The sequence below is a fragment of the Mesorhizobium kowhaii genome (genome assembly GCF_003253745.1).
Classification (GTDB): Bacteria; Pseudomonadota; Alphaproteobacteria; order Rhizobiales; family Rhizobiaceae; genus Mesorhizobium; species Mesorhizobium kowhaii.
Genome location: NZ_MZXV01000070.1, coordinates 57,087 through 287,772, shown reverse-complemented (window position 1 = coordinate 287,772; position 230,686 = coordinate 57,087). Strand labels below are relative to the sequence as shown.

The window sequence follows — 230,686 nt, the reverse complement described above, 5'->3', positions numbered from 1 at the left end:
CCCACCGGCCTGGCCGGCGAGCGCTGGGGACAATGAGCTTGGGGGCCGTCATCTTCCGGACGATCCGACCGCGCCGTCGGGACGTTCAACGGCAGGGGTCTCTACGCGAAGGAAGCTGGCGACCTCAAAATTCCCGCCATCGTCAAACGTCCCAATGGCAAGTGAGCCGGCGGTGGTTGGGACCTTGACGGTGAGAGCGACACCAAGGCTTCGCTTGACGGCTCTGGGAAGAACGACCTGACCGACGATCGCGCTCCTGGCCGTGTCCAGAATGAAGTAAGTTGCATTGTCGGTCGTGTCGCCGATCGGCAAAACGCCCCGAACGGTGACTTCCATGACCGCAAAACCTGCCGTGTAGCTCATCATGTTCTCCCTGGTCGCGGCCGCCGTGCCGCTGCTTGTTTCGTACCCTTAGTTTCAATCACTGGTTTCAATCGCCGCCGAGCGCACGCGCTCGCTGAGGCCAGTCGAGCTTCTATCGGCACTCGAGCCGGGCGCATCGGCGTATCGACAAAGTCTTGACCCAGGCTGCCAGCAGCTCCGTGAGCCAACCGGCGACGCGCAGGACGGCGAGACGGGCGGGCAAGGCTTGATGGCCTCTTCGTGCCGCTCGATCGAACGGCGCCCCGCTTGTCTTCACTGAGGTGAGTGTGGCGTCCACAGGTGCGCAGTGGTCTACAGGGCGCCGAGGAATACCCATCAATCGCCAGGCAATCTTCGCTGGCGGCCAGCTGCCGACAATTGAGGGGTTGATCGAAGCGGAAACCCGCGTCGCGGGCGCATCGTTTCGTACCTGGTATCACACCAACCACAGCCAACTCCCGTCACGCGTATCCCGATTTCTCGACGACGACTTGCGAGGGAACCGAACTACTTGCGGGGGAACATCAGGTTGGGAAAACGCTGGCCTTGAGTTCAAGGCGATACGGCCTTGAGTTCAAGGCAGTACGACGTCTTCTCTTGCACGTCACCAAACACTCTCTGCGCGCCCTCACGCACAAAGTGACTTGCTCCAGACACTCTCCTGGCTTCGCAGACTGCGCAGACCGACAGGCCATCTGCCCGGTCCACGGCTACCCTCCCATGCACAAGGCATTAGTAAAATCTAAAATTAGCAAGTTGTAAATAACCAAGTTAACAATTTATTAATTGTTGACCATAAGCAACTACTTTTGGTCGACATCGAAATGGCGCGCATGGGCCAAACGCATTGAAAAATCCTAGGCTTAAGGCGCCCCCTTGGTTCGCGCCGAACCCTCGATATCGCGGCGGAGTTTGTGCGTCAGCGATTGAGTCGACGGGAACGCTTGTTCGCAACCCCCTGATCCAGGGCGACCGCGAGACCCTTGCTGTGACGGAAAGCGCTGGCTAACAATGGATCGGGCTGAGCTAGCGCTTGACTGGAAGGGACGATCGATCTTTGCAACAGAGGTCATGCAAATGGCCAAGGCGGCGGGGCAATGTGCATGAGGTATAAAGGCCGGACAAAGACGTATGAGTTCCCCTTCAACAATTTCGGGCAGCGTGTAACGAACGCCGCTCCGCCGAGGGATTAACATGAGCACCATCGGCCTGTGCATGATCGTCAAGAACGAGGCAAAGGTCATCCTGCAATGCCTCACCAGCGCGCTTCCTATCGTTGACTATGTGCTCGTCATCGACACGGGTTCCGAGGACGGCACGCAGGATCTCATCCGTACCTTCCTGACCATGCACAATGTCAACGGCGCAGTCATCGACGAGCCCTGGCGGGACTTCGCGTACAACCGGACCTTTGCCCTTGAGCGGCTGCGTGAAGTCGAGACGGTCGACTACGCCATGATCATCGACGCGGACGACGTCGTGGTCCAAGACGCCGGCTTCGATCCGGTCGCGTTCAAGTCGCAGATGCAACACGATCTATACGACGTCGAGGTGTCCCATGGTGGCATTTCGTTTTATCGCCCGCAGATCTGCCGCAACCGGCTGCCGTTCTCCTTCAAGGGCGTGCTGCACGAATATCTCGAGGCCCCTCCTGGCCATCTCACACGCGAGACCGCCAAGGGTTTTCGCGTGGCGACGGGGCGGGGCGGTGCACGCAGTCAAAACCCGCGAAAGTACCAGGACGACGCGGCCGTTCTTGAAAATGTGCTTGCCACGGAGACCGACCCCTTCCTCGTTTCGCGATACACCTTCTATTTGGCGCAGAGCTACAGGGATTCCGGTGAACGTGAAAAATCGCTGGCGAACTATCTGAAGCGCGCCGAGCTGGGTTTTTGGGACGAGGAGGTCTATGTCAGCCTGCTTGAGGCGGGCAACCTCATGGCAGCGCTGGGACGGCCATTCGACGAGGTCGTTGCCGTCTTTGAGCGTGCGGCGCAGGTCGTTCCCGCCCGCGCGGAGGCTCTTCACGCCGCGAGCCTCTTTTGCCGCAACCAGGGCCGGAATGCGGAAGGAACGGAATTTGCGCGTCGAGGGCTCGACCTTGCCCAACCCGCCGGACTTTTCATACAGCCCTGGGTCTACGATTACGGATTGCTCGACGAGTTTGCTGTCAATGCCTACTGGACAGGCGCTTACCGGGAATCGCTCGACGCCTGTCTGAAATTGCTCACAAGCGAAAAATTGCCGGCGGAAATGGCGAAGCGTGTGGTGGCCAACGCGCGTTTCGCCACCGACAAGCTTCCGGTCCATGAACCGCCGAAACTTGGGGCGTTCGGGACCGAGAGCTTGATCGATCAGCACAAGCTCGTCCGGCGGCGTTCGCTGCGGTCGCGCATGAAGGGCGCGCCACGCATCCTCGTCGCAATCCTGGCAAAGCAGAAGGAGCCGGCACTGCCGCTTTACCTCGAGTGCATCGAGGCGCTCGACTACCCGAAGGCATCGATCGTCCTGTACATCAGGACAAACAACAACACCGACAGAACCGAGCACATATTGCGCGAATGGGTGGAGCGTGTGGGCCACCTCTATGCGGCGGTCGAAATCGACGCCTCGGACGTAGCCGATCGGGTCGAGCAGTTTGGCGAGCACGAATGGAACGAGACGCGCTTCAGGGTGCTCGGCCGAATCCGCAACATAAGTTTGCGGAAAACGCTTGAGCACGGCTGCGATTTCTATTTCGTTGTCGACGTCGACAATTTCGTGCGGCCGGCCACGCTGCGAGAACTTGTCGCGCTCGACTTGCCAATCGTCGCTCCCCTGCTTCGCTCCATCTCGCCCGGCCAATACTATTCGAACTATCACGCCGAGATCGATGCGAACGGCTATTATATGCCGTGCGATCAATATGGTTGGGTGCTCAACCGCCACGTGCGCGGCATTATCGAGATGCCGCTCGTGCACTGCACCTATCTTGTCCGCGCCGACGTGCTGATCGAACTGACATACGAGGACGCCACATCGCGGTTCGAGTACGTCATCTTTGCCGACAGCGCCAGGAAGGCCGGCGTCGTCCAGTATATGGATAACCGACAAGTCTATGGCTACATCACCTTCGGCGACGGCCAATACCATGTGAGTGACGGGATCGAGCGCGCTCGAGCGCTGTTGCACGGTGCGGGCGATACCCCCGCATTCGCCGGCGCCACGCCCTCTGGCTCCGGGCCGATGCCAGCTCGACCTGTCGGACCGCCGCAAATTCACCTCATAAACTTGGACAGCAGCGTTGAGCGCTGGCGCAAATATCAAGATAGGAATCCCCATCTAGCCACCAATACAATCCGCGTATCGGCCGTCGACGGAGCATCCCTCGATAGGTCGGCCTTACAAGCCTTGGTAGACGATGGGGTGATTGCCGAGGATTGCGGGTATCTGCCGGGCGCATTGGGATGCGCTCTATCCCACATCAACTTGTGGAAGTTGGCGGTAGCCGAGAAGCGGCCAATTACCATTTTCGAGGACGACGTCTACTCGTCGTTTAATTTTCTTGAGGAGTCGAACCGCATTCTGTCCATGGCTCCAGCGAACTGGGATATGGTAAAGTGGGGATTCAATTTTGATCCTCTATTCTTGTGGTTGGACTTCGATTTTTCCAAAGCCAAGCTGGAGTTCTACGAGCGAAAGCACAAACAGGTCCCGGCTCAATTTCAATCTGACAACTATTCGAGATCTCTTATCCGGCTGACCCATTCCTTTGGTGCGATGGCCTATTCAGTAACTCCAAGGGGCGCTCAAGTACTTCTTGAAAAATGCCTGCCCCTACGAAGGAGACTTATTCCGTTTCCTGAGACTGGAGTAGTCCTAGAGGATGAGAGCATCGATTGTGCGATGTCCGCGGCGTATGACTCAATGAAAGCGTTCGTTTGCATGCCGCCGCTCGTCATCCATGATGACGAGCAACCTTCACATCGGCTGGCTGCAGACGGCTTGCGACCCGAATAAGACTCTGCCCTGCATCCGCGGGGAGACCTTTGTGCCGTTCTCATCAAATGCGTTTGAACGCTACGGAGGGTATCAAATCGATCAGCTTCAACCCTAGCAGGGTCTGCGATATCAGCCAGGGCAGCGGGGTTTCGATCGGTACAGTTAGGACAGGCCATGCGAATAATCGCTTCAATGACCACCATTCCCTCGCGAATTGATCGAATTGGTCCTGCACTTGAGAGCGTGCTTGGCCAGACCATTCCGGTGGAGCATATAGAATTGAATGTTCCATACGTATGTGTGCGTACGAATGAACCATACACTCTGCCGACATGGCTCACGGAAATGGAACGGGTAAAGATTTTTCGAACGGACGACTACGGCCCGATCACAAAGATTGCCCCCACACTGCTACGACACCAGGACGACCAGGAAACGTACCTATGGTCGGTAGACGACGACTTTGCGTATCCTGCAAATCAGCTGGAAATGTTATGCCGTGGACATCGTTCTTCGGAACATCGCATACTTGCGAGGCACGGCGGCGACTTCAACACAGATGGCAGTATCACTTTCAAATTCGGGCAAACGCAAGTATCAATGTTCGAGGGATTTGGTACAGTTCTGTATCCTCCAGCGTGCATCGGAGACGACTTCTTAGAATACCTACAGGCGAGCTCGAAAGACGTGGACTGCCGGCAAAGCGACGATGTGGTTCTATCTTTCTATTTTTCGTCTCGCCAGCTTCCTATTTTCATATGGAATTCGCCTTCCGAAACTGAACCTTTTTACCCCACGGGCTCGCTTCCTCACTCCTCAGAGAGGGATGCGATCCATTTGCAAGGCGGGGGAAACCTGGAGCGGTATAAGCGCGTACTGAGCGTCTTGAAGTCACCCGGATTCACCAAGTCTCAGCCCAATACTACATTGGATATCATCACCAAGCAGCAGTTCGAAACACTGCCTTGGATATATACGGCTCACAACACGGCGCTGTACGTGGAAGTCAACACAGGTGAGCTGCGTCATGGCCCAATCGACAGTAGTTCTACAAATGTCAGATTTCTGTCCGATGGGAAGCAAGGGCAGATGATATTCGGTGGTGAAGATCACCGCCTTCCAATTGCTTTTCAGTCAGATTGCTCGCTGGTCGCCAAGGGCTCCAAGACGTCGGCGCCCACCAGTTTGGAAATCTTCCCGAAGCACTGGGTTTGGGTTGGTTTTCATGTTGGCAACACGTTCCTTTGCGCCGAGCTTGATGGGCGCATAACTCTCTCCAGACCCCATTGCCTCGGCCACGAAAGTTTTTCCCTCTCGGAGCCCCCTCGCTCACAAGAGATTTTTCAGGCCTTGGGCCTCCTCAAGCCATACGATGTAGAACCATTCCTCAAGACGAGGGTCGGATGCAAAAGTGATGGGGGATATGTAATTCTCGATGACCTGGATCCAATACAAATTGTCTACAGCTTCGGCATCGGAAACCAGGTTTCATTTGATCTTGAAATGGCGAGCATGGGAAAAGATATCTTCATGTTCGACCACACCGTTGACGGACCTCCTCTTGAGCACCCTAACTTCCATTTCTACAAGCAAGGGTTGGCAGCAGATAACAACGAAGCGGCATCCTTGTACACGTTAGCATATCAGCTCAACAGGCTCGGTCATGAGGGGCGGCCTGATCTACTTCTGAAGATCGATATCGAAGGTGCTGAGTTCGAGGTGTTTTCGGCAATGCCGAAAGCGATCCTTCGACAATTCCGGCAAATTACGATGGAACTCCACTGGTTGGACAGACTGAGTGATCCGACTTACCGAGCTGGTTTCGTGGCGGCACTATCGAAAATCAACAGTGAGTTCACATTATTTCATGTGCATTCAAACAATAATCAGCCTCTGGGAATTGTCGATGGGCACGTAGTCGCGCCCGTGATGGAGCTGTCGTATGTGAGATCTGACCTGATCGAGCGCGCGCCGTCGACGACCGTATATCCGACTGAATTCGACTTTCCGAACTGGACGCCCAGGCCTGACCACACGCTTTGGTTCTATCCATTCCTACCTATGCTTGAGGAGTCTGCTGAAGCCCTTGAGAGGTCGATAGCGACATCGAACCGCATGTTTCCGGCCGGTGGTCACACTTAGCAAGATAGTTGGCCGCCGCTGCCCTCGTGCTAGTTCCACCAGCAGCGCCATAGATGGAAACCGATCTGATATCGTCGGCGAAGCAATAGGAGAAGCAATAGGAACAGACGGTCATGCGACGAGATTTTGTAACATGGCTTGCGGGTTCATCCGCCTGTTATTTGACGCCGGCGGATTGGCCTGGTCAGGCGGTTGGAAAACGAGTTCCACGCCGATGACGCTGGCCCGCATCAATACGCGCCGACGTTGAATTCGTTGTAATTTGTCGCATAGTGCCCTATTGCCTTTTCAGTAAGCGTGCTTGACGATTTTTCCGTTTTCCAACCAATGCGGCTGGAATTGAGCACGTCGCCGGCGTCGATGAGGTGCATTCGATGACGCAAAGCACACCCGATGATTCCCGCGAAGCCTTCGCGCGCATTTACCAAAGCAACGAGTGGGGCTCTGCGGAATCGCGCTCCGGACTCGGTTCAGCGTACGCGACGACACATCGCGTGCGAACCGTATTGCCGATGCTTTTGCGCGCACTGGATGTGAAGTCCATGCTCGATGCGCCCTGCGGCGACTTCAACTGGATGCGCTTCGTCGACTTGGGCAAAACGCACTACATCGGTTGCGATATCGTTCCGGAAGTCATCGAAACGAATCGCATGCGATACGCGGATCGCGAATTCCACGTGCTCGATCTGGCTGCCGAACCACTGCCGAACGTCGACCTCATTTTTTCACGCGACTGTCTGCAACATCTGACCGAGCCCGATATCTGGCGCGCCCTGCGCAACTTCAAGAGATGCGGCGCACGCTGGCTGTTCACCTCAAGCCATTCGACCTCGGCACAGGACATTGCGCCGGAACCGGGCGGATTCGGATTTCTCAACTTACAGCAACCGCCATTCTCGTTGCCGCTGCCACTCCTGGTCATGCCGGAGGAACACTACGCATCGAAGGCGATGTGTCTGTGGGACATGACGCAAATCGGTGCATAAGAAACCGACCAAGGAGCATCAGCTGACGAACAGGCGACAGTTTGGCATACTAGCTGCCGTCTCATTGGCTGCTAGCTTGGCTACGCTGTTGAGTCACTCGCGGAAAGGCTACGCGGCCATGTCTCCCAAAGCTCCCTCGGCCCGCCCATCGCCAACCCTGCTCACCGCGCCCATCGAGCTTGCCGGCGACTGGGGCCGCATGCTTGAGGGCGCCGCTGATCAGGTCGTCGAGCTCATGCGGCATTCATGCCTTGACGGCGTCCGCCTGCTGTCCGACCGCCAGCCGACGCGGCTGCGTGTCGACGAGCACACGTCCGGCACGCCGGCCGTCTGGCTGCATCCGGACGGCAGCAGCATGGCCTGGATCATCGTCGACATCGGCGAGCGTGACTGGTCGAAGCTCGCCTACCAGTTCGGCCACGAGCTCGGCCATGTGCTCTGCAACAGCTGGCAGCCGGACGCCAAGCCGGCGCCCCCTTGCCAATGGATCGAGGAAGCCATGGTGGAGGCCCACTCGCTGCGCGGGCTCGGGCGTCTGGCGAAAAGCTGGAAGGAGGCCCCGCCCTTCGCCGGCGACAACGCCTTCGGCGATGCCATCGCCCGGTACCGCCAGGACATCATCGATCGCTATGCGGCGCTCGCTGAAAGCCAGGGGCTCACGCGCGACGCCGCGGCGTGGTTCGCCGACCACCGCGGCGAGATCGAAATGCCCGCCCTCAATCCATTCGCCCAGGCAATGTCGCTGACCATCCTCGCCGAATACGACCGCGCGCCGGACTGCGTCGAGGCGCTGGGCGCACTCAACCGCTGGCCCGGCCGCACCGGTATCCCGATCGCCGAGTATCTCGTGCGATGGGAGGCCAGCTGTGCCGAATTGCACGCTTCGCCCAGATTGCCGATCCTCCTGCGTGATCTGTTACACGTTCCGCAATGGGCCAAGTGAAGAGCACCCGGAGGTCGGCTGACCTAAAGCGCGTCGCGTCTGAATGGATTCAGACGACGCGCCTAAAGTCTTTGTTTTTATGCATGTCGTTCTCCCAAAACCCGGCCACTTTTGGGCGACATGCATTAGCGAAATGAACCTGCGTCGATTCCACCATCGCAGGCTTGGACGTGTGATCCGGGTCGAGAGGCTGACGACTGGCAGACTCCCCCACGATCCGGTCATCTTTTTCAACAAAAGATCAGCCAAAGGCCTGGCTGGCCAATGCGTAGGTGACCGGCAGCTTAACGGCATCCTGTTCGCCTGCGACAGCCCACGGCCGACCAAGCCACATGCTGGTCACCGTGTCGTAGACCGGCAGACCTGACCGCGCCACGAATTCCGGGAACAGGCCCATCTCCTGCCGCGTGTCGAGGCGCAGAAACCGCCCGGCGTGCTCCGTGACATGCGGCGCGGTAACGGCAATCGCATCATCGTCGGTTTCGGCCACCACCGGCCCGACAACGTGGCCGCGTCCGAAAGGACGGCAGAGGGCGAAAGCCTGGATGCGGCCTTCGCGCAGGAGCGCCACGCCCTTCGAAACATCCAACAGCCGTACCATCAGCGCGGAACGGTCAGCGCCGCAGGCGCTGCGATCGAGATCCACGAGCCGGGCCAGATCGGAATGCTCGACGTTGCGCAACGTCGCTCCGGCAGGCAGCAATGCGGATGCGGGCATCACCGCTTCGCCCTGGCACTGAAATACGAGCCGCGCGGGAGCAAAGCCGAGGGACAGATAGAGCCGGCGCGCCGCTCGGGTGGCGTTCAAGCCCAGGCTGCGCGAACCGATCCGCGCCAGTACATTGTTCATGATCCAACGGCCGGCGCCATGCGCCTGCAAGCGGGGTGAGGTGATCATCATGCCGACGGTGGCGAAGCCTGTGCCGAAGGGAAACCACATGGCTGTGCCGACGACGCGCCCGATTTCGTCCTGGGCAGCGATCCCCTCGCCCGCTTCCAACAACATCTGCCAGTCCTCGGCCCGATGCGGCCAGCCGACGCTGATCGAAAGCGCATGCAGCTTTTCGAGTTCAACGCCGGCGATGTCGCCGACCTTCAACTCGAAAGAACTGAGCCGGATGGATTCCGCTGCCTTCAATGACGCCTCTCGGGGGCAAATTTGATGGACCTGACTTCCTCTCGTCAAGCATAGCCATCTAAATCACAGAATCCGCTTCAGATGAGGCTGTATTCGAAACTTTTCACTGTAGATCAACGGCTTTCCGCATCCAGGGTCTGGAGCGCGTCTCTATGGTGAGCGGAAGGCTGCCGGAAAGCGCCGGCACCCCGCCAGTTTGCCACACGAGGACCCGCAATGTCTCCCTTCGTCCGACACCGCGAGAAAGCGACATGACGGCTGAGGAAATCCTTGCCCGGCTTGTTGCCTTTGCCTCGGTCGTCGGCCAACCCAACGAAGCGATCGTCGAGTGGATCGCCAACTATGCCGAAGGCTGCGGCGCGAGAGTCACGATCCTCCCCGGACCGGAGGGCGATCGGGCGAACCTCTTCGCCACCATCGGTCCGGCTGAAATGCCGGGGCTCATCTTATCCGGCCACATGGACGTGGTGCCGGCAGGCGAGCCGGGCTGGACAACCGATCCGTTCGCGTTGCGCGCGGACGGCGAGCGGCTCCACGGACGCGGCACCAGCGACATGAAAGGCTTCCTGGCCTGCGTGCTGGCCGCCCTGCCCGCGCTGGCCGCCCGTCCTCTTGCCCGACCCATCCACCTGGCTTTTTCCTATGACGAGGAGGCCGGCTGTCGCGGCGTGCGCCATCTGATCGAGGCCCTGCCTCAGCTCTGCGCAAAGCCGCAAGGCTGCATCGTTGGTGAGCCAAGCGGCATGCGAGCAATCCGTGCCCACAAGGGCAAGGCTGCTGCGAGGATCGAAATTCGCGGCCGTTCGGGCCACTCCTCGAGGCCCGATCAGGGGCTGAACGCGATCCACGCCATGGCCGCAGTCCTGACCGAAGCCGTGCAGAGCGCCGAGGCGCTCAAGGCCGGACCTTTGGACGCGAACTTCGCGCCGCCCTATTCCTCGCTCCAGATCGGCGTGATTGGCGGCGGACAGGCGCTGAACATCATTCCGGACTTCTGCGCCGCCGAAATCGAAGCGCGTGCCATTGCCGGTGTGTCGCCCGCCGCATTGCTGGCTCCCATTCAAACAGCCATGGCAGCGCTCACCGCCCAGGGGTTTGAGGTCAGCTGGGAACTTCTGAGCGAATATCCGGCGCTCTCGCTCGCCACCGAAGCGCCGCTTGCCAGCCTGCTGCGGGACCTGACCGGGCAGGAGCCGCTTGCCGCGGTCAGCTACGGCACCGAGGCAGGGCTTTATCAGGCTGCGGGAATCGAGGCGATCATCTGCGGGCCGGGCGACATCGCACGCGCGCACCGCCCGGACGAATATATCGAGATCGGCGAGATGGCTGCCTGCCAGCGGATGATCGAGGATCTGGGGAAACGGCTCCACAGCTGAAACCTGTTGCTCGGCTGCGGCGAATTTCGGCGTGATATGCCGCCAGGCTTGGCCGCTTCGACGCATCCTGCGGCGCGCCGCAGGCCAAGCTCGATCAACGCCATGCCAAGGAGACCTGAATGGCCTTCCTGATCAATTCCGATCCCGAGCGGGTCCGTATCTTCGCCGACGAATTCGCCAGGGAATTGCCGGAGTTGCGTTTTGCCGCCGACCCTGCCGCAATCGATAGGGCTGAGGTGCGCTATCTCCTGACATGGTCGGCGCCCGAGAATCTCGGCAGTTTTCCCAATCTGGAAGTGCTGTTCTCGATGGGTGCCGGCGTGGACCAGTTCCGCGCCGACCTCCTGCCCGCGAAAGTCAGGCTGGTGCGGATGGTCGAAGAAGGCATCATCCGCATGATGCAGGAATACGCCACCCTCGCCGTGCTGGCGCTCCATCGCGACTTGCCGATCTATCTTGCCCAGCAGGCACGCAGCGACTGGCAGCCTCGCCCGGCCGTGCAGGCGACGGAGCGGCGTGTGGGTGTCCTCGGCCTTGGCATGCTGGGGTCAGCGGTGCTCGATCGGCTGCGGCCCTTCGGCTTTGCCTTGGCGGGCTGGAGCCGGTCGGCGCGCGACATCCCAGGCGTCCGCTGCCACAGTGGCGAAGCGGGGCTGAAGACGTTCCTCTCGCAGACCGACATTCTGATCTGCCTGCTGCCGCTGACCACGGAGACGCGCGGCTTCCTCGATGCCGGTTTGTTCGCCAGCCTGCCTGCCGGGGCAAGCCTCGTGCATGTCGGGCGCGGGCCGCAGCTCGATCACGCAGCGCTGCTGGCCGCGCTCGACAGCGATCATCTTGCAGGCGCCGTGATCGACGTGACCGATCCCGAGCCCCTGCCCGCCAGCCATCCGTTCTGGCGCCATCCCAAGATCCTGCTCACCCCGCATGTGGCCAGTGTCACGCAGCCGGAGACGGCGGCGAAAGCGGTGGTCGCCAACATTCGCCGGCATGAGGCAGGACTTGACCCCGTCGGTCTCGTCGACCGCAACCGGGGCTACTGACCCTCGCGCCAGAAAGGCAATCCATGTCCCTGCTCAAGACGATCGATCCGAAGCCGCAAGACGCGCCCCAGGAATCGAAAGCGCTACCCGATCGCCTTATCTCCGGCGATCCCTCCTTCAAGACCTGGGCACAGGACACCGCACGCGACGGCACGATCCACACCGGCATCTGGGAGGCGACACCGGGCGAGACGCGGTCCATCAAGGGAACGAGCTTCGAATTTTGCCACATCCTCGAAGGAGTGATCGAGCTGACCGATGACGGCGGCAAGACCGTCACCTACCGTGCCGGCGACAGTTTCGTCATGAAGCCGGGGTTTACCGGCATATGGCGAACGATCGAGACCGTGCGCAAGATCTACGTCACCGTGACGGACTGATCTCTCGGATCGCCCCGCGAACCTGCCTGGAGAGTGGTCCGAACCTCCGAAGATTGCGCTGAAAATCGGCGTCAAACGGGATATTCCATTGCCGGCCTCGGCGCAGTCGATGCAAACTGCGGGTCGATGCCGGCTAGAGTTGCGCCTGTCCTCACGACAAGGCGCCACCATGTCCCTCAGCTTCGATCCCGACGCGCTTGCGCTCCCGCAGGGCCACTTCATCGGCGGACGGTTCATCCCCGCCGCCGGCGTGCTGCCGATGCACCGCCCGTCAGACGGCGCGGCCTATGTGGACTGTCCGGTGGCCGATGCCGATGTGGTCGACCAGGCCGTCAGCGCAGCCAAGCACGCGCTCAAGGACAGCGGCTGGGCAGGCCTGCGCCCGCGCGAACGCACCCGCGCCCTGCATCGCTGGGCCGACCTGATCGAGGCCGAGGCCGAGACGCTGGCCCGGCTGGAGGCCGTCGCCTCCACCCGGCCCGTCGGCCAGCTGATCGACGGCGATATCGCGATCACGGCCGAGCAGATCCGCTTTTTCGCCGAGTTCGCCGACAAGGAAGGCGGCGACCTGGTGCCGACCGCCGACGCCAGCCTGGGAATGATCCTCACCGAGCCCTATGGCGTCGTCGGCGCGATCACGCCGTGGAACTTCCCGTTTTCGATGGCCGGCTGGAAGCTCGGACCGGCACTGGCCGCCGGCAATGCCGTGGTGCTGAAGCCTTCGGAGATGACCCCTTTCTCGGCGCTCTACATGGCCGAACTCTCGGTTCGGGCTGGCCTGCCCGCCGGGCTCATTAACATCGTTCTGGGCGACGGCCCGACCACTGGCAACGCGATCACCGGCCACCCCGACATTGGCAAGATCAGCTTCACCGGATCGACGGCCGCCGGCGCCGCGATCATGCAGAACATCGCCCGCACAGGCATCAAGCCGATGACCCTGGAACTGGGCGGCAAGAGCCCGCAGCTGGTCTTTGCCGATGCCGATCTTCATCTCGCGGCGGCAGCCGTCGCGCAAGGCATTCTGTCGAATGCCGGCCAGGCCTGTGTCGCCGGCTCGCGGCTGATCGTGGCCGAAGCGATAGCAGAGCCGCTGGCAAAGGCCATCGCCGCGCACATGGCGTCAATCCATCCCGGCCCAACCTGGGACGAGGCAACGCGCTATTCGCCGATCATCTCGGAGCGCCAGCTCGGCCGGATCGACGCCATCGTCCAGGCCGCCGTCAGGGCCGGCGCCGAATGTTTCGTCGGCGGCAAGCGGCTCGACCGCGAGGGCTATTTCTACGCGCCAACGCTGATCAACGGTGTCAGCCAGTCCTCACCGGCGGTGATCGAAGAGATATTCGGGCCGGTGTTGACCCTGCAAACCTTCGTCGAGGAAGAGGAGGCGCTGGCGCTCGCCGACCACGAGACCTATGGGCTCGCAGCCGGTGTCTTCACCCGCGATCTATCCCGCGCCATCCGGGTGACGAAGCGTCTCCAGGCCGGCACCATCTGGGTCAACCGCTACAACCGCTCCCGCGACCACATCCTGCCGACCGGCGGCCATAAGCGCTCCGGCATCGGCAAGGATCTTGGGCGCGAGGCCTATCTGGCGAACCGCAAAAGCAAAAGCGTGCTGATCGACCTTTGATACCGAGGGACCGGACATGAAGAGCTATTCGATTGCGTTGATACCCGGCGACGGTGTCGGCGTGGGCGTCACCGAAGCGGCCTGGCAAGTGCTGCAAACCGTCGCCGAAGGCTCCGGCTTCGCGCTGCAGGGCCAGCGCTTCCCCTGGTCCTGCGCCTACTACAAGGAAACTGGCAGGATGATGCCCGAAGACGCGATCGAGACCTTGCGCGGCTTCGACGCGATCCTGCTCGGCGCGGTCGGCTGGCCCGCGGAAGTGCCGGACTCGGTGTCCCTGCACGGACTGCTTCTGCCGTTCCGCAAGGCGTTCGTGCAATACGCCAACATCCGGCCGCACCGGTTGCTGCCCGGGGTCGAGGGGCCGCTGAAGGCCGCCGGCTTCGACATACTCTGCATCCGCGAGAACACCGAGGGCGAATATTCCGGCGCCGGCGGCCGCGTGCACCAAGGCACCAGCGACGAGGTCGCGGTCGAGACCTCGATCTTCACACGCAAGGGCGTCGAGCGGATCCTGCGCTTCGGCTTCGAGCAGGCGCGGTTGAGGAAACGAAAACTCGCTTCGGTCACCAAGTCGAACGCACAGAGATACTCGATGGTGTTCTGGGACGAGGTGACGGCGCGCCTTGCCCCTGAATATCCGGATGTCCAGGTCACCAGCTACCATATCGATGCCATGGCCGCGCGAATGGTGATGGCGCCCGACAGCCTCGATGTGGTTGTCGCTTCCAACCTGTTCGGCGACATCCTCACCGATCTGGGTGCGGCGATCCAGGGTGGCCTCGGCTTCGCCGCCTCCGCCAACATCAACCCGGATCGCAGCGCGCCTTCGATGTTCGAACCGGTTCACGGCTCGGCCCCCGACATCGCCCATCTCGGCATCGCCAACCCGATCGCCGCGATCTGGTCCGGGGCGATGATGCTCGGCCATCTGGGTGAGCATGGCGCGGCGGCAAAGGTCATGGCGGCGATCGAGGCCGCGACCGCGCGCGGCATCGGCACGCGGCCGGGCCAGGACCGGACGGAGACGATCACCACGGCCGTGCTGGCCGCGCTTGCCTGAGGGAACGACATGAAGGAATTGAAGGACAAGGGCCTGTTCCGGCAGCAATGCTTGATCGCCGGTGTGTGGCAGGACGCGGCTTCGGGCGCCAGCGTCGACGTGATCGATCCCGCCACCCAGGCAGTGATCGGCTCGGTCCCCGATGTCAGTGGGGCTGAAACCCGTTCGGCGATCGAAGCCGCGCAAGCGGCCTTCGGTCCGTGGCGTGCGAAGACCCATGCCGAACGCGCCGCGCTGTTGGAAGTATGGCACGGTCTTATGATCGAGCATGTGCAGGATCTCGCCCGCATCCTGACGCTGGAGCAAGGCAAGCCGCTGGCCGAGGCAACAGGCGAAATCCGTTATGGCGCCTCCTTCGTCAAATGGTTCGCGGAGGAAGCTCGACGGATCGGCGGCACTACCATTCCCTCGCCGACGCCGGATCGGCGGATCGTGGTGCTGAAGGAGCCTGTCGGCGTCTGCGCCATCATCACGCCATGGAACTTCCCCAACGCCATGATCACCCGCAAGGTTGCCCCTGCACTGGCCGCAGGCTGCACCGTGGTGGTCAAGCCTTCGGAGTTCACCCCATTCTCGGCGCTGGCGCTGGGCGTGCTGGCCGAGCGCGCCGGCATTCCCGCCGGCGTCATCAACATCGTCACCGGCATGCCGGCGGACATCGGCACCGAACTGACGTCCAACGAGACGGTGCGCAAGATTTCCTTCACCGGATCGACCCGCGTCGGATCGTTGCTGATGCGCGGCGCAGCCGACAGCATCAAGCGCCTCAGCCTCGAACTGGGCGGCAACGCGCCTTTCATCGTCTTCGACGACGCCGATCTCGACCTCGCCATCGAGGGCGCCATCGTGTCGAAGTTCCGCAATGGCGGGCAGACCTGCGTCTGCTCCAACCGCATCATCGTGCAGGCGGGCGTCTACGACGCCTTCGCCGGCAAGCTCGCCGCGCGGGTTTCCGCAATGAAGGTGGGGCGCGGCACCGAGCCCGGCGTGGAGATCGGACCGATGATCAACGCCGCGGCAATCGACAAGATCGACCGGCATGTCAGCGACGCGCTGGCCAAAGGCGCCCGCGTGCTGTCGACGAGCCCCGCGATGCCTGGGGGTAAGCAATATGCGACGCCGATGGTGCTGGGCGATGCGACGCCGGACATGCTCCTGGCCGGCGAGGAAACCTTCGGTCCGGTCGCGCCGTTGTTCCGCTTCGAAACCGAGGCGGAGGCGATCACGCTTGCCAATGGCACACCTTACGGTCTCGCCGCCTATTTCTACACCGAGAGCCTGAAGCGGTCGTGGCGCGTGGCGGAAGCGCTGGAATTCGGAATGGTGGGACTGAACACCGGCGCGATTTCCACAGAGGTCGCACCCTTTGGTGGCGTCAAGCAGTCGGGCCTCGGGCGCGAGGGCGCGCAATGTGGCATCGAGGAATATCTGGAAATGAAGACCTTCCATATCGGCGGGCTGGCCTAGCCAGTCCGCCCTCGACCGCTACTGGAAACGGTCGAGCGTCTTGTAGTAGAGCCCGACGAGCGGCAGGAACCAGGGCTTGCCGAAGTGACCGGGGACCGCAGGCCAGGCAAGGCCTGCAACCGGGTTGCGGTCGGCCTTGCCCAGCATGGCGTCGGCCATGATCATCCCCATATGGGTGGACATCTGCGCGCCATGGCCGGAATAGCCCATGGCGAACCAGAGGCCGTCGGCGAAACCGGCGCGCGGGAACCGGTCCTTTGTGATGTCGACCAGCCCGCCCCAGCAATAGTCGATCTCGACCTTGGCCAGATGCGGGAAGATCTGCGCCAGGCTGGCGCGCAGGATCGCGCCGCTCTTTTCGTCCGACCGCTGGTCGGATGTGGCCGAAAATCGCGCCCGCCCGCCGAAGATCAGCCGGTTGTCCGGCGACAGGCGAAAGTAGTTGCCGACATTCATCGAGGTGACGCAGGTCCGGTTGCCCGGCATCGTTGCCGCGATCTCGGCCGGGGAAAGAGGCCTTGTGGCGACGATGAAACTGCCGACCGGCACGATGCGACGGCGGAAATAACCAAAGGCGCCGGTGGTATAGGCGCCCGTCGCCAACAGCACATTGTCTGCGCTGATGATGCCGGCCGGCGTCGTCAGTTCATGCCGGCCCGCCGCCGATCGGTGCCCGGTGACCAGCGTGTTCTCGAAGATCGTTGCACCGTGTCGCACCGCAGCCGCGGCGATGCCCGAGACGAACCGCCCCATATGCATCATCGCGCTTTTCTTCGACAGCATCGCGCCGTGAAATGCCGGGGAGCCGATCTCGCTCTTGAGGTCGGCCGCCGTCAGCAGTTCGGTGTCGGGATCGACCTCGCGGTTGACGGCCTCGAAATTGCGGGCGATCGCCTCGAAATGCGCCGGCTTGGAGGCAAGCTTCAGCTTGCCCGCGCGGCGGAAGTCGCAATCGATCCCCTCCTCCGCGACGATGCGCTCGATCGTATCGACGGAATCGTCGAAGGCGCGATAGAGCGCCACGGCGCGCTCGGTTCCCAGTTCGGACTTGGCGGCGAGAAAACTATGGGCAAGGCCGTTGTTGAGATGGCCGCCGTTGCGGCCCGAGGCGCCGCAGCCGACGCGGCCCGCTTCCAGCACCACCACCTTGGCGCCTGACTTGGCCAGATGCCGCGCCGCTGCCAGCCCGGTAAAGCCGCCGCCGATGACGGCCACGTCATAGCGACCTTCAGCCGGCCCTTCGGCCGCTCCGCCGAAGACCGGAGCGGTGTCGTGCCAGTAGGATTCGAACTTCATCGCCAGGACCCCGTCAGAGCCCGACAACACCGGGCAGACCCGAGATATCCTTGATCTCCGTGTACTCATAGTAAGGGTTGGCGGGCTCATGGCCGCGATTGACCCAGACCTTGTGCTTGATACCCAGATCATAGGCCGACATCAGGTCGTAGCGGAACGACGAGGAGCAGTGCAGCACGTCCTGCGGACCGCATCCCAGCATGTCGAACATGTATTCGAAGGCCTGGAAGCGTGGCTTGTAGGCGTTGGCCTGCTGGGCGGTGTAGACGGCGTGGAAGGGAGCACCGAGCTTTTCCACATTCGACATGATCTGCTCGTTCATGGCGTTGGACAGGATGACCAGCGGGATTTCCCTGGCGACCTTTGCCAGACCGTCCGGCACGTCCGGATGCGGCCCCCAACTCGGAACCGTGTCGTAGATGGCACGCGCGTCCTCGACGCGGAAGGTGACGCCATTCCTGCGGCAGGTGCGTTCGACGGCGTTGTGAAGGACTTCGTTATAGGGCTTCCAGTTGCCGAGGATTTCGTCCAACCGGAAGGCGGCGAAATTCTTGATGAACCGCGCCATCCCCGGTGCGTCGAGCTGAGCCCCATAGATCTTCTGCGCGGCCTCGGCCATCTGGAAGTGGGTGAGCGTGCCGTAGCAGTCGAAGGTGATGTATTTGGGCCGGAACTGTGACATGTCGCAAAAGTCCTTCCAAATTGCCGTGCGGGCCAAAATTGCGTGCGGGTCCGTGCGCCATCATAGGCAGAGACATCCCCGTTCGATCACCGCAATTGCAGCCATTGAAAGCAGAATGTTCCGTATCGTTGCTGCCATGGCGGAAAGTTGTGCCGTCTTCACCGCCCCCAGGGATCGGACGTGCGTTGCGGCCGTCGACCTGCGGCAGAAGATGCGGCGAACACCGTAACGGACGGCGGAAGATACCGCGCCCTGCACGTCGTCGGGACGATCTTCTTTGCCGCCGGGTCTATCACAGGGGCAGCGAACCGTCGGGAATGAGGCCATGCAGACAGACGAAATCACACTGGTGGGTTTTGCCCCGGAGCATCTCGACAGCGCGGTGGCCTTGTCATCCCAGGCGGGCTGGCCGCACAGGCGGGAGGATTGGGCGATGATGCTGGCGCTCAGCACCGGCATCGTCGCGCTGGACGGTGAGCGGGTCGTGGGAACCACGCTGGTTACGCGCTATGGCGATGCGGCAGCCACCATCAACATGGTGATTGTCGACGCGGCGATGCGCGGCCGGGGCATCGGCCGCAAACTGATGGATTTCGCCCTGCAGCAGAGTGAAGGCCGCGAATGCCGGCTGATGGCGACACGGGAAGGCCTGCCGCTTTACGAAAAGCTCGGCTTCCGGGCGACGGGCCAGATCGTGCAGCATCAGGGCATGCCCGGCGAAGCCCTTGCCGGCAAAGATGTCGAGTGGGCGACGGCGGACGATGTCGCCGCGCTCGTGGAGCTGGACCACTCTGCCTGCGGTATGGATCGCCGCGGTCTGATCAGGTTGCTGTTCGAACAGGCGCGGCTCGCCGTTCTGCGCCAGGGTGGAAAGCCAGTCGGGTTTGCGGCGCTGCGCACCTTCGGCCGCGGCAAGGTCGCGGGGCCGGTGGTAGCCGAGACGACCGACGACGCTCGAAGCCTGCTCTCGTTCCTGTTTGAGGCCAGCCCCGGCGCCTTTCTGCGCGTCGATACATCAGAGAGTTCGGGCCTGTCGCCGTGGCTCGCCGCCCAGGGCCTGGCCAGCGTTGGCGGCGGCGTCGCCATGCGCAGGGGCGGCAGCACGGCCGCCCGCCCGGCGCCGCGCGTCCAGACCTTTGCCCTGGCCAGTCAGGCCCTTGGCTGAACCCGGAGGAAGACATGCTCAGCAATTCCCTGATCGAACTCGACCGCGCCCATCTGGTGCATCCGGTCGCCTCCTATCGCGGCCATGAAAGGGCCGGGGTGCGTGTCCTGAAATCCGCCACCGGCGCCACCGTCACCGATGCGACCGGCCATCAGATGATCGACGGTTTTGCCGGACTGTGGTGCGTGAACGCCGGCTATGGTCAGGAAAGCATCGTCGAAGCCGCGACCCGGCAGCTGCGCGAACTGCCATATGCCACCGGCTATTTCGGCCTCGGTTCCGAGCCCGCCATCCGGCTGGCCGCGGAACTAGCCGAGCGGGCGCCGGGCAACCTCAATCATGTCTACTTCACGCTTGGCGGCTCCGATGCCGTCGATAGCACGATCCGTTTCATCCACTATTACCAGAATGCCAGGGGCAGGCCGCAGAAGAACCAGTTCATATCGATCGAACAGGGCTACCATGGCTCGTCGACGGTGGGTGCCGGTCTCACCGCCTTGCCGGCCTTCCACGCCGGCTTCGGCGTGCCGCTGGACTGGCAGCACAAGATTCCGTCGCACTACGCCTACCGCAATCCGGTGGGAAACGATCCACAGGCGATCATCGCCGCCTCGGTCGCAGCACTCCGCAACAAGGTGGAAGAGCTCGGCAGGGATCGGGTGGCGGCCTTCTATGCCGAGCCGATCCAGGGATCGGGCGGCGTGCTGGTGCCGCCGCCGGGCTGGATGAAGGCGATGCGCGACCTGTGCAGCGAACTGGACATCCTGTTCGTCGCCGACGAGGTCATCACCGGCTTCGGCCGCACCGGGCCGCTGTTTGCCTGTTCCGAGGACGACATCGTCCCGGACCTGATGACCACCGCCAAAGGCCTGACCTCAGGCTATGCTCCGATGGGCGCGGTTTTCATTTCCGACCATGTCTATGACACGATCGCGGACGGCGCGGGCGAATCCGCCGTCGGCCATGGCTATACCTATTCCGCACATCCCGTCAGTGCAGCTGTCGGCCTCGAGGTTCTGAGGCTCTACGAAGGCGGTCTGCTGGACAATGGCCGCAAGGCGGGAGCCCGACTGATGTCTGGCCTCGAAAGCCTCGCCGACCATCCGCTGGTCGGCGACGTACGCGGCCGTGGCATGCTGGCGGCGATCGAGCTGGTCGTAGACAAACAACGCAAGACCCCGCTGCCGCCGGCGGCCAATCCATCGCGGCGGATATTCGACCGTGCCTGGGACAATGGCCTCATCATCCGGGCCTTCGGCAATGGCGTGCTGGGTTATGCTCCACCGCTCTGCTGCACGGAGGCCGAGATCGACGCCATCGTCGAGCGCACGCGGATGACCCTCGACCAGACGTTGGAAGACCCGGACGTCCGCGCCGCCATGACGTAAACCCGAGAGGCAAGCAGCTACAGCGGGAACAGGCTCTTGAGCGGCATGTAATTCTTGACGATCGGCGACTTCAGCACGACGAAGCTGAAATACTTGTCGATGCCGATGTCCATGTCGGTAAGCCGCTCCATGATCGCCTGATATTCGGCGATGCCGGCCGTGACGAATTTCAAGAGATAGTCGTAGCCGCCGGAAACGAGGTGGCATTCGACGACCGAATCCACCTTTTCAACAGCGGCGAGGAACCGCGCGAAGTCGATCTGGCGGTGGTTCCGCAACGTGACCTCGGTGAAGACGGTGAGCGTCTGCCCCAGTTTCGCGATGTCTATCTGGGCGGAATAGCGGACGATATAGCCTTCGGCCTGCAGCTTCTTCACCCGCATCAGACAAGGGCTGGGCGAGAGATTGACCAGCTCCGCCAATTCCACATTGGTGATGCGGCCGTTCTTCTGCAGTTCGTAGAGGATCTTGATGTCGATCCGGTCGAGTTTCATGCACGGTCCAAGGCAAAGGCTCGGCACAGCGCCGGCGGATCTGATCGAAGCATATTATGCCGAAGCCAAGCGGGAGCAAGGACAAACACCCGCCGCCGCTTTCGGCAATTCCAGGAAAGCTGCATCCAAGCACGCGTTTGAACGGGTTTGTACGGCGTCCTGAGGCCTTTGTTCTACGCATTTCGTCGGCCTGCCGCGTGCTTTTGCTCGATATGCGCTAGCAGAATCCCCCGTCGGCAGAGCCCTTGGCCAAAGGAAATGCCGCGGCCTGCCGATCTGTGGCAATCGCCGCCTCGCCGGGAGCGGTAGAGTGGTCGCCGCTGCCGGAGATTTCGCATGCCCGCCCCGCTTCTGCATATCGAAACCACGCCCACCTTGCCGGCAACGGCCGACGTCGTGGTGATCGGCGGCGGCATCGTCGGCGCCTTCGCGGCATATTATCTCGCCAGGCGCGGTATTCGGGTGGCCTTGCTGGAAAAGGGCCGGATCGGCGCTGAACAGTCCAGCCGCAACTGGGGCTGGTGCCGGCAACAAAACCGCGACGCCCGGGAACTGCCTATGGCCACGGCAAGCCTGGCGCTCTGGGAGCGGCTCGCCGCCGAGATCGGCGAGGATGCGGGCTTTCGCCGTTGCGGGCTGCTCTACCTCAGCAACAACGAGGTCGAGATTGCCGGCTGGGCCCGATGGCGCGACTTCGCACGTGGCGCCGGCGTGACCACTTATATGCTCAGCGCCGACGAGGCGAACGAGCACGGAAAAGCCACCGGCCAACGCTGGAAGGGCGGTGTCTTTTCGCCTTCCGACGGAACGGCCGATCCGTCCCGCGCAGCACCCGTGGTGGCGCTTGGCATCCTGAAGGCCGGCGGCAGCGTCCACCAGATGTGCGCCGCGCGCGGCATCGAGACCGAGGCGGGCCGCGTCAGCGCGGTGGTCACCGAAGCGGGCACGATCCGCACCGGGACCGTGGTGCTGTCGGCGGGCGCGTGGGCTTCTTCATTCTGCCGCCAGCTCGGCATACGCTTTCCGCAGGCGTCCGTCCGCTCTTCGATCCTTTCGCTCGCACCCGGACCTTCAGGGCTGCCGGATGCGCTGCACACTGCCGAGGTCTCGGTCACCCGCCGGGGCGACGGGGGCCATACGCTGGCTATCAGCGGCCGCGGCAGCCTCGATCCGACGCCGCAGCAGCTGCGTTTCGCTCGTGAATTCGTGCCGATGTTCGCCCGCCGCTGGCGCAGCCTTGCACCCGGCACCTTGCAGGCATGGCGGGCCGGGCACGAGACGCTGGCGCGCTGGCGGCTCGACGCGCCGACGCCGATGGAGCGCAACCGGATTCTCGACCCGAGCCCGAACCAGCGGCTGATCCAGGAGACTTACCGGCGCGCCTGCCAGTTGCTGCCGGCACTGCAAAATGTGCCGGTCGCGGCCAGTTGGGCCGGCTATATCGACAGCACGCCGGACGGCGTTCCCGCCATCGGCGAGGTCGAGGGACTGCCTGGCTTCATCCTGGCGGCAGGCTTCAGCGGCCACGGCTTCGGCATAGGCCCAGGCGCGGGCCACCTGATCGCCGATCTCGTTACCGGCGCGCCCCCTCTGGTCGATCCCATACCCTATCGTCCGGAACGCTTCGAAGCATCCGCCTGGGGCAAGGTGGCGGAGTTCTAGGAGGCAGGCAGCAGGCTAGGCGCCGACGCCCATGGCGAGCAATTCCCGCTCCTCCAGATGGCAAAGGATATCGCTTCCCTTCGACAAGTGGCGGATGGGCGGCGCCAGCACGTCGCAAACACCAAGCTTCCTCACCGGGCAGCGCGCTACGAAGGGACAGCATTCGGATCGCGCCAACAAGGCTCCCACACCGGCATCCGCCTCGGCAGCCTTTTTGCCGAGCCCGTCCAGCCAGCCTGTCCGCAGTTCTGGGATCGAGGACACGAGCAGGTCCGAATAGGGATGAAGCGGCATCGCGCGCATTGCCGATCGGCTGCCGGATTCCACCTTGCGCCCGGCATAGAGCACCATCACATCGTCGCAGATCGCGCGCACCGTCGACAGGTCATGGCTGATGAACAGGTAGGACAGCTTCAATTCCTTGCGCAGTTCGGCCAGCAGATCGAGGATGGCGGCGGCCACGACCGTGTCGAGGGCCGATGTCACCTCGTCGCAAAGGATCAGCGCCGGCTCCGCCGCCAGGGCGCGGGCAAGGTTGACGCGCTGTTTCTGGCCGCCGGAAAGTTCGCCTGGATATCGGTCGGCGATATTGGCCGGCAGTTGCACCAGATCGAGCAGCCGGCGGACCCTGCGGGTCCGTTCCGCGCCTTTCACGTCATGATAGAAGGTCAGCGGCCGCCCCAGGATCTGTCCGACCGAGCGGGTCGGGTTGAGGGCCGTGTCGGCCATCTGGAAGACGATCTGGATGTTGCGCAATTGATCCTTGGAGCGCTGCGCCACGGATCCGGCCAGGGTTTCGCCGCGGAACTTCACCGTTCCGCCGGCGGCGGGGAGCAGTCCGGCGATCACGCGAGCCAGCGTGCTCTTGCCGCAGCCGGACTCGCCGATGACACCGAGATTCGTGCCCGGCTGCAGGCTGAGGGCGACATCGTTGAGCACCGTCACATTGGGCAGACCGTTCGGACCGGACCTGCCATATCCCGCGACCAGCCCTTCGACCTCGAGCAAGGGCAGTTCCTGTTGCTTCTCGGCGGGCGGAGCGGCCTGGGCATGCACGGCGGGATTGGCCGCGGCAAGCAGGCTGCGGGTGTAGGGACTTTGGGCGTCCGTCAGAATCTGCCCGGTCGCAGCGCTTTCCTGAATGGAGCCTTCGCGCAGCACGATGATGTGGTCGGCGATCTGCGCCACCACCGCCAGGTCGTGGGAGACATAGACGCCGGTGGTGTTGCGCTCGCGGATCACCGACTTGAACGAGCGCAAAACCTCGATCTGGGTGGTGACGTCGAGTGCCGTCGTCGGTTCGTCGAAGATCACCAGCTCCGGTTCTGAGATCAGCGCCATCGCCGCCGCCAGGCGCTGAAGCTGGCCGCCGGAGACTTGATGCGGATAACGCGATCCGACGCCTTCGGGATCCGGCAGCGCCAGTGCGCGGAACAGCTCCACTGCCTTCGCTTCCGCTTCGGCCCGCGGTGCCAGTCTGTGGATCATCGCGCTTTCCACGACCTGCGACATGATCGTCCTGGCCGGGTTGAAGGCGGCAGCCGCACTTTGGGCAATGTAGCTGACATTGCGGCCGCGGATCTTGGCTTTTTCCGCTTCCGACAGGGACAGGATCTCACGGTCACCGATCCGGATCGAGCCGCCGGTGATGCGGCAGCCGCTGCGGGCATAGCCCATCAGGGAAAGCGCAATCGTCGTTTTGCCGGAACCGGACTCACCGATCAGCGCGACGACCGTTCCGCGCGGGACCGTGAAGCTGATATCGTGGACGATCGACGTCTCGCGGCCGCTGTCGCTACGGGCGATGACGCGCAGGTTCTTGACTTCGACGAGCTCGCTCATGGCAGGCGATCCCGCAGCCGGCGCGGAAGATTGTCGATCGCCAGATTGACGCTGATCGTCAGCGAGGCAATGGCGAGCGACGGCATGATGACGGCAGGCGCGCCATAGGCCAGCCCGGAGACATTCTCGCGCACCAGCGCGCCCCAGTCGGCGTTGGGCGGCTGCACGCCCAGACCGAGGAAGCTGAGGCCGCTGAGCAACAGCACGATGAAGACGAAGCGCAGGCCGAAATCGGCCAGAACCGGCCCGATCATGTTGGGCAGGATCTCTTCGCGAACCGTGTAGAAGAAGCCCTCGCCACGCGCCTTGGCGACCTGCACGAAGTCGAGCTCGTTGATGTTGACGGCGAGCGCACGCGCTATGCGGAAAGAACCTGGAAAATAGAGAAAGGCGAGCGTTCCCACCAGTACCGGAAGCGAACTGCCGATCGCCGCGATGATGACGAGACCGAACATCAGATGCGGGATTGCAATCAGCGCATCGATGCCGCGGCTGACGATGGTGTCGAACCAGCCGCCTAGCACCGCGCTGATCATGCCGAGCGCGACGCCGATGGTGCAGGCGATGAAGGCGGCCGCGATGGAGACCCCGACCGTATATCGCGCGCCGAGAATGATGCGGCTCATCATATCGCGGCCGAGATAGTCGGTGCCAAGCAGATAGTCGCGGCTTGGTGAGGTGAACACGTCCATGCTGACGATCTTGCCGATCGGGTACGGCGCAAGCCAGGGACCGATGAGTGCAATCACGACCCAGAACAGTATGATGCAGAAGCACATCGCGCCGACCACCGAGATGGTCAGGCTGCCTGCGCCAAGCATCCTTCGCCGGGTCTCGGGAATGGTATCGGTGTGCTTGGTCATTTGTATCGCAGACGCGGGTTGGCGAGGATCGCGCATATGTCGGCCACGGTGACAAGGGCGAGATAGCCGAGGCAGAAGATCATCGCGCAGGTTTGAATAAGAGGCATGTCGCGGGTGGCCACCCCGTCCACCATCAGCTTGGCGATGCCCGGGTAGTTGAAGATGGTTTCGACGATGATAACGCCGCCAAGCAGATAGGACAGGCTGAGCGCGACGGCATTGACGATCGGGCCGATCGCATTGGGCAGAGCGTGTGTCAGCACCGCACGAACCCGGCCGGCGCCCTTGAGCGTCGCCATCTCGACGAATGGCTGGCCGAGCGTGTCGATCAAGGCGGCGCGGGTCATGCGGATCATCTGCGCCGAGACAACGAAGCTCAGGCTGATGACCGGCATGGCGAAGACACGCAGCAATTCGCCCAGTGAGTGAACGTCGTTGGCGAAGGAAAGTGCTGGAAACCAGTGCAGGCGCACGGCAAAGATCAGCACGGCAATGGTTGCGACCATGAATTCCGGCACCGAGACGACCGCGATAGTGGCAAAGCTGACGAGCCGGTCATAGAGCGTGTTTCGCCACATCGCCGCGGTGATCCCCAAGGCAAGGGCGATCGGAACCGAGAAGGCGGCGGTGACGCCGGCAAGCAGCAGGGTATTGTGAAGGCGGCCGCCGATCAGCGTGACGATCGGAATGTCGTTGACCAGCGACGTGCCGGGGTTCCCCGTCATCATCCCGCCCAGCCAAATAATGTAGCGAAACACGGCAGGCTGGTCGAGATGCATGGCTTTGCGCAGGCCGGCGACCGCTTCAGGCGTAGCGGCCTGACCCAGGACGATCTGCGCCACGTCGCCCGGCAGCATGTTGGTCGCCACGAAGACGACCACCGAAACGATCAGCAGCGTCAGGACGGCCACGCCGAGGCGGGTCAGGATCATGCGCGTTATCATGCCGTGCAACTCCAGCGGAATGCGGGCGAAGCGCGGGTGGCGATCCACCCGCGCCAAATCGGCGGCGTCAGCCTTCGAGCCAGACGTTTTCCGAAAACGCAAAGCCCATCATACCACCGGTGGCCATCGGCTTCAGCCCCTTGAGCTTGGAGCTGTGAGCGTCGATGTTGCTGATGAAGACCGGGATCGCGACGCCGCTCTCCTCGTGCGCCATCTTCTGCAGTTCGCCGTACATCTCCTTGCGTTTGGCATCGTCGCGTTCCTTGCGGGCCTCGACGAGGATCTTGTCGAAACGCTCGCTCTTCCAATGCGATTCGTTCCACGGCGCGTTCGATGTGTAGAGCAGCGAGAACAGGATATCGGCGGTCGGACGGGGATTGATGTTGCCGAAACAGATGGGCGCCTTCAGCCAGTAATTCGACCAGTAGCCGTCCGCAGGGACCTTCTGGATATCAAGATCGAGGCCGATCTGGGCCGCTGACTGCTGCAGCAGCACCGCCATGTCGATGGACTGGTCGGCGGCCGTCGAAGCAACGACCGGGATCCTGGTGCCTGCCAGAGACGACTTGGCAAGCAGCGACTTGGCTTTGTCCGGATCATAGGGGCGCTGCGGCAGATCGGCATTGTAGAAGCGGTTCGTCGGCGGCACCGGCTGGTCGTTGGCGACCTCGGCGTAGCCGCGGTAGATCGCCGTCTTGATCTGCTCACGGTCGAGCAGCAGCTTGATCGCCTCGACGAAATTCGGATCGCTGCCCGGCGCGGTGTCGAGCCGCATGTTCAGGTCGGTATAGTTGCCCGCGGTAGTCGTCAGAAGGTCGAAACTGCCGGCCTGCTTGATCAGCTGCGTCGACCGCGGATTGACCGAGCCGATCAGCGCGACGTCGCCGGAGAGCAAGGCGTTGACGCGGGCGTTCTCGTCGGCAATGGCGAAGAACTCGACCTGGTCGAGATAGGGTCCGGTGCCTTTCCAGTAATTCTCGTTGCGCACGGCGACGGAATGCACGCCGGGCTGGAATTCCTTGCACTTGAAGGCGCCGGTGCCGTTGGCGGTGGTGAAGTCGGTTGTGCCCGCCTTGACGATCAGGAAATGGAACGTGCCTAGGATGACGGGAAGATCGGCGTTCGGCCCCGTCAGGACGATGGTGACCTCGTTGTCTCCGCTCTTCTTGACCTCGCCGATCTGGTCGGCGAGCGACTTGGCCTTCGACCCTACGGCCGGGTCCTTATGCCGGTTGAGCGAATAGACGACGTCGTCCGGACCGAAGGTCGAACCATCGTGGAAAGTCACGCCTTTGCGCAGCTTTACGGTCCAGGTGACGGAATCCTTGGTATCGAAGCTCTCCGCCAGGTCCATTTGCGGCGACAGCTTGTCATCGAGGCTGGTAAGCCCGTTGTAGAAGCTGGTGCAGCGCACATAGTCGGTGGACAGTGACTGTTTGGCCGGATCGAGCGTGTCGGTCGTACCGCTCGAATATCCGGCGGCGCGGATGCTGCCGCCCTTCTTCGGCGTGTCGGCGTAGGCCTTGGTGGCAGAGCCCAGCACCGTGCCGGCCATCGCGGCGCCCATGCCGCCAGCCAGAAGCATGCCAAGAAGCTCGCGCCGCGTGGCCCCGTGGCGGATGGCGCTTTCGATCCGGGCGGTGTCGGCCGGGCGCAAAATCTTGTCAAAATCGGGTTTCATCGTGTCAGCCTTTCGTTGAGCCGGCCGGCCAGGCTTGGCGCGCACCGGAGACCATTCTGGTTCATTTCAAGCGCCCGAAGGCACCTCAGGCGATGACATTCAGTGTGGCTGTCTTCCCATCATTCCCATTCCTTTTCCCCTGTTGGTTCCTTTGGTCTTGTTATGATCTTGGCGCCGCCGTTTGAGCGGACGCGGGTATCGCAGGCGTATTCAGGCGACGCGATCCAGGCGGTCCTCGTCGACCGCGTCGGCCAGTTCGGCAAGTGTCGAGAAATGGTGGTCGGGCACCGTCAGCCTGGCGGGTTCGAGCGTGCCGCCAAACCCCTTCATGCCCTTGCGGCGCTCGATCCAGCAGACGGTGTAGCCAAGCGCGCGGGCCACGCCGATATCGTGATACTGGCTCTGCGCAACATGCAGGATGTCCTTCAGGCCGAAGCCCCAGGCGCTGATGCGGCCGCGGGCGAAGGCGAAGAATTGCGGATTCGGCTTTTCCAGGCCGACATCGTCTACCGTGACGGTGAGATCGAACGGATTGCCAAGTGTTTGCGAAAAATGCGCCAACGCCCAGTTCTGAGCATTGGTCATGGCGACCAGCTTGAACCGCTTGTGCAAGCGGGCAAGCGCCTCGACCGAATCTGCGAAGGCCGGCCAGTCCTTCACGGATTGGCGCAGGCCTTGCGCCGCCTCATCCGTAGCCGGCAGGCTGAGCGCCCGAGCGATTTCGAGGTAGCAGCGGACGAGATCGTCCGGAAAGAGGCCGGCTCCCGGCAAGGCGCGCGCCTTGCGGTAAGCGGTCAGAACCGTTTCGCCATCGACGGATAGTCCTGCCTTTTCGGCGACATCCCGTACATAGCTGGCGATGCCCGTTTCGAAATCTATCAAGGTTCCGACGACATCGAAGGTCAGCACTCTGAAGTCTTTTTTCACGTGCATGCGCCTTTTTCCGAGGGGCTGCTATTTTTCCGAGCTTATGGCATCCGGACGGTTTGAATGGCTGAACAGACGGGCTTTCACGGCAGAGAATTCTGAACTGGCCGCGAAGTCGCAATATTGCGCGGCGCCGGCTTGCTCCGTTCCCGCCCAGCGATCACCGCCGAAGCGGCAAGGATGTTCTCAGCCAATCTGTCGCCGTCGATCGAGCCAGGACCGCTGTGAAAATCCGATGAATTTGACATTTTTTCTCCGGTTTTCGCTGAAAGGTTAAGCAACTATCAGCACGATTTAAGCTTAAACTTCCGCACACAATCGATAAGCGTCATAAATCGAGGAATATATATCCCGACTGGAGATCGCGTCGCCAATACGATATAGATTGAACTTTCCACGCATCTTACGTTCTTCTGCAAAATCGTTCTGATTGCCATTGACAAGGAACGCAGCTGATACCCCATCGTTTGCAGACCTGGACCTCAGATCCTGGTAAATTTCTTCCGCCGGAATGGTCCCGTTTTCGATGACCACCTGCGAGGCGGCAAAGGTCGTTTCCGTGTCCGTCAACTCGTTGCGGAAGATTGCTGTCAAGCCGTTGCCTTGGCGGGCCACCTTGGTCAGCCTGACGTCCACCATCGTGTGAATGCCGAGTTCCGAGATGCGTTTACGGAAGCTGGCCTTTTCGGGATAAGGCATCTCCACCGCCACGGCGTCATCAGGAGTCGCGAGACTGACCGACTTTCCTTGTCTGGCAAGTTGGAGGGCACAGGACGGTGCCGCCTGGCGCCCGGTCCCGTCATAGATGAGGATATCGTCCTTGCTGGACACCGTACCGGTCAGCAGGTCCCAAACACTGTCACAGAGTTCGGCCCCTTCCAGCCATTCCATGTCGGGAACACCGCCAGTTGCCACCACGATGACGTCTGGACCTTCAGCAAGCACGGTATCGGCGTCGGCATATGTATTCAGGCGAACATCGACACCGAGGCGTTCAAGCTCGTTTACCCGCCAGTCGACGATACCGAGCAGATCCCTTCGCTCGGTCGCGGACGCAGCGACCAGGATCTGCCCGCCAAGTTTCGCGCCCGCCTCGAACAGGATGACAAGATGTCCCCGCTCGGCGGATACCCTGGCTGCCTCCAGGCCTGCCGGCCCGCCGCCCACGACAACGACCCTCTTAAGGCTGGCGGCGCGATCGATCGTGGAACTCAGCGTGGTCTCTCGACCGCTCACTGGATTGTGGATGCAATTCACCTTCTTATAGAGGCAGTAGGTGGCGCCAACGCATGGACGGATCCGCTCTTCTTCACCGCGCAGGATCTTGTTGACGATATCCGGGTCGGCGATGTGCGCCCGCGTCATGCCGATCAGGTCGACGATATTCTCCCGGATCGCATGGCGAGCGGTCGCCACGTCCCTGATGCCGGCCGCATGAAGCAGGGGAAGTCTCGTCTCCTTCCTGAAGTTTGCGACTTGCGACAGGAACGGAGCACTGCGTTGGAACATGCCCGGCATGTTGTGCTCGGCCAACACCAGATCGGTATCCATGCGCCCGTAGATGCAGTTGAAGAAATCTACGTGCCCCTCCCTCTCGAACAAGCGGGCAAGCTCGAGACAGTCGTCGAAGTCCGAGCCTTCGTCGGTGCCCTCATCGATCGCGAAACGAATGCCGACAATCATGTCGTCGCCGACAGCCTTGCGGATCGCCTCATGAACCATCAGGCCAAAACGCGCCCTGTTCTCGACAGAACCGCCATAAGCGTCTGTGCGCTTGTTCGTCCTCGGCGAGAGAAACTGACCGATCAGATGGCCACCGGTTACGGTTTCGACACCATCGAGGCCGCCTTCACGGCACCGGACAGCGGCAGAGGCATAATCCCTGACAATGCGCCGGATATCCGCCTCGTCCATTTCCTTTGGAAAGTTCCGGTTGCGCGTCTCGCGGATCCGTGACGGGGCAACCGCAGGCAGCCAGTTCCCCGCATATGCTGTTGCCCGCCTGCCCAGATGAGAGACCTGCGACATCACGGCCGCACCATGCTGATGGATGCGTCGCGCCAGGGACTGCAGATGCGGGATGATCTCGTCGCTTGACAGATTGAGCTGCCCGCCGCCCCAGCTCGAGTCCGCAGAGGTCATTGCCGAGCCGCCGATCATCGTCATGGCGAGACCGCCGCGCGCTTTCTCTTCGTGGTAGCGTTGATATCGCTCCAGAGGCATCCCGCCTTCGTCCAGCATCGAGGCGTGGCTGGTGCTGATCACGCGGTTGCGGAACTCCAGCTTCTTGATCCGGAACGGGTTGAGAAGCGGGTCGGCGCTTGTCCCCGGGGCCTGGCCTTCCGTGAGGTGGTTCATTCGCGTCGTCCTGCATCCACGGCTTGCCCCGCCCGGGCCGGCACGTCACGTACCGGGCTGTTCGAGCGCGGGCTGCGAGCCGCTCGAACACCGCCGCTTCAGCCATGGTTGTACATTTCCGAGCGGTTCAGAAGCTTGAAAAAGCACATGGCCATATACGCTGTGGTTATGACCATGGTTCTCCGATCACCTCTTGCGCGCCGCGGCGTTTCGCAAACAGCGCCAGATTTCCGCGCACGGATTGCCGGACTCGCTGTTCTGTTTCAATTTTCGGTTATATGATTTGCGCCGGGGCATATGAAAAACGTATGCCTCCGGCTGGCAAGTTCGGGGCTGGAGCGGGCATCGAGACTCTGCCTGCGGGATCAAGATCGCGAGACCCCTCCATCTCCAAAGACGCTGGCGCTCGTGTGCCAGCCCGAAGACGTTTGCAATGCGGGACAACAGGAATCCATGGTGGCATTGTCCAAGCTCATCCCCTCGGCGAGGGGCCTGTTTGTTTTCGAGGCCGCGGCACGAACCGGCAGCTTCACCATCACTGCCCGTGAGTTCAATGTTACCCAGCCTTCCATCAGCCGGACCATCGCCCAGTTCGAAGCCGAGCTGGGGATGCGGCTGTTCGATCGCGGCCCGACAGGACTTGCTCTCACCGATGACGGCCGGGTCCTCCACGCCGCCGTCCGTGAGGGGCTGAGCCAGGTTCGCGACACCATTTTGATGATCCAGGACCAGAAGAAAGCCAGCAAACCACAGGTGACCTTGTCACTCTCAAGCTCATTCGTCACGCATTGGCTGGTATCGAGGTTGGGAGCTTTCAACGCCACGTTTCCGAACGTTGACCTGCGCTTTGATTTGATTGCGGGCGTCATGCGCGGCATGCCGGACAATGTCGATCTGGGGACGCGGATCGTTGGCGACGACGATACTCAGTATCACCGGTGGGACTTTTCACCGGAAATCATCCTTCCGGTATGCAGTCCTTCCTACCTTCGCGCCCATGGCAAGCTTGATCACGATGGCGACGGCGACGGCCACGTCTTCTTGCATCTTACCGATCACCATTTGCAGCAATGGGCCGACATCTGGGGAAACGTAGCGAACCGCAAGACCGCCAAGGGAACGTGGCTGGAGTTCTCCGACTACGCGGTCATCCTTCAGGCAGCTCTCAACGGCGAAGGTGTTGCGCTTGGCTGGCTCAGTGTCACCTCAACCGCACTGTTGAAGGGGATGTTGGTTCCGGCATCGGATCGCCTCATCGATACGGGGCGCCATCACCGTCTGATCGCTCCCCGTTCAAGGCCCCTTCGGCCCGTTGTGGCGCAAATCGCCAACTGGTTGAGATCGCAAATGATGGAGGATGTCCAAGCGCTCCAACCTCTGCTTCAGTCGGAAGTCACGCACCACTGACATTGCTCGCCGCTATTTTGCGGCCCGGCAAGCACCCGGAGACCTCCCAGGATCATCCGCAAAAGTGGCGGAAGGTCCTCAGCCAGTTGCCGCCCATGATCGCTGCCGCCTGTTCGCGGCTGTAGCCGCGGTCGAAAAGGCCCTGCGTCAGGTTCGGCAGTTTGCTCACCGTCTCGATGCCGACCGGATAGGACTGTCGTCCAAAGCTCGAAAGCGGTCCGAAAATGTCGGGGCGGCGGGTGCGCCAGGTGACGACGCTCGGCGGTGCGACGACCGACGCCTGCTCCTGGTATTTCTCGACATAGTCGACCCCGATGCCGACATGTTCGGGGCCGACCAGCCGGACCAGATGATCGACGTGATCGAGGAAATCATCCAGCGTCGGGGTGCCGTCGGCCAGCGATTGCGGCAGGCCGCAGACGCCGATCATGCCGCCTTTTTCGACCATCGCCTTGACCGTCGCGTCTTCGGTGTTGCGCCCGTTCGACCGCAACCCGTCGGCATTGGAATGCGTGCAGACCGGCGCCCGCGCCAATGCGGTGGTCTCGGCGCGCGTACGATGGCCACAATGCGACAGGTCGATCATCAACGGCAAAGAGTTGGCCAGCGCCACCAGTTCCTCGCCAAGATAGCTGAGGCCAGCATCGCGCCTTTCGCCGCATCCGTCGCCAAAGATGTTGGCCGTCGTGTAGGCAAGACCGAGCACGCGAAGCCCCATCCTGGTCAGCAGTTCCAGCCGCCAAAGCTGGTCGTCCAGCATGGTCGCGCCCTGTGTGCCGAAAACGACGCCAAGCTTGCCGGCCCGCTTCGCCGCCAGCATGTCGTCGGCGGTCAGACAGAGTTTCAGGTAGGCGCTCTTCTCGATCATCGAGAGATAGCGCTCCGCGTTGCGCATCACGACATCCCAGTTCTCCTCCAGCGCGAAGGTGACATTGGTCGCATTGACCCCGCCGGCGAGCGTCCTTTCGGCATACTTGTCCTCGAGCACATAGGCGATGGACAGTGCGTCGAAGACGAACATCTCGTCGTGGAAGCGTCGCGTCTCTTCGCTGGCTTGTCCCGTGGCCGGGCGGACGGCGGAAACAACTGACATCTCTATTTTCTCCTTGATCAATTCAGGCTGAAACCGAGCGGGCGGCCTCGACCGCAAACCGCTTGATGTGGAATGGCTCGATCGGCGTCATGGTGGAGCCCCGGTCGATCAGCTCGGCCATCACGTCACCAACCCCGGGGCCGAGCTGGAAGCCATGGCCGCAAAAACCGAAGGCGTAATAGAGCCCGGACACCCGAGCGCTGGGCCCCATGACGGGAATATCGTCAGGCAGGTAGCTCTCGATGCCGCTCCAGGTGCGGATGACCCGCATGTTGGCGAGCGCCGGCACCAGGCGACGGATCTGTCGAAGCTGGTTACCAAGATGACCCGGCACCGCATAGGCGCGCCTTATGTCGGCAAAGGCCGGACCGCGCGCGCCGCCGCCGAAGACGATATTGCCGCGCTCAACCTGGCGCAGATAGACGACCTCTTGCGGAATCGCAGTCGATACGCCGATCACCGGTTTGAGTCGGTACGGCAACGGCTCCGTCACCGCCATTTGCGGTCCGTGCACGGCGATGGGGACCGGCTCTTCGAACTGCCGTGACAGGGCCCCACCCCAGGCTCCGGCAGTAACCAGCGCAATCGGTGCGCTGAACATCCTGCCGTCCGCCGCGATCGCCTGGAAATCATCGCCTGGCTTGGCGATCGAGATGATCTCGGTGTTCTCGAACACAGCAACGCCGGTCCGAGCGGCAGCGCGCCCGAAAGCCGGTGCCGCAAGCCGTGGATTCGCATGGCCGTCATTGGGCGAATAGGAGCCTGCGATCGCCTCCGGTCCGAAAAAGCCGAAGCGCGCCTTGAGGGAATTGGCGTTCAACAGCTCCAGGTCGAGGCCATAGTCGCGGGCCTTTTGCGCATAGGCTTCGATCACGCCGATCTGCCTGGGATCGTAACAGACGCGGATATGGCCGGTCGCCAGGAACTCGGCATCTTCGCCAAGCAGTTCCTTCAGCCTGCCCCAGATTTCGCGCGACCGGTTGGCCAGGGGGAGCTGCGGCAGAAAGCGCCCCTGCCGGCGCACATTGCCGAAATTGACGCCGCTTGCCTGCTGGCCGACCAGCCCCCGTTCAAGCAGGATGACCGAGCGCCCGCGCCGGCGCAGGAAGAACGCCGCGGCCGTTCCCATCAGGCCGCCGCCAATGACGATCACGTCGGCCTGCATCGGCTTCATGCTGCCTGCTCCGCGTCGCTCTCGGCGCCGATAATCAAGGGCTTGACCGGCGCCTGAGCGCGGATGCGGCCCACCGCTTCGACCGGAACACCGGCGCAAGCGGCGATCACCTCTGCCGCGGCATGCCCGCAATAGCGGCCCTGGCAGCGTCCCATGCCGACACGGCTGAAGGCCTTGGCGCGATTGATCTCGACGGCGCCATTGTCGGAGACGGCGGCACGCAGTTCGCCCGCGGTGATGTTTTCGCAGCGGCACACCACGGTATCTTCGCCGAGAGCAGCGGCAGCGCCCGCCGGCCACGGGAAAGCGGCGGCGATGCCACGCCGAAATCGCTCAAAGATACGCAGGCGGCGGCGAAGTCGTGCGACCTGGACCCCTGCCACCTGGCGGCCGAGATCGGACAGCACGGCCAGTGCCGCCAGGCGTCCGGCGACCTCGGCAGCGTCGGCGCCGAGCGTCAGCGCGCCATCGCCGGCCAGATAGACACCCGCCACGCTGCTGCGGCCGTCAGCGTCCTTTACCGGGAAGAACTGACGCGTCTGCGCATCGAAACGGAACTCACAGCGGGCGAGGTCCGCCAGCTGAGCCTCCGGCCGCAGATGATAGCCGAGCGCGACGGCGTCGCACGCAATCGTCCGGACTTTCCCTTTGCTGGTGCGGAAGCGGATCGTCTCGACCCCGATCTCAGGCCGGCCTTCGATCTCGACCGGTGTGATGCCGGTTTGGATCTCGATGCCGCCGCGGCGAAGCTTCAAGGTGAGGGCCAGCCCCTTCAGCAGGACGTCCGGCCGGGCGATCAGCTGGGGCAGTGCCTTGACCCGCAGGTGGAAAGGCGAGGTATCGAGCACCGCGGCCACTTCGGCGCCCGCTTTCGAATATTGCGCCGCCACGAGATAGAGCAACGGTCCGCTTCCCATGAACACGACGCGCTTGCCGATCGCGGTGGCCTGCGATTTCAACGCAATCTGCGCGGCACCCATGCTGTAGACACCGGCCCGGTTCCAGCCCCGCACCGGCATCAGGCGGTCGGTTGCTCCCGAGGCGATGATCAGCGCATCGAAATCGACCGCGCTGGTTCGGGACCCCTGAAGGAGATGCAGCTGCTTTTCCCATATTCCCCAAGCGAGGGTCTCGGGCCGATAATCGATGCGATCACGCAAGGCATCGAAACTGCGATGCATATCCTCGGCACGGCCGGCTTCCGATCCGTAGAGCGAGGCGTAGGAGCGGCGAAAACCTTCCGGCTGGCGGCGGTAGATCTGGCCACCGTCACGGCCGCCTTCGTCGATCACGATCGGCCGAACGCCTGATGCAACCAGTGTCTCGGCGGCACGCACGCCCGCCGGGCCGGCGCCGACAATCACTATGCGAGGCTCGGCCATGCCTGCTCCGGGGCTTTGGTGGCAATGCGCATGCCTGCGGCAAGCGGCGTGGTGCAGGCGCGCAAGCGCTCGCCCGTGTCGGTCCATACCCAGCAATCCTGGCAAGCGCCCATCAGGCAGAAGCCTGCCCGATTGCCGTCGCCGAATTCGGAGCTCCTGAGGTGGCGGATCTGCATGAGCATCGCCACCAGCAGCGAATCGCCCTTGCAGCCTTCTGCCGGCTGGCCGTCGATCGAGAAGACGAGCCTTGACCTGCCTTCCTCGCCAAGGCGTCGGAAACGGCCGCTTTCGTTTGAGGTCACGGGCGATCCTCCTTTGGATCTGGCTGTCTGCCACCCCACGATCTTTTCAGTCCGCCGCGCCCGCTGCCAATACTATGTGTTTTGCCATCCAGAACTTTTGGTTATGATGCGCCATGAACGCCAGGCATCTCGAAGTCTTCCGCGCCATCATGCGCCACAATTCGCTTACCGCGGCGGCGGAAGCCTTGCATGTTTCCCAGCCCGCGGTGAGCAAGATGCTCAGGCATTTCGAAACCGTGATCGGTTACAAGCTCTTCGAACGCATAGGCGGCCGCCTCGTGGCGACACCGGAGGCGCATCTGCTGTTTCGCGACGCCGACCGGATTTTCCGCGAGATCGAAGTGCTGAAGATCTATTCGAACCGAATTCGCGACAAACAGTTGAGCCTGCTGCGCGTCGCAGCCAGCGCGCCGCCGACCTTCGCGCTGCTGCCGGCCGCCACATGGCGCTTCCGACGGCGCAATCCCGGCGCTCGCCTGGTCCTGCAGACACTTCCGGCGGAAGAGGTTACCGAGCGCATCCTGATCGGCGACATCGATCTTGGCCTGACCATGACGATCCTGCCCGAGCCGCAGATCCGCAACGAGGTTGTCGGCGCGGCGGACATCGTCGCACTGGTGTTGCCGGAATCACCGCTCGCAAGGCTCAAGATGGTTACGCCAGCCGATCTGGTGGACCAGACCTTGATCAGCTACGGCACGAATACGCCGGCCGGTCAGATGCTGGCGCGCGTGTTCCGAGACCAAGGATCGGTCTACGATCCGCAGATTGAAATAAGCCTGTCGATCGCGGCCGCACCTCTGGTGTCGGCTGGACTGGGGGTCGCGTTGGTGGACGGGCTGGTTCCCTGGGCAAAACTCGGTAACCTGAAAGTGCTGCCGTTCCAGCCGCGCTCCACGCTCGATATCGTGCTCGTGACGAGCACCACCTTGCCGCAATCGCGTTTTGGGCGCGAATTTGCCCGCGACATACAGGCAGCGATCCACGATCTGGGCCGCGGCAAGGCTTCGCAAACTATGACAACCAGTTGATTTCTGACACGAAGTCGACGTGGCACGCCGCCAGTTCGTGCCTTTCCAACCCACCGATTTGCACACCTCAGGGCAGGATATTTTTTGCACGGGGCGCCAATGGTTCGTCGGCTAGCCGACAAATGAAACAGTCGTCGGGGCTTGCGCTGAAGGTAGGACATGCGGCTAGTATGCGCAGTCAGATCATTGGATTTCGAAAGGCCAAGCAATGCCGCCGAGCGAAATGACCACCCACGAGCCGGGCGAGAAAACTGTTCTCTCTGTTCGAAATCTGACCGTCCGGCTGCCCCAGAACATGGAACGGGAGAACGCAGTCGAAAACATATCCTTCGACATGAGGAAGGGTGAGATGCTCTGCATCGTCGGTGAATCCGGCTCTGGCAAGTCGGTCACCGCAAACGCCATCATGGGTCTGCTGCCGTCTTCGGTGCGAATTGCGCAGGGAAGCATCCTGTTCAAAGGTCACGATCTCGCAAGCGCCGGGGAAGACGTGATGCGGAGCCTGCGTGGCCGTTCGGTCTCCATCATCTTCCAGGATCCGCTGTCGGCACTCAATCCGCTGATGACAGTCGGCCAGCAGGTGGCCGAGGTTATGGAAGCACACCGGTCAGGCACCTCGGCGACCCGCGCCAAGGCGGTCATCGATTTGCTTGGCGAAGTCGGCCTGCCGGAGCCGGAGGTTCTGCGCCACCAGTATCCGTTCCAGCTCTCTGGCGGGCAACGCCAGCGCGTCATGATCGCCATGGCGCTGGCGCTCAAGCCCGACCTGCTGATCGCCGACGAGCCGACGACGGCTCTCGACGTCACCACCCAGGCGCAGATCCTTGCCCTGATCCGGCGGCTACAGCGCGAAAAGAACATGAGCGTGATGTTCATCACGCACGATTTTGGCGTTGTCGCGGAAATCGCCGATCGCGTTATCGTCATGGAGAAAGGCGCGATGGTCGAACAAGGAGCCAGCGCCGACGTGCTGGGCAATCCCAGCCATCCCTACACCAGGCGACTGATCGCCGCCGTCCCGCATATGATCGAGAACGAGGCGAAGGCGCGTGAGGATGCTCCGATCGTGCTGGAGGCGCACAAACTCGACAAGACCTACCGGCCGGGCATCGGCTTCTTCTCGCGGTCCCGCACCGTGCATGCCGTCAAGCAGGTCAGCTTCGAGGTTCGCCAGGGCAGAACGCTCGGCATCGTTGGTGAGTCCGGCTCGGGGAAATCGTCGCTGGGCCGCGTCCTGCTGAAACTCCTGGACTGCGACGGAGGCACCATCCTGTTCGACGGCAAAGATATCGCCGCACTTTCGAACTCCGAATTCCGGCCGATGCGGCCGCACATCCAGATGATCTTCCAGGATCCGTTCGCCTCGCTCAATCCGCGGCAGACGATCGCCAAGATCCTCACCGTCGGCCCGATGGCGCACGGCCTGTCCGCCCGGGAGGCGCGCGCGAAGGCGCTGCAGCTGCTGCGTCTGGTCGGGCTCGACGAGGGTGCCTACGACCGCTTTCCGCATGAGTTCTCAGGCGGCCAGCGTCAGCGGATCGGCATCGCACGGGCCCTGATGATGGACCCCAAGGTCCTGGTCGCCGACGAAGCGGTCTCCGCTCTCGACGTCTCCATCCAGGCGCAGATCCTCGATCTGCTGGCCACCATCCAGGAAGAAATGAAGATCGCCATGATCTTCATCACTCACGACCTGAGGGTGGCAAGCCGCATCTGCGACGAAATTCTGGTGATGAACCGCGGCGAGGTCGTGGAGTGCGGCCCGCCGTCGCAGATATTCCGGTCGCCACGTCACCCCTATACAAGGCAACTGATCTCCGCCATTCCCGGCAAGGAATGGGTCCCTGCCGCCTGAGCGGTCGGCGACGCTGAAGATCCCCTGACCTTCCCTGAACCACGACTGGCCGTGCCGCAAAGGCGCGGCTGCAAGCCTGTTCTTCGATCGGGACGCCCGATGCGTGCCGTCCAGGTCGTCCGGCGGAGCAGAGCAGAATAGTTGCGTTTGTCCACTAAAAGTAGTTGCATTTGTCCACTACTCGCTCAATCATGCCCTGGAAGACCCTCGACAACCCCGGATGGGGCTGCGGCGATCTCGATGAAGGCTGTCCACGACAGCCTCTGGAGAGTGTTCGATGCCGGTGAAGAAGAACAAAGGTCCGCCCTATCCTGTCGAGACGGTCGGACTGGATGTCCTCGAAGACACGTTGAGCTTCTATATCCGCAGCATCAACATAGCGCTCTCGCGTGATCTCGATGAGCGCCTGGAAGGTCTCGATGTCGCCCGGGGAACGGGCAAGATCACCACCCTGCTCCTTGTCGACAGCCACCCAGGAATACGGCCCTCGGTCATCGCCCAGCTCATCATGAGAGATCGCTCTGCCATGGGCAGGCTGGTCGACCAAATGATCGATCATGACTTGATAACGCGCCGGAACGCGCCGGACGACGGACGCGCACAGGAGCTCCACATCACCAAAAAAGGGGCAGACCTCGCTCGCAAGGTGCGCAAGATCGCCACCAAGCAATCCAGCGATTTCTTCGCGGGTGTGCCCGAGAAAGACCAGAAGCGCCTGCTGGACATATTGCGGCGCGTCTACCGCCGCACCGCGGGACTCGACCAACAATGAGAGAACCGGCAGGAAGCAGAGCCGGCCAGCGTGTGGCACTCGTGTCCGGTGCCAGCCGCGGCATCGGTGCGGCTTGCGCCCGGCACCTGTTCGAAACGGGCTGGACATTGTCGCTTGGCATGCGCGAACCGGTGCAGCCAGAGTGGGCCGATAGCGAACGCGTCCGCGTGTTCCCCTACGATGCCGCGGAAGCCGACAGCGAGCGGGCGTGGGTCGACGGCACTATCGACGACTTCAACCGGATCGACGCAGTTGTCGCCAGCGCCGGCATCATGATTCCTAAGTCGGTCATCGATGTCGATGACGCGGATCTCGACCGCATGTTCGAGATCAACGTCAAAGCTCCGCGCCGTCTGGTGCGCGCGTCATGGGCAGCGCTTGCGGCGAGCCGCGCGGGCCGGGTGATCATCCTCGCCTCGCTGTCGGGCAAGCGGGTCAAGTCGGTGACAGCAGGCTCCTACTCGATCTCCAAATTTGCCGCCGTCGCGCTGTCCCACGGCATCCGGCAGGCGGGGTGGGATCTCGGAATTCGAGCCACGGCCGTCTGTCCCGGTTTCGTCGCCACTGACATGGCCCGTGGCATAACCGATCGCGACGGTGCGCTGATGACCGACCCGGACGACCTCGCACGCATCATCGGCTTGCTTCTCGATCTGCCCGACCATGCGAGCGTCGCGGAGTTTTCCATCAATTGCCAGCTCGAGGAGTCCTACTGAGCATGCCCGGACCGTTCGTCGTCCCCGTTCATGGAGATACCGAGCTGCCAAAGGAGGTGGACTGCGTCGTCATCGGCGGCGGCATCATCGGCACCTCGACAGCACTGGAACTGGCCGAGAGAGGCTTGCGGGTGGCCCTGTGCGAGAAGGGCGGCATCGGACAGGAACAGTCCAGCCGCAACTGGGGCTGGGTTCGCATTTCCCGGCGGGATCCACGCGAGGTTCCGCTGATGGCGGAAGCCCTGCGGATATGGGCGAGGCTCTCCGAACGGACGGGACGAGACACCGGCTATGCCCGGGCCGGAATTGTCTTCACCTGCGCTGACGACAAGGAATACGACCAGCACGAACGCTGGGGACGCCATCTCCAGGGCTATCAGCTCGAGTCGCGAATGATCGGCGCGGGTGAACTGCGTGACCTTCTCCCCGGCTCCAATCTTGATGTCAAAGGGGCGCTCTACACGCCCGCCGACGGTCGCGCCGAGCCGCAGAAGGCGGCACCCGCAATTGCCGAAGCCGCACGCGACCGCGGCGCCGCCATCCTGACGGAATGTGCCGTGCGTGGCGTGGAGACGACGAACGGCGCCGTCTCGGGCGTGGTGACCGAACGTGGCTTCATTGCCTGCAAGGCGGTCGTCCTTGCCGGAGGAGCCTGGTCGAACCTCTTTTGCGGAACGCTTGGTCTCAACCTGCCGCAGTTGAAGGTCATGAACACGGTTCTTCGCACGACGCCGGTCGAGAACGGGCCTGACCAGGCCGTGTGGGCAAACAACTTCGCCATACGCAAGCGCCAGGACGGCGGCTACACCATCGCCTCCAGCATGACCAATCTCGTCGACATCGTGCCGAACTCCTTTCGCTTTGCGCGCGATTTTCTTCCGGCCTGGAAGACAGAGTGGCGATCACTGCAATTCCGCCTGGGGGGTCGTTTCCTTGACGAGGCAAGGATGCCGACCCGCTGGGCGATGGATGAGGCGAGCCCCTTCGAATACTGCCGCGTACTCGATCCAAAGCCTTCCAAAAAAAGCTCGGAGCGCGTCCTTGCAAATGCCCGCAAGGCATTTCCGGTTCTTGAAAAAGCACAGGTGGCGCAGCGCTGGGCCGGCTATATCGACGTCACGCCCGACGCCGTTCCCGTCATTTCGGCTGTCGACAGCGTTCCCGGCTTTCATGTGGCGACCGGCTTCTCGGGCCATGGTTTCGGCATCGGCCCCGCGGCAGGCAGGCTGATGGCCGACATCGTCACCGGACGGCCGCCAATCGTCGATCCCAAGGATTTCCGGTGGTCGCGGTTTTCGGACGGATCGAAGGTCGCACCGATCACTGGATTATAAGCGCTCCGACAAGAGAGCGTGACGCAGCGAAAGTGGAACACTATGAAAAGGAGCTTCCAATGTCAGATAAGAGCAGCAGCACAATCTTTCGACCGACGCGTCGTCAGGCGCTTGGAATGGCAATCGCCGGCGCCGCCGGCCTCACCATGCCCAACCTGACCGGAGCTGGCAGGGCCTTTGCGGCAACCCCGCCGAGCGAACCCAAGGGACAGGTGATCGTCGGCTTTTCCCAGGAGCCCACCGTCTTCAACCCGCATTTGCCGCATATCGAGGTCGACGAAGGCATTCACTTCAGCGTCTTCGATCCGCTGTTTGGTGTCGATCCCAAGGGCAATTTCTTCCCCGCGCTCGCCAAGGAAGTGCCGACCGTCGAAAACGGCGGCATCTCTGCTGACGGGCTCGAGTGGCACGTCAAGCTGCGCGACGACGTGAAGTGGCATGACGGACAGCCGTTCACCGCCGAGGACGTCAAGTTCACGCTGGAACTGCTGGTCGACCCGAAGTTTCGCAGCTGGCGACGCGCCGGCCACGAGCTCGTCCAGGATCTCACTGTCGTCTCGCCAACCGAGATCAAATGGAAGATGAAAGAGCCTTACGCGCCCTACCCGTCGATCCTGGCCGCGACCTTCATCGTTCCCAAACATGTGCTCGGGGCGGCGGAAGACAAGAACACCGCGCCGTTCAACAATGCCCCGATCGGCACTGGTCCGTTCAAATGGGTGGAACGCATGGCCGGCGACCATATCGAACTGGCCGCCAACACCGACTACTTCGCCGACGGCCCCTACCTGAAGAGCCTGATCTACAAGTACATTCCGGATCTGACCGTTCTCTACACACAGTTCAAGACCGGTGATATCGACGTTATCGGACTACAGTGGGTCACAGCCGACCACTATGAGGAAGCCAAGGCATTGAGCGGAACGTCGGTCGCCGTCATTCCCGCCGCCACGGTCGAGTCGCTCAGCTTCAACATGGAGCGCCCCCAGTTCAAGGAACTCGCCGTTCGCCAGGCGCTGTACCATGCGCTGGACAAGAAGACGATCATCGACGCCCTCTACTATGGGCTGCCGGCCCCGACCGAAACCTACATGCCGCAGCAGTCCTTCTACTACAATCCGGATTTGCCGAAGCAGGAATACGACCAGGACAAGGCAAAGAAACTGCTGGACGACGCCGGCTGGGTCCCCGGCGCGGACGGCATCCGCGTCAAGGACGGTGTCCGCCTCTCGTTCAAGAACTCGACCACGGCGGGCAATCACATCCGCGAACAGGCGCAGCAGTTCATCCAGCAATCGTATCGCGACATCGGCGTCGAGGTGGTGATCTCCAACCTGCCGCCGGCCGTGATGTGGGGCGACTACTGGATGAAGTCGGAATTCGATTCCGTCGTCGTCGGCATCAACTTCCTGACGGGCTCCGATCCCGACACTTCGGACTATCTCAGCTCGAAGTCGATTCCGGCCAAGGGTGGCGCCGGCCAGAACACCTGGCAGTATGCCAGCCCGGAGGTGGACAAGCTGCTCGAATCCGGCGGTGTCGAATTCGTGCCGGAGAAACGCAAGCAGGCCTACCTGAAAATCCAGCAGACCGTGCGCAACGACCTGCCATTCCTGCCGATGTTCCAATACGCGACGGTCCGCGGACACAAGTCCGGTGTCGAAGGCGTCGAGCCGAACATCAATGTGCGCATCGACTCCTGGGACGTGGCCACCTGGCACTGGGCATAGCCCGCGCAAACGAGGCCGGGCCGGTGATAACCGGCTCGGCCTGCATAGCCGACAAGGCGCCTCTGGCGCGACTGTATCCGACGGACACCAAAACGGAGACAACCGGCATGCTTCGCTATCTGCTGGGACGCTTCTGGCAAAGTCTCGTCCTGCTCCTGCTGGTTTCGGTGATCGGCTTTGCCGTCCTGAACCTGGCTCCGGGCGGACCGCTCTCGCAATTCACTCTCACGCCAGGAATGACGCAGGCCGATCTTGACCGGATCGCCACGCAAATGGGACTCAATCGCCCTCTTCCCATCCAGTACCTCGACTGGCTAACCCACCTGCTTCGCGGTGACTGGGGTCATTCCTACCGGGACGGCAGGCCCGTGCTCGACATCATCTGGGAGCACCTTGTCGCGACATTGCTGCTGATGGGCGTATCGACCGCGATCGCCATCTTTGTCGGCACCTGGATCGGTGTCCTGGGCGCGCTTAGACGATACTCGATCTTCGACTACGCGGCGACGGTCGGCGCGATGGTGGCATTGTCGATCCCGACCTTCTGGTTCGGGTTGATCGCGATCTACATCTTCTCGCTGCGGCTCCGATGGCTGCCGGCCGGCAACATGTACACGATCGGCAATGGCTCGCTCGGCGACTACGCGATCCATCTCATCATGCCGAGCATCGTTCTTGCGCTGGTCAATGTCGCCGTGTGGAGCCGCTATATGCGCACCGCGACGCTCGACGTCATCAGTCAGGATTTCGTCCGAACGGCCCGAGCCAAGGGGCTGAGTTCCCGACGCGTGTTGATCCGCCACATCCTCGGAAACGCCCTGCTGCCGATGATCACCCTGCTGGGGTTGCAACTGCCGACGATACTGGGTGGCGCATTGGTGACGGAAACGGTCTTCACCTGGCCCGGCATGGGACGGCTGTTCCTCGATAGCCTTGGATACAGTGATTACCCCGTCGTGATGGGGCTGCTGATGATGTCCGCAGTCCTCGTCCTGGTCGGCAATCTGGCCGCGGACCTCACCGTCGCATTCGTCGATCCGCGCATTCGATTGAGCTGAGGAACGAAGAGATGACCCAGTCGGAATTCCTCGTTCCCACCCATTCCAGCCAACGCTGGTGGCGTAGCCGCTCCGTGCGCCGATTTGCCCGTCATCGACTGGCGATGTTCGGCCTGGTGATGATCATCGTTCTGGTCCTCGCATGCGTCTTCGGCCCATTGCTGTTGCCCTTTGACGATCTCTACATCGACCTACGTGGCCGGTTCTCGCCGCCGTTCACGGGCTATCATTTCTTCGGCACCGATCCGCTAGGGCGCGACATCGCGGCGCGCCTCTTTATGGCCGGCCGCATTTCGCTGCTAGTCGGCTTCGCTGCCATGCTCATCAGCACCGTCTTCGGCACCGTGCTCGGGATTGCTGCCGGCTTCTTCGGCGGCCGCATCGGCACGGTGCTGATGCGTTTCGTCGACGCGATGCTGTCCTTCCCCAACATCTTCCTGCTGCTGGCGATGGCAGCCTTCATCAAGCCGAGCCCAATCATGATCACCCTGATCATCGCGGCAACGAGCTGGATGGAAATCGCGCGCATCGTCGAGGCGGAAGTGCGTTCGCTGCGCGAACGCGACTTCATCGTCGCCGCCCGCATGCTTGGGCTCAGCAACAGCCACATCATGTTTCGCGAGCTGCTGCCCAATGCGATCGGCCCGATCATCGTCGCGGCCACGCTTACCGTTGCCCGCGCCATCCTTCTGGAAGCCTATGTCAGCTTCCTCGGCTACGGCATCCAGCCTCCGCTGCCGAGCTGGGGAAACATGCTGAACGGCGCCCAGCAATATCTCGACAGCGCGCCGTGGCTGGCAATCGTTCCTGGCGCCGCCATCACCCTGGCGGTCACGAGTTTCAACTTCATCGGCGACGGGTTGCGCGATGCGCTCGACGCGCGAAGCGACATGCTGTGAGGCCGCCCGGCATGGCAAGGTTCTCGCCGTTTGAAGTCTCGCTCTGGTATGCGACCGCGGCGCCGCCGCCGGAGACCAGCCCTCTGCAAGGACGCAGGCGGGCGGACGTCTGCATCGTCGGCGGTGGCTACACCGGTTTGACCACGGCACTCGAGCTCGCCCGCGCCGGCATAGACGTGGTTCTGCTCGAAGCCCAGGAGATCGGGTTCGGCGGCTCTGGGCGCAATGCCGGCCACTGTACGCCAACCTTCACCCACTACAGCCTGCCCGAACTGCGTGCCATGCTCGGCGAGCCGTGGGCCGAAAGGCTGATCGCCCGGCAGACAGGAGCCAACGGACAGGTCGCCGGGATGATCGAGCGCTATGGCATCGATTGCGAATGGCAGCAGAGCGGCTACGTCATGGGCGCGCTTACGCCAGGCGCCGTCGCCAAGCTCGAGGCAAAGGCGCAGCAGTACAATGCCGTTGGCGCCAAGACGCAGGTGCTCGACAGACAGGCGACCGAGGAGATGACCGGCAGCCCGCGATATCATGGCGGCTGGTTTCATTCCGAGGCTGGTCACCTCAATCCATTGGGATACGCAAGAGGCCTGGCCCGTGCCGTTATGGAGGAAGGTGGCGCAATCCACACGGGGTCACCGGTCCGCGACGTCGTGCGGCAGGATGGTGCCTGGGCAGTGCATGCCGGCGAAGGAACCGTCGTCGCCGACAAGGTCATCTTTGCGACCGGCGCCTACACCGTCGACGGATGGCCCGGCCTCGACCGGACCTACAAGATCCAGAGGGTGTTCGTCGCCGCCACCCAACCGCTGACCGCCAGCGAACGCCAAACCATCCTGCCGCGCAACACGACGATGCATGATGGCCGCGGCGACATCTTCGTCCACAAGTACAACGCCGAGGGACGCATCGTCGCCTCGATGTTCCCGATGGGTCGTCGCGGAAGGGACATGGCGTTCACACACCGCCTCATGTCCGATCGCCTGCGCTGGCTTCATCCGCAGCTCAGCAGCGAGTTGAGATGGGAGTATTTCTGGTTCGGCGAACTGGACATGCAGAAGCGCACCATCCCGCGATTCTATCAACTCGCGCCGGGCGTCGTCGCGTTGACGGGGCTATCCGGTCGCGGCGTGCCGACCGGAAGCATGCTCGGCGGCATACTCGGCGAATGGGCGAAGGGCGTCCCGGAAAAAGACCTTTCGCTGAAGCTCGAACCGCTCCGGCGGGCACCCTTCTTCATGTCGTTCGCTCCGGCCGCGATGTTACGATACTATCGCGTCTCGGACTGGCTGCGGGCAAAAGCCAGCGGATCTCAGCTCCCACCCCACGCCTAGCCAGGATCGAATGGAAGATTTCGCGACGCTTGGATTGCGTATCACCTTTGGCCGTTCAGTCGCCGGGATATCCACCACGAATAGGCCACACATGCGAGTGCTGCGGTCAGCAGGATAACCAGCACGGCTGGACCGACGCGATCGTCCGACAAGCCGAAAAGAGGCAGCGACGCGGTGAGCATCCCGGCCGCCGGAAAGACGAGGCCGCCGAAACGGTGGGTTCTCGTCCAGACATCCCGATCCCCAAGGGTCCAGGGTGTTCTGATCCCGAACCATCGGTTGGGTTGCAGGAACGGCATTCGCGCACCGACGACGGTCATGATCACTCCCAGGACAATCGGCATCAGCCGAAACCGGTTCGTCTGGAATCCAAGCGCAGAAGCAATCAAGAAGGCCTGCGGCAGGATGAGCAGCACAAGGCCGGTGAGCCACACCTGGTCCGGCGCGAGGCTTCTTGCGGGTTCGCCGGGCGCCTGCCTGCTCTCGACCTGCCGCCTCGGCCACAGCTGCAGGACCATCCACAGCAAGGCGAGCAGCGCCGGCGCACCAAGCAATGCGACCCAGCGGCCCGCAAAGACGTCGGCTTCGCCCGACGCCGACCAGTGGACCGCAATGCGTGCATCCGGCGACGTGAAGAGCGCCGCGACGATGCCGCTCAATACCATCAGAACGAGCGCTATCAGCCTTCGGTGAATGAGAGGTCTCCCCGTTCGATCATTTGCTGTTTGGAATGCCGGTCCGCGGCACCGCAAGGGGATGCTGCCCCGAATCGGCGTCAGGATCAACAGCATGGCCAAACACGGCCTCGCGTTCGATGTGAGGCCGATTGTAAACCATTTCTTAACTCAAATTAGCAACGGTTAAATAACGTACTTTTCTTGCCTGGAAACTGGCGCTAGGGTAGTAATCTTTAAGTTTTGGCCGCGAATTTGGAAACAATATTACGCTGGCAAACTGACGACTGTCACATTCGAGAGGCATGACCGACGCGCTCAACGTAGGGGGGAACCTATGGTGTCGCCTTATGCAGATTTCATCAAGAAGCTCCACGGGGACAAAGCGTTCCGGCAGGCATTCGCCGACGATCCGCGTAGCGTTCTTCGCGCGAGCGGGCTCGATCCAGACCTCCTTGACCTGCCGTCCAAAATCGATTTCGACGCGCTGGAACGCCGTATCGACGGGCGAATTTCCTCTGCTCCGCCGGATACAGCCACACTGAGCCATGCGTCGGCACAGGAACTGTGGGACAGGTTCAATTTCATCCGCGTCAACTATGATCTCCCGTCGCCGTCGACCCCAGCAACGAGCATCATCTACGGTACGACGGCAACCACCTCCGTCATATCCCTTGTTACGGCGCAGGGCAGCGCAGCCCGAATGGATGTGGAGTTAGCGCGTCTCGGCCGGCTGCGTAATTTGACCCGGCTGCCAGGAACGGCCCTCAGTTTTGCGGTCGGCGGACCGGATGGAAGAGCACTGCACGGCCTCGGCATCGAAGCGATCAGGGCGCTGGTCGGCCGCCTGCGTTGACCGGCCCGACGCCCGCAAGCATGTGAAGAACAGGGAGCTTGTCATGGGAACCGAAGCGGCGAGTTTCATCAACCGATTGCGCAAGGACAAGGACTTTCGCCACCGCTTTGTCCGATCGCCCAAGGACGTGTTGTCCGAAGAGGGGCTGAACCCCGACGTGCTGGCGCTTCCGGACCGCATCGACGAACGGGATCTCCTGAAGAAACTCGACCACGTGTTTTCAGGGCGAGAGTGGCAAGACGAGTTCGCACGGGCCAATCCTGAGACGTTGACGGCCGGGGAGTTGTGGGAGCGGTTCGGCGTGATCGGTTGGAAGGGTTCGGCAGCCGCGGGCAGCAAATCCGGGATCGACGTGTCGGTTGCCGCGGCGGTGGTCATCTATGGCGTCTCCGTGGTGACGTCCTCATCTACGCAAGTAGCGGCCGCCGGATCGTTGGCCATGACATCGGTCGAGCAGTTGAGGTCACTGCGCGAACTGGCTCGCTTTCCAAAGGAGAAGCTCCGCTTCTCCATCGTCGGGCCGGATGGCGTTGCCATCGAGGGCGTGAACGCCGACATGCTCGCCGCCTTTCTCTCACGTGTGAAGTGATGGTGCGCTGCAATGCTTGACGTTTACGATGGCGATCCAACGAAGACGGTGCGCTGGTGGTCCGGGCCGTCCGAGCCACCACGCGTCTGCGTCTGGGAAATCACGCTGAAGTGCGATCTCGGATGCCGGCATTGCGGTTCGCGGGCAGGCGCTGAACGCCCTGGTGAACTGACGCTCGAGGAGGCGCTCGACACCGTGAAGCAGCTTGCGGCGCTTGGCGTTCGCGAGGTCACTCTCATCGGCGGTGAGGCCTATTTGCGGGATGACTGGGTCGACATCGCCAGCGCGGTCACCAAGGCCGGAATGGCCTGCACTATGGTGACGGGCGGCTATCGCCTCGATGATTTCCGCATCCAGGAAGCGCTCGCGGCCGGCATCAGGCGGATCGGCGTGTCGATCGACGGCATCGGCGCGACGCACGACCACCTTCGCGGCCGCATCGGCAGCTACGAAGCAGCACTCGACGCGGCGAGACGGATCATGGCCACTGGCCGGATCGGCCTCAGCGTCAACACCCAGATCAACCGGCTTAGCCTGCCGGAATTGCCGGCGCTTGCGGAACTGCTGGTCGAGATCGGCGCGAGCGCCTGGCAGGTGCAGCTGACGGTCGCTCTCGGCCGCGCGGCCGACCGTCCGGGCCTTCTGCTGCAACCCTACGATATGCTGAACGTGATGCCGCTGCTCGCAAGGCTCAAGCGGACGGTACTGGAGCCGGGCGGCGTCCAGCTCTTCCCTGGCAACAATATCGGCTATTTCGGTCCGCATGAGCCCTATCTGCGCTACGGCGGCGCCAACGGGCATGCCTGGAGCGGTTGCCTCGCGGGCCAGGCTGCGCTGGGTCTTGAAGCAGACGGCACATTGAAGGGCTGCCCCTCCTTGCCGAGCGTCGACTATGGTGCAGGCTCGGTGCGCACCAGCACCATCGAGGACATGTGGCGGTCGAGCGAGCGTATACGCGGCCTCGGCGCCAGGACGCGCTCCGATCTGTGGGGTTTCTGCGCCACCTGCGAACACGCCGATCGGTGCAAGGCCGGCTGCACATGGACGGCACATGCGCTGTTCGGGCGCCCCGGCAACAACCCGTTTTGCCACCACCGGGCATTGACGCTCGCGGGACAGGGCCTGCGCGAGCGGATCCGTCTGGTCGAGCGTGCCCCCGGCGTGCCGTTCGACTACGGCCGCTTTGAGATCATCGAGGAGCCGCTCGATGGCGAGGAAGGCTATCAAGGCGGGCTCGAGGAGCTTGCCGCGCTCGCGACGCTCTTGGGCGCAGCCGGCAGCGGTGTCTGGTCGAACGCCGGGCTGCGGGCGGCGACGGCAAAGACGGCGCAGCCCCGTCGCCGCGAGGTCGCACCATGAACGCGACCGGCAATGACGTTCAACGCCCGCTCGAACTGGGAATCATGTTCACGCACCGCTGCCCGATCGCATGCCGCCATTGCGGCATCCTTTCCGGCCCGGACAATTTCGACAGCATGGCCATGGAATTGGCGGAGCGCTGCATCACTGAGGCGGCCTCACTCGATCCCAAGCCGGCGACGATCGTCTTCACCGGCGGCGAGCCGATGATGTACCCGCACCACCTGGAGCGTCTGCTGGGCGTGGCCAACCTGCTGGGATTTGCGACACGCGTGATCACCAACGGTTTTTGGGGTCGCAATCAAGCCACCGGTCGGCGCATTCTCTACCGGCTGCAGCTCGCCGGGCTTGATTCCCTCAACTTCAGTGCCGACAAATATCACCTGGAATTCCTTCCTGCCGAGGTTTTCCGTCGCGCAATCGAGATCGCCTGGGAGGCAGGCTTTCCGGTCATCGTCAACACGGTCCTCAACATGCCGGGTGATCCCGTCGCCCTGTTCTCGCAACTCTATGGCATACCGACCGATAAGATCCGCCTCTTCGACGAGGACGAATTCATCAGGCAGGTGGCTACCGATACCGTGCCGTCCGAATTGACACACATGGTCAATCTCTCGTTCGGCAGGCTTGTCGGCCTCGGACGCGCCGCCGAATACCCCGAAGAGCACTACCGCTCGGAACTTGCCACCTACTCGTACACGCCCTGCCAAGAAGTGGTGAACCGACCGGTCATCTACCCCGACGGCAGTTTTCAGGCGTGCTGCTGCGCCGGCGGCAAGATCGCAAGCTTCACGGTCGGCAACGTCCGTGAGCGTTCGCTCGCGGATCTGTTCGACGAGATGCGAATGCGGACGCATTTCCGGTTCATAAATCAGTTCGGTCCGCGCGCACTTCATGAGGCGATTGCGGAAATGAGTCCTGAGCGCTCCTGCGCCCCTGACGGCTACGCCTCGATTTGCGACGCCTGCGTCGCGGCCACGAAAGGCTTGTGCGCGAAGGAAGTCGATGCCCGTCTCGATCACTGGCTGCTCAAGCGATTTCTCGAGAAGGATGAAATTTCGGCCGGGAGCGGATCGAGGCCGCCGGAGCTGGCTGAGCGTGATGATGAAAGCGTGGCCGCGGTCGACTTTCTGGACGCCAGCCGGCGACTAGCTGCTTCGACGGAAGGTATGAAAATGTTCCACCGGATCACTTGAAAATCTAATATAAGTAACATATGATAAAAAAATCTGGAACAGTGGTCGATATCTGCGCTGATATTTAGTCGGCGATAGGTATTTTTTGAATATCTGATAGATATATTCTTCTCCATCGAATTTATAGTTCGTTTGGCGATTATAACTCTGGGTAATGACGGATTTTCGGAGCGTCGATGGTTATATCGATGCGGCAGGAGCGGCGTCCCATGAGCATGCTTTCTCCGGTTGACCAAGCGACATCGTCGACGGTCGCGTGCTGTCTTGAGCTGGAAATACGCGACGAGCACGGACGGCTTCCACAAGGAAACATGTTCCCGGTGCTGACCCATATCGACAGCGGACGCACCTGGCGCGTCCTTCGCTATGCCCGCGCCTTCGACGGTTTGCTGTTCAGGGCTTTGCCGCCCGGCCATTTCAGGCTGCATGTTGCGAGCCCACGCCACGAAACGGTGCAGATGGAGATCGTCCTTGCTGCAGGCGGGCGCGAGCGGATCAATCTGCAACTGAAAAGAAAGCCGGGGCGCGAACCGCTGATCATCGATATCGGCGGCGCCGACAAGGATACGCTGATCCCTGCCCGCCATTCGGTCTCGCGGCTCATGTCCAGTCTGCTCAGTGATCGCGCCGTCCTCAGCGCGGTCGAGGCACCGCTTGACGCGTTGGGTGCAATCGAGGACAGCGAGCGGCACCATGTCCGGCGGCTGCTTTGCGTAGGCTTTCCCATCCCGCGCCGGCCGCTTGCCCAGCGGCTGTTCTGGAGCATTGTCGACCGGCGCTGCCGTCTCGAGGCCTTGCTGGCTACGGTGTTCGCCAATGAGGCGGTCGCCGAAATGCTGGATTGTGACCCAGCTCAGGTGGCGGATGAAGCGCGGACGGCCGTCGACGGACTGGACCGCCTGGATATCGCCGACGCGTTGATGATGCTGGCGCTCTACAGCGCGCCGTGGAAGGCGGTGATGTCCGAGGTTTGCCGCACCCAGGCGGGAATTCGCGATGTGCTGATTCCGGCCGGCCTTGCCCACATGCTGCGGCCCGATGCAAACCCGGCAATCCCGACGCGGCCGAGCGCGCGCGGGCGCTGGGCCGGCCAGCCGTCCGACCAGACCGTGCTCGATGCAGGTCCGCTGATAGCGCGCATCGCCCTGGTGATAGCTGGCGCGTCCGAGGCACAGCCGGCCTATTTCGCCCTGTTCGACCCGGTCCTGAGACAGATGCGGGAGGGCAACGCATGACCGCCGGCAGGAAACCAACCACACTGACCTTGCTGACGTCCTACCAATGCACGGCGGCCTGCGAGAACTGCTGCTTCGCGTCGCATCCCGGGATCGCGGAGAAACTGCCGCTATCGCGCATGCTCGATGCCATCGAGCAAGCAGCGGAGATGGCATCGATGAAGCTTGTGGTCTTCTCCGGCGGCGAATGCTTCATGCTGGAAGATGAGCTTGTCGTGGCGGTTGCGCGCTGCACCGAGCGAGGGCTCGCCAGCCGGTGTGTCACCAATGGCTATTGGGCGAAGTCGGCGCAAGCCGCGCATGCACGCCTCGAGCCGCTCTACAGGGCGGGTCTGCGTGAAATCAACTTGAGCACCGGCGATCATCATCAGCAGTTCGTGCCGGTCGAGCGCATCGCCTATGGCGCAGCGGCCGCGATCGGGCTCGGCATGAATGCCGTCGTCGTGGTGGAACGCGAGATGGACCGGACTTTTCATGCCCAGGGACTGCTCTCTCACCCGGCGATGGCGGCGATCCGCGACCATCCCAACCTCATTGTGTTCGACAGTCCCTGGATGGCGATGGAGGATCGCGATTCCGTGCGGCATGGCCCCGCCAGCCTGACGAACCACCTGAACATTCACCGCCGCGCCCCGTGCGAAAGCGTGCTGGACACGATGGTGGTCAATCCGCGCGGCGAGGTCGGCGCCTGCTGCGGTTTGACGCGCGAACAGATTCCCGAAATGCAGATCGGATCGCTTGAAGAGGCAACGCTCGTGGAACTCGCGGAAGCCGCCGGCAACGATTTCCTCAAGATATGGCTCGCGGTGGAGGGGCCGGAGCACATACTCGCCTGGGCTTCCACGATCGATCCACGCATCGACTGGGAGAATCGTTTCAATCATCACTGTGACGCATGCCGCGCGCTCTATGACGATGCATTGGTGCGCGACGTGCTTGCCCACCATTGGCGCGAGCGGCGCGACGACGTCCTTTACCGTTATCGGCTGGCTCATCAAAAACCCGAGGCAGAATGGCCGGACCAGTCCAACCGGCATGCGCCAATCGCCTCATCCCGGCAGGAGGCCATGAATCATGCACGATAGCGATCTCATCAGAAAACTCGTCACCGATAACCCTCCGGAAAAAGTCCGGAACCTGTCAGAAAGACTCGCGTCCGACCCGAGCCTACTCGAGAAATTCGTCGACAAACCATCAGCCGTGCTGAAGGATCACGGCCTTGCGGTGAGCGGCGACATCAAGCTCGGCGACCGTGAAAAGGCGATGATCCGGATGTTCTCCGATCCCCGCGTCATCGAATTGTACAATAACGGCAAGATCGACGACCTGCGCGCGCACATCACGGACAAGTACAAGGAAATCGTGATCACCAATCCCGGCGACACACACGCAGTGGCGGTCGCGGATTTCGACGTGGCGATCGAGGTCGAGGTCGTCGCCGTTGCCGTGGCCGTCGCGGCGATCGTTGTAGCAGGTGCGGCCGACAGGTTTTCCAAGCTGGCAACGATCGAAGCCGAGGCGGGAATTCTCAGCGCCAAGGTGGCGGCGCTCGAGGCTCGGGTCAATCTTGTCGACAAGCTCGATGCGAAGGTCACCCGTCTCGAGCAGCGCATTCGCTGACGCGGCATCACCGGGGTGGGCGCCATCGCGTTCATCCCGTCTCTTCGTCCATGTGGACACTGGAGGGCTGGCATGCGGCAAAGGGAACTGTTGCGGGAATTTGTAACGGCTACTCCGCCGGTCGGCCTGGCTCGCCTGCGCGACGACATCGCTGCCGATCGCAGTGTGCTCGACAGTTTCTGCGATCATCCCGGAACGGTATTGCGGACCTATGGCGTGGACGCCGACCAGACGATTGCGCTTGGCGACCGCGAGAAGGCCATAATCCGGCTGTTCTTCGACCCTCACGTGGCCGAGCTTTATAGCCGCAAGGAACTCGACCGGCTGCGCGAATACATCCTTGCGCATCATCCTGAAGTCGGTATCGCCAACCCGACCGATCTGGCCGGGGCGTTTGCATATGTCGACGTCGACGTGGCGATCATTGCCGAAGCCGTGGCAGTGGCGGTTGCGGTGACGGCGATCGCCGTCACCGGTTCCTTCCGGTCTGGAAGCACGGTTGACAATGCAATCAAGCCTCTCGCAGCGCGCATTTCGGTTCTGGAGAGCCGGTTGGCGAGCCTGTCGCGGCTGGAAGTCCGCCTCGCCGAACTGGAACGGCGAACACAGTAAGCCTGGAGGCCGCCGATGCGAAAAGACAAGATGGCCGCTCATTCGAAAGTGCTGTTGTGCGTGATGCCGTTCCTGCCGATCGAACGGCCGGCGCTGGGCGTGAGCCTGTTTGCCGCACGTCTGCGGCAGCAAGGCATTGCATGTGACATATTCTACGCCAATCACCGCTTTGCCGACCGCATCGGCTTTCCGCTCTATCAGCGGATCGCGCAAAGCGCTCCGACGCATGACCTGCCCGGGGAATGGGTGTTCAGCCGCGCACTCTGGAGATGCGACGCGCTACCCGACGAGGCCTTCGATACGTATGCCAGAACCACGCCGGGCGATTACTACCCCAATGCCTTCCTAGGCCAGATCCGCTACGCACGAGAGCAGGCTCCCCAGTATATCGACGATCTGGCGGAAACGATCGACCTTCAAGACGTCGACATTGTCGGTTTCTCAAGCACCTTTCAGCAGAACCTCGCAAGCCTCGCCATGGCCAAGGCACTCAAGGCGCGCGCGCCAAACCTCCATGTCGTGTTCGGCGGCGCCAATTGCGAGGGTGAGATGGGGCTTGAACTGCATCGCAGCTTCACCTTCATCGATGCGGTTTGCCGCGGCGAGTCCGATACGAGTTTCCCGCAGTTGATCGAGGCCGTTCGCAACGACGCGGACATGTCCACCATCGGCGGCCTCGTCTATCGCGGTGCGGGAGGCGAAACGGTCGAGAGCCTGGTGCCCCAAGCCGCGATCCGCGACATGGACAGCCTCCCCTTTCCCGATCACAGCGATTTCCTCGCCGCGTTCGAGCGGTCCACAGCCCCGCAATTCATCGAACCGGAGCTGACCATCGAAACCTCGCGCGGATGCTGGTGGGGCGAAAAACACCACTGCACCTTTTGCGGCCTCAACGGCCTCGGTATCGGCTACCGTGCAAAGTCGGCGGACCGCGCGCTGGCCGAATTCCGCCATCTGCGCGACAGCACGGGGATTCATACCTTTTTTGCGACCGACAACATTGTCGACATGCGCTACTTCACGACGGTGTTCCCTTCCCTGGTGGAGGACGGCACCAAGCTGCAGCTGTTCTACGAGACCAAGGCAAACCTCAAGAAGGAGCAGATCGGGATTCTCAGGCGTCTGGGAACGACCTGGATGCAGCCCGGAATCGAGCACCTGAACACGCATGTGCTCAAACTCATGGACAAGGGCATTCGCGGTATCCAGAATGTGCAGACCTTGAAATGGGTCCGCCAGCACAAGATGCTGGTCACCTGGAACGTTCTCTGCGGCTTTCCTGGGGAACGGCCGGAGGACTACGAGGAAGCTATCCGATTCATGCGGTCGATACGCCACCTGACCCCACCGTCGTCCTTCGCTGCGTTTCGGCTGGACCGATTCTCGCCGATGTTCGACCGACCGGACGATTTCGGGCTTTCCGGCATCAAGCCATACCCATCCTATGACCTTTGCTATCCGGGAGTGTCACCAGAGGCACGGGCGCGCATCGCCTATTTCTTCACCTACCGTGGCACCACCGACGCGCGGACGCTGGAGGGGATCAATCGCGCCTGGCGCGAGGCGCAGGATTGGAAGCAGGAGCACCGGCACGCTGCATTGAGCGCTATCGTCGGCACCGATCTGGTAACGATCATCGACCTACGGCCGGATCACCCGGTTCGCCCTTACATATTGGTCGGAGACGATCGGCTCATCTATCTTGGCCTCGACAGCATTCAATCCATTGCTTCCCTCACCGCCAATTTGCGCGGCGTTGCACCCGATCGCGCATGGGACGAGGGAGCCGTGGCCAAAACGGTGCAAGGCTTCATCCAAAACGACCTCGTGCTCCAGGAGGACGATCTCTACCTTGCGCTGGCGATCCAAGTCCCCTCCGACACGAGCCAGGATGCCGAGCACGTGGATATGGCGGCGCCATCAATGCGCTTTGTCCGGCAAGACGAAGCGGCGGTGACCTGAGCCGCCGCAATGAAACCGATCGATTTGCCTCTCATGGAGGGTTTCCAAATTTTGCTTCGCGGCGAACTCTTCGTCGAACAGGCGCGGCGGCGCGTTTCGTCAACCGTCGACGAATATCACTGGACCACGCACGCCGAAAAGGTTGGCGGGCCCAAGCCTGTTCAAGAAGCGGCAGTCATTGAAATCGGTGATGACGGCAAGGTTGCGAACTATTCGCTGTTTTCATCCGGCGCCGTGCTTCAACGCGCCGTTTTCGGTCAGAACCGCGCGCTCCTGACCTTGCGCGACGGCAACGAGCATGAGTTGGCGCTGACTGTTGCGCCCGACCTCGTACTTCAGCAGAATTTACTTCTGCAGCTTTCGCGCTCTCTTGCCGCGTTCGATCGCGATCAAGGCCCGCGGAAACTTCACTACTTTTCGCCCGAAGCGCTGGCAGTGCGCGAGATCGAGGTCGCGCCGGCTGGAACGCTGGACTGGGAGACGTCGATCGGCATACGGCTCAACATGAGCACCAGTGGCGCCTTGGTCTCCGCTGTGCGAATGGACGAGCAGGGAACGCTTGTCGGGCGGGCGGCCGCGCCGGTGTTCCACGCGGTGCCGATTGAGACCCTTCGCGGCGCCGAGGAAAGCATCGAACCACCACCGCCTCCCCCTGGCATCGACCGCGAAGAAGTTACGCTCGAAAGCGACGATATCACGTTGCACGGCCTGTTCGTGCACCGGCGCGAACCCGCCGGGCCTTGTCCGGCCTGCCTGTTCCTAAATGGATCTGGCTCCATCACCCGCTGGGGCGGTGCGCCCGGCATGCGCCTGAAGACACTGGAGACGATGGATGCGCTTGCGCAAGTCGGCGTAGCCAGCTTGGCGATAGATGCGCGGGGAGCAGGCAAAACCGGATTCGGCAAAGCCGACCGCTCCTTGGGCGCGACGCGGCTGGCCGATGCCGGCGCCGCCTGGCGCTGGCTCGCCGCGCGCGCCGACATCGATGCGCTGCATCTTTTCGCCGCCGGTCATAGCCTGGGCGCCCTCGTGATCCTGCAGCTGTTGTCGGTCGACCCGGCCCTGGCGCCGGCCGGCCTGATCCTGCTTGCGCCCCCGGGCAGGCCGTTGCGCGCCATCCTGATGGAACAGAATGCACGCGAGAGCGCGCGCCTGCAGGTGTCGGAGGAAGAGGCCGGCAAGCGGGACGCCGCGCTACGGCAGTGGCTCGACCGGGAAGCAAGGACAGATGGCACGGAACTGCGGCTCGGGGGCCTGAGACCGCTCACCGATCCAGCCGTCCTCGATGCCGATCCGCGCGCAGCGATTGCAGCCGTCCGCTGTCCGACGCTGATCTTGCACGGCGACAAAGACATACAGACATCGGCCGACCGTGATGCCAAAGCGCTGCACCGCGCCGCCCGCAGCCGCAACGTGCGCTCCACATACAAGGAAATCCACAACGCCGACCATTTATTCCGGCTCGAGCCCGAAGCGTCGACGCCGGAGCGTTACCGGCAGGATCTGCCACCGAACCCGGAGTACCTCGCGGCCGTTACTGGATGGATTGCTGGACTTGCTGCCAGTGCGCCCAAACCGCGACGTTGACGCCAAGAGAGTTACGCTTGGCCAAATACATTTTGGCGAAGCGTCTGACTGGAACAGCAACTAGCGGCGCCTGATTTCAGTCAGAGCGCCTTTGATAAACTTTTTCAGTATTTCTTTCTATAACAATTTTATTCAATAATATATGTAACAATAAATCTATTGACGATATGCATTACAATCCTTAAGTTGCTTGAGCGGCGCAGATGCGATCCGCTGGAGGGTAGTGAAGCCGTCCGATTTGGAGGCCGATCAGGAGTCTGTTTGTCTTGGGAGCGACAGACGAGACCGTTCGGCAACGCTGCCTCCGACTGGTTTTTTCGGGAGGGCCGGCATGGTCCGACGTAGAAGTCGCGCGTCCGACGAAGTCGCTTCCAAGCGACGTTCTGCGCCTGAGCCGTCAGAGGGCCCACGATCGCGGGAGCTCGCCATGAGTGCTGAAAATGCCTATTCGAACTACTGCCTGAAAGGGTTTGAGGTGGCGCAGCAATATGCAGCGCGTGCCCAGGAACTCTACGGCCGTAGCCGCCAGCAGATGGAAGAGGCCGAAGTCCCGACCCGTGATCAACTCCAGCAAATCATGATGTCGTGGCAGCGGGCGCTGAGCGAGGCTGGCAACGGCGACGACGCGCAACAGCGCGCTGCCTCTGCATGGCTCGATCACGCGCGCCAGTACGGGCAAGTGATCAGCAAGCATCAGAACAGCGTCGAGCGGGCCATGAAGGACTTGGGCGAGCAGTTGGCGTCCGCATATGACGAGGCTCAGCAAAAGGCCCGCGCGAATTTTTCGGACTATCTAGCCGACCTGCAGACACTGGCGAGCGGCAAATCCGACGAATGACAAGGCTCTTTTTGGGGTCGGCATATGACGGCAATCCCCATATCCGGCAACATGAGTGCCGAACGTCGTTCGCTGCTCGGCAAGTTGCTTGGCTCGGCCGGGCTGCAGCCCCCCGCGTCAGATGATCCGCCGCTGTCGCCCCGCGATCACCCTGGCCCGGCAGCGCTTTCCTGGGCCCAGCAGCGCCTGTGGTTCATGCAGCGCCTCGCGCCGGCAAGCCCTTTCTACAATGTGCCTCTGAACTTACCCCTGCGCGGGCCTCTGAACGTGGCGGCGCTCAAGCGCGCCCTTGATCACGTGGTTTCACGCCATGCCGCCCTGCGCACTGTCTTCACTGACACTGCAGGCGAGCCGATGCAGCAGGTGCTGCCACCCGGCCCGGTGCCGATGCCGCTGCTCGACCTTACGCATCTTGAGCCGAAGGAGCGCGAGGAGGCAGCGCGCCGCGAAGCCGGCGAACAGGCGCGGCTGACGTTTGATCTGCGCCATGGGCCCATGGTGCACGCACGTTTGCTGCGGCTATCGATGCACGAACACTGGCTCCTGCTGACCCTGCATCACATCGTCTGTGACGGCTGGTCCATGCAGATCCTGCTGCGCGAACTGGCTGCCGCATATGGGGCCTTCGTCGCCAACCGGCCCTCCCCGCTCCAACCCCTGACGATCCAGTATGCCGATTTCGCCGAATGGCAGCGCCAGTATTTCAGCGGCGAGCGGCTGGAGACGGAACTGTCCTATTGGCGCCGGCAGCTCGCCGATCTGCCGCAATTGACGCTGGTGCCGGACCGACCGCGTCCGGACGAGCCGAGCTTCGAAGGTGATTTCGAGGAGTTGAGCATCGGGGCCGCTGTGCTCGTTTTGTTGAAACGGGTGGCGAGCGAAGAAGGTGCCACCCTGTTCATGGTGCTGTTGGCAGGTCTTGCCGCGTTGCTGCAGCGCTACACCGGCGACGAGGACATCGCGATCGGCGCCCCGATCGCCAATCGTACGCGGCCCGAGGTCGAGGCGCTGATCGGCTTTTTCGTCAATACACTGGTGTTTCGTATCGACGCCAGCGGCAGGCCGACCTTCCGCGAACTGGTGCGCCGCGTGCGGCAGACCGCGCTCGATGCCTACACGCACCAGGACATGCCCTTCGAGAAGTTGGTCGAAGCGCTCCAGCCCGAGCGCCAGCCTAACCGCAATCCGTTGTTTCAAATCGGGCTGGTGCTGCAGAACGCGTGGAACATCGATAGCGGCAGTGCCTTGCCGGCTCAGGATTCGGTGGTGTCAATCGAACGCGGAACCTCCATTTTCGATATCGCGTTCCACCTGCATGAGCATGCCGGCGGGGTTTCCGGAGGCATGGAATACAGCACCGCGCTATTCGATCCCGAGACGGCCGCGCGCATGGTCAGGCATTTCTGCATCTTGCTAAACTCGGCGGCGGCAGACCCCGACCAGCCGATCGATACGATCGCGATGCTCGACCGGGACGAGCGGCGCCGGTTCTGGCACGCGTCCGAGGGCAAAGCGGTCGCCTTCGACGAGACGCCGCTCTGCCAGCAATTCGAGCGCTTCGCAGCGACGGCACCTGACCGTATCGCACTTGCCGGCCCTGCGGGCACCATCACATATGGGGCGCTTGATCAGCAGGCTGAAAAACTCGCCGCCGGACTTGAGGAGGCCGGCGTTCGGCCGGGCGAACCGCTACTGCTGCTGCTCGACCGTTCCCCGGCGGCCGTGGTCGCGATACTCGCCGCGCTGAAGACAGGCGTGGCGTTCGTACCTCTCGATATCGATCTCCCGATCGAGCGCCTGCGCTATATTGCCGAGGATACCGGGGCGCGCCACGTCCTCACCGAGCCCGCGGCGTGGGGCCGCGTCGAGGATGCGCTGTCGTTGCTCGAATGCCGGCCACTTTTCGTCAGCGCGATGGCGCACGACGGCACCACGGCACCACGTGCAACGGACCGCGCATCAGGTGAAGTGGCTTACATCATCTACACTTCAGGCTCGACGGGCCAGCCGAAGGGCGTGATCATCGGGCAGCCTGGACTGGCCAATGTTCTCGCGGCCCAACGACGACTGCTCGATACGACGGCGGAAAGCCGCGTGCTGCAGTTCGCCTCGCTCAGCTTCGATGCCGCCGTGTTCGAACTCGGCCTCGCGCTCGGCGTCGGCGCCACACTGGTGATCCCGGGACCTGAGCAACGCATGCCCGGTGCCGGGCTCGCTCGGCTGATCGACGAGGCGTGCGTCACCCACGCGGTGTTGCCGCCTTCCGCGTTGTTCGCGCTCGATGCCTCGGGGTTGCGAACTCTCACCACGCTGATGGTGGCAGGCGAGGCCTGCCCGGCCTCGATAGTGGCACACTGGGCACCCGGCAGGCGCTTCTTCAACCTGTACGGTCCCACGGAAACGACCATCTGGGCGACCTGGGAGCGATGCGAGGATTTTTCGCGCGCGCCGACCATCGGCGTGCCGATCGACAATATGCGCGCCTGGGTCCTCGATGCGCACGGAGAGCCGGTGCCGATCGGCGTCCCAGGTGAGCTCTGTCTGGCAGGGATCGGACTTGCGCGGGAATATCTTGGCAGGCCGCAACTGACGGCCGAGCGGTTTGTCGAGCTGCCGCTGGGCAATGGCCCTATCGAAAGAATCTATCGCACCGGCGACCGCGTGCGATTTCTTGCCGACGGGCGTATTGACTTCATCGGCCGCATCGATCGCCAGATCAAGCTTCGCGGTCACCGCATCGAGCTCGGCGAAGTCGAGGCGGCATTGCAATCGCATCCCGAGATCGCCGAGGCGGCGGTCGCGGTGCGCGAGGTCGGCGTTGGAGATGCACGTCTCGTCGCATACGTGGTGCAGCGCGAGGACCCACGCGCGCCTAGCGCCGCACAGTTCGAGAGCGCAGCTTCGAGCGAGCAGGTGGAACACTGGCATCGCATCTACGATGAAACCTACGGGACGATCGCGGACGCTGCGGATCCGGCATTTGTAATCGATGGCTGGAACAGCAGCTACACGGGCCTGCCGCTAGACGAGCAGACGATGCGAGAGTGGCTTGCAAGCACGGTTGAACGATTGAATTCGCTCGCATCAGAGCAAACCCTCGAAATTGGGTGCGGCACGGGGTTGCTGGCTTTTCGCCTGGCACCCAAGGCCCGGCGTTATGTGGCAACCGATATCTCGCAAGGAGCGCTTGACCATATCGACAAGCATACGGCCGGCGCCGGGATCAATGGTATCGAGTTCCGTCGATGCGCGGCGCACGAGGTCGCAGCCCAATCGACGGGCGCAGTGGACCTGGTGATCCTCAATTCGGTCGTGCAGTACTTCCCGAGCGAACGCTACCTGATCGACGTGATAGGCGCCGCGTTGTCGACGCTGGGTGCCCGCGGTACCGTATTCATCGGCGATGTGCGGAGCCTGGCGCTGCTGGAGTGTTTCGCAACCTCCGTGGAGTTGTACCGGGCAGAGTCCGACCTGCCCCTGGCCACCTTGCAGGAACGTGTGGCGCGCCGCCTGGGGCTGGAACAAGAGCTGGCGGTCGATTCCGAATTTTTCCTCGCGCTGGCAGCGGATTTCCCCGGCATCCGGGCGGTTGAGATTCTTGCCAAACCCGGCCGCGCCGACAATGAGCTGACGCTTTTCCGATATGACGTCATGCTCCATGTGGGCTGGTCGCCGGAGGTCGTGAAGGCGGCGGACACCTGTGACTGGGCGAGCGTGGGCAGCGCCGAGGCGCTGCTGCGGACGTTGCGGGCACTTGACGGGAAAACCCTGCTGGTCGCCGACATTCCGGGCCGGACCGTCGAGGCGGAGCTGCACGCCGCCGCACAGGTCATGAGCAGCGATGGATCGCGCCGTGTCGGCGACCTGCGCTCGAACGCAGGACCGGTGACCGTGCAGGGGCTTGACGCAGACCAGTTGCTCGCTTGCGCAGCCGAAGCCGGCTGCAAGGTCGAGCTTCATGTCGCGGGACGCCACGCGACCGGTCACATCGACGCCGTGTTCAGTCCGCTCGCAATGAACCGGGCGGGCCGCGGGCCAATCCCGCGTCGCACTCTTGGAGGCGACGCCGGGCACCGGCGACGCTGGACCAACAACCCGCTGCAATCCGCCTTTGCGCGCAAGATGGTGCCGCAGGTCCGCGCCTTCCTTGCCCAGCGTTTGCCGGCCTACATGATCCCCGCGCGCTTCCTGCTGCTGGATGCGCTGCCCACGACCGTGAGCGGCAAGGTAGACCGCCACCGCCTGCCGAAGATAGACGGTATGCGGCCTGAACTCGGAGCTGAGTACGTTGCCCCATCGACAGCTGCCGAACTGCGGCTCGCCGCCATCTGGGGCGCCATATTGCGGCTCGAGCAGGTGGGTATCAACGACAATTTCTTTGAGCTCGGCGGCGACTCCATCCTCGGCATCCAAGTCGTCAGCCGCGCGCGTGAAGCGGGGCTGTTGATCGAGCCTAACGACATCTTCGTCCACAAGACACTGGCCCTGCTCGCTCGCGCCGCGAAGCCGACCGAATCCGTTGAAGAGGACGTTGGTGAAGAAGAGGACGAGGGGGGGTTCGCCCGTCACATCAGGGCGGAGGACCTGGTCACGTTGATGTCGCGCCTCAACCGTGGGCAGGGAGACCAGAATTGAACACGAACAGCGTTGAAATTGAAGACTTCTGGCCACTGGCGCCGCTCCAGGCGGCGATGCTGGTCGCCAGTCTGCGCGCGCCAGAAAGCGGCGTCTTCATACAGCAGGAGGTGATGTCGCTGCCGGAGCCTGTCGATGCGCGCGCGTTCCAGGTGGCGTGGGATGAACTGGTTCAGCGCACGCCGGCGCTGCGCACATCCTTCCATTGGCAAGACCTTGAGCAGCCGGTGCAAGTTGCTCACCGTCACGTCGCATTGGCTTTCGAACAGCTCGACTGGCGACATCTCGACGCGGCTGCCTTCGAAGCTCAGCTGGTACAGTATCTGGGGGACAGCCGCCGGGCGGGCTTCGCGCTCGATCGTCCGCCTTTGATACGGTTGTCGTTGATCCGCGGCCGCGCTGGCCAAGTGAGATTTGTCTGGCAGTTCCATCACATCCTGCTCGACGGATGGAGTGCGCAACTGCTGGCAGCGGAGATGATCGAACATTATCGCGCGCTGGTCCGTAACGTGCCTTACCGGCCTCCGGTGCGACGCTCGTTACGCCACTACATCGACTGGCTGGCCACGCGCGACCTCGAAGCAGCACGCGAATATTGGGCCAATGTGCTTCGTGGCTACGACGAGCCGGTGGAGATTGGCCTGCCGCGGCCATTTGGCCGCGCGGCTCTCGCAGAAGCCGACACTGAGGTCAGCGGTAACCTTGATGCAGAGGAATCGGCGCGGCTCAGGGCATTCGCTCGCCAGCACGGCCTGACGTTGAACACCGTGCTGCAAGGTGCGTGGGCTTTGCTGCTCGGCCACTATACGGACCGCGACGATGTGGTTTTCGGTGCCGTCGTTTCCGGGCGACCGCCTGAAGTTCCCGGCATCGAGCAGATGATCGGCCTCTTCATCAACGCCGTCCCCGTGCGGGTGCGCGTAGATCCGCAGGCAGCATTGGTGCCATGGCTCAAGGATTTGCAGAGCGCACAGGCACGCGGCTCGGCTTTCCACCACCTCGACAGCGCCGAACTGCAACGCTGCAGCGAGATCTCCCCTGACCGACCTCTGTTCGACACGCTGGTGGTGTTCGAGAATTTCCCGCAGGCGGCGGCGAAGCTCGAATCCGCGACCGGCGGCCTCGACTTGGCGCGTGCCAACGTGCCGCTCAGTTTGCTCGCGGTCCCGGGTGATCGGCTGCACCTCAAACTGCGGTTCGATCGCAGCCGCTTCCATGGCGATGACATGGGAGCTCTTGTCGAACATTTGCTGAACCTGTTGCGGGGCATGTACGGCGCGCCCTTTGCAACTTTGGCAACCTTTTCGCCGCTCTCCGATGCTGAACGCCGGCGGCTGATCGAAGAACCAACCGTCGGCGATGCCGATGCGCGCGTGGAGCTGGACCCGCTCGAACTGTTGCGGGGTCTGGCGCGCGACAATGGCGCAGCTCCGGCCTTCATTGTTGACGATCGTATGCTCGACTTCGACACCTTGGAGCGCGCGTCGTCGCGGCTCGCACGACGGTTGCACGACCTTGGTGTGGATCGCGGCGTGCCGGTCGCCGTGTCTGCACCCCGCTCGTTGGAGCAAGTGGTGGCCTTCTACGCCGTGCTGAAGGCGCACGGCGTCTATCTGCCGCTCGATCCGGCCTATCCCAGGCACCGCCTGGAGCAAATGCTGGCGGACGCCAAGCCGGCCGTGCTGCTGGCAACCGGCCCAACTCCGCCAGACGGACCGGCGACCGTGATCGACATCGGCGACGTCCTCGACCCCTGCAGCGGCGATGCGGCGAACGACGAGCCGGTCTGCTGGCGGCGCGACGACCCCGCCTACATCGTCTTCACGTCTGGCTCGACGGGCCGGCCGAAAGGGGTGCTGGTTCAATGGGGTCAGGTGTCGAACCGGCTCACATGGATGTGGCAGGCCTACCCCTTCGGTGCGAATGAAATGGCCTGTCAGCGCACCGCAATCAACTTTGTCGATTCGCTGTGGGAGCTGTTGGGCGCCACGCTGCAAGGTGTGCCGACCCTGATCGTTTCGGAGCGGATCGGAACGGATGCCTCCGCGTTGATCCGCCTGCTGGCATCGCGCGGCGTCACACGGCTGTGGCTGGTGCCGTCGCTGCTAAAGATGATGCTCGAAGCGCAACCGGACCTCGGGCGGCACTTGCCGCACCTGCTGTTCTGGGTCTGCAGCGGCGAGCCGCTCCACGCAGACCTCTACCAGCATTTCCGCCGACACCATCCGGAGGCCACACTCTACAATCTTTACGGGACTTCGGAGGTCTGGGATGCCACCTGGTTCGATCCCGACCAAGAACCCCCTGTGCTGGGTGTCGTCCCGATCGGCCGACCGATCGCTGGCGTGCGTGCATATGTGCTCGACAGCAAGCTGCGCCCCGTTCCGCTTGAGATGGCAGGTGAGTTGTGCATCGGCGGCGTAGGTGTCGCGCTTGGATATCTCGGGCCTGCCGAACTGACACGCGAGCGCTTTGTCACCGACCCTTTTGCAGGCAGCAAAGCGGCGCGAATGTACCGCACCGGCGACCTGGCCCGTGTGCAGCGCGACGGCTTGATTGTCTGCCTCGGCCGACGCGACCAGCAGATCAAGTTGCGTGGTTTCCGGATCGAACCGGCCGAAATCGAGGCACTGCTTCGCCAAGCCCCCGAAGTCCGCGATGCCATGGTCGTGCTGCGGGAGGGCCGCCTCGTTGCCTACGTCGCCGCGCCTGCATCCAGCTTCGATGCGCGGCGATTGTTGGCCGGGTTGCGGGAACGGCTTCCGCAGGCGTTCCTGCCGACGGTCATCGCACGTTTCGATGCGCTACCGCTGACGCCCAACGGCAAGCGCGACAGACTGGCGCTGCCGCCGCCCGAAGAAGTGTCGGATGCTGGCGATACGAATCCGGTGCTGCCATTTGAAAAAGAAGTCCAGGCGTGTTTCGCGCAGGTGCTGCAACTGCATTTGGTGGCGCTCGACGGAGACTTCTTCCTCGATCTCGGCGGGCATTCGCTGGCGGCTTTGCGCGTCAGTTCACGACTGTCACGCCAACTCGGAATCGATGTGCCGGCGGGTGCCGTATTTGACCACCCGTCAGTCCGCCAGCTTGCCCGTTGGATCGCGGAGTGCCGGGCCGCGACATCGGAGGCCAGCGACGAAGAGCTGTTGGCGCTGTTGACGTCAATGCCAGCGGCCGAGCGCGAGGCGCTGCTCGCCTCACAAGAACCAGCGGAATCGAGAGGGGTGCCTTGAACAGTCTGCAAAACCGCATTACCGCGATGACATCCGAGCAGAAGCGCTCGCTGCGCGAGCGCCTCATTCAAGTTCGGCCGGTGCAGGAAATCCCTGTCCAGCCGCGCGACGGACGCGACTTCCCGCTTTCACATTCACAAGACCGCCTGTGGTTCCTCGACCAACTCGTTCCGGGCAATCCTTTCTACAATATCTCGATTGCGCAGAGGCTGCCGTTTGTCCCCGTGCGGCGCTACCTGGAAAGGGCACTCTCGGCGGTGGTCGCCCGTCACGAGGCGTTGCGCACCGTGTTCCCGCTCGTCCGAGGACAGCCGGTGCAGCGCATTCTGCCTGCGACAGCCGTGCGTTGCGAGATCGATGACCTCAGCTACGAGCCGGATCCGGAGGCGCGCGCCGCGCAGATAGCCTCGGCTGCCAGCCAGCAGCCCTTCGACCTTGCCGAAGGGCCGCTTCTGCATTGTCGGCTGTTGCTGCTCTCTGCCGGTGAATCGCTGCTGCTGCTCGTAATCCATCACATCGTCGCCGACGGATGGTCGCTGGAGAAATTGCTGGCCGAAATCGGCCAGGTCTATTCCGAGCTGTTAGCCGGCAGGCATCCGTCGCTGCCGCCATTACCGGTGCAATATGCCGACTTTGCCGTCTGGCAACGCGAGGCAATGTCTGGTGAAAGGATGGCTCAGCACCGCAAATACTGGGTGCAGCGGCTCGAGGGCATGCAGCAACTCGAGCTGCCCACGGACCATCCTCGTCCCGCCCGGCCAAGTTATCGTGGGGCGCGCGCACCGATCACCATCGACGCAGCCACAACTGCAGCCGCGGAAGCGCTGGCGCGCCGCCTGCGCACCACACGCTTCACCGTGCTGTTTGCCGCTTTTGCAGCGTTGCTGCACCGGCTCGCGGGACAGGACGAGGTGACCATCGGCACTCCAATGGCAGCGCGTCCATATGCCGAGCTCGAAGACGTAGTCGGCTTTTTTGCAAATACCGTGGTTTTGCGGCTGGATTTCAGCGGCAGCTGCAGCTTCGACGAAGCGGTGGAACGTACGCATGCCCGGCTGCGTGAAGCGCAGAACCATCAGGACCTGCCTTTCTCCATGGTGGTGGCGGCCCTGGCGCCCGAACAGGATCTGTCGCGCAACCCGCTGTTTCAAGTTTCGTTCCAGGTGCTCTCTTCCAGCCAGGTGCGTAAGGCGACCTCGGATGCCACGCCAGCGTTCAGCTTCGCGCGTGGCACTTCGGCCTTTGACCTTACCCTGCAGCTTGCCGAAACGGCATCCTGCCTGGTCGGCGAACTGGAATACGCTACCGATCTTTTTCAGCAGTCGAGCGCCGAACGACTGGTGGAGCGCTTCTTGCGACTACTTTCGGCGGCGCTGGCCGATCCCGCAGCGTCGGTGGCAGATCTGCCAATGGTGGATGCGGCCGAACTGCATCAGTTGGAAGCTTGGTCGCGAGGCCCTGCGATGCCGTCGGCCGAAACCGACCTGTGCGGGCTGTTCGAAGCACAAGCGCGTCTCAGCCCGGACGCAGTCGCCTGCCAGGCACCCGACGGACGCCTCAACTATGCGGAGCTCGACGGCGGCGCCAACAGTCTCGCTCATCAGCTCATCGCATGCGGCGTGAGGCCCGGCGATTGCGTGGGGGTGGCGATCGAGCCGTGCACGTATCTGCCGATGGCACTGCTCGCCGTGCTCAAGGCCGGCGCTGCCTATGTGCCTCTGGGCCTGAATTGCCAGTCCAGCGCGCCCGCGACATGCTCTTTGAGGCAGGGGCGACGGTGCTTCTTGTTTCCAAAGGTACGGGATCCGACTTGCGGACCGGGCTCACCTCGATCGTGGTGGACCGCGAACCACCGCAACTCGGCGTACCGCCACCGAAGGTGCGTGCCGACGCTGAGAGCCCGGCTTACATACTGTTCACTTCCGGTTCCACCGGACGGCCCAAGGGCGTCTCGGTGCCGCATCGTGCATTGCTCAACTACCTCCGCTGGTGCATGAGCGTCTATCCGGTGGACGATGGCGAAGGGGCACCGCTGTGCACTTCGATCAGTGCCGACATGTCGATCACCACGCTTTTCGTGCCGCTTCTGTGTGGCAAGACCGTGTTTTTGCTGCCTGCCGGGGGCGGCCTCGAAGCGCTTGAGGAAGCGCTTCACTCGGGCCGGCGCTACGGCTTTGTCAAATTGACCCCAAGCCACCTCGAAGGCTTGCGCCAGCTTGCCGGAGGGCGGGCGCCCGCCTGTGCAACTGGCTGTTTCATCGTTGGGGGCGAAGCCTTGCACGGCGAGACGCTCGAGCCTTGGCGCGCGCACATGCCGGGATTGCTGATCGTCAATGAGTACGGGCCGACAGAAACCACGGTTGGCTGCTGCGCGCATTTTCTGCGCGCCGGCGACATTCGACCTGGCCCGGTGCCGATTGGCCGTCCAATTGCCCTCACGCGGTTGAATGTGTGTAACGCGTCCGGTGCGCCGGTCCCGGTCGGGGTGGTTGGCGAACTGCGAATTGGCGGTGCCGGCGTTGCGCTGGGTTATGTCGGCCAGGCCGGTCTCACCGCGGAGCGTTTCGTACGCGGACCGGACGGAGCGCCGGTCTACCGTTCGGGGGACCGAGCACGGTACCGCCGCGATGGCACGCTCGAATACCTCGGCCGCGCCGACAATCAGATCAAGTTGCGTGGCCACCGTGTCGAGCCAGATGAAGTGGAGGCTGCATTGCGCACACACCCGGCGGTGGCTGAAGCGGCCGTGATGCTGCATCGCGCCGGACCGGGTGATGACCGACTGCGTGCGGCATTGCTGCTTTCGCCGGGGTGCGACCTCGATCAGGCCGACTTGACCGGGACTTTTCGAAACCATCTCCGGGACAAACTGCCGCCGTTCATGATCCCGAGCGTCTTCAGGGTCGTTGAAGAGATCCCGCTCACCGCCAACGGCAAGGCAGACCGCGATCGTATCGCCCGGATGCTTGCCGCCGCCGCCCCGAGGGAGCGGCGGCACGTGACACCGGAAACCGCTCTTGAAACATTGCTCGTCAGGTGTTTCTGCGACGTGTTGAAGGTGCCGGAAGCAGGCGCGACCGACGATTTCTTTGCCGATCTCGGAGGCCACTCGCTCTTGGCTACGCGACTGGTTTCGCAACTGCGAGAATTGTTGCAGATCGAGATTCCGCTGCGTCGAGTATTCGAGGCCCGATGCGCACGCGAGCTTTCGCGCGCGATCGTCCCTGATGACTCGGCGCGGCAGCGGTTGGAAGCGGCCGCAGCCATCGTGCTGCAGGTGCTTGAAATGAGCGATACCGATGTACGCCAACAGTTGCATCAGCAAGGAGACGGCGCATGCGTGTGATGCTAGATGTATTCTCCGGTCGTCCCAACCCGACATGGCAGGTGCCGCCGTCTTTGGCCCAACACGTCAGACAACTGATGTCACGCCAGGGCGGGCCGGTTTCTGCTGCCCCGACGCCGGCGCTTGGCTATCGTGGCCTGCTCGTCGGGATTGGTCCGGAAGACGCCGACGCGCCGGCAGCCTTCTATGTCGGCGTGTCGCCGCCTGCGACGATGGAGACCAAGGAGGAGGCAGTCTCCGCACGGCGGGCGCGGCTGCCGGATGAGGAGCGCGAGGCCGTTTTGGCGCTGTTGGAAAGCGCCCGACCGCTCGTCGCGCGCGCCGTGATCGACGAAGCAGCGCGCTCCGTCGAATTGCGGGGCGACGGCGTGGCACCACGTGCTAACCGTAGCGCTGCGCTACGCGCCAGCGGCGCCGAGGCGCCCACAGCTGCCGAACAGCCGGAGGTCGAGCCGCCCTGTGAGCCGATCCTCGCCGCCTATAGCCCCTGGTTCTGGAACACGCCGTCTGTGCGCCTGCGCAACAATTGCTACAATTATGCCAGCAACTATGTTTCCAATTTCGTTGCGCAGCCCGGACGGAGGGTCGGTCGTCAGTATGATGAGTTCAGCTGCGAGGCGGTCGCGCGGGCTGCATTCGCCGATGGATTCAGGGCGAACTGCGACGGCCCGGCGCGGCTGGCGGCGCTGGCTGTTTGGCCGGGACACGATTTCCACTGGTACCGCTCGCATGGCGACTTCTGGGGCCACAAGCTGGGCATCTACAGTGCCCGCAACGTCGACAACCGGGGCCGCGTCATTGCCGGCGCACTGACGCCGGCCACGTGTGACCGCGGCCCCTACACGCAATTTTGCAGCTACCTGTTCGTACCGCCGGGAGTGGAGGTGTTGTAGTGCGCGTGGTGCTGGACCTGTTCTCAGGCAGGCCGAATCCTTCATTCAGGCTTGCACCCAATGAGGTCGCGGAACTGGCCGCCCGGGCGCGGGCGTTGTCAGTTCCAAGCGCTGCGCCAGCCGTGCCTCAGGCGGGCTGGCGCGGGTTCATCGTTCTGGGCGACGGCCTGCCTGGTTTTGAGCCGATCTGGCTGCGCGTCAAAGAGAAGGTGGTCGAGATGCAAGGCGGCGCCTGGCAGGACAGCACCGGTATCGAGGCATTGCTTGACACCTCTGCGCGACGTCATGGCTATGGCGCGTTGCTGGATGAAGCGCGCAAACGGACCAACTCTGGAGCTGCGTTATGAACCCGGAGCAACAATCGCCTTGGCAATGGACCCAAGACGGTCCTCAGCTTGACTTCGCCCGCGCTTTCGCGCGCTTTCGCGGCGTTCTCGAATCTGCCTGGACCTCGCCCGAGGGTGGCGCGGCCGTTGCCGAGACCTTCGCCCGCTGCGCCGAGGCGATGCAGGAGCCGCTCCAGGCCCCGGAGGCGGCGGAACGCATAGCTCAGTCATTTGCCACCTATCACGAGGCGCTGCGTGCAGCGACACTGACGCCGGAAGTGCGGAGGATGGTGCGGGAGGCACTGCACGAATACGTGGCCGACCTCATCAAGGCCTGGGCTGCAGTCCCGCCTGACAATATGGCTGCTGCGGATCTTGCGGCGATCGCGCAAAGCATGAGCTGGATCGCCAGTGTGGCGGTCGACATCGAAAATGCCTGAGCCGCCGGACGTCGGCAAGGTCCACTTGTGGCTGCTCGACGCGCGGCCATGCATTGCGGCAGAAGCCGATGCGCTGAAGCTGCTCGACGATGTGGAACGCGCGCGCGCGGAGCGGCTGCGTTCGCCCCGGGCGCGGGCACAATTCGTGCGCACGCGAGCGGGATTGCGCCGCATCCTGGCGAATTACCTGGCGGTGCCGCCACGGTCGGTCCTCATTGCGTATGGCGCTCACGGCAAGCCTCGGATGGCGTGCGAACGGTTGCACTTCAATGTTTCGCATGCGGGTGGGGCGGCGCTTCTCGCATTTGCATCTGAATGCGAGGTCGGCGTCGATCTGGAACGCATCGAGACTATCGATGCCGACGAAATCCTGACGACATGGGCATCGCCACGCGAATATGCCGCCTGGAGAGCCTCCTCCCCCGGCGACCGCCTAGCCGCCCTCTACCGCGGCTGGGTACGCAAGGAGGCCATACTCAAGGCGTGGGGTTGCGGATTTTCCGTGGCACCTCAAGAGCTTGACGTACCGATGAGCGCGACGGCCGGGGAACATATCGTCGTCGGTACGGCCTTGCACCGTCCCAACTGCCGAGTGCTCGATGTGCCGGTAGGCAGTTCCTGGACTGCGGCGCTCGCAGTGGAGGGCGGTGCACCTTGTACGGCCTCGTTCATTGTCCAGTCCCCATAAGACCGACCGAACCCAGCAAGATCGGAGGGATCGCCGGTTGGCCATCTATGTCGTGACTAACTCAGCACACATTGCACACACACCAGCCCTTGGCAGGCATGTGCGAAGCGACTGCTATGGGGGCAAAATACCGTCAGGAAAGTATGGGCACCTCAAACGGCTTTTTCTCTAACAATTTCAAAGTTTAAGCCGCCGAAAATACCGTCAGCGCGCTGATTCATCTGACGGTATGTGACCAACCCTCTCGAGCGCTCCTGAATATACCGTCAGAAGCACCGTCAGATTATGTCGCTGCCTTCTCTGTCGTCAGGAGCCAATCAAAATCCGGTTCTTGAAAATCAATAGCTTGCCGATATCCGAGGTTCAATTGACGATGCGGTGGTCAACAAGACCGAATCCCGGTCCTCAGAGATCGAAGTTGGCCGGCATCATCACCAATGCCAATTTCGGATTCGCTACACTAGTAGGCGGTCTCGGCAATATTCAGCACGGCGTCGATCTCGGCCATCACCGCTGCCGGCAGCGGCCCTTTTTCCAGCGCACCGAGATTGTCCTCGACCTGCTCGGGCCGCGTGAAGCCGGGCACCGGCAAGGCGATCGCCGATTTGGCGAGGATCCAACCGAGCGCGCCCTGTGCAAGCGTGCGCCCGCCCGAGGCGAGCAGGTCGCGGATTGCGGCGAGCCTTGACAGATATTGCGGGTTGGCGGCGCCATCCCTGAAAAACACCATCCATTCGGCATTCCCGCCGCGCACGTCATCGACAGGCAGCTTCATGGCCGGCGTGTATTTGCCGGTGAGCAGCCCCATTGCCAGCGGTAGCCGGCTGAACGAGACGAGGTTCTCGCGCGCCGCGACGGCCATCAGCTCGTTCGCCGGGGTGAACACATTGAAGTCGTTCTCCACGGCGACGAAACCGTCGCGGGCCGCGTAGGCGGCAAGCCGATCGCGGTGATCGGTGCTCCAGCCGAAGCCGCCGATCTTGCCCTCCTGATGCAGCTGGCCGAGCGTATCGAACGCCTCGCCGGCGCGCTCGATCGGATACTCGTTGATATGCAGCAGCGCGACGTCGATACAATCGCGCTGCAGGCGCTGCCGCGACTTGTCGATCGATGTCCGGATCGCCGCGGCAGAGGCATCCTCGGGAGCGATCTTGCGCGTTTCGGGGTCGCCGAAATAGCCGACCTTGGTGACGATGACGGCTTCGTCCCTGCCCTTCAACGCCCGCCCGAGGATCAGCTCGGCATTGCCGGCGCCATAGGCGGCAGCCGTGTCGAACACCCGCGCGCCGATGTCATAGGCCATCGCCAGCGCGGCTTGCGACCTGATGTCGTCGACCTCGCCATAGATGGTCGCCGCATCACCCCAGCGCGCGGCGCCACCCGCCGCCCAGGTGCCGATCCCGATGCGTGGTACCGAGCGGCCATCCCAAAGCTCCATCATCTGCATGCCCGCCTTCATTGTTTCAACCTCGCAGGCTGGCGTGGCGGGCACGCTCGCGGATCTCTTCGCGAGAAATGCCGGCATCCGCCAGTGTGCTATCCGGGACATGTCTCAAGCTCGCAAGTGTCTGGCGATAGGCACGCCAGCGGGCGAAACGGCGTCGAAGTTCATCCAACATGATCATCTCCTCTGGCGCGCGGAAGGCCCGCGTCCGGGTTGGTCGAAAGCGCAAAGCATCTGCACGAAGCGCATGCGCGATCGAACGGATTGCACTGGCTTGCTGGCCAGCCGGGACGCTTGTCACCGTCCCGACAGACCGGATTGTCCAACGCCGCCAAGGCCTGCATACTTGCGCGTGATGCCCGCTTCGCGCTACAGCCACGGTCGCAAGGAGTTTTTCATTTCTGCAAAATGGATATCGGCTGGGACGATCTGCGGTTGTTTCTCGACGTTGCGCGGCTGGGTGGCCTGAGCGCGGCGACGGGAACCACGCGGCTCAGCGCTGCCACCCTTGGACGACGCGTCACCGCGCTCGAAAAGCAGATCGGCGAACCGCTGTTCGTGCGTCAGCAGACCGGCTACCGGCTGACCCCGGTCGGTGAAGAACTGCTGCGGCGCGCCGAAGACGTCGAGGCAGCAATGCAGTCGCTGACCCGGTGGCGCGAGGGAAGCCTGCCCGACCGCATTGTCCGCGTCTCGGCCGGGCCATGGACCTCGGCCTTCGTTTCCGCCCACATCGGCGAGATCTGGACGGTCGATGACGGCATAAGGGTGGAGTTCGTCACCACCACCGACAGGGTCGACATCGGACGCCGTGCCGCCGACATCGGCATCCGCAGCGAGCGCCCAACCGAGCAGTGGCTGGCCGGCCGTCAGAGCGGCAAGGTCGCCCATGCCATCTATTCCGGGCGCCACCTGATCAACGGCATCGCCGCCGGGTTGTTCGTCGGCGTCACCGGCGAAGGGGCAAACATTGCCTCGGCACGCTGGTTGCAAGCCCATCACGGCGACCGCATCGCCGTGCGCGGCAACAACACCCATTCGGTGCGCGAACTGGTGGCCGCCGGCGCCGGCCTTTCGATCTTTCCGTGCTTCGTCGGTGACAGCGATCCGCGGCTGGTTCGCGTCGCTCAGCCTATCCCCGAACTCGAAACCGACCAATGGATCGTCACCCATCACGAGGAACGTCACTCCCCGCCGGTACGAAAAGTCGCCGACCGGATTGCCGCCTTGATGCGGGAGCACCAGCCGCTGTTTCGCGGCGAAACGCCGATCCGGTAAGCGCATCGTCAAGCTGACTGTAGTTGGTCGTACCGAGACCTAGGCGGCGACTATTCGACCAGTCACTAACATCCGCGTAATCGGGCGCAGCATCAATTCCAAGTAAAGCCGGTGCAATGCGACTAGCTGATTTCAGGAATGCGCCTAGAGGGCTCACAGGCACGGACTCGCTGCCAGTTCCAGACTGCATCTCTCATTCAGGTGCGCTTAGCCAGCTCGGTGTGGGCGCGATGACCTCAGAGCGAAGCCCGCCGAATTGCACGCCTTTCTACGCCGTTGCCCTATGCCACGTCGATGGCGCTTTACATCCATCGCCCGGGGCGTTTCAGATTGGTCAAGCTGTTTAGAAATGAGCACGAATCCAACGACGAGTGAATGCCGCGTGGTCGCAAACGGAGGCCGAATAGTCCGCCGAATGACTCTATTGCCGTCGCTCCCCTACTCCCACTCGATTGTTTCAACCCATGATAACCGGTTGATTTTTAATGGCAATTAATTTTCGGCTCGCAGTTGGTGCCGGCAGATGTACCGTCAAAAATTTGGGCTTTTGATTTCATTGGTGAATTTCCGCTGTTCGCGGCTTCCGTGGTTTAGCGGACTATCGACAAGGCCGGTCGATTTTGTCCCCGTTGACCCGGTGCAGCTGCAACCTCGGTAGCAGACAAAAATACCGTCACTCTTCCCAGACATCAGATGCCGCCAACCTCGACCTTGGAGCCGTCCAACAGCCGCGACAGACGATATGGGCCAGGATCGACGACGGGTGTGTCGTTGGCGATCAGGTCGGCCGCCAACCGGCCCGACGCTGGTCCGATCCCGAATCCATGACCGCTGAATCCCGCCGCCAAAAAGAACCCCTTCAGCGCGGCGACTGGAGAGATGACGGGCACAGCATCGGGCGTGCAGTCGACATAGGCCCCCCAGCTTTCAGCCATCTCGACATTGGCAAGGCGGGGATAGAGGGCTCTGGCTCTGGCCATAATCCGCGAGATCGTGCGCGGGTTGGGGGCCGGATCGAGGACGCGAATGCGCTCGAAAGGTGAGACCTCGTCGAGCCGCCAGCTGGCGAGCGCCTCTGGCCCGTTAAGGAACGAGCGTCCGATGCCGATCTCGATGGACTTCAGGCGCTGCTTGAACATCGGCAGAAAGGAGCGCGCGTAACGCAGGCCTTGCGGCGTGATCTCGAGGGTCGCCTTCCCACTTATCGCGACGGTGTAGCCCCCATCGAGACGCCGGGTGAGCGCGCAATCAGGGGTATAGATCGCTTCCGGCAGCTGCGGCCCCGGTTTCGTTCGCAGAATGCTCTGACGCACGCTTGCCTGCGGGAAAGCAATGCCTTGCTGACGGCAAAATGTGGAAGCCCAAGCGCCACCGGCGCAGAGCACTGCACCGGCCTTGATCAGGCCTCGTTCCGTGACCACCCCCGTCACCTGGCCGTTGCTGACATCGAGCCCGCGGGCTGCGCATTGCTGGATGATTTTCGCACCATGGTTGCGGGCAGCCTCCGCCAGCGTGGGCGCGGCAAGCGCCGGTTCGGCCTTGCCGTCGTCGATCGAGTGCACGCCGCCCAGCCAGCTTCGACCGGTCCCTGCCGTCGCGGCGGTTGCCTCGGCAGCACTCAGCATCCGTGTATGGACGTCGAATCTCAGCGCGGTCTCGCGCCACCGCTCCCACTCCGCCAGTTGCCGCGGGTCGTTCGTCACATAGGTCAGCCCGCAGCGGCGGAAACCGAGATCGCGGCCGGTCTCCTGCTGCAGCTGGTCCCAGAGCTGCAGGGCATAGCCGGCCAGAGGCAGCTCACGCTCATCGCGATTCTGCTGGCGACACCAGCCCCAGTTCCGGGACGACTGCTCGGCGCCGACATAGCCCTTCTCCACCAGCGCAACCGAGATCCCGCGCTTGGCCAGAAAATAGGCGGCTGCCGAACCGACGATGCCGCCGCCGATCACGACGACATCCACGGCGGCAGGCAAGACCTCATCACTGGGAATGCGCAGGACTGTGGGAGACATGTAGCCGTTACTCGTGTGTCTGATTGGCAGGCCGTCGGCCGGATCGTATCTGCATGCGTCAGTTTCCCGCCGCCTTGTGATCCTTCGCCGCCATCCGCTCCAGGCGGCGAACCAGGAGCGAAAGCGGGTAGGTCATGACGAGGTACATGGCGCCGACGGTGAGGTAGAGCTCCATCGGCATGTAGTACTCGCTAGTCAGGTCATGGGCCCGCAGCATGAGCTCGGGCGCCGAGATCAGGGAGGCTACCGACGTATCTTTCAGCAGCGATATGGCGGAGTTGCCCATTGGCGGAAGAATGATCCGCCAGGACTGGGGCAGGATGATGTAGCGCATCGTCTCCCCGCGGGTCATGCCGATGGCCTGCGCGGCTTCGTGCTGCCCACGGTGGATGGCCTCGATTCCCGCACGGTAGGTCTCGGCCATGTAGGCGGCATAGTGAAGGCCGAGGGCTATCACCGCGGCTTCGAAAGCCGGAAGCACGATCCCGACGAGCGCCAGGCTGAAATAGATCAGAAAGATCTGTGTCAGGGTCGGCGTTGCGCGAACGAACTCGATGTAGACCAAGGCGGGGATCGAGACGACCCGCCGCTCCGATCGTCTGGCGAGCGCCAGGAACAAACCCGCGACAGCACCGATAATGTAGGCTGCCGCTGCCATCTTCATGGTGTAACCGGCGGCCACGAGGAGCTGAGGCATCCACTCCGCTGCGAGGGTTTGGGCTTCGACCAGGGTCATTGTGCGTGCGCCCGTGCCATGCGGCGCTCGAGTAGCCGGGTTGCCAATGACAGCGGCAGACTCATGCAGAGATAAAGTGCCGCCACCAGCAGGTAGATCTCGGTGGCAAAGAATGTCTCGGATACCAGCCTGCCGGCATTGAACATCATCTCGGGCGCCGCCACCGCCGAGGCCAGCGAGGTATCCTTGAGAAGACCGATCGCGAAATTGGCGAGTGGCGGCAGGACGACGCGGATCGATTGCGGGAGGATGATGTAGCGGAATGCCATCATCCGGGTCATGCCGACGGACAGGGCCGCCTCGGATTGTCCCTTGTGGATTGATTGGATGCCGGCGCGGAATACTTCCGAAAGGTAGGCGCCACCATTTATGCTGAAGCCGGTGATCGCCGCGGAGATGGGGTCGAGCCGGATACCGATGGTCGCAAGGCCGAAGAAGATGATGAAGAGCACGGTGAGCAGAGGCAGACCGCGGAATATCTCGACGTAGATATGGGCGACGGCGCGCAGCAGCAACGACTGCGATGTCGAGAATGCGCCGAACAGGATGCCCAAGACAACCGACCCAATGAACCCGCCGACCGTCACGATGACAGTTATGACCGCCCCGGTCAGCAGCGCATCCAAGAAATGGGGCAGATGCGTGATCCAGGCCGGCCAGTCCGCCGCCGTCATTGATAAGCCTGCCGGCCTAGCACTGCGCGCAGAAAAGTCTGGGTCCGCAGATGCGAGGGCGTTCGGAAAATCTCCTCCGGCGATCCCTGCTCAACCACCGTACCGTGGTCCATGAAGATCACGCGGTCCGATATCTCTTCGGAAAACTTCATCTCGTGGGTGACGATGATCATAGTCATGCCTTCCGAAGCGAGCTGCTTCATGACGCTCAACACTTCGCCGACGAGTTCCGGGTCGAGCGCCGAAGTGGCCTCGTCGAAAAGCATGACCTTGGGGCGCATCGCCAGCGCGCGGGCTATCGCGACGCGCTGCTGCTGGCCGCCGGACAGCATTTCCGGGTAGGCGTCCCGCTTGTTCGCGAGCCCAACCTTTTCCAGCAGCGCAAGAGCTGCTGCCTCCGCCTCCGTCGCCGGCGTCCTGAGCACTTTCATCGGCCCGATCGTGATGTTCTGCAGCGCGGTCAGATGCGGGAACAGATTGAAGCGCTGGAACACCATCCCCATGCCCGCTCGGAGACGAGCAAGCTCGCGGTCTTCCATGTCGATATAGCGGTCGCCGACGAGCTTCTCGCCAATGAGCTGGCCGTCCACGTAGACATGGCCCCCACTCGGCTTCTCAATTCTGTTGATACAGCGAAGCAGCGTCGTTTTGCCGGAGCCGCTCGGCCCGATGATCGAGACCTTTTCGCCGCGCCGGACGTCAAGGTCGATCCCCTTCAGGACATCGAGGCTGCCATAGCTCTTGCGAAGGCCTCGGATCCGGACGATCGGTTGATCCGCCGCAGCCCCGTCCGTTGCGGCATTGTTGGTTTCTATCGACTGGATTGGGTCGTGCATCAGCGCAATTCCGTCTTCGGCCGCACTGGCGCATATCGAGCTTCTGCGCCGTCCGTCGCCTATCGATGTGGATACGCCGGCGGGCTCACCTGGCCCTCCGGCGCCGGCAACCGAGCTCATGCAAACAGTGAAGAGAAGTCTTTCGGCGTATGCGCCGCTGGTCCGAGGATGTTGCTGCTGTCATCCCGGTCCACCCCAACGCGGGGATTTTTAGCCGGTGCCACGAGATAATCCGGGCTCGTCATGCCGTTCTTGGCAAGGATATCGGCATTGGTCTTTGACGACCAGAGCCACTTGATGCCGGCGTTGAAAGCATCAAGCAGGTCCGGGTTTTCCAGACTCATCCCCATCACGGCGATGCCCTTGTCGGTCAGGAGCGGATAACCTTCGGTCGACCGGAGCGGGACCTGCTTCAGCTTGAGGTCGGGATTTTTCAGCACCATGTAATCGACCTCGGGACCGTCGAGGAACGCGAAGTCAAGCCGACCCGCCTGCACGTCGCGGATCGCCGCGTCGTCGGTGTCATAGAGCTTCACTTCCTTGGCGTCGGGGATCTTCTTGAGATCGGGGACGAAATTGTAACCGACGCTGGTGCCCAGGCTGTAGCCCTTGAAGTCCTCGATGCCGATCGAGTCCTTGAAAGGCATATCCTGCCGCATGGTGGCGAGGTTGCCGGCATAGTAGATTGCGTCGGTCAGCAGCATGGCGTCCGCCCGCTTCGGAGTCCATGACATGTTGCCGACCATGATGTCGGCCCGGCCACTCCGGATCGCCTCGATTGTGGCGGACCACTGCATGATCGCCGGCTTCACGCCGAGGCCAAGCTTGTTGGCGATGGCGGCGATCATCTGAGCGTCGCTGCCCATGATCTTCCCGTCCTCATAGCCCGTCATCGGCATGGCACCGCTCATGGCGATGGTAATGACGCCGTCTTCGACCGTCTTGAGCTTGGGGGCAGCCGCCAGGGCGGCCCGGCCGAGCAGAGGCGCGGCCATCATGCCCACTCCCACGATGGCGGTCCGCTGAAGCAGACAGCGCCGAGATAGTTGCGTCCCGATCTTGTGCATTCTAACCCTCGTGTTCATTAAATTATTGTTGTGTTCATTTTATTGCACAAAATGAAGGGGCACGCAACGGCTCGATTCGCAGCGGCATCCCGGAAGAAGCACGCCCTTTCAGAGATGCGCATCCATGATGCTCATGATCCAGACCACACGAGCGGGTTCGCCGTACGGGTTCACGATCTTGTGGGGAATGTCGGCGGGGAACTGAAAGCTGTCGCCTTCTTCCAGGTCGCCGGACCTGTCGCCGACCTGAAGGCGGGCGCGCCCCGAGAGAATATAGCCACCCTTTTGGCCCTGGCTCTGGAGCACATCCTCGCTTTCGCTTCCCGGTGGCAGCGTTACGATCATGAAGCGCAAATTCTGATCATTGCGCGGTGACAGCAGCTCCTTGACCAGTTTGGTTTGTCCCACGATCAGCGTCTGGCGCTGAGATTTGCGGCAAATGAAGTCCGGAATTTCCCGTTCGGCACTGCTCGCCGCAGGGTGATCGGACGACTGCAGGAATTCCCACAAGTTCATGCCAAGCGCCGCGCGCAGGCTCTGCAGCGTGCGGATTGACGGATTGGATCGGCCCCGCTCGATCTGACTGATTATGCCTGATGACAAACCGGCCCGCTCGGCAAGCTCGGCAATCGTGAGGTTGCTTGCAATCCTGAGGCTGCGAACCCGTTCGCCCAGAGAAACGGCATTGGTAGAGACAGCCTCGGCTATGGTCGCGGACTGGTCGGTCATGGCCCTGCTCTGCTTTGCGCCCCGGCTATTGGCTTTCATTGATTTGAACCCTTTTTCGGCGATTCGCAGCCAGCGTCACCTCAGCCAATTCGACAGATCTCGGTTGAGTGTTGCGGACGGAAATAGGCCGTTCCAACGACCCATCGCAAGCCGCCGCGGCTAGTATGTTGACGCAATTTTCACTTTAATGAATACCCCATAGCATGCTGCCCGGCAAGCGGGACCGGTTCCGGTATAGGCGCCGCGGCTCGGCCCTTACCCCATACGCTCGGAGGCATAGGATCCCGGTGATGCCGGAAAAACGACAGTTCGGTCACCGTTAAGGAAAACCCGGCGATGAATATGCGCATGGATCGCCCGGGCCAGCACCTGGCTTTCCACATCGCGGCCAAGCGAAACATAGTCGCTCGGGCTCTGGGCATGCGTCACCCGGACCGTATCCTGATCGATGATCGGACCCTCATCGAGATCGGCGGTGACGTAATGCGACGTGGCGCCGATCAGCTTGACGCCCCGATCATAGGCCTGCTTGTAGGGATTGGCTCCCTTGAAGCTCGGCAGAAAGGAATGGTGGATGTTGATGATCCGTCCCGACATCTTCCGGCACATCTCATCCGACAGCACCTGCATGTAGCGCGCGAGCACGATCAGTTCGGCGCCGGATTCCTCGACGATGCGCATCTGCGTTGCCTCGGCTTCAGCCTTGTTGGCCTTTGTCACCTTGATGCAGTGAAACGGAATGTCGTGGTTCACAACCACCTTCTGGTAATCCATGTGGTTGGAGATCACCGCCACGATGTCGATCGGCAGCGCACCGATCCGCCACCGGTAGAGCAGGTCGTTCAGGCAATGGCCGAAGCGCGATACCATGATGACGACTTTCATCCTCTCGGTCTCGTCATGGAAGGCATAGGTCATGCCGAACGGCTCGGAGGTCCGTGCAAACCCGGCGCGCAGGCCGGAGAGATCGGCACCGGTCTCCGACCTGAAGCTCATACGCATGAAGAAATTGCCGCTCTCGCTATCGTCGAATTGCGAACTGTCGGTGATGTTGCAGCCATTCTCGGCCAGATAGGTGGTGATGGCAGCGACGATCCCGCGTGTAGACGGGCATGTCACGGTCAAGGCAAACTGGGTCATGAAATATCCTGGAATCAGCAGGTCCGTCCTGGAACAGAACCAGGCGAGGCCGAACTATTTAGTGGCGTAAAGAGCCGCAAATTGAAAGCCGCAATGCGTTCCCGCTGCGGTCTCGGTCAGGACATCCAGGGCAAACGGCGCCGAGGCGATGTCGACGAAAATGTCGTAGGATACCGCACCGAAACGATCGAACCGGGCCACCACAGCATCCAGATGCAAGGCGCGGGTCTGGGCGAGGTGAGCGAGCTTCAGGCTTTCCGGCCTCAGATCGGCCATCGAGATCCGTCGCATCAATGCGGGCGCCGCAGGGCCCGATACCACAAACCAAGCCCAGCCCTCATCGCGATAGGCGTCGTAGCCCTTGGCCGGAAGCTCACTGTCCTGCCAGGCCTTGCGCAGCTCGCGCAACCGCGCGCCGCTGCCGCCGGGAGGCGCCGCCAGCAGCACCTCCTGCTGGCCAAGCCGCAGCACTGACGTGCCACAAGGCAGGGTCAATGTCGTGTTCACTGCCGCCGGTGCGGAGACTCCCGTTGAACCAAGCCAGTCCATTGTACCGGGGCCACGCAGCCCGAAGCGCTCGGTCTGCGTGCAATCGAAAACGACGTTCTTATGCGCTCCAGGAAGCGCATCGCTTCGCACAAGGCGATGCGCCAAGGCGTTGTGCCGCAGGCTGGGATCAATACCCTCGGGATGACTGCCCGATGTCCCGGAATGGCTGCTCGGGAACATCTTACATCTCCTGCCGTTGGTTTTCGGGATCATAGAACGGAACGGGCACCACTTCGGCCCGAACTTCCTTGCCGCATAGCCCACGTATGCGCAGGCTGGATCCCGGCGTCGCGTCACGCGGGTCGGCATAGGCCAGCCCGATCCATTTGCCCAAGGTCGGCGAAAAGCAGATCGAGGTGACAAAGCCCACCGGGCGTCCGTCCCGCAACACGAGGCAGGATTCCGCAAGCCGGATACCGTGGCCCTCGGGCAGTTCGAAGCCGCAAAGCTTGCGCTTCAGGCCCAGTCTGCCGCGCGCCTCGATAGCAGTCTTGCCGACATATCGCGTCTTGGCCTTCGACAGCGCCCAGCCCATGGCCAGTTCATCCGGCGTCGAGAGCGCATCGGTATCCTGGCCAATGATGATGTGGCCCTTTTCCAGACGCAGGATGCGCGAGGCTTCCAGCCCATAAGGTTGCAGACCAAAGGGTGCGCCCACCTCCAGCAGCTTGCGCCAGAGCGCCGCGCCGAAGGATTGCGGCACGTGAAGCTCATAGCTCAGCTCGCCGGTAAAACCGATGCGCATGATGTGGGCCGGACACCCGCCGATCACGCCGCTGCGGCCATTGAGATAGGGGAAGCCGTCCGCGGAGAGATCGATGTCTCCGCCCAGAGCCTCGATGACCTTGCGCGCCGAAGGACCGGTGACATTGATCGCGGCGAAGGCGGCGGTGACGTTCTGGATATCGACCCGCATGCCCCATTGTGTGTTCAGGAACACCATCTCGGTAAAGACGCGGGCGACGGCACCGGTGGTGGCGGTCACATAGAATTCGGTCTCGGACAGGCGGAAAGCCACACCGTCATCGATGACCGACCCCATGTCGTTCAGCATCAGGCAGTAGCGGACGCGCCCCACCGGCTGCCTAGCATGGGCCATGGTATAGATACGGTCGAGGAAGGCACCGGCATCCGCCCCACGGATCGCCAGCTTGCCCAAGGTAGAGACGTCCAGCGTGCCGACCTTGTCACGCACCAGCTTGACTTCGTCAGAGATCGCCTTCCGGACATCGCGATTTCCAGCGTAGTACAGCGGCCGCCACCACGCACCGACCGGTGTCATCTTCGCCGCGCCTGCAACATGTTCGGCGTGGATCGCCGTATGCCGGTAGGGCACGTGGTTCGGGCCGGCCAGAAGTCCCAACTTTTCCGGACCAAATGGAGGCCGGGATGTCGTGATTCCAACCTCGCCCACCTTGCGCCCGGTTTCTTGAGCGACAATTCGGGCCGTTGCCAGGGCAGAATGCCGGCCCTGTGACGGTCCCATGCCGACGGTGGAATAGCGCTTCACCAGTTCAAGCTCGCGATAACCGTCGCTGACGGCGTTCTTGATATCCTTGATCTGCAGATCCTCGTCGAAATCCACGAAATCCCGTCCCTTGGGGTGGGCGGATAGTTCCTGCAAATAATTCATCTCCGGTGCGCTGGCATCTGGGATGATGTCCGACCGGACAGAGGCATGGCCAGCGCCCTGCGCTGCTGCCGCGCCCGCGACCTCGCCGCTCCGCAGCACCGATTTCAGGTCGAAAAATCCTGCTGCCGATCCGGCGACATGAAACGCTTCCGGCAGATTGCTCAGCACGAATTGCCGGCTGGCCTCGTCAAATCCCAGCTTTGCACCGGCCTGCAGGGGCAACTGGTAACACGGTGTGTAACCCGCGGCGACCACCAGATGATCGCACTCCAGCAGTTGCATGCCATGCTCGGGCGTGCAGAAGCGAATGGCTCGGATATGGCGGTTGCCTCCGGTGCCCAATGCTTCCGTGACGGCGACATTCGGGATGATCCGAACGCCGCGCTCGACGAGGCGTTGCGCGAGGATTTTGCTGGATGTATCGGCGGCAGGGTCGAGAACGGCGACCAGCGGCACGCCTGCATCAAGCAGGTCGAGAGCCGTGAGATATCCATCCCGGTTGCCCGCAAAGACCACGCCACGCTGGCCAGGACGAACCGCATAGAGGCGCATCAGCCTCTGCGCCGCGGACGATAAGAGGATGCCCGGCAGGTCGTTGTTGCGGAATACCAGCGGCTGTTCATGCGACCCCGCGGCCACCACGACCTGCCTGGCGCGAACTCGATAAAGCGTCTCGCCCTGCAGCACCGGAAGCCAGTTGTCGGCAAACCAGCCATTGCATGTGGCACCGGTCAACACCCGCAGATTGCCCAGCTTTTGAACGGCATCGCGCAACGTCCTCAAGGTCGCCTCCGCCTCTGCGGTTTCGAGCCCGAAGCGCGCATAGGTCAATGCGCCGCCGGGTTCCGGGTTCAAATCGACCAGCAGCACTTGCGCACCCGCCTCGGCTGCCTTGATGGCGGCCGAAAGCCCGGCGGGACCTGCCCCCACGACCAGCACGTCGGTGTGCAGGTTCTCCTTGATGTAATGGCCATGATCGGCGGCCAGATCGACCTTGCCGAGACCGGCCGACTTGCGGATCATCGGCTCCCAGAATTTGAGCCAGCTCTTCGCGCCGGGACGAAAGAAGCTGCGATAATAGAACCCGACGGGCATGAAACGGCCCAGCCTGTCGAGCACTGCGCCACCGTCATGCTCGGCCGTTCCGTGGACGTTCTGGGCGGTGACCTGCAATCCTGCCGTGATGGGACGCAGATCGGCCCGAACATTCGGCTCATCGGGCAGTTGCACCAGCGTGTTGGCATCCTGCCCGGCCATGGTGAGAATTCCGCGCGGACGGTGATATTTGAACGAGCGCGACAAGATCCAGCGATTGGCGCCGGCCATGGCTGAGGCAATGCAGTCGCCCGCGAAACCTTCGAGCGCACGGCCGTCGAAGTCAAAGCGGATCTTTTGGGTGCGATCGAGACGCGATCCCCAGGGAAGTGGCAGCCGTTCGGTCATGTCAGGCGGGCTTTCGATGCGGAAGATAGGTGGCAAGGATCTGGTCGCTGACGGTGTGGCGTTCGGCAATCAGCACTGTGTTGGACGGTGTGTGCCGCCACCACTCCCGCATCACGCCGAGCGGGTTCTCGGCGTAGAACAGGGCTTCGATCAGCTGCTCGGGTTGTTCGGCGCTGGCGGCGCGAACCGGCCCGAGATACTGAAATTCGGTGATGTTGCGAGGCCCGTTCACCGGGCAGGTCAAAAGCTTCATGGGAGCACTCGTCAGTGGCTGGCGGCCGTGGCGCCCATCTCGTTCAGCAGCGCGAAGCTGTCGAAACGGCGCAGGTCGAACGGTTTCAAGACATCGGGCACGCGTCCGGTGGCAATGGTCTCGGCCATGCGCTTGCCGGCCACGGGCGTCGCCTTGAAGCCCCAGGTGCCCCATCCGCAGTCCAGCCAGTAGTTTTGCAACGGCGATGCCCCCATGATCGGACTGTAATCCGGCGTCATGTCGGTGATCCCAGCCCATTGCCGCAGCAGCTTGACCTTGTGGAGGAAGGGGAAGAGGTGCAGCGCGCCTTCGGCGAGATGCTCCTTCTGGTCTAGCGTGGAGCGGGTCGAAGCCAGCTGGTAGGGGTCGGAGCCGCCGCCGATAACGACCTCGCCACGCGAGGACTGCACCAGATAGGTGTGCAGATTGGCTGATGAGACGAGTATGTCCAGGAATGGCTTCAGCGGCTGCGTCACCATCGCCTGCAGCGGGAAGCAGCGTATCGGCAACCGGATGCCCGCCATGGCGGCGACCTGGCCGTTGAGCCCACCGACGGCCTGCAGCACCTGCCCGGCGGCAATCGTGCCGCGGTTCGTCCTGACGTGGGTGAGCCGGTCGCCCGCGTGCTCGAAGCCGGTCACCTCGGTACGCTGGTGGATCTCCACGCCACGCGCGCTGGCATGCTTGGCGTAACCCCATGCCACGGCATCATGGCGTGCAGTGCCGCCGTCCGCATGCCAGAGCCCGCCCATCACCTCGTGCTGGCCACCGAGATCGAGGTTCAGATGAGGGCAAAGCTCCTTCACCGTCTGGACATCGACCACTTCGATCCGGGTGCCCATGTGCTTTCCCATCTCGGCACGCAGATGGAAACTGCGCAGCGTCGCCTCGGAATGCGCGAGCGTCAGTTGCCCGCGCTGCGAAAACATGACGTTGAAGCCGAGATCCCGCGACATCGTCTCGAACAGTTCGACACCTTCCTTGTAGAAGCGGACTGATTCCTCGGTCATGTAGTTCGAGCGGATCGTGGTGGTGTTGCGCGCCGTATTGCCGCCCGCGAGATGGCCCTTTTCCAGCACGGCCACGTTGCTGATACCATGCACGTTGGACAGGTAGTAAGCCGCCGCGAGACCGTGACCGCCGCCGCCGATGATCACCACGTCGTAGGATCGTTTCAGGTCGGGCGTTGGAGGGATGTCGCCAAAGGAAACGTGCCTGGCGCGCAGACCGTATTTCAGCAAAGAGAAAGGCATGGTTTCCTGCGGTTCAGCGGCTGGGAACAGGCCTCAGAAAACCCGCCGGGCGGACTTGGCGCAAGAAATCGTTCTTTACCCAGTGACCTCGTTTTCGTAATGCATGAGAAATTTGAATGAGGTCTCTCCATGCGAAACCTGCCGCATCTCATCTATCTTGAAGCCTTTGAAGCGGCAGCCCGGCATCTGAGCTTCACCCGGGCCGCCGAGGAGTTGAATTGCACCCAGGCGGCGATCAGCCAACGGGTTCGGGCGCTGGAGCAATTCTTCGCCAGGCCGCTTTTTCACCGACGCAGCAATGGTTTGGAGCTGACCGAAGTCGGTACTGCCTATCTGCCCGGAATAGCCGAGGCTCTGGATCGGGCCGAAGCAGCGACCGAAGGGCTGCTGGGCGCACAGGCGCAGACCAGCGTGACCGTTTCAGCCCCCCTTAGCTTCGTCACACTGTGGCTCGCGCAGCATTTGGTTCGTTTCTCCGCCGCCCATCCGCAGATCGAGGTGCGGCTGAACAGCACCATCTGGACCGATCCCAACGTGGAATTGGCGGATCTGAGTATTCTGGCGCTCGATCCGTTGCAGCCGGTATCAGGCGCTATGCAATTGGGAAGAGAGCGACTAATCCTGAGACCGCTCGCCAAGCCGGAGCGAGACCCAGTGCAGACTGGTTCAACGCTGCTCGGCTCATTTATGTGCAGGGCAGGATGCAATTGCTGGATCTCTGGGCGAAGAAGCAAAACATTGTCATTGCCCCACAACAGGCGCCGATCAAGGCCGACAATGCGGCAGCAGCATTGGAGATTGCAGCATGCGCTGGCGGCATCACGACGGTCATGTCGACTTATGCGGCAACCTACCTGGCCTCGGGGCGGCTGGTAGCGCCATTCGGCGCAGGGGAACTCCTGCCGGTTGCCCTGCATGTGGTCCCCAATCAACAGCGCCGGCTCTCGCGGTCCGCGACGCTGTTCCTGCAATGGCTATCAGGGGAGATTCCACTCCACGGCGAGATCTAGATTTCCGTTCAACACCGGTGCGCCCGAAAACAGTATTCGTTTGATGCGCTGTTTGGTCAGGTTGTGATGCAGCGTGGCATAGCCCGACCCCTACGACGATATCGCGCCACAACCTGCCGTGGGCAAGCGCAGCAATCTGTGTGTGTAAAGATCGCGGTAGGGACGCTCATTTGCTGAGCTCCCCCGCGCTGTATACGCGTCCCGGCGACATCGCCATCTCCCGAAATCGCGCCCCGACGAGCGCTCCCAACGGATCCTGCTGCGCCCTCCCGACAACTGGGCATTAATGAGGACACACCCTGAAGGTCCCGCTAACGCGCGTGGTACCGGGGCAGATGTTCTGGTTATGGTGGAAGACGTTGTCGGGGTCGTACGTGGTCTTCACGTCCACCAGTCGATCGTAGACGGAGTCGCCGTACGCCTCGCGGACCCGGTCGGGATCCTCGTCGCCGCCGAGGAAGTTGACGTAGACGCCTTCGCGGAAGCGGGTGAGGGCAGAGAAGAACCCCCTCGTCCAGGCAGTGTCCCGGTCGCCGAAGTCCTCGCCGGGCCGCCACACAGCGTCTAGGGTGATTGCGTGCGACGCCTGCCGGTTCCCGAACGCTGTCCCGCCCTCGGCCACTCGGCTTACGGCCCCCTTGAGATGGAACATAGCCGCGTACGACCGCGGCGACGAGGAAGAGAACGCGTGCTCGGCGATCACGTCGATGAGGTCGTCGCGGAGTTCGGGGAGGTGGGTGGACTTCCAATAGTAGTTCCAACCGTGGACGACAGTCGAGTCGAGCGCGCTCTGGAACCCACGTACGGTGTGGGCCCAACTAGGTCGAGGAGAGGAGTCCGGAACGTGCGGAGCGGGCGTAGCACCTGCTCACCGTCCGTGATCGGCCCGGCATAGCAGGTACCGACCATCATCACCTGGCGCCAGTGCAGATCCGCGGGGATGACCGGTAGTGGTGGCGCGGCGCCGAACCTCACGACCGTGCCGAGCTCGTCGGGAGCGTCGCGGACGAAGTCGCGATAGAAGCGGAGGACCTCCCCGGCGTCGGTTGCGTCCCAGAGGATGGGTCCCGTCAGAACGATGGGCCCGACGGAGTGGAGGCCGAACTCGAACGAGGTGACCACGCCGAAATTGCCGCCGCCGCCTCGCAATGCCCAGAACAGGTCGGGGTGCTCGTGGTCGGATGCCCGCAACAGCTCGCCGTCGGCTGTCACGACGTCGACAGCGAGGAGGTTGTCGACCGTGAGGCCGTGCTTGCGCATCAGCCAGCCGACGCCGCCGCCCAGGGTGAGCCCGGCGACTCCGGTGTGGCTCACGATACCGCCGGTGGTGGCCAGACCGTACGCTTGCGTCTCGTGGTCGACGTCGCCCCACAGCGCCCCACCCTGCACCCAGGCCCTGCGGCCGACGGGGTCGACTCGCACGCCCCTCATGGCCGAGAGATCAATGACGATACCATCGTCGCAAACGGCGGTGCCCGCTACGTTGTGGCCGCCGCCGCGTATGGCGATCTCCAGATTGTGGTCGCGGGCGAAACGCACGGCCGCGACCGTGTCGGCGGTCCCGATGCATCGGGCGATCAGGTGCGGGGGCCGGTCGATGGCACCGTTCCAGACTGCACGGGCGATGTCGTAGTCGGCGTGGTCGGCACTGATCAGCTGGCCTCGGAACCCGTCGATTTCCACGACGGTTGACTGCATGCTCCCGCGGCCAACTTCCGCGGTCGTCGGTGTCCTCATCGTGTCCTCCTCTCTTCGAGAGGCCACATCGGACCACTGCGGACCACGGCCGTATAGTCAAAAATCTGGACTTCACAAGCGAAGGCGGGCGCGCAACAGTAGGGTCATGAGGACATACGGCCAGTACTGCCCCATCGCTCGTGGCGCCGAGATCTTCGCCGAGCGCTGGACACCGCTGATCATCCGCAACCTGCACCTTGGCTGCGGAAACTTCAGCGAAATCCTGGAGGGCGCGCCGGGTCTCTCCCGTACCTTGCTCTCACAGCGGCTCAGACAGCTAGAACGGCTCGGCGTCGTCGAGTCAGTGCCCAAGTCCGACGGGCGCGGGCACCACTACGAGCTCAGTTCGGCGGGCCACGACCTCTTCGCGGTCTGCCAGTCGCTCGGTGAGTGGGGTGCGCGTTGGCTCGAGATCGCCCCCGAGCATCTCGATCCCTTTGTGGCCCTGTGGTCCATGTGCAACGCGCTCCGCCGAGACCGACTCCCGAATCGACGCGTCGTCATACGTTTCGACTTCACCGGCCGGCCGCATCGTGAGCGCTACTGGCTACTCATCGAGCTCGGAGATACCGAAATCTGCAAGAGATACCCCGGCTTCGACGAGGACCTCTACATCACGGCGGAAGCCGAAGCCTTCGTCAAATGGCACGCCGGCCAGCTTACCTGGGCCCAAGCCATCGGCGGGGGCCGAATCCAACTCGACGGTCCGCCGTCGCTAGTAAGGGCCTTCCCCACCTGGAACGCCCGCAGCATGTTCGCGCACATCAGGCCGGTCTCCCGCGCCGCCACGAGCCCCGCAGGGTGACATCCTCGATGCGGCCTCCCACTCACCGCATTACATTGGGGATCGACGGGGAATGTGGGGCCTGGCTGAAGAAGCTCAACGTCGCTCGGCGCGGGATATAGTGCCCCTACCTGAACAGCAATCCATGCGGACCCCGACGACAAAGAAACGACGCAGAACACAGGAGACCACAAGATGCTTATCCGTACACTCTCCGTCCTGGAATGCACCAAAATACTGACGGCCAATCGTGTGGCTCGCCTGGCATGCACCAAGGACGGGCAGCCGTATGTTGTTCCGGTGCACTATGCGTACGCCGACAATCATCTCTACGCGTTTTCCATGCCGGGAAAGAAGATCGACTGGATGCGCGCCAACCCGCTAGTGTCCGTCCAGACCGACGAACGCGGCGAAGGACGGGGCTGGAAAAGCGTAGTTGTCGATGGCCGCTATGAGGAACTGCCCGACCGGATAGGCCACAAGCTCGAGCGCGACCACGCCTGGACGTTGCTGAGCAAGCACGCCGACTGGTGGGAGCCCGGCGCCCTCAAACCGGTTACGCCTCCGGTGTCGGATAGCACGCCGCACGTGTTCTTCCGGATCCTCGTCGAGCAGGTGTCCGGCCGGGAAGCACGTGAGTAGGCTGTTTTTCAGTGCCTCAATACATCGACACCGTCGAAGGGTGACGGCCGGGCTGACGCGGAAGTGCGGAAATCGGACAGATGGATCATCTACAATTGCCAGTGCACCGTGGCAAAGAAGAGTGGTTTGGAATGGGTAAATCTGCGGCTGTGCCGTAGACGCGGCCGTGTCGGCTGCTGCGACGACCTAGAGTACAGATCACTCGCACAGGGAACGGAGCGCATCAGGCTTGAGGATTTCGAGGGTGCGAAGTCCGTGGAATTTGAGCACACCCTTGTCGCGCAATCTCGACAGTACTCGCGAGACCGTCTCGATGGTCAAACCCAAATAGTCGCCGATATCCTGGCGGGACATCGGCAGCTCGATCTGAGCGAGTTCTCCCTGGCGATCAGCCATGTCGATCAGGAAAGCGGCAATGCGTTCGATCGCTGTCTGCCGGCCGACCACCAGCAAATGTTCCTGGGCCCGCACCATGCAGCGAAGGGCAAGCGGCAGCAGTTCGCGCGATCTGTCCAGATTCCTGAGACTTGCGATCGCGACGGGAACCGCTATGAGCGCGTGTTGCACTTCCTTGGCATGGCCGCTCTGAGTCTTTAGGCTGAATCCGAAAGCACACGACGAAGGATTGAGGGACTTGGTCGATCTCGATACTCACATTGCAAATGCTGCGCTTGATCGTAGTTCCCCGCGAGTCGTCGCGGTTCTTACAACACGGAACGAAGAACGGTTCGTCGCCGGATGTCTCGAGAACCTCTTTCGTCAAGGCGTGCAGGTCTACGTCTGCGACAATCAGTCGACGGACCGAACGCTTGAGATTGTCCAGCGCTACCGCGGGGCCGGATTGATAGGCTTCGAAAGCATCCCGCATAACGGCTGGTATTGCTGGGAGCACCTTCTTCGTCGCAAAGAGGAACTCTTTCAGTCGCTCGAAGCAGACTGGTTCATGCACCTTGACGCTGACGAGATCCACCTTCCGCCGACTTCGCATTCATCGTTGGTCTCCGCCATTGCGGCAGCCGACGCACTCGGCTGCAACGCGATCGAGTTTTCCGAGTTCACGTTCATTCCAACCCGGGAAGCCCCCAATCACGACAATCCCAATTATCAACACACGCTGCGCACCTACTACCCGTTCCGGCCGTCCTCCCCACACTGCGTCCGTGCCTACAAGAAACAGGACGGCCCCATGGAGATTGCGTGGTCAGGCGGTCATCGCGTACGCTTTGGGGGTCCGGTGAGGCTCTACCCCGAGCGTTTTCGCATGAAGCATTATCTGTTCCTGAGCGCAGAGCACGCCGCGCGCAAGTATGCTGGCCGCCGGTACCTGAGCGAGGAGGTCATTGATCTTGGTTGGCACGGATGGCGACCCCGCTTGCGATCAGAGGATATCCGGCTGCCGGACGCTACCCAGGTGCGCGCCACTGCGACGGACGACGATCTGGACGACGCCAATCCATGGTCGGCGCACTGGCTTGAGCGGTACGCCTCGTGAGCGATGTACGCCTCCCCCGCATCCTGGCGATCGCGGACCGACCCGGCTGGGCTATCGATCGCAAGACCCAAAATCTCCGGCGCGTGCTGGAAAGAAGGTTCGAGATCGTCGAACGATTTCAGCATGATGTGACTGAGTCCGACGTGAACGCGGCGGACATCGTGCTCATCTTCTATTGGCTCCAAATCTCCAAGCTGCCCCTGCCGGAATCGGTCCTCGCCCGGCGGTCTGACAGGCTGGTCATCGGGATCTGCAGCCACGCAGAGCTGGAGGGCGAATTCCGCGAGCGCGGGCTCGCTACCCTGAACCGGCTGGCACGCGCTGTCTTTGTCAATAATCGGCGGCTTGAACACGAATACGCTCCTCTACTGCGTGTTCCGGTCCACTACACGCCCAATGGAGTCGACACGACATTCTTTTGTCCGCCACAAGAACCACAACCCTGTTCTGGCGAGCTCCGCGTCGGATGGGCGGGAAGTCTCGGCAACCATGGTCCGGCACATCGCGGCTTCCACGACGTCATCGAGCCCGCGGTCGCTGCCGTGCCGGGCGCGCGACTACTGACTGCCATTCGGGAGCAACACTGGCGTAGCCATGACGAGATGCTCGACTTCTATCGGGATCTCGACGTTTATGTCTGCGCCAGTCGCAGCGAAGGAACTCCCAATCCTTGCCTGGAGGCGGCGGCGTGCGGTGTCCCCGTGGTGACGACCCGTGTGGGAAACATGCCCGAGCTGATTCGGGATGGCGACAACGGGCTGTTCTTCGATGGAACTGCGGAGGGGCTTGCGAACAAGCTCGCCCTGTTGCGGGGCACGCCATCGCTCCGGTCGCGGATGGCCGTCCGCATGATCGAGACGATCCGAGAGTGGGATTGGGGCGTGCAGGCGGAGAACTACGCGCACATGTTTGCCTCGTTGCTTACTGCAGGCGGAGCGGTCGGGCCTGTGAGATGTGCGGCTTCAGATGTGCCCTGCCAAACCTGACCTTTGTAGCGCCATTCGAGATTTCCCGGACCCTTGTTCTTCCATACCTCGCTCAGCAAGGATGACGAAGCGGCGCTGCGCAAGGCAATCGAGGCCTCGTAAGGGTGCCGTTCGCTATTGCGATGGTGGCGACGATCATTGTTCCCGCGCAGGCGCTCGTCCCGGCGCAAACGGTCTGGCTCGGAACGATGACGTCTTGCACCGCAACATCGGTTTCTTCAAGGTAGGGCAACAACGGACATAGATGTCGTTGCTCGCCGATTTGACCGGAAGGTTAACAGCACGATGCCACTCATGATTCGACGATTGGGAACCAGGAATCTGGCGCGCCCGGCACGACGTCTCGGAGATCTGACTGCGATGTTTGTCCTGATTGCCAGACCGCTCGTCTTTGCGATCGCCCTCTTGTTGGCTGGTCCGGCGGCACAGGCGCAGGCGCCGGCGACCGTCCCGCCTGAAAGGGTCAAGCAGCTGTTCGAGCTTCTCGAAGATCCGTCCGTGAAGGCCTGGGTGGCCGAACAACGAAATCAGGACGCCGGATCAACGGGTGCGCCTGCCGAGGCAGGAGCTTCGCCGACCGACGCATCGTCCGGCGCCGTGGCCGCACCAGGCCAGATGAATACGATGGCATCCTCGACGCTCGATCGGATCAGGCATCATATCGAAAGAATCGTGCGAACTTTGCCCCTGCTGCCTGGCCAGTTCGCGCGCGTTCGGGCAGAGACCATGCAGGATATGTCCAGCAAGGGGGCTGCCGGCGTATTGATCCTGATTGCGATGTTCATCGCTGCCGGCCTGGCGCTCACTTGGGCAACGTACAGGCTCACCCGTTCATTTCGCCTTTGGATTATCGCGCAATCGAAGGATACGCCAATCGGGCGAGCCAAGAAGATTGGTGGTCGCGCGCTTTATTCCAGCATGCTGATCGTCTCATTCGCACTGGGCAGCGCCGGCGCGTTCATGTTGTTCGACTGGCCAATGCTTATCCGCGAGATTGTACTGACATTTCTGATGGCGGCAGTCGTCACACGGGGTGTGCGCATGTACGTCATGGCCATGCTCGTCCCTTCTTTCATGAAGGTCGAGAACGCCGTCGAGGTTCGTGCTTTGCCGATCACCAACGAAACGGCTGACCATTGGTCCTATTGGCTACCCTGGATCGTCGGCGTCTTTGCCTTCTTCGGTGCCGCGTTTATCCTCTTGCCGGGTCTCGGCATCGATCAGGACGGAATGATGGTCCTGTCACTGGGCGCCGATTTCGTGCTGCTGTTGCTCTTGCTGCTTGCCATTTGGCGTCGGCCAGGAACGCAGCGAGCCGGTACGCGCCAAAGCGGTCACACGGAAGCGACATGGCTATTGACGGCTTATTTCGTCGTCCTGTTCCTGCAGCGCATCGCCGGCCTCTATACCTACTTCTGGTTTACCTTCGCCGCATTCTTCCTGCCTTTGGCAATCGTGCTGACGCGGCGCGGGGTTAATTTCGTCCTGCGGCCTGGTTCGGAAGATGTCGGTCGGCCTACGATCCCGGCAGTGACGATCGCTGTCGTCGATCGCGGAATCCGGATGATCTTGATCCTGGCGGCGGCTTACTTTCTCGCGCGTGTCTGGGGTCTGAACATGCAATCCATGCGGGACAGCGATACGACGACGGCGTTCATATTGCGCGGCTTGATCAATGTCGTGGTCATTGCCCTCGCAGCCGATTTCGGCTGGTCGATCATCAAGGCTTTGATCGAACGAAAGCTGGGCATCGAAATGCCGCACCCTGTGACCAGCGACGAGGACGTCCCGATCCTCGATTCGCAGCAGGCGCGGCTGCACACGCTCTTGCCGATCCTCCAGAACATGCTGCTCGCATTGATCGTCGTGATGGCGGTGCTGATGATGCTCGCCTCTATGGGTATCCAGATCGGCCCACTGATCGCCGGCGCCGGCGTCGTCGGCGTTGCCGTGGGCTTTGGCGCACAAACCGTCGTCAAGGACGTCATTTCAGGCGTGTTTTTTCTGCTCGATGATGCGTTTCGTGTCGGCGAATATATTTCCTCGGGCAATTACAAGGGTACCGTGGAAAGCTTTTCGCTGCGCTCTGTGAAGTTGCGCCACCATCGTGGCCCGCTGTTCACAATACCTTTCGGTGAACTCGGGGCCGTCCAGAACCAGAGCCGTGACTGGGTTATCGACAAATTCAACATCACCGTTGGCTATGACACCGATATCGACTTCGCGCGCAAGCTGATCAAGCGGATCGGCCTCGAACTGGCGGAAGATCCCGAGTTCAAAAACTGGGTGCTCGACCCGATCAAGATGCAGGGCGTGCAGGAGTTCGGCGAGTACGGCATCGTGTTGAGGGTCAAGGCGACAACCAGACCGGGAGGCGCCTTCGGCATGAAACGCAAATTCTATGTACGCCTGCGCCAAGTCTTCAAGGAGCAGGGCATCGAACTCCCATTCCCGACCGTCCATGTCCAGGGGCTCCAGAACCCACATGGGGCAGAGAATGCGCCATTGGAGGAGATCACACCCGAGTTGAAAATGGCCGTCGCGCAGTCGCACACCAATCGGCGCAGAAAAAAAGCTAGTACAACGGAGTAGGAAAGCTGTGACACCTGCCGGTCACAGTGCGGCTTCCGCGCAGGGCCAAAAAAATCAGTGACTTAGGTAGTCGATAATTTCAGTTGATGATGCAGGAACGACAGTGAACGAGATGAACCGCAAATCGTTGTTTTTCTGCGAAAAACTACGCCGGAGCACTCCAAACTACGCTAACCCCTACTCCCACTCGATTGTTTCTAACCCAGCTAGGTCATTGATCTAGCTTGGTTTTTTCTTGCTTGCGGCACTGAAAGCCGACGCATGATCCGTCAAAAAGTTACGCTTTTGATTTTAAAGGGAAAATCGCCGCAAAAAATATTTCGAGGTTTCACCAACTATCGGCGCCAAACCACGACAATCTTGAGAAAAATCCGAGACTAGGGCACTATCCGTGAACGGAAGTGGACAGCTATCTCAAGTCCGGCCCTGTCGCGTCGCGTGACAGTTCGTGTCGGAGGAGCGGCGTCGATGGATCAGGGGTTCTTTCTTCTGTTCGCTGCGGCGTCCGTAGTCGCAGCTCTGACTTTGGTCCTGGCGCGCAATCCGGTTCACAGCGCATTGGCGCTGATGGCGTGTTTTCTGCAGATATCGGCGATCTTCGTCTTGCTCGAGGCGCCGTTGCTCGCAGTCATCCAAATTTTCGTCTATGTCGGCGCGATCATGGTCCTGTTCCTATTCGTGATCATGATGATCGATGTGCGCGAAGCGGTGTTGCAGCGGTTCTTGCCGGGCAGCAACCTGCCTGTTCTGGTGCTGCTCGTCCTGCTTGGGGTCGAGATGCTTGTACTGGTGCTCAGGAGCGACCGTTTTTCGGTCGCCGAGCCCGTCGCAATGCGCACCGGCGGTGAGGTCAGGCAACTCAGCACGACGCTTTTTGCTGACTATCTCCTGCCGTTTGAAGTCGCCTCCATCATCCTGCTGGCGGCCCTGGTAGGTGCCATCGTGCTGGCGCGTAAGGAGCCGCGGTGATGGTGCCGCTCTGGTGGTATATCGTGCTCGGAGTGGCCCTGTTCGTGATCGGAGCGGCGGGCGTACTGCTCAGACGCAATATCCTGGTCGTGCTGATGTCGCTGGAACTGCTGCTCAACTCGGTCAACGTCAATTTCATCGCTTTCGGACATTACTACGACGACTACCGCGGGCAGATTTTCGCCATTTTCGTCATCGCGATCACTGCGGCGGAGGTTGCCGTTGCCCTCGGCATCTTGGTCGCCCTCGCGAGGAACAAGTCCACTCTCAAGGTCGACGAAGTGAGCATGATGAAAGGATAGCCGGTGATATCGATCCGGCCGCTGCTTGCCGTTGCCGTCGCACTTCTGGCGGCCCTTGCAGTTCTCCTTCTAAACAAGCGCGTGAAGCTCCGCGATGCCGTCTCGCCGTTGGCCGCGACGGCCATGTTCGCAATTGTCGCCTCGATGGCGCCCACGGTGCTGGCGGGCGGGACAGTCGATTTGCGCCTGTTCGAGATTCTGCCGGGGATCGACTTCGCTTTCCGTGTCGATGCGCTCGGCATGGTGTTTGCCACCGTCTCGTCGCTGCTGTGGATCGTGGCGTCGATCTATTCCATCGGCTACATGCGGCACTTGAATGAGCATGCGCAGACCCGATTCTTCGCCTGCTTCGCCGCCAGCCTCGCGGCCGCCGCCGGGGGCGCCTTTGCCGCCAATCTGTTCACGTTGGTGATCTTCTACGAGGTGCTGAGCCTCGTTACCTATCCGCTTGTCTACCACCACGAGGACGAGGAGGGATGGACGGGCAGCCGCAAATACCTCGTCTATTTGATGGGCGCGTCGAAAAGCGTGCTTCTGGCCGCGCTGGCGTTAACTTACAGCATTGCGGGGTCACTCGACTTTGTACCGGGGGGGCTGTTGGCGGGGGTCGACGCCTCGGCGCCGCTGCTGACCGTCGTCTATTTCTGCTATCTCTTCGGCTTCGCCAAGGCCGCGGTGATGCCGATGCACGCCTGGCTGCCTGCCGCGATGGTGGCGCCGACACCGGTTAGCGCGCTCTTGCATGCGGTGGCCGTCGTCAAGATGGGTGTGTTCTGCGTGCTGCGCGTCGTGTTCCACGTCTTCGGCGCAGGGCTGATGGGCGGGCTGGGGCTCGGCATCGCCACGGCCTATGTGGTCTCGTTCACGATCCTGATGGCGTCCATCTACGCCCTGACGCGGGACGACCTGAAGGCACGGCTCGCCTATTCGACGGTCAGCCAACTCTCCTACATCGTGCTGGGCGCGGTTCTGCTGTCGCCCGCCGCGATGGTCGGCGGGATCATCCACATCGCGGCGCATGCATTCTCGAAGATCACGCTCTTTTTCTGTGCCGGGTCGATCTACTGCGCATCTGGCAAGCGGAACATTAGCGATATGGCCGGCATCGGCCGCAGGCTGCCCTGGACGATGGGGGCGTTCTTCGTCGGCTCGCTCAGCATGATCGGGGTGCCGCCGACTGCGGGCTTCATCAGCAAGTGGTATCTGGCGCTCGGCTCGGTGGAGGCCGGCGAGACCCCGTTCCTTATCGTGCTCCTGGTAAGTTCGGTCTTGAACGCCGCCTATTTCCTCCCGATCAGCTATGTCGCCTTCTTCGGGACGGAGGCGCAGGAGAGCCCGGCGACCGTTCGTGAAATTCCGATGTTGACGATCCCGCTGGTCGCGACCGCCATCCTGTCGGTGGCGATGGGCATCTTCCCGGACTATTTTCTCGCCCTAGCGGAAAGAGTCGTCAGATGATCAAGCGCGTCGTCGATTTCTTTGGCGATGAGAGACATGCGAAAAAGCGTCGCCGGCTATTTTATCTGGTGCTCGTCCTGATCGTCATCGCCGACTTTCTGGTCTTCCGCGAACACGCCGAATACCTGTGGGAGCGGTTGCCTGGCTGGTCTGCCCTCTACGGCTTCGGCTCCTGCGTGCTTCTGATCTTCGTGTCCAAGTTTCTTGGCCATCAGTGCGGGCTGATGCGGCGCGAGGACTATTATGACTGACTTCGTCCACCCCGGCCTGCTGTTCATTCTCGGCGCGTTGCCGATCCCCATCCTGAAAGGGTCTGTCCGCAAGGCCTATGTGCTGCTGATCCCAACGCTGGCGATCTTGGCCGTGCTGACGATGCATCCTGGCAGCTACGGCGCGGCGCAGTTCATCGGGCAGCAAATCATGATCGCGAAGGTCGACAAGCTGAGTGTCCTCTTCGCCACCGTTTTCAGCATCATGGCATTGATCGGCACGGTCTATGCGTTGCATCTGACGCACGCAGCCCAGCATGTGGCGGCGTTCGTCTACGTCGGCAGCGCGCTCGGGGTAGTGTTCGCCGGCGACTACCTGACCCTGTTCCTGTTCTGGGAGGGTATGACGTTTGCCTCTGCCTACCTGGTCTTTGCCCAGCGCAGCGAGCAGGCGCTCCGCGCAGGGTTCCGCTACCTCATGGTCCATATCACGGGCAGCGTTGCCCTGCTCGGCGGCATCATTCTCCATGGGTTCGCCACCGGTTCGGTGCTCTTTGGCCCGATCGAGGACGGGCTTGGCTTCGCCACCTGCCTGATCCTTGCCGGGTTCCTACTCAACGCCGCGGTGCCGCCACTCAACGCCTGGCTGACCGACGCCTACCCGGAAGCGACAGTCACCGGGGCCGTATTCATGAGCGCCTTAACCACGAAGACTGCCGTCTATGTGCTGGCGCGGGCGTTTCCAGGGACCGATCTTCTTGTCTGGCTCGGCACGGTGATGGCGCTTTACGGCGTTGTCTACGCGGTGCTGGAGAACGATTGCCGGCGGCTCTTGGCCTATCACATCGTCAGCCAGGTGGGCTACATGGTGGTGGGCATCGGCATCGGGACCGAGATGGCGGTGAACGGCGCCGTCAGCCATGCCTTCGCGCATATCCTTTACAAGGCGCTCCTCTTCATGGGCGCGGGGGCGGTGATCCACGTCACCGGGCGGCGCAAGCTCACCGAACTCGGAGGGCTCTACAAAACCATGCCGGTAACCCTTGCGCTCTACATGGTTGGCGCCTTGGCGATCTCGGCATTCCCGTTCTTCTCAGGTTTCGTCACCAAGTCGATGGTGGTGGCCGCCGCCGGACAGGATCATCGCGCGCTGGTGGTGCTGGCGCTGACAATGGCGTCGTCAGGGACGTTCCTGCACACCGGGCTCAAGCTCCCGTACTACATGTTTTTCGGCACGGACCAAGGGCTGCAAGCGCGAGAACCGCCGCGCAACATGCTGGTTGCGATGGGTATGGCAGCGGTGCTCTGCATTGCGATCGGGGTGTTCCCCCAGACGCTCTACGCGCTTCTGCCCCATCCGGTCGACTTCGATCCCTACACCGGCGTCCATATCACCGAGAGCCTCGGCGTGCTGATGTTCACCGCCTTGGGCTTCGTCATCTTCCTCAGAGCGCTCGACCCAGAGAATACGATCAGCATCGATACCGACTGGTTCTACCGCATGGGCGCGCGGCGCTTCATGTGGCTCGCCGAAAAACCGCTGGCGCGCTACGAGAAGGCGGTGAGTGACGTGTCCGAGACCGCGGCGCTGCCCTTTCTGCACGGGATGGCACGGGCAGGACTGCGGATCGATCTGCGCGGCGTGGACGCCTTCGTGAACGCCGTCGCTCGCGCGATCCTGCGCGGCGGTGGGGCGCTGCGGCGGCTCCAGAGCGGCGTCGTGACCCATTACGCGCTGGCGATGATCGCTGGTGTGATCGCGGCTATCGCCGTATTCGCTGTGGCGTGGCGGTAGGGGGCGCGATGACGATCCCTTTGCTTAGCCTCATCGTGTTCACGCCAGCCGTCGGGGCAGCGGCGCTGATGTTTGTCCGCAACGACGATGTGGTGCGGTGGATGGCACTGGGTGTCACTGTCCTCGACTTCGTGCTTTGCATCGCCATGCTCGGCGGCTTTGACACCTCTACCCACGAAATGCAGTTCACCGAGACGCGCCCGTGGGTGCCGGCGCTAGGGATCACCTACACACTTGGCATCGACGGGATCAGCGCACCCTTCGTGTTCCTGACCGCGCTGTTGGGCTGGATCAGCGTGCTTGCCTCGTGGGTTGCGATCGACCGCAAGGTGAAAGAGTTCATGGTCAGCCTGCTGGCCATGCAGGCGCTGATGCTGGGCGTGTTCTGCGCACTGGACCTGTTCCTGTTCTACGTCTTCTGGGAGGCGATGCTGATCCCGATGTATCTGATCATCGGCGTCTGGGGTGGCGACGGCCGGGTCTATGCAGCTTTCAAGTTCTTCCTCTACACACTGGCAGGCAGCCTCATGTTCCTGATCGGTGTCATCGTGCTCTATTTCCACGGTGGCGAGACCTTCGACATCCGCACCCTGATGGCGCAGGATTTGCCGCTCCAGGTCCAGTCATGGCTGTTCTTCGCCTTCCTGATCGCCTTCGCGGTCAAGGTGCCGATGGTCCCGGTCCATACTTGGCTGCCGGACGCCCATGTGCAGGCACCGACGGCCGGCAGCATCATCCTCGCCGCCGTGCTCCTGAAGATGGGCGCCTACGGGTTCCTGCGGTTCTCGCTGCCAATGCTGCCGGAGGCGTCGGTGCATTATTCGACGCTGATGCTGGTCCTTTCGGCGGTCGCTATCGTCTATGGCGGGTTGCTCGCCTTGGCGCAGGACGATCTGAAGAAGCTGGTGGCCTATTCCAGCATCAGCCACATGGGCTTGGTGACGCTGGGGATTTTCACGCTGAACCTCCGTGGGCTCGAGGGCGGCATCCTGCAGATGTTCAATCATGGCGTAACGACGGGCGCGTTGTTCCTGTCTGTGGGCCTTATCTACGAGCGAACCCATACCCGCAGCATCGCGGATTATGGCGGGCTGATGAAGGCGGCGCCGGTCTATACAGCGTTTCTTGCACTATTCACCCTGTCGTCGATGGCTCTGCCGGGAACGAATTCGTTCGTTGGCGAGTTGCTGGTGCTGTCAGGCGCGTTCGCAGCCAACCTCGCTGTCGGCGCTGCCGCCGTTCTAGGGGCCTTGCTGGGAGCAGCCTATCTGCTTGGCATGTATAGGAAAGTCGCTCTTGGTCCGGCCAGCATCGGCGTGCGGTTCAAGATCCGCGACGTGAACGCCCGTGAGATGGCGGCGATCCTGCCGCTAGCCGTCTTCGTTCTTTGGGTCGGGCTCTATCCGAAGCCCTTTCTCGAAATCATCGACGCCTCGGTCAAGCATCTACTAGCGCAGGTGCACGGTAAGGGGGGCGCCCAATGACCGCCGCCGCGCTTTTCCAGTCGATTCTGGCGAGCCTGCCCGAGATCGTCGTGGTTACCGGGGCCTGCATCCTGCTGATCCTGGGGCAGTTGGTGCGGAAGGGGCAGCAACAATTCCTTGTCTGGGCTTCAATCGCGGTCGTGCTGATTGCCGCCCTGGGGACACTCATGCTGGCGGGCGAGGTGCGGCCGGCCTACTCGGGCATGTTCGTCGCCGACCGCTTCGCGGTCTTCTTCAAGGTCGTGTTCTACCTGGTCACAGTTCTGACATTCCTTCTTTCGCGAAAATATGCCGAGATCGAAGGGATCGGGAGCAGTGAATACTATGTACTGCTGCTCTTGGCGCTTTCGGGTATGATGATCATGGCCTCGGCGACCGACCTCCTGTCGATCTATGTAGGCCTCGAACTGATGGTGCTCTGCACTTATGTGCTGACCGGCTTCCTGCGGCAGCAGCGGCGGTCGAACGAAGCGGCGCTGAAATACGTGATCCTTGGCGGGGTCTCGACCGGGATTTTCCTTTACGGCGTTTCGCTGATCTACGGGCTCACCGGCACGACGCAGTTGGATGGGATGGCTGCGGCGGTGACCGGTGATCCGCTCGATCCCGGATTGCTCCTGGCTGTGGTTTTTATCGTCGCGGGGCTGGTATTCAAGGTCGGCGCGGTGCCGTTCCATATGTGGGTGCCGGACGTCTATGAGGGCGCGCCGACAACGATCACCGCCTTCATGTCGGTGGGACCCAAGGCAGCAGGGTTCGCCGTGATCCTGCGGGTGTTCCTCAACCCACTGGTCGCCGCCTCGAACGTCTGGATCATCGTCGCCGTCATTGCAGCAGTGACGATGGCGCTCGGCAGTTTCGTGGCGCTGGTGCAGGACAATTTCAAGCGCCTCTTGGCCTATTCCAGCATCGCCCATGCCGGGTTCGCCATGTTCGGCGTGGCGGCCGGCGGTGCGGACGGGGCCGCCAGCGTGATGCTCTATTTGCTGATCTATGCGTTCATGAACCTCGGCATCTTCGGTATCGTCATCATGATGCGGAACGGCGATTTCTCGGGCGAGGTCATCGAGGACTACGCTGGTCTCGCCAAGTCGCATCGCGGGCTGGCGCTTCTGATGCTGCTTTATCTGTTCTCGTTGGCCGGCATTCCGCCGACAGCCGGGTTCTTCGCCAAGTTCTACGTGCTGGTCGCGCTCGTCGAGCGGGGTTTCGTCATGCTGGCGGTGATCGCAGTGCTGCTGAGCGCCGTTGCCGCCTACTTCTACATCCGCATCGTGATGGTGATCTACATGCGCGAGCCGGAGGGCGCGTTCGACCCGGCGCTGACGCCCGCGGTCGCCGCCACACTCGCCTTCACCGCTGCCGGCACCATCGGCATCGGCCTATTTCCGGCGTGGTTTCTGAGGCTTGCGCAACATGCCGCAGTTGGCGGCTGATCGATTGGATTTGCAATGATCCGGCTGACGGAATACTCTGGCCGTGCAAGAAAGGAATGCCCAAGTCGCTTTCGAGGGCGCCCGCATCACCGGTCCCAAAGGGGTCGGTAGCGGCCAGAGCAAAGCCCTCGGTGGGTGACCGGGGCTACGCGACGTGACCGGAATGGAGTTCCTGCCGGTTCTTTTCATGGTTGCCGGAATTGTTCTGGTGGCGATGGTTACGCTTTTTGTCTCCTCGCTACTGCGCCGATCCAATCCCTATCCCGCGAAGAACATGCCCTATGAATGCGGCATGGACCCGGCGGGCGAAGCCGCCGGAGGCCGCTTCAGGGTGCAGTTCTTCATCATCGCGATCCTATTTGTCGTCTTCGATGTCGAGACGATGTTCCTCTTTCCCTGGGCCGTTGTCCTGAAACAGATCGGGTTGGTCGGCTATGTCGAGATGTTCGTCTTCATATTGCTGCTTCTCGTGGGCTTCGCCTACGCCTGGCTGAAGGGGGCGCTAGAATGGGAGGCGTAAACAACGCGATCCGCGACAGCGTGCTGTTCACCACGGCCGACAGCCTGATCAGCTGGAGCCGAAGGTCGGCGCTATGGCCCGAAACCTTCGGCATTGCCTGCTGCGCCATCGAGATGATCTCGGCGGGGTGTGCCCGCTACGATCTCGACCGCTTCGGTGTGGTGTTCCGGCCTTCGCCGCGCCAGTCCGACGTGATGATCATCGCCGGCACCATAACGCGGAAATTCGCGCCCGTGGTGCGCCGGCTCTATGACCAGATGCCGGAACCGCGCTGGGTCATCGCCATGGGCACCTGCGCCATCTCGGGCGGGGTCTACAACACCTATGCCGTGGTGCAGGGGGCGGAGACCTTCGTGCCAGTGGACGTGCATGTGCCCGGCTGCCCGCCGCGGCCCGAGGCGCTGATGCACGGCTTCCTTCTGCTTCAGGAGAAGATCAAGAAATCCAGGGCGTTGGCCGGGACGCCTCTGGACCGGGTCGCGGTGCCATGAGCGTGGAGACGTCCCTCATCCGCACCCTGATCGCGGAGCGTTTCGGGGGGGCAATCGAGGAGCTTGGCTTCTCACATGGGGTTCACGCTTTCGCCGCTCCGCCTGACATGATCGTCCAGCTTTGCCGGTTCCTGAAGGAACACCCGGCGCTGCGGTTCGATTTCCTGTCCGACATCTGCGGGGTCGATCACTACCCCGAAGCACCGCGCTACGAGGCGGTGTACCATCTCTTTTCGCTGCCGAACAAATGGCGCGTGCGGATCAAGTGCCGCCTCCGCGATCCTCCGCGGATCCCGTCGGTGACGGGGGTCTGGCGCACCGCCAACTGGCATGAGCGCGAGGCCTGGGACATGTACGGGATCAGGTTCGAAGGCCACCCCGACCTGCGCCGGATCTATATGTGGGAAGGGTTCGAGGGCTTCCCGCAGCGCAAGGACTTTCCGCTACGGGGCTACAAGGACAAGCTGAACCCGTTTGGCGCCGAAGGCCCACCGCCGACGCAGCCCGACCTTGCCACCAAGGACATTCCATAGGGAGGCTGTTCCACACCGAGGACTTGAGATGACCGAAGTCACGGAACTGAGCTGGCCGGAAGCCGATGCGCCCCACACCAAGGAGGTGCTTCTCAACCTCGGCCCGCAGCATCCCAGCACGCATGGGGTGCTGCGGCTCGTCCTCGAGTTGGATGGCGAATATGTCGCGCGCGTGGACCCGCATATCGGCTACCTGCACCGCGGCACAGAGAAACTGGCAGAGAGCTTCACATACACCCAGATCTTCCCGCTAACCGACCGGCTCGACTACCTCTGCCCGCCCTCGAACAATCTGGCCTTCGCACTGGCTGTGGAGAAGCTCCTGGGCATCGAAGCCCCGATCCGCGCGCAATATATCCGCGTGCTGATGGCCGAACTGGCACGGATCTCCGGTCATCTTCTGATCACCGGCGCACTCCCGCTGGACCTGGGCGCCATGACCGCGCTCCTTTACGCCATGCGCGAGCGCGAAATGATCATGGACTTGTTGGAGATGATCAGCGGGGCGCGGATGCACACCTCCTTCTGCCGGGTCGGCGGTGTGCGCGAGGATCTGCCCGACGGGTTCTTCCCCAAGATCCGGGAGTTCTGCGACATCTTCCCGAACCGGATCCGCGACTATGAACGGCTGGTCGATAACAACCGCGTGTTCCTGAAGCGAACGCAGGGGATCGGCGTGATCTCCGCCGCGGACGGCATCGATCTGGGACTGAGCGGCCCGAACCTGCGCGCCTCGGGCGTCGACTGGGACATCCGCCGCGACGAGCCCTATGAGATCTACGACCGGCTCGCGTTCAACGTTATTACCCGAGATGAAGGCGATTGCTACGCACGCTGGCGATGCCGCGTCGACGAAATGCGCGAGAGCGTCCGGATCATCGAGCAATGCCTCGACCAGATGCCCGATGGGCCGTTCCAGATCGACATGCCGACAATCGCCTTCCCGGTGGACAAGGATCGGGTGCACTGCTCGATGGAGGCGCTGATCCAGCATTTCGACCTGTCAGCCTATGGCTTCAAGGTGCCTAAGGGCGAGGTCTACTCGGCGATCGAGGCGCCAAAGGGCGAGCTCGGCTTCTACATCATCAGCGACGGGTCGCCAAAACCGTTCCGCATGAAGGTCCGGGCACCTTCGTTCGTCAACCTTCAGGCACTGTTCGGGGTCACCAACGCGCGCTACCTGGCGGACATGATCGCCGTGCTCGGCAGCCTCGACCCCGTGATGGCGGAGGTGGACAAGTAGCAGGGAATTGGGCGCGATGACCATGCGCGAAAAGATCGAAGAGGCGGCGTCGCGGTATCCCGACCAGCGCTCGGCCATCATGCCCGCGCTTCTGATCGCGCAGAGGGAACATGGCCATCTGCCCGGCCCGGTGCTGGAAGAGGTCGCCGACATCCTCGGCGTCGAGCGTATCTGGGTCTACGAACTGGCGACCTTCTACACACTTTTCCATACCGAGCCGGTCGGCATTTTCCACCTGCAGCTCTGCGACAACGTCTCCTGCATGCTGTGCCGATCCGAGGACCTGCTGAGACACCTGGAGGAGGTGCTCGGCATCAAGAAGGGCGGCACGACGCCGGACGGGCTGTTCACGCTTTCGACCGTCGAATGCCTCGGCGCTTGCGAGATGGCCCCGGTGATGCAGGTCGGCGACGACTATCACGGCGACCTCGACATCGCTCGGATCGACGCGCTCCTGGACAGGCTGCGCGCGACGGTGCGGCAGGCGACTGGCGCCGATCTCGTCGCCCCAGGACCGCCGGGAGAATAGCGCCATGTTCGAACCCGTCCTTCTCAAGAACTTGGACGTGCCGGATGGCCATCTGCTCGCGACCTATGAGGCCGGCGGCGGCTACCGGGCGCTGGCCAAGGCGCTGCGGGAGCACACACCCGACGAGATCATCGACCTCGTCAAGAAATCCAACCTGCGCGGGCGCGGCGGAGCCGGATTCCCCACGGGCATGAAATGGAGCTTCGTGCCCAAGCGTACCGGCAAGCCGAAATACCTGTGCTGCAACGCCGATGAAGGCGAGCCGGGCACCTTCAAGGACCGGATCATCATGGAGCGTGACCCACACCAACTGATCGAGGGCATGGCGATCAGCGCCTACGCGATAGGGGCGGAAACCGCCTATGTCTACATCCGCGGGGAGTACACGCTGGCGATCGCGCGGCTGGAGCAGGCGATCGCCGAGGCCCATGCGAAGGGTTATCTGGGAACACGGATTCTGGGCTCGGATTTCAGCTTCGTCGTGCACATCCATTGCGGCGCCGGCGCCTATATCTGCGGCGAGGAGACCGCGATGCTCGACTCGCTCGAAGGCAAGCGGGCGCAGCCGCGTCTGAAACCGCCGTTCCCGGCGGTCGAAGGGCTTTACGCCAGCCCGACCGTGATCAACAACGTCGAGACGCTGGCCTGCGTCCCGCATATCGTGGTGCGAGGGGCCGACTGGTTCCGCGGCATCGGCCCGGACAAGAGCCCCGGCCCGAAGCTCTATTGCCTCAGCGGACAGGTGCGGAAACCGGGCCTTTACGAGCTGCCGATGGGGATACCGCTGCGCGAACTGGTCTGTGACTATGCCGGCGGGCCGCTGCCGGGGCGCAAGCTCAAGGCGGTGATCCCAGGCGGGGTCTCGGCGCCGCTGATCCCGGAACGCGGGCTGGACGTCGGGATGGACTTCGACTCGCTGGCCGCCGCTGGCTCGATGCTCGGCTCGGCCGGGGTGATCGTGATCGACGACTCGACCTGCATTGTCAAAGTCGCCACCCGGATCATCGAGTTCTTCCATCACGAGTCCTGCGGCAAGTGCACCCCCTGCCGCGAAGGGTTGAACTGGGTCGTCAAGGTGCTGCGCCGGGTCGAGGCGGGCCAGGGCGCGCCGGGCGACCTGGAACAGTTGGCGGAGCTCTGCAAGGGCATTTTCGGCAACACGTTCTGCGCTCTGGGCGACGGCGCGGCGATGGGCCTGCGGGCGGCACTGGCGCATTTCGAGGATGAATTCGTCGCGCATATCGAGGAGCGGAGGTGTCTGTTTCACTGAGGAGGACGCAGCGAGAGGACCGCGAGGAAAGCCATGGTTAGCGTGACAATCGATGAACGAATGCTGGAAGTGGAGGCGGGCTCTACGGTGCTGCAGGCCGCCGAGCGTTTGGGCATCGACATCCCGACCTTCTGCTATCTGAAGCGGCTGCCGGCGCTGGCCTCCTGCCGCATGTGCCTGGTGGAGATTGAGGGACAGCGGCGGCTACAGCCTTCTTGCGCCACCGCGGTCACCGACGGCATGGTGGTGCGGACGAACACGCAGTTGATCGACGAAACGCGCTCTTCCATGCTCGACATGCTGCTCGCCAACCACCCTCTCGACTGCCCGATCTGCGACAAGGGTGGCGAGTGCGAGCTGCAAGACATGGTGATGGCATACGGGCCCCGCACAAGCCGGTTCCGCGATGCCAAGCGCGTGTTCCACTCCGAGGATATCCGTCTCAGCCCGGTCATCATCATGAACGTCAACCGCTGCATCCAGTGCCAGCGCTGCGTCCGGATGTGCGAAGAAGTCGTCGGCGCGGTCGCCTTGGGCACCGTTGAAAAAGGCATGGATACCGCCGTCACTGGCTTCGAGGGCAGTCTCGCGAGTTGCGATCAATGCGGCAATTGCGTCGAGGTCTGCCCGGTCGGCGCGCTGATGAGCTTCCCCTATCGCTACAAGGCGCGGCCCTGGGATCTGGTCGAGACCGACACGGTCTGCCCGCATTGCGGCACCGGCTGCCAATTAACCGTCGGCGCGCGCAAGGGCGAATTCATGCGGGTCCGCTCGAAGGTGGAGCACGGCATAAACCGCGAAACGCTCTGCGTGCGCGGGCGCTTCGGCCTCGACTTCGTCGGCAGTCAGGACCGGATCAAGCGGCCGATGATCCGTCGTGACGGGGCCCTGGTTCCGGTTTCCTGGGACGAAGCCGGGGACTACCTCCGCCGGCGGCTGTCGGCCGTCGCCAGCAAGGCCGCGGGCGGGCTGGCCTCGCCGCGCCTGCCCAACGAGGTGCTTTATCAGTTCCAGAAGCTGATGCGGACGGCATTCCGGACCAACAATATCGACTGCTCCTCGCGCTGGTCCACGCCCTTTGATGCGCTCGGCCCGTTGGTGGCCGCCTTCTACACCCGCGCGCCGCTGGAGGAGGTGATCGGCAACGACTGTGTGCTCGTCGTCGGTGGCAACGTGACGGACGAAAACCCAGTCACCGAATATCTGCTGCGAGACTGTGCACGGCGGCGACAGACCGGCTTACTCATGCTCTCGGCGCGGCCATCCCGCCTGGACGCCGATGCGCGGGCGGTCGTTCGCGTGCCGCCGGGCGGTGAGGCTCAGGGCCTTGCCGCGGTGGTGAGCGCACTGGGGGCGGCTGGTCAGGCATTGCCGGGCGATGTTTTTGCGGACATGGGCGCGAAAACCGGCCGGCCGGCAGCGGCCACCGACAGTGACGGTCCGGACCGTCTGGCCGCGGCGCTGCTGGAAGGCCGCAGCGTCACCGTGCTTGTCAGCGCTGACCTCTTGAGATCGCCCCAAGCGCGCGCGACGTTGTACCAGCTCAACAACCTTTTGCAGGTTCTGCGCGCACTCGGCAAGGGCCTGGCGATGCAGTTCCTGTTCGACCGTGCCAACCAACTGGGTGCCTGGGACATGGGCGTTCTGCCGACGGCGCTGCCGGGGCTGTGGGCGCTCGCCAATGATGCGGCGCGCGCAACTCTCGAACGAGCCTGGGGCGTCGAAATCCCGTCTGAACCGGGCGTGGATTTCGACGCCATGCTGGAGCTCTGTGACAGGAAGCGAATGGGTGCGCTCTATATCGTCGGAAGCGACCCCCTGATGTCCTATCCCGACCGGGGATTCGTGCAGCGGGCGCTTCGTGCCGCCGATCTCTTGATCGTGCAGGACGCGTTCCTCACGGATACGGCGGGCCTGGCGGATGTCGTGCTGCCCGCGGCGAGTTATGGCGAGGAATCCGGCACGTTCACCAACAACGAAGGCCGCACCCAGAAGGTCTGCAAGTTCCGCGAACCCGCCCTCGAGGCGCGGGACAATCTGGCGATATTCGACTTCGTAGCGGCGCTTCGCGGCCAGGCGTTGCGGCCGTCGATCCAAGGCGAAATCTTCGGCGAGATCGCCAGGCTGGTTCCGGCCTACGAAGGATTGACGCAGGACGGGCTTGGCGCCGACGGAGCTTTCACGAAGGCGGCCCTTGCGCCACCGGTTGGCGAGTTCTTCGCCCTCCCGCCTGCCCCCATTGCAGCCGACCGGCTCATGCTGGTTACCGGCAACTGCCTGTTCCACAACGGATATCTTTCCGAGCGCTCGGAGATCCTGAATACGGTCGCGGATGACCCGTATGTCGAGATGAGCGCGCCGGATGCAACGCAGCTTGGCCTTGCGGATGGCGATCAGGTGGTCGTGCGGTCCGCCCAGGGCGAACTGACGGCGAAGCTCAAGGTCAACAAGCGTTTTCCCAGGGGCCTCGTGTTCGTTCCCGAGAACTACAGATCCCTGCGTCTCAACAGCCTGATGCGGCGGGGCGAATACCCATGTCCGGTGGAAGTTGAAATGGCGCATGCCGCTTTCGAGATCGCCACTGTCGCCGTGGCCGAGGCGCGGCCTGACAATCCGATCTGAGGCTTCACGGGTTCCTGTGCAGCCTGCCCTGATCCTGCGCCTTGAGCCGGTATCGTCAGTGATAGCCGGTCCCGGCAATGTAATCGTGCAGCACTTGCTCGTTGCTCATCAGTTCGTCGAGCCGGTGCTTGACCACGTCGCCGATGCTCACCACGCCGACAGTAGCGTTGCCATCCATGACCAGCACATGGCGCGTACGCCGTTTGGTCATGGTCGCCATCACCGACGGCAGCAAATCCTGTGTCGAACAGGTCGCCACACTGCGGTTCATGATGTCGGCGACCCGCATCAAGGGCGCCTCGGTTCCGTATTCAGCCACCGCATTGCAGCAGTCCCGCTCCGAAAGCGTGCCCAGGCATTGCCCGGGGAAACGGCTGACGACCACGAAGCCGATGTTGTTCTCCCGAAACAGCCGTAGCACTTCCACCATCGTCTGACTTGGAGTGACCGAGATGACCTCGGGAGCCTTGGTCTTCAAGATATGGCAGACCAGCATTTGAGCCTCCTGTCTGCGCGCTCCGGCTTGCCAGCTGGCGCGCCTTCACGTTCGTCGGATATTCCGCCACCAGTTGTACCCCTGCGGCTCGCTCGTCTCGACCAGCACGTCCTGCTCGGTGTTCAGACGTGCAGCGACCACGCCGCCGCCGGTCATCGCCTTGCCCGGTTTGCCGAGCAGATCGTCGCGCCCGATCACCAGGTCACGCGAGGAAAAACTCGAGAACTCGTACTGTTGGCCAAGCGCGATCGCGTCCGCCGGACAGGCGTCTTCACACAGCCCGCAGAATAGGCACCGGGCCATGTCGATCTCGAATTTTGCCGGGCGTCGGTTGCCCTTCTCGTCCTCGTAGGGGATGACTTCGATGCAGTAGCAGGGACAAATCCGCGCGCAGAGTTCGCAGGCCACGCATTTGATCTCGCCCTCTTCGTCACGCTTCAGGAAGTGATGCCCGCGGTAACGCGAATAGGGCAACCATTTTTCCTTGTCAGGATACTGCATGGTCACGGATTTGGAGAACATGTACCCGAAGGTCAGCGCCAAGCCGTTCGCCAGATCGGCGAAGAACGCCCAGCCGATCCATGTTCCAATTCTGTCCAGTGCGCGCGACATCGTCGCCCCGCTGCGGAGCCGCTACGGCCCCTAAAGGAAAGCAACACCAGTTATGATTATGTTCGCCATTGACAGAGGAAGCAAGACTTTCCAACCGATCGCCATCAGTTGGTCGTAGCGATAGCGCGGGAAAGTGAAGCGGAACCAGATAAACACATAGACGAAGAACGCGACCTTGAGCACGAACCAGACGAGCGGTGGCAACGGGACCAGCACGCCGTTCCAGCCGCCGAAGAACAGGATCACCGCCAGGACCGACGTCAAAAGCATGATGGCGTATTCACTGACCATGAAGAACGCAAAGCGGATACCGCTGTATTCGGTATGGAACCCGGCCCCCAGGTCGCCTTCCGCTTCCGCCAGGTCGAAGGGAATGCGCTGGGATTCGGCCAGCCCAGCGACGAAGAACACGAAGAACCCGACCGGTTGGTAGACGATGTTCCAGACATTGGCTTGCGCCCGCACGATGTCGAGCAGGCTCATGGATTGCGCCAGCATGACCACGCCGATGACCGCGAACCCCATCGGGATCTCGTAGCTGATCATCTGCGCGCAGGTCCTGAGACTGCCCAGAACAGCGTATTTGCTGTTCGCTGCCCAGCCTCCGAAGATGACGCCATAGACCTCGATCCCGATCACCGCGAAGACGAAAAGCAGCGCGACGTTCATGTTGGAGACGTAGAGAGTGATCTCGGTGCCGAGGACCGATACGGATTCGCCAAAGGGGACCGCGACGAACACCACGAAGGGCGGGGCGAGCGCCAGGATCGGCGCCAGTTTGAACAGGAAGCGGTCGGCCTCGGCAGGGATGTGGTCCTCTTTGGTCAAGAGCTTGACCCCGTCCGCCACCGGCTGCAGCAGCCCATGCCATCCCACACGCATCGGCCCCATCCTCTGCTGCATGCGCCCCGCGATCTTGCGTTCCAGCCAGGTCAGCGGCAAGGGCAGCAGCAGCAGGATCGCAATCAGCAAAGCGACCTTGAAGACGATCAGCCCAAGAGCAACGACGAGTTCCATGATCCGAGGCCACTCGTTCAACGGGATGAAACCCGCGACCTGATTAGCACTGCGCAGTGGTCAGGCTGCGCGGGCGTGGCAATCGCCAACGGTGGCGCAACCTGTGCAATGATATCACAGCCTTGCCATCGCTGGCTACGATCCGTGCGGCGCGGCGCTTAGCCGGACGGCAAGGCGAAGCGAACTGCCATTCAATATTGTCTCGTACATTTTCGATAGAGCGCTTATCCTCGCGCCCGATCAACCGTGAAGCTCGTGTCGGAACGCAGCCTCAAGGCGACGCCCGCGCTTCCTACCAGTTTTGCCTGGCACCTGGCGTTTTGGGACTGAGTGTTGCGCGGCGCGGCAACAGCGTAAGGGGCGACCCATGCAGCTCAGTTCAAGCAGCTTTGCGAACGGTACGACGATCCCGCGGCGCTTCACTTGCGACGGTGAGGATCGTTCCCCTCCCCTCGGTTGGACTGGCGCTCCAGCCGGAACCGGCAGCTTTGTCCTTCTCTGCGATGATCCAGACGCTCCGGCGAAGATCTGGCATCACTGGGCGGCCTATGACATTGCGGCCGATTGTGTAGGGTTGGCCGAAGGCGCCGCCCAGCACGCCGGCAAGCAAGGCTTCAAGCAGGCAACCAACGATTTCCGGCGACCAGGTTACGGTGGTCCCTGCCCACCGCATCGCCACGGCCGACACCGCTATCACTTCCGGTTGCTTGCGCTGTCGATCAAGCACCTGCCGCCCGGCAACGACCGATCGTGTCAGGCGGTCGAACGAGAAGCGCGCAAGCATCTCCTCGCCGAGGCGGTTCTCGTCGGAGTATATGAGCGATGATGGTCTTCGCTCGTGTGAACTCTGGCAATTGAGGAAGGCCTGCGGGTCATGAGCGGCATGACTGATCGTGATGGGCCCGGCTGGTACGCGTCATGCGGATCTTTCTCTGTGGCGATGTGATGACGGGGCGAGGCATAGACCAAGCGCTTCCACATCCATGTGACCCTCGTCTTCACGAGCGCTATGTGCAATCGGCCATAGACTACGTCCGGATGGCGGAGGCTGCGAACCAACCGATACCGACACCGGTCGACTTCCCCTACATCTGGGGCGCTACGCTGCAAGAATTGGAGCGGGCTCGGCCGGACGCGAGCATCATAAATCTCGAGACCAGCATTACGCGCTGCGACGCCTATGTCGCCAAAGGCATCAACTACAGGATGAGCCCCGAGAACGCCGACTGCCTCGTCGCCGCGGGGGTCGACTGCTGCGTGCTCGGCAACAATCACGTTCTTGATTGGGGGCGCGCTGGGCTGCTGGAGACCCTGGCGACGCTCGAGCGTTTGCAAATCAAGACCGCAGGCGCGGGGCGCAATGCCGCCCAGGCAAGCGCCCCGGCGATTTTGGCAGACACCGACGCAGGGCGCGTACTTGTTTTTTCGTTCGCCTCGAAGACGAGCGGCGTCCCTCGACATTGGGCGGCGACGCATGACCGGGCCGGAGTGAACTTTCTACCTTCGCTTTCCGATGCGACTGTCGCAGCGATCGCCGATCTGGTGGCCGCTGTCCGACGAGAAAATGATGTGGTTGTGGTCTCCCTTCATTGGGGACCAAACTGGGGCTATGACATCCCGGAGGAGCAAAGGTGGTTCGCCCACGAACTGATCGACAGGGCCGACATATCCATCGTTCACGGCCATTCATCGCATCATGCCAAATCCATCGAAGTGTACAAGAACCGCCTTATTCTCTATGGCTGCGGCGACTTCCTGAATGACTATGAAGGCATCAAAGGCCACGGGGAATTTCGGCCCGACCTTGCCCTGATGTACATCGCTGACCTTGGTCCTGGAAGCGATCTGGTCGCGCTCGAACTGGTGCCCCTCCAGATCCGCCGTTTCCAGCTCATCCAGGCGGCGAACAGCGACATTGGCTGGTTGCAGCAGACCCTGGACCGCGAAAGCCGGCAGTTTGCTACGTGCGTTGGCACTGCGCCAGGGGGGAGGCTTGCGCTGTCCTGGCCGACAATGTGAACTGGCGGTGGGCGCTGTCTGCCAATTGAGCTATAGTAAGTGATCGAGCACCGTAGAAAGTGGCCGTAGTTTCGCCAAGTGCGTCCAGCGGCCCAACTTCGCTGTTCGGAAGCACGCGTTTCTTGTGAATGGCGCTCGTTGCCATGACCACGCCGATCGTCCTGCCTTGGCCGTTGCAAAGCCTCCTGGAGGCGGTAGCGCGGGCGGTGCTGCAACCTGGCGACCGGCCTCACATCGATTTCTCGCGACCGATCGGCGAGGCCGCACTGGTATCGCCGGACTCCGTGTCGTGGCGCGTGTTCAAGAACCCGCTTTCACTGTTCATCGGCGGCGTCACCGCCGTGATCATGGAGCTTGCAGAACCGCGGGTGCGCACCGGCGTATGGGAGCATACGTCTTTCCGCCTGAATCCAATTCGGCGACTGCACAGCACGGGGCTCGCTGCCATGGTGACGATCTACGGTTCCCGCACCACGGCCGAGGCCATGATCGCCCGCGTTCGGCGGATACACGACCGGGTCGCAGGCGTAACATCGTCAGGCGAGGCGTATTGCGCCAATGACCCCGACCTTCTGAACTGGGTTCACGGCACGGCGGCGTACGGCTTTGTCCAAGCTTATCACACCTATGTGCGGCAGCTCTCCGCATCGGAGCGCGACCGCTGTTATGCCGAGGGCGTTCCCGCCGCGCGCCTTTTCGGCGCCACAGGCGCACCGGAATCGGAAGCCGAGCTTGAAACGCTGTTCCAAGCGACAGCCGGACGGCTGGATCGCTCGACCATCGTGCTCGAATTTCTCGAGATCATGCGTTCGGCGCCTATCCTGCCGCAGCCACTGAGGCCGGCACAGCACCTGCTGGTGTCGGCTGCCGTTGATCTGGTGCCTGGTTGGATGCAGGCGCTGTTGGGGCTCACCGGGCACGGCTTGCACAGCTGGGAAGCCGAGACGGTCCGGCAGGCAGGGGCTTTGGCGGATCGCCTCGTCATGGAAACCAACCCGGCCGTTCAGGCCTGCCGGCGGATGCGCCTTCCGGCCGACTATCTGTATGTCCATCGCAGCGCAGTCGGCGCCCGTCCATGATTGTCTTGTTCACGGATTTCGGTTTGCACGGCCCCTACACGGGCCAGATGAAGGCTGTGTTGCACCAGATGGCGCCGGGCATCCCCGCGATCGACCTCTTCTCCGATGCGCCGGTCGGCAATCCCAAGGCGTCGGCTTACCTGCTGGTGGCCTACGCGGAATGGTTCCCTGCGGGAACCGTCTTTCTCTGTGTCGTCGATCCAGGCGTCGGAGGGACGCGGCCGTCCGTCATCGTCGAGGCCGACGGTCGCTGGTATGTCGGCCCCGGCAACGGCCTGTTCGAGCTGATCCAGCGCCGCGCGGCCAAGACGTTGAGCTGGGATATCGACTGGAGGCCAGAGCGCCTGTCCGCCAGCTTCCACGGGCGTGACCTGTTTGCCCCGGTCGCGGCGATGCTGGCACGCGGTGAGCCGCCGCCCGGCAGGCCGCGCCTGGATGAGGCAGATCGCCGTAGAGACTGGCCGGAGGACCTCGCCGAGATCGTCTATATCGACCATTTCGGCAATGCCATGACCGGCCTGAGGGCGGCCAGGCTGCCGGCGGGCGCAAGGCTCGCCGCAGCAGATCGCCTGCTGGAGGCCGCGACGACCTTCAGCGATCGGCCGCCAGGCACGGCCTTTTGGTACGAGAACTCGAACGGGCTTGCCGAGATCGCTGTCAATCAAGGGCGGGCGGGCGGTGAGCTTGGTCTCGTGATCGGCAGTCCTGTGGAAATCGTCCTTTGAACGAAACCGGTTGTCCGTCACGGCGTTGATCTATTGCGATGCGCAAATCAACGAAACGAGGCCCGGGCGCCGATCTGCCGAAGCTGCAAAAAGGCGATGACAAGGTGCGGGCGACGACCGGCAACAAGCGCCTTGCCGAGCAGATTCGCAAGGTTCTTGCCAAGCACTATGCGAGCAAATACCGGGCGAGGTGAAAAACGCGATCGCTACACCCGGAACGAGCACGAAGGGAGGTTGTCATGACCGATGGTATTGCTCAGAAAACCTGTACGCCCTGCCGCGGTGGCGTCGCGCCGCTAACGCAGGAGGCAGCCGAGGGCTATCTGTCCCAGACCCCTGGCTGGGAACTGGAGGAGGGGTGCCTGCTGCGCCGCAAATTCAAATTCGCGGACTTCCGTCAATCGCTCAGCTTCGTCGACAAAGTTGCTCTATTGGCGGAAGAAGAACGGCATCATCCCGACATCTGTTTCGGCTGGGGTTATGCGGCAGTCTCGCTGCAGACACACAAGATCAAGGGATTGCACGAGAACGACTTCATCATGGCCGCGAAGATCAACCTCATCGCCGGTTCGTAGAGAGGCACCCGGCACCAAACGGCCGGAACGGGGTCCAAAAGCTCGCTTTCACGATTGGCCGGTTAGCGCGATTTCGGACACTCAATCGCGGCGCCTGAGTACGGAAGAAGGTCGTTGATCAGGGATTACGCAACATCTCCTGGAGTATTTCCTCGAGCGGGTGCGGCGAAATGCCAAGTTCTTCAAATCCGGGCATCTGCGGCGATGACACGTTGTCGACCTGCATCAGTTCCACCTGATTCCGAGTGACGGGCGGGCTCGGGAGCATTTCGGCGAACCAAGCCAGTGCGTGCCAAGCGGCAAATGGGATTGGGACCAGTATGGGTCTAAGACCGGCTTGGTGTGCAACGGCTCTGAGAAATTCCTCGTAAGAGTAGACGCGAGGGCCGCCGCACTCATACGTGATCGCATGCGGTTCCGTCCCCTGCAGCACTCTTGCGGTCGCCTCTGCCACATCGCCCACATAGGCCGGCTGCAATCTCGTCAGGCCGCGACCGAACATCGGATAGATTGGAAGCCGGCGGAGAAGTTTGAGGATAATCGTGAGAAACGCGTCATCCGGTCCGAACATCACCGCCGGGCGGATGATGATGGCGTCAGCAAACGCGGCACGCACCGCCTGTTCGCCTTCGCCACGCTTGCGGATGTAGAGCGACGGCGAGGCAACATCCGAGCCGATTCCTGAAACGTGAGCGAGCCGTTCAACGCCAGCTCGGTGTGCTTGAGCCGCAACCCGCCGGGCCGACTCGACATGCACGGAATGAAAGGTCTCCTGTCCCCGTTCGACATAGAGACTGACCGCATTTACAACACCGAAAGCACCGGCAAGTGCATCGGCGATCGCCCGCTCATCATCGATATCGGCTTCGACCGATTGAAGTTGCCGATCATCAGAACCAAACAACTTCTCGGCCCGTTCCGGATGTCTTGATGCAATCCGAACGAAAAAACCGCCATTACGGAGATGCCGAACAACGCTGCGGCCGAGAAACCCGGTTCCACCGAACACGGTGACGACGCGATGGTTCATGGCAGCCATGGCCTGGACTCTGTCAGCTCATGTCAGCCGCCTCGACCCGGCGGTTCAGGTCACTTGGGCGGCACGCCTACTGACCACTATCTGCCATCTGGGCTACCTCGTACAGATTGCTATCGATCTCGTCCGTCAATTGATCTGGTGGAGCGCCGTAGCGCGACAGGTCGAAAGCCTTCATGACCGCAGTGGATTGAGGGAGGGCGGCGATGCGTGCCAACACAGCGGCAGTGCGAATGCGGGTCGCGAATTGTCTGTTCCAGACCTTTGAGTAGCGACTGCCCGCGACAACGCGCGCTGCCCGATCCCGTCGGTCGAACCTGGCCAATTCGTTGGCCAACAGCCAGCCGGACTGCAAGGCGCAGGGCCGCTTGCCACCCGCTTCGTTCGATCCGTTCCTCGAGCGCCGCTCCCATCGCATCAAGCGCCGAAACTCGAGAGACCATAATCCAGGCAGTGCCGGCAACCACGGCTGCTCGCGTACAGCAGCGCTGAGTGCTCTCCCGCTCTACGGACGAAGCAAGTCGGAGAGATTGTCAGACTTTTCTATCTTGTCTGTGAGGTCGAGCCCCGACAGGAGGTCGACCAGATGACTGGTCATCAGCTCGGCCGCTTGGGAACTACGCCCTGCTTCGATTGCATCGACCAGCGCGTGATGGGCGTGTTTCTCACAGGTCGCGTCGCGCCGTTTCCAATAAAGCGCGATGATGAGGGAAGAATGCGAGACAAGGTCGCGAACGAATTTGGTGAACACCGAATGTGCAGCGATCTCAGCGATGCCAACGTGGAAACGTGCCGACAGCATGATCGCCTCGCTGTCCCGGCCAGCGTGAAGTGCTTCATGCTCCTTCTCGAGATGCTGCCGCAACCATGCAATGTCGCTTGGTACCGCCGCGCTGGCGGCGAGCCAAGCCACCTTGGGTTCGATCAGCGCCCGTGCCTCGAACACCTCGCGGGCTTCAATTTTCGACGGCTGTGCCACGAAAGCACCGCGGTTCGGCTCCAGCCGCGCCAACCGGTCATGGGCCAGAGCTTGCAGGGCAGCACGAATGACGGTGCGGCTCACCGAATAGATCGTCGCCAACTCATCTTCCGGCAGCTTGGTGCCAGGGGCGAGACGATGACTGACGATGGCATCTCTCAGACCAAAGTAGATCGGCGACCAGCGGGTTGCCGGTTTTTCGTCACGATCCTCTTCTCTGAGCACTGTCAACATGCTTTTCAACGCGCAGGCACAACACCGCCTGATCTATCCCAAACCGCTTAACGGTCGATGCAATCTAGTATCGCTTGCGCGGCGGTCAATCCCGGGACACAGGATCTCAATTCGTAAGGCCAAGCGCGTTCTAGGTCGGTGATATAACCGCTGCGGCAGCTCCGGCCGGAGACAGCGATTCATAGATCCCCGAAAACCGTTTGCTGCGGGGAGCAGCGTATCCGCCGACCTTCGACGTCCTCAAACCGACTCTGAACAGGCTCTCTGCCAACGTCACCGCGCAGGCGACACCGTCGAGTACGGGAACGCCGTGTTCCTGCGACAGGCTGCTTGCCAGATCGGCCATGCCGGCGCAGCCGAGAACGATCGCCTCCGCCCTGTCCTCAGCGATGGCGCGCGCGATCTCGTCCGAGATTCTGCGCCTGGCGTTCGAGCCCGGTAGTTCGAGATCGAGCACGGCAACCTCCGACGACCTGACTTTGGCGCAGCGCGACGCGAGGCCGTATTTCACCAAATTGTGCTCGATCGCCGGAACGGAGCGGGCGAGCGTCGTCACAACACTGAACTTGCCTGCAACAAGGCTGGCTAGGTGGAAGGCGGCCTCGCCGATACCGATGACCGGAGCCTCGGTGGCGCAACGTGCCGCGTCCAGCCCGGTATCGTCGAAACAGGCAATCACATAGGCATCGATGGCCGCTGCCTTGCTCATTTCGGCGATGATACCCGGAACGGCGAAGGCCTCGTCGAAATAGCCTTCGATGCTCGGCGGACCATCACCGGGGTTGACCGAAATGATCTCCGTTTCTGCGGAGGCGACGCTCATTGCCGCCTTGCCGATCTTGGCGGTCATCGATGCGGTGGTGTTGGGATTTATGACAAGTATGCGCATGCGATAAGCCTCAGACCTCGCCGCCAAGATAAAGACGCTTGACTCGTTCGTCGGTCAGCAAATCGGCGGAATTCCCACTAAGGGCGACGCTGCCGGTGGTCAGCGCATAGGCACGCTGCGAAATGCGCAACGCCATGCGGGAATTCTGCTCGACCAGGAGAACGCTGACCTTTTCGTCGCGATTGATTGCCACGATCGAGCGGGCAATGTCCTGGACAAGCTTCGGTGCGACGCCCAGTGACGGCTCATCGAGCAGCAGCAGGCGTGGCTTGGCCATCAACGCTCGGCCGATAACCAGCATCTGCTGCTCGCCGCCGCTCATCGTTCCGGCGGCTTGCGAATATCGCTCCTTGAGGCGAGGAAAACGGCCGAGCACCATCTCCAGCGAGTTGGCAATCTCGGCCTTGTCGGAGCGGGTGAAGGCGCCCATCAGGAGATTGTCCCGGACCGACATGTAAGGGAAGACACGGCGCCCCTCTGGAACCATGGAGATGCCCATCTTGACCACGTCATCGGGAGCAGCGCCATCGATGCGCTGGCCATGGTAATGGATCTCGCCGGACTTGATTTTGCGCAGCCCGGTGATGGCGCGAAGGATCGACGATTTGCCAGCACCGTTGGCGCCGATCAACGCAACGGTCTCGCCCTCGTTGACCTCAACCGACACGCCTTTCAGCGCATAGACGTGATCGTAATAGAGTTCGACATTAGCGAATTTCAGGATCTGGTTCATAGGCCGATCGCCTCGTCTTCGCTGCCGAGATAGGCCTCGATCACTTTGTCGTTGTTCTGGATTTGCGCCGGCGTTCCCTCGGCGATCTTCTCGCCGAAATTCAAGACGACGATGCGGTCGGAAATCTTCATGACGGCAGGCATGTCGTGCTCGACCAGAAGGATGGTGAGGCCAAGCTCGCGCAACCGTTTGACCATCGCCACCATTCTCATCGTCTCGTCGTGATTCATTCCGGCGAAAGGCTCGTCCAGCAGCAGGATCGACGGGTTCGTGGCGAGACCGATGGCAATGCCAAGGGCCCGCAAGTGACCATGCGGCAAGTTTCGGGCGATTTCACCGGCGAGCGACGATAGGCCGAGCAGCTCAAGAATGTCGTCGGCCGAGGCGCCGAAGGCCGCCTCGTCGGCCTTGGCCGTGCCGGTGCCGAGGAAGAAGCCAATCAGGCTCGCCGTGGAGCGCAGATGGTGAGCGATGATGACGTTTTCGCGCACGCTCATGTTCTTGAAGATCGTCGTTTCCTGAAACGTCCGGACGACGCCCTTGCGTGCCGCGATGTGCGGCGCCAGATCGGAGATGCGCTCGCCCTTCAAGCGCACCTGGCCCGATGTCGGCCTGAGGAAGGACGAGATCAGCTTGAACAGCGTCGATTTGCCGGCGCCGTTGGGGCCGATAACCGACAGTATCTCCTTCTCGCGCACCGAGAAGGAGACGTTGTTGACCGCGACGAGACCGCCAAAGCGCTTCGTCAGGGCCGAGACTTCGAGCAGATCGGCCATGGCTCAGCCCTTCTTCCGGGTCGTGGCGGCAAGGCTCAGCAAGCCGTTGGGCAGGAACAGCATCAGCACGATCATCAAGGTCGAGTAGATCAGCAGCTGGAACTGGCCGGTCTGGAACAGCAGGTCCCAGCCGAAATAGAGCACCAGCGTGCCCAGCATCGGACCGAAAACATAGCCGAGCCCTCCGAGGAAGCAGTTCAGCATGAAGTTGACAGAGTCGGTGACCGTGAAGCTGGACGGATAGATCGATTGCGAGATGGCGGCGAAGATCGCTCCGGCGACGCCGCCGAAGAAGGACGAGACGGCATAGGCGATGACGCGCAGATAGGCGATGTTGACGCCGATCGACGAGGCCAGCTCCTCATTCTGCTGGAGTGACTGGCATAGCTTGCCAATGCGTGAATGAACCAGCCGGTACACCACCGCGAAGCAAGCCACCATGAGCGCGGCCGCCAGCAGGTAGAAGGCAAGCCGGGAATTATGCAACGTGGCGAAATCCGGAATGATGATGAGGCCGAAGACCGACAGCGCCCCGGGCAGCGGGATGCTGACCATCCCCTTGGCGCCGTTGGTGACCGGCAGCGCCAGCGCCAGAAGCCGCGCGACCTCAGTCAGCACCAGTGTCACCATGGCGAAATAGACGCCGCGCAGCCGAAGGATCGGAAGGCCGATAGCGACGCTCGCCGCCGCGCAGAACAGGCCGGCGGCCGGCAGCGTCAGCCAGAACGACCAACCGTAGGTCACCACGAGTATGGCCGAGACGTAGCCCCCCATCAGTGCGTAGGCGCCCTGACCGATATTGATCCGGCCGATATAGAAGGTGAGCCACACGCCGGCACTGGCAATGCTGAGCAGAGCCACCGAGGTGAGCGTGTAGTAGAGGTCGGTCCGACCGCTGGCGGAGATCAGAACCGGCACGGCGATGAAGACGATCGCCAAAAAGGCGGCGACTGAAGCAATTTTCATGTTATGCGTCATCGCACATCAACCCCACGGCTTGCCCATCAGCCCATTGGGGCGGATCGAAAGGAACACCATCAGCGCCGCGAAGATGACGAGGTAGGTGACGTCGCCATATTCGCGCAGCACAGTGAGGCCGACGGACTCCATCATGCCGAGGATGAAGCCGCCGGCGATCGCGCCGCCGACGACGCCGGCGCCGCCGATCATCACCATCATAAAGGCCTTGATCGAGATCGGCCCGCCTATGCCGGAATTGACACCGGTGATGGTGACCAGGAGGCCACCGACGATGCCGGCGAGCATGGCACCCATGGCGAAGCCGATCATCGTGTAGCGATCGACCTTGACGCCCATCAACTGGGCAGCAACCCGATCCTGGGCCAGCGCCCGCATGGCTCGCCCTACCCTGCTGTACTGCATGTAAAGGACGAAGGCGGCGATGAAGACCAGTGCGAGCACGCCGACGAGCATACGGTCATAGGGCATGATGATGCCGCCATCGTTGAAGACGCCCTTGACGATCTTGGGTACGCCGCGCTGCTTTTCACCGAAGATGAGCAGGATGACGGCGTCGAAGAAAAACGCCGTCGCCGCCGCCAGCAGCATGGTGCTTTCCTCTCGGAGGCTGCGCTTGATGACGGTCCGGAAAAGAAACTTCTCCATGAGCGCTCCGATGACCGCAAGGGTGACGCCCGAAGCCAGCAGCGCCAGAACGAAGGGCAGTCCGAGCTGCCCGTAGACGGTGTAGCTGATGAAGCCGCCCAGCACGTACATCTGCCCGTGGGCAAAGTTCAGCACGTTCATCAGGGCGAAGATCAGGGTGAGCCCCAATGCGATCAGCGCATATTGGGCGCCGAGGTAGAATCCATTTGCGATGACCTGTTCCATGGACGCCTTCAATCTTCCGAGGGACCCGGAGAATGTTCCGGGTCCCCGGCAACGCGGGAGGAAGAAACCGCAAGCTAACCCTAATCGACCGTGCCGACGAACAGGGTCTGGAAGGCACCGTCCTTGTACTCGTTGACCACCATCGGCACCGCGAGCTGGCGCTTCTGGCCGAAGGAGGTCGTGCCGACATAGCTCAGCTTGGCATCGCCCTTCAGGTAGGGGTTGGGCGCCGAGAAGGTGTCCATGGTCTTCTTGAATTCATCGACATTGTCGATCGCCGCCGGATTGGCCTTCAGCGTGTCGATGATGTACTCGAGCGCATAGACCTTGGTGTTGGACTCGTCATTGTACTCACCGAACATCTTGGTGTAACGGGCGACGAATTCCTTCATCGCGTCCGAGGCGATCTCGGGCGTGGAGGCACCGCCAACCGAGATGAAGCCGTTGGCGTATTCGCCGGCGCCCTCCTCGAGAACCTTTGCGTCCTGTGCCGTTTCGGTCGAGATCAGGCCTTCGAAGCCGAGCTCGCGGGCGGCGCGGATGAGCAGCGGCGCATTGGCCGGCGCGACGCCTGACAGCACGAGCAGATCGGGCTTCAGCGCAACGATCGGCGTGAGCACCGGCGTGAAGTCGCGCGTATCGTTCTGGTAAGTGTCGTTCTGGGCGACAATCTTGAGGCCGAGCGCCTTGGCTGCCTCAACGCCGCCGTCACGCTGGCTCAACGGATCCGATTCATTGGCGGCAACGAAGGCGATCGTCTTCACGCCCTTGTTTTCCTTGAGGTATTTGTAGATCGCCGGGCCCGATTGATAGTTAGCGATCATGCCGAGCACGGCATTCGAGGCAGGCTTCTGATAAAGCGCCTTGGGGAAAGCGTAAGGGAAATAGATGATGCCGTTGGCCTCGGCGACCGGGCGCACGGCGGCAGCACCGTCATCGACATTCGGGCCGACCACGTAGTGGATGCCCTCCTGCGCCATCTTTTCCATGCCGGCAATGGCGCGCTTGGGGTCTTTCTGATCGTCGAAGGTAACGATGTTGACGTTGTAGGTGGCGTCGCCAATCTTGACGCCGCCGGTCTCGTTGATCCAGGCGGCACGCGTCTGCATCGAACGTACGTTCGACGTGCCCCAAGCGGCGGCGGGGCCACTGGTGACACCGACGAAACCGATCTTCAGTTCCTTGTTCTGGGCCTCCGCGGACGGCATGCCCGCAGCGGCCATAGCGAGAGCGGAGACGGCGCCAAGCACCATCGATTTGAGAGTCGAGCGTCGGTTGATCATTCTGGCATTTCCCCTTCTGGTTATCGCGCTTTGTGTTTTGCTCTTTGGCTGCGCGGATGCCCTAAGGGAAACCTCTAGCGCAAGATTGTCAACACAGTTTTGATATTTTGTGTACAATCTCACCACAGATTGCAGACCGAGAGGCAGAGAAGACGCATCCTGCACGGCTGCGGCAGCGATATCCTCTCGCCCGCAGGCGCGGGATCCTGCCGATGGAATTCGTGGAGATATGGAACAAGAATTCCGGCGCTCGGATTTCGACCTATGTCATTCTGGGCGGGCGCGGCTCACGGTGCTGCATCCTCAATGGTGCGGCGGCCCGCACCTGCCAGACAGACGACCAGATCATTGTCTGCAACTCGATCTACCTGGACGAAGTGCATATCACCTCGCTGAAGCTGCGGATCGTCACGTTCGACCAGGACAACCACATCCGCGACCGCCTGAGTTACTCGGTCGATCTCGACGCGCAAGGGCGATACAGTTTCTCCATCCTTGACGGGGCGAATGCAACTTTGGCCATTCTTGCCTTGGCCTCCGGGACGTAATTTGTTCTCGATCTTTGCTCGCGCGCTTCCCTGGGTTTGATTGGCCGCCGATCACCGCCGCAGGCCGAATGCGCTTGACAAAGTAGCGCTGGCCAACGGCTGAGATCATCGCTGCCGTTGCCGCCGTGCTGCGCGAAAATCCGCACGTGCCGGCAGTGCTCGACCCCGTACTGGCCTCCACTTCAGGCCGGGCTCTGCTAGAAGCAGGCGCCATCGCCGTCATGAAGCGCAATCTGATGCCGCTTTGCCGTCTCGTCACACCCAATCTCATCGAACTGGCGCTCCTTGTTGGCTCAGAACTGGCGGTGGATGAGGACGGCGCAGTATGGCAAGGCTAGGGATTGCTGGCCGCCGAAGCGCAGGCCCTGCTGATCAAGGGCGGCCACGCATCGGGACCTCGATCAACCGATATTCTGTTGCGCTTCGATCAAGCACCGATCCGCTTCGACATGCCGCGCCTTGCCACATCGATGCGCGGGACGGGTTGCATGCTGGCCAGTGCGATTGCATTGCATCTGGCGAAGGCGGGCCCACTCGAAGACAGCGTGCACATGGGCAAGCTGCTTGTCTTCGAGAGGCTGCAGAAGAAGGCAGCCGAATGACAGTGGTTTATGCTCAAGTTGATCGGCCTCGGTTGCCGCTTGCCCCCTGAGCGGACGCCCGTCTTTCGACACCTCAGCCTTTGTCATGGGCGCGAGCCAGACCCGCCGATTCGCACGCCATTGTACGCCGCAGCATGTCAGATCACCCGAACGGTCAGGAAGGAGCGAGGAAATGGCCGACGGGGCGGCCGTTTCTACGCAGTAGCCTCCCCTACTCCCACTCGATTGTATCTAACCCAGCTAGATCATTGATCTAGCTGGGTTTTTTCTTATTTGTGACGCACAACGCCGACCCATGGGCCGTCAAAAAATTACGCTCTTGATTTTAAAGGGAAAATCGCCGCAAAAAATATTTTGAGGTTTCACCAACTATCGGGACCAATCGGCGATTTTTTGCACTTTACGGCGTTCGACGGCGTGCCCAAGCCGTCTCAAAAAGTACCGACACCGCTCTAACTAGCGCATTTTTTAGTTGCAAAATCAATGGTCACGGCGGGCCCGGAGGGACGTCGTCTTTTCAACAAAAACAATCAGTTAGTGGGTGGTTCGCCCAGCCATATCCCTCGTATGTTCTCGTATTCGGTGGCGAACTGGGTAAGAGCTCCAAATAAGCACCCCCACCCTCTGATCCCTAATCTGAACGTCACAGGTTCGATTCCTGTCGGAATCGCCAAAGTTTTCAAGTACTTAGCGAACCCGCGCCGTCCTTTTTTTGCGAATTAAGTACGGCGAATTTTCTTGGACGCACGACATCGAACAGATTAGCATACGCCTCGACAATGCGAACGGAAAGTTGTCCTTCCGGCTAGAAGCGCTCCCGTTCGATGGGCGTCACACGCCATTCCTGGCTGGACTCCAGTCTTAATAGGGTAGTCTGCCTCCGCCGGTGACAAAAGATCACAAGTGTTGGCCGGCTTGCACCGAGCTGCCATCCGGGTGGGCGTGAGCTGTGGCTAACCCCAAAACGTTCAAATTTGGAATCACTCATCGGAGCGACCTGATCCTTTTGAATCGGGTCTATAACCGTGTTTGCCGCGAGCAAGGAATTGCCAAAGGCAGTCATCGCGCGGCCGAACTGAGAGCGAGTGCAATGGCGCTTGTCTCGGTGGGCGAGATCGACGAAGCATCTCTTTACGAGCGCCTTCGACGGGTCGAATATCCCGTTCCTCCCGACGCTAGATAGCGATCTGGCCCGTTGCGACGCCGTAGATCCCAAAAAGGCAGCCAGCTGCTGCGGCCGCAAAGACAATCCATTCCGCGCCGACCAACACCGGCTTGTTCTGCTCCCGTCTGACCTGAACAAAAAGTAAGGTGCCGGGTGCGTAGAGGATGGACGACAGCAAGAGGAATTTCAGGCCGCCTGCGTAGATCATGAACGCGGCATAGAGCGTTGCTATACTGGCAACGATCAGGTCGCGAGATCGCTCCTGGGGTCTGGTGTCGTAAGTCTCATGGCGCATCGCGAGAAGAAGGCCGTATGCAGCAACGAGCAAGTAAGGAACCAGGATCATAGCGCTGCTCAGCTTCACCATCAGCACGAATGCGTCTTCCGAAAAAAGAGTGCTGATCAGAAACAACTGAATCACGATATTGGTCAGCCAAAGGGCGGCGGCTGGCACTTTGTGGCGGTTCTCGCTTGCAAAAATCTTTGGCATGTCTCCGCTCTTTGCGGCTGCGAACAACACCTCCACACAAATCAACGACCAGGCCAGATAGGCCCCGAGCACCGAAACAATCAGTCCGATGCTGACGAAAATTCCTCCCCACGGTCCGACAAGGGACTCCAGCACGGAGGCCATGGATGGCTGTCTCATAGCCGCGATTTCCGTCCGCGCGAGCACAGCGTAAGGCAGCAGCGTAACCAGGACCAGCAGGCACAACACGCCGACAAAACCCAGGATCGTAGCGGCGCCGACGTCCGAGCGTTTTTGTGCGTAGCGGGAATAGACGCTTGCGCCCTCGATTCCGATGAAAACAAATACGGTGATCAGCATGGTCGCGCGGATTTGCTGGAAGAGACCGCCCGGCGACACGGGCTCCGCATCCCAGAGGTTCGCGGCGAAAAAGTCGGCGTTGAACGCGCTGATCAGAATCACGATAAAGACAAGGATAGGAACGACTTTCGCGACTGTGACAACGGTGTTGATGACGGCAGCTTCTCTGATCCCGCGCAGGATCGTGAAATGGAACAGCCAGAGTCCGAGCGAAGAGACCAGGACAGCGGGAACCGTGTCGCTGTTGCCGAAGAAGGGCAAGAAAGCGCCAAGCGTCGATTTGATCAGGACCCAGTAAGAGACGTCGGCGATACAGGCGACCAGCCAGTAGCCGAAGGCCGACAGAAACCCGGCATAGTCACCGAAACCGGCTTTTGCGTAGGCAAAGATGCCGGCATCGAGTTCGGGCTTGCGCTCCGCGAGTGCCTGGAAGACTCGCGCCAGGGTGTACATCCCGGCCCCGGCGATACACCAGGCGATGATAGCGCCAACCGGCCCGGTCGCGTTGGCGAAGGTGCGCGGCAGTGAAAATATACCCGCGCCGATCATTGATCCGACCACCATGGAAGTTAGCGCGGCCAATGAAAGGGATCGCGGGGTATCGGATGTCATGGTCGCGTCCTAGGGAGGGCGTTTGCTTACCCGGCTGTGGGCTTTGCAGTCGCATTCCAGACTATCCTTCCGCCCGCTCCAACGCGGCCAGAGAGGCGATGAAGTTTCGATGCTGCATCGACGTCATCGACAAGTCTAGCCAAGGTGACGCTCTGGGACGCCACAAGTCCCAAATAGAGACTTGGTGCCAAGCCGTGAGATTCCCAGCTAATTTCACGCCCATTTCAAAAGCATAGATTTACTTCGCCCATTGGTTGCGGGCTCGCTTGGTCGCCCATCACCGGGAGAGAGACGTGACGAGTAAATCCGAGCAGAAGCTGTCCTTGTTCGCGTTGACCGCAATGGTCGTCGGATCGATGATCGGGGCCGGTATCTTCAATCTGCCCGGCAGGTTCGCCACCGCGACGGGCCCGTTCGGCGCCATCATCGCCTGGGCGATAGCCGGAACCGGCATGTACATGCTGGCCCGGGTGTTCCAGGCGCTGGCCGCGAAGAAACCCGATATCGACTCCGGCGTCTTCGCCTATGCCAAGGCGGGATTCGGCGACTATATGGGCTTCCTCTCGGCGTTCGGCTATTGGCTCGGAAGCTGCCTCGGAAACGTCTTCTACTGGGTGCTGATCGGATCGACGCTCGGGCGCTTTTTCCCGGAGTTTTTTGGGGATGGCAGCACCGCGACCGCGATCATCGTCTCGCTGGTTGGCATCTGGGCCTTCCATTTCATGATCCTGCGCGGCGTCGAGCAGGCCACCTTCATCAATAGCGTCGTGACGGTCGCCAAGATCGTACCGATCATCGTGGCGATCCTCGCCATGGTGTTCGCGTTCAACTACACGCAATTCTCCGAGAACTTCCTCGGCGGCGTGGGCATGCCGGAAAAGACCCTGCTGGCGCAGGTGCGCGACACCATGCTGATCACCGTTTTCGTCTTCCTCGGCATCGAGGGGGCGAGCGTGTATTCGCGCTTCGCCGAGAAGCGTTCGGATGTCGGCACCGCGACCATTCTGGGTTTTGTCGGCGTCACGGGCCTGATGGTAGCTATCACCCTTCTGCCCTACGCCACGGCTCCGCGTGCGGCCATCGCCGGAGTCCAGCAGCCCTCGCTCGCCGGCGCGCTCGAACTGGTCGTGGGACATTGGGGCGCGGTGTTCATTTCCATCGGCGTGCTGGTGTCAGTGCTCGGCGCTTATCTCGCCTGGTCGCTGATCTGCGCCGAGGTGCTGTTCGCCGCGGCGAAGTCGCAGGACATGCCGAAGCTTTTCGCGGCGCAGAACGGCAACCGGGTTCCCGCCAACGCGCTTTGGCTGACCAATATCGTCGTCTCGCTATTCGTCATCTCAACCTACTGGTCGCGTGACGCCTTCAACGTCATGCTCGACATGACAAGCGTGACGGCGCTGCTGCCCTACTTGCTGGTCGCGGGCTATGGCGTGCTGATCGCCCGCCGCGGCGAGGGGTACGAGACCACGCCCGGCGAGCGCGGGCGCGACCAGTTATTCGCCTGGATCGCCGTCGTCTACACGCTCATCATGTTTGTGGCCGCCGGCTTGAAATACGTACTGCTGGTGGCGGTGCTCTTCGTGCCGGGAACCGTCCTCTACCTCTGGGCGCGGCGCGAACAGAACGCGCGGTTCTTCACATCGGTCGAACTAATCATCTTCGCCGTCACCTTGGTCGCTGGCCTCGCCGGTTTCGTCGGCCTGCTGACCGGCGCCATTACACCTTGACGAGAAAGGCACAAGCCATGGCGATGGAAACGAAATTCGGCGTGCATTCCGAAGTGGGCCAGCTTCGCAAGGTCATGGTATGCGCTCCGGGCCGGGCTCACCAGCGGCTCACGCCGAGCAATTGCGACGCGCTTCTGTTTGATGATGTGCTCTGGGTCGACAACGCAAAACGCGATCATTTTGATTTCATGACCAAGATGCGCGACCGCGGTGTCGAGGTCGTCGAGATGCACAATCTGCTCGCCGAGACTGTCGCCATTCCGGAAGCGAAGAAGTGGATTCTCGACAATCAGGTAGTGCCGAACCAGGTCGGCCTTGGTCTCGTCGACGAGGTGCGCTCCTATCTGGAAGGGCTCTCCAACCGCGATCTGGCTGAGACGCTGATCGGTGGCCTCTCGACCCACGAATTTCCCGAATCCATCGGCGGCGAACAGCTCGAACTGATCCGCGACGCGGCCGGGGTGAACGAGTATCTACTGCCGCCGCTGCCGAACACGCTCTACACCCGCGACACCACCTGCTGGATTTATGGCGGCGTCACGCAGAACCCGCTCTACTGGCCAGCGCGGCATGAGGAGACCATCCTCACCACCTCGATCTACAAGTTCCACCCCGACTTCGCCGGCAAGGTGAACGTGTGGTGGGGCGACCCGACCAAGGATTGGGGCCTCGCCACGCTGGAAGGCGGCGACGTCATGCCGATCGGCAAGGGCAATGTGCTGATCGGCATGAGCGAGCGCACCTCGCGTCAGGCCATCAGCCAGCTCGCGGCGGCGCTGTTCGAGAAGGCCGCCGCCGAGCGCGTCATCGTCGCGGCGATGCCGAAGTTGCGCGCGGCGATGCATCTCGACACGGTGTTCACCTTCGCCGACCGCGACTGCGTGCTGCTCTACCCAGACATCGTCAATGGCATCGAGGCATTCTCCTACCGACCGGACGGCAAGGGCGGCGTCGAGCTGCACAAGGACAAGGGTACCTTCGTCGAGACGGTGCGCGACTCGCTCGGCCTCAAGCGGATGCGCGTCGTGGAGACCGGCGGCAACGCCTATATGCGCGAGCGCACCCAGTGGGACAGCGGCGCCAACCTCGTTTGCGCCTCGCCGGGCGTCGTGTACGCCTACGACCGCAACACCTATACAAACACGCTGCTGCGCAAAGAGGGCATCGAGGTCATCACCATCATCGGCGCGGAACTGGGCCGCGGTCGTGGCGGCGGCCATTGCATGACCTGTCCGATCATCCGTGATCCGGTGGACTACTGACAGCGGAGAGCGTCTCCGGAGATCAGAAATGGGCGCCGCTCATGCAGGAATTCTGGCTAGGCGATCGACGATGAGCGGCGTATCCACGAGCGGAACCGATCACCAGCACCGAGCGGCCTCCCTGCGTTCCAAATGGGGATGGTTTTTAGCGTTGGGTATGACCCTGGTGTCGGCTGGAGTGCTGGCCGTCGCCCTGCCCGCAGTTTCTACATTTGCGGCAAGCGTTGTCCTTGGAATTGTTCTTGCACTCGCGGGCGCCGTGAAGATGCTTCAATCCTTGCAGGTCAAGGAGTGGAGCGGATTCATCTGGCAAGAGTTGACCGGCGCGGTCGAGCTGGTCGGTGGTATCCTGATATATTTTAACCCGTTGAAGGGCGCTCTCGCGATCACTCTGGTGATCGCCTTGGTGTTTCTTGTACAGGGCATTCTTCAAGTCGCGCTCGCGGTCCAGGTGCGGAAGCAAGCTGGTTGGCAGTGGTTCGGCGTTTCGGGCCTGGTCGCACTGGTCGCCAGTGCGACGCTCGCATTGAAGTTGCCCTACACCAGCATTTACACGCCAGGCACGATTGCCGGCATTTCCCTCCTTGTCGCGGGCGGCGCGTACATTGCCATTGCCCTCACGATGCGCAGAGCCGGGTCATGAAGATCTCGCGCAAAACATTTGGGCAACATCGTTCGGGTTGAGAAGCCGAGATGATCAGACATTTCTCTTGTGCTTGCCTGATGATTGCTTGTTTGGCGGGCGCCGCGACGCCTTACCTCAGTTCGACTTCCTTCGCCCAGCAGCCTGGAGCGAGGCAGGGACTTCCGCCGCCTGCTGTGGTCATCGAACAGATCAAGGTTCAGCAGGTCAGCAGTCCCGCGCAATTTACTGGTCGTGTGGAAGCGATCGAAGCAGTCGACATCCGGGCGCGCGTCACCGGCTTTCTGCACTCTGTCAAATTCAAGGATGGGCAAGCGGTAACGGCTGGGGACGCACTGTTTGAAATCGAGCCGGATCAGCTCGATGCTCTGGTCGCGTCGGCGCGGGCCCAGGTGGCGCGTGCCGAGGCAACGCGAATATCGGCCGAACGGACCCTGGCGCGCAACCGGGACTTGTTCGCCCGAAGAACGGTCTCGCAGGCCGCCCTGGACGAGGTTCAGGCCGCATTCGATGTCGCTGCCGCCGATGTGCAGGTTGCTCAGGCGGCCCTGGCTACTGCCGAACTCAACTTGTCCTATGCTCATATCACAGCACCGATCTCCGGCAACATCGGCCGCGCGACGTTCACGACGGGCAATCTGGTCGGATCGGATTCCGGCTCGCTGGCACGAATAGTCGGCCTGGACACTGTCCGCGTCGCTTTCGCCGTGAAGGAGGGGTTGCTTGTGACGATCCGGCAACAGGAGGCGAGCGGCAGCAACCTCGATCCAAATACGCTGAAACTTTCGCTGCGTCTTGCCAACGGGACGGACTACGACACGCCCGGTCGAATCGAATTTATCGAGAACGAGATCGACCCGCAGACCGGGACGGTCGCGGTCCGCGCAGTTTTCCCCAATCCTCGTCACATCCTTCTGCCGGGACAGTTCGTCACCCTCTACGTGCAGGAGAAAGACGCGCCCAGCTTGCCGGTGGTGCCCCAGGCGGCGGTGCTGCAGGATCGCGAGGGGCGCTTTGTCTATCTGCTAGGCAAGAACAATATCGTCTCGCAACGGCGCATCGATACCGGCGCACGCGTTGGCAATGGATGGGCGGTCAACACCGGCTTGAATGGAGGCGAGCAGGTCGTCGTCCAGGGAATCCAGCGTCTTGCCGAAGGCATGACGGTTCAGCCGAGCGAAGGCCAGCCGGTCGGCGGCGGCTCATGATTTCCGATCTCTTCATCACCCGGACCCGGCTGGCGATCGTCATTTCAATCGTCATTTCGATTGCCGGCACGATCGCCATCTTTTCGCTGCCGGTGCAGCAATACCCTGAGATCACGCCGCCGACGGTCACGGTGTCCGCCATCTATCCCGGCGCCAGCGCGGAAGTGATTGCCGATGTCGTCGGTGGGCCCCTGGAGACAGCCATCAATGGCGTCCCCAATATGATGTACATGTCGTCGACGAGTTCGAATGCCGGGCAATATTCGCTGTCCGTGACGTTCGAAGTGGGGACAAATCCTGACATTGCGCAGGTCAATGTGCAGAACAGGGCGCAACTGGCGATTTCCCAGTTGCCGGCCGCGGTAACCCAGCAAGGCGTGTCGGTGCGGTCGCGCTCGCCCGACTTCGTGCTCGGCATTGCCTTCTATTCTCCTGACAGCAAGCTCGACGTGCTGCAGATCACCAATTTCACCTCGACGACAATCGCCGATGCGATCTCGCGCGTCGCGGGCGTCGGCGAGGCTTCCGTCGTCGGCGCGTCCGAATACTCGTGCGTGTATGGATAAATCCGGCGCGCATGGATGCGCTCGGCATAACCGCCGATGACGTGGCGGCTGCCATCCAGCGGCAGAACATCCAGGCCTCGCTCGGCCAGGCCGGCGCCCCGCCGGCGCGGGAAGGCACCGAGCTACAATATACGCTTGTGGCCCGCGGCCGGCTCATGAGCACGGATGAATTCGGCGACATCGTCGTGCGCACCGGGGAGGCCGGAGCGATCGTACGGCTGCGCGACATCGCCCGCATCGAACTCGGCGCCCGGAATTACTCATCGAGCGCGAGCTTCGCTGGGCACGAAACGGCGATGTTGCAGATAAACCAGGCGCCTGGGGCCAACGCCATCCAGACCGCCAATGCCGTGCTCGCCGAGCTCCAGCGCCTTTCATCCGGGTTCCCGCCCGGCCTCCAATACCAGGTCGTCTACGATGCAACGCGTTTCGTCCGGACGAGCCTTTCGCTGATCGCGCGTATCCTGGGCGAGGCTTTCCTCATCGTGCTCGTCGTCACATACCTGTTCCTGCAGGACTGGCGCGCCACCTTGGTTTCGGCACTGGCCATGCCCGTCTCGATGCTGGGCGCCATCGCCGTCCTGCTGGCGTTTGGATACTCGATAAACTCGATCTCGCTGCTCGCCCTGGTGCTGGCCATCGGACTGGTCGCGGATGACGCGATCCTTGTCGTCGAGAATGTCAAGCATGTCATGGAGGACGACCCCACGATCGAAACGGCGGCGGCGGCTCGCAAGGCAATGGGGCAGATCACCGGGCCGATCATTTCCACCACGCTCGTGCTCCTCGCCGTGGTGACCCCGACAGCTTTTCTCTCGGGCATAAGCGGGCAGCTCTACCGTCAGTTCGCGATCACGTTGTCGGCGGCGCTGGTTCTCTCGTCATTTGTCGGTCTGACGCTCAGCCCCGCACTCAGCGCGATCCTGCTGAGACGCGGACAGCGCGGATACCGGCGCGGTCCACTCGGCTGGTTCGCGCGCCTCCTGGATGCGACGCGCGTCTGGTATGGGCGGGTGGTCGGGTTCCTGGTGCGGCTGTGGATCATACCTCTCGCCGCGCTCGCCGCCTGCTTCCTGGGCGCCTACCTGCTGCTCGGCAGCCTGCCCGCCACCTTTCTCCCGGACGAGGACCAAGGTGCCCTGTTTGTGGATATCCAGCTTCCGAACGCCGCCTCGCTCGATCGCACGCGGGCTATTGTGGGCGAGGTTCAAAAGACGCTCTCGGCGACGAAAGGCGTCGAGAACGTCATTTCGGTCGCCGGCTTCAGCATCGTGCAGGGGACGCAATCTCCCAACGGAGCGATGGTGGTCGCGGCGCTGGATCCCTGGGACCAGCGCAACACGCCGGACCTGCGGCTGGACGCCATGCTTGCAAGATTGCGCGCGCAGTTCTCGACCATTGCGGGCGCAAATGTCGCTGTCTTTTCGCCGCCAGCCATTTCCGGAATCGGCGCGGTCGGCGGACTCGACCTGCGCCTCCAGGCGTTGCAGGGGCAGTCGCCGGAGGAGATTGCGGAGGTGGTGCGCGGATTCGTTGCGGCGATCAACCAGGCGCCGGAAATCGGTGGCGTGGCGACAACCTTCAGCGCCGATGTGCCGCAGATTTACGTCGATGTCGACCGGACCCGCGCCGAAGCGCTTGGCGTGAGTGTGTCCGATATCTATTCGACGATCGGCGCCAGCTTCGGGTCGCGCTACGTGAATGACTTCACGCTGCAGGGGCGGGTCTTCCAGGTTAATCTCCAGGCTGACGCCGAGCATCGCGGGGACGCCGAGGATATCCTCAATCTCCATGTGCGCAGCCGGGCGGGTGCAATGGTGCCGCTCAGGGCGGTGGTGTCGACCAGCACCGTCCTCGCGCCCTTCGTCATCTCCCGCTACAACCTCTCGGTATCGGCACCGATCAACGGGCAGGTCGCGCCTGGCGGCAGTTCCGGAGCGGCGATGGACGCTATCGAACGCGTGGCGGCTAAGGCGCTGCCGGCCGGCTATGGGTACGAATGGTCCGGCCTGTCCTTCCAGGAGCGGCGCAGCAGCGGACAGGAGACCATCATCTTCGGACTGGCCTTTCTGTTCGCCTATCTGTTCCTGGTAGCGCAGTACGAGAGCTGGACCCTGCCCATCGCCGTCATCGTGTCGCTCGGAGCCGCCTTGTTCGGCGCGACCGCGGCGCTCACGCTTTTCGGACTGCAAAACAGCCTCTACGCGCAGATCGCCATCGTGCTTCTCATCGGGCTGGCGTCCAAGAACGCCATCCTGATCGTCGAATTCGCCAAGGAGCGCCGTGAGGAGGGGCGGCCGATCGCTGAGGCAGCAAGGCTCGGTGCCGAGCAGCGCTTCCGCGCCGTGATGATGACGGCTCTGTCCTTCATTTTGGGCATTGTGCCCTTGGCGGTGTCCACTGGCGCCGGCGCTGGCGCTCGCCAGGCGGTGGGCGTCACAATCTTTGGCGGCATGTTGGCCGCAACAACGATCGGCCTCTTTATCATCCCGACCCTGTTCGCGGTGATCCAGCGCATGGCGGAATGGGGCTCTTCCACGACCGAAAGCAGAAATGGAACCACCGATGATGAGTTAGTCCCTCAATCGAGGAGGAAGCTATGACCGCCTATGAGAATGGAACAGCATCGACCGTGCCGCCCACGTCGGTTCGTCTCCTGCTTGGCCTTATGCTGATTGTTGCGGGAGTGTTCGTCTTGGGCGACATAGCACTGGCCACCATGATCAGCGCGATAGTCATTGGTGTCACCGCCATTGTCGTGGGTGCGTTCGAAATGATGCACGCCTTCTGGATGAAGGGATGGGGCGGCTTCGTATGGCAGTTCGTCCTTGGCATGCTGTATATCATTTTCGGCGCGACGGTCTTGAATCAACCCGTCTCCGGCGCCTTGGTCCTGACTTACATCCTCGGACTGCTGCTCGTGGCCTCCGGCATCGTGCGCCTTTTTGTCGGCATCAAGCATTGGAGCAATGTCGGCTGGACAATGGTTCTGTCCGGAGCATTCGGAGTTCTGGCTGGCCTTGTCATCCTCACTGGATGGCCCACGACCGGTCTTTGGGTGCTTGGACTTTTGCTCGGTATTGACCTCATCTCGCATGGCATTGCCTGGCTGACATACGGATGGCTGCCAGCGGCCAGAACAGCGTAGGGGTCCGCGTGTTCGAGTTGGCGCAGCATCTAGCCGGAACGAACTTGTTCTCGCTGATGTTTGCGGCGCTGATCTTCGACATTCCCCGCTACACGTTGTCTTTGATCTCGCTTGCTCTGCTCATCATGCTGAGAGGGCCCAGCCATAGCCGCACGCCGCCCGGCGGCGCTTCAGTCAGCGTCATCCTGCCGGCCTTCAACGGCGCCGCCGGGCTCGACCGCTCGATCGCTTCACTGCGCCGGCAGACCTTGCCGCCGCTCGAGATCATCGTCGTCGATGACGGGTCCACCGATGCGACCCGCGCGATCGCTGAACGTGCTCGCGCGCGCGGCGAGGTGGATATGGTCATCTGCCACGGCACGCGCTGCGGCCGCAGCGCGGCCGTGAACGCGGCGGCGCGATTCGCCCGCGGCGATCTGCTGCTGACCGCGGACTCGGATACGACCTTCGATCCGACGACGTTGGCGCGGATGGCCGGTGTTTTACGCGATCCGCGCGTGGCCGCCGCGAGTTGCAACATCGACGTCACCAATGAGCGCGACACGCTGACGACCGGGCTTCAGAGCGTCGAGTATCTGATGTCGCTGTCCGCGGGACGTTCTTTCCTCGATATGATCGAGGCCATCGCGTGCTGCTCCGGGGCCTGCTCGATGTACCGGCGCGACGTCTTCATGCGGCGAGGCGGGCTCGATGTCGGTCCCGGCGAGGATCTGGAATTCACCCTGCGCCTGCGCCGCTTGGGCCATGCTGTCCGCTTCGTGCCGGATGCCTGGGCAACCACAGCCGTTCCGGACAACCCCGTCAGTCTGTTGCGGCAACGGGCGCGCTGGGATCGGGACGCCTTGCGAATCCGCTTCATGATGTATGGCGAATTCAGTCTGTTCCACCCGCGTGAACGGCTGCCGGATACGCTTCAAAGACTGGACTTTATCGTCCTCGACTTGATTCCTACACTCATGTTTCCATTTTATTTGATTTACATTGTCGCGGTGTTTGGCGGGAATGCGACGCTTTTTCTTGGGGCCGTCTATGTACTCATGCTTGTCATATCGCTGTTCAATGTTGCGCTCGCCTTCGCTTTGTTTAACAGATCCGCCAGTTTCTTTAGCTTCTCGGTCGCGCTGATCTTCCCGCTCTACCAGGGTATCGTCATGAAGTGCGCGCGGTTCGTGACCTACTCCGCCGAAATCTTGTTCGCTACTTCACGGCATGACGACTTCGTGCCGCCGCGCGTTCGCCGAGCGCTCTTGAGCGGCCGGGGCTGAGACGAAACAGATGAGCATCGGGCTCAACCGCCTTGATCCCAATGTTCCCGATCCGATCGAGAGCCGCCGGCGCACGGCCGGACGGTTCGTTCGCATGGTCTACGGCACGGGCGTCTTCGGATTACTCGCCGTCGTCATCGTTTATTTCGGCGCGCCACTCGTCTTTCTCGGCGGACCCGGCATCGTCTCGGCGCCCCGACAGCTGGTGTCGCTCCCCTATGTTGTGCAGGTCACCGACACTCATGTGGCGCCTGGCGACAAGATCAGCGCCGGCGACGAGATTGCGCAAGTCCGCTCGCCGCAACAGGACGAGATCGTCGCGACCTACATGCGCGCGCTGGCCGACCTTGCAGGCCGCGAGGCCGAGCTGCGGATTAGGGCGCGTGTCGCGCGGGACTCTCTTGATGCGACGCGCTCCTACCTGCGACTCACTGAGGAGGCGGTGAAACGCCTCGAAGCTGCCCCTTCGTCCGCGAGCGTGAGCCTCTCCTTCCAGATCGAGGTTCTCAGAGAGCGCGCGCAGGCGCTCAAAGCCGTCGCCTCGCAGGAGGCGGAAGCCGCGGAGGCTTCCGTCCAGATCGAATCCTTGAGCGCATTCCGTCAGCGGCTGCAGCAGCACCTCGACCAGACCGAGCGTGAGTTCGCCGATGGCCGGGTTGTCGCGCCGATCGCCGGCATCGTGTCGCGGCGCTTCGCGCGCATCGGGCAGTCGCTGGTGGCGGGCACTGCCATTGCCGAAATTTACGATACGACGGACATCTACGTCGACTGGTACGTTCCAAACCATCGCTTGGTCGATCCGACAGTGGGCGACGACGTCTTCGTGCTGTTCGGCAATAGGCGAATCTTGGGCGTGATCGCCGAGATTTTGCCGGTCTCCGACGTGCTCGGCGCGGAGCGGACTGTTGGTCAGCCCGTTGGTCAGTCGGCGCAGATCGCACGCGTCCGATTCAGTCCGGGCGCGGTGACGCCTGCCTTAAACGCCACCGTCGACGTCCACATGTACTATACAGGTGTCGCCGCCCGCGCAGCCGCCGCGCTAGTTGATTTTCTCGGGCTTCGCTAACTGTCACGTCGGAGGCGCGCAACCCAATGCAGATCGAGGCGGATCAGTCGGTTTGTCCGGAGTGCGGGGCTGCTCGCCTGGTATTTTCCCCGGTCGTTCATCACATGCTCTGCGCTTATGTCGGCCCGCAGTTTGATTTTGCGGAGACGCCAGCAGGCCTCACTTGCCCGAAATGCCGCCGGGAGCTGCGCGCGAGCGAGGCGGAGATTGTCGAGACGAGCGCGCGCTGCGCCAATTGCCACGCGGAAATGATGGTGTCGCCGCCAGCCTCGTAAGGTCAAATCTGGACACAAGCCTATTTCCGCTGTCGAACTTGCCGCCACCCGCGTCCTGAATGGTCTGTGGTCATGCCTGTAGCCGGCGAAGCAGCAGGCCCAATCGTTCGCCAGGAGCAGCGTTCTGCTCGTCGTCGGTCTGCCAGTTCGATCGACCGTTGTTGATCCCCTCTCGCACATCGCTCGGGCGGCATCCGAACTCGCGTTTGAAGGCGCGGCTGAACTCCGCTCCGTCACCGAAACCGTGCTCCTCCCCGATATCAAGAATTCGGCGATGGTCGGTTGGGTCGGCGAGTGCTGCTCGGGCGGCCAGGAGGCGCCGGTGCTGGATGTAGTGCATGACCCCTCCCGACGTCTCAAAGAGGCGGTAGAGCCGCGAACGGGATATCCCGAGTTCGTGGCGCAATGCCTTGGCATCCAGATATGGATCGAAGAGATGCGCTTGCACGAAGCAACGGGCGCGCTCGAGCATGGCAGCGGTGATCGGCTCGTGCGCCTCGCCGAGATTTTCGGGAGAGGGCGCGAAGCAGGCAAGGATCATCGCTCGAGTGGCAGCTACCAGCCCAGGAACGTCAGTGACGTCCAATGTTGGAAGCCGCAGGGCAAGGCTCGTGAGATAGTCGGCAAGCAGCCGCCCCATGCCTCGATCGAGCGCGGAGAACTCGGCGGCGTCGAGAACATAGGCCATGTCGCGGTAGAAGTCGCGGGGTACAAACAGCAACAGCATTTCGCTGTCTGTGACATGCCCCTCGAACGCCCGTCCAAGCGGATGCACCTGCACCGATCCGGCGCCGCCGTCGAATGAACGGGATGGAGTAGTCGTCTGCGAGCTGCCTTCGCTGAGCAGGGTTAGCAGCCAGTGGTCGATTGGATTTCGGCGGATATGTCCGGCCAGGCCGGCAAAACCCAAGCCCTTGGTACTGACCTGTGCCAAGGCAAGGTCGCCGAGATCCCAGACGACCTGCGTGCCGGCAAACCCCGCGCTCGTTTCGTCCGGCTCGGCAAAGTCGAGCATAGCCGCGAAACTGTGGCGCCAGGCCGCAAACTGATCCCCCGGGGGGAGTTCCCGGGTTGAGAATTCGAAGCGGGGGACCGAAACATGTCCCGGGACGACCGGCGGCGGCTCAATTGTGGCGCGAACAGCTGTTGCTGGGGCCATATGTTCCGCCAAGGCGACGGGCGTCGTCCGCGCTACATTTGCGGTCACGACGGCGACCTCGACGAACCCTCCGATCTCCGTCCTATATCGCAGCAATGAATGTTTCGATATATTAGCGACGCAAAATATATAATGTTCTTCGCACGATCGCTATGCGCATCTGACAGCAAAACCATCAGAGATATCCTTCCTCCAAGAACATCTTCCCGCAAGTGCGCAATTTAACTCATCCCGGCCTACAGCTCAAGGTAGTGTGAGATTTTTTGATGCTGACGATTCATCCATTGTGGTTAATCATCCTGAGGCAAACCAAATTCGCGATGACCTCCGGACAGCAACGCTGCAATCCAGTGTGTCGCCGGTTCGTGCGCGCAATAGGTGACGATAACGATCAGAATTGGCACACCAATAAAAGCTCCGGGCAGACCCCACATGAAACTCCAGAAGAACACGGCGAACACAACGGCGAAAGGCGATATCGCCAGCGAGGCGCCCGTGAGCGACGGCTCGATATAGCTGCCGATCATGAATTGGATGACGTTCAAACCGATGAAAACGACCAGCGCCAATTGCCAGGAGCCGGACTGCGCGATGGCGAACAGGGTCGGAAAAATCGTCGCCATCAGCGGTCCAATGAAAGGAATATAGTTCAGTGCAAAAGCTATTGCTCCCCAAGCCGTTGCGAGCTCAAGTCCGGCAACGAGCGCGAACATCCAGACCACAACGCCAGTGAGCATGGATGCGATACTGCGAACAATCATGAAGCGGCGAACCTTGCTGCCGATTTCGCCGCAAATCTGCAGAAGCAACTCGCCATATGGCTGAGCCGAAGGCAAGCAGAGGCGATACCGAAAATCTTCGGCTTCCAGCAAGCCAAGCATTACAAATATGCAGGTAAGCAGGGTAAGGCCAGCTGTACTGTTCAATCGACCGATCAGGCCCTGGGTAACGCCGATGAGCCAGGTCACGTTGAAACGTTCCTCGATAGGACCGACGATCGCTATCCCATGGCCTTCTAACCACGTTGTCCAGTCGGCGTAGATCGTCTGCAGTCGATCACTGTTGTAGAACAGCCATTGCGCAAGCTTGCTGAACCCCCAGACAACCGCGGAACCCACGACCACGATAACTGTGATTGTAAGCAGCAGCGTAATCAGCAAGGCCAATAGTCGTGGAATCCGCTTCTGCAATGCCACCTGAATTGGCCAGACAAGTGCAATCACGAACAATGAGAACGCAAACGGCATGAAGATCGGTCTGGCAAAGTACAAGAGGGCGCCGACAAGAATACCGGTCACCAGAGGGTTGACCATCGGGCGATCGCTCGGTTCAGCCATGTGAGTGCCCTACCCTCGATCGAGCGCGAAGCCTGCAATCATCGCCGAGCGTCGGCAGCCGGTTGCTTCAGCGGCAGCGGCCGGCGTGAACGAGCCGAAAGCCATCCGTACGAGCCAGGCAGGCATTGGAGAAGGTGCGCAGGCGTCCATTTCTAGTCGCGCAAACCGGGGCAAATTGCCGAGTGCAGGCGACCGTTTGCGTCGGCCGCGATATGCGACACTGGCCATTGCTCACCACCTGGAATCCTTGGGCGCGAGCCATGCACGCGTTGCCAAATGTCTGCAGCCTTTCGCCGCGTCGACCGCAAACGGGCGCATGCTGGAAGGTGCAGGCCTGGGGTCGCGGCGGAACAGGACGAGGATGATCGACGGCGACAGTGCATGCCGACAACAATGCAGCGACCAGCAACCACGTGCTCGGGCGGGCAAACAGGCTTTGTACCTGCTTCATCTCACGTCTCCTTCGGATCGCCCTCGACGCCTGACTCCGCCTACAGCAAAGGCGATGCACGCGGTAAGGACGAGGCCGCCTAACAATCCCGCAATGCCAACCCCGACAAGGATTGCCGGGGTAAGGACGCCAACGCCTCGCGCCGTGGCATCCACTGCGCTTTCGACCTTTCCGACAAAACGGCTGACACCTGGCAGCTGTCCGGCCAGCCAGGTCAGAGCGAGTCCGCCGATCGCGCCCGTCAAAGCATCGACCTTTGAGCCCAGACCAAGATCCATCCACCGCCCCAAAGCGAGGCCCGCCGCGGCGCCACAGACGACCTCTATAGTGAGTACAACAGGAGTCTCGATTACGCCCATCGTTCTTGTCCACGTTGCCAGGCGATCGGCTCACGCGATTCCAGAGCGGCGGCTGAAGCTTCCGATTTACGCAGCCTCGGACGTCTGACTAAGCGCATCGCGCAGGATCTGCTCCTTCGTCTCGTCCAGCGATGTCTTGAGCACGACGCCACCAAACCCCTTGATCTCGTTCAGCACCTTGTCGGCGGTCATTCCGTGAACGAGCACGAACAAGGCGGCATTTCCCGGCTGCAGGCTGGCCGACAGATCTTTCATGAAAGCATCGTTTATTCCGACGTCGGTCAGCGCGCCGCCAAGCGCTCCGGAAGCGGCGCCGATCGCCACACCGATGACGGGATTGAGGAAAATGACACCGATGAGCAAACCCCAGAAGCTACCTGACACAGCACCGGCGACGGTCGTGTTCATGATCTGACTGAGCTTCACATTGCCGGCTTCCGTCTTGGTCGCAATCACGGCGTCACTGATGTTGATGAGGTATTCCTTCTGCAATGCAAACAGGCGCTGACGCACCTCTTCTGCCTTGGCTTCGGTGGGGTAGACTATGGCGACCAGATCGGACATGGGACCTCCACTGCGAAATTCGATGGGATCGAGATGCGCTCGCAAGATTGCGGGATGCCATTTTATGTCCCTATCGCAGCGAAGAAATTAGCCCGGAATCCCACGCCTTTGCGGTCCGTCCCTTTTTGATTGCAGCCGAGACGACAGAAAATCTTCGACTTGCGCCGGATCACCGCACGCGATTACTTCATCTTAACGGTACACAGCCGTCACATATCCGGAGGTCTGCATGAAGCGGCATTGGCTGATCGGGCTGTGGCATTCGCTCTCGACCGGAGGCCTGCTTCTAGGCACGCTGTTCTTTGCCGCCTCGCTTACCCCGACGCTGCTTCCGCGGACCTTTTTGACCCAAGGAGTGCTTTCGGGGTTCGCCCTGGCCGCAGGCTATGGCATCGGCGTGTTCGGGCGGTGGCTTTATGTCTATCTGGAGTTGCCGGCGCCGCGAGGCCTGCGCGCCGCAAAGGTGGTCGCCGCTGTCGGATGTTTGCTCGTCGCTTGCATCTTCCTCTGGCGGGCGGCGCAATGGCAAAACTCGATCCGGAAGCTGATGGGCGTCGACCTTGTTGAAAGCGCGCATCCGCTCAAGGTTGGTCTGCTCGCACTGGCGACGTTCGCTCTCCTCATCGCCCTGGCACGGCTCTTCCAGCTGACGATCCGTTTCGTGTCGACCAGAGTTGGCCGCTTTGCGCCGAGGAGGGTCTCGAACGTCGCCGGGGTCATCGTCTCGGTTGCGCTTTTCTGGTCGATCACCAGCGGCGTGCTGTTTCGTGTCGCGCTTCACCTCGCGGATTCGTCCTATAGGCAATACGACGCGCTGATCGAAACGGAGACTGCACGGCCGACGGATCCCGACAAGACCGGCAGCAGCGCCTCAATGCTCGATTGGAACGAATTGGGACGGGCGGGGCGCGAGTTCGTTGCCACAGGGCCGACGGGCGAGGAAATACGCGCTTTCACCAACAAGGAAGCGCTGCAGCCGATCCGCGTCTATGTCGGGCTGCGATCCGCCGATAGTCCGGAAAAAAGAGCGCGGCTCGCGCTGGAGGAGCTGATACGGGTCGGTGGTTTCAAGCGTTCGGTGCTGGTCGTCGTGACGCCCACCGGAAGCGGATGGATCGATCCGGCGGCGATGGACAGCCTGGAGTATCTTCACAACGGCGATGTCGCGAGCGTCGCGGTACAATACTCCTACCTTGCCAGCTGGCTGTCGCTGCTTGTGGAGCCCGATTACGGAGCCGACACTGCGCGCGCCCTCTTCCGGGATGTCTACGAGTATTGGACCAGGCTTCCCAAAGACAGCCGCCCGCGGCTCTATCTGCACGGCCTCAGTCTGGGTGCGATGAACTCCGAACGATCAACCGACCTGTTTGACGTGGTCGGAGATCCGTTCCAGGGCGCGTTGTGGAGCGGACCGCCTTACCAGAGCAGCCTTTGGCGTTCGTTTACAAGGGACCGCAATCTGGAGTCGCCTGCTTGGCTTCCCCGTTTTCGCGACGGATCGATTGTTCGGTTCATGAACCAGGATGGCGTGGCAGCGGCGCCGGGCTCGGTCTGGGGGTCGATGCGAATCGTCTATCTCCAGTATGCGAGCGACCCGGTGACATTCTTCGACTATCGCGATCTCTACCGCGAGCCGGATTGGATGAAGCCCCCGCGCGGTCCAGACGTCTCGCCTGAACTGCGGTGGTACCCGGTGGTGACGCTCCTGCAGCTCACGCTCGACATGGCTATGGCGACGACTGCGCCGATCGGGCATGGGCATGTCTATGCGCCAGCCCACTACATAGACGCCTGGATCGAGGTGACAAATGTTCAGGGATGGTCCTTGCCGCAGATAGCGGAATTGAAACGACATCTCGGTCATTTGCCCTGACGCGGTGAGTTCCTGGAAGTCGCTCACAGACCCCTCATGACGAAGGACCAGATTCGGCCCAGGAGTCCTCAGCGGGCCAAACAGTCACGCGTAGTTCGCATCCAGCGAAACGCGATCACCTGCATCGCGCCTCGAAGATTCGTCCGTTCCGATCCCGGTATCGACAGTACCCGCGGCGATCGGCCGCCGCTCCGATCAAGGTACCGGCGACGGCCCCGATTGCACCGCCAACGACCGCATTTCGCACGTCGTTACCGCCAGCTGCTGTTCCGAGCGCGGCACCGCCAACACCTCCGATCACAGCGCCTTTTTCCGCGTTGGTGCAGCCCGCCAAAGCTGAGGCGACTGCGAGCGCAAGAGCCAATTTCCTCATATTGTTCTCCTCGTTAATACCTGGCAATCACCAGCGGTGGCGCACCCGGTGAGGCGGAAAGCGTAATGCGTTAGCGGTCGTCGTCTTCATTCGTAGCTGTCAGCCTCTTATGAGTGCCCCGACGAAACCGGCCAGCACAATCAGGACGAGACCTCCGAGCAGCCCTGCTATTCCGGCTCCGATCAACATAGTCGGCGTCAGGCCATCGGCGTGGTGGCCGATGAGGGGCCCAACACCCGGAATACGCGCGGAGGGCCATACAAAAAGCAGACCGCCGATGCCGCCGATCAAGCCGTCGGCTATCCTGCCAAGGCTGAAACTTGGCACCCAGCGGCCCAGCGCAATTCCGCTTGCTGCGCCGCAGACAAACTCAACGACCAGCATTATGCTTGCGACCCCCGGCATGGCTAAGCGAACTCCACCATAAAATCCTACGTCGCTGCTTCTGCGGACGCTCGGGCGAGCGCATCGCGCAGAGCCTGCTCCTGCAACGTACCGAGTTGTTGCACGCAAGCACTTTATCTGCACGGACGCGCGAAGAAATTAGCCGAAAATCCCGTGGCTGGGCTCTGCGTCTCTTTGTGAATGGCAACAGCCCAGTGGTCATCCAGCTACGCTGATGGTTTTTCGAGCAGCTCGTGCCGCTTCGATTTCGAAGTTCGCCCGTAGCGCGGTATGAAATCTAGGCGAACTGCGAAGGCACTACACAAGAAGCCAGGCGATGTTGCCGTTATAGATTCAGGCGATTCCTAATTCTTCGGGCAGCGGACGCGCCGGTCTGCAGTTCCGCTCTTCGAGTTGATCGGACGCGCGATCGAACGACCGCCTCAGACAAGCCGCCCCCTCCTCCCATTCGAGCTTGGACGCCCTCCCACGTGCGGCGACCGTCGAAAATTGCAGTTTGGTAACTAGCTTCCGATAGCAAAATAGCGCCACTTCGATAGTGGGTCTTGCGATGTAGCGGTCTCCCGACTCGAACCCCGGACACTTCGGGAAACTTCTCCTTTCGCGGACTATCGATAGGACCGGTCGATTTTTTTCACAGGCTGGCACAGATCCATCTTCGCGGCAGGTAAAAAAAATACCGTCATTTCCGCTAGAGATCGCGCTTCCCAACACGATCTCCCAAAAGCCTGGGTTAAGGATCCCGTCCTCTATTCCGCGGCCAGTGCCGTCACTTCTCGCCGGAAGGGCAGCGCGTCGCCGATATCGAGTTCGTCCAGCTCACGAGCGAAACGATGGCCGGCGTAGGTCGCCCAGGCGATCGGGCCCGGCGCCTCGGCATCGCCGATGACCTTGATCGAGCGAATGCCGCTATCGGCCCACTCGTCCCGCCGCGCCTTCAATTCGCGCCAGACTCCATCGTCCTGTTGGCGCGACGTCACCAGCACCACGGCGTCTGCGGCGATGTCATGTCGGGTGCCCGTATAAGCACAGGCAGTGGCAACACCATCCGGCACAATGCGCGTCACGATCCGGTTTAGCACGATCTCGACGCCGAGCTCGGCCAGCCGGCGATGGATGGCGCCTTGCTCCAGCGTGTTGCGGGTCCAGTCGGACACATAGGCGGACGGCGTCACCAGCGTCACCCTGGCGCCGTCGCGCGCCATCAGTTCAGCCAGAACGCCACCCATATAGTAGTGGTCGTCGTCAAACAGCACGACGTTGCCGGTCGGCACATTGCCGCCCATCAAGTCGTCCGGCGTGTAGACCGGCATGGCCGGGTCGACCGGCATCGGCACGACATGCGCGCGCGCCACGCCGTCGCGGCGCCATATCGAGCCGGTGGCGATGGCAATGTTCTGAAAACCGAAGGCCAGGATGTCCTCGGCCGACAATCGGCTTTCGAAATAGACGTCGACATTGGACATCTGGCTGAGCTGATACTGGCGATAGTCGCGCACGCGGCCCCAAGCGGAGAGGCCAGGCAAGCGGCATTCGCGCGCCACGCGACCGCCGAGCTCGGTGCCGGCTTCGGCGATGGCCACCTGGTAGCCGCGCAGGCCGAGTGCGCGGGCGGCCTCCAGCCCGGCAGGGCCGGCGCCGACGATCAGCACGCTGTCGCTGTCGCCCTTGGCCTGCATCCGCTCCGGATGCCAACCCTTGCGCCACTCCTCCATGAAGGTCGGGTTCTGCGTGCAGCGCGAGATCGACATGGTCATGTCGCCTGTGATGCAGATGTTGCAGCCGATGCATTCGCGAATGTCCTCGATCCGCCCCTCTTCCACCTTCTTCGGCAGAAAGGGATCGGCAATCGACGGGCGCGCGCAGCCGATGAAATCGAGCGTACCGGACCTGATCATCCTGACCATGACATCCGGCGAGGTGAAGCGACCGACGCCGACGACCGGCTTCGACGTCAGCGTCTTGATGCCGGAGACCAGGCTCTCCTGCGCGGCCTCCTCCTTGAAGCGCGACGGCCCCGAACAATCCTCCCAGGCGCCATGCGCCAGGTCCCAGAGGTCGGGCAGGTCGGCATGCATCTCGATCATGTCGCGCACTTCGGAATTGGCGAAGCCAAGCTCGCCGATCATCTCGTCGAGCGACAGCCGCAGTGTCAGGCCGCAGGTGTCACCGATGGCATCGCGACCCTCCTCGATCAGCTCGCGCATCAGCCGCGAGCGGTTTTCCAGCGAGCCGCCATATTCGTCGCTGCGCTGGTTGGTGGCGGTGGACAGGAAGTGCTGGATGATGCCGAAACCATGCGCGCCGTAGAGACACACCAGGTCGAAACCCGCCAGCTTCGCGCGTTTGAAGGCATTGCGGTGCCAGCGGCGCAGGTCGCGTATATCCTGCTTGTCCATGGCGCGCGCCTGAACCGGATCGTTGGTGAAGGTGCGGATCGGCAAGGCCGACGGTCCACGCGGCACTTCCTTGGTGTAGAGGTTCGGGCCGTTGATCCCGGAATAGGCGAGCTGGATGCCGGCCAGCGCGCCATGCTGATGCATGGCTTTGGCCATCCTGGCGAGCGCCGGGATATCGGCGTCGTCCCACAGCCTGAGCTCGATGAAGGGCGTGATCTCGGAGGTGTGGTGCATCTCGGTCTGCTCGGTGAAGATGACACCCCAGCCACCTTCCGACTTGATGCGACGCATCTCAGCCGCTGCCGACGGATCGCGATAGCCGCCGCCATTGCAGTGCGGCACCTGGTAGAAGCGGTTCTTGGCGGTCAGCGGACCGATCTTCACAGGCTCGAACAGAATATCGTAGCGTGGATCACGCATGGTGCTTCCTTCCTGCCAGCGTCGCCTCGCGGCATGCGTGATGGTTTTGAACCTTGGCGCAAGCCGGTCCGCCCAGTGGGCAGATGCCGTGAACCTACTCATAAGTTGCGGCGCGTGCCGGAAAACTACAGATTTCTTCTGTGCCGATTAGGACGCGCCTAATCAGCCCCCGCCGCCTGGATTAGCATCCGGTGAATCCCTGTTGAGCCAAATGCGACTTCAAGGCCGTGGCCACGCGATGCTAGATAGCGCCCACGGCCAATGAGACATACGACGCATGGACAGCATCCAGATCCTTGAAAAGCTGATCGCATTCCCGACGGTGAGCCGTGTTTCGAACCTCGATCTCATCGGCTACGTGACAGACCTGCTGGCGGCACAGGGCATTGCATGCCAGATCATCCGCAGCGCGGACGGCCATAAGGCCAACCTCTTCGCCACCATCGGCCCGGCCGATGCTCCTGGCGTCATGCTGTCCGGCCACACCGATGTCGTCCCCATCGACGGCCAGGACTGGACGCTGCCACCTTTCGAGATGAGCGCGCGCGACGGCAGGCTGTACGGCCGCGGCGCAGCCGACATGAAGGGTTTCGTGGCCTGCGCGCTCGCGGCCTGCCTCAAGGCCTCGAAGATGTGCCTGCAAATGCCCTTGCATCTGGCGCTTTCCTACGACGAGGAGATCGGCTGCATCGGCGTGCACAGCCTGATCGACATGCTGCGTTCGGCGCCGCACCGGCCATTGCTGTGCATCGTCGGCGAGCCGACCAATATGCAGGTGGCGACCGGCCACAAGGGCAAGCTTGCGGCACGCGCAATCTGCAGGGGACGGGAAGGCCATTCGGCGCTGGCTCCGCTGGCGCTCAATGCCATTCATCTCGGCTGCGACTTCGTCTCCGCACTGCGCCAAGAACAGGATCGGCTGGCGCGCGATGGCGTACGCGACGGCGACTACGACATTCCCTACACCACCGTCCACGTCGGCAAGATCAACGCCGGCGTGGCGCTCAACATCGTGCCGAACCTCTGCCAGCTCGACTTCGAGATCCGCAATGTCGCGGCCGACAATCCCGACCAAATCCTCGATGGGTTGCGCGCGGCGGCGGCGCGCATTGCCACTGCCGCTTCAGCGATCGCGCCAGAAGCTGCCATCGACATCGATATCACCAACACCTATCCGGGGCTGGACACGCCGGCGAATTCGCAGGCCGTAGCCTTCGTCAAGTCGTTGACCGGCGCCAACGATACCATCAAGGTTGCCTTCGGCACCGAAGGTGGATTGTTCAGCCGCGACCTAGGCACGCCGACCATCGTGTGCGGACCGGGCTCGATGGCGCAAGGGCACAGACCGGACGAATTCGTCAGCGTCGAACAGATGCGCCGCTGCGACGACATGCTGGACAATCTGCTGCGGCGGCTTGCCGGACAACAGTTGCAGGTCGCCTGACAGAGGCCGCTGCTATTCCACGACCCGCCCGCTGCCGAACACGCCCTGTTCGACGACGAAACGGCGGCAATGATCGATGAATGCCTGCACCGTCTGGGTGCGGTGCTCGGCGTTGGGCAATGCAACCCCCATGGTCAAAGGCCGCAAATCCCCCTCCAGAGGCACGAAGACCAGCGGCTTGCCGTCTGGCGCCAGCGTGTTGAGCGGCCGCATGTTGGCGATGCCGTAACCGAAGCCGTTCGCAACCATCGAACGCATCACCGCGATGTCGCCGGTGCGCTCTGCAATGTTCGGCCGGATCCCCCGTGAATGAAAGGCCGAAAGGAAATATTCGCGGCTGTATGGCAGGTCGAGCAGCACCATCGGCTCGTCGGCCAATTCTTCCGTCGTGATGGAAGCCTTGCCGGCGAAGCGGTGCCCCTGCGGCAGCATGACATAGGCCGGCACCAGCATCAGCGGTTCGAACGTCGTGTCCTGCGACAGTTCGAGATCGTAAGTCAGCGCCGCGTCGATTTCGCCTCGCTGCAACATTTCGAGCAACTGGCCCTGATTGCGTTCGAACTGCCGGAACCGCACCTCGGGATAGGCGCGCTCGAACTTCATGCGCAGGGTCGGCATGACGATCTGCGCGAAGGTCAGCAGACATCCAACCGCCAGTGGCCCGCGCACCTTCTCGGCGATGTCGCCGGCGATGTCGTGCAGGGCGTCCGCGTCGGCCAGCAGCCTGGCGGCCTCCTTGAGGAAAACGCGCCCGCCAGCCGTGAGCGACAGGCCATGCGAATGCTTGCGCACAAAAAGCTGGACGCCGAACTCGGCCTCAAGCTGCGCTATGGACGCCGAGATCGAGGGCGGCGAAACATTGACCTGTTCGGCCGCCTTGGTAATGGAGCCGGCTTCGCCGACGGCGACGAAATATTCCAGTTGTCTCAGCGTGAAGCGTAGCGGCATGGGCGGCTATGTTGCCGGTTTGGGCGCTGCGATCAAGCGCCCGCTCTGCCTCAATATTTGATCCATGTCGTTTTCAGCGCGGTGTACTTGTCCAGCGCATGCAGCGACAGGTCGCGGCCGAAGCCGGATTGCTTGATGCCGCCGAACGGCGTCATCGGGCTCAGCGCATCGACCGTGTTGACTGAAACCGTGCCGGCGCGGAGCCGGCCGGCAACGCGGTGCGCGCGCGAAAGACTGTCGGTCCAGAGCGATGCAGCCAGCCCGTACGGGCTGTCATTGGCAATACGGATAGCTTCCTCTTCATCGTCGAAGGCTATGACCGAAAGCACCGGCCCGAATATCTCATCGCGGGCAATCGGGTCGTCATGGGCAACATTGTCGAAGATGGTGGGCTGTATGAAGCTGCCGCGACCATTGACCGTGACCCGATCGCCGCCGGCAACCAGGCGCGCGGTCTTCTTGCCGGCCTCGACGAAGCGCATGACGTTGGCTGCGTGGCGGGCATCGACCATGGCGCCCATTTTCGAGGCCGGGTCGAGCGGATCGCCGGGCTGGGTGGCCGCCGCGCGATCAGCCAATTTCTCCACGAAGGCATCCTTGATGGAGCGTTGCACGAGCAGGCGCGAATTGGCCGAACAGACCTCGCCCTGGTTGAAGAAGATGCCGAACGCCGCCATGTCGGCCGCCGCATCGAGATTGCCGCAATCGGCGAAGACAAGGTTCGGGCTCTTGCCGCCTGTCTCGAGCCAGACCTGCTTCATGTTCGACTGACCGGAATATTGCAGGAACATCTTGCCGACCGCGGTCGATCCGGTGAAGGCCAGGCAATCCACATCCATGTGGCGGCCGAGCGCCTGGCCGGCCGTCTCGCCAAGGCCAGGCACGACATTGAGCACACCGGCGGGCAGGCCCGCCTCCATGGCGAGTTCCGCCAGCCTGAGCGCCGAGAAAGGCGACTGCTCCGCCGGCTTCAGCACCACGGAATTGCCCGCTGCCAGCGCCGGCGCGCATTTCCAGGTCGCCATATCGAGCGGGAAATTCCACGGAACCACGGCACCGATTACGCCGAGCGGCTCGCGCCGCACCAGCACCAGATCGCTGCCGCCGGTCGGCGCCACTTCGTCATAGATCTTGTCGATGGCCTCGCCATACCACTGGAAGATCGCCGCCGAACCCGGGACGTCGACCGTCGCCGCATCCGTGACGAGCTTGCCCATATCGAGCGACTCGAGCAGGGCAAGCTCCTGCAGGTTTTCGCGCAGCAGCCGCGCCAGCCGCAGCAGCACCTCCTTGCGATGCGCCGGGTTCGTGCGGGACCAGACGCCGGCCTCGAAACTGCGCCGCGCGGCGGCAACAGCCAGATCGACATCTTCCTCGCCGCACGACGCCACCTCGGCCAGCGTTTCGCCGGTGGCCGGATTGATGCTGGCGAAGGTCCGGCCCGAACGCGCGGGGACCGTCTTGCCGTCGATGAATGCCCTGTCGCGAAAACGGATCGCGGATGCCTTGCAGATCCAGTCCTTGTGACTGAGTTCGCTCATGCGCATGCCTTCCCCCTGTGTGCCGGCTACTCGTCGCCCGGCACGCCGTAGCCCGGCGCGTCGGACGGATTGATCGCGCGGGTCACATAGGCATCGAGTTGCGGCTTGTAGCGGTCCCACAAGGCCGCCAGGTCCTCGATCGGGCAGCCGTCGCTCCAGTCGCAGCGCAGGTCCGCGACGGGCCATGCAACCTCGCGCACCAGCTTCATTCCAGCGGAGTGGACCGGGCCTGCCTCGCCACCCGCTTTCAGCCCGGCGCGCATGGTCGCGATCAGGCGGTCGCCGAGATGCCCTTCAGAGGCGAGGAAGGCCTCGACCATGGCTTGCGGCACGCCATCATGGGCCAGCATGTTGCCGCCGCAGGCGACATTGTCCGCACGCGCCTCCGCCCAGATGCCAAGCGCTTTGGGTCCGGAATGGATAGAAGTGGTCCCGGCGGCATCGACAGCCAGTATCTGCCGGTAGTCGCTGTAGGCGCCGGTGCGATTCAGGATGGCGACCGCCTCGGCGGCCGAAGCACCGCGCGCCAGCAGTTCGAGCCCCCTCGTGCCGAGTGTCGGATCGGTGACGTTCTGGCTGGCGACCGCCCCCACGCCCGCTTGCGCATAGGCGCAGCGCGCCGCCACCGCCGGAGAGGACGACGACACCGCGACGCCGAACATGCCGGTGCGGCTGCATCGCGCGACAATGGAAAATGTCATGATTGTCAGTCCGGGATTACGGCGGTGCCGTCGATCTCGACCAGCCAGTCCGGCCGCGCCAGGGCCTGCACGACGAGACCGGTCGAAACGGGATGCACGCCTTTGATGTACTCGCCCATGGTGCGGTAGACCGCCTCGCGATGGCGCACGTCGGTGATGTAGACGACCACCTTGACCAGATGCTCCATGGTGCCGCCGCACTCTTCGATGAGCTGCCTGATGTTCTGCATCACCTTGTGCGTCTGCTCGGCCGGATCGTGGCTGTCGATGTTCTTGGCGGTGTCGAGATCCTGCGGGCACTGGCCACGCAGATAGACCGTCCGGCCGCCCCGCGTGACGACCGCCTGGCACAGATCATTGTCGAGGTTCTGCTCGGGATAGGTGTCCTTCGTGTTGAACTTGCGAATTCTTGTATGCACCATCTTGGTCTCCATCAGATCGGGCTGGCAGCTGTCGTCAGCGTCGGTCAGGCATCCACTGTCTCGCGCTGCGCGGCAGCATGGTAGGCCAGATATTTGCGCTGCGTCGAAATACGGTCTGCGACATGCTTGGCATCATGCCAGACACCCCAGATGAAACTCGACCCTCTTCGCGACTGCCAAGGCAGGCCGAGAAAATAGATTCCAGGCTCGATCGAGACGCCGCGCTGATGCCTTGGCCGGCCCTTCTCGTCAAAAGCATCGACCTTCAACCAGCTGTAATCGACGGCAAAACCTGTCGCCCAGATGATCGCCGCTATCCCGGCGCCAGCCAGATCGAGCTCGCCGATCGGGTTGGTCAAGCAGTCGGGATCCGGGTCGATCCGACGGGCCGTGGGCTCCTCCGCAAGGTCGAGACCGTTGCGCGCGACATAGGCGTCGGCCTCGTCCAGCAGCGACATCAGGTTGGCGTCACCGCGAGCAATGTTCTTCGCCAGATCAGGCGCGAAGGTCAGCACGCCGTCCTGATATGTTTTCGTCATGCCAACCAGGGTAAGCCCCTGCGCGGCCAGCCGACGGAAATCAATCGTTTCGCCGCCACGCGCGCCGCTCACCGCAATCGTGACATGTTCCGTGCCAGGCCCCGGGGTTTCGAGGTCCCATTTGCCGAGAACGCCAAGCCACCAGCAGAAATCGCGCCCGCGATAGGCTCGTGGCGGGCGGTCGTGCGGGCCGACCGAGAGGTAGACGCGCCGCCCCGAGCGCTGAAGCTCATCGGCGATCTGCACACCTGACGATCCCGCCCCGACCACCAGCACCGCGCCCTTTGGCAACTGTCCGGGGTTGCGGTACGCGCTGGAATGAATCTGCGGAATGCCGGCATCGCCGGGGACAAGAGCGGGGATGACGGGGATCTGGAAAGGTCCGGTCGCTGCGACGATGCTGTTGGCTTCGATCACCCCATCCGACGTCTCGACGCGGAACCCGGGCCGACCGACATTTCTTTGCACGAGCTTGACCTCGACGCCGCAGCGGATCGGCGCATTGATCTGCCTTGCATAGGCGGCGAAATAGTCCGCAACCTCCTCCTTGGAGGGAAAGCCGTCGGGACCCGTCACGGGAAATTCCATGCCTGGGAAACGGTCATGCCAAGCTGGGCCATTGGCAACGAGTGAGTCCCATCGCTGCGAACGCCAGCGCTCGGCGATCCGGCCACGCTCGAGAACGAGATGCGGCACCGCGCATTTGCTCAGATGCTCAGACATAGCCACCCCCGCCTGGCCACCGCCGACGACAAGCGTGTCTATTTTTTCCACGGACATTTCTGCGCCCTTTCCCCCCAAGAGTTTCTGCGGATGCGAGGAGGTCAGATCGCTGGTGTACTGGAGGGACCGGATAGCGAAAATTACGATTTCACGTGGCAGTGGTTAGCTTGTCCCTAAATGCCAAGAGAGACGCCCGGACATGCCGAGCGCGAACCGCGACGCACCGCCCCATCGCACCCGATGTGGGCGCGATGGAACGGCAGGCCAGGAAGCTTCGGCCGCCGGGCGATCAGGCGGCGCGACGCTGCTGCTGATCCGCTTCCTGATTGATCTCGGCAAGAAGCGCCTCGATGTCGGCTTTCGGGAAGGTGCGGCGGAAACGCCGATCGAAGGTCGTGAAGATGCCGACGAACGAGTTCGTGCAGTGTTCCAGCATGCGATCGGCATCTTCCGGAGAAATGTCGAGCTGTTTCTGGAGAAAGCGGTTGAACTTGCGGCGAGCGGCCGGGTTTTCCAGAATGAAGATCGGTTGCGTATCCCGCTCGATGCGCCGGTGAACCGCGACGGCGGAGACCGTCTGCAATTCGGTGCTGAGACGGATATCGCGTGATGACGACGCCACCTCGATGGTGACTGCGTCATTGTCGAGCACCCAGGCTTGAAGCGCGGTATCGTAGGCACAAAGATCCTGTGCCGCGATGTCCACCGTCACCGTTCGGCTCTCACCTGGCTTCAACTCGACTTTGGCAAAGCCCTTCAGCTCGCGCACGGGACGCGTCAGCCTCGGCCGCCCGTAACGCGCATAGACCTGACAGATCTCCTTGCCGCCGACCTTTCCGGTGTTGGTTACGGCAAAGCTGACCGCGACCTTCTCGCCGGTCCGCAGGATGGTGCGGTCAAGCGCCAGATTCGAATAGGCGAACTCGGTGTAGCTCAGCCCGAAGCCGAACGGAAAAAGCGGCTCGATGCCACGCGCATCGTACCAGCGGTAGCCCACGAAAATGCCCTCGCTGTAGACGTGCCGCCCGTTTTCGCCGGGATAGGTGAGATAGGTCGGCATGTCCTCCATGCGCTTCGGGAAAGTGGTCGTCAGCTTGCCCGACGGGTTGACGCGGCCAAACAGGATGTCGGCGACGGCACCGCCTGTCGCTTGACCGGAAAAGAACATCTCAATGACTGCCGGCACCTTCCCGATCCAGGGCATGGCGACCGCGTCGGGGCTCGATATGATGACGACAATGTTCGGATTGGCGCGGGCAAGCCGCTCCACCAGCGCGTCATGACCTGGCGCAAGGCCGAGCGAGCGGCGATCGGACCCTTCGCCGTCATAACCATTTTCCGTGTTCACGAAGACCAGCACGATATCGGCGCCGGCCACACCCTGCACTGCCTCGTTGACCAATACCTCGCACTCGGACGCGATCTCGCTCGTTCCCTGAAAGACATCGATCGATATATCGCTGCCGGCAAGCTTGCGGATCTCGTCCACGGGCACGTCCTTGGATGTCGGCGTCGTCGTCGCACAGCCCGAACCCTGGATGACGGGAGCCGCGGCCCCCTCGCCCACGATCGCGATCCGTTTGACCTTGGTTTGCGAAATCGGCAGGAGGCCGCCGTCGTTTTTCAGGAGGACCATGGAGTCCGCAGCCAGTCGGCGGGCAAGCGCGTGGTGCTGCGCCCGATCGAACGTCACTGTCCGGTTTTCTCCTTGCCTGGCCTTGCGGACCAGTTCGAGAACGCGCTCGCAGGCGCGGTCGACGGGCGCCCGATCGACATCGCCCGCTTCGATCGCCGCCAGAAGATCGGCCTTGCGGGTTTCACTTTCCGGCATGTCCAGATCGTTGCCGGCGATCAGCGAGGCCGGCCTGTCCTTGACGCCGTGCCAATCGGAAACGACGAGCCCGTCATACCCCCATTCCTCGCGCAGCACCTTGGTGAGCAGCCAGGAATTTTCAGCGGCCTGAACGCCGTTGAGCCGGTTATAGGAGCTCATCACCGTCCATGGCTCGCTCTGACGGATCGCCCGCTCAAAGCCTTTGAGATAGATTTCGCGAAGCGCCCTTTCCTCCACGATCGAATCCATCGTGGTACGCTCGACCTCCGAATTGTTGCAGGCGAAGTGTTTTAACGAAGCGCCGACACCGTTTTCCTGAAGACCGCTGATGACGCCGGCGGCAAAATCGCCGGTCAATATCGGATCTTCCGCGTAATACTCGTAGGAGCGCCCGCCAAGCGGCGTGCGGCGGATGTTGATCCCGGGTCCCAGCAGCAGATGCACGCCGAATTCCTGGCACTCCCGGGCCAGCGCCTCGCCCAGCCGGTGCGCGAGATCGACGTCCCAGGAACAGGCCAGGCTGGTCCCGTTCGGAAAACAGGTGGCTGGCTTCATCTGCCCCCACGCGGTCTGCACATGGTCCGCGCGCTGGTTCACCACCGAAAGGAACGCCGCGAAATCCATGCCACCGGCCTGATCATCGTCGATCTGCGGGATGGAGTAGCGCACGCCGTAGGTGCCATCGGTCATCACCATGTGCGGGATGCCCAGTCGTTCGATGGCCTGTGTCTTCCACATGCGATGACCGGCGAGCAGCGAGACTTTCTCCTCGTCCGTCATCTCCGCGACAAGCGCCCTGAAATCGCCGGCCTTGAATTTCTCACTGATCATTTGACGTCTCCGGAAATCACTGTGGAACGAGAGCGGCAGGGCCGCGAACAAAGCGACGCTGTCATAGCCGGCGCTCCGTCGCTGCCAAGAAGAACGATGCCTTGGACATGTTGAACCGAAAGCCAACGTCCCTTTGCATGGCCCGGGCCGCATCGACGGTCAGCTTCACGCTGAACCGCTGGCCGAGGCAGTCGAACCAGCCGAGCGCGTCCGCACCCAGAAGTTCCGTGAAGGCGAGCGTCGCGGGAATGCTGTCTGGCGTGCCGCGCTCGACGACATCAACATCCTCGCAGCGGATTCCCAATATGACCTCTGCCGCCGTCGGCCCGGCCGCGAAACCGTAAGACGACGCATCGAGGCAGACATCGTGTGTCTTGAACCGCAGCGTCCCTTCCAGAGTCCCCTTGAGGAAGTTCATCGCCGGAGAGCCTATGAAACCGGCGACGAACAGGCTGGCCGGTTTTTCGTAGACTGTCTGCGGCTCGGCGAACTGCTCCACCTTGCCCTTGTGCATGACCGCCACGCGGTCAGCCATGGTCATGGCTTCGATCTGATCATGCGTCACGTAGATCATCGTCGACTTCAGCGTCTCGTGGAGCTGCTTCAGCTCCACCCGCGTCTCCGCGCGCAGCTTGGCATCGAGATTGGAAAGCGGTTCGTCGAACAGGCAGATGCTGGAGGAGCGGACCAGGGCCCGTCCGATCGCCACACGCTGACGCTGGCCACCTGAAAGCTGGCTTGGCTTGCGGTCGAGCAGCGCTTCGATTTGCAGGAGCCTGGCGGCCCATGCGACCTTTTCGGCGATCGTCGCCTTCGGCGTGCCGGCAATTTCCATGCCGAAGGACAGGTTGCGCCGTACCGTCATGGCCGGAAACAGCGCATAGGACTGGAACACCATCGCCAGACCGCGTTGGCTGGGTTCCAGGTGGCTTACGTCGACATCGCCGATAAGGATCTGGCCGGAGTCGCAATCGTCCAGACCGGCGATGACGTTGAGCAAGGTGGATTTGCCGCAACCCGAAGAGCCGAGAATGACCACGAACTCGCCCGGCGCGATCTCCATGTCGACGGAGTCCAGCACCGTAAGGCCGGCGAAGGATTTTCTGATCTGGCGGATCGATACGCTTGACATTTTATCCCTTGACCGCGCCGGCGGCGATGCCGCGCACGAAATAACGACCTGAAAGAAAGTAGACGACCAGCGTCGGAATAGCGGTGATGACGGCGGCGGCCATGTTGACGTTGGGCGATACCGAGCCACGGGCATTGTTGACGATGTTCGTCAGCTGCACCGTCATCGGCAGATTGTCGTTGCCGGCAAAGATCAGGCCGAGCAGATAGTCGTTCCATATGCCGGTGAATTGCAGGATCGCCACAACGACGAGGATGTTGGTCGAAATCGGCAGGATGACCGACCAGAATGTCCTCAGGAAACTGGCGCCCTCCATGCGGGCCGCGCGGCTGATCTCGTCGGGCACCCCGACATAGAAATTGCGGAACAAAAGCGTCGTATAGGGCAGGCCGTAGACCACATGCACCAGGACGATGCCGGCATAGGTGCGGAACAGGCCCATACTGCTCAGGATCTTGACCGTGGGGTAGAGCATGGCCTGATAGGGGATGAACAAGCCTATGGTGACCAGCAACATGATCAAATTGGCGCGGCGCGATTTCCACTGCGCCAGGGCGTAGCCATTCAGCGCACCCACCAGGGTTGAGATGGCAACGCTCGGCACCGCGATCTTGATCGAATTCCACAGCCCGGGCCGAACCCCGCCGCATTCGAGCCCGGTGCAGGCGCTTTTCCAGGCCGTGATCCAGGCATCGAAGGTCGGCCTGACCGGCAGAGCGAGGAGATTGCCTTGCCGGATCTCCTCCAGGGGCTTGAGCGAGTTGCTGATTATCAAAAGCAAAGGCAGCAGGAAGAACGCCGCCGACATGATGAGAAACGCATAGAGGCCGAAGCGCGCGACGCGCAGCCCGAACACCGGTCTGTCGACTTGAACGGCGCGGCTCATATGCGCTTCCTGAATTCGCTGTAGAAATAGGGCGTCAGCATCACCAGCGAGATCAGCAGCATGACGATCGACGCCGCCGAAGCCAGGCCCAGATTGACGCGGGCGAAGTAGAAATCGACGGCGAACTTTGCCGGCATTTCGGTGGCAATGCCGGGCCCGCCCTTGGTCATGGCGATGACCAGATCGTAGCCGCGGATCACTTCCGACATGAGCAGCACGACGCAGGATGCAATCACCGGCCGCATCCCGGGAAAGATCACCTGCAGATAGGCGCGCCAGAGCGGAACGCCTTCCATGCGGATCGCTCTCCACAGATCATTGTCGACGCCGCGCAAGCCGGCCAGGATGATGACCATGACGAGGCCCGTCGAATGCCAGATGCTGGCAATGACGAGCGTGTAGATGGCTCGGTCGGGGTTGGTCAGCCAGTCGAAAGTGAAGCTTTCCCATCCCGCGCTTCGCATGAGGCCTTGCAAGCCGTTTACCGGGTCGAGCACCCATCGCCAGGACAGTCCGGTTACGATCAGCGACACGGCAAGCGGGTAGAGAAAGATGGTCCGAAACAGCGATTCAGCCTGGATGCGGCGATCCGCGAAGATGGCGAGTAGCGCGCCGAAACAAAGGGTTCCGATGATGAACAGGACACCGAAGATCACCATGTTCATGCATGACACGAGCCAGCGATAATTGGTGAACAGCTTGACGTACTGATCGAAGCCGATCAGTTCGTAGCTGGGCATCAGCGTCGAGCGCGTCATCGACATATAGAAGGTCCAGAGGATCGACCCGTAAAAGAATATGGTGACGACGCCGAAGAACACGGCAACCGTGACATCCGGCTTGAAACTCTGCCGATGCAGCCAGGCCCTCATTCTGCCTCCAGACCGCGGCTTGATGGCGGGATCGCGCTCACAAACAAACCCATTCCTCTCAGGATCTTCCATTCCCCGATTGCAGCGGGGTGCCGGGCCGCAAGATCGCGGCCCGGCTCACCTTACTATTCGCTCTGCAGGATTTTCGAGAAGCTCTCGACCGCCGCTTGCGTCGTCATGGACTTGTCGGTCCAGAACTGGGTGGCAAGGTCGGTCACCTGTCCATTCAGGTCGCCTGCCAGCGCATCATAGGCGGCCTGCACCGCAGCACCCGGCGTGGCGAGCGTCTTGGCGCCGAGCTGCGCACAGACGTCGAGCTTGGTCGTATCCACGTCGGTGCGGGACGGCACCGAGCCCTTGACCTCGGCGATCTGCTCCTCCACCGCGGGGTCCATGACCGACTGGGCAAGCAGGGTCTGGCCCTTGATGCGGTCCTCATCCTTGTTCACCGGGAAGGCGAAGACGTCGATCAGGATCGCGTAGCTCGGTTTTTCGCCGGGCGTGAGGAAGCAGCCGAAATCCTTGCCGGCAACCTTGCCGGCGGCCAGAAACTCGCCGCGTGCCCAGTCGCCCATGAACTGGAAGCCGGCCTTGCCGGTGACGACAAGGTTGGTGGTGTCGTTCCAGGAACGGCCCGGGCTGGCGGGGTCGGCATAGGTCGATACCTTGCGGAAGGTTTCGAAAGCCTTCGCCAGGATCGGCGACTTGAGCGCCTCGGGCGAGCGCTTCACGATCAGCTCGTTCCAATAGTCGGGGCCGCCGATCGCAAGGATCGAGCTGAACAGGATGCCGACCTCCTGCCAGGGCTCGCCGCCGACGGCTATGCCGATGCGGCCGGATGCCTTGATCTTGTCGGCCGCCGCGAAGAGGTCGTCGAAGGTCTTGGGCTGCTCGATCTTGAGTTCGTCCAGGAGGGGCTTGGAGTACCAGACCCAGTTCTGCGCATGGATGCCGACGGGCAGCGCAACGAGGTGGTCACCCACATTGAGCTTGCTCCACACCAGCGGCGACATCACCGTCTGCCAGCCTTCCTTGGCGGCGAGATCGTCAAAGTCGCGAAGCTGGCCGGAACCGGCGAGGTCGCGCAAGGCGGAGTTCGGCGTCATCAGGATGGCGGAGGGCGGTTCACCGCCGGCAATGCGGCTGGTGGCGGCGGCAAGGGCCGCGTCGAAGTCGGCCGATGGGCTGTCGATCCACTTGCCGCCCTTCGACTTGAAGGCGTTGGCCACCGTGTTCATCGCCTTGGATTCGCTGGAGCTCGTCCAGTAGTGCTGCACGTCGACGGTTTGCGCCAGCGCGGCATTGGAACCGGCGAGCAGGCCGAGTGCGGATAGAGTGAAAGTAAAGCGTCTTAAGTTCATCTCAGTTCCCCTGATGCTTTGTTGATCTCAAGCCCCGGGACGTCCGGGGCGGCGGTTCGGTCACCGTGTTCGGTCAGCTTCGAACGGCGCCGTCATCACGTCATGCTGCCTTGCTGACTGTCTCCCGATCTCCTTGTTGAGACCGTCGAGAAATGCCGCCATCGTGGCTTTGGAGATCTTCTCGCCGGCCACCCAGGACACGGTCTTGTAGATCCCCAGGAAGGAGCTGGCGCAGTACTCCATCATCTTTGCCGCCTCTTCGTCGTCGAGATCGAGTTGCGCCTTGAGGAAGTCGCGGAAGCGGCGGCGGGCGAAGTCCCGCTCCAGCACGAGGAAAGGTTGGCTCTCCACGTCGAGGATCGTGGACGGCAACGCCGGCGCGTCCACCATGACCGTCTTCTCGAGACGGATGTCGCGTGAGGATGCTCCGATCTCGAAGTCTATCTGGCCCGCATCGAGGAGCCATTGCCGATAGGCAGGGTCGTAGTAGCGCAGGTCGCTGCTCTCGACCGTCACCTCGACGCGTTTGGTCTCGCCGGGTTGCAGTTCGACCATGGCAAAGCCCTTGAGTTCGCGGATCGGCCGCATCAGCCGGGGACTGTGCGGCCGCGCGTAGAGCTGGACGATTTCCTTGCCGGCGACACTGCCGGTGTTCGTGATGTCGAAGGTTATGCGGATCGTGCCCGAACCATCGATGCGGTCGGCGCTGGTGGCGATGTTGGAATACTCGAACGTCGAATAGCTGAGACCGAAGCCGAACGGAAACAGGGGGGCAAGCTTGCGCTTGTCATAGTGGCGGTAGCCGACATGGAGGCCTTCGCTGTAGACATGGCGGCCATTCTCGCCCGGATAGCTGAGATAGCCGGGAATGTCCTCCATCTGGACCGGGAATGTCACTGTCAGTTTGCCGCAGGGGTTTTGCCTGCCGAACAGGACATCGGCAATGGCCTTGCCCACGCCCTGCCCGCCGAAGAAGGCAGCAACCACAGCCTGAACGCTGTCGATCCACGGCATGGCGACCGCATCCGGAGCAAACAGGATGACGACGATCCTGCCATTGCGTTTGCCGAGACGCCCGATCAGCTCGTCCTGGCCGGCGTGAAGGTCGAGATGGGTGCGGTCGGAGCCTTCGCCATCGTAGCCGACCTCGGTATTGCCGAAGAACAGCACCACATCGGCCGCATCGATGGCCGCGAGAGCCGATTGTTCGGACGCGCTGCCGGCTTCGAAATCGGCAACGGCATGGAAGCTGACCGTGGCTCCGGGAGCAAGCCTGCGGATTTCATCCAGCGGAATATCCACTTCGGTCGGACGTGTCGTCGCGCAGCCGGACCCCTGGATGACCGGCTCGGCGGCAGCCGCGCCGACCACTGCGATCTTGCCGACCTTCGCCGCGTCGAGCGGCAGGATCGCCATCTCGTTTTTCAGAAGCACGATCGATTCCGCCGCCATGCGCCGCGAAAGCGCGTGGTGTTTGTTGAAGTCGGCCTCGGCGTTCGGCCTGATGGCGTTGCGTGCCGTGCGAACAAGCTTGAGTACGCGCAGACAAGATCGGTCGAGCGCTTCCATCGGCACCCGGCCGTCCTTGACCGCGTCGATCAAGTCCTGCTTGCGCGCGCCGCTTTCCGGCATGTCGAGATCGTTGCCGGCATTGATCGAGGCGGGACGATCCTTGATCCCGTGCCAGTCGGAAACGACAACGCCGTCGTAACCCCACTCGTCGCGCAGCACCTCGGTCAGCAGCCAATGGTTCTCCGCCGCCTGGACATCGTTCAGCCGGTTGTAGGAACTCATCACCGTCCAGGGATTGCCCTTGCGGATGGCCCGCTCAAAGCCCGCGAGATAGATCTCGCGCAAGGCGCGCTCGTCGACGACGGAGCTCATCGTCGTGCGCTGGACTTCCGAATTGTTGCAGGCGAAGTGCTTCAGCGAGGCCCCGACGCCGTTCTGCTGCAAACCGTTGATGACGGCCGCGGCAATCTCGCCGCTCAGCACGGGATCTTCGGAATAATATTCGTAGCTTCGGCCGGCGAGCGGCGTGCGGCGGATGTTGATGCCGGGACCGAGCAGAATGTTGACGCCGAAGGCCTGACATTCGGCAGCCAGCGCCTGACCGAGATCATAGGCCAGACCAACGTCCCACGAGCACGCCAGTGAAGAGCCGTTCGGAAAGCAGGTTGCCGGACGGGTGGAACCGAATGCGCTTTCGACGCCCGTCGAAAGATCCGTGTTGACGACACCGAGGAACGCGGCGAGTTGCCCGTCGCCATCCTGCATGCCGTCGATCTGATCGATCGAATAGCGCACCCCATAGGTTCCGTCCGTCATCAGCAATTCGGGGATGTTGAGGCGATAGTTGGCCGCGGTGCGCCACAGCCCGTGACCGCTGACCGCAGCGACTTTCTCTTCGACGGTCATTTCCGCGACGAGGGCATTGAGTTGCTTATCGGAAACATTCCAGCTCATGCACGTTTCATCCGCTTTGCCATGCGCCGCAGGCTCGCCGCCCGCGAATTGCCGGGCACCGCCTGGGCGTCCGATCTCTTCCAGGACGACGATTTGATGACATCCGGCGGGGCGCAAATCTAGCCGCGAAACTTGTACTGGAAGTACGACAGTTTTTGATGCTTACTGAGCGATGCCTTCACGGAGGACGAGAGATGAACATCGCCTATTTGCGGCCCGGTGAGCTGCGCGGCAAACAGGATGCCGGCTTTGAAAGCCATGCCCCCACGGCGACACGGCACTTTTGGGCCTTCGTCCACGGCGCCATAGACGTTCCGTATCACTGGCATCGCGAGATGGAGATACTTCTTGTGCTGCGCGGCCGGTTTCGACTGGTGGTTGATGGACAGGTCTGCGAGATGAACCAGGACGACGTGATCGTCATCAACTCGGACGTGCCGCACAACTCCACGTCGGTCTCACGCGATGCGCTGATCTGCGGCGTGCATCTCGACGCCGCATATTTCGAGCGGCTGGGTTTGCCCGGCTTTTCGTCCCGGCATTATCTGTGCCGCACCTTCCTGCACGGCCGTTCTTTCATGAACAGGATCGCTCCCATGAAAGCGCTGATGGCGCGGCTGGTCCTCGACCAGACCGGGCATCCTGAGGAGATGATGGTTCGAGACACAATCGCCAATCTCCTCGCCTGTTTCGTCTACCGCGCGATCCCCTGGGAAAAGCCCGATGGGGGCGCGGCTCAGCTCCGCTCCGCCAGCCGTAATCGAATACTCAAGATCATGGACACGGTCGGGGAACAGCAGGACAATCAATCCCTGAGCGAGATCGCGGCTACCGAAGGTCTGACGCTCAGCCACATTTCGCGCCTGTTCAAACGTCATCTGGGGATAGGCTATCGCGACTATTGCCAGAACCAGCGGCTGGACACCGCCGCGCATGAACTTCGCATCACCGACCATACGATCAGCGTGATCATGGAGCGCAACAGTTTCGGCAACCCGGCGGTCTTCTACAACAAGTTCAGAGCCCGCTTCGGCTGCAGCCCCGCCGAATTTCGGCGTGGGCAGGGGCTGCGCGGCGCAAAAAGCAAACTGACCGAGGAAGACGCGTCCGAGACACTTCGGATACTGACGCACCATGCCGCCGAGATCGGCAGGGCCGCGGAAGTCTCCGTTGGCATCGGCTTGGCGGGACGCCGGCAGGTCACGCTTCGCGCCCCCTACAATGCAAGCGCTCGCTGAATCGGACGCTGGAAGAAAACGTCCCGCGATCGCTCCGTCTCTCGTGCAATCCGGAGTTCGGCGAGCCGCCATGCCCCCGGGGAATGCTACGACAGCATCGCCCTCGCCGCCTTTTCGCCGATCATCATGGACGGCGCATTGGTGTTGCCGCCGATCAGCGTCGGCATGATCGAGGCGTCCGCCACGCGCAGATTGTCGAAGCCGCGCACCTTGAGACCGGCGGGATCGACCACCGCCATGGTGTCGTTGCCCATCTTGGCCGTGCCGACCGGATGATAGACGGTCAGGGCTTCGGCACGCAGATAGGCGAGGATCTCGTCGTCGGTGACGACATCCGGTCCCGGCAGGATTTCCGGTCCGCGAATATCGGCAAAGACCGGCGAAGCCAGGATCGAGCGCGCCAGCTTGATGCCTTCGACAAGGGTCAGTGCATCCTGATCGTCACTGAAGAAGCGGTGATCGATCAGCACGTTGCGGCGGGTGCCGTCGCGCTCGAGCGTGATTTCGCCGACGCTTCCGGGTCTCAGCACGCAGGTGTGCACGGCATAGCCGTGGCCATATTCGACAAGCCGGCCGCGATGGCTGCGGTAGCCGGGGACAAAGTGGAATTGGACATCGGGAACACTGCCGGCATATTTCGTCTTGGCGAAGCCGCCGGCCTCGACGTAATTGGTCGTCAGCATGCCCTTGCGCCGGACGAAATACTGAAAGGGCGCCGCCAGCATCGCCGGCAGATTGGCGAGCGACAGGCCGAGCGTCCTGGTGCTGTTCGATCGCAGCGTGATCATGCCGTCGACATGGTCGCGCAAATTCTTGCCGACGCCCGGCACGTTCATCACCGGTTCTACCCCTGCCGCCTTCAGTTCGTCGGCCGGGCCGATGCCAGAAGCAAGCAGGATGCGCGGTGATCCGATCGCGCCTGCGCTGAGCACGATTTCGGCGCGGCATGTCAGCCTTTGGGCTGATCCGTCCTTGATCACATTGACGCCAGTGACGCGCCCGCTTTCGACTGCCAGATCAAGCACCTCGACACCTGACAGGACCTGGAGGTTCGGGCGGCTCAGAACCGGCCGGACGAAGGCGGTGTAGGCCGAGAACCGTTCCCCCCTGTTCTGGGTGACATTGTAGATGCCGAGGCCGAGTTGGCCATCGCCGTTGAAGTCGCGGTTTTCGGGCAGGCCCACGCCCCGACCCGCCTCTACCCAGAGGCTGGATACGGCGTTGGGATCACGCGGATTGTCAACCAGCAGTTCGCCCTCGTAGCCATGATAGGCCGGGTTTTGTGACAGGAGGTTCCGCTCCAGTTTCTTGAAGACCGGCAGCACGTCGGCATAGGACCACCCCGCGCAGCCAAGCGCTGCCCACTCGTCGTAGTCCTGCGCGGCGCCGCGAATGTAGACCATGGAATTGATCGAACTCGACCCGCCAAGAAGCTTGCCCCGGTTGACCGGTATGCGGCGGTTGTTGAGCAGCGGCTGCGGCACGCCTTTGTAGCCGTAGTCGAAAGTCGGATTGCCGTAGAGCGAGAGGATGCCGGCTGGTACGCGCACCCGGGTGCGGTCGTCGCTGCCGCCGGCCTCGATGAGACAGACGCGGCTGGCGGGGTTGGCGCTCAGCCTGTTGGCCAGGACACAACCGGCCGAGCCCGCTCCAATGACGATGTAGTCGAATTCCGCGGTCGCGATGCTCATGCCATGCCTGTTTCGTGATCCACCCCGAAGACTGCCGGTCTTTGCTTCATGCATGTCGTCTTCCCAAAACCGAGGTCACTTTTGGGCGACATGCATTAGTGCTCTTCGTCTTCGTCGTTCTTCAAGAGATCGAGGATTTCCCGCTTCATGGCGATGAAGTTCGGCTCCATGACCAGATCCATGCTGCGTGGACGCGGGAGGCTGACGCGGATTTCCTTCTTGATCTGGCCGGGCCGGCCGGACATGACGAGCACCCGGTCCGCCAGCAGTATCGCCTCGTCAATGTCATGCGTGACGAACAGGACCGTTTTCTTGGAATGGTCCCAGATCCTCAGCAGAAGCTTCTGCATTGAGTGGCGGGTCTGGCTGTCGAGCGCTCCGAAGGGTTCGTCCATCAGCAGCACCTGCGGATCGTTCGCGAGCGCACGCGCAATCGCCACGCGCTGCTTCATGCCGCCCGACAGCTGCGAGGGATAATGGTTGGCGAATTTTGCCAGGCCGACCTCATGGAGAAAATGCTCGACGATGGCCCTGCGCTCAGCCGCCGACATGCCCTTGCGCTTCGGACCGTATTCGACGTTCTGCGCCACCGTCAGCCAGGGGAACAGCGTGTAGGCCTGAAACACCATGCCGCGATCCGGACCCGGCTCGGTAACCGGCTTGCCGCCGACCGAGATCATGCCGCCGGTGCGCTCCTCGAGGCCGGCGACGAGATAGAGCAGGCTCGACTTGCCGCAGCCGGATGGACCGACGATCACGCAGAACTCATTGGGCACGACATGGAAGGAGATGCCGTCCAGCGCCAGCACGGCGTTGTCGCCCTTGCCGTAGCGCAGGACCACATTGTCGATGGCGATGTCGGAGCTCTTCGGTTTCGTCGCGAGTGTCAGGGCGTCCATGTCAGCGAGCTCCTCAATTGGTCCAGGGAGCGACGAGGCGGCGGATGCCCCGGAACAATTGGTCGGTGCAAAGCCCAAGGATGCCGATCATGGCGATGGCCATGAAGATCACGTCGACCTGGAAACCGCGCATTGCCTTGAGCGAGATGTAGCCAAGTCCGCTGCGCGCGGCGACGAGTTCGGCAACGACGAGGTAGGTCCAGGCCCAGCCCATGGTGACGCGCAGCACGTCGAGCACGTTCGGAAGCGTGGCCGGAAAGACGATGTGGAAGACCGTGTCGCCGCGTTTCGTGCCGAGCGTATAGGCTGCGTTGACGAGGTCGCGCTGAACGCTGCGGGCGCTGTCGGCGATCATCACCAGCTGCTGGAAGAAGATGCCGAAGATGATGACGGCCACACGCTGCTCGATGCCGATGCCGATCCACAGGATGAACAGCGGCACGAAGGACGTCACCGGCAGATAGCGAATGAAATTGACGAGCGGATCGAGCGCGGCCTGGACGATGCGGTAGGTGCCCATCGTCAATCCGAGCGGTACCGCCACGATGCTCGAAATGACGAAACCGATCAGCACCACCTGGACGCTGGCCAGGACGTGCTCCCACAAGGACCCGTCAAGCGCCATGCTGATGGTGGTGGACAATACGGATTCGGGGCGCGGCAGGAACATTTCCTTGACCGCTCCGGAATAGGTCAAAGCGAACCAGCCACCGATGACCGCGCCCCAGACCAAGACGCTGAGCGTGATGGAGAGAGGGCGCGACACGGCCCGAAAAGGCGTGGTGACAGCTTTCCAGGCGGATCGACCGGGCTGATTTGTTTCCACGCTCGTGGTCACGATATGGCTGATGGGAGACGTTGCATTCGGTGCCAATGTCACAGGGGAACCCTTTGGGCGGCTAGGACCGCAGGCGCGAGGCTCGGCCTGCGGTCCAGCGAACTCACTTTACAAGGCCAGATCACTTCGTAAGGAAAGACGGATCGACCAGGTCGTCGTATTTGATGTCCATCTTGAGCTTGCCGAAGCCGCCCCAGACGTCGCCGCCCAGCTTGATCAGCTTGCCGGCTTCACCGCTCTCGCCGCCGGCGAAAAATTCGGCATTGCGCGCCTTGCCGTAGAAGTTCACGCCCGCGGCGGAGGAGGCGAAGTCCTTCGGATCCTTCAGCCAGCCGCCGACACCCTTGGCCATCACCTCGTAAGCCTTTTCGGGATTTTCCTTGATCAACTCGTTGGCCTTGTAGAGCCCCTTCACCAGCGCCTCGACATCGCCAGGGTTCTTCGTGATGTAGTCGCAATTCAGCGCCACCACATCGACGATCAGGCCCGGCGTCTTCGAGGAGTCGATCAGGACCTGTCCCTTGTTTGCCTTCTTGGCCAGCGTCAGATGCGGCTCCCAGGTGACGGCAACAGGAATGCGATCGGCCATGAAGGCGGCGGCAGCGTCATCGGCCGTCATGTTGGTGACCTTCACGTCAGCCTGGCTGAGACCGGCCTGCTTGAGCAGGATGTTGAACCAGAACTGGGACACCGAGCCTTCGTTCAGCCCAACCTCCATGCCCTTGAGATCGGCGACGCTCTTGAGCTGGCTGGGCGCCAGAACGCCGTCGCCGCCATGGCTGTCGTCCAGGGCATAGACCGATTTAAAGCAGACATCCTTGGAACGGTACTTCATGATTTCGTCTATGGTCGAGGCGCTGCCGTCGAGCTCGCCGGCGGCGACGGCCGCCATGTACATCGATGCTTCCTCGATGATTTCGAGCGAGACATCGAGGCCGCCTTCCTTGAAGTAGCCCATGTCACGCGCAAGGAAGAGCGGGCCGTATCCGACCCAGGTCGTCATGCCCAGCTTCAAGCTGCCGGCTTCGGCGTGGAGGCTCACCGAAAGGGCGCTCAGGGCAATGCCGGCGGCAAGCGCGGCGTGGCGAAACTTCGAGATTATTGTCGTCATCACGTTCCCCTGTCTTTTTCTGAGGTCAGGCGTATCCCAGCCCAAACGAAATCTGCGCCGGACGCATCGCCGAAGCATGTCGCCTGACGTTCTTTTCTTGTTTCTCTTTCAGCCGACGGTGGAGCAAAGCACGCTGGGTGCGCCGCACAAATTATGATTTTCAGTAGTTCGGCTTAGGCTAGACCTAACCAGGCCGGCGCTAGAACGCGTCCGCACCACCCACAACATTGGCGAGAAGGAGTTGACGATCCAGATGACCTGATCGTCGCTTTCGGAGAGGTCAACGACGATCTCGTCGCCAGTCTTTGCCACGGTGGCATGGATGGGTATGTTCTCGATGCCATGGCCGTCATCATCGAGAATTGATTGGCCTTTGTGGACACCATCGCTCCAGCCGACGATGCAGGGCCGCGCCTGCTCCGCAGAGGTTAGGGATGTCGTCCACTGGCTGCGAGACAACGTCCCATACTCGCCCACCAACGCGGTCACCGCCGTGCTCCGACCCGGGCGGACCCAATCACGGCCTGAAGATTCCCTTGAAGTCTTCCGTGCGGCGAACATTTGTTAGCGAATGGGCGCCCTGTCTCAATTCGCCCCGATCGTGGAGCTTTATCGGCGTGACGCAGATGCCCTCCAGCCAGATCTCGGTCATAGCCAGATTTTAGTACCCGGGTGCCGAGCCGCCGATATCGCTTTGATGAGCTCTGTTGAGAGTCCGGAATGCCGGTTCGCTCTCCCCACCGTGAGCAAAGGGCAATCCACGAAATCGGCTATGCGCTGATCATGATCGCCGAAGGCATGGCTGAACTTGCGGACTTGTCGACGACCTCCGCAACTGACGACTTAAGTGATCCCAATGCCAGGCCAGCGAACAATGTTGCCGGCTACGCCTTGATCAGCGCACCGGGCTAACGCGCCAAGGCGGCAGCCAATCGGCCAGATTTCGCCGAGCTTGACCTGGCTCTCGCCGGACAGTTGTGACGGCTGCAGGTACAACGGGGTTGTCGCCTACCTTTTCTCCGTTGCCATTCTGTCTCGTCCGACGGGCCTCGCCGTTTCCGCTTTTTCCGTTCGTCATGAAATTCTCATTCGAATCCCGATATTACTTATGGTCGCGTTAAACGAGCGGCCGGGTGCTGCGAAGTCGACTGGGCACGTATCCGGCTCGTGCCTTTCTGACCCGCCGATTTGCACGCCTTGGTACGCCAGAGCTCTCTGCGAGGCTGAACGGGATTTACTTCCGAGGCAATGATGCATCAGATCAGCAAAACAGTCAGGAAGGAGCACAGGAAGCGATGGGCGGCATCTAACGCGGAGTGAAAAAGGAGAGCGATAGGGCAGAGCGAGAGGGTTGCAGTTTTTACGCTGCCGCTGTCAGTCCCTCACTCCCACTCGATTGTTCAAACAGCATATAACTCATTGAAATCACTGTCAAATATCTTTCAGCGTCGAGTAAACTCCGACATCAAGACCGTCAAAAAATTACGCTTTTGATTTTAAAGGGAAAATCGCTGCGAAAAATATTTTCAGGTTTCACCAACTATCGAGACCAATCACACGCCATTTTGCACTTTGCGGCGTTCGACGGCGTGCCCAGACCGCCTTGAAAAGTACCGTCACCGCTCCAACTAGGGCATTATTTCGTCGCAAATCAATGGCTCGCTGGCCTGACCGACACCGACCGGTTCGACGGCGAAGGCCAGCAGCGGAAAAGGCAGTGCTGCGGCATTGATCATCCCTGTGCAGCGCCATAGCGGCGAGCGTGCGAAGGTGCTCCGCGCAACGGGATCAGCATCCCCGTCAGGTCGGTGGGCGGCGTCATGCTGGCAGCGCTGCGAGCATGCCTGAATGGATGAGCCCAGCCGCCTTGACCATGCCGGCGGCGAGCGCGGCGCCGGTGCCCTCCCCCTCGCCCATCCCAAGATCGAAGAGCGGTGTCAGGCCGATCTTCTCCGCGAGTTGACGATGGCCTGGCTCGGGCGCGGAGACATAGGCCAACAGGCAGTGGTCGAGTGCCGCGGGATTGGCGCGATGGAGCACAGCCGCGGCCGCTGTCGCTGCAAAGCCCTCACGGACAACGGCCACCTGTGTCCGCGCCTCACACTGGGTAGACCGGGCGGTAGACGCTCGAGCGGATCAGCGCGCCGACATCGTCCGGCTGCGGTACCCGCGCCAGCCCCTGTTCGAAGATGCGAGCCGCAACCCGCTCGGCCACATGCAGCGAGGCGCTGAAAATCCGCTCGCGCGGAGGGTAGATGAGCCCTGCCGCGAGGTTCTCCTCGCTGACCTGCTCGGCGATTGCCTGCGCGGCGGTGAGGAACATGTCCTCAGTGACGCGCTTGGCCTCGGTGGCGAAGATCGCCATAGCCATTGCGGGGAAGATGTAAACGTTGTTGCCCTGGTTTGGGACGAGTTTCCGGCCGTCGAGCTCCACCGGGGGAAACGGGCTGCCGCTGGCAAAGATGGCGCGACCGTCGGACCAGCGATAGACTTCCTCCGCCGTGGCTTCGGAGCGCGAGGTCGGATTGGAGTAGGGAAAGATGATCGGCCGTCGATTGAGCTCCGCCATGGTTTCGATCACCTCACGGGTGAACAGCTTCGGCACCCCGCTGACCCCGATGATGCCCGTGGGCTTCAGGGTCCTGACCGCCTCAAGGAATGTCGAGATCGGCGACCGGTCCTGCACGAATGGGCGCTGAAAGTCAGCAACATCCTTGCGCGACGTGACGAGCAGACCATTGAGATCGAAGAGAGCGTTGCGACGCCTTGCCTCATCTATGTCCATCCCGGCTCCAGCCATGGCCTGACTGATCAGCTCCGCGATCCCGGTCGCCGCGGAGCCTGCACCGAGAAACAGGAACCGCTGATCGGTGATCTTCTGTTTTGTGATGCGCAAGGAGGCCAGAATTCCAGCGAGCGCGACCCCCGCAGTGCCCTGAATGTCGTCATTGAACGTGCAGATCTCATTCCGGTAACGCTCGAGGATGGGCACGGCATTGATGTTCCCAAAGTCTTCCCATTGAATGCAGCATTTCGGGTAGAGCTGCTGTACCGCTGCGACAAATTCCTCGACGAACGCCATGTATTCGTCACCGCGAACGCGGCCCTGCCGCAGTCCCAAGTAGAGTGGGTCGTCGAGTAGAGCCTGGTTGTTCGTGCCGACGTCGAGGACGACGGGCAGGCAGTTTTGCGGCGGCACGCCGGCGCAGGCCGTGCACAGAGAGAGTTTCCCAATTGGAATGCCCATGCCGCCGGCGCCAAGATCCCCGAGCCCGAGGATGCGCTCGCCGTCGGTCACGACAAGGAAGCGCACGTCCTTGTCGGGCCAGTTGGAAAGCAGCTCCTTCACGCGGCCGCGCGCGCTGATCGGCAGATAGATGCCGCGCGGCTGGCGAAAAATATGGCCGAATTTCTGGCACGCCTCGCCGACCGTGGGAGTGTACACGATCGGCATATAGGCCGCCGGATCCGACATCAGGACGGCGTAATAGAGCGTCTCGTTACGCGCCTGCAGGTCCGAGAGCACAAGATATTTCTGCAGATCGTCATCGAGGCTGGAGATCTCGTCGTGGCGGCGCGCCACCTGCAGTTCGGTTGACAGCACGGCGGGCGGCAGCAGACCTTCGAGGCCCAAGGCGCGGCGTTCTGTTTGCGTGAACGAGGTGCCTTTGTTCAGACGCGGATTGCGCAGCAGATCGTAACCTGTGAGGTGCTCCGGCGCCGACGCAGTCGTCCTGGATGGTGCATTCATCGTTTTGCTCCATGTACTCGCGGTTGTCAGATGCTGTTGATGGCCGAAATGCTCCGATCGGCTTCGTTGGCCACGTAAGGCCTGACCATCTTTGCCGGATCGATCACGGGCTCAAACGTCGCCTCGTCGACATGGCCGAGCTGCAGCGCACCCTCCTTCAACGTCAGGTCGTGCTCCAATGCGTAGTGCGCGATCGCCGACGCCTTGTCGTAGCCGATCACCGGCGCGAGCGCGGTCACCAGCATCAGCGAGCGGCGTACATATCGAGTTTTGGATCCCGCTCGATCTGCGTCAGAACGCGCGCTAGTTCCGGTACCGCGTCGGGCCCAAAGATATTGAAGGGCGGCCGATTGATCGTCACTTGCCAATAGGCCGGGGTGACATGCGTGATACGGAACTGCTCACTATCCGCAGGCTTGGTATCGGAGACGGTGCCGACGCCGGCCGCCGATCTCGCGGCCACTGGACTCACCGCCATCGGCAACCTAGCCCCGCGAGCGCGAGGTTCATCGTACTTTTGAATGCCATCGTTCGCTCCGTTCTTTTACCGAAAACCCGATCTCAAGAATTGGGTCGATCGAACGACGTACAATCACACCTTGGTATTGGATCTCAGAATACCCTCTCGAAGCGTAGCCTTTATTAGCATTCACTGCGATCTCCGATCCTGAAGAAGGTCTTGATCTCCGACGGAGGGCGAGTGACTCGCGCAATAAAGATGATCACGGTATTTACGTTTCTGGCGCCCGTCGTGTTTGCCGGAGCGGCTCGCGGACAATCAGCTGGTACGACTGGGATCGCTACGGATGCCGAGGATGACGGGTCGGCGGCCGGGCCACCTTCGGCGCCGAACCAAGTTGGCGAGCCACTCGGATTGGGCGGCGACTGGCTTGGTTCGAAGCCCCTCCTCGCAAGCGAGGGCATCATTGTCAGCAGCCACTATATCTCGGAAGCGGCGTGGAACTACACGGGTGGGCGACGCCAGAAAGTCGATGAGACCGGGGGGTTCAATGTCGGCGCCCAGATCGACGCCGATCGGCGTCTTCAGGTCGCGCCCGGCCAAGTGCAGGCGACCATCACCTATCGCCGCGGTCGACAGCTTGACCCAAGTCGCTCGGCTCGGCACCTTGCAGGAAACCCAGGAGATTTACGGCGGCGGCCAGACCTGGCGACTGACCCAGATCTGGTACGAGGTCGCCGCATTTCGCGGTGCGATCCGCCCCAAGGCAGGCAGGACGTCGCCCGGGGAGGACTTCGGGGTCTTTTCCTGCACGTTCCAGAATCTGAGCTTCTGCGGGTCGCAGCCCGGAAACGTCGCTGGCGATTATTGGTATAGCTGGCCGATCGGCCAGTGGGGCGGGCGGGTCCGTGGTGATCTCGGGAAGAAGTTCATCCAGGTCGCGGTCTATGAGGAGAACCCCCGCAACCTCTCCAGCAAGTTCACGCTCGGACATGGCGGCGCGACCGGCGTGCTCATTCCAGCGGAGATTGGGCTGCGCACCGGGGGCAATGGCGGGCGCGTCGGTGCACACCGGGTCGGCGGCTGGATAAGCACCTCGCCTATGGTCGGCGTGGTGACAGGCGAGCTACGCCCTACGCCGCCATCCGACCTTTCGCAGATCGAGCGCACCTCGTCCTACGGTTTGTGGGCAAGCGCTCAACAGCAACTCAAGGGTCGTTCAGTCGACGGCGCCAGCGTCTCCGGCGTCACGGTATTTCTCAATGTGGTGCAGACCGACCGCCGCACCTCGTTAATCGACAATCAGGTTGCCGCGGGCATGTTTTATGAAGGGGCTGATCGCCGGCGTGCCGAGCGGCGAACTGGGGTTCGGCATAGCCCGAACCCACATAAACGGCCGCTTGGCCCGAGCGGAGTTGCTCGCGGGACGACCCGGCCAAGCCTCCGGAACTCGAGCTCGAACTCCATTATGGCTTCCGGCCTCTTCGCTACCTGCAGCTTCGCCCCAACCTCCAATGGGTCCACCACGCCGGTGGAGATGCCAGCACGCGGCGTGGGCGTGGCCGGGCTGAAGAGCGAGCTGACATTCTAAAGGCCAAGACGGGCCTGGACGAGGAGACCAAAATGTCGCTGCAAGACGCTGCCAGCCTCGGCCAGGTAATTGCGGCACTCGGGGTGCTGGGTTCGCTGTTCTTCGTCGGACGCCAGGTTCGGCAAAGCGTGCGCTTTCAAAAACTAGCGGTCATCGACTCGCTTTCTACGTCGATCGCCTGCCTCAATATTCCGGGGATGGAAGCGCCGGCCCTGGGCGAAGCCTTGGCGATTGTAACTCAGGATTGGAACGCGTCGAGCCGCGAGCAGCGGATCATCGCGCATTACTTCCTGTTCTCCTATTTCAAGCTCGCGGAGAATGCGTGGTACCAGCGCGAGGCTGGGATTCTGGAGCCGTCTCAATGGCACGGTTGGGAAAATATGGTCCGCATGTATTACCATAGCCCCGGCGTGCAAAGCGTATGGTGGCCGCGACGTCACGATGCTTACTCGCACCCGTTTCAGCTCTATCTGGCCCGCACCCGGCCACCGGAGGATTTCGGGGCCATGAATGACGTCTTTCGTGACCATGCGCCGGCTGAAACAGCAACGTAGCTTGCACACGGCAGCTGGCGCTTCCGAGGCTCAAGCTGCGCCATGGCTAGGGAGTCCGAACTGCCCGGTTCGGTGAAAAACCGAAGCTCAGGCTGGAAAACGTCGTGTCGAAATCGGTCTCGGCCGAGCTCGGCTGGACCCTGGTCCAAATGACATTCAGCAACCAAGTCCCACCGGACGGCATGGCGAAGGTGGCGCGTCCCGCGCGATCCGTGCGGTGCATCTCGAACGGCACGGCGTCGTCCTCCAGGCGCGTCAGCTTCACCAACGCGCCCACCAGCGGCCGCCCGAGATAAAGAACGCGCACGGGAAGCGTGGTAGATCGTGGCAGCGCATAGGGGCTGCGATCCGGTACGATCTCGAGGGGCAAGCCTAGGATACGGGTGGCCTGCGACTGGTTACCCGCAACTGCGCCCCCCACCTGCACGATCGACTTCGCGCACCGGCTGTAATTCTCCGATCCGTCGCGGTCCATCCGATTGAGCCGAACCCGTAGGTCTATCGCCGGCGTCAATCCTTCGGCTTTGATGTAATCGTTGAATCTGATGAACGGGAGGTGCACTTGGGCGCGATCGTCCGTCTGGAAGACGATTACATGGGCACCGGGCTTCTGGAAGACGAAGGATCCATCTGCTGACGGCGCGCCCAATTGCAATCGCTCTTTGAGATCGGCCCTGGACCCATCTGGAGCAAACGCTTCGTATCGTATGATGCGGCGAAGCGTGATCGGTGAACGCTGGCGGGCAGGACCGTGTCCCACCTGCAGCGTCATGGTCGTAATGGCCGTGGGCGACAGCCAAAACGCGCTTGGCTGGACCCAGAAGTCATGGGCATTAACCGGCGCGCCACCGCAGCACAGCACGATTGCGAGCGCCAAGCGCGCGCGTCGGCGTCGGCTTCGAATGGAGCGCTTGGGATGATCAAGGTTCATGGCTGCCCTATTCGAGATGATCGGGCAAGTAGCCCGGTGTAACGGGGAGGAACGGCAGCGTGGCGCACAAGATGGCGATGGCGATGAGCCAGCTCGACCCGACCTTGACGGCGATCGGGGCCCGCCGAGCGACCAGCCAGCCGGCGGGTATCAGCACGATCAACATCAAGCACGCCTTTGGCAGGTCCGATGGCGTGCCGGCGAGCCGGACCACCGCGGTGACCCACACCCCCGAGTTGAGCGAGAGGGCGAGCCCGCTACGCCACCCAACACCGCCGGGCAAGTGCACAGCGGCGGCATTCACCACGGTGCTTGCCCAGCACCCGAGAAAGGCGATCTCCAACCAGCCGCGCGGAAGCTCCAGTTGCGACAGCGCGCCAAGCGTGATGGCCAACGCAATGAGGCTGACGATCCGAACGCGCGGCGTGGCAAAGGCGAGCGCGAGAGCCAGCGCCGCCAGCAGCAGGGCTGGAGGGAGTGCTCCGCCCCTCACACGCTCACCGCCGCTTGGAGAAACCACAAGCCGGCAGCGGCGATAAGACCGCCCACCAGGCGTACCGCGATACTACCCCAGCGATAAGCATTCAGCGCGCCGATGCCGATGCCCGCTACGTGCAACAGGCCGGTCGCGAGGACGAAGCCTGCGCTGTAGGCGACGGGATCGGCCGCCGACGGCAGCTCCCTGCCATGGGCGTAGCCATGGAACAGCGCAAAAGCAGCCACGATGATGGCCGCGGCCCATACGGGAGCCCTGATGGCCAGGGCGATGCAACTCCCGAGCACCAGAACCGATAGCGCGATGCCGATCTCCACCGGTGGTGCCGGCAACCCGACCATGCCGAGCACGGCGCCGACTGCCATGACCGTTGGGAAGATCACCGGCAGCAGATAGATGAGAGGGCGCCCCAGGAACGCGCCCCAAAGGCCCACCGACACCATTGCCAGCAGATGGTCAGCCCCGTTCAGGGGATGCCAAAACCCCGAACCGAATCCCCCGGGCAGTCCGGTTCCCGTATGCGCTTGCGCCGATCCGGACATCAGCAGCACACCGGCGACTGCCGCCACCGCCGCGGACATTCGAAAGTTTCGGTCGGACATCCTCACGGTCAATGGTCCACGCCCTTGGCATCGGGCGGCGCCAGGAACGGGAAGATCGTCGCCGAAGCCGGATGCTCGTCGCCACGCAAGCCGTCCCAGGCGATATCGTCCGTCGTCCCGCTGACCAGGAACGACCGCCAGATGTTCGGCGTGTCGTAGGTCGGGCTGCGACCACCGCAATCGGCGTCGAACAGCGAAAGTTTGGCCAGTGAAGCGAGCTCGACCGCTAGAAACTGCCGGCAGACCCGCGCCGCACTGTTCACCCATAGGCGGTCGTCCACGAATATGGTGGCAAGGGCATGGTAGCGTTGTGATGGGACCGGGGACCTGTCCGCAAGCAACTGATTGCCGCACTTGCCGTCGAGGCTGTCCTGGAATGCCAGGGATTTCTCGATCCGCGCCGTATACGACATACTGGCTTTCGCGGTCGCCGTGTTGAACGCTTCCCGCTCGTCACCGCTCGCATCATCGGTCGAGAAGGGTGAAACGCCGAGCAGCGTGTTCCCCACGAACGGCCGCGCCATCCGATCGAGAGTCTTGGTCGATGTTGTCGATGAACCCCTCACCGCCAGTATCGGCCCGCCCTTCGACACGACCGCAAGGTCGACCGAGATGACGATGGCGGAGGCGGTCCAGTTGGCGAGGAGGTTCGTTGCCGGGCCGCCGTCGGTATGGCGCCATTGGTCGCCAACCTTTGCGGTGGTTTCCTGGTCCAGCTGCGGACATCCGGCTTCGTCGGGTTTCGCGGCACCGCTCTTGAGCGCGGCCAACACAACCCCATAGGCGGCCAATGACCCCTTGACGTTGTTGTAGAACGGATCGTCCCGCAACCCGGCGAACAACCGGAAGTGACCGTTGTGGCTCTCCAGCCCCTTCGCGTCGCTGGCATCGCCTTCCACTGAATCCACGGTGCCCAATCGGCAGCTTGCCATTTTTGGCGCCGGAAACCGGCAGATGATCTCCGTCGAGGCAGTAGTGCGGCCAAACGCCTTCCCGCTGTCGATGCGAAATATGTACTGGAGCCGGTCCGAGAAGGTGTGCCCGACAACGGTCATGGCCAGGTTCAGCCGATCGCCCTCTGGCGCGGTCCAGGCATAGACATCGCCGATATCTGCCTGCGGGTTCGCGGTCATGGCCGGAGAGTCGAAATGGTCGGAGCTTCGCCCGGGTTGGCCGCCGCTGACGACCAACGCCACCGCCGAAACTGCGGTCGCTAAACCCCGGGCGACAGGCCATTTTTGTCGACGCATTGCGATCACTCCTATTTTTTCGTTGCGTCGCAGAGTTAGGCTGGGGCGGGAGACCTTTCCTATTGGACGAACGTGTCGGTGATACCTTGGTCTATTGAAGCGCCTTGGTCTGATCGCTCTGGCTGATCACATGGGGCTCTGATCGACACCAAAGTCCAATTTTACCCAGGACTGGGCTGCGCCATCTGAATCCAAGCCGGATCCAGGATGGAGGACAATCATGAACGAAGTAGAAGTCGACGGGCGAAGCTATCAGATGCCGCCGCTGGATGGCTTCACCGTCGCCCACTTTCTTACCGTCGCCGATATCGAACGATCGGCTCGCTTCTACGAGACCGTGTTCGGCGGGCGCATTGCGAGCAGAGGTGATGCCAAGGGTGCGCCGGGATACATCCAGATCGCGAACGCATGGCTCATCGTCAACGTGGGAGGTGGTCCTACACCTGACAAACCCTCGGTGGTGTTGAGCCCTCCCGCCGATCCGAATTCCGTCAGCAGCTTCATGAATCTCCGGGTTGCGGACATCCATGCATGCTATGAAATGTGGCGTGCCCGGGGGGCCGAGTTCATCACCGAGCCGAAGGACAAATACGGCGAGACGCGGTGCTATATTCGCGATCCCGATGGCTACATAATCGAAGTCGGCCAGAGCAAGCCGGATTTCACATATGGCTAGGCTGCAGAAGCCGCGAATCGTCGCGGCGCGACATCACTTTGGCCGATACCTCGCTCGGCACGGTGTAGCTGTGAACCAGGTCGGTGACGAATACGCGGAGGTCGTCAGCGGGCTGCCAAAACTCGCATCAAGCCAGTATCGTAAATGATTGAGCCGACTTGGATGACCCGCTTCAACCGTCAGGGAGTAACCCCGATGACGCGTGAGTACATCGCGAAAGAGGAGAAGCGCCTTCGCAATGCCGAACTGGTTCGACGTCTTTCGACCCAGTCCGCCAAGCGCAGTCCCCCTGTTCCGGCCGTGATGCAACGGGGACATGCCGCGACAGGAATGGCCAAATGACCACGACCAAATCTGTAACCGGGAGAGCGTGGCGGACGCGAACGTGTGGAACGCGTTCGTCTTCACCGTCGGCTATCAGCGTGAAAAACTCTTCCGATAATTGGTAGGAGAAATCGCGAAGTGCCGCACGAACGCGCGGCGCAAAGTGATGACGTCACCAAATCCAGATTGCATTGCGACCGTCTTCATGGGAATCTTCGCATCTTCAACAAGACAGCGCGCGGCCTCCAAACGGACGGCTTCGACATATTGGCCCGGTGTCATCTGTACTTCGTGCTTGAACATCCGTGCGAAATTGCGCTCGCTCATGCCGACCTGCGCCGCGAGCGCGGGGACCGCCAAATCGTGTGACAAGTTGTTGTTGATGAATTCCTGAGCCGCCCTGATTGGTGTTTTTTGCGCGATCTGCGCCATGAAGTGGGTGCTGAACTGCGACTGGCCGCCCGGGCGTTTCAGGAAAACGACAAGCTCCCGCGCGACGGATAGGGCGAGTTGACGTCCGACATCTCTCTCGACAAGGGCTAGCGCCAGATCAATTCCCGCGGTCACACCCGCCGATGTCCATAGTTTCCCATCGGACGTGAAGATGCGGTCCGGTTCGAGCCTGATCGAGGGAAACCGCCTTGCGAATTCATCCGCCTGCGACCAGTGCGTCGTCGCCCGCAAGCCGTCGAGCAACCCAGCCTCCGCCAAAACGAACGCGCCCGAGCAAACCGAGCCGACTCGTGGTGTTCGCTCAGCGATGGATCTCACCCAATCAAGGATTTCGCCGGAGACGGGGTGATCCTGGATCAGGGGATTGCCGGCAATCAACAAGGTATCAATATCGCCAGCTGGTTGAGCGATGGTGCTGTCAGCCACGAGCCGCACGCCGGACGATCCCAGAATGGGGCCTTCCTTGGTGCCGACAATCTCAATCTGGTAATATACGTATCCCAGTTTGCGGTTCACTTCCGCGAACACGTCGGAGGGTCCGATAACATCGAGCAGCTGGACACCCGGCATGGCCAGGATCGCGATCTTTTTCATTGGCTATTTTCTAGTCGAAACAATTGCCCTGACGAGATGATCATAAGAGTGCGAACGAACAATACCGCTATCGCGCCGGCGGAAAATGCGAACACGGCGATCGCGAAGACCTTCAAAGGCAGAGTGCCCACGGCCGACGAATAACGAAAGGCTGCGATGGAAAACGCGGCGAGCGGGAAGCCGATGGCCCACCAGTTGACGCTGAACGGTATTCCACTACGGAAGACTTTCGGGGCAAGCACCAACAACAGAAAGAAGGCGAAATAGAACAACGAGGATGCGAAGATGTCCACCTGCCCGGTGAGATTGGTATAGGCGAGAAAACCGACGGCGAAAGGCGCGCTCACAATGAGCAGCGACGGGCGCATCCGCATCGGCAAGGCCTCGTGGTGCCGCAATCGGCTGAAGATGAGCACGATCAGCACGCCGGCCAGCACCGAACCGACGGCGAAGGCGAGCATATTGACTTCATGCGCCCAGGAATACGGCATGTCCGATCCGGTGACGGTGATGTCGAGGGTCGCGACGCCGGGTATAAGCAGCGCGGGTAGGGTGTCCTCGCCCCTGTGCTGACGGCCGAGGAAGCGCTGCATGACCGCGTAGGCGGTGACAAAGGTAAGCACCGTTCCTGCGACCCAGGTCGTTTGGGCGAGTGTGGCGTTGTACGGCCGCAGGAAGGACGACAAAAGCAAAATACCAATACCGATCGTGGCAAAGAAGCTGTTCATCACAGGATCGCTGTATTCGGCGACGATAGCGCCCGGGTGGAGGATAAACTTCATGCCGTACCCCGCGACTAGGGCAACGAAAACGGCGACGGCGACCCAGCCGATCGTCTCGCCTATGACGCCGTTGAAGAGAGCGCCCTTGGCCGCCTCCCGCCAAGCCAAGCTCAATCCCGCGATGCCCATTACCGAGGCGAAGAGATGGATCGGCAAGAGCCGAATCGTATGCGTCCGTTTCGAGCGAGTCTTGGCGTGACGGGTCAAAATGATCTCCAGCGTGGTACAGATTGATCGGGACAAGAATTGCCGTCCTCGCTTTAGCCCGAACGCCAATCTAGCCGAAAACATAAAAATTATACGATTTCTGCCAAAACACCGCCGCGAGCGGCCATTTGAAAGAACGCTGTCCACGCGTGTTTCGCGACGGGTTTCGGCCGCGCGCCTTCGCGGATGAAAAATCGTTTCATACTTTTCAGGAATTGCCTTAGCAGCTGCTGGGCCGACCCCGGAACGCTGCTATCGGTCGATCATCACCATGGTGCGCTCGCCATAGCGCGGGCCGGAGACTTTTCCCGGTGCCAGTGCCTCGTCGAGCGCTGCCATCTCGGCCGCATCGAGTTTGATCGCGGCGGCGGCGATATTCTCCTCCAGATATTTTCTCCGCTTGGTGCCGGGGATCGGCACGACATCGACGGCGAAACCGGCGCCCTTGTGCAGCAGCCAGGCCAGCGCGACCTGGCCGGGCTTGACGCCCTTGGCCGCCGCGATGTCGCGCACCTTGGCCGCCGCCGCCACATTGGCGTCGAAGTTTTCGCCCTGGTAGCGGGGGTCGTGATGGCGGTAATCGCCCTTGGGATAGTCCTCAGCGCGCTTCACGTCGCCGGCCAGAAAACCACGCCCGAGCGGCGAGAACGGCACTAGGCCGATGCCGAGTTCGCCGAGCAGCGGAATGATCTCTGGTTCGAGATTGCGCTCCCACAGCGAATACTCGCTCTGCACCGCCGAGACCGGATGCACGGCATGCGACCGGCGGATGTTGGCCGCGCCCGCCTCCGACAGACCGAAGAACCGCACCTTGCCTTGCGCGACCAGCTCGCCGACTGTACCGGCGACATCCTCGATCGGCACGGAGGGATCGACACGGTGCTGGTAGAGGAGGTCGATATGGTCGGTCGCCAGCCGTTTCAGGGAGCCTTCGACCGCCGTCCTGATGGTTCGCGGCTGGCTATCTCGGTCGGTGCCGACCTGCTTGCCGTTTTCGATGCGGAAGCCGAATTTGGTGGCGATGGTGACCTGGTCGCGCTTGCCCTTCAAGGCCCGGCCGAGCAGGGCTTCGTTGGTGTAAGGGCCATAGACCTCCGCGGTGTCGAGGAAGGTGCAGCCGAGCTCGATGGCGCGGTGCAGCGTGGCGATGGACTCGGCCTCGTCGGCCGGACCATAGGACTGGCTCATGCCCATGCAGCCGAGACCGATGGCCGAGACTTGCAGCCCCTGGCTGCCGAGCTTGCGGGTTTTCAGGGTCATGGTTGGCGTTCTCCGCTGGGGTCAGGAGATCATATAAGGCGCTCGCTGAATTCCCACAGCCGTTCCGCCGACGACAACATCTGGGGAGAAGCCACGACGGCAAATAGAGACGGGATCGCGACGAACGGTAGATGTTCAGCGTAGCGGCAACCACAGCGGGCTCTTCCACGCTTTCAACGCTTCGAGAAACACCTGTAGCTTCGTGGGCAGGAAGCGCCGCGTGGGATAGACGGCGTGAATGAAGATTTCCGGCGAGGACCATTCGGGCAGAAGGCGCACGAGCTCGCCGCTTGCAATCTGCGCATCGCAATACATCGAAGGCAGCAATCCCACGCCGTGGCCTCGATAGGTGAAGGCGCTGACGGACTGATAGTCCTTGCTGGAAATCGGCCCCGAGACGGGTTGCTTGACCGATTTCTTGCCGCTGACGAGATGCCACTCGGCCTCGTTGTTGCGCCCGTTCAGCAGGACGCATTGGTGATCGCGCAGATCTTCGGGTCTGGACGGCGGGATGCGATCCTTTAGGTAGTCCGTCGAGGCCACGAGATAGCGAACGCTGCGTCCGATGCGTTGGGCCACGAGGGTCGAATCGCGCAACTCCCCGAAGCGAAGGGCGACATCGACGTTCTCGGCAATCAGGTCGAGAAACAGATTGGTGACGAACAGGTCGACCTGGATTCCCGGATGGGTTTTCAGGAACGACGACACGAATTCGTAGAACGGCTCCTGGCCCATGATGACGGGCGTTGAAATCTTCAGAAGCCCCTCCGGCTTCTTCTGCGCCTGTGTCAACACCCTTTCGGCATCATTGAGAAGGGCAAGCGGCTCGCTGCATTGGCTGGAATAGGCGCGCCCTTGCGCCGTCAGACCGACCTTGCGCGTCGTCCTCTGAAGCAAGGTCACGCCGAGCTGCTGTTCCAGCGCGGTCACCTTCCGGCTAACGGTAGAGATCGGCATGCCAAGCGCATGGGCGGCACGGCTGAAGCTCTCGAACTGCGCCACCTTCACGAAAACGGCGATGTCGTTCAGATCGGTCATGCCCCATTTTTGCACAGCTGGAAAAAAGATTCCAGATTTTTCCATCTAATCGCGGAACGGCGCCTCGGCCATATTCCGGCGGGAGCGAGGCGCAGCCGTGACGTCGCCTTGGCCAAGATGGAGAGTTCAATGCAAGAACGTAAAACGGTCCTGATCACCGGTGCCTCGCAGGGAATCGGCGCGGGTCTTACCAACACCTTCCTCGAACGCGGCTACAATGTCGTCGCCACTTCGCGGCGAGTCAGCCAATCCGACGAAATCGGGCCATCCGACCGCTTGGCGCGCGTCGATGGCGACATCGCCGATGCCACCACCGCGAAAAGCGTGGCGGAGACCGCGATCAGCCGCTTCGGTTCGATCGACGCCCTGGTCAACAATGCCGGCATCTTCTTCACCAAGCCTTTCGTGGACTACACGATGGAGGATTATCGCAGGCTCACCGCCACCAACCTCGAGGGTTTCATTCTTCTAACCCAGTTGGCCGTCCGCCAGATGCTTTCGCAAAAGCGCGGCGGCAGCATCGTCAGCATCACCACCTCGCTGGTCGATCATCCGATCGCCGGCGTGGACGCGTCCGTCGCCATGTTGACCAAGGGCGGGATCGAGGCCCTCTCGAAGAACATCGCGATGGAATATGCTCGGCAGGGAATTCGTCTGAACACGGTCGCGCCCGGCATCGTCGATACGCCGATGCACAAGGATAGTCCAAAGGATGTCCTGAATACATTCTCGCCGATGCACACAGCATCTCCAGCGTGCAGGAGATTGTTGATGCGGTGGTGTTCCTCACAGAGGCCCCGCGCATAACCGGGGAGGTGCTGCACGTCGATGGCGGCGCACATCTCGGCAAATGGTGAGCCGGCGCGACGCGCCCGGCGCCAGCGCGGAAAAGCGGCTTGCGGAAAACGGGATCGTGCTTCCTCCTCCGCCGACGCCTTTTGGCGCCTATGTCGAGGCAGCACGGATCGGCAATCTGCTCTTCCTGAGCGGAATGCTGCCGGTTGTCGGCCGCGAGCCGCAATTCACCGGCCGCATCGGCGGGGAACTGACGACGGAGGACGGTCGCAAGGCGGCGAAAATCGCCTGCCTCAGTGGCCTGTCGGCCGCCAGGGCTTACCTGGGGTCTCTGGATCGGATCACCGGTGTCGCCAAGCTCGGCGTGTACATTGCCACCGAGGGCGATTTCCGGGACCATCCCAAGGTCGCCGACGGAGCCTCCGATGTCCTCGTGGCGGTCCTCGGAACCGAAATGCTTTCCGGACGGGTCGTGCTCGGCGTGGCGAGTTTGCCTCTTGGCATGCCGGTCGAAGTTGAGCTTATTTTCGAGATTGCACCGTAGTCGGCGCCGCGACGGGCACCCAGTTGAGTCGGCCGTCGTCGCGCGGGTCTCCTTTGACTGCTGGGCTCAGTGGCCAGCGCTCTGGCCGCCGTCGACATGAAGGGTTTCCCCCGTCACGAAAGGGGCATCCTCCAGGTAGAGGACCGCGCCGACGATGTCGGAAATCTCACCAAGGCGGCCCAGCGGATGCAGGCCCGCCAGCGCCTCGTACATCTCCGGCGCATGCATCGGCGTCCTGATGACGCCCGGCGACACGGCGTTCACCCGGATTCCGCTGCGGGCGTATTCGATCGCCAGACTCCGGGTCGCGGCGTCGAGCCCGCCCTTAGTCAGCGAAGCGAGCACCGATGGCACCTTCGAACTGGCCTGCTTCACCAAGCTGGTGGTGACGTTGACGACATGGCCGCTGCCCTGACGTTCCATTGCGGCGATCACGGCCTGGGTGGCGAAGAAGAAACCGGTCAGGTTGGTCGCGACCGCGCGGGCGTAATCCTCTGCCGAGTATTGCGTGAAACTGCTAGCAAGGAAGATGCCGGCGTTGTTTATAAGCGTGTCGACCCGTCCGAAACGCTGGAGTGTTTCCTCGACCACCCTCAGCCCCGTGGCGGGGTTGCCGATATCGCCCGCGATCGCGAGCAAGTCCGATCTGTCGGAAGGTTTGATAGAGCGAGAGGTGGCGACGACGCGGTAATTCCGGCCGAGATAGGCCTCAACCAGCGCTGCGCCGATGCCTTGCGACCCGCCGGTGATGACAACCACTTTTTGTTCAGTTTCCACGACAGACCTCGATGATTTTGGGGGCCACCGACCCAGCTGCGCCGGGCCTATTCCGGATCTGAACATGTGGACAATCAAGGCTCGCAACCATTGTCCAATGGTGTCGCATATACTTTGGTATCGGCGGTTATAACGTGACTGTCCCCACATTGTTGGTAGTCGAGCGGCGCCTCCACAGTGCCGACCAATATTTGACGGAGATTGTTGATCATTCGTCCGCACAGGCTTTGCCCGCCAATACTCAGAGCGCCAATCCACACGGCGTATCTCCGTCTTAGGTATTGCCGACACCTTGGCGCAATAGAACGTTTCGGCGGGGTCTGCTGTGGTCTTCCAGAACATCGCGAACGGCGCTCTCGTGGCGGGGCGGCGTTACCGGAGGATCTGGCCATGCTAACTGGATGTGCGAATCCATCAACCTCATCGTGCCAGCCGCTGGCATCGCATCTGGTCGAAGAGATCAGCCACCGGGTGATCAACGAATATAGCGAAGCGATAGCGATCCTGTCGCTGGCCGCGTCCCAGGGAGAGGTGAAGGCCGCGCCGGCGTTGAGGCGCGCAGCGGACCGTCTGCATGCGATGGCGGAGGCGCATCGATCCCTTCTCGTACCTATCGCTGAGGAAGACTTCGACCTGGGTCATCATGTCGGGAAGTTGTGTTCCAGCCTGTCGCGCGCGTCCCTCGGCGAGCGGGGTATTCAGTTGACCGTTGCAACGGACGAAATCCGGCTCGACGCCGCGCGGTGCTGGCGCGTCGGTCTGATCGTCTCCGAACTGGTCCGGAACGCAGCACGCCATGGCCTGAAGGATCGCCAGGGTTCCATCCGTGTCTCACTGAACAGGAGTGGCAGCAGCATCTGGTGCGTTGTCTGCGACGACGGATGCGCGGCCTCTGATCCGCCCGAGGGATCTGGAGGGCGGTTGATACGCGCGCTGACGGCGGAACTAGGCGGCTCGGTGCAGTGGAAATTCACCCCCTGTGGATCGGTTGCGGGTGTGCGCTTCCCTCTGATCACGCCTTAGCTTCTGCACCCGAAAGCTTCTGCGCCCAAAACTGCCAGCAACGCCGTCTGCGTTCCTATCAGAACGCGCGCGCGGTACCAATGAGCTTCAGCCAACTTCGGGCAGGAAAGTCGATGCGGATCAATGCCACCCGACCAGCGGTCAGCATACTCCCCCCGTGCGACCGGCTTGCACCCCAACTGAAGAACGTTGCATCAGCACCGAATGCGCGATCCTTGCCGGCGGTTGTTCCGGGCGTGCAGAATCTCGTCCGCCGCCTTGCCCGCTTTTTCGCTCAGGCACGGCAAATCTCGTAGAGAAACCAGCTGCGCCGTTCGCTTTCGTCGATCCATCCTTCGATCAGGCTCGCGGTGGCAATGTCCGAATAGCTATCGCAGAGCTCATGGACGCGACGCAGCTCGGCCACCAACTGCTTATTGTCGCCGTGAAGCTCGGCGAGCATGTCCTGCGGATCAACATAGTCGGCATTGTTGTCGAGGATGCGCTGGCGCCCCGCGATATCGGAGATCGAACGGATCGTGGTGCCGCCGATCTTGCGCGCGCGCTCGGCGATCGCGTCAGTCATCGCGAAGATCTGGTCGCCATGCTCGTCGAGCAAGAGGTGATAGTCCCGGAAATTCGGACCACTCATGTGCCAGTGAAAATTCTTGGTCTTAAGATACAAGGTGAAGACGTCAGCGAGCAGGCCGGCGAGGCCGGCAGCGATGTCGCGGGTCGCGTCGGAACCAAGATCTGTCGGAGTGCGAAGGAAGCGATCCGAACCGGCTGTCTTGCTCAACTGTTGCGTCATGATCCCAGGTCCCTCTACAGGCCGCGCACCGGCGTCGTTTCGATACGTTAGAATACGAAATGCCGTGTTCTGATCCAATCAGACGAAGGTATGGGCGCGCTCGCAGGGACTCGATTGCATCTTAGTCAGGCCCTCACGAGCGAATTGACGCAAGCCGGATTTGACCGCAATCACCGTCAAACCATGCGTCTGAAGACTTACCGCATTGGGATGGCGGCGCTCAACCTGCCATCGACACCAAGGTGCTATGGACCGTGTCGGGCAGTACGGGCATCGTGTACGCATCGCTAAACCGACATCCAAGTGACCGAAGTCTCTGTCGCCGACAGCGCTCGGCCGGCGGGCCGAGGCCGGAGGCGCGGCAGCATAGTCTCGCCAGGTGAAACCTTGGTGATCAAGCTGGAAACTTGCCTCGCCCGGAATTTACCCGACGTGTCTGTCGTTCTGGGCTAGCGGACTGGTTGGGGAGCGGCGGCCGTCGGCTCTCTTCGTCTGGTTCAGCATCGCACATGAACGCAAGGATCTCGGTAAGACTGACCAAATGGACAATCAGGCCACCGTTCAGCCGATCACCGTGACCATCGAAGCCAGCAGCCTGCATGACCAGGTGGCGACGATAAAACGGGCGCTGGTGGGATCGCCAGTCCGCAAATGGTTGGTCTGGACCTCGGTCGGCATCATGGCCGTCATCATCGCGACCTCGGTCGGCCAGGTCTTGCTCAACAGCTGGAACCAGCCTTTCTACGATGCGCTGGCGCGCCGCGACATGGCGGCTTTCCTGCATCAGCTCCTCGTCTTTGCGATGATCGCCGGCACGCTGCTGGTGCTCAATATCGGCCAGACCTGGCTCAATCAGATGATCCGGCTGAAGCTGCGAGAGGCACTGACGCTCGACCTGATCGACCAGTGGATGCGGCCGGCGCGGGCCTTCCGGCTGGCCAATGCCGGCGCCATCGGCGTCAATCCCGATCAGCGCATGCAGCAGGACGCCGCGCATCTGTCCGATCTGTCGACGGACCTCGGCGTCGGCCTGCTGCAATCCTTCATCCTGCTGGTGTCCTTCGTGGGCGTGCTGTGGCAACTCTCGTCGGGCTTCGTGTTCCACATCAACGGCTGGTCGCTGGCGATACCGGGCTACATGGTGTGGGCCGCGTTCCTCTATGCCGGCATCGCCTCCTGGCTGAGCTGGCTGGTTGGGCGACCGCTGATCCGCCTCAACAGCGATCGCTACACGCGTGAAGCCGAGCTGCGCTCCTCGATGGTGCGCGTCAACGAGAATGTCGATGCCATGGCGGTCTACCATGGTGAAGCCGATGCCAAACGGCGGCTCGAACTCGACCTCGATACGGTGCTGGGCGCGATGCGCCGCATCTATACCGCGCAGATCAGCCTGTCCTGGGTCACGGATACCTATGGCTGGATCACCGTCGTGGCACCGATCCTGGTGGCTTCTCCGGTCTATTTCTCGGGCGACATCAGTTTCGGCGGGTTGATGATGGCGGTCGGCGCCTTCGATCAGGTGCACTCGTCCTTGCGCTGGTTCGTCAACAACATCGGCGGCATCGCCGACTGGCGCGCCACGCTGATGCGCGTTGCTGACTTTCACATCGCGCTCAATGAAACCGATGTGCTGCACGACACCGAAAGGCGCATCACCTTCGATCAAAATGCCAATGGCAGTCTGACGTTCGAGAAGCTTCAAGTGGCCTCGCCGGAGGGCTGCACAAAACTCTCCGACCGGCATGTCGAGATCCGCGCCGGCGAACGGGTGATGATCACCGGCGAGCCAGGCGCCGGCAAGACACTGTTCTTCCGCGCAATAGCCGGGCTGTGGCCCTGGGGCGGCGGAAAGATCGGCCTGCCGGCCGGAGAAACCCTCATCTTCGTTCCACGCGTCCCGTATTTGCCGGCCGGCACGTTGCGCGAGGTGCTCAATCACGCGAACGGGCATGCGCCCGCAAGTGATACCGATATAGCGGCGGTGCTGGCCGAGGTTGGCCTTGAACGGCTGTCGTCGTCGCTCGACCGTGTCGGGCGCTGGGACCATGAATTGGGCGATGACGAACAGCGCTTGCTGGGCGTGGCCAGGCTCGCCTTGCGGCAGCCGAAATGGGTGATCATCGACGAGGCGATGGACGCATTCGATGGCTCGTCGCTCAAGGGGGTGCTGTCGATGCTGGAAAAGCATCTGAAGGGTGCCACGATCATCAACATCGGGCGCGGCCAGCACAACAATCAGTTCTTTCCGCGCGGCCTGAGGATCGTCAAGGATGCCGGTGCCCAGCCGCTGAAACCTGCTCGCGTCAGGGCCGGCGCCATCGATCCGCCGCCGGCTGCCGTCCACGGCAAGCAATAGACCGATATTCAGAATCGCACCGGGCGGCGCCATCGTCTGTTCGGTTGGTCACCGCCCCTTACGTCCCTATTTTGCGCGATGACCACGCAGTTCGCTCGAGGCAGCGCTTATCCCGGGGGAGGGTCTGTTAGACCAGAAGTTTGCAGCGCGATTGGGGGCGGCACGGCCACTGATTAGACGGTCGGCAGCCCGTTTGATCACGAGCGATCGGCCCTGCCCTACCAGACCGACACCATGGTCTTGGCGATACGTTCGTCCAATCGCGGGCCAGAAGCCAATGCCTCATGTTCGAGGCATCGAGCATGTAAACATCGAAGGAGCTTCCAGTGGACGCCAAGACAACTACCTCGCAGATTCGCCTGACACGCCGGACGCCCACCTATTGGCGAGTCACGTTCGACAATGCCCCGCTCAACGTCATGGGTCCACAGATGGTGCAAGAATTCACACATCTGATTGACGTCATTGAGGCCGACGAAGACGTTCGGGTTGTGGTGTTCGACAGTAGCGTCGACGGATACTTCCTCAACCATTCAGACTTCAAGGCGCGGATCGAGGATATGCTCGCGTTGCCACCGGGGCCGACGGGCCTGCCGCCCTGGCCGGATTTTCTTGTGCGGCTGACGCGCGCGCCGGTGGCCTCGATCGCCCTCATCCGAGGTCGCGCTACGGGTAATGGGAGCGAAATCACCCTTGCCTGCGATATGGCTTTCGCTAGCAAGGAAAAGGCCATCATTTCACAGTGGGAGGTTGGCGTGGGTATGGTCGCCGGCGGCGGACCGATGGCCCGCCTGCCTCACCTGATCGGTCGCAATCGCGCCATGGAGGTTCTGTTGACCTCCGAGGACATCCGTGGAGAACAGGCCGAGGCGTATGGCTACGTGAACAAAGCCCTGCCGGACGCAGATCTCGACGCATACGTTGACGCGCTCGCCACTCGGATTTCCAGGTTCGACAAGTGGGCGATCGCGCAGACCAAGCGCTTGGTCAACACCAGCCTCACGCCGGATGTCGAGCTAGGCGCCGGCTGGGAAGCCTGCATAGCTTCGCTGAGCCGACCCGCCGCCCAGGAGGGGATCAAAGCGCTGACCGCAAAGGGCTTCCAGGCCCCGGGAGATGTCGAGAATCGGCTGGCTTTCCACCTGGGCGAGTTGCCGCCGCGATAGACCGCTGTCGATGGCGACGGCGCCCCCTCAAAAATAAGGATAACCCCCATGGATCTGCTCACGAAAGCGAAGTCGGTTGCCGAACGTGTGGAGGCAGAGGCGACAAAGGCCGACGTCCCTGTAGCAGTATGCATTATCGACGTTCACGGCAATCTGGTGCTCCAACACCGGATGAACGGCGCGCCTGTCTTCGCGCTCGAGATTTCCGAGCGCAAGGCGTATACCTCGGCCCTCGTGCGCCTGCGCACGGCTGACATCCTGCCGCTCGTACAACCGGGGCAATCGCTGTATGCGTTGCCCACGGTCGGCGGCGGGCGCTTTTGCCCCATGGGTGGGGGTATTCCTCTGGTCGACGAAGACGGCAAGGTGTATGCGGGTGTCGGCGTCAGCGGCGGCACCGCAGAAGAGGATGTTGCCATCGTCGAGGCTGCTGTCCGCTAACCACGCTTCGGGCAAATTCGCCAGAGGCTCGGCCAAGGGCGACCGGATCACCTTCGAGCCCGACGGAATATCGGTCTTTACGAAAGACAGCAGCCCCGAAGCTTTCCACGACGGCGGCATCGCCCTGCTGGTGCATGAAGGGGCCCTGTCATCCAAAGAAATCAGGGGCGGAGCGGTCTGATGGCGAACGTCACGATCGACAAAGCCCGCAAGGCATATGGTCCGGTCGAGGTGCTTCATGGCGTCTCCGTCGACATTCGCGACGGCGAGTTCGTGGTGCTCGTCGGCCCGTCCGGCTGCGGAAGATCGACACTGTTGCGGATGATCGCTGGGCTTGAAAACATCACCCGGCGGAAGATCGGCATCGGTGGGCGGGTCGTCAACGACCTGCCGCCCAAGCAGCGCGACATCTCCATGGTGTTCCAGAACTATGCGCTCTATCCGCATATGACGGTGGCCGAGAACATGGCGTTCTCACTGACGCTGGCCGGTGCACCAAAAGCGGGATGCGGACGCCGCTGAGATACTGGGCTGACACCGCTTCTCGAGCGCTATCCGCGCCAGCTGTCGGGCGGCTGGCGGCAACGCGTGGCTATGGACAAGGTCGAGGCCATGACGATAGCTGGCTGGATTGTGGTGATGAATGGCGGGCATGTCGAGCTGGCCGGCCGCTCGACCTCTACAACGACCCACAGAGCATATTCGTTGCCGAGTTCATCGGCTCGCTTTCGATGAACCTGCTGAGAGGCAGCTCCCAGAGCGCCGACGGCCGGCCTGTCTTCAAGACCAGTGACGGCATCATGCTACGGCTGCTCGGTAGAGTTTCAATGCGATCCGGTATCGGCACCAGGCCGGAATATCTCACCATCGCCCCGGCATCCCTCTTCGCATCGTGGTCGTCAAGCCCCTTGGCTCCGAAACGCAGGTGACCGCGACCGTCGGGGAACAAACCGTGGTGCGATGCTTCACGAGCGGATCAACGTGCAACCTGACGAGATCATCTGCTTGCAGTTGCAGGCCAATCACGTCTGCCTGTTCGACACCACTGGACGACATTTAACTTAGACCCCGTCGATACCGTCAAGAAATTGGGGCCTACCGACGAACCTCTCCCTGCATCCAAGAGGTGGATGCAGCCTGCTACTGCCTCTCTTGTCCGTCTAGAAGAGACGGCAATAATGAGCCGGTCATGGCTAGAATGATTGTTCTAACTGCGAGCCATATAATGAGCAGGTTTGCGGTCGCAAAAATAGGAAGAGCCAAGACGCCAGCCAAGCCCGTGTCGCCACGGACGGCCAGTTTTTCAATCGTTGTCGCCAATGCTGTGGCGCCGAAGCTGACGCTCCAAAGACCGGCGGAGAAGCGCCGGACGATCCTTGGAAGCACACCGCCAAGGACAATTGCCTGCAGGATTGCGTAACCGATGAGACCGTGAACAAACACGTCTCCAGAAGTACCCGACAAGTTAACATAGGCGAGCGAGCAGACCGCCGGAGGTGCGAGCTGGACCCCTAGGGTCGACCGGATCTGGTCTCTAAGCGGCTCACCAAAATAGAGCCGGTAGAACAACACGGAATCGATTGTGAGCCACGAGAAGAGACCCGCACCCAACGCCAGCTGCGCCCATTCAGAATGTCCGAATGTCGACAAGCCAATGCTGAGGACGAACGACCCGGCGGCAACAGGCAAGTATAAGGCCGGCGTCGCGTCGGCCAGAGCGATTTTCGTTTTCCAGATCAATTGCGAATGCCAAAGCCCGAATCCCGCCGCGAGCGCCCCGCCGATGCACAGGAGCATGGTGGCCGCCGCCGCACTGAACGGCAACATGCTCACCGCGGTTAGCATCATCCCGATTCCCGCTAGACCAGGAAAGCAATTCTGAACGGGATCCGCGAGCTCTGCTCGCACCGCCATCGGCGCGAACCACAACTTCAAGGCATAGAGCGTCAAAAGGGCTGCCCATAGGCACATTGCCACTATGACGACCGCGACAACAATGCCGTTCGGAGCGGCCCAGAGCTGATGGGCAACCTGCCACATGACGGCAAAAGAACTCGTCCCAAGGCCGATGGCAAAGAATGAGGCCGGAAACCGTGCTATCAGAGATTGCTCTGTCGGTGGAGGCATCACGGCCTGGCGCTCTGATGCCACCGCTCCTCTGGAGCGCACCCCACTCAGTTGGGCGACGTCGTCAGATTTGGACCGTTCTTTCACAATTGCACCTCACGCGTCAGCATTGAAATCATCGAGCCCGCCAACGGCCATCGGGCCCCTAACGCATCACGGGCAATCGCAATGTCATGATTGTGCCTGATCCAAGGGTGCTCTCAACATCGATACTCCCTCCCGATTCCTCGACGAAACGCTTCACCATCGGCAAGCCAACGCCGCCTAGGCCTTCACCTTTCGTCGTGAAGAAGAGATCAAATGCGCGGACCATGGTCTCGCTGGTCATTCCAATCCCATGGTCTTCAACACGAACATCCACCTGGTTGGAATCCTCCGACACTGAGGCGTGAACCGAGACTAGACCGCCGTCAGGCATTGCATCCCGCGCGTTGAACAGAAGGTTGAGGACTGCATTTTGCAATCCAACCTGGTCACACCGTACCAAAGGTAGGTCGGAGCCGACCCGAACCTCGAGATGGACGTTCGCATCCCAAGCGCATCGAATAATGGATTGGAGGTCCGCCAAGCAAACACCCACGTTCGCATTCGGAGTTTCCCCTTGGATCTCTCCGGCTGTCCTGATGGTTTGCCTGACAAGGCAACCCGCTCGTTCCAAGGCGGTTTTGGCGCCAGCAATTACAAACCCCACTCCCGGAGCCATTGAGATGTTCGGGTCTCGGCCCAGATGATTCAACGCGGATGAGGCGACCTGAATGAGATTCCCCAGGTCATGAACGACGCCGGCGGTCGACATTTGCAACGATAGACGACCTTGAGGAACATCTCCGCGGGCGGCAAATACATTCTCATCTGTTTCTGGACCTGACATTCCATTCCTCCGTTCGCTCAGTCGCCGGGTCTCGCCTTCCGAAGACCTGCACGCGCTGTCGCGATCCTGCCCTGTCTAAGAACAACTAACTGGATGCCAGAATCACCCCCGGCGTGAATTCACAGAACGCCCGCGCACAATCCGACACCGACAGCCATACAAATCACGCCCGCAAAGCGATTGACCGGATCTGGCGCGGCGCGTTGCATGGTGAGTGCCAAACCGATGCCGACGACATGCAAGGTGGCGGTGGCGAGCGCAAACCCCGCGATGTATTCCAGCCCATTCACGGTATGGGCGACCTCGGCTCCGTGAGCATGTCCATGCAGCAGCGCAAAAAGGCCGATGATCGCAGCGCCGACCCATACCGGCGGATTGACCGCCGCCGCCACCATGAGCCCCAGCACCACGATCGACGCCAAAATGCCGGGCTCTACCAACGGCAAGTAGATTTGTGTCAGGCCGAGCACGCCGCCGATCAACATGACTGCGACAAAGGTCAACGGCCACGCCCAGAGCGCGTGCTGCCCCTTGACAGCGGCCCACAGCCCAACTGCCAGCATAGCGGTGACGTGATCGAGGCCGGTTAGCGGATGAGCGACGCCTGCCGCAAAGGAGACGGCCGAACCGATGCTCGGATGCGCCGAGGCCGGCATCACGAAGGCTGCGGTTAGAACTATGCAGGTCGAGATCAATCGCATCGGGTTCTCCTTAGTAAATTAGCAAAACATGTAGCGGGGCGTGACGTATCCGCTTGCAGAAAGGGCCAGGTCGGTGTCAACGAGAGATAAATGCCCTCAGTCGTAAGCATCGTGCGGCGGCCCCAAGTAGGGGAACTCCGGAAGCAAATCGCTATGCGCCCCAACCCCGTCCCCCGCCAACTTGCCGTTCGTAAGGATGGCCATAAAAAGCATCCGCGGCATCGTCAGTCAGCGTTCTGCCATTTTCCGGAAAGGACGCAGACTGTCTCGGGTCATAGGGCATGATATCTGGCAGCAATGTCCTTGCCACCCGCTCGGCTTCGTCCGGCCTATATCCACCTGTGTACTCAAGCGCGTGCGCGAATGTTTCGACAAACCGGGGCGTCATCTGCAGGTTCGCCGGCGAGATAAGCCTCTTTTTGATCGCCGGGCAGGAATACGGCCTGCTGAGGGCGCGCACCCCGTTCCACCTGCACCCAGCCCTCACTTTGCTTGTGCAGTGTGCGTGCCCACAGGCCAACCGGTTTGGTCCCCAACGCGGAGTTGGGCACTTCCAGAACGATGCTGCAGACGTCTTTGTCAGAAAAGAAATCAGTACCGGTGAAATGCAGATCATTCACGGCACCCAAGGTGTCAAAGAAAAATGCTTCGCTTCGCCAGCCCGCGAAAAAGCGGTAGTCGCCGGCCTCGGTCACCTGCGCACCCCGGCCTGTCGACACTGGAGCCTCCAGAAAGACAACCTCTCCACCGTCGTCTGTCCCAGCGGCCAGTGCACCCTCAACCCGGCGTACCGTGGCGATCTGCATCGCTCCTGGTAACGACGAAACGCGTACACGATACGCAATGTCGGCGACCGCATCGCCATTTGTGTCGATCTTGATCTCGTAGAGGCCGTCAGGCGAGAACGGTTCGTTAGTGGTGGGCTCCGGATCGATTACCGTAGAGGATGGATGCACATTCATGATCAGGATCGACTTCTCCACGTCCCCCGGCTTCGGAAAGGCATAGAGATCGGTGAGATCCAAACGCGCATCTGCCCGCGGGAACCCGAAGTTAGGACCTGAATAATGATGTGACATCGTCATATGCTCCTCAGCGGAAAATTGATTGACCCGGTCCAAACCCGGCGTGATGGGCGCTTGCATCGTCCAAAATCAGACGCACCGATGCCGATCAACAGCGTCCAACTAATTAAGTACTGACAGCGGTCAGAGCCGGAATATATTAAACGATGGTATTCCCGATACTTTGGTGTCGATCGCATCGATGCCTCGACGTGCTAGTTTCCACCGGTAAGCGCTGACGCTGAGCATCCCTCGGTGACGGCTCGCTGAGTGGAACTGGCTGGCAGTGGCTGGCCGAAAGGACGCAGTGATGGCTCGCTTGCTGTCGGTCAATGTGGGCTTGCCGCGTGGCATTCCATGGCAAGGGAAGACCGTCGACACCGCAGTTTGGAAAGCGTCAGTTCAAGGCCCACGTCAGGTCCGCCGGCTCAACGTCGATGGCGACAGGCAGGGAGACGTGGCGGGGCACGGCGGCGAGCAACGGGCGGTTTTGGTCTATCAGATGGATTCCTATCGCTTTTGGCGAAGCGAGCTAGACCGCAACGACTTTACCTACGGACAGTTTGGGGAAAATTTCACGGTCGATGGGCTGCCGGATCATGAGGTATGCATTGGCGACCGCTACCGGATCGGGAGCGCCCTGTTCGAAGTGACGCAACCGCGCGTCACTTGCTACCGGGTCGGTATTCGCATGAACGAGCCGCAAATGGCAGCGCTGCTGGTTGCGCGTGGGAGGCCCGGCTTCTATCTGCGCGTCCTGGAAGAAGGCCAGGTCGAGGCTGGAGATGAGATAGTCCAGGTTGGGATGGGCCCCGAGCACATGACAGTGTCAGAGGTCAATGCACTGCTATACTTGCCCGGTCACCCTCGCAGCCAGCTGGAGCGGGCGCTGCGAATCCCGGCTCTGAGCCCTGGCTGGCGGGGATCCTTCCAAGCACTACTCTCGCAGAACGAAAGTGGCGGTGCGACAACCGGAAATGCTGGGCTTGATCCCGCGTCCGGACCGCCTGCTGCGTGGGCGGGATTTCGCCCGCTGCGGGTGGTGCACAAGATCCGCGAGAGCAGCAGCGTAATGTCACTGGTGCTAGAGCCCGCTGATGAATCTCGCCTCACCGCAGCACTTCCGGGCCAGTTTGTCGTGCTGCGCCTAAGGGTGGCGCCCGATGCGCCGGCGCTGATGCGCAGTTATTCTTTGTCGAGTGAACCTAGTGAACGCCACTACCGAATAAGCGTAAAGCGGGAGCCGCATGGTGTGGCGAGTGCCTACATTGACGACCGGGTCGAGATCGGCGACGTGCTGGACGTTAGCGCACCACGCGGTAGCTTCATTCTTCGACCCAACGATGCGCCAGTCGTCCTCCTGAGTGCCGGGGTGGGCGCAACTCCCGTCATCGCAATGCTCCACGCATTGGCGGCCAAAGCAGCGACACGGGAAGTGTGGTGGCTTCACGGAGCCCGTTGTGGCCGTGAGCACCCTTTTGCCCAAGAGGTTCGGAACCTGCTCGAAACCCTGGCCCACGGCCACAGCCATATAAGCTACAGCTCGCCTGATCGCGAGGACAGGCTAGGTGTCGATTTCGATGCTGATGGACATTTGGACATAGAGGTGCTGCGAGGGCTGGACGTGCCACGCCATGCTGACTTCTATCTCTGCGGGCCATCGGCCTTTATGGGCGACCTGAGCGCAGGGCTTGCGGCCTGGGGTGTCGCCGCGGACCGTATCCATACGGAACTGTTCGGCCCAGCTCCCTCGAACACCCCTGGCATTGCCACCACTCCAAGCCGCCCGCCGCATTTACCTGCCGAACCTTCCAGTGCGGGACCTGTCGTTTCGTTCGCACGAAGTGGCTTAAGCGTCCACTGGGGCTCGGCGTTCAAGAGCCTGCTTGAACTTGCTGAAGCGTGCGACGTCCCCACGCGATGGTCGTGCCGCACGGGTGTCTGTCATACTTGCGAGACGGGGCTTGTGGCTGGAACAGTCGCCTATCGGCCCGATCCAATCGATCCACCCGCTGCCGGCAGCACATTGATCTGCTGCTCCCAGCCTAAGGGTGACGTCGTTCTTGATCTCTGAACTGGCCAGATATGACGTCTTTGCGGCGCATGTGGCAGTCGATTTCAGCGCCGGAATTATGTGGCCGCGCCGACTTCGATCACTGCGTCGGCGAAGGCCTGCGGCGCTTCCTGAGGTAGATTGTGCCCTATTCCGCCGGTGATCAAACGATGGGAATATCTGCCCGAGAACATCTTCGCATAGGCGCTGGCTTCCAGATGGGGAGCACCATTGGCGTCACCCTCCAGCGTGATCGTGGGGACGGTGACGACCGGCGCCTGCGCAAGCCGCTTCTCCAGGTCCTCATATTGAGGCTCGCCTTCGGCCAGACCGAGACGCCAGCGGTAATTGTGGATCACGATCGCCACATGATCAGGATTGTCAAAGGCGGCAGCGCTACGCTCGAAAGTATCATTATCGAAGTTCCAGCGCGGCGAAGCGAGATGCCAGATCAGCCTCGCGAAATCGCGCGTGTATTTCTCATAACCGGCGCGGCCACGATCGGTCGCGAAGTAGTACTGGTACCACCATTGCAGTTCCGCGCTCGGCGGCAGCGGCACTCTGCCTGCCTGCTGGTTGCCGATTAGATAGCCGCTCACCGAAACCATCGCCTTGCAGCGCTCCGGCCAAAGCGCAGCGACTATGTTGGCCGTTCGGGCACCCCAGTCGCAGCCAGCGATTGTCGCCTGTTCGATCTTCAGAGCATCCATCAGTGCAATAACGTCCGCGGCGACCGCCGACTGCTGCCCGTTGCGCATCGACTTGTCGGCAAGAAAGCGAGTTGTGCCGTAGCCGCGCAGATACGGCACGATCACGCGGTAGCCCTTTGAGGCCAGGAGAGGCGCGACGTCGGCATAAGTGTGTATGTCGTAAGGCCAGCCATGGAGCAGGATTACGGCCTCGCCAGTGGCGGGGCCGGTCTCGGCGCATCCGATACTGAGCAATCCGGCGTCAATCTGCTTCAACGGATCGAATGACTGACGACCCGCTTTGCTGAAAAGGTCTCTTCCCTGAGTGTTCACAGACGAACCCGCCTGCGCCAGCTTGTCCGTTCCCAACTCAAAGGCGGAGATAGCCACAAGCGCGGTGCCGAGTAAGCGGCGGCGATCGTGATCAATCTGTTGTGACGCACAGTCCATTTTTGGTCTCCTCGACTGGGAAGTGATCCGTTGGTTCTTTGCTAGATTTCAAAGGTGCCGCGCGGAAACCCAAATGCGCGGCCGGGTGGAGGGGCGACCCGGCCGCGCTACTGGGCGGAGGCGATGGGGGAGAATCGCCTCGTTCGCCTCAGATTGAACGGCGCAGCGGCCTGAACGCTTCTCTGAGTTCGGCACAAAAGATTTGAGGCTCCTCCCACGCCGCGAAATGGCCACCCCTATCCACTTCATTCCAGTGAATGAGATTACCGAAGCTTTTCTCGCCCCAACTCCGCGGTGCGCGGTAAATCTCAGCCGGGTACACTGTGACCGCTACGGGAACTTTCGGGATGTCGAAGGCATCGAAGGGCCCACCGCCAGCTTGCGCACCCTCCCAGTACGACCGCGACGATGATGTCCCGGTATTGGTGAACCAGTAGAAAGAGATGGCATCGAGCATCTCGTCATACGTAAAGACTGTCTCGGGCTGTCCGTCGCTATCGGTCCATTCCGCGAACTTGTCGTAGAAATACGCGGCCATGGCGACCGGTGAATCGGAGAGGGCATAACCGATCGTTTGCGGGCTCTGATTCATCATCGCCGCATAGCCAAAACCGTCGCGGTAGAAGTGCAGTAGCCGATCGTATGCAGCCTTCTCGCTGTCCGAAAGTTCCACAGGGGCCGGGTCGAAATTGCGGAGGTGCCGGAGAATGCTGGGAGGTACAGTCCCGGGCATATTGATATGGATTCCAAGAAGGCCTTTCGGAGCTTGAACCGCCAGCAGCTCCGAGATGATCGCGCCCCAGTCGCCTCCCTGAGAGAAGTACTGCGTATATTCCAGCCTGATCATCAACTCATGGAACGCCCTAGCCATCCGTGCCGGGCCCCATCCGGTCGTCGTCGGCTTCCCCGAGAACCCGTAGCCGGGCATTGTTGGAAGGACGAGGTGGAAGGCATCTTCCGCCCGCCCCCCATGCGCCGTCGGATTAGTGAGCGGGTCGATCACCTTCAAAAGCTCAATGAGTGAACCCGGCCAACCATGCGTCATGAGCAAGGGCATCGCCCCGTCATGCGGCGAGCGAATATGCGCGAATTGAATATCCAACCCGTCGACGCTGGTGATGAACTGGGGCAGCTTGTTTAGTTTCGTCTCGACCTTGCGCCAGTTGTAGCGCGTACCCCAGTACTCAACGAGCGGCTGGAGCTTGGCAAGTTGAACACCTTGGGAGCGATCGTTGACGGTCTCTCGATCCGGCCATCGTACGGCTTTGATACGCGTGCGAAGATCTGCAAAGGCCCATGTCGGAACATGGATATGGAAAGGACGGATAGATTCATCTCCGGCCCCCGCGCGCAGCGCCCCAGGCCCCAAATTGACGACCCCAACGGAGGCCGCCGCAACAATGACATCGCGCCGTGTTGGCGATAGCGATATTGCTGACATTACTTCCTCCTCGATCAACCAGTTCTATCCGCATGCGACTTTGAGGATCTACATCCGAACCGCGTAAATCTATTACACGATGGTATCGGCAATACTTTCTGGTTGGCGAGTAGAAGGCGGTCGGGGCTGGTCATGAACATTCCGCCGCGGACTGCACCACGCCGGCACGGTCGCAGCCGAAAGACCCTACCCCAACGCTGATGTTGCTGTAGACGGCGCAGGAGCGAGCATTTATGTCCGCCTTCACCGCAAACGGCGCGCGACGCCCCCTAAGACCCCGAACCGTTGTATTGGACCAACACGCATTTCGACAGCTAGGCCCCGCGCATCTCCGATTCCTACCGGATGGAGATATTGCCCCGTACGCACCCGATAGCGATACCGCCGCTCAGGTCGGCAACGGCTTGCCGGCCTGCTCAGCTACCATGTACTCGGCGTACCAGTCGGGCCAGTTCTCATCGCGTTGTCCGCCTGTCCGCTTCTCGTGCTCGCCATGCGCGGCCGCGGCGCGCCGGAGTGCAGATCCAAGCTCGCTCAACGAGGTGAATGTCGTGTCGCCGGCCTCCACGCGTCCCGGCAGCCGCGCAGTGATTTCCTGCAACAACCACCCGTTGCCGTCCGGGTCCTTGAACGAGGCGAACGAGGAGTAACTGCGCCCCTCTGGATCCTTGCCGCTGATTGCCGGCTGTCCAGGACCAGCACGGTGGAACGCTTCGCTGGCGTCGGCCCCGCGCGCCACAAGCTGGGCGCGCGCTGCTTCGATATCGGACACAATGAGATAGAGTCCCTGTGCCGAGCCGGGCGCGGCTGACGTCAGGCCGGTGCCGAAGTGGATCGAGCTCGGTGAACCCGGAGGCGTGAATTGTACGACCCGAAACGTGTCGCCGACGGGGAAGTCGGCGTCGAGCCGCCAACCCAGGCCGCCGTAGAAACGCTTGGCGCGATCGACGTCCGAAACGGGGATAACCACGGCCTCGAGCTTCAGGTCGATCATCGGCGTTCTCGCAGTTTCGCTGCGCACTACATCATCGCTCATGTTGAGCTCCTTGGTTTCACGGCAGGGTATGCCCAAGTACATGTGCGTGAGCAGTGCCACGCGACCGCGTCAATTACTCGATGCTATCGTCGGATGACTTTCCATTGATCACTGCGACGGCTTCGGCTTTTATCGACATGCGGGGCGCCACCTCTGTGGAGCCCTCGCGACGCCATGCTTCAACCGTGCCCGGAAGCGCGCCGATGATCCCGACAATCGCCGTCGCAGCGAGCAACTCACGTTGTGTGGCCGTTAGTGATCTTGCTGGCATCACGCCGCGCTCCATTCGTATGAACGCACCATCCAGTTTCGGTGGAGATTAGTCTATTGCACGTTGGTATCGGCAGGGTTGGCAGTGTTCCCTGCGCATCGCCGGCCAGCGATTGGAAAGGTGAGTCAGATCGGTCGGTCGGACCGAATTGCTCCTCGGCATTCGGCAAGCGCAATGCCTCGGATCGGCATTTTCCCACCGACCTATGCCAAAGTGTCGACGATACCATCGCACAATAGATTCATTCCCACCCGCAGATAGATAACAATCCTTCCGGGACAGTACCGGCCAGTGGAAGTTATCAATAGATCATCATCGCGATCGTCGAGTGGGCGATTGTCTCATAGAGGAGAAGGAATCCGTCATGAACATCAAATCTACGTGCCTCGGCGCAGCGTTTGCTCTTTCAGTATTAAGTGGAGATGTGTTTGCCGGCGCGCTCGATGTTATCGACCCCATCAACACGCAGTCGTTTTACACCGGTTCTATCAAGGAACACGTCCAAACGAATCCCATTATGAGAGCCAGATTCAGGGCAGCCCTCAAAACCCTGCCGCACGCGAAGCGCATGGCGATGATGAGAGAATGCCAGGACGCGGCAATGACAAAGCCCTATGCGGAATTCTGTGCCGATCTGAATGCCCTTGCCGGCTCATGATCCTCCAAGCCAGGGTGATGAACTCTGTTGAGCCGGACAATGGCGGGCCTAGTGCCCGCCATTGTTGTTTCCGTGCTTGCTGTGGCAGGAAATCCTGCCGTCTCTCCCCATGGCCCTGGATGCAATGGAAAACATTCGGCCCTTCTACACCGATGCCAACATGAAAACGCTCAAACCGATGCCTGAATTCAAGGTAACGTTCATGGCAATGCCGCAGACCAAGCGCGAGATGATGATGCGAGAATGCCAGGACGCTACCATGAGCAAACCCGACGCCGAGTTCTGCGCGGACGTGAATGCCGTTGCCGGTTCGTGACCCACTGAGCCAAAAGTTACAGAGCCAATATGGTGGCGACCAAAGTGCTTGCCATCATATCGGCACGCCCTCTGCTAAAAGGCCGTGGTACCTTGCTGCTTTGCTTCATTTGCATCGCTCTGCGATGATATGCGTTTGAAGTCGCCAGGTTGAACCTGATCTACCGCTCAACCACTCTTCAAGTGCTTGTCGTGAGAATAAAACATCCCGCTTGTGCCACCTCCCAGTGGCTCTCCGCTGGTGTGCCACCGGAGAGGGATCAGGCCGCCTGGTCACCACAAAATCGCACCCGCGGCGGCGAACGCAATCCACAACCCAAATAGCGGCACCAGGATCCACCGTGCTTGCCTCACACTGTTCTCTGTCGATCTGGAATACCCATCGTGCACTCTGTTGGTTCCGATTTTGCTGTGGCGTCGCGCAAGATCTTCTGCCATTGGCTCAAACTTGGCAGAATTGTAGGAAAACTGTCCCGCCCGGTATCTGTGTGTCCCGAATATTGCCGTTATGCCGCGCAAATCCTCCGACCCTGCAATGTCGGTGACATGAGTTCCTCCCAAGTGCTCGCAATGGGCGGTTCGCGGCCCGGTCAGGCTCGCGGTAGCGAGAATTTCCCGCCGGTCGGTCAAGAAATCGGTGGCATCCAATCGCCTGCTCCTTGTCGATCTTGCCCTATCAGGTAGAGCCCAGATCGACCCGCAGTAACGGCAAATCTATTGTACGATAGTCTCGGCAATACTTTGTGCCACTCGACGACGAGGCAGGTCGGCAGATCAGAACGATCATAGAAACGCTGGCGGCTTTGGGCCCAAGGTTAACCCGCCGGTGAAGAGGCCAAGCAATCTGACGTCAAGCCCGAGCACATTTTGGGCCATACGAAAGACACCCATAAGGAGGCGACAGAGGTGAGATTTCTCGCGCCGCATCCGCCCCGACACACTCAAGATCATACCAGGGCGATTGCTCGAAGGCGTGGCTGGTGGCGGGGCCCGCAGGGTAATTCTAATACCATGGTATCCGCGACACCTAAGGATAATAACCAATCTTCGAATTATCGACAAATGTCCCTGCAGACATCAGTCAAAGCAGGAGGTTTGTTATGTTTCTCTTCCGCTCGAATCTTTTGGCGGCAGCGGCGAAGGTCGGTTCTGTCGCGATCACCATTGGACTCGGGTCGGCGCCAAACCAGAGCGCCCGCGCCGAGACCTTGCCGGGGCAGCCTGGCGCCCCTTACCAGAGTATGCCATCGCTGGCGCCGATAGGTACGCGCGTTGACCACTATCTTCCGATTCCCAAGGAAGACGTAACCCCGGCCATCGACCCGAAGAAGGGATACCGGAGCCAACAGTTGGGCCGTGGCCTCTACATGGTCACCGACAACGGCTACCAGTCGATGTTCCTAGTGTACGAAACAGGCGTCGTCGTGGTCGACGCACCTCCGGGATACTCGGCCCACATACGCCAGGCTATCGCCGAGGTGACCGACAGACCGATCACACATGTCGTCTACAGCCATGCGCACGTAGATCATATTGGCGGCGTAAACGACCTCGGCGGTCATCCAATCATCATCGCCCAAGAAGAGACCCTGCGGCTGCTCGAACGGGCGAAGGATCCGAGGCGCCCTGTGCCTACGGTCACGTTCAAGGATCACTACACCCTGAAGGTCGGCAGTCAGGTTCTCGACCTGAGCTATCCCGGCAGCAGCCCCCATGAGCCAGGAAACATCTTCATCTATGCTCCCGAGCAGAAGGTCCTGATGGTGGTCGACGTGATCTTCCCTGGCTGGATGCCCTGGCGTCGCTTCGCGCTTGCCAAGGACATCCCCGGTTACTTCGACCAGGTGGCGTACATCGACACCTTGCCGTTCGAAACGCTCGTCGGGGGCCATGTCAATCGCGTGGGCACTCATTCCGATGTGCGTACGCAGCTCGAATTCATGAATGACTTGAAGACGGCTGCCGCCGCTGCTCTCAAGTCAACGCCTCCGGGCGAGGAAATGGAAGCCGAGGACAGGCCCAACCTCTGGGCTATCTACGACAACTACATCGACCGCGTCGTTGTGAAATGCGTGAATGCCGTTACGCCCAAGTGGCAGTCTCGGCTCGCCGGATATGATGTGTTCATCTGGGACCAGTGCTACGCGATGGAGCAGAGCCTTCGCATCGACTGAAGGCCTGGTAACCCGAGAGTTCAGACGGGGTCGTCGTTAAGCGACGGCGCCGCCGAGAGGCAGTGCGAGGTGTGGTCCAAGGGATTTGCCGGAGTAGCAGACCAACACCGCGTCTGGTCGGTAATCCTCGGACATGACCAAACCAATTCGCAGGATTGACTACCCCCCCGCATGTTGGAGATTGGATCGTCGAGATGCTCCGAGTTGAAGGCCTTGAAGGACCCACGCAATCGGCGTTGAGGAGTGACGACGAATCGCAACCGGCGGCGTCTCCCGTGTTCGGCCTGGTGGCTTCGCCAAAATCAACGGAAGCACCAATAAGCTGGGGTCGAAAGACCGCTATTCTAGTGGTGGCGACTGTAACGATGTCGCTGTCGGCAGCCTGGGCCTGGCAATGGTATTTCCACGGCCGTTCCGAAGAGACTACCGACAACGCTTATGTCCGCGGCGATATAACGAGTATCGCGCCCAAGCTCTCCGGCTATGTGGTGGAAGTTGCAGTTGGCGACAACGCCGACGTTAGCAAAGGGAGCTTTCTGTTTCGCATCGACGACAGTGATTACCGGGCGAAACTCGACGAAGCCATTGCCACTCTGTCCACCCGACAGGCCGAGATCGCAAACATCGAAGCAACGCAGAAACTGCAAGATGCCTTGATCGAACAAGCGGTGGCACAGCAGCGCTCGGTCTCAGCGGATTTGCTGTTGGCGAGAGCTAATCTTGACCGCTACACCGCTCTCCGAAAGAGCGGGACGGCCAGCGAACAGAAACTCCAGGATGCGCAGACCGCGTTCGCAAAAGCCGAGGCGGGGGACAAAGCCGAGGCGGCCAATACTCTGGCGCAGAGGTTGAAGCTTGGGGTGTTCGACGCCCAGCTCGCCGGTGCCCAAGCAGCGATGGCTCTGGCCAAAGCATCTGTCAGCCTGGCCAGGATGGATCTCGCCAATACCGTCATCCAGTCGCCGATCGACGGTGTCATCGGCAACCGGCAAGTTCGCGTCGGACGCTACGTCACGCCTGGCACCCCGGCGATGGACGTTGTTCCGGTCAAGGATATATGGGTCGTCGCCAATTTCAAGGAGACCCAGCTTGCTCGAATGGAGGTTGGACAGCCTGTTCAGGTGGTCATCGACGAGTACCCTGACGTTCATATCGATGGTGTCGTCGACAGCTTCGCCCCGGGTAGCGGGGCTGCCTTCAGCGTGCTGCCACCGGACAATGCGACGGGTAACTTCATCCGCGTCGTCCAGCGCGTTCCAGTCAAGATAAGACTTACACACAATCCGTTGCCTGGTCGGCTGGTTCCTGGACTTTCAGCCCGCATTGCCGTTCGGGTGGACAGAGAAACCGATCCCGCGATCACCACTTCGAACCCGGTCGGCGACCTTGCGGAAAATCGGCCCGGTACGGCACAATGAACCGTCAGATCGAACCGCGACCGTTACTGACGAAGCCCGAGGTGCTCGGCGCCGCGTTGGTCTTGACCGGAGTTGTACTGACCGCCGTCATGGATTCGATCGCCAGCACGGCGCTCTCTATTGGGCGCCTGGATATGCTGGGCGACATACATGCCACGACTGACGAATTTGCGACTTTCGACATCGCATTTCTCGCGGCCAAGCTGACCGGCTTTTTGGTCGCGCCGCTGTTTGTTGCAGCACTAAAGCCTACGCCCTGTTTGCGCGCCGGCACGGTCGCGCTTCTCTTGGCGTCTGCCGCAATGATCTCTTCCGTCGATATTGCCTGGATTGACGTCTGCCGCATCGTTCAGGGTCTTGCCGGCGCGACCGTGCTCGTGGCAGGCCAGACGCTGCTGTTCCTTCGCTTCCCGAACCGTCAGCAACCGATTGTGCAAGCTCTCTTGGCCCTCGGTTCCGTCATGGCCCCAACGACAGTGACACCCGCGCTCCAAGGTTGGCTTGTCGACCACCTGTCGTGGGACTGGATATTCCTGACCAACGTGCCGGTGGGCATTGTCGCCCTTGTCATGCTTGCGGCGGACCGCGGACAAACGTTCCGCCACAGAATCCGCATCCCCTTCATCCAGATCGCGCTGGCTGGAATCGCCGCAGCCTCTTTGACCTACGTGTCGCAGCAAGGCAGCAGGTTCAATTGGTTCGACGACGGGCACATCATCCTTCTCACCGCGACCGGCCTGCTGGCGGTCATCCTCCTGCTGCTGTGGGAGTTCCGATTTGCATCGGATCGTCTGATACTTCCCGCGTCGCCTTTGGGTGATCCCGACTATTGCTTCGCTCTTGTTGCCAGTCTGGTAGCCGGATTTGCCCTGTCCGGCAGCGCCTTTCTTATCCCGGCCTTCGCCCTGAACGTCCTAAACTTCACCGCGACGGATGCTGGAACTCTTCTTCTGCCGAGTGGAGCGATGTTGGGGTGTTCGCTGCTGATTGCGGGAATCGGCATAAAAAAAAGCGGAATAAATCCGTTTGCTCTGGCTCCTGTCGGTATCGTGTTTTTTGCCTCGTCAATGTGGCTCATGTCTGGTTCGACAAGCGACAGCGGAGCTGTGGATCTGGAGTTTCCGCTGCTCTTGCGCGGCTTTGGACTGGGTTTCCTGTTCGTGAGCTTGACGCTGGTTGCGTTCATGCGACTTCCTGCCAAAGCGCTGCCCTTCGGCATCGGTCTTTTCGATCTTGGCAAGCAGGTTGGCGGTCTGGCTGGCACGGCTCTCCTGCAGACTTATCTCGATCGACAACTTGCCTATAATCGGACGGTACTGGCATCGCACCTGGGTGTTGGCGATGTTGTCGTCGAAGAGCGCCTGAAGGCAGTAGCGGGCCAACTTGCGGCCAGGGGCCTCGACAGTGTTGTCTCTGGTAAAGCCGCGCTGTCACTTCTGCGGCAGGCCGTCGACAGGCAAGCCGTCACTATTTCCTTCAATGAGGCCTTCTTCGCGGTTGTGCTGTTGTTCTTGGTCGCGGCGCCTTGCTTGATCCTCTCCAAGAGGCTGCTTGGCAGTCGATCCACAGTCAAAGTAAGTATATCGAGGGGCTAGGCCGCAATATTGCTGCCAAATGTCGATGAACACAAATCTTATGCGTCATCAATGAGGTCTCGCACCTAAAAGCGGCCTGCGAGATACCACCTTTGCCATTTGCGTCGCGCGCCCCCCGGCTGGCGGCTGATCCGGGCAAATCGACAAAAGCGAATTCAAATCCCGCGTTTCATGGCTAGAGCAATCCCGATTGGGGTCCAGCGGCGACAACGAACGGCAGGGCGCCTCGAGGGCAGAGAGCTGCGTTCTTGCCGGGTTATGCTCCCGCTCGAGAACGTGCTCCGTGGACCAGCATCACCCAGTCCGTAAAGGAGCTCATCACCTTAGCTAAGAAGTCACGGGCCTCGGGAGACTTTAGCCGGTCTTGGTCGTCGAACATAGCCGCAACCTCTGGCAGATACGCCTCTGGCTGCTGCATCACCGGCATATTTAGAAAAACGAGGCTCTGCCGTATGTGGTGGTTCGCCCCGAACCCGCCAACCTTGGAGGGCGAAGCACTGACCACGGCGGCCGGCAGGCCATTCCATACGCTCTCAAACGGCGGGCGTGAGCCCACGTCAATTGCGTTCTTCAATCCGCCGGGGACCGACCGATTGTACTCCGGCGTAACGATCAGCACCGCATCCGCATCGCGAATCTCGCTTCGAAATCGCGTCCAGGCTTCCGGCGGAAAACCGTCCGAATCCTCCGTGTAGAGGGGCAGGTCCGCGAACTCCACGATGTTGCAGTTGAGGTTCACCGGCGCCAAGCCGATCAGGGCGCGTGCAATCTTCCTAGTGTAAGAGCCGGTGCGAAGACTGCCCACAAGCACAGCAACAGTGAATCTCCCAGTCCTTTGGGTAAGCTCGTCTTTGGCACGGCTGCTTTTTGCGGAAGCGACGCTGACTGGCGTCGGGGCAAATCGCGCCAACCTGACCCCGACGGGCGGAGCATACAGGCCAGCAAACGGGAACGGCCGGGGTGACCTGTTCCGCTTAGTAACGCTATCGCTCGCGACACGCCGATCGCAATCGGTCTCCAAGTCGGGCATCTCAGTGATCTCCGATTCGCATTCCTGGGGAATTACATGCCTACAGAACGTACCTACCGGGCGTCACCGCCGATAACTCGGCTCCACTCGCGCGGTAGTGTACCGATTAGTCCCGATACTTGGCGGTATATTGCTCCAGGTTCTTCTCGACGTCCCCAGGCTGCTGCAGCCCTTCATCGACAAGGACCTTCACACGCGCCTGAGCCGCAGGTCGTTGTACAGAAGTGATGAATGCGTCCCAGCCCGGCTGCATTTCGGAGTCCGGGGGCAAACTAGCCTGGTTGATCAGGTTCTTGGTGTCAGCAATCGCCTGCCCATCGAACGAAGCAATGCGCGTCGCCAAGGCGTCGACAAAACCGTCCAATTCTGAATCGGGCAGCGCCCGGTTCACATAACCGTAGCGCTCGGCAAGTTCGCCATCAAAGCCCTCGGCACCGATCAACATCTCCATAGCGCGGCCGCGGCCGACCAGCCGAGGCAGCCGCGCCATAGGGCCGCCCCCAGGGACGAAGCCGGCGCCAACTTCAAACTGCGACACGACCGCCTTCTCCCGACTTGCAAAGCGCATGTCTGCCGCTAGCGCAAGCTCGCTGCCGATGCCACTCGCCCGTCCACGAATTGAAACAATCGTCACCGCCCTCAGGCGGCTGAGGCGCACCATGATGTCGGGCACGGGATGCATGCCCGTTGGCCCCGGCTTCATACCGCTGGAGTCCTTAAGGGGACTCAAAAGGTCGTAATGAGCGATGAAATAGTCTGGCACCGCGCTGTCAAACACTACAACCTTGACCCTCGGATCCGCTTCGATCTGGCCAACAATTTCTGCAAGCTCGCGGACTTCGGACGGGCCAACTATATTGAGCGGCGGATTGTTGAAAGTGACTTCCCAATAGGCCTCACTCTTCCGTGTCAGGCGGATCTTCGCCGTCTTCGTACTCGGTGTCGCTGCAAGCGGCGTGCTAGCATCACTGGATTGCTTTGAATTCTGCGCGGACACACTAATTGAACAGTAGAGCGCCACAATAATGGAAAACAGTATCGCCGATTTTCTAAGTTTATAATTGTCCATAGCTATTTTTACCTCGTTGATCGCCAAGATCTACACCGATGCAAGAGATTAACCTTCAACACCGATACATATTTAGCAGTGACAAACGCCATCTCGCTCGAAAATGTTGCCGAGCACAGCACCTTCTCGCCAGCTCTCCTGCCAAGAATTCCACGTTGACTTCGAAACTATGGATATAGGTGCAGGAATATCGTCGCTAACGCGATAGGACGATGGTGTCGCCGATACCTTGGCATCGATGAGACGTCTCACCGCGATGGCGATTGAGCGATAGTTCGGGCGCGGGGAAAAGCCTCTACTCAGCGATGCGGAGTCGGGCCGCCATGTTCACCAGTTCGGCCAGCGAGCGGGCCTGCATCTTGCGCATAGCCTGGCCACGATGTGCCTTGACTGTGATTTCGCTGATGCCAAGCTCAAAGCCGACCTGCTTGTTCAAGAGACCAGAGACGACCAGCGCCATAACCTCCTGCTCGCGACGGCTGAGCGATGCATGACGATGCCTGAGGGTCTGCAACTCAGAGTCCAGAGCAAGTGCGGTCTCACTTCTTTCGAGTGCCAGCTTGATCGCACCCAAAAGTTCCTCGTCGTCGAATGGTTTGGTCAGAAACTCGACAGCCCCAGCCTTCATCGCTTTGACCGTCATCGGTACGTCGCCGTAGCCGGTTATGAAGATGATGGGCATGTCGGTACGCTCGACAGATATCAGCTTCTGCAGGTCGAGCCCACTCAGATCAGGAAGATTCACGTCCAGGATCAGACAGTTCGCAACCAGCGGACGTGACCGATCGAGGAATTCTTTTGCTGAAGCGAACGTCTCTGGTCGCCAGCCCACAGAGCAGATGAGTAGTTCCAACGATTCGCGTACCGAAACGTCGTCGTCTATAATGAACACGACAGGTGTTTCGTCCGACATGGATGACGATTTTACCCCACCGTCCCGTTGAACCGCTAGATACGAGTACATCGCAAATTATCCTCCTAAGACGGCATTAACAATCCACCGGGTTCAAGGACCACGGAGCGCCGAACTAAGCGCTTCCTGAAGGACCTGATCGCTGAATGGCTTGAACAAACACTCCACTGCACCCTGTTCGATGAGACGCTGCCGGATCGTGCTATCCCTTTGCGCGGTGATATAGATGATCGGAATCCTCTTTCTGCGGCGCGCTAGCTCCACTTGCAACTCGGGTCCCGTCATACCAGGCATGGCAACATCGAGAATGAGGCTCTCGGTCTTATCGACGGCGTCAGACGCGAGGAACTCCTCCGCTGAAGAAAATGTCCTCACGCTAAAGCCGAACTCGTGCAACAAATCTGGTAGGGACTCGCGTACCGATTTATCGTCATCGACCACCGACACGAGTGCATGCGTAAGCTTCATCTAACCCCCACTGATCTTGGAGAATCGCCGACCTGAACACCCGACGATCGGTACTTGGAGTACTCGGGTACGGAAAACGTAAACGTAGCCCCCGGGCCGTCATTCGCTGCCGCCCACAGGCGCCCGCAATGGCTATCGATAATGGAGCGGCTGACGGACAAGCCTATCCCCATGCCTTCATTCTTGGTTGTGTAGAAAGCCTCGAAGAGCCGCTCCGAACCATCGGCGCCGAAACCCGCGCCTGCATCTTCCACCGAGAGACGCACATAATCGTCTTCGTCGTGTTCAGTTCTGATGACCAACCGCTTGGGCCGATCTTCGACGCCACTCATCGCATCCGCAGCATTTCGCAGCAGGTTCATAATCACTAGCTGAAGTTGGACGCGGTCGCCGGCGACGAGCGGAAGCCCCTCATGAAGTTGGGGGTGTAGAACCACGCGACTTCTCTGAAGGTCACCCGCCGACAATGCTATTACCTCGCGTGCAGCCTCGTTCAGATCTACCGGCTCGATCGTAGGGGCTCGCTTGCTGAAGAGCGCACGCAATCGCGCGATCACATCGGCGGCAAGGTTGCCGTCGCGTATGGTGCGATGTGCCGTCTCGCGTGCGCCGTCAACATTTGGCGGATCGGCGGCCAACATCCGAAGGCAGGTACTGGCATTGGTGATGATACCCGACAGCGGCTGATTGACTTCATGAGCTATCGAGGCGGTCAGCGCTCCGAGACTCGAAACCCTGGTGACATGTGCGAGTTCAGACCGAGCCTTGCCAAGCGCTTCCTCCGCCTGCCGGCGTCCTGTGTCGTCCTGAACCGCAGTAAGGCATTCCATCCGGCCGTCATGATGACGGATAACCTGGCCAAAAGTGCGTAGATACTTGACCCTGTTGTCCGACATCCGTAGTCGGATCTCATAGCCCAGATGGCTCTGACCGCCGCGAACCCGAGCCATTTGCGCAGTTAGTGATGGAATGTCGTCCGCGTGGATTCGCTCACGGATTTGCTCAAGCGTCACTGGAGCACTCGGGTCGAATTCAAAGATACGATAAAGTTCCTCGGAAAATGCGATCTCGTCTGTGTCCACGCGCCATGAGAACGCCCCGGTGGAACTCAGACGTTGAGCTTCCGAGAGCAAAGTTTCCGTCCGCCTAAGCGCAGCTTCGATCAGGGAACGCTCAATAGCGATACTGGCGATCTGCGTGGCGTGTGCAATGATATCCTGATGATGCGGCGACGGGGCCGCCGGCTTTCGTTGAACGATGCAGAAGGTGGCTAGCACGCGCCCTTCTTTGGAACAGACCGGCGTGCTCCAGACTGACCTATATCCGTGCCGCAGAACATGGGACCGAACAGGCGAGGTATACCAGCGCGGATCTAATTCGATGTCCACCGCGACCACCTGTATCTTTTGAAGAGCCGCTATGCCACACGGCAACAGCTCGCCACTGACAGGCATCCCCGCAATCGGGTCGCTGTAGGCAGAAGGCAGAGAAGGAGCCACGGCATATTCAAATGTCGAGCTGATCCAATCGATCATGTGAACATCACAAAAGCAATCAGGGGCAGCCCCTTCAATAAATTCGCACAACGCGCCTAGAACGTCGCGGAGCAAACTGCCTGACGCGATCATCTCCAGCAGCTGTTTTTCGCCCGCGAGGAAAGCTTCCGCCTGCTTCCGACCCTCAATATCGTGGCTCATACCGTACCAGCGGATCACTTTACCGGCTTCGTCGTGGAGCGGCACGCGACGGGCAATGTGCCAGCGATACGTACCATCGACCGCTCGCACTCGGTACTCATGTTCGAACGGTTCTCCTGTCGTGACACATGCGCGCCATTTGCTCTCTTCGAGTTCGATGTCATCTGGGTGGATTGCGCCCCTCCAGCCACCATTCGTCACATCCTCAGCAGAGAGCCGCGTGAACTCGCGCTCCCGCCTGTTGATAGAAATTCGCGAGCCGTCGGCGTAATAGGCCGAAACCAGCGCCGGTATGTCGTCGATCGTTCGTTGTAACTCGCCCTCAGCTTCGACGGCCTTGTCCTCAGCCCGCTTCCGCTCATCGATGTCAATGTTCACCCCATACCATTTGACAATGTTGCCTGATTCATCCCGCAACGGGTTAGCGCGGATAAGAAACCACCGATAACTTCCATCAAATCGGCGCAATCTCGCTTCGGTTTCCCCGGCTTTACCCGAGGCTATGATTGTCTGCCATATGGTGATCAGCCCATCCAGGTCGTCAGCATGGACCACAGCCGTCCAGCCCCACCCCCTCGCCTGCTCGGCGGCGAGGCCGGTGTAGTCTAGATACTGCTTGCTTAGAAACTCAGTGGGCCCGTCTGGCCGAGCTGACCACGCCATCGCAGGAATGGTATCGATGATGAGTTTGAAATTGTGCTGGCTTGTCACGAGGGTTTCTTCGCTTTTGCACAGTACTTCTTCTGTTCTGCGGCGCTCACGCCAAAGGCCTCATCGTCGCCGTTGAAGAAAGCACAGGCATGACCCACTTGGCCGAGTTCACATCCAGCGAAGGAAGCGGATGCGCCGGTTTTCTTCATTGCCGTTATCGCCTAACAGAACGTGTAGACCATGCCCCCGGACCACACGAACGTCTATTATGCCTTGGTGTTGATTTTGGTGACGGAGATCGAAATCCGCGATGGGAAAAACGAATTCAAACGCTTCAAGGCAATGACAGGCAATGTCTGCGACCCGCGATGGCATTCACCATCAAGGGGAGCAGACCCTGAACAAGCCGGTGGCCGGCGCCCAATGCCTTTGCCTTGGCAAGCGGCGGATTCTGCTAGGGCTCAGCAACCTCAGCCTTAGCCTAGCGACCGATATTCGATGCTGGAGTAACCATTATTCCATGGTACCGGCGACACCATCGCATAATGGATTTTGATACCTCTCCCGGCTTTTTATGGTCCGTCCGGCCAAAATGGTTCTCAACCTCCGGGACACTCAGTGAGGCTTTCAGATGCGCTCCGACATCATTCCAGGATCGATTTTTCCGGATTATGAGCTACCGGATCATGGTGCCGTGCGGCGAAGGCTTTCCGAATTGCAGGGACAAGACCCCATGGTCCTGGTTCTCGGCAGAGGTGGGTACTGTCCTAGGGACCGACGGCAGGCTGAAGGGCTTGTCCAGCTCTATCACGAAATGGCAGTGGGTTATTGCCGGCTCGTCACCATCACCACGGATAATCTCCTAGAGACAAACGAGTATCGATTGAGCGCTGGCGCTCATTGGCCTTTTCTTTCCGACCCGCGGCGCGTGATCCAGAAGGACCTCGACATCGCCGAGTACACGGATCCCGCGCACAACCCCATGATCCCTCACGTTATCGTCATGGAGCCGGGTCTTATCGTCCACAAGGTCTACAATGGGTATTGGTTTTTCGGGCGACCCACCGTGGAGGAACTGCGGCAGGACATGCGAGCGGTGACCATGAAATGCCGACCGGATTGGGACATCACCAGGCCGGAACTCAAGGCTGCGTGGCAGACGGGTCGTAAGGAGCTTTTCTATCCTTATGGAAAGACGCGCGCTCAAACACTTCGCGAAAAGGAATGAATTCGAAGATTGTCGGTGCGCGAGAGCGGGCTGGCAAGGTGACGAGCTTTAGTCGCTGTGCGAGGTTTGGGCCTTAGGGGGTTAAGAAGATTTGGTATGGAAGACCGGGAGATACGAGCGGCTCTGGATCGCCACTGGGCCGCCTCCGATGCGAACGATCTCGAGGCGGAACATCAGATTTATCGGGAGGACGCGGTGCTCGACTATCCGCAATCGGGCGAGCGCATTCGCAGACGGCGAAGCATTCAGTCGTCCCGCGCCGCGCAGCCGAACAAGAAACGCTTCACGGTGCGGCGCATCATCGGCACGGGCGACCTCTGGGTCACGGAATTTGTCCTGACCTATGACGGGCGGCCGTCCTACACAGTGAGCATCATGGAGTTCCTCGATGGCAAGGTGGCCCGCGAGACCCAGTATTTCGCCGATCCATTCGAGCCGGGGCCTTCGCGCGCTGAATGGGTCGAGCGTATGCCCTGAAACCTGGCCGTGCTGAGGTCGGCCACCTATCGCCCGCTCGACCGCCCGGAGCTGCCGGACGATACGGCCGCCCTCGCCCGCTATCTCATCGGCAAGGTGGTGGTTCGCGAGTTGCCGGAAGGCGTCGCCAGCGGTCGCATCGTCGAGACCGAGGCCTATGTCGTCGGCGACGCCGCCGGCCACGGCTATCGCGGGATGACGCCGCGCAACCGTTCGCTGTTCCTCGAGCGCGGGCACGCCTATGTCTATCTCGCCTACGGCATCTCCTACATGCTCAACGTCTCGAGCGAGACGCCGGGCACCGGCACTGGCGTCCTTATCAGGGCGCTCGAGCCAGTCGAAGGCATCGAGATCATGCGGGCAAATCGAGGCATCGAGCGCTTGCGCGACCTGGCGCGAGGACCGGGAAGGCTCGCCCAAGCGCTGCGGATTGATCGTTCGCTCGACGGGCTCGATCTTTGCCGGAAAGGCCCTCTGTGGCTCGGACATGGTGAGGACGACGAGCCCGGTGAAATCGGACAGAGCACCAGGATCGGCATTTCGCGGGATGCGGACCGACTCCTACGGTTCTATGTCAGGCAGAGTCCGTTCGTCAGCGGTCCAGGATCGCAACCCGTCAGCGGACAACAGCATTGAGCGCATCAAGCAACGCAGTATCCGTGAACGGTTTTAGGAGACATTCGATTGTCCCACTCCGACGCAGACGCCCACAGACCTGTTCATCTCCGTGGGCTGTAATGAAAACGATCGGAATCTGCCGACCCTGTTGCGCCAGCTCGCGTTGAAGCTCGATCCCGGACATACCAGGCATTGCGATGTCAAGGACCAAGCATTTGGCTTGATCGATCAGTTTCGAAGCCAGGAATTCTTCTGCTGAGGAGAATGCCTCGGCTTCATGGCCGAACATGCTGATTAGGTCCGGAAGCGACTCACGAATGGACTCATCATCGTCGATTACAGCGATGTATGCTCGTCGTATCATTATGCACTTCCAGTACTATCCGCGAAACTTTGGCGGGGCATGATCAAAATTGTTGACCGATACCCCCACAATCAGCGAGGGAACGGAGAAAGCAGGCCTTAGAGCCTGGGCTGTCGTTACGCTCGGCCCAAACGCGGCCCTGGTGATTCTCGATTATGGTCTTGCTGACAGAAAGACCGATGCCCCATTTCATTGCTTTTGGTCGTATAGAGCGGCCCAAAGAGTGCCTCGGCCATAACCGGATCAAATCCGCTGAGGCAGCGCTGAAGCCATTTGTTCTCAGAAACCTCGGGCTTCATGATCAGCTTCGCTGCGAGAGCGCTTTGTCGGTGCGGCGTTGAAACAATCTTTGAAGAGACTCTTGAGCCGGCGCGAAGAAAGGATTTTGCTCAAGAATGCCGAACTGACCGACGCGTGGGCCGGCGCCGGCAGTTGTGCGAAGCTTCAACTCGTCAATGCGCTGCGCTGATATGACGTCGATCCCGTCAGTATCCCAATGGTTACCAGGGTGACCATGACGACATACACCGGCCATCTGAACCACTCGATGGTCGCGGTCGAAGCGATTCTTTATTATTGGCATGAGAATACACACACGCTAGGCACTCGATCCAGTTGAGCGCCCTCAAGCAGCATAGGCTGCGCTGGCGTAGCCACCTAACTCCCTCCAAGCCCGTGGGGTTTAGTGCCGTAGCAATGGACGGTGCCCGCTCCCATTCCGAAAATCCATAGCACCTTGGTATCGGTCTAAGGGTTTTTTCTGTTAACGTCGGTCGTTGGGCGGAGGCAAGGCTCCGATTTTCGCCGGAGATTTCAAAAATAAAGCGTCCGCGCGTGACGGTCATCGACGATGACATCATGAAGGAGAAGCGGCAGCCCGCCTACGGGGGGCGGGTCGGCGCGCAGACCTGCCCTGAGCTGAGGGCGCGGGCAGGTCTGCACTGGCAGGGGTCAGGCGCTATGCAGCGACCTGAACGCGGTCCTGAGCTCGTTGGTGAAAACCTGCGGCTGTTCCCATGCCGCGAAGTGACCGCCTTTCGGGAGCCGGTTGTAGTAGATCAGCTTGGGATACGCCTTCTCGGTCCAGCTCTGCGGCGCTGTGTAGATCTCGTCCGGGAATGCACTCACGGCGGTGGGGAGCGGCACGCCTTTCGGCGCGAAGAAAGCCAGCTTGCTTTCCCAGTAGAGGCGCGCCGACGAGACCGCAGTGTTGGTCAGCCAGTAGAGCGCGATGTTGTCGACGACGTCTTCCTTGGACAGACCCTCGGACTTTCCGTCAAAGACGCGGGCGATCAGGTCGTAGCTGCGTGCATCGTGGTCGAGCATCCAGGCTGCGAGGCCGATAGGTGAATCGGCCAGCGCGTACAGCGTCTGCGGCCGATTCGCCATCTCCTGGGCGTAGGCCAAGCCATGCTTCCAAAAGAAGTCGAGTTGATCCCAGGCATAGCGTTCGTCGGACGACAGACCGGAGGGCGCAGGGCCACCCGCCGCGAGCGCACTCGAGACCTCATCCGGCAAGGTGGCCGGCATGTTCGTGTGGATGCCGATCAGGCCCGGCGGCGTCTGCAGCGCCATCTGCTCGGTGACGGCATTCCCCCAATCGCCGCCCTGCGCCACATACCGCGTGTAACCCAGGCGCGTCATCAGTTCGCCCCAGGCTCGCGCGATCCGGATTGGATCCCAGCCGGCCGCCGTCGGCTTCCCTGAGAAACCGTGTCCCGGCAGCGAGGGGATGACAAGGTCAAAGGCGTCGGTGGCGCTGCCCCCGTGGGCCGTCGGATCGGTCAGGGGGCCGATGATCTTCAACTGCTCGATGATCGAGCCGGGCCACCCATGCGTAACGATGATCGGCAGCGCGTTCGCATGCTTCGAGCGAATGTGGATGAAGTGGATATCAAGCCCGTCGATCTCGGTGACGAACTGCGGCAAGCCGTTCAGATAGGCCTCGCATTTGCGCCAGTCGTATTCGGTCTCCCAGTAATGCGCGAGCGCCTGCATCGTCGCGAGCCGAACGCCTTGGGTGGTGTCGTTCACCGTCTCGCGCTCGGGCCAACGCGTGGCTTTGAGACGCTGCTTGAGGTCGACGAGATCCGCGTCCTCAACGTGGATACGGAACGGGCGGATGGCGGCAGATCCGCCACTCGTCGAAATCGCCCCGGCGACACCCGCCGAGGTAATCATTGCAATAACCCCTGCGGCGGATGCCGCGAGAACTTCCCGGCGGGTGGACATTGAAGATAATGGTGACATCTGTGCCTCCTCATAACCTGGTCAAAGCTGCTCGCGTCGAGACAGCATCAACCCATGAGGCCAGTAAGTGCCGGTCGGCTCTATTGGACGTTGGTATCGCCGATACCTTTGTATGCTCCCGCGTCAAGCGCATCTCACCGCAACGCCGAGGCTCCGCCACGTGACCTCGGGCTGATCCGTGAGGCGATTGCGGCATAGTGCCAAGGGCGGACGCACCCAGGCCGTCGTCGGTACAAAGGTATCGGCGATACCTGGGTCCAATGGATTTTGCAGCGCAGCGCGGGTCTGATCGCGGTGAATCCATACTTCGGCGGTGACGTCGATTTTCCGAAAGGGACTTGCCATGGACAAACTAATCAAAGCAGCGGCGCTGACTGGGGCGATGAGCCCGGAGACCTTGGCGTCGGCGCAGACCGGTAACATCAAGCCGACCATCGTGCTGGTCCACGGCGCCTTTGCCGAGTCCGCCGGTTGCAACGGGGTCCTGACCCGCGACGGCTATCCAGTGGCCGCCAACCCTCTGCGCAGCGTAGGCAGCTACGCGGTCTATGGGGCGAGCGTCGTCCACGGCGCGGAAGTCTGCGAAGCTGATCAAGGGCGCCAAGGCTACTACCCGGGGGCGCCTCACGGCATCACAGCCATGCACCAGGATCAGATCAACGCCGACCTGCTCGCCTTCATCTCAAATCACGATCGCGCGTCGTCAGCAATTCCGTGGAGGAGCCAATGACCATCTTTGGCAACCTTTCGCGGACCTTGAACCGCGTGTCAGGCGGCGCGCGAGGCCAAACGTTGTGCGCTCGCATAGCCGAGCGGGCGCCTGAATGCTGGTTCTGTCAGCTTCTGTCACGGATTGTAGAGCCGAACCATTGCGCCATCGAGCTGGCGCGCTGGCATAGGCGCGGAACATACGCCGCGGCACGGCTACCGTACGGATAGCCACGGCCGCTAACGACAACATATGGAGCCTATGCCGATAATTGGCAGGCTGGGGTTACGCTCCAGTCGTGATCGACCCAGGGAACCGGTTATCCCTTGAGGAAAGGGCTTTTCTGGAGTTCTTGGAGGCCTCTGACCGTAGTCTGAGCGTTACGGCATCACACATTTGGCTGAGGTCTCCGAGGCACAATATTGAAGCGCAATTTGAACCATTAGTACGCGAGGCATCTTCTTCGGCGTGCCGAAGCTTACCCCGGTCGGCCGGGATGACCTCATACAACGCCGGTAGGGCTGGAGCACGAGGTCCTTCTCGACGATCACGCGGAGTGGCCAGCCGGGCCGAATGGTGAGCGTGGGTTGGATATTGAGATTCATCTCAACTAACCGCTGGCCGGCTTCGTTCGTACTCTGCTGAGCCGATTGCTGAGGCGCCCGAACAAGATCGCTTTGGTCGCTACCGACGGTATGCTCGGTTCCGACACCGAGCAGGGTCGCGAGCACGACACCCCCCTGATGAGCTGCCAAGTGTGGAAGTCCACTTCGTTCTCGGAAGGGTCCGTTGGCACAAAATGGGAACGAATACGGTTGTATGAAGCTCAGGTCCAGGCTCCTGTCGGATGCTAGGTCGCCTAGTCTGGTGTCAAGATCGATTCTGAATTAGCATTCAGACCGGTGTATCGGGCGGATCAAGGGCATGGAACGCACAGGGAGAAAGCACGTCAATTTTGCGTTGCGTGCATTCCGGTCGATCCTGTTGGTCGTTCTCGGGACGACGATTTTACCTGCGGGCGTCTCAGCCCAGAATTCGATCGTGGCCGTGGACCCCAATCTGGCGCCGTGCGGGACGTACAATGCCGCCGCGCTCGATCCGAGACCGGTTCCAAGTGCCATCGGCGGCCCGGCGATGATCGAAGCCTTGCTGCAGCAAGGCTTCCACACGCCTGCGACGATGCTGGGGGCGCCCAAGGACGTACCGGTAAGCTGGTACGACCAGGTCAGGGTGACGCCTGAAGATGCCAAGCGGATTTGCGATCAGCACCTGACGGCGGTCTACATCGATTGGGCAAGCGCGCCATACAACCTCGCCATGAACAGCGGCGCCAAGATGGTATTTGATGCCCTGGGCATCAGGCTGCTACGGATTGGAAACTACGCCTTCAATCCCAACGGATTGAGCGGCGTGCTCGCCGCCATGCTGCCGTTGCGGCCGAACATTCTGCTCACCGGTGGCGTCGCAAACCCGGCGCAGCTCGGCGCGATTTTGAAGCCCGCCGTGGATCAAGGCATTGTCATCAGCCTATGGGCTGTCGCATCGCCTAAACTCGAGATCGGGCAGAACGGTCCGATCAAATCCCTGGTCAGCTACGATTTCTACGGGCTCGGATTGCAACTCGCTGATGCCGTCCACCAGCAGTATCCAAACGGCGCCGAGCTCGGCTACATCCACTGGATCAACGACTCGCCGCCGGTTCAGGCGCGCGAGCATGGGTTTCTCGACGGATTGAAGAAATACCCCAACATCAAGATCGTGACCAACGGCGAGCCGGACCCATCGAATCCCGCGTCCGGCTTCACCAACTATAGCTCGCCGCAGGCTTTCACGACCGCTTTCCTGACTCAGCACCCGAACGTGAATCTCTTGTTCGCCCCTTGGGAAGATCCGCCCGCACTCGGCGAGGCTGCGGCAATCCGGGCCTTGCATCTCGAAGATAAGATCAAGATCGTGACCATGGACCTGGGCGGCGATGGGATCTACCAACTCAGACACAATGGTCCTATCGTCTTGGACATGGCCCAGGATGTGTACGACGCCGGACGGGTGATGGCGCTGACGGCCGCGCTTTCGTCGATCGGCAAAAGCAACTACCAGTATGTTCTGGTTCCGACCTTCCCCGTTTTTTCGAATTCCGACATGAGTGCTGCCTGGGATTTCATGCACGGACCGGAGATGAAATGCCCGGATACAGCCTGCCAGTGAAATGCCCGCTTTTCCGAGCCAAGATGAGTTGGCCAAGAGCGTTGCGAGGGAACGAGCCCGGTGTCCGAGGCTGACGAACACGCATGCGCTCTCGAAATGGCGCATGTCGGCAAGCGCTTCGATCGGAATTGGGTTCTGGAGGATGTGAACCTCAAGGTCCTGCGCGGCAGTATCCATGCGATTGTCGGCCACAACGGCGCGGGCAAATCCACCCTGATGAAGATCGCGCTGGGCGCCGAGAGGCCGACCGCGGGTGAAGTGCGCATCGGCGGTCGAAGCTTGACCTATTCCCGTCCTGCGGAAGCGCGCGCGTTGGGGCTCGGGATGGTGATGCAGGAACGCAGCCTCATCGCGACGATGACGGGCATCGATAACATCTTTCTCAACGCCGAGCGCCAGAATGCCTTGGGCGGTGTCGACCTGCGACGTCAGCGGACCGAGATCCAGGACATGCTCGAGCAGCTCGGCATCCGGCCGTCCACCCTTCGACTGCGGGTGTCGGATATGAGCACGATTGAGCAGGAGTTGATCGAGATCGCCAAGGCGCTGCGCCTTGGCAACCGGGTTCTGGTGCTCGACGAGCCGACGGCGCCCCTGGGCAGCGACGAGATCGAGAGGCTGTTCGCGGTCTTGCGCGCCATCGCCGCCCGAGGAACGGGTATCGTGCTGATCACGCACCACCTCTCGGAGGTGTTCGCGGTCAGCGACGAAGTGACCTGCCTGCGTGAAGGAAAGGTCGTCCTGTCCTGCGCCACGAAGTCGGTGGACATGGCTGCGCTCGTCTCCGCGATGCTCGGGCGACGTTCCTTGCCGGAGGCGCATGCGCGCCGACGCGCGCCGGCGCGTCACGGGTCGGGCCAGGTCCCGACCCTGACCGTCCGCAATCTGCGCGTCGGGACAAAGCTGCGCGACATTTCGGTCGAGGCCTTCGCCGGCGAGGTTCTCGGCATCGTCGGGCCTGCGGGCAGTGGTCGCACCACCCTGCTGCGGGCTCTCTTCGGCGACCTGCGCGCCAGTGACGGCGCGCTTCGCCTGTTCGGCAGGCCGTACCGGCCCCACTCTCCTGCCGACGCGATTGCGCACGGTGTCTTTCTCGTTCCGCAGGATCGCGCGGCACACGGGCTCGCCTTGCTCGAGTCAGTTGCCGAGAACATCATCCTCGTCGCGCTGAAACGTCTGATCGGCACGTTGGGATTCCTGAAGCGTGCTGAAGGCCGCCGGCAGGTGCGGCAGATGATCGACACACTCGGGATCCGGGTGAGCAGCATGCATCAGCCGGTCCAGGAATTGTCGGGTGGCAATCAGCAAAAAGTCGTTCTGGCGAAAGCCTTGACCGCCGGGTCGCAGGTCTTGCTGTTCGACGAGCCGACCTTCGGCGTGGATATCGCCGCGGCGCGCGAAATCATGACGCGGGTCCGCGGCTTGGCGGATGCGGGCGCGACCGTGCTGTGGGTCTCGTCCGACCTGCTGGAAACCACGTCCATCTCCGACCGCATCGTGATCCTGCGGGACGGGATCATCCGGGCCACCTTCACCAGCGACGACGAGCATGCGTTCAGCGAACACTACCTCTCGGCGGCGATCCACGCAGAGCCGGACAGAGCGCGCCAGTGAGCCAGCCGGACACGCGCGAGAAGAAACTGTTGCTACGGGCTGGCCGGCGCCTGGGCTGGGCGTTGTGGAGCGCCTCCCGCGGCCAGAACCCGGCCATTCTGGTCGGGGCGATGCTGGTCGTTTTGGCGATCTTCTCGGTGATACTGCGCGACACCGCATTTTTGACGACGGCCAATCTGCTCGCGATCGTCCGCATCTCCACGACCACCACCGTGATGACCGTCGCGACGGTTTATGTGCTGTGCGCCGCCGAGATCGATCTGTCCATCGCCTCGATCGTTCCGGTCTCGGCGCTGATCGCCGCGGTCCTGTTGTCGCTGCACCTCCACTTCCTGCTCGCCGTCGCCGTGGCGATTTCGTTTGGCGCCTTGGTGGGACTGGTGAATGGCCTGGCCACGGTTTTCTTCGGCATACCGTCGTTCGTGGTGACGCTCGGCTCGATGGGGGTCATGCAAGGTCTGGCCCAGATTGTGACGCATACCAACACGATCTCGATCTCCGACGATCGGTTTCTGTTCTGGTTCGGTTCGGGATCGGTCGGCTCGGTCCCGATCCTCGCCTTCTGGTCGTTCGGGGTACTGGTGATCGGCAGCGTGATCCTGTCCTACACCGGTCTCGGCAGGCGGGTGCTCGCCACCGGGGCAAATGCCGGCGCAGCGCGCTACTCCGGCATCCGCACGGAGCGCATAAAGGTCGGTGTCATGGTTGTAAGTGGCGCAGCCGGGGCACTTGCCGGCGTGCTCTATGACGGCCAGTACGCGGCCGGGGATTTCACGCTCGGCTCGGCCGATCTGCTGCCGGTCATCGCCGCCGCCGTCATCGGCGGCTGCTCGTTGTCCGGCGGCAGAGGCAGCGTCGTTGGGGCGGTGACCGCGTCGCTGCTGATCGGCATGCTGAGCAATGTACTCGTTCTTGCCGGCTTCGGCGCGCCGGAGCAGTTGATGGTCCAGGGCATCATCATTGTCGCGGCCGTCATCGCGGGCTCGCGCCGCGGTCGTGGCACGCTCTGGCGCTGGCTGGCAGCCTTGGAAAACAACCGCGATCCGGACTGAGCCGTCGTAGCAGTCGATCAGGCCGCGTCAGCGGCAGATGGCGGTTGGCTGGTCAGCAGTGTGAACTGGAAGGTTGCCCCCTGGCCTGCTTCCGAGGTCACCCACAATTTCCCGCCGTGGGCTTCGATGATCGAGCGGCAGATCGAGAGCCCCAGGCCCAAACCATCCGGCTTGTTGCTGTAGAACGCGTCGAATATGCGCTCGTGATCGGAATCCTCTACGCCAATACCGGAATCACGCACCGCCACGAGTACGTCGGCCGATTCGGCATTCGTCGTACTGATCAGGATTTCCCTTGACCCTACGGCGGTTGTTTTCATTGCGTCTACGGCGTTCAAGATCAGATTGAGGACCACCTGTTGGAGCTGAATCCGGTCTCCGTTGACCGGAGGAAGATCTCCGGCCAATTGCGACTGTACGGTGACTTCGTTCCGCGCCACCGCGCCCTGAGTCAGGGCGATGACTTCCAGGATCGCCTCGTTAATGTCCAATTCTTCCTTCTGCGGCGGCGCCTTCTTGGCGAGAGCGCGGATCCGGCTCACCACCTCACCTGTCCGATGCCCGTCCCGCACCACGCGCGTCAGCGCCTTCCGAATCTCGTCCACATCCGGCGATGGGCGATCGAGCATGCGGAGGGCGGTTTGGGCATTGGTAACGATGCCGGTAATCGGCTGACTGACTTCGTGGGCCATGGAAGCGGAGAGCTGCCCGATGGTCGCGATGCGGTTCGCATGGACGAGGTCCATCTGGATTGCATGGTATTGCCGATCGCTTTCACGCGCCGCTTCTTCCGCCCGCGTCCGCTCCGTCAGGTCGAGAACGAACGCCACGCCTTCATTTTTTGGCCCATCCAGGATCGCGGCACCAATCAGCACCGGCACGCGGGCTCCGGCTTTCGTGAAAAACTCCTTCTCGTAGGGTTCGACGGCGCCCGTCGCCAGGACCGCAGCCAAGCGCCTCTGGTCACCTTCAAGCCATTCCAGGGGCGTCAATTCCATCCAGCTCAACTTACCGGCGGCCAAGTCTTGACGGTCATGGTCGACGATGCGGAGGAATGCTTGATTGGCGTCAATGATCCGGCCGTCAACATCCCAAAAGAAGATGCCAATGATGTTGGAATCCACCAGCCGACGAATCTTCGCCTCTCGCTCCTGAAGATCGCGGTAAAGCTGCGTGTTCTCGAGTGCGATCGCGGCCTCGGAGACCAGCAGCTTCAGAATGGCCACCGCCGAGGGCGTGAATGCTTGTTGCGCCAGGTTGTTTTCCAGGTAGAGGACGCCGAGCAACCCGGTCTGTTTCAGCAGCGGGATGCAAAGTATGGAGCGAACCCGATGCTTGCGGATATACGCGTCCTGCGCCAACGGGTTCGCGGCGGGCGCATCGTCCAGCAGCACGGTATCCTTGGTTCGCAAGACATAGTGGAACACCGACTCCGG

The 230,686-nt window shown here is 61.7% G+C and carries 200 protein-coding genes and 7 pseudogenes (1 of these 207 running past the window's edge); 108 read left to right on the top strand and 99 right to left on the bottom strand.

The genetic code is table 11. The features are described from left to right. Nucleotides 1-48: 48 nt before the first annotated feature. The gene (locus tag B5V02_RS32310; RefSeq protein ID WP_146606195.1) at nt 49-363 is read right to left on the bottom strand and encodes a hypothetical protein; all 315 of its coding nucleotides are present in this window, start codon (nt 361-363) and stop codon (nt 49-51) included. 1,194 nt (nt 364-1,557) lie between these two features. Between B5V02_RS32310 and B5V02_RS32305 the strand changes: the two genes are divergently transcribed. The 4 genes from B5V02_RS32305 to B5V02_RS32290 all read left to right on the top strand — a co-directional run bounded on the left by B5V02_RS32305 (nt 1,558) and on the right by B5V02_RS32290 (nt 8,415). Further along, the gene (locus tag B5V02_RS32305) at nt 1,558-4,362 is read left to right on the top strand and encodes a glycosyltransferase family 25 protein (RefSeq protein ID WP_111548043.1); all 2,805 of its coding nucleotides are present in this window, start codon (nt 1,558-1,560) and stop codon (nt 4,360-4,362) included. Nucleotides 4,363-4,536: 174 nt separating this feature from the next. Further along, nucleotides 4,537-6,486, top strand: a complete 1,950-nt coding sequence (locus tag B5V02_RS32300; RefSeq protein ID WP_167458758.1) for an FkbM family methyltransferase — start codon at nt 4,537-4,539, stop codon at nt 6,484-6,486. 374 nt (nt 6,487-6,860) lie between these two features. Beyond that, the gene (locus B5V02_RS32295; RefSeq protein WP_111548041.1) at nt 6,861-7,472 is read left to right on the top strand and encodes a class I SAM-dependent methyltransferase; all 612 of its coding nucleotides are present in this window, start codon (nt 6,861-6,863) and stop codon (nt 7,470-7,472) included. A 118-nt stretch (nt 7,473-7,590) separates the two neighbouring features. After that, entirely contained in the window at nt 7,591-8,415 is an 825-nt protein-coding gene (locus B5V02_RS32290) for a hypothetical protein (protein ID WP_111548040.1), read from the top strand. A gap of 241 nt (nt 8,416-8,656) precedes the next feature. Here B5V02_RS32290 and B5V02_RS32285 read toward each other — a convergent pair whose 3' ends face one another. Continuing rightward, nucleotides 8,657-9,553, bottom strand: coding sequence for a GNAT family N-acetyltransferase (locus B5V02_RS32285; RefSeq protein ID WP_111548039.1), 897 nt, complete (start codon nt 9,551-9,553; stop codon nt 8,657-8,659). A gap of 251 nt (nt 9,554-9,804) precedes the next feature. On the opposite strand from B5V02_RS32285, the gene argE (B5V02_RS32280) reads away from it, so the two are divergent. The 6 genes from argE (B5V02_RS32280) (at nt 9,805) to B5V02_RS32255 (ending at nt 16,512) form a co-directional block, all read left to right on the top strand. Next, a complete protein-coding gene (gene argE, locus B5V02_RS32280; protein WP_111548038.1) occupies nt 9,805-10,929 on the top strand; it encodes an acetylornithine deacetylase in 1,125 nt (374 codons plus the stop codon). A 119-nt stretch (nt 10,930-11,048) separates the two neighbouring features. After that, nucleotides 11,049-11,972 carry a 2-hydroxyacid dehydrogenase gene (locus B5V02_RS32275; RefSeq protein WP_111548037.1) on the top strand — a complete coding sequence of 308 codons (924 nt, stop codon included), beginning with the start codon at nt 11,049-11,051 and terminating at the stop codon, nt 11,970-11,972. Nucleotides 11,973-11,995: 23 nt separating this feature from the next. Beyond that, nucleotides 11,996-12,352 (top strand): cupin domain-containing protein, encoded by a 357-nt coding sequence (locus B5V02_RS32270; RefSeq protein ID WP_111548036.1) that lies wholly within the window; start codon nt 11,996-11,998, stop codon nt 12,350-12,352. 169 nt (nt 12,353-12,521) lie between these two features. After that, a complete protein-coding gene (locus B5V02_RS32265) occupies nt 12,522-13,985 on the top strand; it encodes an aldehyde dehydrogenase family protein (RefSeq protein WP_111548035.1) in 1,464 nt (487 codons plus the stop codon). 16 nt (nt 13,986-14,001) lie between these two features. Continuing rightward, a complete protein-coding gene (locus tag B5V02_RS32260) occupies nt 14,002-15,045 on the top strand; it encodes a tartrate dehydrogenase (RefSeq protein WP_111548034.1) in 1,044 nt (347 codons plus the stop codon). 9 nt (nt 15,046-15,054) lie between these two features. Then, complete coding sequence (locus tag B5V02_RS32255; protein ID WP_111548033.1) at nt 15,055-16,512, top strand: NAD-dependent succinate-semialdehyde dehydrogenase; 1,458 nt, start codon at nt 15,055-15,057, stop codon at nt 16,510-16,512. 18 nt (nt 16,513-16,530) lie between these two features. Here the strand turns inward: B5V02_RS32255 and B5V02_RS32250 are convergent, their stop codons facing one another. Both B5V02_RS32250 and B5V02_RS32245 read right to left on the bottom strand, forming a co-directional pair. Then, a complete protein-coding gene (locus tag B5V02_RS32250; RefSeq protein WP_111548032.1) occupies nt 16,531-17,808 on the bottom strand; it encodes an NAD(P)/FAD-dependent oxidoreductase in 1,278 nt (425 codons plus the stop codon). Between the two features lie 13 nt (nt 17,809-17,821). Then, nucleotides 17,822-18,490 carry a haloacid dehalogenase type II gene (locus B5V02_RS32245; protein ID WP_111548031.1) on the bottom strand — a complete coding sequence of 223 codons (669 nt, stop codon included), beginning with the start codon at nt 18,488-18,490 and terminating at the stop codon, nt 17,822-17,824. Between the two features lie 325 nt (nt 18,491-18,815). Here B5V02_RS32245 and B5V02_RS32235 point away from each other — a divergent pair, with 325 nt between their 5' ends. Further along, nucleotides 18,816-19,655: a GNAT family N-acetyltransferase gene (locus tag B5V02_RS32235; protein ID WP_111548029.1), complete on the top strand. Its 840-nt coding sequence runs from the start codon at nt 18,816-18,818 to the stop codon at nt 19,653-19,655. 14 nt (nt 19,656-19,669) lie between these two features. Beyond that, nucleotides 19,670-21,043, top strand: a complete 1,374-nt coding sequence (locus B5V02_RS32230) for an aspartate aminotransferase family protein (RefSeq protein ID WP_111548028.1) — start codon at nt 19,670-19,672, stop codon at nt 21,041-21,043. Nucleotides 21,044-21,060: 17 nt separating this feature from the next. Here B5V02_RS32230 and B5V02_RS32225 read toward each other — a convergent pair whose 3' ends face one another. Continuing rightward, nucleotides 21,061-21,537, bottom strand: coding sequence for an Lrp/AsnC family transcriptional regulator (locus B5V02_RS32225; RefSeq protein ID WP_111548027.1), 477 nt, complete (start codon nt 21,535-21,537; stop codon nt 21,061-21,063). Between the two features lie 336 nt (nt 21,538-21,873). On the opposite strand from B5V02_RS32225, the gene B5V02_RS32220 reads away from it, so the two are divergent. Next, on the top strand, nt 21,874-23,199 hold the full coding sequence (locus B5V02_RS32220) for an NAD(P)/FAD-dependent oxidoreductase (RefSeq protein ID WP_111548026.1): 1,326 nt from the start codon (nt 21,874-21,876) through the stop codon (nt 23,197-23,199). A gap of 15 nt (nt 23,200-23,214) precedes the next feature. On the opposite strand, the gene B5V02_RS32215 is transcribed toward B5V02_RS32220, so the two are convergent. The 6 genes from B5V02_RS32215 to B5V02_RS32190 all read right to left on the bottom strand — a co-directional run bounded on the left by B5V02_RS32215 (nt 23,215) and on the right by B5V02_RS32190 (nt 31,814). Further along, on the bottom strand, nt 23,215-25,041 hold the full coding sequence (locus B5V02_RS32215) for an ABC transporter ATP-binding protein (protein ID WP_111548025.1): 1,827 nt from the start codon (nt 25,039-25,041) through the stop codon (nt 23,215-23,217). Further along, on the bottom strand, nt 25,038-25,862 hold the full coding sequence (locus tag B5V02_RS32210; RefSeq protein WP_111548072.1) for an ABC transporter permease: 825 nt from the start codon (nt 25,860-25,862) through the stop codon (nt 25,038-25,040). The genes B5V02_RS32215 and B5V02_RS32210 overlap by 4 nt, the downstream gene beginning before the upstream one ends. Nucleotides 25,863-25,900: 38 nt before the next feature. After that, nucleotides 25,901-26,848 carry an ABC transporter permease gene (locus B5V02_RS32205; RefSeq protein WP_111548071.1) on the bottom strand — a complete coding sequence of 316 codons (948 nt, stop codon included), beginning with the start codon at nt 26,846-26,848 and terminating at the stop codon, nt 25,901-25,903. Between the two features lie 67 nt (nt 26,849-26,915). Beyond that, nucleotides 26,916-28,529, bottom strand: a complete 1,614-nt coding sequence (locus B5V02_RS32200) for an ABC transporter substrate-binding protein (protein WP_111548070.1) — start codon at nt 28,527-28,529, stop codon at nt 26,916-26,918. A gap of 210 nt (nt 28,530-28,739) precedes the next feature. Continuing rightward, entirely contained in the window at nt 28,740-29,462 is a 723-nt protein-coding gene (locus B5V02_RS32195) for an HAD-IA family hydrolase (RefSeq protein ID WP_111548024.1), read from the bottom strand. A gap of 294 nt (nt 29,463-29,756) precedes the next feature. Next, on the bottom strand, nt 29,757-31,814 hold the full coding sequence (locus B5V02_RS32190; RefSeq protein ID WP_111548023.1) for an oxidoreductase: 2,058 nt from the start codon (nt 31,812-31,814) through the stop codon (nt 29,757-29,759). Nucleotides 31,815-32,267: 453 nt separating this feature from the next. Between B5V02_RS32190 and B5V02_RS32185 the strand changes: the two genes are divergently transcribed. Further along, a complete protein-coding gene (locus tag B5V02_RS32185) occupies nt 32,268-33,221 on the top strand; it encodes a LysR substrate-binding domain-containing protein (RefSeq protein WP_111548069.1) in 954 nt (317 codons plus the stop codon). 52 nt (nt 33,222-33,273) lie between these two features. Here the strand turns inward: B5V02_RS32185 and B5V02_RS32180 are convergent, their stop codons facing one another. From B5V02_RS32180 to B5V02_RS32165, 4 genes are read right to left on the bottom strand one after another with little or no spacing between them, the layout of a single operon-like run. Further along, a complete protein-coding gene (locus B5V02_RS32180) occupies nt 33,274-34,314 on the bottom strand; it encodes a membrane dipeptidase (RefSeq protein WP_111548068.1) in 1,041 nt (346 codons plus the stop codon). Nucleotides 34,315-34,336: 22 nt separating this feature from the next. Next, nucleotides 34,337-35,488, bottom strand: coding sequence for an NAD(P)/FAD-dependent oxidoreductase (locus tag B5V02_RS32175; RefSeq protein WP_111548022.1), 1,152 nt, complete (start codon nt 35,486-35,488; stop codon nt 34,337-34,339). Beyond that, nucleotides 35,485-36,870, bottom strand: coding sequence for an FAD/NAD(P)-dependent oxidoreductase (locus B5V02_RS32170; RefSeq protein WP_111548021.1), 1,386 nt, complete (start codon nt 36,868-36,870; stop codon nt 35,485-35,487). The genes B5V02_RS32175 and B5V02_RS32170 overlap by 4 nt, the downstream gene beginning before the upstream one ends. Next, on the bottom strand, nt 36,852-37,172 hold the full coding sequence (locus B5V02_RS32165) for a (2Fe-2S)-binding protein (protein WP_111548020.1): 321 nt from the start codon (nt 37,170-37,172) through the stop codon (nt 36,852-36,854). The genes B5V02_RS32170 and B5V02_RS32165 overlap by 19 nt, the downstream gene beginning before the upstream one ends. 113 nt (nt 37,173-37,285) lie before the next feature. On the opposite strand from B5V02_RS32165, the gene B5V02_RS32160 reads away from it, so the two are divergent. The 9 genes from B5V02_RS32160 (at nt 37,286) to B5V02_RS32120 (ending at nt 47,901) form a co-directional block, all read left to right on the top strand. Further along, complete coding sequence (locus tag B5V02_RS32160; protein ID WP_111548019.1) at nt 37,286-38,203, top strand: LysR family transcriptional regulator; 918 nt, start codon at nt 37,286-37,288, stop codon at nt 38,201-38,203. A gap of 208 nt (nt 38,204-38,411) precedes the next feature. After that, nucleotides 38,412-40,058, top strand: a complete 1,647-nt coding sequence (locus tag B5V02_RS32155) for an ABC transporter ATP-binding protein (RefSeq protein WP_167458757.1) — start codon at nt 38,412-38,414, stop codon at nt 40,056-40,058. A 277-nt stretch (nt 40,059-40,335) separates the two neighbouring features. Continuing rightward, on the top strand, nt 40,336-40,830 hold the full coding sequence (locus B5V02_RS32150; RefSeq protein ID WP_111548018.1) for a MarR family winged helix-turn-helix transcriptional regulator: 495 nt from the start codon (nt 40,336-40,338) through the stop codon (nt 40,828-40,830). After that, nucleotides 40,827-41,546, top strand: coding sequence for an SDR family NAD(P)-dependent oxidoreductase (locus B5V02_RS32145; protein ID WP_167458756.1), 720 nt, complete (start codon nt 40,827-40,829; stop codon nt 41,544-41,546). Before B5V02_RS32150 ends, B5V02_RS32145 begins: the two co-directional genes overlap by 4 nt. A gap of 2 nt (nt 41,547-41,548) precedes the next feature. After that, nucleotides 41,549-42,880 (top strand): NAD(P)/FAD-dependent oxidoreductase, encoded by a 1,332-nt coding sequence (locus B5V02_RS32140; RefSeq protein WP_111548016.1) that lies wholly within the window; start codon nt 41,549-41,551, stop codon nt 42,878-42,880. Between the two features lie 59 nt (nt 42,881-42,939). Further along, nucleotides 42,940-44,610 carry a peptide ABC transporter substrate-binding protein gene (locus tag B5V02_RS32135; RefSeq protein ID WP_111548015.1) on the top strand — a complete coding sequence of 557 codons (1,671 nt, stop codon included), beginning with the start codon at nt 42,940-42,942 and terminating at the stop codon, nt 44,608-44,610. Between the two features lie 107 nt (nt 44,611-44,717). Continuing rightward, the gene (locus B5V02_RS32130; RefSeq protein WP_111548066.1) at nt 44,718-45,668 is read left to right on the top strand and encodes an ABC transporter permease; all 951 of its coding nucleotides are present in this window, start codon (nt 44,718-44,720) and stop codon (nt 45,666-45,668) included. A gap of 11 nt (nt 45,669-45,679) precedes the next feature. After that, entirely contained in the window at nt 45,680-46,567 is an 888-nt protein-coding gene (locus tag B5V02_RS32125) for an ABC transporter permease (protein WP_111548014.1), read from the top strand. Nucleotides 46,568-46,578: 11 nt separating this feature from the next. Then, on the top strand, nt 46,579-47,901 hold the full coding sequence (locus B5V02_RS32120) for an NAD(P)/FAD-dependent oxidoreductase (protein ID WP_111548065.1): 1,323 nt from the start codon (nt 46,579-46,581) through the stop codon (nt 47,899-47,901). 41 nt (nt 47,902-47,942) lie between these two features. Here B5V02_RS32120 and B5V02_RS32115 read toward each other — a convergent pair whose 3' ends face one another. Beyond that, nucleotides 47,943-48,560 carry an SdpI family protein gene (locus B5V02_RS32115; RefSeq protein ID WP_167458755.1) on the bottom strand — a complete coding sequence of 206 codons (618 nt, stop codon included), beginning with the start codon at nt 48,558-48,560 and terminating at the stop codon, nt 47,943-47,945. Nucleotides 48,561-48,912: 352 nt separating this feature from the next. Between B5V02_RS32115 and B5V02_RS32110 the strand changes: the two genes are divergently transcribed. From B5V02_RS32110 to B5V02_RS32015, 19 genes and pseudogenes are all read left to right on the top strand, one after another. Then, the gene (locus B5V02_RS32110) at nt 48,913-49,431 is read left to right on the top strand and encodes a hypothetical protein (protein ID WP_111548012.1); all 519 of its coding nucleotides are present in this window, start codon (nt 48,913-48,915) and stop codon (nt 49,429-49,431) included. Between the two features lie 43 nt (nt 49,432-49,474). Then, the gene (locus B5V02_RS32105; RefSeq protein ID WP_111548011.1) at nt 49,475-50,020 is read left to right on the top strand and encodes a hypothetical protein; all 546 of its coding nucleotides are present in this window, start codon (nt 49,475-49,477) and stop codon (nt 50,018-50,020) included. Nucleotides 50,021-50,032: 12 nt separating this feature from the next. After that, entirely contained in the window at nt 50,033-51,379 is a 1,347-nt protein-coding gene (locus B5V02_RS32100; protein ID WP_111548010.1) for a radical SAM/SPASM domain-containing protein, read from the top strand. Next, nucleotides 51,376-52,575, top strand: a complete 1,200-nt coding sequence (locus B5V02_RS32095; RefSeq protein ID WP_111548009.1) for a radical SAM protein — start codon at nt 51,376-51,378, stop codon at nt 52,573-52,575. The genes B5V02_RS32100 and B5V02_RS32095 overlap by 4 nt, the downstream gene beginning before the upstream one ends. A gap of 209 nt (nt 52,576-52,784) precedes the next feature. Next, nucleotides 52,785-53,810, top strand: a complete 1,026-nt coding sequence (locus B5V02_RS32090; protein WP_146606193.1) for a carboxypeptidase-like regulatory domain-containing protein — start codon at nt 52,785-52,787, stop codon at nt 53,808-53,810. Nucleotides 53,811-53,929: 119 nt separating this feature from the next. Next, nucleotides 53,930-54,895 carry a radical SAM protein gene (locus B5V02_RS32085; protein ID WP_146606192.1) on the top strand — a complete coding sequence of 322 codons (966 nt, stop codon included), beginning with the start codon at nt 53,930-53,932 and terminating at the stop codon, nt 54,893-54,895. Continuing rightward, nucleotides 54,885-55,430: a hypothetical protein gene (locus B5V02_RS32080; protein WP_111548006.1), complete on the top strand. Its 546-nt coding sequence runs from the start codon at nt 54,885-54,887 to the stop codon at nt 55,428-55,430. Before B5V02_RS32085 ends, B5V02_RS32080 begins: the two co-directional genes overlap by 11 nt. Nucleotides 55,431-55,502: 72 nt before the next feature. After that, nucleotides 55,503-56,042 carry a hypothetical protein gene (locus tag B5V02_RS32075; RefSeq protein ID WP_111548005.1) on the top strand — a complete coding sequence of 180 codons (540 nt, stop codon included), beginning with the start codon at nt 55,503-55,505 and terminating at the stop codon, nt 56,040-56,042. A gap of 15 nt (nt 56,043-56,057) precedes the next feature. Then, nucleotides 56,058-58,004 (top strand): RiPP maturation radical SAM C-methyltransferase, encoded by a 1,947-nt coding sequence (locus B5V02_RS32070; protein ID WP_111548004.1) that lies wholly within the window; start codon nt 56,058-56,060, stop codon nt 58,002-58,004. 9 nt (nt 58,005-58,013) lie between these two features. Further along, complete coding sequence (locus B5V02_RS32065) at nt 58,014-59,591, top strand: alpha/beta hydrolase family protein (protein WP_111548003.1); 1,578 nt, start codon at nt 58,014-58,016, stop codon at nt 59,589-59,591. Nucleotides 59,592-60,018: 427 nt separating this feature from the next. Beyond that, nucleotides 60,019-60,429 carry a hypothetical protein gene (locus B5V02_RS32060; protein ID WP_111548002.1) on the top strand — a complete coding sequence of 137 codons (411 nt, stop codon included), beginning with the start codon at nt 60,019-60,021 and terminating at the stop codon, nt 60,427-60,429. Between the two features lie 24 nt (nt 60,430-60,453). Beyond that, a complete protein-coding gene (locus B5V02_RS32055) occupies nt 60,454-65,064 on the top strand; it encodes a non-ribosomal peptide synthetase (protein WP_111548001.1) in 4,611 nt (1,536 codons plus the stop codon). After that, nucleotides 65,061-68,297 (top strand): non-ribosomal peptide synthetase, encoded by a 3,237-nt coding sequence (locus B5V02_RS32050; protein WP_111548000.1) that lies wholly within the window; start codon nt 65,061-65,063, stop codon nt 68,295-68,297. Before B5V02_RS32055 ends, B5V02_RS32050 begins: the two co-directional genes overlap by 4 nt. Before the next feature lie 26 nt (nt 68,298-68,323). Next, a pseudogene (locus tag B5V02_RS42805) lies at nt 68,324-71,296 on the top strand (AMP-binding protein); the annotation flags it as partial. 26 nt (nt 71,297-71,322) lie between these two features. After that, the gene (locus B5V02_RS42800; RefSeq protein WP_425374437.1) at nt 71,323-71,643 is read left to right on the top strand and encodes a phosphopantetheine-binding protein; all 321 of its coding nucleotides are present in this window, start codon (nt 71,323-71,325) and stop codon (nt 71,641-71,643) included. Further along, nucleotides 71,634-72,536 (top strand): hypothetical protein, encoded by a 903-nt coding sequence (locus tag B5V02_RS32030; protein WP_146606191.1) that lies wholly within the window; start codon nt 71,634-71,636, stop codon nt 72,534-72,536. Before B5V02_RS42800 ends, B5V02_RS32030 begins: the two co-directional genes overlap by 10 nt. After that, nucleotides 72,536-72,883, top strand: a complete 348-nt coding sequence (locus tag B5V02_RS32025; RefSeq protein WP_111547996.1) for a hypothetical protein — start codon at nt 72,536-72,538, stop codon at nt 72,881-72,883. The genes B5V02_RS32030 and B5V02_RS32025 overlap by 1 nt, the downstream gene beginning before the upstream one ends. Beyond that, entirely contained in the window at nt 72,880-73,302 is a 423-nt protein-coding gene (locus B5V02_RS32020) for a hypothetical protein (protein WP_111547995.1), read from the top strand. The genes B5V02_RS32025 and B5V02_RS32020 overlap by 4 nt, the downstream gene beginning before the upstream one ends. Next, complete coding sequence (locus B5V02_RS32015; protein ID WP_111547994.1) at nt 73,295-73,990, top strand: 4'-phosphopantetheinyl transferase family protein; 696 nt, start codon at nt 73,295-73,297, stop codon at nt 73,988-73,990. Before B5V02_RS32020 ends, B5V02_RS32015 begins: the two co-directional genes overlap by 8 nt. 460 nt (nt 73,991-74,450) lie before the next feature. Here B5V02_RS32015 and B5V02_RS32010 read toward each other — a convergent pair whose 3' ends face one another. Both B5V02_RS32010 and B5V02_RS32005 read right to left on the bottom strand, forming a co-directional pair. Continuing rightward, nucleotides 74,451-75,449, bottom strand: coding sequence for an aldo/keto reductase (locus tag B5V02_RS32010; RefSeq protein WP_111547993.1), 999 nt, complete (start codon nt 75,447-75,449; stop codon nt 74,451-74,453). Between the two features lie 4 nt (nt 75,450-75,453). Beyond that, the gene (locus B5V02_RS32005) at nt 75,454-75,609 is read right to left on the bottom strand and encodes a YjiS-like domain-containing protein (RefSeq protein WP_111548064.1); all 156 of its coding nucleotides are present in this window, start codon (nt 75,607-75,609) and stop codon (nt 75,454-75,456) included. 233 nt (nt 75,610-75,842) lie between these two features. Here B5V02_RS32005 and B5V02_RS32000 point away from each other — a divergent pair, with 233 nt between their 5' ends. Continuing rightward, nucleotides 75,843-76,712: a LysR family transcriptional regulator gene (locus tag B5V02_RS32000; protein ID WP_111547992.1), complete on the top strand. Its 870-nt coding sequence runs from the start codon at nt 75,843-75,845 to the stop codon at nt 76,710-76,712. Between the two features lie 689 nt (nt 76,713-77,401). Here the strand turns inward: B5V02_RS32000 and B5V02_RS31995 are convergent. From B5V02_RS31995 to B5V02_RS31945, 11 genes are all read right to left on the bottom strand, one after another. Further along, complete coding sequence (locus B5V02_RS31995; protein WP_111547991.1) at nt 77,402-78,724, bottom strand: NAD(P)/FAD-dependent oxidoreductase; 1,323 nt, start codon at nt 78,722-78,724, stop codon at nt 77,402-77,404. A 58-nt stretch (nt 78,725-78,782) separates the two neighbouring features. Further along, entirely contained in the window at nt 78,783-79,460 is a 678-nt protein-coding gene (locus B5V02_RS31990; protein WP_208647170.1) for an amino acid ABC transporter permease, read from the bottom strand. Then, nucleotides 79,457-80,134, bottom strand: a complete 678-nt coding sequence (locus tag B5V02_RS31985) for an amino acid ABC transporter permease (RefSeq protein WP_111547990.1) — start codon at nt 80,132-80,134, stop codon at nt 79,457-79,459. The genes B5V02_RS31990 and B5V02_RS31985 overlap by 4 nt, the downstream gene beginning before the upstream one ends. Beyond that, nucleotides 80,131-80,970: an amino acid ABC transporter ATP-binding protein gene (locus B5V02_RS31980; protein ID WP_111547989.1), complete on the bottom strand. Its 840-nt coding sequence runs from the start codon at nt 80,968-80,970 to the stop codon at nt 80,131-80,133. Before B5V02_RS31980 ends, B5V02_RS31985 begins: the two co-directional genes overlap by 4 nt. 116 nt (nt 80,971-81,086) lie before the next feature. Continuing rightward, nucleotides 81,087-81,968, bottom strand: coding sequence for a substrate-binding periplasmic protein (locus B5V02_RS31975; RefSeq protein ID WP_208647169.1), 882 nt, complete (start codon nt 81,966-81,968; stop codon nt 81,087-81,089). Nucleotides 81,969-82,145: 177 nt separating this feature from the next. Then, nucleotides 82,146-82,766 (bottom strand): cupin domain-containing protein, encoded by a 621-nt coding sequence (locus B5V02_RS31970; protein ID WP_167458752.1) that lies wholly within the window; start codon nt 82,764-82,766, stop codon nt 82,146-82,148. Between the two features lie 255 nt (nt 82,767-83,021). Continuing rightward, a complete protein-coding gene (purU, locus tag B5V02_RS31965; RefSeq protein ID WP_111547986.1) occupies nt 83,022-83,906 on the bottom strand; it encodes a formyltetrahydrofolate deformylase in 885 nt (294 codons plus the stop codon). Nucleotides 83,907-83,960: 54 nt separating this feature from the next. Then, the gene (locus B5V02_RS31960; protein WP_167458751.1) at nt 83,961-84,635 is read right to left on the bottom strand and encodes a hypothetical protein; all 675 of its coding nucleotides are present in this window, start codon (nt 84,633-84,635) and stop codon (nt 83,961-83,963) included. A 1-nt stretch (nt 84,636) separates the two neighbouring features. Next, on the bottom strand, nt 84,637-87,531 hold the full coding sequence (locus B5V02_RS31955) for a glycine cleavage T C-terminal barrel domain-containing protein (protein WP_111547984.1): 2,895 nt from the start codon (nt 87,529-87,531) through the stop codon (nt 84,637-84,639). Between the two features lies 1 nt (nt 87,532). Continuing rightward, complete coding sequence (locus B5V02_RS31950; RefSeq protein WP_111547983.1) at nt 87,533-87,784, bottom strand: sarcosine oxidase subunit delta; 252 nt, start codon at nt 87,782-87,784, stop codon at nt 87,533-87,535. Nucleotides 87,785-87,795: 11 nt separating this feature from the next. Then, the gene (locus tag B5V02_RS31945; protein WP_111547982.1) at nt 87,796-89,037 is read right to left on the bottom strand and encodes an FAD-dependent oxidoreductase; all 1,242 of its coding nucleotides are present in this window, start codon (nt 89,035-89,037) and stop codon (nt 87,796-87,798) included. 129 nt (nt 89,038-89,166) lie between these two features. Between B5V02_RS31945 and B5V02_RS42330 the strand changes: the two genes are divergently transcribed. Next, complete coding sequence (locus B5V02_RS42330) at nt 89,167-89,913, top strand: LysR family transcriptional regulator (RefSeq protein ID WP_111547981.1); 747 nt, start codon at nt 89,167-89,169, stop codon at nt 89,911-89,913. A gap of 417 nt (nt 89,914-90,330) precedes the next feature. Here the strand turns inward: B5V02_RS42330 and B5V02_RS41230 are convergent, their stop codons facing one another. Both B5V02_RS41230 and B5V02_RS31930 read right to left on the bottom strand, forming a co-directional pair. Then, nucleotides 90,331-90,750: a BBE domain-containing protein gene (locus tag B5V02_RS41230; RefSeq protein WP_208647168.1), complete on the bottom strand. Its 420-nt coding sequence runs from the start codon at nt 90,748-90,750 to the stop codon at nt 90,331-90,333. Further along, entirely contained in the window at nt 90,747-91,745 is a 999-nt protein-coding gene (locus B5V02_RS31930; protein WP_208647167.1) for an FAD-binding oxidoreductase, read from the bottom strand. The genes B5V02_RS41230 and B5V02_RS31930 overlap by 4 nt, the downstream gene beginning before the upstream one ends. A gap of 145 nt (nt 91,746-91,890) precedes the next feature. Here B5V02_RS31930 and B5V02_RS31925 point away from each other — a divergent pair, with 145 nt between their 5' ends. Together B5V02_RS31925 and B5V02_RS31920 are read left to right on the top strand one after the other, a co-directional pair. Further along, nucleotides 91,891-92,589, top strand: a complete 699-nt coding sequence (locus tag B5V02_RS31925; protein ID WP_111547979.1) for a winged helix-turn-helix transcriptional regulator — start codon at nt 91,891-91,893, stop codon at nt 92,587-92,589. 174 nt (nt 92,590-92,763) lie between these two features. After that, nucleotides 92,764-93,210 carry a pyridoxamine 5'-phosphate oxidase family protein gene (locus tag B5V02_RS31920; protein WP_111547978.1) on the top strand — a complete coding sequence of 149 codons (447 nt, stop codon included), beginning with the start codon at nt 92,764-92,766 and terminating at the stop codon, nt 93,208-93,210. 198 nt (nt 93,211-93,408) lie between these two features. On the opposite strand, the gene B5V02_RS31915 is transcribed toward B5V02_RS31920, so the two are convergent. Then, entirely contained in the window at nt 93,409-93,657 is a 249-nt protein-coding gene (locus B5V02_RS31915) for a helix-turn-helix domain-containing protein (RefSeq protein ID WP_425374436.1), read from the bottom strand. Between the two features lie 187 nt (nt 93,658-93,844). Here B5V02_RS31915 and B5V02_RS31910 point away from each other — a divergent pair, with 187 nt between their 5' ends. From B5V02_RS31910 to nuoG, 17 genes are all read left to right on the top strand, one after another. Further along, nucleotides 93,845-94,702 carry a glycosyltransferase family 2 protein gene (locus B5V02_RS31910; RefSeq protein ID WP_245446331.1) on the top strand — a complete coding sequence of 286 codons (858 nt, stop codon included), beginning with the start codon at nt 93,845-93,847 and terminating at the stop codon, nt 94,700-94,702. Then, complete coding sequence (locus B5V02_RS31905; protein WP_111547976.1) at nt 94,699-95,688, top strand: glycosyltransferase family 4 protein; 990 nt, start codon at nt 94,699-94,701, stop codon at nt 95,686-95,688. Before B5V02_RS31910 ends, B5V02_RS31905 begins: the two co-directional genes overlap by 4 nt. Nucleotides 95,689-96,048: 360 nt before the next feature. Then, nucleotides 96,049-98,280, top strand: coding sequence for a mechanosensitive ion channel family protein (locus tag B5V02_RS31900; RefSeq protein WP_111547975.1), 2,232 nt, complete (start codon nt 96,049-96,051; stop codon nt 98,278-98,280). 468 nt (nt 98,281-98,748) lie between these two features. Beyond that, a complete protein-coding gene (locus tag B5V02_RS31895; RefSeq protein ID WP_111547974.1) occupies nt 98,749-99,249 on the top strand; it encodes an NADH-quinone oxidoreductase subunit J in 501 nt (166 codons plus the stop codon). After that, entirely contained in the window at nt 99,249-99,551 is a 303-nt protein-coding gene (nuoK, locus tag B5V02_RS31890) for an NADH-quinone oxidoreductase subunit NuoK (protein ID WP_111547973.1), read from the top strand. Before B5V02_RS31895 ends, nuoK begins: the two co-directional genes overlap by 1 nt. Nucleotides 99,552-99,554: 3 nt before the next feature. Then, on the top strand, nt 99,555-101,009 hold the full coding sequence (locus B5V02_RS31885; RefSeq protein WP_111547972.1) for a monovalent cation/H+ antiporter subunit D family protein: 1,455 nt from the start codon (nt 99,555-99,557) through the stop codon (nt 101,007-101,009). After that, nucleotides 101,006-101,260, top strand: coding sequence for a hypothetical protein (locus B5V02_RS31880; RefSeq protein ID WP_111547971.1), 255 nt, complete (start codon nt 101,006-101,008; stop codon nt 101,258-101,260). The genes B5V02_RS31885 and B5V02_RS31880 overlap by 4 nt, the downstream gene beginning before the upstream one ends. Then, nucleotides 101,253-103,013, top strand: a complete 1,761-nt coding sequence (locus B5V02_RS31875; RefSeq protein WP_111547970.1) for a Na(+)/H(+) antiporter subunit D — start codon at nt 101,253-101,255, stop codon at nt 103,011-103,013. Before B5V02_RS31880 ends, B5V02_RS31875 begins: the two co-directional genes overlap by 8 nt. A gap of 8 nt (nt 103,014-103,021) precedes the next feature. Then, a complete protein-coding gene (locus tag B5V02_RS31870; protein ID WP_111547969.1) occupies nt 103,022-104,497 on the top strand; it encodes an NADH-quinone oxidoreductase subunit M in 1,476 nt (491 codons plus the stop codon). Then, nucleotides 104,494-105,933: an NADH-quinone oxidoreductase subunit N gene (locus B5V02_RS31865; protein WP_111547968.1), complete on the top strand. Its 1,440-nt coding sequence runs from the start codon at nt 104,494-104,496 to the stop codon at nt 105,931-105,933. The genes B5V02_RS31870 and B5V02_RS31865 overlap by 4 nt, the downstream gene beginning before the upstream one ends. Nucleotides 105,934-106,087: 154 nt before the next feature. Next, entirely contained in the window at nt 106,088-106,453 is a 366-nt protein-coding gene (locus B5V02_RS31860) for an NADH-quinone oxidoreductase subunit A (RefSeq protein ID WP_111547967.1), read from the top strand. After that, nucleotides 106,441-106,944, top strand: coding sequence for a NuoB/complex I 20 kDa subunit family protein (locus B5V02_RS31855; RefSeq protein WP_111547966.1), 504 nt, complete (start codon nt 106,441-106,443; stop codon nt 106,942-106,944). Before B5V02_RS31860 ends, B5V02_RS31855 begins: the two co-directional genes overlap by 13 nt. After that, nucleotides 106,941-107,477, top strand: a complete 537-nt coding sequence (locus tag B5V02_RS31850) for an NADH-quinone oxidoreductase subunit C (protein ID WP_111547965.1) — start codon at nt 106,941-106,943, stop codon at nt 107,475-107,477. Before B5V02_RS31855 ends, B5V02_RS31850 begins: the two co-directional genes overlap by 4 nt. Before the next feature lie 28 nt (nt 107,478-107,505). After that, a complete protein-coding gene (gene nuoD / locus B5V02_RS31845; protein ID WP_111547964.1) occupies nt 107,506-108,720 on the top strand; it encodes an NADH dehydrogenase (quinone) subunit D in 1,215 nt (404 codons plus the stop codon). A gap of 16 nt (nt 108,721-108,736) precedes the next feature. Beyond that, complete coding sequence (gene nuoE, locus B5V02_RS31840; RefSeq protein ID WP_111547963.1) at nt 108,737-109,249, top strand: NADH-quinone oxidoreductase subunit NuoE; 513 nt, start codon at nt 108,737-108,739, stop codon at nt 109,247-109,249. A 4-nt stretch (nt 109,250-109,253) separates the two neighbouring features. After that, nucleotides 109,254-110,519: an NADH-quinone oxidoreductase subunit NuoF gene (nuoF, locus tag B5V02_RS31835; RefSeq protein WP_111547962.1), complete on the top strand. Its 1,266-nt coding sequence runs from the start codon at nt 109,254-109,256 to the stop codon at nt 110,517-110,519. 33 nt (nt 110,520-110,552) lie between these two features. Further along, a complete protein-coding gene (gene nuoG, locus B5V02_RS31830; protein ID WP_111547961.1) occupies nt 110,553-113,141 on the top strand; it encodes an NADH-quinone oxidoreductase subunit NuoG in 2,589 nt (862 codons plus the stop codon). A 55-nt stretch (nt 113,142-113,196) separates the two neighbouring features. Here the strand turns inward: nuoG and B5V02_RS31825 are convergent, their stop codons facing one another. From B5V02_RS31825 to nuoH, 3 genes are read right to left on the bottom strand one after another with little or no spacing between them, the layout of a single operon-like run. Further along, nucleotides 113,197-113,637, bottom strand: coding sequence for a CBS domain-containing protein (locus tag B5V02_RS31825; protein WP_111547960.1), 441 nt, complete (start codon nt 113,635-113,637; stop codon nt 113,197-113,199). A 45-nt stretch (nt 113,638-113,682) separates the two neighbouring features. Next, nucleotides 113,683-114,249, bottom strand: coding sequence for an NADH-quinone oxidoreductase subunit I (locus B5V02_RS31820; protein ID WP_111547959.1), 567 nt, complete (start codon nt 114,247-114,249; stop codon nt 113,683-113,685). A gap of 30 nt (nt 114,250-114,279) precedes the next feature. Further along, entirely contained in the window at nt 114,280-115,266 is a 987-nt protein-coding gene (gene nuoH, locus B5V02_RS31815) for an NADH-quinone oxidoreductase subunit NuoH (protein WP_111547958.1), read from the bottom strand. A gap of 367 nt (nt 115,267-115,633) precedes the next feature. Between nuoH and B5V02_RS31810 the strand changes: the two genes are divergently transcribed. From B5V02_RS31810 to B5V02_RS31790, 6 genes are all read left to right on the top strand, one after another. After that, a complete protein-coding gene (locus B5V02_RS31810; protein ID WP_111547957.1) occupies nt 115,634-116,092 on the top strand; it encodes a YbhB/YbcL family Raf kinase inhibitor-like protein in 459 nt (152 codons plus the stop codon). Between the two features lie 92 nt (nt 116,093-116,184). Then, entirely contained in the window at nt 116,185-117,285 is a 1,101-nt protein-coding gene (locus B5V02_RS31805) for a CapA family protein (RefSeq protein ID WP_111547956.1), read from the top strand. 143 nt (nt 117,286-117,428) lie between these two features. Further along, on the top strand, nt 117,429-118,364 hold the full coding sequence (locus B5V02_RS31800; RefSeq protein ID WP_245446330.1) for an oxygenase MpaB family protein: 936 nt from the start codon (nt 117,429-117,431) through the stop codon (nt 118,362-118,364). Then, nucleotides 118,361-119,089 (top strand): SAM hydrolase/SAM-dependent halogenase family protein, encoded by a 729-nt coding sequence (locus B5V02_RS31795; protein WP_111547954.1) that lies wholly within the window; start codon nt 118,361-118,363, stop codon nt 119,087-119,089. Before B5V02_RS31800 ends, B5V02_RS31795 begins: the two co-directional genes overlap by 4 nt. A gap of 38 nt (nt 119,090-119,127) precedes the next feature. Then, complete coding sequence (locus B5V02_RS40905; protein WP_167458750.1) at nt 119,128-119,283, top strand: hypothetical protein; 156 nt, start codon at nt 119,128-119,130, stop codon at nt 119,281-119,283. 45 nt (nt 119,284-119,328) lie between these two features. Further along, nucleotides 119,329-119,664 carry a 4a-hydroxytetrahydrobiopterin dehydratase gene (locus B5V02_RS31790; protein ID WP_111547953.1) on the top strand — a complete coding sequence of 112 codons (336 nt, stop codon included), beginning with the start codon at nt 119,329-119,331 and terminating at the stop codon, nt 119,662-119,664. A 118-nt stretch (nt 119,665-119,782) separates the two neighbouring features. On the opposite strand, the gene B5V02_RS31785 is transcribed toward B5V02_RS31790, so the two are convergent. From B5V02_RS31785 to B5V02_RS31745, 8 genes are all read right to left on the bottom strand, one after another. Beyond that, nucleotides 119,783-120,703: a complex I NDUFA9 subunit family protein gene (locus tag B5V02_RS31785; RefSeq protein ID WP_111547952.1), complete on the bottom strand. Its 921-nt coding sequence runs from the start codon at nt 120,701-120,703 to the stop codon at nt 119,783-119,785. A gap of 502 nt (nt 120,704-121,205) precedes the next feature. After that, nucleotides 121,206-121,913, bottom strand: a complete 708-nt coding sequence (locus tag B5V02_RS31775) for a GntR family transcriptional regulator (RefSeq protein ID WP_111548061.1) — start codon at nt 121,911-121,913, stop codon at nt 121,206-121,208. A gap of 130 nt (nt 121,914-122,043) precedes the next feature. Beyond that, entirely contained in the window at nt 122,044-122,802 is a 759-nt protein-coding gene (locus B5V02_RS31770; RefSeq protein WP_111547950.1) for an aspartate/glutamate racemase family protein, read from the bottom strand. 10 nt (nt 122,803-122,812) lie between these two features. After that, entirely contained in the window at nt 122,813-123,535 is a 723-nt protein-coding gene (locus B5V02_RS31765) for an ABC transporter ATP-binding protein (protein WP_111547949.1), read from the bottom strand. Next, entirely contained in the window at nt 123,532-124,311 is a 780-nt protein-coding gene (locus B5V02_RS31760; RefSeq protein WP_111547948.1) for an ABC transporter ATP-binding protein, read from the bottom strand. Before B5V02_RS31760 ends, B5V02_RS31765 begins: the two co-directional genes overlap by 4 nt. Nucleotides 124,312-124,314: 3 nt before the next feature. Next, nucleotides 124,315-125,277 carry a branched-chain amino acid ABC transporter permease gene (locus B5V02_RS31755; RefSeq protein WP_245446329.1) on the bottom strand — a complete coding sequence of 321 codons (963 nt, stop codon included), beginning with the start codon at nt 125,275-125,277 and terminating at the stop codon, nt 124,315-124,317. An 18-nt stretch (nt 125,278-125,295) separates the two neighbouring features. Further along, a complete protein-coding gene (locus tag B5V02_RS31750) occupies nt 125,296-126,162 on the bottom strand; it encodes a branched-chain amino acid ABC transporter permease (protein ID WP_111547946.1) in 867 nt (288 codons plus the stop codon). An 80-nt stretch (nt 126,163-126,242) separates the two neighbouring features. Beyond that, complete coding sequence (locus B5V02_RS31745) at nt 126,243-127,445, bottom strand: ABC transporter substrate-binding protein (protein WP_111547945.1); 1,203 nt, start codon at nt 127,443-127,445, stop codon at nt 126,243-126,245. 200 nt (nt 127,446-127,645) lie between these two features. Between B5V02_RS31745 and B5V02_RS31740 the strand changes: the two are divergent. Together B5V02_RS31740 and B5V02_RS31735 are read left to right on the top strand one after the other, a co-directional pair. Further along, nucleotides 127,646-127,993 (top strand): annotated as a pseudogene (locus B5V02_RS31740) (aspartate 1-decarboxylase); the annotation flags it as partial. Nucleotides 127,994-128,097: 104 nt separating this feature from the next. Next, nucleotides 128,098-128,595 (top strand): annotated as a pseudogene (locus B5V02_RS31735) (bifunctional hydroxymethylpyrimidine kinase/phosphomethylpyrimidine kinase). A gap of 1,175 nt (nt 128,596-129,770) precedes the next feature. On the opposite strand, the gene B5V02_RS31730 reads toward B5V02_RS31735, so the two are convergent. Next, the gene (locus B5V02_RS31730; protein ID WP_111547944.1) at nt 129,771-131,201 is read right to left on the bottom strand and encodes a basic amino acid/polyamine antiporter; all 1,431 of its coding nucleotides are present in this window, start codon (nt 131,199-131,201) and stop codon (nt 129,771-129,773) included. Between the two features lie 293 nt (nt 131,202-131,494). On the opposite strand from B5V02_RS31730, the gene B5V02_RS31725 reads away from it, so the two are divergent. The 9 genes and pseudogenes from B5V02_RS31725 to B5V02_RS40265 all read left to right on the top strand — a co-directional run bounded on the left by B5V02_RS31725 (nt 131,495) and on the right by B5V02_RS40265 (nt 142,361). Continuing rightward, nucleotides 131,495-132,928: a basic amino acid/polyamine antiporter gene (locus B5V02_RS31725; protein ID WP_111547943.1), complete on the top strand. Its 1,434-nt coding sequence runs from the start codon at nt 131,495-131,497 to the stop codon at nt 132,926-132,928. A 23-nt stretch (nt 132,929-132,951) separates the two neighbouring features. Beyond that, nucleotides 132,952-134,190 carry an arginine deiminase gene (locus B5V02_RS31720; protein WP_167458760.1) on the top strand — a complete coding sequence of 413 codons (1,239 nt, stop codon included), beginning with the start codon at nt 132,952-132,954 and terminating at the stop codon, nt 134,188-134,190. A gap of 70 nt (nt 134,191-134,260) precedes the next feature. After that, entirely contained in the window at nt 134,261-134,833 is a 573-nt protein-coding gene (locus B5V02_RS31715) for an HdeD family acid-resistance protein (protein ID WP_245446328.1), read from the top strand. A 50-nt stretch (nt 134,834-134,883) separates the two neighbouring features. Next, on the top strand, nt 134,884-136,041 hold the full coding sequence (locus tag B5V02_RS31710) for an efflux RND transporter periplasmic adaptor subunit (RefSeq protein ID WP_111547940.1): 1,158 nt from the start codon (nt 134,884-134,886) through the stop codon (nt 136,039-136,041). Continuing rightward, nucleotides 136,038-139,210: pseudogene (locus tag B5V02_RS31705) on the top strand (efflux RND transporter permease subunit). The gene B5V02_RS31710 and the pseudogene B5V02_RS31705 overlap by 4 nt, the downstream one beginning before the upstream one ends. Continuing rightward, nucleotides 139,207-139,755 (top strand): HdeD family acid-resistance protein, encoded by a 549-nt coding sequence (locus B5V02_RS31700; protein ID WP_111547939.1) that lies wholly within the window; start codon nt 139,207-139,209, stop codon nt 139,753-139,755. Before B5V02_RS31705 ends, B5V02_RS31700 begins: the two are co-directional and overlap by 4 nt. Continuing rightward, nucleotides 139,728-141,020 (top strand): glycosyltransferase family 2 protein, encoded by a 1,293-nt coding sequence (locus B5V02_RS31695; RefSeq protein WP_111547938.1) that lies wholly within the window; start codon nt 139,728-139,730, stop codon nt 141,018-141,020. Before B5V02_RS31700 ends, B5V02_RS31695 begins: the two co-directional genes overlap by 28 nt. A 10-nt stretch (nt 141,021-141,030) precedes the next feature. Continuing rightward, nucleotides 141,031-142,086, top strand: coding sequence for an HlyD family secretion protein (locus B5V02_RS31690; RefSeq protein ID WP_111547937.1), 1,056 nt, complete (start codon nt 141,031-141,033; stop codon nt 142,084-142,086). A gap of 26 nt (nt 142,087-142,112) precedes the next feature. Next, complete coding sequence (locus tag B5V02_RS40265; RefSeq protein ID WP_146606190.1) at nt 142,113-142,361, top strand: TackOD1 domain-containing metal-binding protein; 249 nt, start codon at nt 142,113-142,115, stop codon at nt 142,359-142,361. A 70-nt stretch (nt 142,362-142,431) separates the two neighbouring features. Here the strand turns inward: B5V02_RS40265 and B5V02_RS31685 are convergent, their stop codons facing one another. From B5V02_RS31685 to B5V02_RS31665, 3 genes are all read right to left on the bottom strand, one after another. Further along, nucleotides 142,432-143,376 (bottom strand): helix-turn-helix domain-containing protein, encoded by a 945-nt coding sequence (locus B5V02_RS31685; protein ID WP_111547936.1) that lies wholly within the window; start codon nt 143,374-143,376, stop codon nt 142,432-142,434. A gap of 434 nt (nt 143,377-143,810) precedes the next feature. Then, nucleotides 143,811-144,857 (bottom strand): AI-2E family transporter, encoded by a 1,047-nt coding sequence (locus B5V02_RS31680; RefSeq protein WP_245446327.1) that lies wholly within the window; start codon nt 144,855-144,857, stop codon nt 143,811-143,813. A gap of 876 nt (nt 144,858-145,733) precedes the next feature. Next, entirely contained in the window at nt 145,734-146,231 is a 498-nt protein-coding gene (locus tag B5V02_RS31665) for a DUF1269 domain-containing protein (RefSeq protein WP_111547933.1), read from the bottom strand. A gap of 229 nt (nt 146,232-146,460) precedes the next feature. Between B5V02_RS31665 and B5V02_RS31660 the strand changes: the two genes are divergently transcribed. Further along, nucleotides 146,461-148,104 (top strand): alpha/beta hydrolase, encoded by a 1,644-nt coding sequence (locus B5V02_RS31660; RefSeq protein ID WP_111547932.1) that lies wholly within the window; start codon nt 146,461-146,463, stop codon nt 148,102-148,104. Nucleotides 148,105-148,219: 115 nt separating this feature from the next. On the opposite strand, the gene B5V02_RS31655 is transcribed toward B5V02_RS31660, so the two are convergent. The 3 genes from B5V02_RS31655 to B5V02_RS31645 form a co-directional block, all read right to left on the bottom strand. Further along, nucleotides 148,220-148,477, bottom strand: a complete 258-nt coding sequence (locus B5V02_RS31655; protein ID WP_111547931.1) for a glycine zipper domain-containing protein — start codon at nt 148,475-148,477, stop codon at nt 148,220-148,222. Nucleotides 148,478-148,576: 99 nt separating this feature from the next. Next, a complete protein-coding gene (locus B5V02_RS31650; protein WP_146606189.1) occupies nt 148,577-148,861 on the bottom strand; it encodes a hypothetical protein in 285 nt (94 codons plus the stop codon). Between the two features lie 770 nt (nt 148,862-149,631). Continuing rightward, entirely contained in the window at nt 149,632-151,701 is a 2,070-nt protein-coding gene (locus tag B5V02_RS31645) for an oxidoreductase (protein ID WP_111548059.1), read from the bottom strand. 277 nt (nt 151,702-151,978) lie between these two features. Here B5V02_RS31645 and argE (B5V02_RS31640) point away from each other — a divergent pair, with 277 nt between their 5' ends. After that, nucleotides 151,979-153,145 (top strand): acetylornithine deacetylase, encoded by a 1,167-nt coding sequence (gene argE / locus B5V02_RS31640; protein WP_111547929.1) that lies wholly within the window; start codon nt 151,979-151,981, stop codon nt 153,143-153,145. A 12-nt stretch (nt 153,146-153,157) separates the two neighbouring features. On the opposite strand, the gene B5V02_RS31635 is transcribed toward argE (B5V02_RS31640), so the two are convergent. The 12 genes from B5V02_RS31635 to B5V02_RS40900 form a co-directional block, all read right to left on the bottom strand. Further along, the gene (locus B5V02_RS31635; protein ID WP_111547928.1) at nt 153,158-154,093 is read right to left on the bottom strand and encodes a LysR family transcriptional regulator; all 936 of its coding nucleotides are present in this window, start codon (nt 154,091-154,093) and stop codon (nt 153,158-153,160) included. Between the two features lie 50 nt (nt 154,094-154,143). Next, nucleotides 154,144-155,634 (bottom strand): aldehyde dehydrogenase, encoded by a 1,491-nt coding sequence (locus B5V02_RS31630; protein WP_111547927.1) that lies wholly within the window; start codon nt 155,632-155,634, stop codon nt 154,144-154,146. A gap of 26 nt (nt 155,635-155,660) precedes the next feature. After that, on the bottom strand, nt 155,661-156,335 hold the full coding sequence (locus B5V02_RS31625; protein WP_111547926.1) for a DUF1028 domain-containing protein: 675 nt from the start codon (nt 156,333-156,335) through the stop codon (nt 155,661-155,663). A gap of 5 nt (nt 156,336-156,340) precedes the next feature. After that, nucleotides 156,341-156,757 (bottom strand): RidA family protein, encoded by a 417-nt coding sequence (locus B5V02_RS31620; protein ID WP_111548058.1) that lies wholly within the window; start codon nt 156,755-156,757, stop codon nt 156,341-156,343. 44 nt (nt 156,758-156,801) lie between these two features. Continuing rightward, a complete protein-coding gene (locus B5V02_RS31615; RefSeq protein ID WP_111547925.1) occupies nt 156,802-158,076 on the bottom strand; it encodes a flavin-containing monooxygenase in 1,275 nt (424 codons plus the stop codon). Nucleotides 158,077-158,308: 232 nt separating this feature from the next. Next, entirely contained in the window at nt 158,309-160,684 is a 2,376-nt protein-coding gene (locus B5V02_RS31610; RefSeq protein WP_111547924.1) for a beta-glucosidase family protein, read from the bottom strand. Between the two features lie 61 nt (nt 160,685-160,745). Continuing rightward, nucleotides 160,746-161,816: an ABC transporter ATP-binding protein gene (locus tag B5V02_RS31605; RefSeq protein WP_111547923.1), complete on the bottom strand. Its 1,071-nt coding sequence runs from the start codon at nt 161,814-161,816 to the stop codon at nt 160,746-160,748. A gap of 1 nt (nt 161,817) precedes the next feature. Then, nucleotides 161,818-162,702 carry a carbohydrate ABC transporter permease gene (locus tag B5V02_RS31600; RefSeq protein WP_111547922.1) on the bottom strand — a complete coding sequence of 295 codons (885 nt, stop codon included), beginning with the start codon at nt 162,700-162,702 and terminating at the stop codon, nt 161,818-161,820. After that, complete coding sequence (locus B5V02_RS31595; RefSeq protein WP_111547921.1) at nt 162,699-163,574, bottom strand: carbohydrate ABC transporter permease; 876 nt, start codon at nt 163,572-163,574, stop codon at nt 162,699-162,701. Before B5V02_RS31595 ends, B5V02_RS31600 begins: the two co-directional genes overlap by 4 nt. A gap of 125 nt (nt 163,575-163,699) precedes the next feature. After that, entirely contained in the window at nt 163,700-164,935 is a 1,236-nt protein-coding gene (locus B5V02_RS31590) for an ABC transporter substrate-binding protein (protein ID WP_111547920.1), read from the bottom strand. Between the two features lie 60 nt (nt 164,936-164,995). Beyond that, nucleotides 164,996-167,401: a beta-glucosidase gene (locus tag B5V02_RS31585; protein WP_111547919.1), complete on the bottom strand. Its 2,406-nt coding sequence runs from the start codon at nt 167,399-167,401 to the stop codon at nt 164,996-164,998. Between the two features lie 119 nt (nt 167,402-167,520). Next, a complete protein-coding gene (locus tag B5V02_RS40900) occupies nt 167,521-167,661 on the bottom strand; it encodes a hypothetical protein (RefSeq protein WP_167458743.1) in 141 nt (46 codons plus the stop codon). Here B5V02_RS40900 and B5V02_RS31580 point away from each other — a divergent pair. After that, a complete protein-coding gene (locus B5V02_RS31580) occupies nt 167,596-168,639 on the top strand; it encodes a helix-turn-helix transcriptional regulator (RefSeq protein WP_167458749.1) in 1,044 nt (347 codons plus the stop codon). The genes B5V02_RS40900 and B5V02_RS31580 overlap by 66 nt on opposite strands. Before the next feature lie 86 nt (nt 168,640-168,725). Here the strand turns inward: B5V02_RS31580 and B5V02_RS31575 are convergent, their stop codons facing one another. From B5V02_RS31575 to B5V02_RS31555, 5 genes are all read right to left on the bottom strand, one after another. Next, nucleotides 168,726-170,330 (bottom strand): GMC family oxidoreductase, encoded by a 1,605-nt coding sequence (locus B5V02_RS31575; RefSeq protein WP_111547917.1) that lies wholly within the window; start codon nt 170,328-170,330, stop codon nt 168,726-168,728. Nucleotides 170,331-170,425: 95 nt separating this feature from the next. Beyond that, nucleotides 170,426-171,229, bottom strand: a complete 804-nt coding sequence (locus B5V02_RS31570; protein WP_027024762.1) for an ABC transporter ATP-binding protein — start codon at nt 171,227-171,229, stop codon at nt 170,426-170,428. Between the two features lie 13 nt (nt 171,230-171,242). Next, nucleotides 171,243-171,995: an ABC transporter permease gene (locus B5V02_RS31565; protein WP_245446326.1), complete on the bottom strand. Its 753-nt coding sequence runs from the start codon at nt 171,993-171,995 to the stop codon at nt 171,243-171,245. Nucleotides 171,996-172,188: 193 nt separating this feature from the next. Further along, on the bottom strand, nt 172,189-173,178 hold the full coding sequence (locus B5V02_RS31560) for an ABC transporter substrate-binding protein (protein ID WP_111547915.1): 990 nt from the start codon (nt 173,176-173,178) through the stop codon (nt 172,189-172,191). Nucleotides 173,179-173,286: 108 nt separating this feature from the next. Further along, nucleotides 173,287-173,667 (bottom strand): hydantoinase B/oxoprolinase family protein, encoded by a 381-nt coding sequence (locus B5V02_RS31555; RefSeq protein ID WP_167458748.1) that lies wholly within the window; start codon nt 173,665-173,667, stop codon nt 173,287-173,289. 231 nt (nt 173,668-173,898) lie between these two features. On the opposite strand from B5V02_RS31555, the gene B5V02_RS31550 reads away from it, so the two are divergent. Continuing rightward, a complete protein-coding gene (locus tag B5V02_RS31550; protein WP_111547913.1) occupies nt 173,899-174,090 on the top strand; it encodes a hypothetical protein in 192 nt (63 codons plus the stop codon). A gap of 906 nt (nt 174,091-174,996) precedes the next feature. On the opposite strand, the gene B5V02_RS31545 is transcribed toward B5V02_RS31550, so the two are convergent. The 4 genes and pseudogenes from B5V02_RS31545 to B5V02_RS31530 all read right to left on the bottom strand — a co-directional run bounded on the left by B5V02_RS31545 (nt 174,997) and on the right by B5V02_RS31530 (nt 177,392). Then, complete coding sequence (locus tag B5V02_RS31545; RefSeq protein ID WP_111547912.1) at nt 174,997-175,263, bottom strand: nicotinate-nucleotide--dimethylbenzimidazole phosphoribosyltransferase; 267 nt, start codon at nt 175,261-175,263, stop codon at nt 174,997-174,999. Nucleotides 175,264-175,276: 13 nt separating this feature from the next. Beyond that, on the bottom strand, nt 175,277-176,929 hold the full coding sequence (locus tag B5V02_RS31540) for an NAD-dependent malic enzyme (RefSeq protein ID WP_111547911.1): 1,653 nt from the start codon (nt 176,927-176,929) through the stop codon (nt 175,277-175,279). Between the two features lie 26 nt (nt 176,930-176,955). Further along, nucleotides 176,956-177,192: pseudogene (locus B5V02_RS31535) on the bottom strand (hypothetical protein); the annotation flags it as partial. After that, nucleotides 177,174-177,392, bottom strand: a complete 219-nt coding sequence (locus B5V02_RS31530) for a hypothetical protein (protein WP_146606188.1) — start codon at nt 177,390-177,392, stop codon at nt 177,174-177,176. The pseudogene B5V02_RS31535 and the gene B5V02_RS31530, both read right to left, overlap by 19 nt. 637 nt (nt 177,393-178,029) lie before the next feature. On the opposite strand from B5V02_RS31530, the gene B5V02_RS31525 reads away from it, so the two are divergent. After that, the gene (locus B5V02_RS31525) at nt 178,030-178,980 is read left to right on the top strand and encodes a carbohydrate porin (protein ID WP_167458747.1); all 951 of its coding nucleotides are present in this window, start codon (nt 178,030-178,032) and stop codon (nt 178,978-178,980) included. Nucleotides 178,981-179,012: 32 nt separating this feature from the next. After that, entirely contained in the window at nt 179,013-179,534 is a 522-nt protein-coding gene (locus B5V02_RS31520; RefSeq protein WP_111547907.1) for a hypothetical protein, read from the top strand. 46 nt (nt 179,535-179,580) lie between these two features. Here the strand turns inward: B5V02_RS31520 and B5V02_RS31515 are convergent, their stop codons facing one another. From B5V02_RS31515 to B5V02_RS31500, 4 genes are read right to left on the bottom strand one after another with little or no spacing between them, the layout of a single operon-like run. Beyond that, nucleotides 179,581-180,465 carry a DUF4198 domain-containing protein gene (locus B5V02_RS31515; RefSeq protein ID WP_111547906.1) on the bottom strand — a complete coding sequence of 295 codons (885 nt, stop codon included), beginning with the start codon at nt 180,463-180,465 and terminating at the stop codon, nt 179,581-179,583. Between the two features lie 7 nt (nt 180,466-180,472). Continuing rightward, on the bottom strand, nt 180,473-180,958 hold the full coding sequence (locus B5V02_RS31510; RefSeq protein ID WP_111547905.1) for a hypothetical protein: 486 nt from the start codon (nt 180,956-180,958) through the stop codon (nt 180,473-180,475). Then, nucleotides 180,955-181,542: a HupE/UreJ family protein gene (locus tag B5V02_RS31505; protein WP_111547904.1), complete on the bottom strand. Its 588-nt coding sequence runs from the start codon at nt 181,540-181,542 to the stop codon at nt 180,955-180,957. Before B5V02_RS31505 ends, B5V02_RS31510 begins: the two co-directional genes overlap by 4 nt. Nucleotides 181,543-181,571: 29 nt before the next feature. Further along, a complete protein-coding gene (locus B5V02_RS31500; protein ID WP_146606186.1) occupies nt 181,572-182,753 on the bottom strand; it encodes a DUF4331 domain-containing protein in 1,182 nt (393 codons plus the stop codon). Between the two features lie 280 nt (nt 182,754-183,033). Between B5V02_RS31500 and B5V02_RS31495 the strand changes: the two genes are divergently transcribed. Next, nucleotides 183,034-183,489, top strand: coding sequence for a VOC family protein (locus B5V02_RS31495; RefSeq protein WP_111547902.1), 456 nt, complete (start codon nt 183,034-183,036; stop codon nt 183,487-183,489). 417 nt (nt 183,490-183,906) lie between these two features. Here B5V02_RS31495 and B5V02_RS31490 read toward each other — a convergent pair whose 3' ends face one another. The 4 genes from B5V02_RS31490 to B5V02_RS31475 form a co-directional block, all read right to left on the bottom strand. After that, entirely contained in the window at nt 183,907-184,860 is a 954-nt protein-coding gene (locus B5V02_RS31490; RefSeq protein WP_111547901.1) for a GlxA family transcriptional regulator, read from the bottom strand. Then, nucleotides 184,857-185,798, bottom strand: coding sequence for an SLAC1 anion channel family protein (locus B5V02_RS31485; RefSeq protein WP_245446325.1), 942 nt, complete (start codon nt 185,796-185,798; stop codon nt 184,857-184,859). Before B5V02_RS31485 ends, B5V02_RS31490 begins: the two co-directional genes overlap by 4 nt. 303 nt (nt 185,799-186,101) lie before the next feature. Further along, a complete protein-coding gene (locus tag B5V02_RS31480; RefSeq protein WP_111547899.1) occupies nt 186,102-187,109 on the bottom strand; it encodes an aldo/keto reductase in 1,008 nt (335 codons plus the stop codon). A gap of 135 nt (nt 187,110-187,244) precedes the next feature. After that, nucleotides 187,245-188,147, bottom strand: coding sequence for a LysR family transcriptional regulator (locus B5V02_RS31475; RefSeq protein ID WP_111547898.1), 903 nt, complete (start codon nt 188,145-188,147; stop codon nt 187,245-187,247). A 129-nt stretch (nt 188,148-188,276) separates the two neighbouring features. Between B5V02_RS31475 and B5V02_RS31470 the strand changes: the two are divergent. Together B5V02_RS31470 and B5V02_RS31465 are read left to right on the top strand one after the other, a co-directional pair. Further along, nucleotides 188,277-189,004, top strand: a pseudogene (locus B5V02_RS31470) (SDR family NAD(P)-dependent oxidoreductase). Further along, nucleotides 188,998-189,486 (top strand): RidA family protein, encoded by a 489-nt coding sequence (locus B5V02_RS31465; protein WP_111547897.1) that lies wholly within the window; start codon nt 188,998-189,000, stop codon nt 189,484-189,486. The pseudogene B5V02_RS31470 and the gene B5V02_RS31465 overlap by 7 nt, the downstream one beginning before the upstream one ends. Before the next feature lie 66 nt (nt 189,487-189,552). Here the strand turns inward: B5V02_RS31465 and B5V02_RS31460 are convergent, their stop codons facing one another. Continuing rightward, nucleotides 189,553-190,263, bottom strand: a complete 711-nt coding sequence (locus tag B5V02_RS31460) for an SDR family NAD(P)-dependent oxidoreductase (protein ID WP_111547896.1) — start codon at nt 190,261-190,263, stop codon at nt 189,553-189,555. 390 nt (nt 190,264-190,653) lie between these two features. Here B5V02_RS31460 and B5V02_RS31455 point away from each other — a divergent pair, with 390 nt between their 5' ends. Then, nucleotides 190,654-191,286 (top strand): sensor histidine kinase, encoded by a 633-nt coding sequence (locus B5V02_RS31455; protein ID WP_111547895.1) that lies wholly within the window; start codon nt 190,654-190,656, stop codon nt 191,284-191,286. 274 nt (nt 191,287-191,560) lie between these two features. Here B5V02_RS31455 and B5V02_RS31450 read toward each other — a convergent pair whose 3' ends face one another. Then, complete coding sequence (locus tag B5V02_RS31450) at nt 191,561-192,076, bottom strand: Dps family protein (protein ID WP_111547894.1); 516 nt, start codon at nt 192,074-192,076, stop codon at nt 191,561-191,563. Between the two features lie 541 nt (nt 192,077-192,617). Between B5V02_RS31450 and B5V02_RS31445 the strand changes: the two genes are divergently transcribed. The 5 genes and pseudogenes from B5V02_RS31445 (at nt 192,618) to B5V02_RS31425 (ending at nt 197,104) form a co-directional block, all read left to right on the top strand. Beyond that, the gene (locus tag B5V02_RS31445; protein ID WP_111547893.1) at nt 192,618-194,432 is read left to right on the top strand and encodes an ABC transporter ATP-binding protein/permease; all 1,815 of its coding nucleotides are present in this window, start codon (nt 192,618-192,620) and stop codon (nt 194,430-194,432) included. Nucleotides 194,433-194,758: 326 nt separating this feature from the next. Then, the gene (locus B5V02_RS31440) at nt 194,759-195,598 is read left to right on the top strand and encodes an enoyl-CoA hydratase/isomerase family protein (RefSeq protein WP_111547892.1); all 840 of its coding nucleotides are present in this window, start codon (nt 194,759-194,761) and stop codon (nt 195,596-195,598) included. A gap of 48 nt (nt 195,599-195,646) precedes the next feature. After that, nucleotides 195,647-196,039 carry a GlcG/HbpS family heme-binding protein gene (locus B5V02_RS31435; protein WP_111547891.1) on the top strand — a complete coding sequence of 131 codons (393 nt, stop codon included), beginning with the start codon at nt 195,647-195,649 and terminating at the stop codon, nt 196,037-196,039. Next, nucleotides 196,008-196,220, top strand: a complete 213-nt coding sequence (locus B5V02_RS31430; protein ID WP_111547890.1) for a hypothetical protein — start codon at nt 196,008-196,010, stop codon at nt 196,218-196,220. The genes B5V02_RS31435 and B5V02_RS31430 overlap by 32 nt, the downstream gene beginning before the upstream one ends. Next, nucleotides 196,220-197,104: pseudogene (locus tag B5V02_RS31425) on the top strand (ABC transporter ATP-binding protein). The gene B5V02_RS31430 and the pseudogene B5V02_RS31425 overlap by 1 nt, the downstream one beginning before the upstream one ends. A 75-nt stretch (nt 197,105-197,179) precedes the next feature. Here the strand turns inward: B5V02_RS31425 and B5V02_RS31420 are convergent. From B5V02_RS31420 to B5V02_RS31400, 4 genes are all read right to left on the bottom strand, one after another. Next, nucleotides 197,180-198,253, bottom strand: coding sequence for an SLAC1 family transporter (locus B5V02_RS31420; RefSeq protein WP_111547889.1), 1,074 nt, complete (start codon nt 198,251-198,253; stop codon nt 197,180-197,182). 58 nt (nt 198,254-198,311) lie between these two features. Continuing rightward, nucleotides 198,312-199,037, bottom strand: a complete 726-nt coding sequence (locus tag B5V02_RS31415; protein ID WP_111547888.1) for a sensor histidine kinase — start codon at nt 199,035-199,037, stop codon at nt 198,312-198,314. Nucleotides 199,038-199,156: 119 nt separating this feature from the next. Beyond that, nucleotides 199,157-199,738, bottom strand: a complete 582-nt coding sequence (locus B5V02_RS31410; protein WP_111547887.1) for a HupE/UreJ family protein — start codon at nt 199,736-199,738, stop codon at nt 199,157-199,159. Between the two features lie 347 nt (nt 199,739-200,085). Then, a complete protein-coding gene (locus B5V02_RS31400; RefSeq protein WP_111547886.1) occupies nt 200,086-200,883 on the bottom strand; it encodes a DUF4331 family protein in 798 nt (265 codons plus the stop codon). A 229-nt stretch (nt 200,884-201,112) separates the two neighbouring features. On the opposite strand from B5V02_RS31400, the gene B5V02_RS31395 reads away from it, so the two are divergent. Then, entirely contained in the window at nt 201,113-202,876 is a 1,764-nt protein-coding gene (locus B5V02_RS31395; protein WP_111548057.1) for an MOSC and FAD-binding oxidoreductase domain-containing protein, read from the top strand. 56 nt (nt 202,877-202,932) lie between these two features. Here B5V02_RS31395 and B5V02_RS31390 read toward each other — a convergent pair whose 3' ends face one another. From B5V02_RS31390 to B5V02_RS31380, 3 genes are all read right to left on the bottom strand, one after another. After that, nucleotides 202,933-203,994, bottom strand: a complete 1,062-nt coding sequence (locus B5V02_RS31390) for an alpha/beta fold hydrolase (RefSeq protein WP_111547885.1) — start codon at nt 203,992-203,994, stop codon at nt 202,933-202,935. Nucleotides 203,995-204,142: 148 nt separating this feature from the next. Beyond that, nucleotides 204,143-205,435 carry an epoxide hydrolase family protein gene (locus B5V02_RS31385; RefSeq protein ID WP_111548056.1) on the bottom strand — a complete coding sequence of 431 codons (1,293 nt, stop codon included), beginning with the start codon at nt 205,433-205,435 and terminating at the stop codon, nt 204,143-204,145. A gap of 388 nt (nt 205,436-205,823) precedes the next feature. After that, nucleotides 205,824-206,429, bottom strand: a complete 606-nt coding sequence (locus B5V02_RS31380; RefSeq protein WP_245446324.1) for a VOC family protein — start codon at nt 206,427-206,429, stop codon at nt 205,824-205,826. Nucleotides 206,430-207,106: 677 nt separating this feature from the next. Between B5V02_RS31380 and B5V02_RS31370 the strand changes: the two genes are divergently transcribed. The 5 genes from B5V02_RS31370 to B5V02_RS31345 all read left to right on the top strand — a co-directional run bounded on the left by B5V02_RS31370 (nt 207,107) and on the right by B5V02_RS31345 (nt 212,902). Beyond that, entirely contained in the window at nt 207,107-207,400 is a 294-nt protein-coding gene (locus tag B5V02_RS31370; protein WP_111547883.1) for a hypothetical protein, read from the top strand. A 109-nt stretch (nt 207,401-207,509) separates the two neighbouring features. Beyond that, on the top strand, nt 207,510-207,716 hold the full coding sequence (locus B5V02_RS31365; RefSeq protein ID WP_245446323.1) for a hypothetical protein: 207 nt from the start codon (nt 207,510-207,512) through the stop codon (nt 207,714-207,716). 1,099 nt (nt 207,717-208,815) lie between these two features. After that, nucleotides 208,816-209,889 (top strand): MBL fold metallo-hydrolase, encoded by a 1,074-nt coding sequence (locus B5V02_RS31355; protein ID WP_111547880.1) that lies wholly within the window; start codon nt 208,816-208,818, stop codon nt 209,887-209,889. A gap of 365 nt (nt 209,890-210,254) precedes the next feature. Continuing rightward, nucleotides 210,255-211,307 carry an HlyD family secretion protein gene (locus B5V02_RS31350; RefSeq protein ID WP_245446321.1) on the top strand — a complete coding sequence of 351 codons (1,053 nt, stop codon included), beginning with the start codon at nt 210,255-210,257 and terminating at the stop codon, nt 211,305-211,307. Then, on the top strand, nt 211,304-212,902 hold the full coding sequence (locus B5V02_RS31345) for an MFS transporter (RefSeq protein WP_111547879.1): 1,599 nt from the start codon (nt 211,304-211,306) through the stop codon (nt 212,900-212,902). The genes B5V02_RS31350 and B5V02_RS31345 overlap by 4 nt, the downstream gene beginning before the upstream one ends. Nucleotides 212,903-213,158: 256 nt before the next feature. Here the strand turns inward: B5V02_RS31345 and B5V02_RS31340 are convergent, their stop codons facing one another. From B5V02_RS31340 to B5V02_RS40895, 6 genes are all read right to left on the bottom strand, one after another. After that, on the bottom strand, nt 213,159-213,713 hold the full coding sequence (locus tag B5V02_RS31340) for an NADPH-dependent FMN reductase (RefSeq protein ID WP_245446319.1): 555 nt from the start codon (nt 213,711-213,713) through the stop codon (nt 213,159-213,161). A gap of 325 nt (nt 213,714-214,038) precedes the next feature. Then, the gene (locus B5V02_RS31335; protein WP_111547877.1) at nt 214,039-215,001 is read right to left on the bottom strand and encodes an enoyl-CoA hydratase/isomerase family protein; all 963 of its coding nucleotides are present in this window, start codon (nt 214,999-215,001) and stop codon (nt 214,039-214,041) included. Between the two features lie 295 nt (nt 215,002-215,296). Next, on the bottom strand, nt 215,297-215,914 hold the full coding sequence (locus B5V02_RS31330; protein WP_111548053.1) for a response regulator transcription factor: 618 nt from the start codon (nt 215,912-215,914) through the stop codon (nt 215,297-215,299). A 93-nt stretch (nt 215,915-216,007) separates the two neighbouring features. Beyond that, nucleotides 216,008-216,382: a response regulator gene (locus B5V02_RS31325; protein ID WP_111547876.1), complete on the bottom strand. Its 375-nt coding sequence runs from the start codon at nt 216,380-216,382 to the stop codon at nt 216,008-216,010. Next, nucleotides 216,379-218,790, bottom strand: a complete 2,412-nt coding sequence (locus B5V02_RS31320) for a PAS domain-containing protein (RefSeq protein WP_146606185.1) — start codon at nt 218,788-218,790, stop codon at nt 216,379-216,381. The genes B5V02_RS31325 and B5V02_RS31320 overlap by 4 nt, the downstream gene beginning before the upstream one ends. Next, on the bottom strand, nt 218,787-218,939 hold the full coding sequence (locus tag B5V02_RS40895; protein ID WP_167458745.1) for a hypothetical protein: 153 nt from the start codon (nt 218,937-218,939) through the stop codon (nt 218,787-218,789). The genes B5V02_RS31320 and B5V02_RS40895 overlap by 4 nt, the downstream gene beginning before the upstream one ends. A gap of 422 nt (nt 218,940-219,361) precedes the next feature. Between B5V02_RS40895 and B5V02_RS31315 the strand changes: the two genes are divergently transcribed. The 3 genes from B5V02_RS31315 (at nt 219,362) to B5V02_RS31305 (ending at nt 221,071) form a co-directional block, all read left to right on the top strand. Next, complete coding sequence (locus B5V02_RS31315; protein WP_111547874.1) at nt 219,362-219,958, top strand: redoxin domain-containing protein; 597 nt, start codon at nt 219,362-219,364, stop codon at nt 219,956-219,958. Nucleotides 219,959-220,054: 96 nt separating this feature from the next. Then, a complete protein-coding gene (locus B5V02_RS31310) occupies nt 220,055-220,435 on the top strand; it encodes a nuclear transport factor 2 family protein (RefSeq protein WP_111547873.1) in 381 nt (126 codons plus the stop codon). A 9-nt stretch (nt 220,436-220,444) separates the two neighbouring features. Continuing rightward, the gene (locus B5V02_RS31305) at nt 220,445-221,071 is read left to right on the top strand and encodes a DNA-3-methyladenine glycosylase (protein WP_425374435.1); all 627 of its coding nucleotides are present in this window, start codon (nt 220,445-220,447) and stop codon (nt 221,069-221,071) included. Here B5V02_RS31305 and B5V02_RS31300 read toward each other — a convergent pair. From B5V02_RS31300 to B5V02_RS42545, 3 genes are all read right to left on the bottom strand, one after another. After that, nucleotides 221,052-221,417, bottom strand: a complete 366-nt coding sequence (locus B5V02_RS31300) for a response regulator transcription factor (RefSeq protein WP_111547872.1) — start codon at nt 221,415-221,417, stop codon at nt 221,052-221,054. The genes B5V02_RS31305 and B5V02_RS31300 overlap by 20 nt on opposite strands. A 951-nt stretch (nt 221,418-222,368) precedes the next feature. Beyond that, nucleotides 222,369-223,667 carry an epoxide hydrolase family protein gene (locus B5V02_RS31295; RefSeq protein WP_111547871.1) on the bottom strand — a complete coding sequence of 433 codons (1,299 nt, stop codon included), beginning with the start codon at nt 223,665-223,667 and terminating at the stop codon, nt 222,369-222,371. A gap of 123 nt (nt 223,668-223,790) precedes the next feature. After that, nucleotides 223,791-224,102, bottom strand: coding sequence for a hypothetical protein (locus tag B5V02_RS42545; protein WP_167458744.1), 312 nt, complete (start codon nt 224,100-224,102; stop codon nt 223,791-223,793). Between B5V02_RS42545 and B5V02_RS42540 the strand changes: the two genes are divergently transcribed. Continuing rightward, nucleotides 224,011-224,397 (top strand): hypothetical protein, encoded by a 387-nt coding sequence (locus B5V02_RS42540; protein WP_342633888.1) that lies wholly within the window; start codon nt 224,011-224,013, stop codon nt 224,395-224,397. The two genes, B5V02_RS42545 and B5V02_RS42540, sit on opposite strands and share 92 nt — an antisense overlap. 359 nt (nt 224,398-224,756) lie before the next feature. On the opposite strand, the gene B5V02_RS31285 is transcribed toward B5V02_RS42540, so the two are convergent. Then, nucleotides 224,757-225,107: a TrbI/VirB10 family protein gene (locus B5V02_RS31285; RefSeq protein WP_245446318.1), complete on the bottom strand. Its 351-nt coding sequence runs from the start codon at nt 225,105-225,107 to the stop codon at nt 224,757-224,759. A gap of 193 nt (nt 225,108-225,300) precedes the next feature. Here B5V02_RS31285 and B5V02_RS31280 point away from each other — a divergent pair, with 193 nt between their 5' ends. Genes B5V02_RS31280 through B5V02_RS31270 form a run of 3 tightly spaced genes read left to right on the top strand, consistent with a single transcriptional unit; the run spans nt 225,301 to nt 229,250 of the window. Continuing rightward, nucleotides 225,301-226,584 (top strand): substrate-binding domain-containing protein, encoded by a 1,284-nt coding sequence (locus tag B5V02_RS31280; protein WP_111547870.1) that lies wholly within the window; start codon nt 225,301-225,303, stop codon nt 226,582-226,584. A 60-nt stretch (nt 226,585-226,644) separates the two neighbouring features. Then, nucleotides 226,645-228,198 carry a sugar ABC transporter ATP-binding protein gene (locus B5V02_RS31275; RefSeq protein ID WP_146606184.1) on the top strand — a complete coding sequence of 518 codons (1,554 nt, stop codon included), beginning with the start codon at nt 226,645-226,647 and terminating at the stop codon, nt 228,196-228,198. Further along, complete coding sequence (locus B5V02_RS31270) at nt 228,195-229,250, top strand: ABC transporter permease (RefSeq protein WP_111547868.1); 1,056 nt, start codon at nt 228,195-228,197, stop codon at nt 229,248-229,250. The genes B5V02_RS31275 and B5V02_RS31270 overlap by 4 nt, the downstream gene beginning before the upstream one ends. A gap of 17 nt (nt 229,251-229,267) precedes the next feature. Here the strand turns inward: B5V02_RS31270 and B5V02_RS31265 are convergent, their stop codons facing one another. Further along, on the bottom strand, nt 229,268-230,686 hold the end of the coding sequence (locus B5V02_RS31265) for a trifunctional serine/threonine-protein kinase/ATP-binding protein/sensor histidine kinase (protein WP_245446316.1). It continues 4,131 nt past the right edge of the window; 1,419 of the gene's 5,550 nt are visible here — the last part of the coding sequence; its start codon lies off the right edge, out of view; it ends in the stop codon at nt 229,268-229,270.

Excerpts from the sequence above, each read along its gene's own strand:
- B5V02_RS31520 (WP_111547907.1), top strand. The coding sequence starts at position 179,013 with ATGTCGCTGCAAGACGCTGCCAGCCTCGGCCAGGTAATTGCGGCACTC.
- B5V02_RS31715 (WP_245446328.1), top strand. The coding sequence starts at position 134,261 with ATGAGCGGCGTATCCACGAGCGGAACCGATCACCAGCACCGAGCGGCC.
- B5V02_RS31595 (WP_111547921.1), bottom strand. The coding sequence starts at position 163,574 with ATGAGGGCCTGGCTGCATCGGCAGAGTTTCAAGCCGGATGTCACGGTT.
- B5V02_RS32270 (WP_111548036.1), top strand. The coding sequence starts at position 11,996 with ATGTCCCTGCTCAAGACGATCGATCCGAAGCCGCAAGACGCGCCCCAG.
- B5V02_RS31330 (WP_111548053.1), bottom strand. The coding sequence starts at position 215,914 with ATGTCGGACGAAACACCTGTCGTGTTCATTATAGACGACGACGTTTCG.
- B5V02_RS31995 (WP_111547991.1), bottom strand. The coding sequence starts at position 78,724 with ATGTCTCCCACAGTCCTGCGCATTCCCAGTGATGAGGTCTTGCCTGCC.
- B5V02_RS31430 (WP_111547890.1), top strand. The coding sequence starts at position 196,008 with ATGTTGCCATCGTCGAGGCTGCTGTCCGCTAACCACGCTTCGGGCAAA.
- B5V02_RS31560 (WP_111547915.1), bottom strand. The coding sequence starts at position 173,178 with ATGACGACAATAATCTCGAAGTTTCGCCACGCCGCGCTTGCCGCCGGC.
- B5V02_RS32005 (WP_111548064.1), bottom strand. The coding sequence starts at position 75,609 with ATGTTGGATGAACTTCGACGCCGTTTCGCCCGCTGGCGTGCCTATCGC.
- B5V02_RS31650 (WP_146606189.1), bottom strand. The coding sequence starts at position 148,861 with ATGCTGGTCGTTGAGTTTGTCTGCGGCGCAGCAAGCGGAATTGCGCTG.
- B5V02_RS31945 (WP_111547982.1), bottom strand. The coding sequence starts at position 89,037 with ATGCCTTTCTCTTTGCTGAAATACGGTCTGCGCGCCAGGCACGTTTCC.
- B5V02_RS31900 (WP_111547975.1), top strand. The coding sequence starts at position 96,049 with ATGTTTGTCCTGATTGCCAGACCGCTCGTCTTTGCGATCGCCCTCTTG.
- B5V02_RS31795 (WP_111547954.1), top strand. The coding sequence starts at position 118,361 with ATGATTGTCTTGTTCACGGATTTCGGTTTGCACGGCCCCTACACGGGC.
- B5V02_RS31850 (WP_111547965.1), top strand. The coding sequence starts at position 106,941 with ATGAGCGTGGAGACGTCCCTCATCCGCACCCTGATCGCGGAGCGTTTC.
- B5V02_RS31410 (WP_111547887.1), bottom strand. The coding sequence starts at position 199,738 with ATGCGATTGATCTCGACCTGCATAGTTCTAACCGCAGCCTTCGTGATG.
- B5V02_RS31580 (WP_167458749.1), top strand. The coding sequence starts at position 167,596 with ATGAACATCGCCTATTTGCGGCCCGGTGAGCTGCGCGGCAAACAGGAT.
- B5V02_RS32220 (WP_111548026.1), top strand. The coding sequence starts at position 21,874 with ATGCCCGCCCCGCTTCTGCATATCGAAACCACGCCCACCTTGCCGGCA.
- B5V02_RS31950 (WP_111547983.1), bottom strand. The coding sequence starts at position 87,784 with ATGAAGCTTTTGACCTGCCCGGTGAACGGGCCTCGCAACATCACCGAA.
- B5V02_RS31825 (WP_111547960.1), bottom strand. The coding sequence starts at position 113,637 with ATGCTGGTCTGCCATATCTTGAAGACCAAGGCTCCCGAGGTCATCTCG.
- B5V02_RS31345 (WP_111547879.1), top strand. The coding sequence starts at position 211,304 with ATGAACCGTCAGATCGAACCGCGACCGTTACTGACGAAGCCCGAGGTG.
- B5V02_RS32015 (WP_111547994.1), top strand. The coding sequence starts at position 73,295 with ATGCCTGAGCCGCCGGACGTCGGCAAGGTCCACTTGTGGCTGCTCGAC.
- B5V02_RS32080 (WP_111548006.1), top strand. The coding sequence starts at position 54,885 with ATGCACGATAGCGATCTCATCAGAAAACTCGTCACCGATAACCCTCCG.
- B5V02_RS32305 (WP_111548043.1), top strand. The coding sequence starts at position 1,558 with ATGAGCACCATCGGCCTGTGCATGATCGTCAAGAACGAGGCAAAGGTC.
- B5V02_RS31920 (WP_111547978.1), top strand. The coding sequence starts at position 92,764 with ATGCTTATCCGTACACTCTCCGTCCTGGAATGCACCAAAATACTGACG.
- B5V02_RS32175 (WP_111548022.1), bottom strand. The coding sequence starts at position 35,488 with ATGAAGCCGATGCAGGCCGACGTGATCGTCATTGGCGGCGGCCTGATG.
- B5V02_RS31355 (WP_111547880.1), top strand. The coding sequence starts at position 208,816 with ATGTTTCTCTTCCGCTCGAATCTTTTGGCGGCAGCGGCGAAGGTCGGT.
- nuoH (WP_111547958.1), bottom strand. The coding sequence starts at position 115,266 with ATGGAACTCGTCGTTGCTCTTGGGCTGATCGTCTTCAAGGTCGCTTTG.
- nuoK (WP_111547973.1), top strand. The coding sequence starts at position 99,249 with ATGGTGCCGCTCTGGTGGTATATCGTGCTCGGAGTGGCCCTGTTCGTG.
- B5V02_RS32215 (WP_111548025.1), bottom strand. The coding sequence starts at position 25,041 with ATGAGCGAGCTCGTCGAAGTCAAGAACCTGCGCGTCATCGCCCGTAGC.
- B5V02_RS32150 (WP_111548018.1), top strand. The coding sequence starts at position 40,336 with ATGCCGGTGAAGAAGAACAAAGGTCCGCCCTATCCTGTCGAGACGGTC.
- B5V02_RS31690 (WP_111547937.1), top strand. The coding sequence starts at position 141,031 with ATGAGCATCGGGCTCAACCGCCTTGATCCCAATGTTCCCGATCCGATC.
- B5V02_RS31380 (WP_245446324.1), bottom strand. The coding sequence starts at position 206,429 with ATGATCGACCTGAAGCTCGAGGCCGTGGTTATCCCCGTTTCGGACGTC.
- B5V02_RS31540 (WP_111547911.1), bottom strand. The coding sequence starts at position 176,929 with ATGAATGCACCATCCAGGACGACTGCGTCGGCGCCGGAGCACCTCACA.
- B5V02_RS32195 (WP_111548024.1), bottom strand. The coding sequence starts at position 29,462 with ATGCACGTGAAAAAAGACTTCAGAGTGCTGACCTTCGATGTCGTCGGA.
- B5V02_RS32110 (WP_111548012.1), top strand. The coding sequence starts at position 48,913 with ATGGTGTCGCCTTATGCAGATTTCATCAAGAAGCTCCACGGGGACAAA.
- B5V02_RS31325 (WP_111547876.1), bottom strand. The coding sequence starts at position 216,382 with ATGAAGCTTACGCATGCACTCGTGTCGGTGGTCGATGACGATAAATCG.
- B5V02_RS31820 (WP_111547959.1), bottom strand. The coding sequence starts at position 114,249 with ATGTCGCGCGCACTGGACAGAATTGGAACATGGATCGGCTGGGCGTTC.
- B5V02_RS31480 (WP_111547899.1), bottom strand. The coding sequence starts at position 187,109 with ATGACCCTGAAAACCCGCAAGCTCGGCAGCCAGGGGCTGCAAGTCTCG.
- B5V02_RS32160 (WP_111548019.1), top strand. The coding sequence starts at position 37,286 with ATGAACGCCAGGCATCTCGAAGTCTTCCGCGCCATCATGCGCCACAAT.
- B5V02_RS31490 (WP_111547901.1), bottom strand. The coding sequence starts at position 184,860 with ATGAAAAAGATCGCGATCCTGGCCATGCCGGGTGTCCAGCTGCTCGAT.
- B5V02_RS31315 (WP_111547874.1), top strand. The coding sequence starts at position 219,362 with ATGCGCTCCGACATCATTCCAGGATCGATTTTTCCGGATTATGAGCTA.
- B5V02_RS32260 (WP_111548034.1), top strand. The coding sequence starts at position 14,002 with ATGAAGAGCTATTCGATTGCGTTGATACCCGGCGACGGTGTCGGCGTG.
- B5V02_RS31450 (WP_111547894.1), bottom strand. The coding sequence starts at position 192,076 with ATGACGCAACAGTTGAGCAAGACAGCCGGTTCGGATCGCTTCCTTCGC.
- B5V02_RS32120 (WP_111548065.1), top strand. The coding sequence starts at position 46,579 with ATGGCAAGGTTCTCGCCGTTTGAAGTCTCGCTCTGGTATGCGACCGCG.
- B5V02_RS32100 (WP_111548010.1), top strand. The coding sequence starts at position 50,033 with ATGCTTGACGTTTACGATGGCGATCCAACGAAGACGGTGCGCTGGTGG.
- B5V02_RS31465 (WP_111547897.1), top strand. The coding sequence starts at position 188,998 with ATGGTGAGCCGGCGCGACGCGCCCGGCGCCAGCGCGGAAAAGCGGCTT.
- B5V02_RS31785 (WP_111547952.1), bottom strand. The coding sequence starts at position 120,703 with ATGGCTGCCATGAACCATCGCGTCGTCACCGTGTTCGGTGGAACCGGG.
- B5V02_RS31590 (WP_111547920.1), bottom strand. The coding sequence starts at position 164,935 with ATGAACTTAAGACGCTTTACTTTCACTCTATCCGCACTCGGCCTGCTC.
- B5V02_RS31855 (WP_111547966.1), top strand. The coding sequence starts at position 106,441 with ATGGGAGGCGTAAACAACGCGATCCGCGACAGCGTGCTGTTCACCACG.
- B5V02_RS31925 (WP_111547979.1), top strand. The coding sequence starts at position 91,891 with ATGAGGACATACGGCCAGTACTGCCCCATCGCTCGTGGCGCCGAGATC.
- B5V02_RS32170 (WP_111548021.1), bottom strand. The coding sequence starts at position 36,870 with ATGGCCGAGCCTCGCATAGTGATTGTCGGCGCCGGCCCGGCGGGCGTG.
- B5V02_RS31445 (WP_111547893.1), top strand. The coding sequence starts at position 192,618 with ATGGACAATCAGGCCACCGTTCAGCCGATCACCGTGACCATCGAAGCC.
- B5V02_RS32055 (WP_111548001.1), top strand. The coding sequence starts at position 60,454 with ATGACGGCAATCCCCATATCCGGCAACATGAGTGCCGAACGTCGTTCG.
- B5V02_RS32185 (WP_111548069.1), top strand. The coding sequence starts at position 32,268 with ATGGTGGCATTGTCCAAGCTCATCCCCTCGGCGAGGGGCCTGTTTGTT.
- B5V02_RS31775 (WP_111548061.1), bottom strand. The coding sequence starts at position 121,913 with ATGTTGACAGTGCTCAGAGAAGAGGATCGTGACGAAAAACCGGCAACC.
- B5V02_RS31280 (WP_111547870.1), top strand. The coding sequence starts at position 225,301 with ATGGAACGCACAGGGAGAAAGCACGTCAATTTTGCGTTGCGTGCATTC.
- B5V02_RS31295 (WP_111547871.1), bottom strand. The coding sequence starts at position 223,667 with ATGTCACCATTATCTTCAATGTCCACCCGCCGGGAAGTTCTCGCGGCA.
- B5V02_RS31655 (WP_111547931.1), bottom strand. The coding sequence starts at position 148,477 with ATGAGGAAATTGGCTCTTGCGCTCGCAGTCGCCTCAGCTTTGGCGGGC.
- B5V02_RS31755 (WP_245446329.1), bottom strand. The coding sequence starts at position 125,277 with ATGAAAATTGCTTCAGTCGCCGCCTTTTTGGCGATCGTCTTCATCGCC.
- B5V02_RS32140 (WP_111548016.1), top strand. The coding sequence starts at position 41,549 with ATGCCCGGACCGTTCGTCGTCCCCGTTCATGGAGATACCGAGCTGCCA.
- B5V02_RS32205 (WP_111548071.1), bottom strand. The coding sequence starts at position 26,848 with ATGATAACGCGCATGATCCTGACCCGCCTCGGCGTGGCCGTCCTGACG.
- B5V02_RS31700 (WP_111547939.1), top strand. The coding sequence starts at position 139,207 with ATGACCGCCTATGAGAATGGAACAGCATCGACCGTGCCGCCCACGTCG.
- B5V02_RS31515 (WP_111547906.1), bottom strand. The coding sequence starts at position 180,465 with ATGAACCTTGATCATCCCAAGCGCTCCATTCGAAGCCGACGCCGACGC.
- B5V02_RS32135 (WP_111548015.1), top strand. The coding sequence starts at position 42,940 with ATGTCAGATAAGAGCAGCAGCACAATCTTTCGACCGACGCGTCGTCAG.
- B5V02_RS31665 (WP_111547933.1), bottom strand. The coding sequence starts at position 146,231 with ATGTCCGATCTGGTCGCCATAGTCTACCCCACCGAAGCCAAGGCAGAA.
- nuoD (WP_111547964.1), top strand. The coding sequence starts at position 107,506 with ATGACCGAAGTCACGGAACTGAGCTGGCCGGAAGCCGATGCGCCCCAC.
- B5V02_RS31730 (WP_111547944.1), bottom strand. The coding sequence starts at position 131,201 with ATGACATCCGATACCCCGCGATCCCTTTCATTGGCCGCGCTAACTTCC.
- B5V02_RS32250 (WP_111548032.1), bottom strand. The coding sequence starts at position 17,808 with ATGAAGTTCGAATCCTACTGGCACGACACCGCTCCGGTCTTCGGCGGA.
- B5V02_RS31365 (WP_245446323.1), top strand. The coding sequence starts at position 207,510 with ATGGCCCTGGATGCAATGGAAAACATTCGGCCCTTCTACACCGATGCC.
- B5V02_RS32210 (WP_111548072.1), bottom strand. The coding sequence starts at position 25,862 with ATGCTTGGCGCAGGCAGCCTGACCATCTCGGTGGTCGGCGCGATGTGC.
- B5V02_RS32200 (WP_111548070.1), bottom strand. The coding sequence starts at position 28,529 with ATGAAACCCGATTTTGACAAGATTTTGCGCCCGGCCGACACCGCCCGG.
- B5V02_RS32190 (WP_111548023.1), bottom strand. The coding sequence starts at position 31,814 with ATGAACCACCTCACGGAAGGCCAGGCCCCGGGGACAAGCGCCGACCCG.
- B5V02_RS31395 (WP_111548057.1), top strand. The coding sequence starts at position 201,113 with ATGGCTCGCTTGCTGTCGGTCAATGTGGGCTTGCCGCGTGGCATTCCA.
- B5V02_RS31720 (WP_167458760.1), top strand. The coding sequence starts at position 132,952 with ATGGAAACGAAATTCGGCGTGCATTCCGAAGTGGGCCAGCTTCGCAAG.
- B5V02_RS31980 (WP_111547989.1), bottom strand. The coding sequence starts at position 80,970 with ATGCACGACCCAATCCAGTCGATAGAAACCAACAATGCCGCAACGGAC.
- B5V02_RS32230 (WP_111548028.1), top strand. The coding sequence starts at position 19,670 with ATGCTCAGCAATTCCCTGATCGAACTCGACCGCGCCCATCTGGTGCAT.
- B5V02_RS31985 (WP_111547990.1), bottom strand. The coding sequence starts at position 80,134 with ATGACGGCGGCGGACTGGCCGGCCTGGATCACGCATCTGCCCCATTTC.
- B5V02_RS31790 (WP_111547953.1), top strand. The coding sequence starts at position 119,329 with ATGACCGATGGTATTGCTCAGAAAACCTGTACGCCCTGCCGCGGTGGC.
- B5V02_RS31600 (WP_111547922.1), bottom strand. The coding sequence starts at position 162,702 with ATGAGCCGCGCCGTTCAAGTCGACAGACCGGTGTTCGGGCTGCGCGTC.
- B5V02_RS32310 (WP_146606195.1), bottom strand. The coding sequence starts at position 363 with ATGAGCTACACGGCAGGTTTTGCGGTCATGGAAGTCACCGTTCGGGGC.
- B5V02_RS32155 (WP_167458757.1), top strand. The coding sequence starts at position 38,412 with ATGCCGCCGAGCGAAATGACCACCCACGAGCCGGGCGAGAAAACTGTT.
- B5V02_RS32065 (WP_111548003.1), top strand. The coding sequence starts at position 58,014 with ATGAAACCGATCGATTTGCCTCTCATGGAGGGTTTCCAAATTTTGCTT.
- B5V02_RS31335 (WP_111547877.1), bottom strand. The coding sequence starts at position 215,001 with ATGGACAATTATAAACTTAGAAAATCGGCGATACTGTTTTCCATTATT.
- B5V02_RS31750 (WP_111547946.1), bottom strand. The coding sequence starts at position 126,162 with ATGGAACAGGTCATCGCAAATGGATTCTACCTCGGCGCCCAATATGCG.
- B5V02_RS32255 (WP_111548033.1), top strand. The coding sequence starts at position 15,055 with ATGAAGGAATTGAAGGACAAGGGCCTGTTCCGGCAGCAATGCTTGATC.
- nuoF (WP_111547962.1), top strand. The coding sequence starts at position 109,254 with ATGTTCGAACCCGTCCTTCTCAAGAACTTGGACGTGCCGGATGGCCAT.
- B5V02_RS32030 (WP_146606191.1), top strand. The coding sequence starts at position 71,634 with ATGCGTGTGATGCTAGATGTATTCTCCGGTCGTCCCAACCCGACATGG.
- B5V02_RS32265 (WP_111548035.1), top strand. The coding sequence starts at position 12,522 with ATGTCCCTCAGCTTCGATCCCGACGCGCTTGCGCTCCCGCAGGGCCAC.
- B5V02_RS31760 (WP_111547948.1), bottom strand. The coding sequence starts at position 124,311 with ATGGCCGATCTGCTCGAAGTCTCGGCCCTGACGAAGCGCTTTGGCGGT.
- B5V02_RS40265 (WP_146606190.1), top strand. The coding sequence starts at position 142,113 with ATGCAGATCGAGGCGGATCAGTCGGTTTGTCCGGAGTGCGGGGCTGCT.
- B5V02_RS31710 (WP_111547940.1), top strand. The coding sequence starts at position 134,884 with ATGATCAGACATTTCTCTTGTGCTTGCCTGATGATTGCTTGTTTGGCG.
- B5V02_RS31645 (WP_111548059.1), bottom strand. The coding sequence starts at position 151,701 with ATGCGTGATCCACGCTACGATATTCTGTTCGAGCCTGTGAAGATCGGT.
- B5V02_RS32235 (WP_111548029.1), top strand. The coding sequence starts at position 18,816 with ATGCAGACAGACGAAATCACACTGGTGGGTTTTGCCCCGGAGCATCTC.
- B5V02_RS31685 (WP_111547936.1), bottom strand. The coding sequence starts at position 143,376 with ATGCTCGACTTTGCCGAGCCGGACGAAACGAGCGCGGGGTTTGCCGGC.
- B5V02_RS32085 (WP_146606192.1), top strand. The coding sequence starts at position 53,930 with ATGCTCGATGCCATCGAGCAAGCAGCGGAGATGGCATCGATGAAGCTT.
- B5V02_RS31630 (WP_111547927.1), bottom strand. The coding sequence starts at position 155,634 with ATGAGCGAACTCAGTCACAAGGACTGGATCTGCAAGGCATCCGCGATC.
- B5V02_RS31400 (WP_111547886.1), bottom strand. The coding sequence starts at position 200,883 with ATGCAAGCGCCCATCACGCCGGGTTTGGACCGGGTCAATCAATTTTCC.
- nuoE (WP_111547963.1), top strand. The coding sequence starts at position 108,737 with ATGACCATGCGCGAAAAGATCGAAGAGGCGGCGTCGCGGTATCCCGAC.
- B5V02_RS31870 (WP_111547969.1), top strand. The coding sequence starts at position 103,022 with ATGACGATCCCTTTGCTTAGCCTCATCGTGTTCACGCCAGCCGTCGGG.
- B5V02_RS32070 (WP_111548004.1), top strand. The coding sequence starts at position 56,058 with ATGCGAAAAGACAAGATGGCCGCTCATTCGAAAGTGCTGTTGTGCGTG.
- B5V02_RS31880 (WP_111547971.1), top strand. The coding sequence starts at position 101,006 with ATGATCAAGCGCGTCGTCGATTTCTTTGGCGATGAGAGACATGCGAAA.
- B5V02_RS32090 (WP_146606193.1), top strand. The coding sequence starts at position 52,785 with ATGAGCATGCTTTCTCCGGTTGACCAAGCGACATCGTCGACGGTCGCG.
- B5V02_RS40900 (WP_167458743.1), bottom strand. The coding sequence starts at position 167,661 with ATGGCTTTCAAAGCCGGCATCCTGTTTGCCGCGCAGCTCACCGGGCCG.
- B5V02_RS32180 (WP_111548068.1), bottom strand. The coding sequence starts at position 34,314 with ATGTCAGTTGTTTCCGCCGTCCGCCCGGCCACGGGACAAGCCAGCGAA.
- B5V02_RS31350 (WP_245446321.1), top strand. The coding sequence starts at position 210,255 with ATGTCGCTGTCGGCAGCCTGGGCCTGGCAATGGTATTTCCACGGCCGT.
- argE (WP_111547929.1), top strand. The coding sequence starts at position 151,979 with ATGGACAGCATCCAGATCCTTGAAAAGCTGATCGCATTCCCGACGGTG.
- B5V02_RS32075 (WP_111548005.1), top strand. The coding sequence starts at position 55,503 with ATGCGGCAAAGGGAACTGTTGCGGGAATTTGTAACGGCTACTCCGCCG.
- B5V02_RS31635 (WP_111547928.1), bottom strand. The coding sequence starts at position 154,093 with ATGCCGCTACGCTTCACGCTGAGACAACTGGAATATTTCGTCGCCGTC.
- B5V02_RS32020 (WP_111547995.1), top strand. The coding sequence starts at position 72,880 with ATGAACCCGGAGCAACAATCGCCTTGGCAATGGACCCAAGACGGTCCT.
- B5V02_RS32125 (WP_111548014.1), top strand. The coding sequence starts at position 45,680 with ATGACCCAGTCGGAATTCCTCGTTCCCACCCATTCCAGCCAACGCTGG.
- B5V02_RS31585 (WP_111547919.1), bottom strand. The coding sequence starts at position 167,401 with ATGAGCTGGAATGTTTCCGATAAGCAACTCAATGCCCTCGTCGCGGAA.
- B5V02_RS31765 (WP_111547949.1), bottom strand. The coding sequence starts at position 123,535 with ATGAACCAGATCCTGAAATTCGCTAATGTCGAACTCTATTACGATCAC.
- B5V02_RS31605 (WP_111547923.1), bottom strand. The coding sequence starts at position 161,816 with ATGTCAAGCGTATCGATCCGCCAGATCAGAAAATCCTTCGCCGGCCTT.
- B5V02_RS31865 (WP_111547968.1), top strand. The coding sequence starts at position 104,494 with ATGACCGCCGCCGCGCTTTTCCAGTCGATTCTGGCGAGCCTGCCCGAG.
- B5V02_RS32290 (WP_111548040.1), top strand. The coding sequence starts at position 7,591 with ATGTCTCCCAAAGCTCCCTCGGCCCGCCCATCGCCAACCCTGCTCACC.
- B5V02_RS31620 (WP_111548058.1), bottom strand. The coding sequence starts at position 156,757 with ATGGTGCATACAAGAATTCGCAAGTTCAACACGAAGGACACCTATCCC.
- B5V02_RS31895 (WP_111547974.1), top strand. The coding sequence starts at position 98,749 with ATGGATCAGGGGTTCTTTCTTCTGTTCGCTGCGGCGTCCGTAGTCGCA.
- B5V02_RS32295 (WP_111548041.1), top strand. The coding sequence starts at position 6,861 with ATGACGCAAAGCACACCCGATGATTCCCGCGAAGCCTTCGCGCGCATT.
- B5V02_RS31495 (WP_111547902.1), top strand. The coding sequence starts at position 183,034 with ATGAACGAAGTAGAAGTCGACGGGCGAAGCTATCAGATGCCGCCGCTG.
- B5V02_RS32095 (WP_111548009.1), top strand. The coding sequence starts at position 51,376 with ATGAACGCGACCGGCAATGACGTTCAACGCCCGCTCGAACTGGGAATC.
- B5V02_RS31875 (WP_111547970.1), top strand. The coding sequence starts at position 101,253 with ATGACTGACTTCGTCCACCCCGGCCTGCTGTTCATTCTCGGCGCGTTG.
- B5V02_RS31805 (WP_111547956.1), top strand. The coding sequence starts at position 116,185 with ATGCGGATCTTTCTCTGTGGCGATGTGATGACGGGGCGAGGCATAGAC.
- B5V02_RS31975 (WP_208647169.1), bottom strand. The coding sequence starts at position 81,968 with ATGATGGCCGCGCCTCTGCTCGGCCGGGCCGCCCTGGCGGCTGCCCCC.
- B5V02_RS31550 (WP_111547913.1), top strand. The coding sequence starts at position 173,899 with ATGCCGGTTCGCTCTCCCCACCGTGAGCAAAGGGCAATCCACGAAATC.
- B5V02_RS31615 (WP_111547925.1), bottom strand. The coding sequence starts at position 158,076 with ATGTCCGTGGAAAAAATAGACACGCTTGTCGTCGGCGGTGGCCAGGCG.
- B5V02_RS31570 (WP_027024762.1), bottom strand. The coding sequence starts at position 171,229 with ATGGACGCCCTGACACTCGCGACGAAACCGAAGAGCTCCGACATCGCC.
- B5V02_RS32130 (WP_111548066.1), top strand. The coding sequence starts at position 44,718 with ATGCTTCGCTATCTGCTGGGACGCTTCTGGCAAAGTCTCGTCCTGCTC.
- B5V02_RS31505 (WP_111547904.1), bottom strand. The coding sequence starts at position 181,542 with ATGTCCGCGGCGGTGGCGGCAGTCGCCGGTGTGCTGCTGATGTCCGGA.
- B5V02_RS31745 (WP_111547945.1), bottom strand. The coding sequence starts at position 127,445 with ATGATCAACCGACGCTCGACTCTCAAATCGATGGTGCTTGGCGCCGTC.
- B5V02_RS42330 (WP_111547981.1), top strand. The coding sequence starts at position 89,167 with ATGCGAAACCTGCCGCATCTCATCTATCTTGAAGCCTTTGAAGCGGCA.
- B5V02_RS31955 (WP_111547984.1), bottom strand. The coding sequence starts at position 87,531 with ATGACCGAACGGCTGCCACTTCCCTGGGGATCGCGTCTCGATCGCACC.
- B5V02_RS31990 (WP_208647170.1), bottom strand. The coding sequence starts at position 79,460 with ATGACCCTGGTCGAAGCCCAAACCCTCGCAGCGGAGTGGATGCCTCAG.
- B5V02_RS31970 (WP_167458752.1), bottom strand. The coding sequence starts at position 82,766 with ATGACCGACCAGTCCGCGACCATAGCCGAGGCTGTCTCTACCAATGCC.
- B5V02_RS31680 (WP_245446327.1), bottom strand. The coding sequence starts at position 144,857 with ATGGCTGAACCGAGCGATCGCCCGATGGTCAACCCTCTGGTGACCGGT.
- B5V02_RS31390 (WP_111547885.1), bottom strand. The coding sequence starts at position 203,994 with ATGGACTGTGCGTCACAACAGATTGATCACGATCGCCGCCGCTTACTC.
- argE (WP_111548038.1), top strand. The coding sequence starts at position 9,805 with ATGACGGCTGAGGAAATCCTTGCCCGGCTTGTTGCCTTTGCCTCGGTC.
- B5V02_RS32105 (WP_111548011.1), top strand. The coding sequence starts at position 49,475 with ATGGGAACCGAAGCGGCGAGTTTCATCAACCGATTGCGCAAGGACAAG.
- B5V02_RS31415 (WP_111547888.1), bottom strand. The coding sequence starts at position 199,037 with ATGTCAGGTCCAGAAACAGATGAGAATGTATTTGCCGCCCGCGGAGAT.
- B5V02_RS31800 (WP_245446330.1), top strand. The coding sequence starts at position 117,429 with ATGACCACGCCGATCGTCCTGCCTTGGCCGTTGCAAAGCCTCCTGGAG.
- B5V02_RS31310 (WP_111547873.1), top strand. The coding sequence starts at position 220,055 with ATGGAAGACCGGGAGATACGAGCGGCTCTGGATCGCCACTGGGCCGCC.
- B5V02_RS42540 (WP_342633888.1), top strand. The coding sequence starts at position 224,011 with ATGGACAAACTAATCAAAGCAGCGGCGCTGACTGGGGCGATGAGCCCG.
- B5V02_RS31770 (WP_111547950.1), bottom strand. The coding sequence starts at position 122,802 with ATGCGCATACTTGTCATAAATCCCAACACCACCGCATCGATGACCGCC.
- B5V02_RS31435 (WP_111547891.1), top strand. The coding sequence starts at position 195,647 with ATGGATCTGCTCACGAAAGCGAAGTCGGTTGCCGAACGTGTGGAGGCA.
- B5V02_RS31625 (WP_111547926.1), bottom strand. The coding sequence starts at position 156,335 with ATGACATTTTCCATTGTCGCGCGATGCAGCCGCACCGGCATGTTCGGC.
- B5V02_RS32010 (WP_111547993.1), bottom strand. The coding sequence starts at position 75,449 with ATGAAGGCGGGCATGCAGATGATGGAGCTTTGGGATGGCCGCTCGGTA.
- B5V02_RS31930 (WP_208647167.1), bottom strand. The coding sequence starts at position 91,745 with ATGCAGTCAACCGTCGTGGAAATCGACGGGTTCCGAGGCCAGCTGATC.
- B5V02_RS40905 (WP_167458750.1), top strand. The coding sequence starts at position 119,128 with ATGCGCAAATCAACGAAACGAGGCCCGGGCGCCGATCTGCCGAAGCTG.
- B5V02_RS32060 (WP_111548002.1), top strand. The coding sequence starts at position 60,019 with ATGAGTGCTGAAAATGCCTATTCGAACTACTGCCTGAAAGGGTTTGAG.
- B5V02_RS32245 (WP_111548031.1), bottom strand. The coding sequence starts at position 18,490 with ATGTCACAGTTCCGGCCCAAATACATCACCTTCGACTGCTACGGCACG.
- B5V02_RS31810 (WP_111547957.1), top strand. The coding sequence starts at position 115,634 with ATGCAGCTCAGTTCAAGCAGCTTTGCGAACGGTACGACGATCCCGCGG.
- B5V02_RS32145 (WP_167458756.1), top strand. The coding sequence starts at position 40,827 with ATGAGAGAACCGGCAGGAAGCAGAGCCGGCCAGCGTGTGGCACTCGTG.
- B5V02_RS31300 (WP_111547872.1), bottom strand. The coding sequence starts at position 221,417 with ATGATACGACGAGCATACATCGCTGTAATCGACGATGATGAGTCCATT.
- B5V02_RS32000 (WP_111547992.1), top strand. The coding sequence starts at position 75,843 with ATGGATATCGGCTGGGACGATCTGCGGTTGTTTCTCGACGTTGCGCGG.
- B5V02_RS31960 (WP_167458751.1), bottom strand. The coding sequence starts at position 84,635 with ATGTTCCCGAGCAGCCATTCCGGGACATCGGGCAGTCATCCCGAGGGT.
- B5V02_RS32225 (WP_111548027.1), bottom strand. The coding sequence starts at position 21,537 with ATGAAACTCGACCGGATCGACATCAAGATCCTCTACGAACTGCAGAAG.
- purU (WP_111547986.1), bottom strand. The coding sequence starts at position 83,906 with ATGACCCAGTTTGCCTTGACCGTGACATGCCCGTCTACACGCGGGATC.
- nuoG (WP_111547961.1), top strand. The coding sequence starts at position 110,553 with ATGGTTAGCGTGACAATCGATGAACGAATGCTGGAAGTGGAGGCGGGC.
- B5V02_RS31455 (WP_111547895.1), top strand. The coding sequence starts at position 190,654 with ATGCTAACTGGATGTGCGAATCCATCAACCTCATCGTGCCAGCCGCTG.
- B5V02_RS42545 (WP_167458744.1), bottom strand. The coding sequence starts at position 224,102 with ATGGTCGGCTTGATGTTACCGGTCTGCGCCGACGCCAAGGTCTCCGGG.
- B5V02_RS32275 (WP_111548037.1), top strand. The coding sequence starts at position 11,049 with ATGGCCTTCCTGATCAATTCCGATCCCGAGCGGGTCCGTATCTTCGCC.
- B5V02_RS31385 (WP_111548056.1), bottom strand. The coding sequence starts at position 205,435 with ATGTCAGCAATATCGCTATCGCCAACACGGCGCGATGTCATTGTTGCG.
- B5V02_RS31475 (WP_111547898.1), bottom strand. The coding sequence starts at position 188,147 with ATGACCGATCTGAACGACATCGCCGTTTTCGTGAAGGTGGCGCAGTTC.
- B5V02_RS40895 (WP_167458745.1), bottom strand. The coding sequence starts at position 218,939 with ATGAAGAAAACCGGCGCATCCGCTTCCTTCGCTGGATGTGAACTCGGC.
- B5V02_RS32300 (WP_167458758.1), top strand. The coding sequence starts at position 4,537 with ATGACCACCATTCCCTCGCGAATTGATCGAATTGGTCCTGCACTTGAG.
- B5V02_RS31370 (WP_111547883.1), top strand. The coding sequence starts at position 207,107 with ATGAACATCAAATCTACGTGCCTCGGCGCAGCGTTTGCTCTTTCAGTA.
- B5V02_RS31660 (WP_111547932.1), top strand. The coding sequence starts at position 146,461 with ATGAAGCGGCATTGGCTGATCGGGCTGTGGCATTCGCTCTCGACCGGA.
- B5V02_RS31695 (WP_111547938.1), top strand. The coding sequence starts at position 139,728 with ATGGCTGCCAGCGGCCAGAACAGCGTAGGGGTCCGCGTGTTCGAGTTG.
- B5V02_RS31610 (WP_111547924.1), bottom strand. The coding sequence starts at position 160,684 with ATGATCAGTGAGAAATTCAAGGCCGGCGATTTCAGGGCGCTTGTCGCG.
- B5V02_RS31575 (WP_111547917.1), bottom strand. The coding sequence starts at position 170,330 with ATGAGCATCGCGACCGCGGAATTCGACTACATCGTCATTGGAGCGGGC.